The organism is Shewanella sp. 8A, assembly GCF_023475945.1.
Classification (GTDB): Bacteria; Pseudomonadota; Gammaproteobacteria; order Enterobacterales; family Shewanellaceae; genus Shewanella; species Shewanella xiamenensis.
Map to the genome: position 1 here is coordinate 57,672 of NZ_JAMDJP010000004.1, position 189,596 is coordinate 247,267.

The window sequence follows — 189,596 nt, forward strand, 5'->3', positions numbered from 1 at the left end:
CTTAGCCAATCAGCTAAGCCAGCAAGAAGGTGATGTAGGCAAAGTAGGAACCGCCCTGCGTTTTGCGGCGGCCCGTTTTAATGCTTTTGAAGCGGCGATTAAATCAGCCGATTTAGGTGCAGAAAAAGACAATGCACTCGACTGGTTTAGCGCAGAATACCGTGAAATGCTGAGTGATAATTTAGACGACCATATCGCCAACCCACCCGTTATGCAGGAAGAATCCGCAGAGATAGATGATTCTGTCCAAATTTTTAAGAACTGATAATCTGCTAAGGGTGAAGTGGCACACTATTTTTTGTGCCACCAAAGCTGCAGAGGTCTTCTTATCTTATAGCTCACTTTAGGTGAATACATCAGCGCTACACCACAAGACATTTAGGGCTAAATTCAAACTGGATACTGCTGAATTAGTCCCTAATAGAAACCCTAAGCCAGTATCAATATTAGTTTCTATTTACTGTCTCGTTGAGTGAATGCAACGAAAGCCAGTATTTGATATTTAGCGAGCACTAGGGCGTGTGCAACTCAACCTAATGAATATCTATCCCAAACCGCTTTCCACCATACGCAGGCATTGGGTCGTTTTATCATCTCAAAATGAAAAAGCGATAAGCCCTATGGGTTTATCGCTTTTTATTGTCTTGCTTTGACCGCAGTGACGCTAATCCGGCAATGGATTATTTAACGATTTCCATCTCAGCTAAGAGATTGTCGGCACCATCCAAATATTTCATTACCCACAACATATAACGGCTATCGACATGAATAGAGCGGTTAATTTCATTATCAAATGCCCAGCCGCCGATAATGCTTTCATATACACCATCAAACAGCAGACCCACTAATTCGGCGCGGCCGTTTAAGGTAGGCGAACCTGAGTTACCACCGGTGGTATCTAAGGTCGACAGGAAGTTTACCGGCACAGAATCGATAGATTTCATATAGAAATCACCGTATTGCTTCTGCTTAATAAGCTCTAACTGCTTTTTCGGTGCATCGAATGGATCAATTCCCGTGTCTTTTTGCACTATGCCTTCGAGGCGAGTGAATGGCACAGCCACTAAACCATCTTTTGGCGAATAACCTTTTACATGGCCAACCGTAACACGCAGGCTAGAGTTCGCATCGGCGTAAACGGGCTTACCCTGCTCAAGGTTATAGGCAATGATGGCATCCATATATTGCGGACGTATTTTCATCATCTCGCCGTCTAATTCTTTTTCTTTCTTCTCTTCGCTCATATTGGTGTCATACATGGCCACCGCAAATTGAATAAAAGGATCCTTAGAGGCTTTAAAATCGTCGACCGATTTTTCCATCCAAGCTAAACGCACATCTTTATTACCGAGTTCGGTTTTGGCGTACATTTTATCTAAGGTTTTAGCAAGCTTAGCTTCGTTAACCTTGTTATCGATACCAAAGGCTTTATCCATCGCAGGTAAACGCTGCGCTTCAGGTAACGCGGCATAACGTTTTAGCATATCTAAGAGTACGGCCTTATCGACACTCGCGGCATAACGGCGGTCAATACGTTCCATGCTTGCTTTAAAGCGAGTCATATCACGGTCTTGGAAGCCTGGTTCACGCTGCATATCAGGCAGTTGCTTTTCATGGGCTAAACGGTACAGATTCGTCGCCGTTGGTAACATAGTGGTGCTACTGATGTAGCTTAAAATCATATCCCGTTCTTGGTGCGCTTTGCTCTTAGCAATCAAGGCATCTAATTCGGCTAAGGTTTTACCGTATTTAGCCTCACGGCTGCGGTCTTTAGCGATCCACTCAGCCAGTTTAGCTTCAAGGGCTTTACGGTCGGCCAACATGGTCGACTTGCCGTAAAACTCGATCATCGAAGTGAAGTTTTTTGCATAATTAGCTAGACCCGCGATTTGGCTTTCGTACTTAATCCGCTCATCGCTGCCCTCTGGCGCAGTTGCTTTAATGATTTCAATAAAGCGCTCACGCAGCATTTTGCCTTCGGGATAAGCCCACTCAAACTCATTTTGAACTTCAGTCGCGGTGCGGTATCTGTTAGTGCGGCCGGGGTAACCCGCTACCATCACAAAGTCACCTTCACTCACGCCTTTGGCTGATACTTTTAAGAAACTCTTTGGCTCATAAGGCACGTTGTCAGCGCTAAATTCTGCGGGTTTACCATTTTTAGACACATAGGCGCGGTAGAAAGAATAGTCGCCCGTATGACGTGGCCACATCCAGTTATCGATATCGCCACCGTATTTACCAACGCTGCCCGCAGGATTGTAGACTAAACGCACGTCGCGGATTTCTAGCTGTTTAACCAGATAGTATTCCAAGCCACCGTGGAAGCTATACACCTGGCAACGATAGCCTTCGTCTTTTTCACACTCGGCAACGAGAGCTTTCTCTTGGTTTTCAATCCCTTGATAAAACTCACGGCCCGTTTTGTTTTCTAGCCCAGCTTTAACGCGTTCAGTAACATTGGTGACATCTTCAGTCACATATACCCGAGAGCCAGGGGCTGCGGGTAATTCATCGGCAAAGGTTTTAGCTAAAAAACCGTCCTGTAACAGGTTTTTCTCAGCAGTAGAATTGTATTGAATCGAACCATAGGCGCAGTGATGGTTAGTCACTACTAAGCCTTTGGGTGATACAAAAGATGCCGTACAGCCACCAAGGCTTATCACGGCATTCATCGGGAATTCGGTAAGTTTAGAGATTGATTTAGCATCAATTTCTAAGCCTTTCGCTTTGAGTTCATCGGCCATTGCGGGCAATTGATGGGGCTGCCACATACCTTCGTCAGCATGGGAAGCAAAACTCGCCGCCACAGCAACTGAGAGTAACCATTTTTTCATTGTCTTAAGTCCGTTTTGATAAAGAAAGCCGAGCGCTTGCGAGGCTATTTCTACGTATGATGTGAATCACTTACCCGACAGCCAGAAAGTAAAAAGTCAGGCACATAGCCTGACTTTAGCATATCGCACGCACTTTATAACAGACTCAGAAAAATTCGCTTACAAAGCAAATACATTAACTAAGCACTACAAGTTTAAATGCGTTCAATTGCCGCAGTTTAAAGTGCGACAAATAGCTGAGCACCAATAATGATTGCTCCCAACAGACCTGCAAGTCCAAGGGCAAATATTCCACCTGACACTTGGTATCCTTGGGGCACAGCTTGGCGTTGACGTAACGCCATCACAATCGGCAGAAAAATAATCATCACCACCAGCGGCACCGCAGCAAAGCCTAATACGGCAACAAAGCCTTCGGGCACATAGAGCGCGCATAACAATGGCGGCACAAAGGTTAATAACCAGGTTTGCGTCCGCCCCAAAAAGGTCTTCTTAGCGCGGGTGAGTTCTGCCACAAAATCATACAAACTTAAGGTCACCCCGAGGAAAGAGGTGATTAAAGCTAAATCCGCGAATAGCGAAATACATTTACTGATCCAAGGCGTGTGTGCAATCTCTTGTAACGCACTGATAAGCGCTGGCAAAGAACCATTAAAGCCACTGATTTCATTGCCCCCCACAGTGCCTAAGGTCACCAACAACCAAAAGATATAACAGGCAAGCGGAATCGTTGAACCTATTAACAATACCTTGCGCAGCGAGGCGGCATCACCGTCTAAATAACGCACTAAAGTTGCAATACACACATGAAAACCAAAGGAGGTAAATACCACTGGGATAGCCGCCATCCAACTGCTGGTCAAGGATTGCGTCATCGCATTGGTTGCCATACTGGAAATACTGACTTCAGGTAATAAAAACAGCACGACAACAATCAGCAATAAAATCATCAATGAAAACAAAAAGCGCGACACTTTATCGACCCAAGCCACGCCTAATGCCGCAAACCCGCCCAGTACTAAGGTGAATAACACCACCGCCAGTTGGTTATCTAACACGATATCAAACATATTTTGCGCTTTGAGCACTAATAGCGATGAGCCACCTGTTAGATACGCCGCCGTTAAGGCAAAGAGTAAGCTAAGGAACGATGCGCCTTGCACCATTTGGCCTTTCTTACCGAGTAATTTGCCAGTAATCGCATGGACATTATCGCCCACACCAGAACGAAGGTTAATCTCAAGCATTAACAATGAGGTATAGGCTGACAGCCCCCAAATAACCACCATCAATAAAATAGCGGGGATCATACCTAACGCAGCCGTGGCTAAGGGTAAGGCTAACATTCCCGCGCCAATGGCGGTTCCCGCGACGATTGCTATCGAGCCTAACATTTTTGAATTCACACAATTATCCTGTTCAAGTATTAATTATTTTTTTAAGGTTTTTGAGTAGATTTGAAGGATAAAGCCTTGCGCACTCTGTGATTAAGCCAACAGCAATCTCAAACGAAAAGCGTCACTAAACTTAAAGCATCCAATCCGATCTCAATAGAGCAGATCAATTGGCCCCAATAGCTTTTGAATATTTCAACCCAGTAGCCATTGAGGCTAACTAAATCGTTTGCAGAAAAGTGACATTAATTTCAACCGTGATTGCCTTAGCAAAACAGCGACAACGCGCGTAATAGAAGATAGCTAGGGACATTAACAGAGCCAATCCCAGTGGGCAAGCCAGTTGTGAACAAAGATAGAAGGCGCGCCTAATGGTAACAACTCAATAGCGCAGTGATAAACGAAAACATACAAACCAACAAAATCGCTACCTTTGTGAAAATACGCCAAATGCGCGATTAAAATCATCGTAAGGTTAATTTGGCCTTTGCAACATCACAAACGCGCTGATAATGGACTTAAACACCTTCCATATGCTTAAGTCCATTCCGTTGAATTTAACAATCACTCAAAATGTTAAATTACAGCTCAGTCCAAGCCATGGTCCAAGAGCTACCTACGCCTGGTTCAAAACCCGTTGCAGTTGGTGACCATTGCACACAATAGCCACTGTAGGGCCAAGGTTTACATTGATAGACTTTACCAGTTTTAGGTTGTAGCACTTTAGTGCCCGCCGCATAGCTTTTTATTCCCTCAGGGAAGATAAAGTCAGCATCCGGTGCAGTGGCTTTATCTTTTAGGAAAAGATCAAAGTTTTGCTGGATAACTTCACCTTGTTTAGGCTCGGCTTTCACTTGTAAATGATAATGTCCTGCCTTAGGGGCAACGACATCCAACACAAAACTCGCGCTGGTATTGTTTACCGCCTGCGTCACATAACCTGCTGCGGTGCCATCGTGGCTAAATAAATAGGCCGACACCTGCATATCCGCATTGGTGCTCACATCAAAACTGACCTGCGCGGCACCATCAACAATGGTGTAATCATCGGCCAAGGAGGTGACATTAAGCTGATTTCCCGGTGCTGGCGCAATATCAAAGCTCACTTCCACTCGCTCTAAGCCCGACTTAGGCGCGGCAAAAATCTCATTTTTGCCATACACAGGTGAAATCACACCAGCCGCATTCTTCTGCCCAGCTTTAAGTTGTGGCTGCTGAGCATTAATCGCGCTAGCTAACAGGAATGGCCAATTTTGCTTAGCACCTTGGGTGGCATCGGCAATGGTAATTTGGGTTTGCTTAGCGCTTTGTTCACCATTAGCATCAAACACCCGCGTCATTACCTTATCACCCGCTTTAAGATCGAGTGACGGATTAATATCACCAATATCGGTCCACTCGCCCGGCACCACAGCGCCTGAGCTCAAGTTTACATCGATGGCATTGTAGAAGCTGTTGGTGGTATCACCCACTTCCCACACGGCCAAGATAACGTGATAACCCGTTCTATCTTCAGGCACATAACAATTATGAGTCACTAGCTTTGGCGGTTGCACCATGCCACCGTCGATCACACAAAAGGGGGCTAAGTCAAAGCTTGCGCGGCTCAGAGCTTGATTTTGATCCCAGCCTTGACGAGTTAAATAGTAGCGCCAATTGCGGGTAACGTGGTTAGCAGTAAACTGCCAAGAAAAGTCATTCCAACCCGCTTTGATATCGCGCTTAGACCAACGGCTTGGGCTCTGTTCATCCAAAGGAGAAAATGCCCCATTTGCCGCACTAGCAATTTTACCATCAGCAGGGCCAGACTCAGGGAATCCAGAAGGACCTTCAACACTTTGCGGCTCCCACTGAATGGCGCCACAGTTGACGTTGCTGCCCGTTTTACAGGCGTAGGAGCGAGACTCTGGTGATATAACATAACCATGAGCCGATGCCGTTTGGCTCAGCAACGAACTTCCGGCAGTCAAGGCTAATGCTACTAGGCTTAACTGAGTAAGCTTAGGAATTGCAAATTTAGGGACAGTTGATTGAGAAAAAGCAGTCAGATGTTCCACTTTAATGTACTCCGTAGGGGCCATTCAATAAAAGATTGGCATTGGTATAAAAGTGGTATTTAGGCAAAACAGCATTAAGCAAAGCCGTTTATTTTTTAAAGAATTCAATATATTCGCTGAATCCTACAGCAACCCCGCTATCTTAGTTAACATCCTTTTACAACCTTAGACCGGAGGCTTTGCGTCCTAATTTTTCAATTAGTTTGCCCAATACGGTGGATCTCAATTGATTAAGTTAACAGGATGTAACTCAAAGACTGAGATGCGGCTAAACTAACAACAAAAGACAACGTTGTCAAAAATTAAATTATTACAATTCAATGAATTACAGAATATAGAACGGTATTTTTTTGGCACCTGCCAGATTTTATGCTTTTAATCTTGATAAGTTTAACCTTGAAACGGATCGCGACTTGGGTATAATGCCCACCTCGCTTCGGGGGAGTAGCTAACTGGATTTTGAGTCATCAATATCTAGGGTGAACGTCAACATACTTGGCCACATGCCATGGTGTTCACAGCAAATCATCGATTTGTCTTGCAAGACCTGAGCACAATAACCGCACCTAGGGGTGGACGGTCTATTGTGCTTATGTCAAAAACCACCCCTAAAAGGATCACACTTGGAAGCGTTACTCGCCTCAACCTTTACGGTTGCTATCGCCGAGATTGGCGATAAAACTCAACTGCTTGCCCTCTTACTCGCTGCAAGATTTAAAAATAAAACCGCGATCATTATGGGGATTTTACTCTCAACCCTGTTTAACCATTTTGCCGCCGCATGGCTTGGGCAATGGGCCATTAACTGGGTGAGTCCTGATGTAGCGCGTTACTTGGTTGCCGCCTCCTTCTTCGCGATTGCCCTTTGGGTGTTAATCCCCGACAAAGTGGATGCTGAAGAAAGCCGTTTCTATAAAATGGGCCCCTTTGTCGCGACCTTTATTCTGTTCTTTATTGCCGAAATGGGCGATAAAACCCAGATCGCGACTGTCGTGTTAGCCGCAAAATACGATGCCTTAGCCATGGTGGTTGCAGGTACCACTTTGGGTATGTTGCTGGCGAACGTGCCAGTGGTGATTGCGGGCCATTTTAGTGCCGAAAAATTACCGATGAAGTGGATCCACAGGGGCTGCGCGATTTTGTTTGCCCTACTTGGGGTCGCAACCTTAATCTATTAATTCAACTAATCAATTGAATTTTAAATAATTAAAAGGCCTGTGATATCACAGGCCTTTGCTATGGGTTAGTAGATTAACTTATAGCCCTAATGCGGTTTGGATCCGTTGACCGTAATCAGCATCAGCTTTTTGGAAATGTGCCAGCATACGTTGCTGTACATCTAAACTCGCTTGACGCAGTGAGCCTGAAATGGTTTCCACTAAGCGGGCTTTTTCATCTTCGCTGAAGATGCGGTACAAATTACCGGCTTGGGTGTAATCATCCTGATTGTATCGGCTGTAACGCGCCGCTTCGCCATCTAAACGCAGTGGTGGCTCAGCAAAGTTTGCTGGTTCTACCAAGGCGCCCGCAGTGCTATTAGGGCCATAGTTTGCTGAAGCATCGCCACCTGTTTGACTGCCATGGTAAGGACATTGAGTTCCCGCCATTGCGCCAGCACGTTGATGATGATTGGCTTTAGCCGCATGTGGGCAGTTTACCGGTAACTGGTTGTAGTTCGCCCCAATACGGTAACGCTGGGCATCAGCATAGGCGAACAAACGTGCCTGTAACATTTTATCTGGTGATGCGCCTACACCAGGCACTAAGTTACTCGGTGCTAAGGCTACTTGCTCGACTTCCGCAAAGTAGTTTTGCGGTAAACGGTTTAGCTCTAACACACCGATTTCAATTAATGGGTAATCACCATGTGGCCAAACCTTAGTTAAATCAAATGGGTTGATATGGTAAGTGTTAGCATCAGCTTCAGGCATAATCTGCACATTCACTGTCCAACGCGGGAAATTGCCATCGGTGATCGCCACCACCATATCGCGTTGCGATGAATCAGGGTCAATCCCTTTTAACTTATCAGCCTGTTCGTTGGTTAAGTTCACTACGCCTTGCTGCGATTTAAAGTGAAACTTCACCCAGAAACGCTCGCCTTTAGCATTCCAGAACGAGAAAGTATGCGAACCATAGCCGTGCATTTGGCGATAGTTTGCCGGAATACCGCGGTCTGACATCAAAATCGTCACCTGATGCATGGCTTCAGGGTTTAATGACCAGAAGTCCCACATCGCTTGTGGATCTTTAAGGTTGGTCAATGGGTTGCGCTTTTGGGTATGGATAAAATCCGGGAACTTAATGCCATCACGCAGGAAGAAAGTCGGCGTATTGTTACCCACTATGTCGTGATTACCACGAGCAGTATAGAAGCGCAGACCAAAACCACGGGGATCACGCTCGGCATCGGCAGAGCCCATTTCACCGCCAACGGTTGAGAAACGCACGAAGGTTTCAGTTTGCTTACCCACACCATTGAAATGGTCGGCAATGGTGTAATCGCTTAAGTCTTTTGTGAGGGTAAAAGTCCCGTATACACCAGTCCCTTTAGCATGTACTACACGCTCAGGAATACGCTCACGGTTAAAATGAGCAAGCTTTTCAATTAAATGCCAATCTTGTAGGAGTAAAGGACCACGTTCACCCGCTGACAACGAGTTTTGATCGTCTGCAATAGGGGAACCGCTCTGGCTGGTTAAATACTGTTGACTCATATCTTGCTCCTTAGTCTTTTTTAGTGTGAATCCAAGATTCAATTAAATCGAAAATAGTAGCCATGGCTTATCTCCTTGGCAGGCGACGTGTTGTCGATGGAGCTAGAATAGAGAAAAGATGAAATCTAATAAAACGATTAATACAGATTTAAATAATCTATTTTAAAGATTAAGACTAAGAAATACTCACTGTCATCACTTAAGTGCAGACAGTATTATTGTTTAATATCTGGAGAGTAAAACCCATTAAAGGGTATCCCCGACTGATGGAAGATATGAGTTTTTACACTGAGGACTAAAATTAAAGGTATGAAAAATAAGCAGATTGGTTAGGACTTGCATCGAAACCAACCTCCAAACTTACTTTTGGCTTAGCTGCTCACGGTAGATAACAACAAGATAATAAGCATCGATGAGTACAATAAAAAAGTTAACCGCTGCAACAGGATAAGCCTGTATCGCCATCCCATAAGCAACAAACAGTGTAGCCCCCAGCAAATTCAACCAACGTAACTTCTTGATGTTTGACATCATCAAAGAGATAGCTACTACCACAGACGCCAAATAACCAACCCATTCCCAAATCATTGCACTATCCATATTAAAACCTTATTTATCGATTTATACATTGAAACAGGTTGGTTAATCTGCATTAGCGTTTAACTACCGCTGCTGTCATCCGTGAGATACAGGTCAACTCCCCTGCACTATTATGGATTAAGATTTCCCATACCGAGCTGCGTTTCCCCAGATGAATGGGTTTTGCCGTTGCGGTTAGCACGCCATTACGTGAAGCACGTAAATGGTTGGCGTTAATCTCTTGTCCAACACAATAATATTGCTCGAAATCCACCGCAAAGTTTGCCGCATAACTGGCAACCGTTTCGGCTAAGGCAACGTTCGCGCCCCCATGGACAATGCCTAAGGGATTATGTACGGCGGGCGTGGCAGGCATAGTCGCCTTCATAAAGTCATCGCCAATCTCGCTGATCTCAATCCCTAGGGTCTGCATCAAGGTGCCTTTGCCCCCCATACCAGCATCTAAACGGGCACAATCCTCTAAGCTTACCGGTCTAAACCAAATACTCATTTCAACATCCTAGTAAAGAAAACCAGCTAGCAGTTTACTAAGAAGTGACTGAAGTTCAACACATAAGCCATCGCTTAACCAGTTCTGTACGGCAAGGAAACGCTACGACTAAGTTAACCAATGTTTTGTGACAGCCAAACGGCTAAACCAAACTAAGAAAATCCCCCAAAGGATCACTACACTTGGCATCACAAGAGCATCAGAGCCTAATACCGCTGCCGCCTGCTGAATCCCAAATACATAACCCATCTGCACCAATACCGCCACCAGTGACGCGAGCAACACTTTATAAGAGAAGGCTTTTTTAATCAGTAGAAACAGACAACCGATAACGCCAGAAACCACCGCAAAACCAAACACAAAGTTGAGCCAAGCGGGTGTCGATTCATAGAGCTTAATCTGATCAGGACTCATCTGCGCCATGGCGTCTGGCGTCATAGTCATTTGAATAACAAAGGCCAATAATCCCATGATATTCCAAAGCAAACTAACGACTGCGATAACGTAAAACCACAATGGCGCCTTGGTAACACCAATGGAATGCTTGGGTGTACTCACAACCATCTTTTTCTCCGTTGGGCTCAAGACTCATTCCCATGAAATACGATGAAAACACGATAAAACCAGCTCAATAAAAAGGGATGGTAAAACCATCCCTTAGCTCTGAGTTTAGCTCACAAAATAAGTTGTGAGCGTATTAACACGTATTTAACGGCGACGGCGCTGTAATCCAAATAGTGATAACAAGGCTAAGCCTAAGTAACCTAGTGCACCACCATCATCCTTAGGCTTTGGCTCAGGTTTTGGTGGCTCAACAGGTGCTGGATAGCTTAATGCAACTATCACAGGGTCATGGTCTGAAGCAGAAAACGCATTTTCAGATTTTACGAGATTACCTGAGAATTTTTTGCCGTATTCGAACAGGGTAGACTCCACAGAGTTGATATGCCAATCTTCAATATCCACTAAACGCTTGGCGAGACTTGTGTTTGCCAAGGCATGGTCTAGGTTGCCTAACTCACCATTGTAGCTGTATGAGTAAGTGCCAGTACCGTGAGCTTTAGTATTGAGATTGATAAGACCATAACCTTTCTCAATCTTGCTGCCTTGGCGTTCAAACACTTTGCCATTTAAGGTTGTCCAAGAGGCGGTCATGATTGCACGATCGGACTTGCTCGCATCGTAGTCGGTCAATACACGGATAGGATCTTCCATACCGTAGGCATTCATATCACCGATAACCAGTAAATCGCCTTTTACGTCTTTCAACGCTTCACCGATCACTTTAGCTGCTGACACGCGGAAAGCATTACACTTACCTTGCTGATCCGCAGGATCAACAGACTCTTCGAAGTTAACCCAATCCTCCAAACAGCCTGAGCCTTTTGATTTCAGATGGTTAACAACAACGGTTAGATTTTCATTATGGATCTTAAAGGTTTGCGCTAAGCTGTGGCGTTGGTAAGCATCGTTACCTGGGTTAGTCTCAGTCTTACCCTCTTTAATGCGAGTCACACTGCCTGCACTCGCATGTTGCTCTGGGGTATCAATAGTGCGAGCAGCACCTGCAAGGCTTACTTTACCCGCACGGTACAGCATACCAACGGTAATCGCATCGCTACCGAAGTACTTACCGTCGTATTTATCTTCATCGACGATTTCAATATAGCTGTAAGCATTTTCAGCAGTTTGCTTCTCGTTTAAGGCATCGACTAAGTTCTTAATCGCGCTCTTTTCGCCAAAACCGTTGTTAGCAATTTCCATCAAGCCAACGATATCGGCATTCATGGCAGTAATGGCACTAACGATTTTCGCACGTTGTAACAGCATTTCTTCTTCGGTCAATGCGCCGCGGTTGCCACCCGATGGGTTAGTATCACCACCCACAACATCATTGAAGAAGTTCAGTACGTTAAAGCTGGCCACACGGATATCACCTTTAGTCGCCACACTTGGTGCATCTGTTCTATCATCGCCGCGGATAAAATCGCCAGCAGTAATAGTGTTCGTAGCCACTAAACGGTAAGCCCCGTAGCTATAACCAATCACCCCTTGCAGATTGGTCAATTGATCACCGACGCGGATATAACCTGTTTCAGCATTAAAGTCAGGGAAGTAAGGAATTACACCGTCAGCAGGTTTGTAATCGGATTCGATAAACAGCTGATTTTCTAGGTTAGATTTAACTAATGCCGTTGCCTCTGGAGAAAGCGCTGGGTATAACTGGGTTGGCTTCATCAAGGGTTCTTTGTAAGACACCAACATGTTATTACGCTTGCCCGCATAGTCGAAGCTAAAGGTGCGGCTGATCTTCAGATCACTGCCCGCATCTAATAGCACGTTCATGCCTTCATAACGCTCTAAAGCCTGCGCGAATGTTTCTCCCTCGGCAACATAGAAAGGCGCTGCGACAGGAACTTCCCCCTTCGCGCCCACTTCAAATTTTTTATCGGTTTTAATATCAATTTGGGTTAGACCGAAGTATTCCTTGACCTTACCCTGAACACAGATTTCAACCCCAGGTTGGATCGCTGCTGGCGGTGTTTCACCTAAAAAGACAAATACACCATCGGAAGTATATGGCGAGTTATCACCCTTCACTTCTTGCAAATAAAAACCTTTGAACAAACTCTCGCCACGGGCAGTCACCACCCCGCGAACCGTCACTTCACTTTCAGACTCAAATGCACCTTGAGGAACATAAGGGCTAGATTCGCCAGCACCTTGTACTTGATAAATAGGAACAATTTTCGCGCCACTGCAACTAAATACAGGTGTTTCTGGTGCGGTTGGCGTATTCAGAGAACCAAGACCAGTGAAAGTATCTTTAGGTAATTGTTCCCACTGGGCAGCATTAAAGACGGTGTTTGCAACTAATGAGTCTAGTTTACGCTTAAGGGTAACATCGAGTCCCCAACCGACTGGCGTTGGCACATCACCAATAATATCAACCACGGCGCCATCTTTAACCAAAGCGACAGCATCACCACCGTTAAAGCTTAAGCTACCAGAAAAACTATCGACGCCTTGTGGCAGGGTAATGACACCGCTTGAATTGAGAATCACTTTAGTGGCTTTAGGCGCAATGCTCTGGCCATCTAATACTTGCATATCTGACGCATCTGTTGCGCCATCTTTATAACGAACGAGCTTATAACCTGTGAGATCAATTGCCGCATCACCGCTGTTATACAATTCGATAGCTTTGTTATTAGAGCTACCTTCAACATACTCGGTGATTATGACATCGGCACTTGCCATCATAGGCAACGCCGCGGCTACAGCTAAAGAAATAGCCGTCAACTTATTAACATTTTCCATATCAACAACCCCATTATTATAATATTGCCGCTAATTTTTATTAACGTGCGGGCGGATTATTCCAGAGTTGTAGGGCTAAAAAAAGGGGGCAAGATCTCACTATGCATGCATAACATATTGATGGAAATGTAATTTTACAGAGTAAATTGTCTTACATTCAGAACAGTGCCATAACACAAAATTATTAAATAGCGATAAAACAATAAGTAAGAAAAAGACATCTAGTCCCCCTAGTTAACCTAAGTGAACAAATAATAATCGCAAAAAAAATATGATATTTTTATGATATTTTTAAACATGCCATTCTGAATAAGCGTATTAAATTTGTTGCTTTAAATATGCGTTATTCATTTAAAACTTAATCAGTGTTACATCGTTCTAAAATAATGGCTTATTGATACAGCAATATCTTGTTATTCAAATAGCAAAATAAAACACTAACAAAGCTAAATAGCCTGTTATAACTCGGTTTGCTAATGAATTAAAACAAAAGTAGGATTTAACAGCATAAAAAAATACCGCCAAAAGGCGGTATTTTTATAAAAGCATACTGTAACTAAAAATTACTTCTTAGCGGGTTCAGCAGCAGGTGCAGCTTGTGCTTTCTCAATTGATTTCAACTCAACTTCAAAAATCAGCGTTGAGTTTGGTGGAATCGTTCCAGTATCACGTTCACCGTAAGCTAAGTTTGCAGGGATAACAAACTTGTACTTAGCACCAACAGGCATTAACTGTACGCCTTCGGTCCAACCAGGAATAACACGGTTCAATGGAAATTTAGCCGTTTCACCACGTTTGTAAGAGCTATCAAACTCTTTGCCATCAATCAGAGTACCTACGTAATCTACTTCAACCGTGTCTTCAGCCGCTGGCTTTTCACCTGAACCAGGAGTGAGTACTTCGTATTGCAAGCCCGATTCAGTTGTGACTACGCCTGGCTTAGCTTTGTTTTCTTCAAGGAACTTTTTGCTATCCTCGAGATTTTTCGCCGCAATGGCTTTAGCTTGTTCTGTACGCTTGTCGTTTAATTTTTTGTCTAAACTTTGAAGAATGGTTTGCATTTCTTCTTCAGTTAACTTCAGCTGATCATTCAAACCATTAGTAAAACCTGTCACGATCAGCGTGCGGTCAACTGGTAGGCCTAATTCTTCTTGCTCTTTAATATGACCAGACATATAACGACCGATTGAAGCACCCACACTGTAGGCTTCTTTTTGTGCTTCTGTCGTTAATTCAACATTTGTGCTTGCATTTGTTGCTTTTTCTTCTTGATTACAAGCAGATAGGCCAATAACAGCCAATGCAACTAACGATAATTTATAAATCGATTTCATTAAAGCTTCCTCAGCATCCTCAAGCGGTTACAATAACCTAAGCGCGACAACTTTATACTAGTTATCTGGGTTATACCAACTAGATTCTTTATGGGTTAACTGTGATTAATTTCACTCTACCGAGTTAGAGACACCAACTTTAGGAGCAAGTTCATGAAGAAAACCCTACTGCTGGTAATTTGCACGATTTTTTTGACGGCTTGCTATCCTAAAGCCGAAGATATTCGCGTGCTCTCAAAAGACCCTTCTTACAGCGCAAGTCTCTCGAGTGATGGCACTCTCGCAATTGTCGCAACTCAGAATCAAGGAGTCCAATGTTGGGACTTAACCCAGCACAGCCTTAAATACCAATGGGTGCATGGCGACCTTAATACAGGCGTGGCCAGCACAGCCATTTCACCTAATGGAGAGTTCGCTGCATCGTTAAGCCGCGATTCAGTAGCACTATGGACAATAGCCGACGGAAAATCCGTAGGTTGGTGGTCACTGCCCGCATCGGGAGAAAGTGTTGCGGTAGCCAACAATGGGGTTTTGCTAATTGGTTTAAACGATGGCAGCGTAATGTCTTTGAATGCGGCAAAAACGGCACTGATCAAATTTTTAGGCCATAAAGAACGCGTCAATACGGTTGCACTGTCGGCGGATGGTCGCATCGCACTCACAGGGTCAAATGATATGCAGGCCATTTTATGGCAGGCACAAACCGGACAACCAATCCACACTTGGGATCTTGGCAGTCGGGTGACCAAAGTGGCACTGAACGACAGTGGTAGTTTAAGCTTTACCAATGGCAGTACGAATGAAGCAAAAATTTGGGACAATTCAAGCGGTAAACTTTTAAATCAATTAGCAATTAATCGTCGCCAAATGACCTTTTCAGCAGTACGTTTTACTGAGCAAGACAAGCAGTTATTAACGGGAACTCCCGCCCGCGAAGTCATACTCTGGCAACGCAGTTCGGGTAAACCTATTGCACAATGGCAAATTGCGTTGACGAAAAACAGCCAAAACCGAGGAGCCGTTGTATACTCTGTGGCAATTCGAGATACCAATAAAGTCGTTAGTATCAGTAGCCAAGGCTTAGTTGAGACTTGGCAACAATAGAGGTTAGCCATGCAAGGTGTACAACAACAAATTGAAGAGCTGCAAACTAAATTAGCTTTTCAAGAACTCACTGTCGAAGAATTAAACCAAGAGGTGATTAAGCTGAATCGACTCGTGGCCCATCAACAGCACCAGATCCAGTTATTAGTTGGCAAGTTGCAGGCAATGGAGCCCAGCAATATTGCCACCCAAGCTGAAGAAACGCCGCCACCCCATTATTAATAACGAACTAAAATCGTCAGCCAAACGATGAAGACTAAATATCCAGGGAATGCGATGTTTAAAAATGAGATACAACACTCCTGTCAGCCGCTACCGATTGCCCAGGTAGGGGAAGCCATTTTAAAACAACAGGCAATTGAAGTACGCGACTTTGATGAAACGCTCAGTCAGTTAGCATCGCAAATGGTAGCAAGCATGGTAGAGGCAAAAGGCGTCGGTATCGCTGCCCCACAAGTGCACAGCCCGCTAGCGCTATTTATCATGGCATCACGGCCAAACGAGCGTTACCCCGATGCACCGCTAATGGAGCCCGTTGTAGTGGTTAATCCACACATCGAGTTGGCATCTTTACAACTCGAAAAAGGTGAGGAAGGCTGTTTATCTGTCCCAGGACAACGGTTTACCATTTGGCGTCACCACAGTATAGTTGTGCGCTATCAAAACCTAGCGGGACAGTGGCAACACGCCGAATTAACGGGTTTTATTGCACGTATTTTCCAACATGAATTTGATCATCTTCAAGGGATCACTTTGCTTGAGCGTTCACAAATGCCACAGCAAACACTAATGGCACAAGAAGGTAACCCACAGGCATGAACACCACCTTCATTCACTCTTTTATCAGACCCACCATCAGCACATTGATGCTCGCCGCCATCTTCGGTTCGAGCGGCTGTGCCTATAACAGTATTTTTATCAATTATCCGGCACAAATCGCGCCAATCAAACAAGATCTCAATACCGCGACGCCCATGGCGGATATCGACAAATTAGCCAGTAATATCCAAGGCAATGACGGTTTGCTTTACGCTCAAGAAGCGGGGCGCATCGCTCAAGTTGCGGGGGATTTTGCCAGCAGTAAAAAATACTACGAGCAAGCGGTGGCGGCCTACACCGCCTTTGATGATAAAGCCAAGATTAGCGCCAGCGATATCGGCGCGACGGCGACAAGCTTAGTGTTAAATGACAATGCGATTCCCTACCGCGGCCCGGGCTTTGAGCGCATTATGCTGCACCAATATCAGGCGCTCAATTACCTATTCAGCGGCGACTATCAAGGCGCGCTAGTGGAAGTTCGTCGTAGTAACGAATTGCAAAGTTCAGAGCAAGAACGCTATCAAAAATCGCAAAAATCGGTACAAGCTATGGCTAATGGTACGGTCGATGCCGAAGTGAATAAACTTGGGCAAGCGGCAGGCACAGTCACCAGCTCCTTCCTAAATGCTTATAGCTATTACACGACGGGCGTACTACACGAAGTGCTTGGTGAACCAAACGATGCCTTTATCGATTACCGTAAAGCAGCCCAAATCACTCCTGATAACACGTATCTGCAACAGGATTTAGTCCGCCTTGCCAAACAACTCGGCATGCCGCAATACGATGAGTTTAAAAAGCGCTGGGGCGATGCCAAGCTCCCAAAAGCAGGTGAAGGCCAAGTAGTGTTGATGGTCGAAAAGGGCTTTGTCCCTGAAAAACAAGCGCTAACAGTGCCCTTCACTATCCATGGCAACTGGCAAACCGTGTCTCTAGCGACCTATGGGCCAAACAATAGCTATGTGCCAGAGACTCAAGTGCAGGGCTTAGGCACAGTGCTTAAAACTGAACCTATCGCCAATATTGATGCCTTAGCGATTACCGCCTTGAAAGAAGATTTACCCGGAACCTTAGTCCGCCAAGTTGCAAGGGTTTATGCCAAATCGGAAATGGCTTATCAAGTCGAAAAAAGTGGTAAACCCGGCAATAATGCCGCCGATATTGGCAGTATTGCTATGCAGATTTTTAACGTTGTTACCGAACAGGCGGATCGCCGTAGTTGGTTAACACTGCCGAAACAGGCACAAATTGGCAGGCGTTATCTCAATCCTGGGGAATACACACTGCAATTGGATAAAGCACCACCGGCAAAAATTGACGTTGCCGCAGGCAAGACCACCTTGGTCTGGGCAATTGATACTGGTAATTACACCCGAATTTATTCAATAATCATTTAACCGAGCGGTGAATGTTTGAATAAAACGAGTGTCATTAAGTTTTTACAATCACAAAATGGAACTGACTATGAAACAATTTAAACTGATTTTTGTGCTGGCTGCCGTGATGGGTCTGGCTGCATGTCAATCTAAAGTAGAGTATGGTGATGCCACAGAGGTTGAAACCGTTAACGAAAACTTTGGCTCAACGGATCTGCAAGCCATTGCCGCTAAAATGGTTGATAGCATGATGACTTTCCCACCGATTGTGGCCATGACAGCTAACAACCGCCCAATTTTGTTTGTCGATAGCATCAAAAACAAAACCTCTGAGCATATCGATACTGAGTCAGTAACCGACTCTATCAGCAACAAATTATTGCGCTCAGGCAAGTTCCGTTTTATCGACATGACTAAAGTCGATTCAGTTCGTAAGCAACTGGATTACCAAAACAATACCGGTATGGTTGACCCGTCAACCGCCATCAAGTTTGGTCGTCAAATCGGTGCCCAGTACATGCTGTATGGCAACCTATCTAGCATCGTTAAGCAAGATGGCAGCACCAAAGACGTTTACTACAAAATGACTATGCGTCTAATGGACTTAGAAACAGGTCTTATCGAATGGTCTGACGAAAAAGAAATCCGTAAGACCAAATCTAAGTCTTTCTTGGGCATGTAATCCCGCTCAAAGTAATAGGCTAATGCCGAAACATCCAAAAAAAGCCAGCATTTTTGCTGGCTTTTTTACATTTTTAACATTGGTTATCCATGCTAAATAAGGTAGTGTACTCGCCCAAAACACTAAGCAATGATGCCGCTTTTGTATGGAGAAGAGTTCGCGACACAATCAGGCCGACTCTTGACCCACGACGCCGCATCTACGCCACAAATAAAGTAAATCGTTGAAGGATTTAAGTAGTGAATTTGTTTAAAGCTAGCCTAGTCGCCCTCACCTGCTCGGCATTAATGTCGTGCGCCGTTAAAAGTCCTTTAAATACAGGGCCAAGGGACGCCAGTCCCTATATCAGCCAGTATCAGGCAAGCCTACGTTCACAGGTAATATCGGATGTGCATTATGAGTTGGATTTTCAACTGACGGGTGACACGCAATTCAGCGCAACAACTAAGATCCACTTCAATCTTAGCGAGGTTCCTAAGCAACTGAGCTTGGATCTAAGCAAAGCACAAATTAAGCGTTTTTTGATTAACGGAACCGCCATTTACCCCAATTACAATGGTGCCTATATCAGCTTAAACACCCGCTTACTGACCTCGGGTGATAACACAGTTGAAGTGCAATTTACCCGAGCGCACAGCACTAATGGCGAAGGCTTGCATCGCTTCCAAGATCCCGTCGATGGCAAGGTCTACCTCTACTCTCACTTTGAGCCTGCCGCTGCGCAACAGATGTTTGCAGTATTTGATCAACCCGATTTAAAAGCCAATTACAAAATCAGTGTGACCGCGCCGAAGGATTGGCAAGTGATCAGTACCATGCGCGAGTCCTCTGTCACACCTGCGGGGACCATTAATCGTTGGGAGTTTCCTGAAACGCCTAAATTAAGCCCTTACAATTTCTCTATGCATGCAGGCCCGTACCATATGTGGCAGGATAATTCCGGCCGCTATCCTATGCGATTATTTGCACGACAATCCGTTGCTCACCAAGTGACCCCACAGGACTGGTTTACCTATACAAAACAGGGGTTAACCTTCTTTGACGCCTATTTTGGTATTCCTTATCCCTTTAAAAAATACGACCAAATCCTAGTGCCAGACTTTCTCTATGGCGCAATGGAAAACGCAGCAGCAGTGACCTTTGCCGAAGATCATTTCCTCCACAAAGCTGAAATGACCGCCGAGCAAAAACAAAGCTTGGCGGGTGTTATTATGCACGAAATGGCCCACCAGTGGTTTGGCGATTTGGTCACGATGAAGTGGTGGAATGGCCTGTGGTTAAACGAAAGTTTTGCTTCTTTTATGGGTACACTCGCGACCCAAGAAGCCACCGAATTTACGAATGCTTGGCGCAGTTTTTATGCTCAAGGCAAACAGCGCGCCTATGAGCAAGACAGCTTAGTCACTACCCATCCGATTGAAGTGCCTGTAGCTACCACCCAAAATGCCTTCGACAATATCGATGCTATTACCTATCAAAAAGGCGCCTCGACACTCAAGCAGCTACGCCATTTACTTGGTGATCTAGTGTTCCGCCGCGGCGTGAGCAACTACCTCAAACAATACAGCTACCAAAATGCCGAGCTAGATGACTTTATCAATAGCCTCGCTAAAGCTGCGGGCAGAGACTTAAGCGCATGGACACAGGAATGGCTATACAGCGCTGGGGTTAACACCATTAAAGCCGAATACCGCTGCGACGGTAACCGCATTAGCGAATTTAGCCTGTTGCAATATCCCGCTAGCAGCGAACTACCGACACTGAGGGAGCAAAAAGTCCAAATTGCACTGTTTACTAAAGGACGTTTCGATTTAAGGCATGAGACCACAGTACCAGTAACCTACAAGGGCGAGCGTACCGAGGTGAAACAATTAGTCGGTGAGCGTTGCCCCGATCTGGTTTACCCCAACTATGATGATTGGGGCTTTGTGAAGGTGCAACTCGATGAAAAATCCTTCGATACCGCCAAGCAACAGTTAAGCCGAGTTACAGATCCGCTATTGCGCTCAATGTTATGGCAAAGCTTGTGGGACAGTGTACGTGAGGGCAACCTGAGTTTAGATCAATACCTCAGCACAGTATTCGTCAACGCCCCAGCGGAGAATGACTACACTGTGGTCGGTCAAATTATTTCTAGCTTGCTACGCAGTAAAGAATACCTCGCGCAGATCGCGCCTATTCAGCAAAACTATGCTGAAAATGCAGTTAAAGGCTTAGCGCAAATGAGCCTTCGTAAGACCATGGAGAGTCGAGGGGACAATGACTTCCAGCGCCGCTGGTTCGATGCCTATATCCAATTAGCCAGCGATCGTGACAGTTTACGTCATTTAGCGCAATTGCTAGACGGCACTACTAAAATCAAAGGGTTAACTTTAGATCAAGATCTGCGCTGGGCTATCATAATCCAGCTTAATCGCTACGACTTCCCGAATGCGCAGCAACGTATAACACGGGAAATAGCACGCGATAACTCAGATTCTGGGGAAAAAGCGGCATTAGCCGCTCAAGTGATCCGTCCTGAAGCTGCCGCAAAACGTCGCTGGTTGAGTAAAGTCCACGCCGATGTCCTACCGTTTGCTAAACAGCGCATCATCATGGAAAACCTCTATCCTGCGGAGCAAAAACTCTTAAGCGCAGCCACAGCTGAAGAGCGACTCGCAAACTTAGCCGATATGGACAAAAAGGGCCCAGTGTTTATGCGTAGCTACAGCCGTAACTTGATCCCAACCGACTGTAATTACAATAGTATTACCGCCTTGGATAAAGTATTAGACAGCCAAACAGGCTTATCTAATCTTAGCCGTCGTACTTTATTAGAAACGCGTCAAGCAGAGCAGCGTTGCGTGCTAATCAAAAATAAAATGACCCACTGATAATGAGTTGAAAAAGAAGAGGCTCTGATGAGCCTCTTCTTTTTGCCTTGATCTTTACCTTACATGGGAAACCTGTAGATAAAAATGTAATAACTCTTTCAATGGTAGTGGCTTAGAATAAAAATAGCCCTGATGTTGATACACCCCTTTAGCCGCTAAATAATCTACCTGTTCTTGGGTTTCCACGCCTTCGGCAATCATCTCCATATTCGACTCGTGTCCAAAGGCAATAATGGCATCGAGCACCGCACCTTTAAGATCTTTCGTACCAATGGTATCGATAAACATCTTATCTATTTTGATACTATTAATTCCAAGTCGCTGTAAATAGCTAAAACCGCCAAAACCCGTACCAAAGTCATCCAGTTTAAAGTCATAGCACAATGGTAAAACGGCTTTTATTTCAGCTAAGGCTAGCTCAAATTGAGTGATAGGTTTGCGCTCCGTCAGCTCAAATGCAATCCGCTTAACCATGGGATCTCGGTTTAAAGAGAACCATTGACTCAGCAAGCCAGACTCTAAGTGCTGCGCAACAATATTGATGCTTACCCAGCCTTTTAGTTGAGCTAAATCGCGATACACCTGATCTAGCAATAAATCGGTGATCGGTAATATGAGCCCCGAATCCTCAGCATAGGGAATAAATTGATTGGGCTGAACTAATACACCATCAAATCGACGCCAACGTACCAGCATCTCCTGCCCAACAACATCGCCTGAACGGCAATCGATAATGGGCTGATAATGGGGAATAAATTCTTTTCGACTCATTCCTTTTTGCAGCAACATACCAAGCGACACCCGGGCAGACTGCCAGTTCCAATAAAAAATCACAGCTAAAAATGCTGCAATTAACGCTGCAATAAAGAGTACGACACCAATGCGATAGGCTTCTTGCCAGTAGAGATCATCACCCGCCTTTAAGGTTAAAGTGACATCTAACGTTTTAATATAACGAGATTTCTTGATAATGCTGTGGTTTTCATCAAGATTTTCTGTCCCCCTTACCATGGGGGAAAGCCCTTGATAACTGATGAGTAATTGATAACAACCGTGGCAAAGGTTAGATAGGGTTTCGTTATAAACAGAGCTATTAGTCAGCACGACTAACTTCTGCTCACCTAAATGAAAAGCATAGGCAAGACTACGAGCACGATCGGTGGCCGCGACCGTTGTCGCAATATCGACCTGTTGTGAGCCAAAAAATAAACTTCGAGATCGGTCAAGATGGTAATTGACTGGCGGACCGATATTGGAGCATTTTTTACCATCGGCAAGTTCTAGCTGAATAAAACGAACAATTGCTGGACTCAAGGATTGACTATTGAGTAACGCAATATCATCTTCATTGCAGGTAAAAGATAATTTAGCAAATGCCCGTTCAATATTTTTTTGCTTAAAATCATCAACACCATTTGCAAAAGTAAGTGTTATTTCATCAAAATCACGATTAAACCTTTTTTCTATGCTATAGGCCGTCAACCAAGGATAAATTGTACTCGCTAAAAGTATTGGTAAAAGAAAGATTAAGCATGAATGTAACCAAGGATTAAAGCACCAACGAGGAAAACTCCATTTCATCTATACTACTCTCTTACTTATGTGTGGGTGTACTTGCTTATGACACTTTAGGAATACTATGCTAAAAAGCCTTTCAAAACTGTGCAATAAAACAAGTTCACCATGATATAAGCAACTTTTGAAAATACTTATACAAAACAAAATACGGTTCGCTGCCACAACTTTATCAAATCTGAATGATCAACCATTAATGCTTTAGCTATTTCAGCCGCTATACTTTATTAACGTTAGGTTGCTAGCGGAATTTAAAGGAATAGAATATGCGTTCAACACTTAAAACTCGCCTACTTTTTAGTAGTCTCTTTGCCGTATTCATCACTGTTGCAGTACTGGTTAGTATTTCAAGCTACGTCATTAGAAATCATGCTATAGGCAATACCCAAGGTGAGATTGATCAACTAGCGAATACTTTTGCCGAAGGTATTGGACTGTGGATGAAAGATAGAAAAACAGCCATTACAAGCCTTAAAAAGACCATAGAGGCTGACCCGAGTGTACAAATTACCCCTTATTTATTACAAGCACATAATGCAATGGGGTTTGCACTCACCTATTTTGGTGATGAGCAAGGCAACATGTACCGCCAAGATCCAGCGCTCAATACCGCAAACTATGACCCACGTGTCCGCCCTTGGTATATGGATGCCAAAGCCGCTAATAGCATGGTTATGACTGCTCCCTATGTCAGCGCCACCCTTAAAAAACAAGTTGTGACTATCGCTGAGCCAGTGATGGTTGCGGGCCAACTCTTCGGTGTCGCCGCGGCAAACCTTACCATTGACCAACTCACCGATGCGGTACAGCGGCTTGAAGTCCCCGGTAATGGCTACACCCTGATGGTAGACAACACTGGACTAATTATTAGCCACCCCAATAGTAAGTTAAATAATCAACAACTTACTAATATTGACTCTGATTTTACCCCCACCTGGCTATCACAACGCGCCAATGCCAATACTATGGAAGAGCGAGAATTAGATGGTGAGACTCAACTAGTCTATGTAGCGAACGTTCCGTCGACCGACTGGGCGTTAATATTTGTGATGAACAAACAAGAAATCATGTCGCAAGCGACTACGCTCGCTTGGTGGATGTCCGCCGTAGGCGCTGGGTTACTGGTAATGTTTGGTTTAGTATTAGTCGCAATCTTCAAAATGCAATTCAAAGACTTAGAACGAGTTGCTTTGGCACTAAATGATATCGCAGAGGGCGATGGCGATCTGACGGTGAGAATTCATACCGCAAACAGCCATGATGAAATTGGGATCTTAGCCTCAGGTTTTAACCGCTTTGTCGAACGTCTACACGGCATGATTTCAAGAATGCACAATATTGCGGGCCAACTTGAATACCAAGCTAAGGGCAGCAGTGCATCTGCGGCAGATAACAGCCAACGCATTGCGGTTCAGCAGGACGAAGTGACCATGGTCGCCACTGCAGTGACCGAAATGGCCAGCGCCACAGAAGAGATTGCCAGCAACGCCGAACATACAGCGCAAACAGCGCAAAATGCCGTGAGCCTCTCGAATCATGGTCAAAAACAAGTGATGCAAAGTCAGCAATCTATTCGTAACTTAGCAAATGAGGTTGATACCGCAGGACGTATTATCAGCGAGCTGAATGAGCACTCACAAAAAATTAATAGCATTCTATTAACGATCAGTGGGATTGCAGAACAAACCAACTTGCTTGCGTTAAACGCAGCCATTGAAGCCGCTCGCGCAGGTGAGCAAGGTCGTGGTTTCGCCGTGGTTGCCGATGAAGTTCGCGTATTATCGCAACGCACTCACTCATCAACCCAAGAAATTCAGGCAATGATTGAAACCTTGCAACAAACAGCTGGCAAAGCCGTAAAATCCATGACTCAAAGCCATGATATGGCAGAAACGAGTGTGGCTGATGCTAACTCAGCCAGTGAGAGCCTGCTGCAGATAAGCAAAGCAATTAATGAGATATCTGATATGGCAAGCCAAATTGCAACGGCCGCAGAGGAACAAACCTCTGTTACCAGCGAAATTAATCGCAATACCGAATCAATTCGTGAAGTCTCAGAAAACCTCTCTATTGAGGCCCAAAGTGCGATGGTGCAGTCACAGGAGTTGGCTCACTTAGCCGCCTCACTGCAACAGGAAGTGTCACGTTTTAAACTATAAATACACTTGTTGCATTGATATAAACGCCCGCTGTAGCGATTTTCGTTACAGCGGGTTTTAGTTAGAGTCTTAACACTGGCCTATAAGTGCTTTCCCTTCAAACCTTGATACCCCAACTCAATACGATTACCACCATTCTTTTTAGCCTTATACATGGCAGCATCAGCGCAGGAAATAAGTTGCTGTTCATCTTTACCATGCTCAGGATACAAAGCGACACCAATACTTGGAAAAATATGAATTTGCTGCTCTACAAGTTCAAAAGGCTGATTCAATATATCCAGCACTTTTTGAGCAACGAGCAAGGTATTGTGTGCAGAATCAACTCGCTCCAGTAAGATAACAAATTCGTCGCCACCAAAACGCGCGACCGTATCCGAAACTCTCACGCAGCTAAGAAGCCGCTGCGCGGTAATTTGTAACAACAAATCTCCCACACTATGTCCGTAGGTATCGTTAACCCATTTAAATTTATCTAAGTCTAGATAAAGTAAAGAGAAATAACTCGACTCTCGATGCGCTCGAGATAAAGCCTTCTGAAACCTATCGTAAAATAACTCTCTGTTGGGTAGATGAGTCAACTGGTCGTAGAGTGCTATCAGCTCTAAGCGAGCCAACATTTGACGACGTTCGATGGCGAACGCAATTTGAGTCGAGACAAACTCCACCAATTCACAATCCTGTGTAGTATAGCTTCTCGAACCTGGGTTGCTATGCATTATCAACGCGCCTATCACCCCTTTGTGCAATCTCAACGGCACGCCGAGCCAGCAATCTTTAAAAGTTACTGCTAATGGCGATGAAAGCGTATTCGACATGGGACAAAAGAGTAAGGATTGTCCCGTTTGAATGATCTGCTCAGCAAAATAATTAGCATTACTGATATATGCGATATTTTGCTCGGACACCGATAACTGGTAAGGAAAATCTAATTGATTTGAATCTTGGTCATAAAGCGCGATAGCAAAATTTTCTGCGGGTAAAAGTTTTGCAATGATCTGGTGGATATGACTATAGAGGGATAGCAAATCCTCGGCCACATGAACCGCCTCGGAAATCTCGTATAACGCGGCTTGCCGACGCTCAGCATTTTTATTTTTGGTAATATCGCGAGCCACCGCAACGCGTTGTTGATATTCATCAGACCAGCGGGCTGACCACAGAATATCCACTATGCTGCCATCTTTGCGTATATAACGATTTTCAAAATCGATTTTATAGTGATCTGTCATAATTTCATTGGCCGCAGCAAGCGTACGTTCACGGTCTTCTGGTAAAACCAAATCCAACATCTGCATACCAATCATTTCATCTGGCGTGTAACCAAAAATACGTTCAGCACCCGCACTCACAAATTCAAATCGCCCCGATTTATCCACCACACAGATGGCATCTAATAGCAAATCAATAAAGCGACCAAGTGAAGTATAACCTTCGTTTTTCACACGACTCTCCCACCACGCCTGCAGACAAAACGAGAATAGCTAACTGACTATTGCAGCTAAGCTGTGCATCCCTGTATAGAACCAACGCGCGAATACTCGATGATTAAGGTTAATAGTACATAATATCATACTATTAGAGTAGGTTAATTAGCATGGCAGTTCCACTATTACAACATTCCATACATAAAGCCGGATTGGACATTAGCTTAACCCAATAACAGCATCCGCAAGATGCTTAGGGCGTGTTGACGTTTCAGGGTTATTTTTGCAGCAATTTGGCTGGCGTTTATGCAAGGCAAAGTCCGTGCTGTGTAGTTATTCTACATAAACGGACGATAACGCAGCAGAAACGTCAGCCAAGTGCAGCCCGAAGGGTTCGTCTGGCAAGCCCTTACTCTTACTTTCAGTCATAAGAGCCGCTCGTCATTTGAGTAAACTACACATCATTCCTCGTTTCGCGAGCACGATCTTGCCAGAACGAACAAAATTTAATCTCGAAACGTCAACACGCCCTAGTATTTGACTGAGATAAAACTCTTTGAGCACAATAGCCAATTCAAATTTAGTTGATTATATCTGGAGTTATTTTGACGGCGCTTAAGTCACCTTTACACCAAGCGAATCATTTTCGCCTAGGGCTTGCAATGTGGTCTCATCAGCATTGGCAAAGCAGTGTTTATGGTGTAACAACTAAGCAAGCCGATCGCCTTGCCCGCTACGCAACCATTTTTAACACTGTAGAAGGTAATACCAGTTTTTACGCCACGCCAAATACACAAACAGTGATGAACTGGCACAGCGCAACACCAGATGACTTTCGCTTTACCTTTAAACTACCGCAGCTCATCACCCATCAAAGACAGCTGCAACATTGTCAGCAGGAACTAATGGAATTCTTTCGGGTGATGTCGCCCTTGGCTGAAAAAACTGGGCTATGGAAGATCCAACTTCCCGCCTACTTTGGCCCGGAGCAACTAACAACCTTGGCGCATTTTTTAGAAATGCTTCCCCAAGGCTTGACCTATGGCGTTGAAGTACGGCATTTAGCCTTTTTTGCGAAGGGAGAGGCTGAGCGAGCACTAAACCGCTTGCTGATGGATAAACAGGTAAATCGCATCATTATGGACAGTCGGCCCTTGTTTGCCCTACCGCCCGCTAGCGAAGCAATTATTGATGCCCATAAGAAAAAACCACAATTGCCCGTACATGCTATCGCAACTGCAAATGCGCCAGTGGTTCGCTTTATCGGACAAACCGATGGTACTATCGAAGCCTTAGCCGCCAATAACGATAAGTTACAGATCAAAAACAACGATAGCTTTTTCAAAAATTGGTTACAGCAACTTCCCCTCTGGATTAAAGAAGGTCGAGAACCCTATCTTTTTATCCATACACCCGACAATCAAACGGCTCCCGAGCTCGCAGTTCGTTTATATCAGCAGTTACAGCAGCAAATCGCCGCTGAGATTTGCTTACCAACAATCAAGTTACACACACCACCATTGGCAGATCCTACCGCGCAAATGCAACTCTCTTGGTAAGAGGCTGCATATCAACTTCAGCTTAGCCCCAAATTGAGTTAGCGAGAATAAAGACCAATGCCGACAAGAACATCGTAATAGGCAGCGTGAGTACCCATGCCAATAGAATTTGCTTAATGGTTTGGCTTTGCAGCCCAGAGCGATTAGCAACCATAGTACCCGCAACCGCCGAAGATAGAATATGCGTCGTTGAAACTGGCATCCCCGTAACGCTGGCAATCCCGATCGAAGCCGCAGCCGTCACCTGCGCAGCAATACCTTGGCTATAGGTCATTCCAGACGAGCCTATTTTTTCTCCCACGGTATAAACAATTCGCCGCCAGCCCACAAGCGTGCCACAACCCAAGGCAGTCGCAATCGCCACGATCACCCAAAGCGGCGCGTATTCGGTCGATTTAGTCAAATCCTTACGCCATTTAGCTAAAGAGCTTAACTCCTTGGCTGGTAAGTCTAATTTAGACACTTTACGAGCGGTATCATCGATACAAAGCAACAACCTACGCACTTCACGGCGCTCTTCTACCGTCATATCTTGAAAACTATTCGCCTTATCCAAACGGCGATCAAGCAACGACATTGCGGGTAACACGGTCTGTGCCGAACAATGACTCAACAGCTCATCACTCGCCTCAAGCTGCGCTTTTACATCAACTAAATCGCTAATTATCGCTTGATTGCGGCTATAAATAGCCATAATTCGCCTGTTTGCATCCTGCGTCCTTGCCAAATCATAGGACTGGCTGCTCATATCGAGGGCAAAATACGCTGGGGCCATACAGATAAGCACCAGCATCACTAAACCTATGCCTTTCTGCCCATCATTTGAGCCGTGGGCAAAACTCACCCCCATGGCCGAAGCTATCAGACTGACGCGCGCCCAAAATGGTGGATGGCGTTTACCATTAATCTGAAATTGTTCATCGGGCGTACGGTGGATCTTATGCTTTTGCCACATGAACTTCATCAGCAATAGCAGTACTCCAGCCAGCACAAAACCAAGGGTGGGCGAAATAATCAGGGATAACATGATTTGCGTGGCTTTAGTGAGATTAATGCCATGCAATATAGGCTGGTGATGTATCCAAGCAAATGCGCCACCAACCCCCATAATCGAACCAATTAAGGTGTGGGAGCTAGAAGCTGGAATACCAAAGTACCAAGTACCTAAGTTCCAGATAATGGCGGAAAATAACAGTGAAAACACCATTAACAGCCCTTGAGTGGAGTCCATCCCCAACAAGGAGTCAACAGGAAGAAGATGTACTATGGCATAGGCTACGCCAAGTCCGCCAAGTAACACTCCCGCAAAGTTAAAAAGGGCCGATGAAACCACCGCTAAATTTGCAGGCATAGCTTTGGTATAGATCACCGTCGCAACAGCATTGGCGGTATCGTGGAAGCCATTGATAAATTCGTAGGCCAACACAAATAACACTGCCAGCACTAAAGCCACCGACCAACCAAAGCCGATAGAGGTAAATATCTCAAACATAAATCGCGAACCTATGACGAGGACGCCACAGATTACGCCCAAGGTTGGGTATTTGACAGTGAAAAATTATTTAGATTTTCAAAAAGTGAATTAGTGCTCAATAACTTTGAATCCAACTTGCAATTAACAAATCGCTTAATACAAAAACGCCAGCACTGAGGCTGGCGTTTTGATTCACCCATATAGCTTACTGTAGATGACCTGCGTTATGCAGTTCACGTTCGTTCATCGGCGGTGGTGTCCATTGGTACATCCACGTTTCAGACAAAGGTTGACCATCTACTTCTAAGTAAACTCTTAGGTTAATCGGCTCAACGCTATCCTCTGGCGGCACGAGGTCAAACATAGCGCGGTAACCATTGATCGCATGTTGTGGGCGAGCAGAGTCGATTTCCACACGGCCTTGTGAAGTTGAAATAACCGCTTTCACTTGAGTATCTTTACCCAGCATTGGTAAAGAACCACCAGCAAAATCAATCACGAAGCGCTTGCTATAGTACTTACGCTTTTGACCAACTACGCCACCAATACCAGTAAAGGTATCCACTACGCGGGCACGGGGTGACTGCACAGGTGGAGTACCGCCCCAGTACATGTTGTAGCTATAGAGCAACTCTTGGCCTGGTTGAATGGGCTCTGCAGGATTCCAGAAAGCCACGATATTGTCGAAGGTTTCGTCCAGTGTTGGAATTTCAACTAACTGCACCGAACCTTTACCCCAATTACCTGTTGGCTCAATCCACAGACTTGGGCGCTTCTCGTAGAATACGCCGTCATCTTGGTAGTGGTCGAAATTACGGTCGCGCTGCATTAACCCAAAGCCCTTTGGATTCTCATCGCTATAGGCGTTGAATCTCAAGTTACTTGGATTGCCCAGTGGGCGCCAAATCCATTCACCGTTCCCCGTATGCATGGCAAGTCCATCTGAATCATGGATCTCTTGACGCCAGTCGTAACCTGTACGGCGATCGTTCTCACCGACCATGAACATACTTGTCAGTGGTGCAACGCCTAAACGTTCGATAGCCTTACGCGGATAAATCGCCGCATCAACCTTCATCTTCAAACGCTCACCCGGCTCGATATCAAAACGGTAAGCCCCTGTTACACTTGGTGAATCTAACAGAGCGTACACAGTCGCAATATTAGAACCTGGTTGCGGCTTCTCTAACCAAAAACGGGTAAACATCGGAAATTCTTCAGGCTTAGGCAACGCAGTATCAACCGCCAAACCACGGGCTGAAAGACCATACTGCATTTCCTGACCGACCGCGCGGAAATAGCTTGCGCCCAAGAAAGCAACAACGTCACGTTGCCAGTCAGTGTTGAACTGCATTCTAAAGCCAGCAAAACCTAAATCTTTAGGAAGCTGGCTACCCTTTACCTTCGACTTACCGTAATCGAACATAGAAGGAGAATATTCAATCAGTTTAGCCTTGCCATTTTCCAATTGGTAAATGTGCACTGGTGTATCGAAATACAGGCCTAAGTGGAACAACTCGGCGCGAAACTCCGAATCATCCTCATGCCACAGTGCGGCTTTTTTCTTGAAATGGAATTGCTGGTAATCATCCCAGCTCATGCCCTGTAAGCTTTTTGGTAACTCACCCTTGTGGCTTACATAGGACTCTGTCGCCAGCGTATGGGCATAGCCTTTTAACCAAGCGTAGCTAAACTCTTCTTCCTGCGGCGCACTGGCTTTACCCGCTGCACAAGCAGATAAGCTTAACAACACACTACAGGTGAGCAGTACGCTACCAACCATCCGTTGTAAGCGGCTACGAGTAGACTGAGCTTCTACCGATGGCATCACCATCGGCTCAGGATTTAAATGTCTTTGTTCGGGAAATAAATTGGGTTGCATAAGCAGACTCTGAATTGGTGTAACTTCCTGACACTTCTCTGCAAAAGTAAGCATTATTGCAGTGACTGCCCTGTGGAGAACTGTTGATGACAGTGATAACAATAACTCTATCTTCATCAGTTCGCCAGAATCTAACATAATTTCGACGCAATGGAATATGTCACAGCGACAATATTCAATACTGACGCCAGTTTATGAAAATAGTATTAAAAAGGGCTGCAAAATGCAGCCCTTTATGGTCATAAAGCCAATTAAGTTATAACTTTGTATCTATTACTGTTTTGCGTTTGTTGTGAGCAATAATCAAGGCGATTAAACACACCACCCCCACTGCGATGCCCACAGGTTGACTCAGGGATTGAGGTAAACCTAAACCAATACCTGCGGTAACAATGTAAGACACTGTCACACAGGTGCCCGCAATCGCAGGCAAGCTTACTATCCAGTGAAAACTGCCTCTATCGAATAGATATTTTGTCGCCAACCATAGCACACTGGTCGATAGCAGCATGTTTGAGAAAGCAAAATAACGCCAGATCAAGGAGAAGTCGATCTTGGTCATAAAGTAAGCGATGGTCAGAATAGGCGCAGCTACCAGCAAACGGTTACGCATACTCTGAGGGATATTAAAGGCGTCGATAATGGTTAGACGCAGCGATCTGAACGCGGTATCCCCCGAGGTAATCGGAAATACAGCGACCGCAATAATTGCCATCACGCCGCCTAATACCCCAAGATAGCTCGTAGCCACTTGGTTAACCACTAAGCCAGGGCCGCCTTGGTCTAGTAAGCTCTTAAGCTCAACATATCCGCCCGGGAAGGCCGCAATCCCCGCAGTCGCCCATACACAAGCCACCACACCTTCAGCCACCATAGCGCCGTAGTAAACTGGGCGAACGTATTTCTCGTTTGTCAGGCAGCGTGCCATGATAGGTGCTTGAGTTGAATGAAAACCACTAATAGCACCACAGGTAATAGTCACAAACAGTAATGGCCAAATCGGTAAACCATCGGGGTTAGGTTCCAATAACTCATTATTGTAATGGCTGTGGTTGAAGTACGCGAACACATCGCCCATTTCGGGTAACTGCGGTGCATTGATGAGGAGAGCCACTGCAATCGAACTGGTCATCACGATCATTAATAGGCCAAACGCGGGGTACAGCTTAGTGATGATCTTATCGATTGGCAGCATAGTGGCTAAGAAGTAATAGGCCAAAATCACTAATACCCAGAAGGTGTTATTGCCAAAAATAGTATCTTTAAAATAATCGAGATTACTGAGTAGTCCTGCAGGGCTCATGATAAACACCACGCCCACGAAAAAGAGTAACATCGCAGTAAACAGCAGCATTACGCCTTTAAAATAGATGTTAAAATAGTGGCCCGCGATTTCAGGCAGACTCTTTCCATCTTCTTTTATGCTTAACACCCCAGAGAAATAATCGTGCACCGCGCCGCCGATAATATTGCCTAACACAATCCAGAGTAAGGCCACTGGGCCATATAAAGCCCCTAGAATAGGGCCAAAAATCGGCCCGACACCGGCAACGTTTAAAAATTGAATTAAAAACGCTTTAGCTGGGTGGACGGGTACATAGTCCACGCCATCTTCGAATCTTGCTTGGGGTGTTTGCGCTTTAGGATCAATCCCAGCTTGGCGTTCAACAAACGGACTATAAAACTTGTATGCCAGCACTAAGAGCGCAAGACATAAGAAGAAAATTAACATTATTTAACTATCCATACTTTAGTAGAAGGTGATTAACTAGAGAGTTTCATTGAGTTAGTCAATGAGATCAAGCCATCACATACTAGACTAAAGTCGGGTTGATAAATCTAAATTTACGATAAGACTCGCTTATCTAAATAGATTTTTCAAATAATTTGTCTGTAAAAAATAAATCCAATCTTCTCTATAAGTGTTTCAGCGATTGGCTGGATAGCTTGTTTAAGTCTTAACGCAGCACAAATTCGAATAATGGCGCCGTATCATCTTCCTCTTGAATGAGTCTGTCCGTCTTTACAAATCCATGGCACAGCAACACCCGCTGGGACGCAACATTATGCAGTGCCACATGGGCAAAGAGCGGCCTTGGGGTCACTAACGGTAAAAATGTGCTCAAGGTTAAGGTTGCGACCCCGCGCCCCCAAAATGCGCGGTCAATCCAGTAACCAATCATCGCCTGACCATCCCTATGCCAATGGCCAATATTGCCAACCAGCAAACCATCGACTTCTATCCCCCATGCCAGTACCGACGCCTGCCCAAGGATATTTTGCTGCCAATGAAGGTAAAACGCCTCACGGTCCCGCGAGGGGAACAGCGCCAATTGGCAAGCAATCGGATCCTGCTGATGGGCGAAGATCAGCTCCAGATCGCTCTGCTTGATCGGCCGTAACGTCACATTCGATACGCGTGTTTGCTTATCCATCCTATATCTCTATTCAATTTCATCATCATGACATCTCGACATTCGCCGTCAGCTAAAAAAAATGGGCGCATAACCCAAGCAGAGGTTAGCGCCCTAAGAGGCAAAACAACATCATTTAAACAAACAAAATCACAATTAAGGTGGGGAGGGTTAACGCAAACTCAGCAAATCACTAACTCACACTAACTGAAGATCACGGCAAATACGGGCGCGCCCAGCACCATAGCAATCCCGATAAAAATCATGGTTAAACTGGCAATAACGCCCTCTTGCTGGCCTAACTCGCTGGCTTTGGCGGCGCCCGCACCGTGGGCCGAAGCGCCTAAGGCCACGCCTTTACCTAAAGAGGTGCGAATATGCATCAACTTGAACAGCGGCTCGCAGACTAACATGCCGATAATACCGGTGATGAGCACCATCATGGCGGTCAGTTCTGGCACACCGCCAAAGGCGCTTGTGGCCTCCATCGCAAAGGGCGTAGAGACCGAACGCACCAACAAACTCTTTGCAAGCTCCACAGGTAGAGGCACAAATTTGACTAATAGCCAGCTCGACACCATGCCCAGCAACAGTCCAGCCACCACGCCAAGGGCAATGGTCAGCGGATATTGGCGAATGAGTTTACGCTCCCGATAAATCGGCAAGGCAAATGCGATTGTCGCAGGTGCTAACATCGCCATTAACCAATGGGTGTATTCAAAATAAGTCGGCAGTGGAATATCGAGATTAAACACCAAGAGCGTGATCACTACAGGCGCAAGTACAATCGGCGCTAACCACCATACCCGGTGGCGCTTATACAAACGCTTCGCCGCAAAATAACAAAATAGTGTTAATAACAAGCTGATAAGTGCCAATCCCGTCTGCGAAAACACTAACTCAGAGACAACCGCAGGACTAAAGCTAACGCTCGACATTACACGGCCTTAGCATGGCGACGCGCATGCTTTTTGATATTGAGCTGACGCTCGAAGCGAAACACTCTGTCAACCACAAATCCCGTACCCACCATCACGCATACACTGCCCATCACTAAGGTGAAGAGGATATTCAGCCCATATTGCTCAAACAGGCCTTCGTACTTGATAACTGAGATCACTGGCGGAATAAAAAACAGCAGCAGCTCACCGATAAGCCAAGCCGCGCCGAGCTGCACGGAATTTTCAGGAATTAACTTAGTCGCTAACAAAATCAGCAACAGACCTAAACCTAATACACTACCAGGCACTGGTGAATGCGCCCAAGAGGCAAACCAATGGCAGGCAAAAGACAATAAACAAAAGAGGCCAATTTGAGTTAACAATAAAGCCCCATGACGGCATCGACGTATTGCGGCTTGTAGGAAAGACATGCGGTTTCTCGATTTACACCAAAAGTTACTATGGGATTATTTTAGGCTTGCCTATTAAATAAAAAAAATGAATATTAAGCATGTAATCCATGAATTTTAAGAATGCATTATAGGGGCGAGAATGGATCTCAAAGTGCTGCGCTATTTTATCGAGATCATCGATGCTGGCGGTTTTGGTAAGGCCAGCGAAAAAGTTCACCTCACCCAACCCGCCCTCTCCAAGGCGCTGCGCCAATTAGAGGAAGAACTCGATTTGGTACTACTCGAGCGCGGCAAACGTGGCACTCAGGTCAAACTCACCCAAGCTGGAGAAGTGGTTTATCGCCATGGTAAGGAGTTATTGGCCGGACGCCAACGTATGCTGGCCGAACTCAGTGCCCAGCGCAGTTTGACTGCGGGTGAATTAAAACTCGGTCTCGCGCCGCTCGGCAGTGCTGAAATTTTTGCCCCTATTATTGCCAAGTATCGCCAGCAGTACCCACAAATCGAAATGCACTTGTTGGTCCGTGGTGGCGTTGAGCAAACGCTGGCAATTCAAAAAGGCGAAATAGAACTGGCCACTGGCATAATCGACCTTGATGATTGCTATGACGGCATTCGAGTGTTTAACGATCCCATGGTGGTAGTGCTGCCCAAGGAAAATCCCCTCACTACCAGGGAAATACTCTCAGTCCATGACTTAATCAATGAGCCACAAGTGATGTTTGAGACTGAATACACCCTGCATCAATTGGTGCTCAACGCCTGTCAGCAAGCCGGATTCTCCCCTCAAAATATCACCCGTGTTAGCCAAGCGGACTTTGGTATCGCACTGGTGGCTGCGGGAACTGGCGTGATGATACTGCCGCGCTCAATCGCGCGGCGTTATAGTGTGGCGGGGGTGGTCAATATTCCACTGGCGAGTGACGAATTGCGCTGGGAGTTATCGCTATTTTGGCGCAAAGAACAGGTATTGTCCTTTGCGGCGCAGGCGATGATTGCGTTAGTTAAAAAGCACTTAACGCAAAAATAACCTCCTACCAAGGCACGACTAAGCTAAAACGCACTAAGGTATCGTTATCCCAAGGCAGAATAGGCAAGTAGTTAGGTGAGTGCACACTCTCCTTGGCATAGTGGTCAAGGTTGTATTCGGTATGCTCCACATACAGTAACCACTGGCTCCCCTTCTCCCAGTAATCCGTATCGTAACTCATGCTGAAGCGATATTGATTTTCAAGCCATTGGTCGCCATCGTTCCAAGTTTGCGCAGCTAAGTTCACTTTTAATTTGGGCGTTAAATCAGCACCAACGCTACCCATTACAGTGTAAGCAAACTCGCTATTGCCAAAATCCCCCCTATCATAACCACGGGTGCGGGGCACATCATCATCGATTTCTAAAAAGTAATAGCCCGCACCCGCCTTAAGCTGGGCTTGGGTTTGTTGGCCTTGATAATTGGCTGTTAGTCCTGGAAAAAACTTCGCCTGCTTCTCCACTGAACTCACAGTATTACGCTTGCCCTGCAAATCCACTTGCCAACCTAAGGATAACTGCGGGGAAAAACGATAAAGCTCTCCAATCGCGGCATATTCCGATTTAAACCACATCGGAATATGGTCAGGATCCAGCTTATCTCTATCAATATCGATAAACATATCTAGGACCGCAGACAGATAAATATCCGATGCGGTGGTATGTTCAATAATGATATTGCCATTGGCCCCAAAGGTATGCGAATTTTCTTGTTCGACAATAAAATCATGAATGCCCATAGTGTAATGCCATTGGGTTGATTCCTCTGCATAAACAGAGGTTGCCATACTTAAAAGCAACGCTACAGGCGCCAAAATTTGGTATTTCACATAGTGCTCCATCAATTGCGATTTAAAACTGCCGATTAGATTATTTAAGTTTAATTTAATCAATTTTGCATCATTTGTATCTGAGATAGTTCATAAAAATCCACCCTATTCACTAAAGTGAATAAAAATTAGCTCACCTCATCACTTTAAAGCGCTAAATTGCTATTCACGGTCACCTAAACAATTTCACAACCTTTTAAAAAACTATTGATATCAAACACCACAATCATAATAAACATGATGTTCGTTATTTAAACCGCCAGTCCAACAGTGAATTTTTAATCACAAATAAAGCATAATTATTGACACAAGTACGCAATCCTCCTATAGTCGCCACATTGCCAGTTATCCAAAAGAGAGTCTTAAATGAAAAAATCCATGTTATTAGGCGGCCTAGCCCTCAGTGCCACCTTGTTGTTAGCTGGATGTGGGAAAAGCAACGATGTTTTAGTGGTGGGAACCAATGCGGCCTTCCCGCCCTTTGAATACGTTGGCGGACAAAGTGGCGACGAAATCAAAGGTTTCGACATTGAGCTTGCCAAACAAATCGCTAAAGATGCCGGCAAAACGCTCAAAGTCGAAAACATGAAATTCGATTCACTGATCGTGGCGCTAAACTCAGGCAAGATTGATTTTATTGCCTCGGGCATGACCATCACGCCAGAGCGCCAAGCCAGCGTTAACTTTTCGGAGCCCTACTATGAGGCAACTCAAGTGCTGCTCGTCAATAAAGATAACGATACAATTCATACTCTTGATGACATTAAAGACAAACACTTTGCGGTGCAGCTCGGCTCAACCGCCGATATGATGTCTAAAAAATACACCCAAAATGTCACCGCCTTTAACACAGGCTTCGAAGCCATCATGGAGCTGAAGAATGGTAAAGTCGACTTAGTGCTATTCGATAGCGAGCCTGCGGCGAACTATCTGGCGAAAAACCCCGATCTCAAACTGATCAAGCTGGATTTCCCCGCTGAGTTTTATGGCTTTGCGGTGTCAAAGCAGCAGCCTGAACTCCTCACTAGCATTAATAACACGCTGAAAAACTTGAAAGAAAGCGGCCAATATCAGACGCTCGTTTCAGCCCATATCAAGTGATCCCTATGTTAGAAGCAATTAATACTTCGCTGTTTAGTCCCATTGGCGACGACGGCATGATAGGCATACTGCTGATCTTAAACGGCTTAAAAGTCACCTTGATTGTGACCTTCTTCGCCATGTTATTAGGCGCAGTATTAGGCGTGGGCACCACACTGATGAAGATGTCATCTAAGTGGTATATCCGCTTTCCCGCCGAACTTTATGTTGGCGTAATCCGCGGCACGCCTGTGGTGGTGCAGTTAGTGATCCTTTACTTCATCGTGCTGGCCGCATTCGATGTCGATAAAATTACTGCCGCCATTATCGCCTTTGGTTTAAACAGTGGCGCTTATATCTCTGAGATTATTCGCGCAGGGATCCAAGCCGTCGATAAAGGTCAAACCGAAGCAGCACGCTCGCTTGGACTATCGCAAGCCATGACCATGAAACTGATTATTCTGCCGCAGGCGATTAAGAATATTCTGCCCACGTTAGGCAATGAGTTTATCGTGCTACTCAAAGAAACCGCCGTAATTGGCTTTATTGGCGGTGTGGATTTAATGCGGGCGGGCGAGATTATCCGTAGTCGTACCTTTGAAGACAGTATCCCACTCTTTACCTGTGCGCTGATTTACCTGTTCCTGACCTACAGCTTCACATTTATGCTGTCGAAATTCGAAAAGAGGTTGAAGCAAAGTGATTAACATAACCAACCTACACAAAAGTTACGGCGACAATGCGGTCCTTAAGGGCATCAACGAACATATTCGCCAAGGCGAAGTGGTGAGTGTGATCGGCCCCAGCGGCAGCGGTAAAAGCACCTTTTTACGTTGCATCAACCTGTTAGAAAAACCCACCCAAGGGGATATTGAAATCGAAGGGCAATCCATTACCGCCAAGGATGCCTGTGTCGATAAATTGCGGCAAAAAGTGGGCATGGTGTTCCAAAACTTCAACCTATTCCCCCATAAAACCGTATTGCAAAACATTACCTTAGCGCCAGTGAGCCTAAAGTTAATGACCCAAGCCGAAGCAGATAACAAGGCGCTGACGCTGCTCACTCAAGTGGGCTTGCAGGATAAAGCCAATGCCTATCCTTCGAGTCTCTCGGGTGGCCAAAAGCAAAGGGTTGCCATTGCCCGCGCACTGGCGATGGAGCCAGATCTCATGCTATTCGACGAGCCCACCTCGGCACTCGACCCCGAAATGGTTGGCGATGTACTGGATGTGATGAAGGACTTAGCGCAAAAAGGCATGACCATGGTAATTGTGACCCACGAAATGGGCTTTGCACGCGATGTTTCCGACAGAGTCATCTTTATGGATGGCGGCTATGTAGTGGAGTCCAATATCCCCGAGGAATTATTCACCCGCCCCAAAGAAGCCAGAACCCAAAGCTTTTTAAGTAAAGTGCTCAGGAAATAAAGACTTATACAACATTGAAAGGTGAACAATGGTATTTGCTCGATGACACGCAGCATGCTTTGAGACAGAAGCGCGTTAAAAATTGAAAGGCGAACCATGGTATTTGCTCGACGACGCGCAGCGAGTCCATCCGTGGATGCTCGACCGCCCAGTCTGATGTGAATGGATTCACGAATGCCGCGATGGCATGGATGCCAAAGAGCGGCCATGGGGCGGACGGTCGTCTCGCTAATCACCATGACTCACCCTTTTAGCATCCGTGTAGCTTGCAGGTTTTAAAGAAACACACAGCATGCTTTGGGACAAAAGCGAGCTAGATTCCAAGCTCTAATTCATGAGTTTCAGATTAAAATTTGTAATGAACTCATTGAAATCATTAATTGCCACCGAGCCAAACATCAACAAGTACGTATAAGGCACTAACCTGTGTGGCCAAACAAAATCGAAAATCTGGTAAAAAGACGGAAGATACAATCGTGAATTCCATCCTAACGCAACCACCCTCATGATAAAAGTTACCCAGCCCTCCAATGAAAACTGATCTCTTTGGGCTAAGCAACTCAAGAATCGTCTGAGGTTTAGAAAGGTTTAGATAACCCGATTTTAGTCTTATATTAATCAGCCAAACTTACCTATTAAGATTGGCATCATGAATGCAAATACGGCTAATGTAGTACCTATAATCAACAGTATTCGACATGAGGAAGCAATTTTATTTAAATCTCCATCATTTAGTTGATGATATTCCTCTTTTAATAAGAACATAATTACTTTATTTGAATTACTAAGGCTATTGTTGTAAATATAGCCAACTTTACCTAACGCTTCCCACTTTTCAGGATATTTACTTTCCAATAGTAACGACATTTTTTTAAAGGAAATAAAATACCAAACAGTAATAGGAAAAAGGCATATAATACAAACTGTCCAAAGATATTGCATTGTAGTAGATCCGACCACCCATTTTAAATCAACAACATAATGCACTTTCAGTTTGCCTACAACTTGTAAAAGTTAACATTGTGAAAAAAGAACCATCAGCAGTCGCAAGGACAGCATCAGGGCAATAAATTGCGCTAATCCCTTTAAAAAAGGGTGTATTTCAGACGAGGTATATTGTCCCTTAGTGTTTTGGAGAGGTTCGGCAATGATTGCTGTCGAAGTAATATACATTGTTGTCAGTTGCACTAAAAATGCTGGCAGCTTGCCGCAAAGTGCCGTCGTCGCTTTTCGAGATGTTCGCAGTAATCGCTCAATTCTTGCAGAGTCCCCCTAAGTAATAGAGGCTCATTGACATTACATTCCTGCACGCTTTTCACAGGTATTGAAGTTCTGTGGAGAGCAAAATGTCACCGGTGTATAAATTATTTCTTGATACTTTTGTTTGGTGACAATTTTATATAAGGTCAAAATGGCCTGTCTGCCCATTTCATAGGGACTTTGACCAATGTTGATATGGGCAAGGCGGTCTTTCAACATAGTTAATTGCTCTGGAGAGGTATCAGTAATAATAACGACGACCTCCTTGTTGCTAATTTTTCCTTGGTATGGGGCAATCATCTCACGGTAAAGCGCTGGATCATTTTGAGCCCAACCACCAACAGCAATAAAAGAGTCTGCTTTCACCGGCTTGCCTTTCATAACAGACTCCATTTGTTTAACCGCTTGACTAAGTTGGTCAAAATTAAACAAAGGTTCTCTCACTTCTGTCCAGCCCTGCTCGTTATTAAGTAATTTCCCTGGAGGAATATCGTATTTTTTTCCCGACAACGCAGAGCGAACTCCCATCAGTCTTAAATTCAAATTGGGAGAATCAGGGCGCCCAGATTGCATAATAAGCGTCCCTCCATTGGGCCGTAATTTTTTTAATTGTTCACCTAATGATTTACCTAATTCGAAATTGTCTGTACCGATATAGGCTAAGCGAAAATTCTTGGGGTCTTGGTTGATGGAAGCATCAAAATCTGAATCATAGGTGACAATTGGAATACCGGCTTCTTTAGCTCTTTTTAAGCTATTTTCGAAAAGATACTTAGATTGCGTAACCGCGACAGCAATCCCATCGATACCTTCATCAATCAGTTGGTTTATGACCTCGTCTTGCAATCTAACACTGCTTGATTCTGGCCCTCGATATACACATTCCACACCTTTTATTTCAGCGGCGGCATCTATACAGCCCGTTTTACTTTGATCAAAAAAAACACTATAAAATTTCGGCACAACAGCAAATTTCAGATCTTTTCCATAGCCAGAGGATACGGGTAATAAACTGAAGGTAATAAACAACATAAGTAATCTTGTCACACGTCCTCCCAACAAATGAAACCGTCACTAAAGCTTCATAACAAAATGTAGCAAAGGAATAGCGTTAGCGACATGAGAGATAACGTTGTTATCAAGTATCATTGATCTACATCATGCATTCACAATGCTATTGTGCACAGCTAACGGCCAACAAAAGATAAAAAGCACATATAAACAATAAAATAGAAACACATCACATTAGATTCGATCGCGAATAGATTGTTTATTTTGACCGCTAAATATCCTCACTTAATACCTAGGGCGTGTTGGTGCCCTAAGCGTTTGCAGTGGCTGAACCAACCGTCAGTTTCAAAAATATTTTGAAACTGATAGCCGTTTTGATCACATTGTTTTTTGCCTAAACCTGCTTAAAATGCTGAGGTTGATTTTGTATTCCTAGATGATTTGGAGCCGTTACATGAGTGATTTAAGTTTTCTCGCTAAAAAGCGTTACACCACTAAGGCCTTTGATCCAACCAAGACAATTCCTGCCGACAAGATTGCCGACATCAAGACCTTATTACAGTTCAGCCCATCATCAACCAACTCACAGCCTTGGCACTTTGTGCTTGCCGGTACGGCAGAAGGCAAAGCGTTGATCGCCCAAGCGACTGAGAACTACGCCTTTAATACCCAAAAAATTCTCAATGCTTCCCATGTGGTAGTACTGTGTACCCGTACTCAACTCGATGAAGCCCATTTACTGCAAGTGCTAGAGCAAGAGGCCAAAGATGGCCGTTTTGCCAATGAAGAAGCCAAACAAGGCCAACATAATGGTCGCTCTTTCTTTGCCAATATGCATAAATTTGAGCTAAAAGACGCCCAGCATTGGATGGAAAAACAAGTCTATTTAGCACTCGGCACCCTAATGTTAGGTGCCAGTGTGCTCGATATTGATGCTTGCCCGATCGAAGGTTTCGATGCGACTAAACTTAATCAAGTCTTAGGCTTACGAGAAAAAGGTCTGTGCGCTTCTGTGATTGTAGCCCTTGGTTATCGCTCTGAAGAAGACTTTAATGCTAAATTACCTAAGTCACGTTTAGCACAAGAAGTTATCTTTACTGAAATCTAAATCCTGACGCCTAAGCTAACCGAAAGTACCCTTGTTTTGCATAAGTGAACAAGGGTACTTTCGACCTCGTCCCATCACTCATCGTAAAAAAATTAACACCATTCCCGCCAGCAAAGCCTAAGCGACCTTGAGGCAAATTGCTCTAAAATCCATCTTTGCCTACACTTTGCACTGTGGCATAGTGTACATCTAGCACGCTGTAATTAGCGGCAAATTTAAGGTAAAAGCCTTAAAAATCTTATGGATAGATGTACACTCAGTTTAATCGCCACACTCGCTTGATAACAACTTAGGATGGGACTGTCAGTATGCTACTCGCAAAACCTTCACTCAGTGCAGAAGCTCAATCGGCAAGGCTTTCGACCACTAAGGGGGATAATCCGTTAATCTGGCCAGTGCTATCGGTGTTACAAGCTTCCAATCAAAGTTGGAAAATCCATCACCTCGCCACCGAATTACAGAGCAGAGGGCTTATCCATCCTTTAGATGAAAACCCGGGTAATGATTTATTTAAGCGTAACTTTCTACTGATGAATGCCCTGTTCGAACTGCAAGAAATGCTTCTTCCTAAGCAATGGTTACAAGTTAAAGCAATGGAAATCCAGATTTTCCGCCTCGTGCCATCAAATGTTAACTTATTGATAATGGAAGAGACTTCCCTGCGAGAATATTATCTTGACTGGAATAACTACGACACCAGCGAAAACGTGGTGAGGGAATTATTAGAGGCTTTCTGGAGCAGTTATAAGAGCTACATTGGCCTCAATGTAAATTTAATGCACAAAGGACATGCCCTAAGAGTTTTTGAGTTAGATGAAAGTGCAACCCCTAGAGATATCCGCAAACAATGGCGTCGTTTAGCCCTCAAATGGCATCCTGATAGACCCGAGGGTGATGCTGCCCGCTTTCGCGAAGTCTGCGAGGCTTGGCAATCCCTGCGGGATATTGCTTAGCGTATGTTGATATATCTGTGATCCCCTTTGCAGTCTTGCAAACTTCTAGGTCTAAACTCCCACGGGATCACAGATTTAGTTCAATATCGGCGCACTAATTCAGCGATAATTAAGCATTTCAAACTAACCTAAAACCATCTTCACGCTGGTATAACACAAGCGTAATTTCAAGATTGAATCAGCTTATCCATTACCATTAGGCACAACGCATAGCACTTAATGTACTGGATTCAATCTAACCGACTTTGAGGGTTCTATGATCAAACCAATCGCCTTGGCTGTCGCCTTAATCGTTGCACCATTCAGCAGTTTGGCCGCAAACTTTGTGGAAGGCACTCACTACACTCAAATTTCTGATAAAGCGCCGAGTAGTGAGCCTAAACTTACCGAGTTTTTCTCCTTCTATTGCCATAATTGCTTCAATATGGAAACCAATTATCTGCCTGATATCAAAGCTAACTTAAACAAGGGCATTGCATTTGATACTAAGCATGTCGACTTTATGAATAGTGCTTTAGGGACTGAAGTCATGCGTTCGCTGGCCGTCATCCAAGAGCTGGATAATAAAGACGCTCTAACCCATGCCATGTTCGCCGCGATCCAAGGAGAAGAAGGCGCTAATGGCCACGACCACAGCGCCCCTGGACATAAGCACGAATCGCAAATCAATAGCCGTGACGACATTAAACAAGTCTTTGCTAAGTTCGGTATAGACGCGGCGAAGTACGACAAACTTGCCGACAGTAAAAGCACAGATGAAAAGCTAGCCCTTTGGCGTGCCCAGCAAAACCAATTCCGCGTTGAAAGCGTGCCAGCCTTTATTGTTAATGACAAATATGCAGTTAACTTAAGCAGCATCAGAACCTTAGACGAACTGATTGGGTTAATTAACTATCTTGCCGTTGAAAAAGATGCACAGGCACCTAAAAGTTCTGGTGGTAGCCTAAACTGGTTATTCTTAGCATTTGCCGCTGCCGTCGCTCTTGGCCGTCAAAAGCGTTTAAGGTAACAATATAAGCTTCTGTTTTTTGCGAATGGATGCTTTAGCGGACTGACAAGTCTCAATCAAAAATGAATCGATACTAGTCAGTCCCTTCAGTAAGTTAGAGCAAGATAAACTCACTCAGGTTGGACCTAACGCTCAGCAGTAGCAGAAGTTATTGCCTAATAAATTCAATAACATGCGTTGCGGCCAATATGATATGCAGTACTAAAAAGCCAATAAAAGCATCGGCACAAATTTGATGATAACCACGCCAAGTCATTGCCAGTGGTGTTCCTTGGTAAATAAACCATACAACGCCAGTTAATCCTGTCGCGACCAGCAGTATCATGCCAATCCCTTCGATACAACTAAACAAGCCTTTGCCACCGGCTACGGGGAGCTTGCCTTTAAAAAGGCCTTTAATATCCTGCACCAATTGTTCCCAATCGCCCACCAGCCAGGCAAAATACTGGTGCCATTTGCCTTGGAGGCTATTACGTAACAAAAATAAAATCCCTAACGCAGCACACACCAATCCTAGGTAAACATGCAGATAATCCCAAATGCTAGCATTAGCACGCAGGCTTCGACCGATAAAAATCCACGGACTGGTGCAGATGAGTAGACTTGCGGACAACACCAGCCAAACATGCAAACGCGCCAACAAAAAATCGAATATCAAGGTTAATTTGTTCGACATATAGGTTTATCCTCGATAATCAACGTTAGCCTCAACCGCCCGCTTAGGCTTGGTGGATTTGTAATCCAAACTCATGCACTTTTTGCCAGTCAGTGTATTCAACATTAGTAACAGGATCCGTGGGCCCCTTAGTTAACCACATGATAAAACGTATGATATTCCTATCAAATGCATTATAACCCTGATAATTCAAATTACCGCCAAACACTTGCAACAACTGAGGACGCCAAGTCGTTTTAGTTAAAAACGCCTGCATATAGGGATTAGTCTCAGGGGTATTTTTTTCAGGTTTACGGGCAACTAAACTCACAGAGAAAAATCCACCGACTTTTTGTGTCAGGATTTGCTGATGTTTCTGAATAAATTCATACAGCGCAGGATTATGTTTTCCGTGACGAATACTAGCGCCAATGATGATCTTATCGAAGGACTCCATCGCGGGGACAGCTTTTATATCAGCAATCACCACCGAATTACCTAACTCTTTGAGTTGCTGGGCTAACTGATTCGTGATCTTACGAGTTTGACCATGAACACTGGAGAAGATGATCAGAATTTTTTTCACTTAAGCCTCTATTATCTCAACAAAAATAAGAAAAAGCGGCCAGAAGAAAAACAAGTACGGCGGCCTTATGTTGACCTAAATATACCAATCAAAATGATACTCAATGCCTCGCAATCCAGAAGGTAACCACAAGATAAACAATGCGCTTCTATGGATAGCGAGTCCGCTAGCGATATTTAGGTTTTCCACGCAAAAAGCAAACTGCCTATTACGATATTGCATACTAGGTGATTTAGTCATCTATTTACATGAAATAGATCACGGGCTTAGCGCCAAACCATCCCTCGATATTCGGTAATTCTAGCTTGCTCACAAAAATAAAAATCACCACTCTGAGGATCAAAATGTTACAAAATCAGCAATTCTAGCCCTAGTCTAGCAAGCGCGAATAAAAGCAAACCAACTCGGAGACTTAAAGCTTACAATCGGCTAAGCTGGACACTTTTGGCAGAGCGGGTATTCTCCCTAATTTGCAATGTAAATTAGCAGACAAGTGATACAGGATTAAGGCATGAAGGATTCGGATATTTTAATGCTTGCGGATGAAGCCGCTCCCGCTGCGGAGGTCTCTGCCCGTAAAAAAGCTCTTTTACTTGGCCGTCAACTCGGTCTCGCCAGTGAGGAAGAATATCGCCCAGCCAATGCCTCGATTGCCGAACGCGCCCAGCATCGGCAGCGTAAACTCGCCAGCCAGTATCAGGCAAATGTTGAAACCATTTTCGCCCTCGCCTTAAGTTATACCTCTTCCGACATGACGGGGGTGGATCTCGATCCCGACTGGAGTCATCAATTTTTTCTGATGGCGGAGCAAATCCATAATCGAAAAATGCAAGACCTATGGGCACGTATTCTCTCTAGTGAAATCATCAACCCAGGAAACTTTAGCCTGCGCACCTTAGCGCTACTTAAGCAATTAACGCACAGAGAAGCGCAAATCCTCGAAAAAGCCCTAGGCATGGCAGCAAAAGTGAATAATGAGCAGCGCTTAAAACTCATTAGCGGCTATCGGCTCACGGGCGGGATTGGCCAATATTTTCGCAAGCATACCAACATCACCCTAGGTCTCTCGCAATTTGGTCTGCCCTACTCCAGTATTCTTACCCTAGTTGATGCGGGGATACTCCACAGCAGTGAGTTTGAAACGGGTTTACTCAATAGTAAAACCCCCATCCAACTCACTATGCCAGGTATTCAAATGAAGCTAACCCCTAAGAGCGGTAATTTGCTCTTTAGTTATTATCGATTAACACCTATTGGCGATGAACTAGCGCAGCTTGTGCTTCCTAAACAGGACCAAGAATACCTTAAAGCCCTTCAAGCCCTGTTTGCCAAGGACTTTAAGATTGAATAACAAGCTGTTATAGACTGCTTCTATGCCAGCGCAGTGAGGCGATTTGGGCTAATCACGTCAATTGCGGTTAAATAATCAATCAAAGCCCGAACTTGAGATGCTAAATCCCCTTTGCTGGTATCAATCGTCAACTCAGCGGAGAGCGGGGCCTCATAGGGCGATGAAATCCCAGTAAAATGTGCGATTTCGCCCTTGCGTGCTTTCACGTACAATCCCTTGGGATCACGCGCTTCACACACGCTAAGTGGTGTCGATACATGCACTTCGATAAATTGTCCAGCGGGGAATCTTGCACGTATGCTATCGCGCTCTTCTCGGGTGGGAGAGATAAAAGCTGATAACACCACCAAGCCCGCATCCACCATAAGTTTTGCGACCTCGCCAACACGGCGTAGGTTTTCATCCCTGTCGGCCACGCTAAAGCCCAAATCTTTACATAGACCGTGGCGCACATTATCGCCATCGAGCAGATAGGTGTGAAAGCCCGCTTCAAATAATGCACGCTCAAGCGCACCTGCTAGGGTCGACTTACCTGCGCCAGAAAGCCCGGTAAACCAAAGCAATACCGGATTCTGCCCTTTGAGTTTGGCTCTGGCTGCTTGGTCGACACTATGTTGATGCCACACTATATTGCTCATAAAAACTCCTCAAACCTTTAATAAACCAACGACTAAAGGCATCGTTAAAACGGAAAGATGATCGGCACCATAAAAATCACAATCAGCGAATACAGTAGGGATAAGGGCAGCCCTAACCGTACAAAATCACTAAAACGATAGTTACCCGCATTAAACACCATCAAGTTGGTTTGATAACCATAGGGCGAAATAAAGCTAGCGCTAGCCCCAAACACCACAGCCATAATAAAGGGCCTTGGATCGACGCCATAATTCAGCGCCACCGCATAGGCAATAGGAAAAGCCAAGGCCGCGGCGGCGTTATTGGTGACCAGTTCAGTCAACAACAAGGTAACTAAATAAACCCCCACAAACGCCCCAAACACCCCGTAACCATTTATTGCGCCGAGTAAGCCTTGAGCGAGTCCCTCAGCAAGACCTGTGCTCATCATCAGGTTCGCCAACCCCAAAGCGCTGCCCACAATCACGACTAACTCGAGCGGGAAACGGCGCTTAAGTTCAGATAAGGTTACGGCGCCAATGGCAAAGTAGCTGAGCAGCAATAGCACCAATCCTTTTGCCAAGGGTAAAATCCCCGCCAGACTCAGGCCAATCGTCAACACAAATCCGGCTAACACGATACGACTGCGTTTAGTGTCTAAACGCACATTCAAATCGAGTCCGCTGACGGCGGCAAATTCGGTACTCAGCTTAGCATTGGTGCTAAAACCATCCCCCGGCGTCAGCAGTAACACATCGCCCGGCTGCAATACGATATCGCCCAAGCCACCCTTTAACGGATGATGGCCACGGCGAATCGCCATAACCGCCGCATCAAACTGTTCGCGAAAGCGAGATTCCTTTAAGCTGCTACCCACTAGGCTCGACGAAGGGGCCAATACCGCTTCGACTAGATTTTGTCCCTTTGCCTGATGCTTACCAAACCAATCTAGGCCATCGAATTGATGCAACAGCTCCACCGACTCCACCGCGCCACTGAACCGCAGTACATCGTCCGCTTGCAATACTAACTGTGGCGGAACCGGGCAAATACAAATACCGCTTCGCTCAAGCTCCACTAAATAAAGCTTTTTTAGGGCTCTGAGCTTGTTGTCCACAACACTGCGACCGACTAAAGACGAGCCTTTAGCGACATGGGCCTCAAGTAAATAGGGCAGTGCTTCTTCTGTCGTTTCATCCCGTCTGTCGGGCAAGGTATTAGCCAGCATGATCAGTAGCGGAATGCCTAACAGTACAATCAACGCTGCAACAGGGGTAAACTCAAAGAAACCCAGCGCAGGTAAGCCCGCATTCTCCACAAACGAATTAACGATAAGGTTAGTGGAGGTACCAATCAGTGTGAGCGTTCCCCCAAGAATCGTCGCATAGTTAAGCGGCAGTAATAACTTAGCGGGCGCATGGGCCTGATTACGACGCACTACCCCAATCAAAGATGCCACAACGGCAGTGTTATTGGTAAATGATGACAGCAGAGCCGTGGAAAATCCCAACTTTGCCATTGTCATCGCCAACGAGCTATTACCAATCACTTGGCTTAACTTTCCCAGCAATGAAGTCTTTTCCAGCGCTGTCGCCGCAAGCACCAATAACACTAATGTGACTAATCCCGTATTAGTAAAGCTTGTGAGCGCTGCGTCGAGCGTTACCATACCTAGGAGGTAACATATTAAAAAAGCAAATAAAAACAACACCGCAGGGTTTATGCGGCCAGCAATTAAGCCAGCCAACAACCCAAACAACACTATCGCCAATAGCCACAAGTCACTCACAAATTAGGCTCCAAGCTTTGAAATATCAATCGCTTGCCAGTGCGGGAAGTGTTTACGTACGAGCGCATTAAACTCAATTTCAAAGGCACTAAATTGTGAAGACACTTGCTTGCTCACATGTTGACCCGATACCACCATCACCGCCGCTACTGTTGCATTGGATAAACGGTCAATCAGGATCATGCCGCCAGTATCACGTACCAGAGAATAGGCATCGAAAACGATATCTTCGGTCAGCTCTAAGGTCACGCGAGCGATGGCATTAAGCCCTAGTGTGTCGGCGCTGCTGCGCGCAAGTGTGTTCACATCAACCACATATTCTATGGTCGAGACTGAGGCTTGAGTCTTTTTACCCGCAACCTTGATGTCATATAACTGGCCGAGTTGTAGTGGTTTTTCATCCATCCACACGAGGTCAGCCACGATTTGGTTGGCAACCTGTGGCGCACTCTCTGGCATAGCCAGTAAATCACCACGGGAAATATCGATTTCATCTTCTAAGGTGAGAGTGACGGCTTGCCCCGCCGTTGCCTCGGCCAAATCGCCATCGAAGGTCACGATACGCTCAACCTTGCTGCGTTTACCCGAAGGCAGCGCTACCACTTCATCACCCACCTTGATGACACCAGAGGCTAAAGTACCGACAAAACCACGAAAATCCAGATTTGGACGCGACACATATTGCACCGGGAAGCGCACGGGTAAGGCACTCAGTTCACGTTGGGTATCAATGGTTTCTAACAATTCCAGTAATGTACCGCCCTGATACCAAGGGGTATGTAAACTTGGCTCGACCACGTTGTCGCCATTGAGTGCGGATAAGGGCACAAAGTGAATATCTAACTCACCAAAGCCTTTAACAAACTCACTGAAATCATTACGAATACGATTGAATACTTGCTCATCGAACCCGAGTAAATCCATCTTATTGACCGCGACCACAAAGTGGCGAATACCCAGCAAAGAGGCAATAAAGGCATGACGCTTGGTTTGGGTCTGCACGCCGTAACGCGCATCGACTAAAATCACCGCTAAGTCACAGGTTGAGGCGCCAGTCGCCATATTACGGGTGTACTGCTCATGGCCTGGGGTGTCGGCGATAATGAACTTGCGCTTATCACTTGAAAAATAACGATAAGCCACATCGATAGTAATGCCCTGCTCACGCTCTGCTTGTAGACCATCTACCAGCAAAGCTAAGTCGATTGCTTCGCCCGTTGTACCCATCTTAGCACTATCATTTTTTAAGCTGGCTAATTGGTCTTCATATATCTGCGCACTGTCATGCAATAAACGGCCAATCAAGGTGCTCTTGCCATCGTCTACGCTGCCGCAGGTTAAAAAGCGCAACAAACCTTTATGTTGCTGCTGGGCTAGATATTCTTTTACTCCATGCTGGCTGATTTCTGCCGCCATACGATTAGTTTTATTGACCGCTTTATCCATCTTTATCTCACTCTTATCTTGCTCAACTGTTCGTGAAGTCTGCTGGTACTTGATTGCTCTAAAAGCCTTCATCGGGACATTCACGAAATCGGTTTAATCTGTCTCTGAACCTTCGCTCGAAATGCCTTAGTTTAGAAATAACCTTGGCGTTTCTTCTGCTCCATCGATGCACTCTGGTCCGAGTCAATCAACCGCCCTTGGCGTTCGCTCGAGCGAGTTAACAGCATTTCTTCGATGATTTTTTCGAGATTATCTGCCTGCGAATGCATCGCCGCCGTTAATGGATAGCAACCTAAGGTTCTAAAACGCACTACCTCATGCTTGATGGTTTCGCCTTCTTCGAGCTTCATGCGCTCATCGTCGGCCATAATCAACTGACCACCACGCTCAACCACAGGGCGCTCAGCCGCAAAATACAGGGGCACTAACTCAATGTTTTCTTGATAGATATATTGCCAAATATCGAGTTCAGTCCAATTCGATAATGGGAAGACACGAATACTTTCGCCCTTGTTCACCGCGCCGTTATAGGTGCGCCACAGTTCAGGGCGCTGATTCTTAGGATCCCATCTATGGTGACGGTCGCGGAACGAATACACTCGCTCCTTCGCGCGGGATTTTTCCTCATCACGACGCGCACCACCAAAAGCGGCATCAAAACCATATTGGTTTAAGGCTTGTTTTAAGCCTTGGGTTTTCATTATGTCAGTGTGTTTTGCACTACCATGGTCGAAGGGGTTAATCCCTTGGGCAACGCCTTCTGGGTTAGTGTGAGTTAATAATTCAAAGCCAAATTTTTTCGCCTGCGCATCACGAAAGGCGATCATCTCTTTGAATTTCCAGCCCGTATCCACATGCAGCAAGGGGAATGGGATCTTGCCGGGATAAAAAGCTTTACGCGCAAGATGTAACATCACCGAAGAATCTTTTCCGATGGAATACAACATGACTGGATTATCGAATTCGGCTGCGACTTCCCGAATGATCTGAATGCTTTCGGCTTCCAGTTGTTGTAAGTGGCTTAATTCACGCCCGGCCATACTCTTCTCCGTTTACCTAAAATGGGCTGCGACAGGCAGCTGGATTTAACTTAACTATTTCTAAAAAATGTTCTGATTTAACTAAATTTTTGCTGCAACTTTGGTCGTATTTAAAGCGTCAAGCGGCAGCAGGCCTTCGCCCTTGGGCTGAAACCAATTTAAGGTTTCGGACAACCCCACCACTTCGCCAATAATCATTAATGCGGGCATTTGCAACTGCGGATCAGCAGCAAGTTGTTCGAGTGAATCTAATTGCCCAATAAAACGTAGCTGCGACTGAGTGGTCGCCTTCGAGACGATGGCCACTGGTGTCTCTGGGCTACGACCTGCGTTGATTAACCCTTGACGGATAATGCCCGCGTTTAAAATCCCCATATATACAACTAAGGTATTGTTGGGATTAGCATAACCCTGCCAATCCATCGGACGGCTTTCTAACTGGCAATGGCCAGTAATAAACGTTACCCCTTGGGCATAATCCCTGTGGGTTAATGGAATACCCGCATATGCCGAAGTGCCGCTGGCGGCGGTAATCCCGGGAACCACTTCAAATTCGACGCCCGCTTCGACTAAGGTTTGTAACTCTTCACCACCACGACCAAAAATAAACGGATCGCCGCCCTTGAGGCGTACCACGTTTTTACGGGTATAGGCTTTCGTCACCAGTAACTGATTAATTTCATCTTGCGCCGCGCTATGCTTGCCTGCACGCTTACCGACGGCAATTTTTTCAGCATCTTTAGGGATCAAATCGAGGACATCTTGGCTGACGAGCGCATCGTATAACACCGCATCGGCAGACTTTAGAATGCGCCACGCTTTAAGGGTTAATAACTCCACATCGCCGGGGCCCGCGCCAACCAGCCAGACTTTGCCCTTAGCGCTTTGGCCTGGTAAAGATAAAATTTCCATCACATTCCCCGATATGAGATCAATGTGTAGCAATATAGCGCCAGTTATATTCCATAATAAATATAAAATCATTAATTGTTATACCAAAAAGAAATAACAACCGAATTTGAATTAAGCCAGTTAACTATAAACGAGGTTGGTAAAAGCACCATACTGGCTAAAATAAGTTAATCATTTGAAATAACTAAATAAAACATGATAACAGGGCGAATATGAATGCAACCTAAACTTGCATCACCTCACATAACAGCACTATGTTATTGCTAAAAAATCTACTCAGTCAGCGCGTTAACGCATAAGAAGAAATGCAGTTTCACTCAAGTTAAGTAGTACAAGTGACAGTATTTCTCACAAAAGATCCACAGACTAATGTTAAGCTCGGTAAATAAAGATAAAGCAAACAGACACATCAAGGAGAGTCGATGTCCCCATTTTATCAAGGTATCGCATTAATCGGACTGCTAACTTGTACAGGGTTACAGGCAGAGGAATCTTTAATCAAAGATCGCGTTAAGGATGAACTAGCGACTTCAGAGCGTCCATTTGTAATAACGCCGCATAAAGTCAATTACATTTTACCCGCGACCTATAATCCTGATCCGAATATGAAACCCTATGCAGGGGAGGCCGCCGGAACAAACTATGAACTCGATGAGATGGAAGCTAAGTTTCAGATAAGCTTTAAGTTTCCAATTTGGTACAATGTCTTTGGTGATAATGGTCACCTATTTTTTGCCTATACTAATCAATCCTATTGGCAGGTATACAATAAGGAAATATCTTCACCCTTTCGTGAAACAAACCACGAACCCGAAATCTTTATGCTATTCAATAATGATTGGAAAATTGGCGGTGTGACAAACTCGTTTTGGGGATTGGGCGCTGTCCACCAATCTAATGGTAAAGCAGGTTTATTATCCCGTAGTTGGAACCGCATCTATGGCACGATGATCTTTGATGCTGGCCCACTGGCGTTTTCAACTAAGGTGTGGTGGCGCATTCCTGAGGATGAAAAAACAGACATCCACCAAGCCCGTGGCGATGATAATCCCAATATTGATGAGTATATTGGCAATGCTGAATTTGTTGGCGTGTATGGGATTGATGAGCATAGATTCACTCTCACCGTTAAAACTAACTTTAAAGATATTGACCGAGGTTCAGCAGAGATCACTTGGAGCTATCCCATCATAGGTAACTTACGCCTTTATACTCAATACTTTAATGGCTACGGTGAAAGCCTGATCGACTATAACCATCATAATCAACGTATTGGGATCGGTGTATCACTCAACGATATTCTCTAGGACGTGACACAGCACAAAAAACAGCCATAATTCTATGCTGACACAAACAAACTGCTGCTAAATTGCTCAAGTGCGAGCAACCTAAGGGAGCTTAATGATGATTTTTATTGCCAACTGCGGTATTTACATCGATAGTCGCACACCTTTTTAGCAGTAAGGGTCATCATGGAGGAATATGAGTTTTAGCTATCGAACGGTAATAACTTTGCTGAGCATGATTATTTGCGCGAGCCTTATAAGGCTCGCGTTTTTTGCTATTCCTGAAAAAGAACAACCCACGTTAACGACAAAAGATATTCGCCAAGATCTCTATATTCTGCTCAATCAAATTGAACAACACTCCGCATTTTATGCGTTGGATCCACAACATAATGACAACCAACTCGAACGACTTGCTGGACTGATGACTGAGCAATACCAAGATCTTGTTCCTACAGAACGGTTCGCAGCGGAGCTTACAAAACTGCTTAACGCCTTAAAAGATCCTGGTGCTCAAGTTGCGAAGGTTGACAATAGTAGCGCCGACTTACCCTTAACACTGAGACCCGTCAACGAACAATGGCTTGCCTTAGACCATAAAAATAATCCTATTAGTGCCGAGTATCCTTTTATCACCCATATTGATGGCATCCCCTTAAGTAAGTGGATTTCAGCCAGCCAAGCCTATCTGTCAGAGCCTGCAAAAAATAGCCAAGAAATGCAGCTGATTTGGCTTAAACGACTCAACCTACTGCGGGAAGACTTAGGCTTAAGCATCAAACCTTATGTGATTATTAGTTTGATAAATGATGATTTGCAGACAACGCAGGTCACTATTGCCCTGCCTCCCCCTTCTAAAACGATAGTTAAACCGATTGAAGACGACACAGAGATAAGCTTTGAACGCCTACTCACTCAACTTGATGACTTAGGGCCGACTACGGTCTCAAAACCTGACTATTCACTAGAACAGATAAATCCAACCACGGCTCGACTCAAAATAGATGACCTCTATGCTTTTGAACTCGATAAAATACAACAAGAAGAATTACGTAAAGGTATGGAGCAGCCATTACTGATTGTCGATCTCAGGCAAGCGAAGGGATTTAGTCCTAAGTTACTGACCATGCTCTCGCGTTATCAGGATATGCCCGCCATGGACATACCACCTCATTCAGCGGTCGAAAAAATCATGGGGTTTGCCCATTATCGACGCTCGCCAGAACTTAGAAACGATTATTTAAAACCGTTGAATTTTAAACCGCTTGATGAACTTGAACTCAGCCCTGCGCGACTTAACGTGTTGACACGGCGGCTACCAACTATCGATAAAAGCCGGTTTAGTCCTTGGTTTGTTCGCACCAAACCTGAAGTCCTCACCGAAGGCAATAATCGTCTTGCACTACTTGTCAGTCCCTTGTGTAAGCAAGAATGCGAGTGGATCGCCTACCGGACTAAAGCATGGTCGAGAGTGAATTTAATCGGCGAAAAAACCTCTGGGGATTTTGCCAGACAATATCAATTTACCTTGCCAAATAGTGACTTAGAGATTCGATTTAGTAGCTCTCTCACCTATGATGCTAAAGGCGAGTTGCTGTCGGGAAAAGGCACTGAGCCCGATATTTGGTTACCACAAAACAATGATATTGAATGGCAAGGACTCGTAAGTTTAGTTAAATCAGCCAAACCCAAAGCCGTAGATCCAACTAACGGTCGACAAACCAAATTAGCCCAATCTCATTAGTAAAAAGCCAGCAATTTGCTGGCTTTAAAATGCGGTGGAGTGATAAGTTTATTTCTTATCGCTTGCCTTTGAGTTCATCACAGAGCCAAAAACCAGACCTTGTTTATTCACATCAAAACTCATTTGCACGCGCATATTATAGTCTTTCAATGCTTGCAGCTCTTCAGGCACTGGTTCACCAGTCATTTCTAACAGCGTCAGCACTGGGGTAAACATCTTACCGTAGTCGGCTGACATGCTGTAAAGGCCATTGGCTGATGGTTTTTCGCTCGCCAGTTTATTGGCTAACGCTAAACCTCTATCCCCAGAGTAAACCACTAAGTGTTGTCCCTTAATCGCCAACATCGGTTTGATATTAAGTTCTGGCGGCAACATTAATAGTGGAGATAAATCAGTGGGTTCACCATTATCCGCGACTTGCAGTTCAGCCAACATAGGGGCAAAAGGCTTAACCATGTTGAATAACATTGAAGGATTATCAGCGGTTAAACTGATTAAGGCATCTAAACTTTCGAGTTTAGGCTCTTGATCCTGTGAACTCATCTTATAGTCGAGTAATGACACACTCAGGCCTTTAACACCATTAGCCATGCCGGTAAACATACCCAACATCGCAGGGCTTTGCTGGCTTAATTCAGCCTGTAGCTCGGCCAGAGGCGCGCAGGTCAACTGTGGCTTTTGCAGATCATCCCAAATAGCGGTGAGCGAAGGCGCTACTTCATTAACATCAATCCCAAGGCCCATCGAGAAAATAGTGCTGTTAATATCCGCTAAATGGGCAGGAATAAAGCCGCGCATTTTTTGTAATGCCGTTAAAATTGCTTGGTTTTTGCTTTCAATCACAAAAGAAGCCGCCATATGGCTTTCTTTTTCAGTCGACGTGAATGCGGTTAAACCTCCCACTGTGCGCGGCCAGTTAGCCGCAATCGCGGTTAACTCAGTGCGACATTCTGGTGTACGGATTTGCGCTAACGGATCTTCACCTTGGCTTTCTTCTGCTAAGAACTTGGTGAGCTGTTTAGCTAACATATTGCCATCTTGAGAGGTTATCGCTTTAACAATCTCAACATGGTTGATAAAGCTGATGCTATCGTCCATAAAACCATGGGTTTTAATGATCTCTTGCAACATGCCAGATGCGGCTAAAGATTGGGCGGGTTTCTTCAATCCTAAAGCCATTTCCAATACTTCAGGCTCGATAGAGGAAGCCGAGAATGTGACCGTTAAAATGCCATCTTTATGGGCAAATAATAGGTCAGCTTTATCAGTTGAACCTTCTTCGGCAAACGAATAAGCACGGTAGTCAATCCCTGCTAAAGTACGCTTTTCGTGGGTATAACCACTTTCTTGTTCGGCTTTATCCAGTACAGCCCAGAATGCATCAATTTGATTAATATCTGTTTTAAGAACAGGCACTACACCTAAGGTATAAAAATAAGGCTTGATCTCATTCGGTAAACCGAAAGTCTTAAGCAATGCGGTAGGATCTTTCATTCCATCCATATATTGCTTGTAAATACTCACAAAAAACTTAGCCATTGGGCTATCCAAATCGCCTAACTGAGCTAAGGAATCAGTTGAATATTGCTGGTAATTGCTAGAAATCGATTGCAGGTAGTTTTTCAGTGGAAACGGCTTTAACTGGCCAGTAAACACAGGGGTATCGGCTGGAATATAATCTAGCAAAGGATTGGCTGAAGCACTCGAGCTACTTCCGTGTTGAGTGTACCAATAAGCACCCGCCCCCGCTGCAATAATTGCCGCAGCAATAACAATCTTTTTCATCTAAAACTCCATTTAATTACCGTCAAAGTGACAAAAATAATACCGAAAGCACTTACCTTCGGCATTTAAATACTGACCTATTGTCATTCCTTATTACATCAACATTGCAAAATCAAAAGCTTATTATAACTAATCTTGAGAACGGATAAGCTAAGAAATAACGAATAGCAAATAAGAACTCATTAATATGCAAAAATCCGCGATAATCTACCATTAAAACGTCTTTGACGCTAATCGCGGCATGTGTCAGAAGCTTCCTATTTACTGGTTACTGGGCGCAATCGTTCGAAACCATCCTGTTACAGAAAAGCGTGGGCGCTTTGCAAACGGCGCGACAAATGAAACTGAATGGGGATGATGGACATCGAATAATGCCAAATTATTAAAGGTTGGCACCCAGGTATCAGTCAGCACACCTTTAGGAGTATAAAACTGCAGCAGACCACCCCAATCAGGATGCCATTCTGGAGTAAAGCCAAAAACAAAAGCAACTTTACGACCCTCACTTTCGACAACATCATTATGTCTTGTTAAGAAATTCCCTTGAATATAACGACTCGCCTGCAGTGAGGCATAACAAATACCTTCAATGCCCGTAATCGTTTGAATAAATTTAAACATGTCAGGGCTGTTAATAAAACGATGTAGCGATGTAAGTAATTCAGGTGAAGGCTTTCCATCTAAGCCTCCTACGAGATGACTTCCATATAAAAAACCAATCCCATTTGCAGCATTGTGTAATATTTTTTGCTGTAAATCTTTCTGAGCTTCAATCGGTAATTGGCGTATTTGTTGATCCGACACTCTCATTGGCTTATTGTCGACAAACATTGCATTATCAAAACTCACTTCACTAGCAAGTGTGTTAGCAATGACAGCTGCGGTTTCATTCTGCCAGACGTGTTGAATATTGATTTTTGCATCTCTAGCATATTCTTCACGCAGTAAAGCCATATCTCGCTCAAAATTAAACTCAAACATCGTTTATTCCTTGGATCATTCGAACGCCTAACACTCATCCTACTCATCAGAGATGCATAATTACAATTTAATAACAAAATCACAATCGCAAATTTATTGTGCCTCACCGACTTTTTTGAGTGTCACCTCACCTAACTGACGCATTTGCTTGCGGATCCAAGCGGAACGTTGTTCAACATAGGAAGAAGGAGGGGAGACTTTATAACGCCAAGGGTTTGGTAAAACTGCAGCCAATAATGACGCCTCATAACGAGTTAATTTGGCTGCACTCTTGCCAAAATAATGCTTTGCTGCCGCTTCGGCACCATAAATCCCAGGACCAAATTCAACAATATTAAGGTATACCTCAAGGATACGCGCCTTATCCCAAAACAGTTCCATTAACAGGGTAAACCACGCCTCTATGCCCTTACGGATAAAACTACGGCTCGACCACATAAACAGATTTTTTGCCGCTTGCTGGCTTAAGGTACTGGCCCCACGAACCTTTTTACCTTTTTGATTGTATTCGATGGCCGAACTAATCGCGTCTAAATCAAAACCACTGTGGCCAGCAAACTTTTGATCTTCTGCGGCAATCACGGCTAATTGCAGTTCAGGGGAGATTTGCTCAAGCGAGCGCCATTGATGCCTAACCTCACTAATCGGTGCGGGCGGAAACAACGCCCGCTCTATTCGCCAACTCCACATCGGAGGATCGATAAAACGGAGTAGTACCACACTTAAAATAGAGGCGAAAAATAAACCCAAAACCAATTTGGCTAACCAAATAAATACACGCTTAACACCGCGCATCTTAGGCTTAGGGTTTGGATGATTAACTTGGGGACGATTGACATGATCGCGCATGGCATACAAAGGGGCGGTCATTTAATTATCCTCATCAATCACGCCATCCAAACTAACTGTTAGTCTAAGAGATTTTTTGCTTACAGTAGAATAGCAAAGTGTAAGCCGATGATAGTAAGTCATAAACTACAAAAAACCGAGCTGAATTGAATAAGGAAGATAAATTAATGATGCCACAAATTTGGCTCAACCTCGGCAGCTTTGACCACAGCTGACCGAGGTGAAAATGACTGATTAACAAGCGCTAGCAAGTCAATCAAACTGCTGGATACTCGCAGCGGCGAGCAAGGTCCTTTGGAAGTGCTACTGTTTTCCGTCTCGTTATATCGTTACACAGCAAACTAAGCCCATAAATAACGATATTCAACAACTTAACTTGGCAAAATACCGACTAAAGCAGATCTGCGCAGTAAACTCCCTCAAAACCATCTACGGGAACTTTGTAATATAGCTCAGAACATTCTAATGTGCATAACCCTGTGAGTAAAAATGTACAAAAAATTTAATTCAGGCAAACACATCTTAACTAACTCTATGAAAATACAATTTATCTGACTTTGATGACGGCAGAATGACATACAAAATACCTTAACGGCCAAACCGCTTTAAAATTAAGCAAAATACTCTTTTAGTGGCATAAAATAAAAAATGCCACAGGGAATACTGTGGCATTTTTCTATTTAATCAAATAGATGGCTATATTTCGTAATGCAGACCGCATTCGCGTTTTAAGCCATTAAAGCGTGTTTCTTCTTCAGACATCCCTAATTCTAAGGGTTTAGTAGAATGGGTATCCCCAACAGAAACATAACCTTGCTCCCATAGAGGATGGTAAGGCAAGTCAAATTGAGTCAAATACAGATGCACATCTTTGTTCGACCATTCGATAATCGGCAGCAGCTTAAAGCGAGTACCGTGGATAGCCAATATCGGTAACTCTTCGCGAGTGCTCGACTGGCTCCGGCGAAGTCCCGCAAACCAAGTGCCTACTTCAAGTTCCGCCAAAGCACGTTGCATCGGCTCCACTTTATTCAGTCGATTATAACGTTCAAGACCCTCTAAGCCCTGCTCCCACAATTGGCCAAAGCGCGCCTCCTGCCATGCCGCCGTCATCGGCGCTTGGTAAACCTTAAGGTTTAAGGATAAACGCTCGGTAAGCTGGTCAATAAACTGATATGTCTCAGGAAAGAGGTATCCAGTATCCGTTAAAATCACCGGAATATCCGATTGCACCTGACTCACCATATGCAACATCACCGCCGCCTGGATCCCAAAACTGGATGACAGCGCGTGATTACCCGGCAAATAGGCTAAGCCCCAGAGCACTCGCTCTTGAGCCGTCAAGCCAGCTAAGAAGCGATTAATGCGTTCCAGTTCCGCTCGCTGCACATCCTTAGGTGCCGTTAGCAGCGCGTTAAGTTCGCTGTGACTTACCACGCTCTGCAACGCGTTCGGCAAGCCAGAACCCGTTGCCCCAGAATCAAGATCAGCCATGGAAATCCTTAGCGGCATCGATAACCGCCTTCACTACGCCCGTGCGGACGGTGAAGTTACCAAAGGTTTCGCCTGCATTTCGCTCAATCGCGTAGCGGGCAAATAATGCATCCAATTCAGCAAGGATCTCAGCCTCTTGGATATTCTCTCTGTACATTTTATTCAGACGAGTACCTTCGAAGTTCGCCCCGAGATACAGGTTATAGCGACCCGGCGCCTTACCCACTAAGCCGATTTCGGCGGCAAATGGGCGGGCGCAACCATTTGGACAGCCCGTCATACGCACCACAATGGCTTGATCGCTAATGCCATTCTTTGCTTGCAGCGCATCAATATGGTCAATAAATTCAGGGAAATAACGCTCAGCTTCCGCCATTGCCAATGGACAAGTTGGCAAGGCCACACAGGCAATCGAATGACCACGGGTTTGTGTCAACACTTGGCCGAGTAAACCGTGTTTACGGGCAAGCCCTTCGATAGTCGCTTTATCCTCGGGCGCCACACCCGCGATAATCATATTCTGGTTTGAGGTCATACGGAAATCACCCTTGTGGATCTTAGCGATTTCACGCATACCAGTTTGCAAGCTCTTACCCGGCAAGTCTTTGATACGGCCGCTTTCGATAAACAGGGTTAAATGCCACTTACCATCGACACCTTCTACCCAGCCGTAACGATCGCCGCGATCGCCAATCACCACATCGCGCTTGGGTTCAAACTTAACGCCGGCACGGGCTTCCACTTCGGCCTTAAACTTCTCATAGCCATGGTCGACGATGGTGTATTTCAGGCGTGAACGCTTACGGTTGGTACGATTACCCCAGTCACGCTGCACTGTCATCACAGCTTCGGCAAACTTCATCACATCTTCGGTTTTAATAAAACCAAAGTCATCGGCTAAGCGTGGGAAGGTTTCTACCTCTCCGTGGGTCGAGCCCATGCCGCCACCTGCGGTCAGATTAAAACCGACTAATTCGCCATTTTCAGCCACGGCAATAAAGCCTAAGTCGTTAGTGTAGACATCAACATCGTTATCAGGCGGTACGGCCACGGCCATTTTAAACTTACGTGGTAAGTAGGTTTTGCCGTATACAGGTTCTACGGTTTCGTCTTCTGTAGTCAGTAATTTCTCTTCGTCTAACCAAATCTCGGCGTAAGCACGAGTGTGCGGCAGCAGGTGATCCGACAGCTTTTTCGCCACTTCATAGGCCTGCGCATGCAGCTTAGATTCCACCGGATTGGGGTTACACATCACGTTACGATTAACGTCACCACAGGCAGCGATAGAATCCAGAGCTTCACGATCCAAGCCTTGGATAATGGTCTTCAGGTTACGCTTTGGAATGCCGTGGTATTGGAACGTCTGACGCGTCGTTAAACGAATACTGTTAGAGCTGGTGAGCGTCGAAGCAATTTCATCTACGCCTAACCATTGCTTAGGCGTACACACCCCGCCAGGCACACGGGCACGTAACATAAAGCTATATAAAGGTTCGAGTTTTTGCTCTTTACGCTCGTTACGCAAATCACGGTCATCCTGCTGATAGAAGCCGTGGAATTTGATCAATTGCTGATCGCCGTCGCTAAAACTGCCCGTCACCGAGGAATCTAATCCCTCTTTAATGGTGCCACGCAGATAATCACTGTCGGTCTTTAGGTATTCGTTTAATGCTAACTTTTGCTCACTCATGGCAACTGCCTCTTAAAATTCGGTCGGCGGCAGTATCTCCGTGGATACTGCTCTCTATCTTTGGGATCGATTAATTAGTACACGTCTTTTTGGTAACGTTTATGACTGCGCAGGGTCTCGAAATATTCTTCCGCCGCCTCGCTCGACAGTCCGCCAAACTCCACCGCAACCGCTAATAAGGCTTGGTGTACGTCTTTAGCCATACGCTCGGCATCACCACAAATATAAAGATGCGCGCCATTTTGCAGCCATTGCCACAGGGTTTGTCCCTGTTCTTTAATGCGGTGCTGCACGTAAATCTTATGGGCTTGATCCCGCGAAAATGCCACATCGATACGGGTTAAATCGCCGTTTTTCAAATATTGTTGCCACTCGGTTTGATACAGGAAGTCCTGTTCAAAATGCGGGTTGCCGAAGAATAACCAGCTATCGCCCTCAGCGCCTTGTGCCACGCGCTCCTGCATAAAGGCGCGAAACGGTGCAACCCCTGTGCCTGGACCAATCATGATTACCGGCGTTTGTGGATCTTCAGGTAAACGGAAATGCTTGTTCGGTTCAACATACACTTTTACTTCGGCGCCTTCCTGCGCCGAGGCTAAGAAGTGCGATGCGCCGCCAAAACGCGTTTGCCCTTGATGTTCATCTTCCACCAATGCCACGGTTAAATGCACTTCCGTATCAACCTCACTCTGGCTCGAGGCGATGGAGTAAAGTCTTGGCGTTAATGGGCGTAATAACTCAACTAACTTGTTAGCGTCGAGATGAGCATCGGCCTTGAGCTGATAGTTCGCCACTAAGTCGGCAAACTGATGATGTAAGATAAACTGACGAACCTGCTCTTTATCTTCGCTAATAGTAAGTAGCTCAGGACTTGCGGACAACTCGGCCCAAGTTTTGACTAAACCAGGATACAACTGCGTCAGTTCTTTCTTCTCGATCAAGGCTTGCTTGAGGCTGATTGACTCATTAGCGACAGTCACCTTGGCATCGGCCGCTAACCCTAAGCCCGCCAAAATCTCATCGACTAAGGTTTCGCTATTGCTAAACCACACCCCAAGGGCATCACCGACTTCATAGCGTAAGCCTGATTCACCTAAATCAATTTCAACGTGGCGCACATCTCTGTCTGAATCGCGTCCGGTGATCTTTTGGCTCACCAACACTTCGGCACTGTAAGGGTTTTGCTTAGTAAATTCGCCCTCGCAGGCAACTTGCGCCGAAGTTGAATTAATTTCATTCAGTGCCACCACATTAGCCGTGGTTTGAATGAGTGGCTTAACCGCAGTAAGCACATCGGCGTGCCACTGTCCGGCCGCAGCCTCATAGTCCACATCACACTCAACCAACGGCAATAAGGCTTTAGCGCCTAATGCCGAAAGCCGCGCATCAAAGTCTTTACCGGTTTGGCAGAAGAACTCATAGCTCGAATCACCTAAAGCCAACACTGAGTAATGTAAGTTGCTTAATTGAGGTGCGCGTTTTGATGCTAAAAACTTATGTAATTCAATCGCATCATCCGGCGCTTCACCCTCACCATGGGTACTGACCACCAGCAATAACAAATTTTCTTGCTTGAGCTGGCGCACATTGTATTCACCCATGGAGGCTAAATTCACGCTATAGCCCTGTGCTTTAGCCTTTTCGGCCAAGGCTTTGGCAATGCCACGACCATTGCCGGTTTGGCTGCCATAGAGAATGGTTACAGTCTGCGCTGCCTGTGTATCAGACACTGGCACTAGCTGGGCTTGATTCCCTCCCGCATTGGCTGTTGCGGCTAAATAACCACTCACCCAAGCAAGTTGCACGGCATTTAATTCCGCGGTGAGTTGTTTCAGCTTGTCGACCTGCGGTTGCGACAGGGGTGAAGCCAGTGATGAAAGTTCTTTTAACAACATGAGACGGCCCTATGACAGTGTAATACCCAGCAGATTAACGTGGATTTGGAAAAGCAAAAAAGAATAAAATTTGATTTTTAATTCCATTTTGGAATATACAAAGTGCAAAAATTAAGCTACAAAAGTGTGCACTGGTTAAAACTTTTTGATACGACCAGTGCAGAATCGACTAGCTTGAGCAATATGCGCTTGTGTCAAACCAAAGTATTGCCACAATGGTACGAGCCTGCAGTACTGTGACCTTTTGTTGCTCGCTAAGAAGTTTGTTTTAAAAAACAAATTTTATACCAAGTTTGAATGCGCTAACTAACTGCCACAATTGAATAGACGAGTTCATTCTTATCGCGGCCTAGCCCTACCTAGGTTTAGCTCAAGGGAAGCACTCAGGCGGAACGATTATATAAACCATCAGGGAGTAATCATGCAGATTGGAATACCGAGAGAGAGTCTCGTCGGTGAAACTCGGGTCGCCGCGACTCCAGCCACCGTCGAACAGCTTAAAAAGCTCGGCTTTGAAGTTGTTGTTGAGGCCAATGCTGGCTTACTGTCTAGCTTTGACGATGCCGCTTTTGAAGCAGCTGGCGCGAAGATCACGACAGAGGTTTGGCAAGCGGATCTGATTTTTAAAGTCAATGCACCGACCGATGCTGAAATTGCGCAAATTAAAGAAGGCGCGACCTTAATCAGCTTCATCTGGCCCGCTCAAAATGCTGAGTTGGTCGAGAAACTGTCTAAACGCAACATCAATGTGATGGCGATGGACATGGTGCCACGTATTTCCCGTGCCCAATCCCTCGATGCTCTCTCTTCTATGGCAAATATCGGCGGTTATCGCGCCGTAGTTGAAGCCGCGCACCACTTTGGCCGTTTCTTTACCGGACAAATTACCGCCGCAGGTAAAGTCCCTCCGGCCAAAGTGCTGGTGATTGGTGCCGGTGTGGCAGGCCTTGCAGCCATTGGTACCGCAGGTTCTTTAGGGGCTATCGTTCGCGCCTTCGACACGCGTTTAGAAGTGGCCGAACAAATCGAATCCATGGGTGGCCAGTTCCTTAAGCTGGACTTCACCAATGAAGATGGCAGCTCATCGGACGGTTACGCTAAAACCATGTCGGACGAGTTTATCGCTGCCGAAATGGCGCTATTTGCCGAGCAAGCCAAAGAAGTCGATATCATCATTACCACTGCGCTGATCCCAGGCCGTCCTGCACCTAAGCTCATCACCAAAGCCATGGTCGACAGTATGAAGAGCGGCTCTGTGATTGTCGATATGGCAGCACAAGCGGGCGGTAACTGTGAATACACCCAGCCTGGCGAACTCTTTGTCACTGAGAATGGCGTCAAAGTCATCGGCTTTACCGATCTTCCCGGCCGCTTGCCTGCACAATCGTCTCAGCTTTACGGCACTAACTTAGTCAACCTGATGAAGTTAATGTGTAAAGAGAAAAACGGTATTGCCAGCATCAGCTTCGATGATGTGGTCATGCGCAACATGACAGTCGTGAAAGAAGGCGAAGTTACCTTCCCGCCACCACCTATTTCGGTGTCAGCTGCCCCCGCGAAACCTACCGCTAAGGTGGAAGTGAAATCTGCCCAAACCAAAGCGCCTTCAAAACTCAAGTATATTCTCGCTGCCCTTGGTGCAGCGGGGTTTGCCGCTGTGGCCTCAGTAGCGCCAGCCGAGTTTTTATCCCACTTTACGGTATTTATTCTGTCCTGCGTGGTGGGCTATTACGTGGTGTGGAACGTGTCCCACTCACTGCATACGCCTTTGATGTCAGTGACTAACGCAATTTCAGGCATTATCGTGGTCGGTGCTTTGCTGCAAATTGGTCAAGGCTCAACCTTGGTCACTGTGTTGGCGTTTATCGCCGTGCTGATCGCCAGTATTAACATCTTCGGCGGTTTTACCGTCACTCAGCGCATGCTGAAGATGTTCCGTAAGGATTAAGGGGGTATAACGTGTCTCAAGGACTGGTAACAGCAGCTTACATCATTGCCGCCGTGCTCTTTATCTTCAGTCTCGCTGGATTGTCGAAACAAGAAACGGCCAAACACGGCAATTTATTTGGTATCACAGGTATGGCCATTGCCCTACTGGCGACCATTTTTAATCCTGACACCAGCGGTGTCGCCTGGATTATTGTCGCCATGGTGATTGGTGGTGCCATCGGCGTGCGTTTAGCACTTAAAGTCGAAATGACGGAAATGCCTGAACTCGTCGCGGTGCTCCACAGTTTTGTGGGTATGGCCGCGGTGTTAGTGGGCTTTAACAGCTTTATCGACTTACATCCAGAACAAGTATCACAAGTGGTTGTAGCCGTGGGTGGGGACATGAATTCCACTCTCGCAGCCGTGCAGAATGCGCTGAGCGAAGCGGCAAAAGCGGCTGAAAACGCGCATATGACTGGCGCTATGCTCAACATTCACTTAGTGGAAGTCTTCCTCGGGATCTTTATCGGCGCGGTAACCTTTACCGGTTCTATCGTCGCATTTGGTAAATTACGCGGATTAATTTCATCTAAACCGTTGATGTTGCCACATCGCCATAAGCTAAACCTCGCTGCGGTATTGGTATCACTTGGCCTGTTAGTGTACTTCGTGCAAACCGGTGGCACTATGCCAGCCCTACTGTTGATGACACTTATTGCCTTCGCCTTTGGCTGGCACTTAGTGGCTTCTATCGGTGGTGCGGATATGCCGGTTGTGGTTTCAATGCTGAACTCCTACTCAGGTTGGGCAGCAGCGGCAGCGGGCTTTATGTTGTCAAACGATCTGCTGATCGTGACAGGTGCGCTCGTGGGCTCATCGGGTGCGATTCTGTCTTACATCATGTGTAAGGCGATGAACCGCTCGTTTATCTCTGTTATCGCAGGTGGATTTGGTACCGATGGTGTGGCCTCCTCTGGTGATGAAGAAATGGGCGAATACCGCGAAACCAACGCCGAAGATGTGGCGGATATGCTGAAAAATGCCTCTTCCGTTATCATCACCCCTGGCTATGGTATGGCAGTGGCACAGGCACAATATCCTGTCGCTGAAATCACCCAGAAATTACGTGACCGCGGCGTAAAAGTGCGCTTTGGTATTCATCCGGTAGCGGGTCGTTTACCTGGCCATATGAACGTACTCTTGGCCGAAGCTAAAGTTCCCTACGATATCGTGCTTGAAATGGACGAAATCAACGAAGACTTTAGCGATACAGACGTAGTGCTAGTGATTGGCGCGAACGACACAGTCAACCCTGCGGCGATGGAAGACCCGGGCAGCCCAATTGCGGGCATGCCAGTGCTCGAAGTATGGAAAGCGCAAAACGTGATTGGCTTTAAACGCTCAATGAACACGGGTTATGCGGGTGTACAAAACCCTCTGTTCTTCAAAGACAATACCCAAATGTTGTTCGGCGATGCTAAGGCCAGTGTTGAAGCGATTTTAAAAGCGCTGTAATCCGTTTAAGCACTGAATCACTCGATACAAAACTCAAAGGGAGCCGTTGGCTCCCTTTGCTTTTTTAGAGGGTTTTATTGCGCTAGGCTTCACATACTTTTAAGCCTACTCAGCTAGTCTCTGCGCAGTTTATCGCTTCAGGTAAAAGGAGATATCATGCTGCTTGGATTATTTATGCTGTCGGCAATATTAATCAAAACGTCGTTATTAGGGCTGGGTTGGATATCAATTGGTATCGGCGTTGGGGGTTATCTTTTTTGCCGTTTTTACCACATTAATCTTGCGGACCTACTGGTCAAAAAATTTAGACGGCTTTTTATCAGTGGGGCGATATTACATCTGCTGCTGTATCTCGGCCTTATCGTAAAACTCTTCCTGATCGATAGCCTAGAGGATATTCCGGCCTTTTTAATCAGTCATTTGGTATTCCATCATGCACTCTGCGCACTCATTGCAGCCGCCCTTACCTTTATGGCGATTGGCGTTTACCTTAGCCAGCAAAAGCTAAAGCAGGCAAATATCACTTCCCCCATCGCGAACTAATTTAGCCCCTAAAAACCAAAAGGAGCCACAAGGCTCCTTTTGATAGCAATTCATTTTTGATTATGCCGCTTTAGCAATATCAAAATTAGATAACAACATCACAGCTGTACGGCCGAGTAAATGGTTGATGGTACGATCGCCAACCAATCCTAATTCTGCAATGGCTTGCTGACGTGCAGTGCTTACCGCTCTAAACAGAGTGATTTCATTATTGGTGCCGCCGCAGAGGCTGAAGAATAATCTTAACACTGCGCGGTAATGCTCTTCTTGCATCGCTTGCATCCAAGAGGTTTCTAGCGCTTCTTGGCTAGAGAAGTCGAGCGCAGCAACAAAAAGATTGCCAATACGGCTGTCTAAGCGAATTAAAAAGTCGTTCTTCCGCGGAAAGTGGTGACTAATACCTGTGCGGCTAATCCCCGTTGCTTCAGATAACGTGGTATAAGACATAGTCTCAAAGCCAATAGTCAAAATTTGTCTTAACGCTTCATCCATAATCTGATTGATGGTTTGCTCAGTCTGTACTCGCGAGCGCTTAGCCATAATAAAGTCTCCCACTGTTCTTTTTGTGGGATAGAGCTTACCAAAGCCTTTCAGGGATTACTGCTGTTTAAAAACGTGAAACAAGTGTATTTCACTTTTGTTCAGCTAGGGTTCAGTTTTAAACGGAGGATTTCATTGCTTTTGTTTACATATTTATAACATTGAATTTTGTACTAACCAGTCGTGTGCTTTTTGCTCCCCCATTAACAATGTTAGGGTAGGCGTTAAATAACGCCCAAGATCGGATTTACGCCAAAACAGGTATTCTGGCAGGGGTTGTAGCACGGTATCACTAAAAGTTCGTTGTATTAAACTCGAATATTCACGCAAAACCTGCGGTTCAATTTGTACCATTTGAGGATAAAAATCGGCTACAAAATCACGATAGTGAGTATATTGAACGATTTGAGTGACTTGATATTTATTTAACACCTGTATCATCATTGGTGCCGTCCAGTGTGACATATATTGCGAACTTGTAAGCGCCGCTAGGTTGCGCCGGTGATACTGCTGCCAAGCTAAATCAAAATTGCCTTTAGCATTGGCAATACACCAGATGAGATACAGATCCGCTAACCATTCATGCTGATAAGGTGTTAATTCCTTAGGTAATAAACTCCCCTGCAACGCCAAGTTTTCAAGGTGGCCTAGTTCATGCCAAAGGGTCAATTGTGCTTGTTCTTTTAGATCTAATTGGTAGGTAATACCATCAATATTGGCTAGTTGGATCTCTGGTGTTTCTTGCTCATTGACGAGTATTAGGCCGGAGAAATGACTATCTTCAACAGGTAATACCATGGCACTGCGAAGCCCAAGCTCTGTTTTAAACTGGGCCTCGCTGTGGGGGAGCTGTTCACGAACCTGAGGTGGAAATGTTGCCAGACACTGACTCAATTGCGCTAAAGGACAAAGTAACGCCTGCTTATCGGCAATAGGCACCCAAGTTAAGCTTGATATCAGAGTCAGTGCAATTAAACTCACTGTTTTGCCATGATATTTTGGATAATCGCCGTAGTAGAGATACCGTCTTCAAATCCTAACACTTGCACTTGGCCGCCCGCAGCAATGACCTCGGCGCCACCCGCAATATCTTCAACCTTATAATCACCACCTTTCACTAAAAGATCCGGTAGTAATCTGGCGATGATCCGCTGTGGCGTATCCTCACTAAAAGGCACCACCCAATCGACGGCGGCTAATCCTGCCAACACCGCCATACGTCTATCCACTTGATTAACTGGGCGACCTTCGCCTTTTAAGCGTTTGACTGAGGCATCGTCATTCACGGCCACGATCAATCTGTCGCCTAAGGCTTTGGCTTGCTTGAGGTAACTGACGTGTCCCGCGTGCAAAATATCGAAGCAACCGTTAGTCATCACCACTCGCTCACCACGTAATTTAGCTTGCTCTAGGGCGTAAGCAAGTTGATCTTCACTCACTACCCCAAAGCCAGATTCACCGTGATGCAGCGCTAGGGCTTCAATCAGCTCTATACGAGAAACCGTAGAAGTACCCAGTTTACCCACTACAACGCCAGCGGCAGTGTTGGCAATCGCACAGGCCTGCGGTAACTCAGCACCCGCGGCTAAAGACGTTGCTAAAGCTGAAATCACAGTATCGCCAGCACCCGTTACGTCATACACCTCACGGGCAACCGTAGGGATGTGTAATTCAGGGGCATTGGCCGTCACTAAAGTCATCCCCTTTTCAGAGCGAGTGACTAAGATAGCGTCGAACTGGTACTTGTTCAGTAATCCGCGAGCCTTTTCGAGTAGATCTGCTTCAGAGGTTACCGCGCCAACAACGGCCTCAAATTCACTCATATTTGGTGTGATGAGCGAGGCGCCATGATAACGGCTAAAATCGACCCCCTTAGGGTCAACCAGTACTTTTAAGCCTTTGGAACGGGCGAGCGCGATAAAATCCTGCGGCTTATCGATAGCGCCCTTCGCATAATCCGATAGCACGACCACATCTACCGAATCGAGTAAAGCCTCAGACTGCTTAAGTAAGCGCGCACTGTCCTGCTTATCGAAGGACTCTTCAAAGTCGAGGCGAATAAGCTGTTGATTGCGCGATAAAACCCTAAGCTTGGTAATGGTCGGTTTGTCAGCAATATTCAACCATTGTGGTTCAACCCCAAGTGCTTGTACGCCAAGCGTTAACGCCTTAGCCGTATCATCATTGCCCACTAAGCCCGCCAATTGTACTTGGCCACCTAAGGTCGCGATATTTAGCGCCACGTTTGCCGCGCCGCCCGGTCTATCTTCGACTTGGTTAATCTTCACCACGGGCACTGGCGCCTCGGGGGAAATACGTCCCGTAGGCCCAACCCAGTAGCGATCTAACATCACATCGCCGACGACTAACACTTTGGCTTTTTCAAATGCTGGCAGAGAAACCTTCATAGCGCTCTTATCAGTTGCAGAAATTAAACCGTGATTGTACCTAATTTTCAGCAAAAGATGAGTTAGAATAAGCAGTAATTTTCAAAAGTAGTGAGTATTTTTGTGGTCGAGAAAGCTGAGTTTTCATCATCTTTATATCATCCGAAACACTGGCCCATGTGGTTTGGGGTGTTAGTGATGCGGATTACCCAAGTGTTGCCTCTATCATGGCAGATGAAATTAGGCAAAGGCATGGGTCGATTAGTCAAGGCACTTGCGGCCAGTCGAACCCATACCGCGCGCCGAAATTTAACCCTCTGCTTCCCGGATATGCCAGAGGCCGAGCGAGAAGCGCTCCTCACCCGTAACTTTGAAGAAACGGGTAAAGCGATTTTCGATACCATCAATGCCTGGTGGTGGTCCGATGAAAAAATCCAACAACATATGCAGATCACTGGCAAAGAGTACGTTCAAGACACCTTAAATGCTGGTCATGGCGTCATCCTGTTTGCAGTACATTGCCTACCGCTGGAAATGGGCGCGCGTATTTTTGGTCAATTCCAACCCGGTGTTGGGGTGTACCGCCCACATAACAATCCCGTGATGGAATACCTGCAAGTGAAAGGTCGATTACGTTCGAATAAAGCCTTAGTGCCGAAACGCGATCTACGCCAGATGGTGCGTTGTTTACGTAACCCCGATGTGATTTGGTATACCGCTGACCAAGACTTTGGCCGCTCTAGTGCAGTGTTTATTCCGTTTTATGCCGTGCCCGATGCCGCCACTATTACTGGCGCAACCACGCTGGCAAAGTTAGGTAAGGCCAAGGTATTACCCTTCTTTGTTGAGCGCACAGAAGGAGATACGGGCTACCGGATTGAAATCATGCCTCCATTAGATAATTTCCCAGGTGAAGACGAAGTCGCCGATGCCATCCGTGGTAACAAAATTATTGAACAGATTATCGATAAAAATCGTGCTCAATATATGTGGCTCCATCGCCGCTTTAAGACGCGCCCGGATCCAACGGATAAGTCCTTATATAAGTAAGCTTTTGGTTAATCACATCGAGATAATCGCTTAAAAGAGAATACAAAATGCCAAGCAATCGCTTGGCATTTTGTTTATATCTTTCTGCCTAAGGCATCTTGTAGGGATCTAAGCGCTTAAACATGGTAGTTAAGCACAACACTTAAACCAGATTAAGCCTCCGCCGGTAAGCGAATACCCACATTGGTGACTTTGCCTTCATAGAGTCCCGCAACGACCCAATGGAGTGATTGCCATTGAAACTGGTCCCCAAGTACTGGATGCGCACCTAGCTCTAAAGCAACTAAATCAGCTACAGTCATGCCGCCAGTTTCATCGTCTAATGTTAAGCCATAGATAGGTGCAAGATCCGCCAATTTAACCTCGGTATCGATAAAAAAGTCACCAAAGAAACGTGGAACCTCCTTGGTTTCAGGGGCTTGGCTAAAGAGGTTACTCAATGCTTCAAGGCTCTTTTCCTGCCCGAGTACGCACAGAATATCACCCGCCTCTAAGCACGTACTTCCCGAAGGATGCAATAATCTGTTATTGCGAAATACTGCCGCAATGCGAGTACCATCGGGCATTGCTAAGCGTTTTAGCGGTTCACCAATACACCACTTACTTTCACTCAAACGATAGACAAACACTTCCCATTCGCTGCTCGGGTAAATTTCAACCCCCGAACGCGAAACGGGCAAAGGCTTTGGGGGCAATTCTACCTTTGCTAAGCGTGCAGCCGTAGTGAGTGACGCCCCTTGGACTAGCAGAGAGACTAACACCACAAAAAAGGCCAAGTTAAAATACAATTGAGCCCCAGGAAGCCCGGCCATCATTGGGAATACCGCTAAAATAATCGGCACGGCGCCACGAAGCCCGACCCAAGAGATAAACCAGCGGTCACGGCTGCTAAAACTCTTAAATGGCAGCAAACTTAGCCATACCGCTAAAGGTCTGGCAAACAGGATCATCCCAAAGGCCAGTGCTAAGCCCGGCAGCCAAATATCTAATAGATCCGAGGGGGTTAGGAGTAGTCCCAAGACGAGGAACATGCCGATTTGACTCACCCAAGTCATTCCATCCAATACGTTTAATATCGCATGACGTCCACGAGTTGGCTTATTACCGAGGAATAGGCCAACTAAGTAAATCGACAGAATGCCACTGCCACCTAGCTTGTTCGATGCAGCGTAAATAATAAGGCCGCCACTGAGCACGAGAATCGAATATAGACCTTCAGCGAGTTGACTTAAGTTCACCAATTTCCATAGCAGCCAGCCACCACCCAAGCCTAATAAAATTCCCAGCCCAAATTGTTTAATAAAGCTAATCAGCATAAAGCTTGCAGATAGCTCGGCATCGACATTGCCGAGAATGGCAATCAAGGTGACAGTTAAAAATACCGCCATAGGGTCGTTACTACCCGATTCGATTTCCAGCGTTGCTCCAACCCGCTCATTAAGGCTGCGTCCCTTTAACAGTGAGAATACCGCCGCCGCATCGGTAGAGCCGACAATCGCTCCCACAAGCAAACCTTGTAGCCAATGTAAGTCAAATAGCCACGCAGCCATAATGCCTGTGATACTGGTGGTGATCGCCACCCCAAAGGTTGCCAAGGATAACGCAGGCCACAGTGCGACCCTGAAGCTCGCGACCCGAGTGCGCATACCGCCATCGAGCAAAATAATGGCTAAGGCTAAGTTACTGACAAGATAAGCGGTTGAATAATCATCGAAGAGAATACCGCCGGGACCATCTTCACCAGCAAGAATACCTACGGCGAGGAAAATTAATAAGATAGGAATCCCAAGACGGGATGACATGGGACTAAGCAAAACACTCACGGCAGTAAGTAAGGCACCGATCAGAAAAAAACTATTGATGGAATCTGCATCCACACATGCCTCCTTAAATGCTGCTGGCTCAGCTAAACGATAGCAAAAACACCTAGATTAAAAATGACTCAATTAAAAATTTCAGTGTTTCTATACTAGCATAAAAAATGCAGATTATTGGAGTTTTAAATATTAAATTTCAATCATCTACACTAAAATAATCATCAACAGTAACTTTAGGCTAATTTTCAGATAAAAACACATAAAAAGACAAATACAACCAGAACATCAAACTATAAGCATAAATAAAATAAAGCTTATATTTATCAAGTTCTTTAAAAAATAAATCCAATACAAACTTTCCATTTTTAATCAAAAAAAAATATCGGTAACCATCTAAAAAGACACTATATCGATAAAAACATACATCTAACTATATTTATCGCCGCAATACCTTGAAAGACCACATTAAATTGAATAGTTCATTGTGTTATCAACATTGGCCCACCAATGGCTGTCATAAAGACAGTAAATGTCATGATGACAATCTTTATTACTATCAAAAAGACACTATAAATAATTTAAATTAAATTTTTTCCTTTATTTTCAATGACAAAAATACTTGGCACATATTGCGCAATAGCAAATTACAGGTATCAAAATGACGTTGGATTAAGGGGATTTATGAGCAAACAAAAACTCACCGCTATCGCACTATTATTAGTGTTGATTGCCTCATTTACTGTACTACTGAGCGTAGGCAGTGAAATTTATCGAGAAAAACCACCCATTCCCAGTGCATTTGTCGATGTGAATGGCCAAGTTATCTTTAGTGAAAATGATATAGAACAAGGTCAATTAGTATGGCGATCAATGGGCGGCCATCAACTCGGTTCGATTTGGGGACATGGCTCCTATGTCGCCCCCGATTGGACCGCAGACTGGTTACACAGAGAAGCCCAAGCTTGGCTCGACCTGCGCGCCAAGCAACAATATCAAACGCCTTTCGAGCAACTAGGTTCCCAAGAAAAAGCGGGGCTTGAACAAGCATTAAGGGATGATTTACGCCATAACAGTGTTGAACAACAGATCGATGGCACTCAGCTTATTAGGCTATCGACCACACGAGTAGAAGCAATTCGCACGGTTAATCAACACTATTTATCCTTGTTTGGTGATGACCCTAAACTCAGTTCACTACGCGAACAATACGCCATGAAAGAGGGCACAGTGCCCGATGTTACACGCCGTGAACAACTTAATGCGTTCCTGTTTTGGGGGGCTTGGGCTGCCATCACTGAACGCCCAGATGCACCCTATACATACACTAATAACTGGCCGTTCGATCCTCAATTAGGCAATACTCCCACCTCGGATAATATTGTCTGGTCGATACTCAGTATCGTGACCCTGATAGCGGGTATTGGTGGATTGCTATGGCACCATGCCAGCGGTAAGCACGAAAGTCTGCCTAAGCCGTCGGAACAAGACCCGCTGTTTTTCACTAAACCAACCGCTTCACAAAAAGCCGTCGGCAAATACTTCATTACGGCGATAGGTCTCTTTTTACTGCAAATTTTACTCGGAGGTATTACCGCTCACTATGCGGTAGAAGGCCAAGAGTTTTATGGTTTACCTATTGCGGAAATACTCCCCTATTCAGTAACGCGTACTTGGCACACCCAATTAGCCGTATTTTGGATCGCAACTGCTTGGTTAGGTACAGGACTGTATATTGCTCCTGCATTATCGGGCCATGAACCCAAATATCAACGAATAGGCGTTAACGTACTCTGGGTAGCCTTAGTGGTGGTTGTGCTCGGTTCAATGGCGGGCGAATGGATTGGGGTACAGCAGTATTTTGATCTCGATATGAACTTTCTCTTTGGCCATCAAGGATATGAATACATAGATCTGGGTCGAGTATGGCAAATCTTACTCCTCGTTGGATTATTGATTTGGCTCGCCCTAGTCACCGCCGCCATCAAACCCGCCCTCAAAGTTCAAGGCGAGATGCGCCCTGTTATTTGGGTACTCTATGCCTCCTGCGTCGCAATTGGTTTGTTCTATGGCGCTGGCCTCTTTATGGGCAAACACTCCAACTTAGCGATTGCAGAATACTGGCGTTGGTGGGTAGTACATCTGTGGGTTGAGGGCTTCTTCGAAACCTTTGCGACTGCCGTTATCGCCTTAATGCTGGTACGTTTGGGCTTAATCCGTGGCCGTAGCGCCAACGGTGCGGTCTTGTTTACAACGGTAATCTTCTTAACCGGTGGTTTAATCGGCACTTTACACCACCTCTATTTTACTGGCACACCAACCTCGGTTATCGCCTGGGGCGCAATTTTCTCGGCCTTAGAAGTGGTGCCTTTAGCCATCATAGGTTTTGAAGCAATGGAAACCTACCGCTTGCGTAAAGCCAGTCCATGGATGCAGCGTTATCACTGGGCGATTATGTTCTTTGTGGCTACCGCGTTTTGGAACTTGGTCGGTGCCGGTATGCTAGGCTTCTTAATCAACCCGCCAATCTCGCTCTATTACATTCAAGGGTTAAATACCACTGCCACCCACGGTCACGCCGCCTTTATGGGGGTTTATGGCATGCTCGGCATGGGACTAATGCTTTTCTGTCTGCGCGGTCTAACTGGCAATATGCAGTGGAATGACAAAATGCTCAAAGGCGCCTTCTGGAGCCTCAATATTGGCCTAGCGGCTATGGTGTTTATGTCACTATTACCTGTAGGGATTACGCAGTTTTTTGCGGTCATCGACCACGGGTATTGGTATGCCCGCTCGCCAGAGGTCATTCATAGTCCACTGATTGAAAGACTGGTATGGATGCGTATGTTTGGGGATATCATCTTCAGTATCGGCGGATTATTGATGGGCACCTTCTTATTTGACTTAATTAGAAAAGCCCTGAATAAACCTGCAAAGTTACAAGGGGAACAATTACTACCAGACCACTAACACCAGACTAAATACCGGTTAGTCCCACACCAAGGTGCCATTGCTGGCACCTTGGTTGCCTAATCTCTAGCAGCTACGTTGCGGTGAGTCATTCCTGCATACATTTTGCTGTTAGTCGTGTTTAAACTACATGTGTCAATATAACAATCAATGGTATAAATCAGGGTAATCTAGCTGCTGGAGTTTTTATGGCCCTTAGTCAAACCGATCTTACCCGTATCGCCCTCGATATCACCTCAGGTTTAGCCCATAGAGACCGCTTCTCACGGCTGCTCAACACCGTTAGAGAAAACTTACACTGTGATGCCGCTGCGCTACTCACGTTTCATGGTCAGTATTTTACCCCACTCGCCATCGATGGTTTGAATGATGACGTACTAGGCAGACGTTTTATCCTTAATGAGCACCCAAGGCTTGAGGCTATTGCCCGTGCGGGGGATATAGTGCGCTTCCCGGCTGACAGCGAACTTGCAGACCCTTACGATGGTTTAATCCCCAATCAAACAGGCGCATTAAAAGTGCATGCCTGTATCGGACTACCGTTATTTGCCGATGAACAGCTTATCGGGGCCGTAACTATTGATGCCTTTAATCCTCTGCAATTTGATCAATTCAGCAATGCCGAGCTACGCAGTTTAAGTGCCATTGCCGCAGCATCTTTAAGTAATGCTTTACTGGTTGAAAAACTTGAACGTATGGCCCTAAACAGCCATTCAACCCATGCACAAGAAAATAGCCCTAACCTGAGCCAGAATGCCGAAATCATTGGCCATTCGCCCTTAATGCAAAGTTTAAACCGAGAGATTGAAGTCGTAGCCCATAGCGATCTGAATGTGCTGATCTTGGGCGAGACTGGTACAGGCAAGGAGTTAGTCGCCCAGGCGATACATCAAAAATCGGCAAGATCCAGTAAACCATTGGTCTATCTAAATTGTGCAGCACTCCCCGAATCGGTTGCCGAAAGCGAACTCTTTGGTCATATCAAAGGTGCGTTTACAGGTGCAATTAGCCATCGCAGTGGCAAATTTGAAATGGCCGACAAAGGCACACTCTTTCTAGACGAGATTGGCGAACTGCCCCTCACACTCCAAGCCAAGTTATTGCGGGTCTTACAATATGGCGACATACAAAAGGTAGGTGATGATCGCAGCCTAAAAGTCGATGTTCGCATCATAGCCGCAACCAATAAAGATCTTAAAACAGAAGTGCTTGCAGGTCGTTTTAGGGCAGACCTTTACCATAGGTTAAGTGTATTTCCGATACTGGTTCCGCCCTTACGGGAGCGCGAACAGGACATCACACTTCTGAGTGGATTCTTTGCTGAACGCTACAGGCAAAAACTCGGGATGAAACAACTTAATTTCAGTAACAGTAGCCTACTCTTGCTCAATCAATATACTTGGCCGGGTAATGTACGCGAACTAGAACACGCTATCCATAGGGCGACGGTTCTAGCACGCGTAACCGCACAGGACGGCTGCTGCACCATTGCGCCACAACATTTCGATTTACCTTTTACACTTAACACCTCAAAAATGAGTTCATTGGCAATCACGTCGTTGAGCAATGCAACGCAAATCCAGCAAGAGTTTGTTAGCTTATCCCTAGCAACCGACACATTTCAGCGCGACTACATCAAACAAGTCTTTACCACACATACTGGCAATTGGGCTGCCACGGCAAGGACATTAGGAGTTGACCCAGGCAATCTGCATCGGCTCGCAAAACGTTTAAAGCTAAAATAAACAATAAATACGCTTTATGAACCATATTTCAGTTGAAATAATATCCAAAATAAGGAAGGATGCGAGCTTCGCGCGCCAGTGCATTGTGTATTACAATTTGCCGCCCGATTTTGGGAAGAAACTGCCGCGTAAAACAGGTTATTTTATTAACAGGAATCGTAGTATCCGCTTATGAGTATGCTTCGCACCACAGCTTTATTATTGACTTTGGTTTTTCCAAGTCTCTCCGCTTTAGCAACGGAATACCCTTTACCGTCTTCTAAGAGCCGGTTAGTTGGCGAGAACCTGTATTACACAGTGCCAGAGGGTAAACATACCCTCGAAGATATTGCCGCTCAGTTCCAACTCGGCCTAAGCAACTTGCTTGAAGCAAACCCTGGTGTTGATCCGTTTCTTCCAAAGCCAGGCAGTAAATTGTTAATTCCTAAACAATTAATTCTGCCCAATGCGCCACGTGAAGGCATAGTAATCAACGTTGCTGAAATGCGTCTGTATTACTATCCAAAAGGCAAAAATACCGTGGAAGTTCTACCTATCGGTATTGGCCAAATTGGTAAAGACACGCCAGAAAACTGGGTAACCAGCGTGCAACGTAAACGTGCTAACCCGACATGGACACCAACGCCACGCATTCGTAAAGAATATGCGGCAAGGGGCGAAATTCTGCCAGCGGTATGGCCAGCAGGTCCAGATAACCCAATGGGGCTCTATGCACTCTACATTGGTAACTTGTATGCCATCCATGGTACCAACGCAAGCTTCGGTATTGGTTTACGTGTTAGCCAAGGCTGCGTGCGTTTACGTCACGATGACATTGAACATCTGTTCAAAACCGTGCCAGTTGGAACACGTGTACAATTTGTGAACCAACCGATTAAAGCGACCGAAGAGCCAGATGGAAAGCGTTATTTAGCCGTGCATCAGCCGCTATCACGCACTATTGCTGAGTTTGAGTCAAACGAGCCTGTGGCAATTGCTTTACCAAAAGACATCGCTAAGTTTATTGCCAAAGCTGATACCGACTCCAGCGTGATCAAAAAGCTACTGGACGAGCGCACAGGCGTACCGACAATTATTAATCAATAGTTGTATGGCTAGGGCGTGTTAACGCTGCTTACTCTATAAAAATACCCGCCTTGGCGGGTATTTTTATATTGGTTGCAATTAAGCTTTGTAATCAATCACATAAAGGCGCGCATAGCGCTAAGAAGTGGGTCATTGCGGCGCTATTTGCTAACACCCGTTGATCAAAGTTTTGTAACGCAGGCGTTTCGGTACAGGCGCCAACACGCGCGCCACTGCGCACTAAACATGCCTCAAACGAGGTATCGAAATGGTTGAAAATCAAGCCATCTTTAACCGGGCAACCATCAATCTCACCATCAACAGCAATGGGGAAATATCCTGCCAGCGTATCGCGTAAATCGAGACTAAAACGCCCTGGCACTTGGCTTGGCTCAAAAGAATAAACATAAGCTTCATGACTTAAGACGTCTTCATGGCAGGTTAAAATACCATCACGACTCGCCGCAATCAGTAATTGTGCGTGTTCTAACAGTAATTTACCTTCAACTGAGGTGCTCTCATTTGCCTTAGGTTTTCCGTTTTCAAATACAAAGCCTCGGTTAGGGTTTTCACCAAATTTGTTAAATCGGTGGCCACGTTTAAACCCCGTTGGATTCACCAAAGGCAAAATACTTAAGTTTACCCGTTCGAATAACTCGACTGATGCCTCACTTAAAAAATGAAGCAATCCCCAAGGGCCAGCTGACTCTTCACCGTGAAATCCTGCGCTGATCAATAACGAAGGTAAGCCAGATTTCGCGGCAGGTGACTGATACAGACTGACACTGTATTTACCCACGTCACCGAGTTTTTTCTCAACCATCCCCAAACGGGACATTTCCTGCTCAAGCTGTAGATAAAAATTATCGATATCAGTGCTTTCACAGTTAAAAATATCGCTTTTCCACTGAAAGGATTCGAACGGAGATCTGCTTACCATATCTTGTACTTATGCCAGAAAAAGAACTGTGCCATCATAGCAGCTCTTTACAAAAACTGAATGCTATTCAACTGATTTAGATGAAATCCGACGAGTGTCTGACGCGCCAACACCACCACTGCGTTATGCCATCAATCGGAAATTGAGATGGGATGCCAAATGAACACACACACCCGCCTTGGACTTGCTATATTGGTGATGCTGCTTAGTCCAGCGCTCAAGGCACAATGTCAAATCGAAGGCGCTGCAACGCTATATCAATTAGAATCACGCATCGAAACTTACTCCCTCGCCAATGGCCTTACCGTACACTTATTGCCCCTTGAGGATAAACACACCCTCACCATTGCCAGCCAATTTACTGTGGGGGCGCGCAACGAGACTAAGGGGCAAACGGGATACGCGCATTTGTTCGAGCATATGTTATTCAAGGGCAGTGAACAGGCACCCGGCGACACCTATGCACAACAGCTAAGCGCCTTAGGCGCCCGCTTTAATGCCAGCACCCACTTCGATTACACCAATTACTATGTCACTCTGCCGAGCCAAGCCCTCGCCTTGGGCTTGTTCCTCGAGGCCGATCGTTTTATTCGCCCCGATTTGACCGAAACCACAGTGAAAAATCAGCAAGAAACCGTGCTCCAAGAGATGGCGCAAACCATAGATAATCAACCCTATGTGCGCAGTGCGATGGAATTTCTGCTAGCACAGGTTAAAGATACGCCCTATGGCCACGGTATTATCGGTAGCCGTGAGGATATTACTCAGGCAAGTCCCGAGCGGTTAATCGCCTTTCACCGCGCCCATTATCGTCCCGATGCGATGCAGCTATCTCTGGTCGGCAAACTTCCCTCCGGCGTCAAGTCGCTAATAGCACAACACTTTAGTGCTTGGCCCACGCCTAATCAGCCGATTGCCAAATTTGACGAGCTAAAAATTAACCCGAAGCCCGTGCATGCGGAGCTCATTGATGAACGTGGCCCTTGGCCCGGCTTACTGCTTGCGTGGCATACGGTAGGTAAAAATCATCCCGATGCTGCCGCTATACGCCTGCTAGAAGGCTATTTATTTCAAAATACTCGCAGCGCCCTCGCACAAATCAGCCTGCACGATCCGGCACAAATGTTGAGTTATTCACTGCCCTTTGAGCTAGAAAATCATGGCATAACCAATCTGGTATTAGTGCCAAGGGCAAAAACCTCCCTTAATGCGCTAACCGACATGATCTTAGCGTTAGTTAAGCAAACCCAACAAACTCGCATAAGTGATGCAACGCTTTGTCAGCTCAAGCAGACCTGGTTAAACCAGCGTTTGGGGCAGCTCGACAACACTCAATCCCTAGCCACCTTACTATCAGCCACCGACAAACAGGATCAAGCCCATCCCTTAACGGCGCAATGGGAAAGGGTTAACGCAGTAACCACAGCGGATCTCCAGCGCGTTGCCCAGCAATACTTTACTCCCAATATGGTCAGGGTTGATCTGTTACCGCCTTGGTATATCCGCTTTGGAAAAACCTTACTCGAATGGTTACCCGCTGGTGTTAGCGACGATTTAGAGGATGCAGTGCTATGATGAAAACATTCAGATACAACTGCTTAATGCCAACATCAAGATTATCTAACGCACTGCAAACCATGAGTATTGGTCTTATTGCTGTCATACTTGGCGCCTGTCAGCAGACGCCGCTTAGCTTTACCCCAACTCAAGCGCCCAGTTTGGCAAACTTTGATACCCAACCCAACCTACCTCAAGTCGGGAATATTTATCTTCCCAATGAGCAACCTTTTATTGATGTCACCCCCAATGGCGTCACCCTACCTTACCAGTTACAGCGTACGACTCGCGCGACTCAAAACCTTAGTAACAGAATGAGCCTAGTAGCAATTAGCCCCACTATACCCTTTGATAATCCTGATATTTTACAAGTCGCCTTTCAGGAAAAAGCTCGTAGCCTAGCGCTGACCCAAGCCGATGCTTGCCTTGAAACCTTCGAAACTCGAGTCACGCTGCATAGCATTAATATCAGCTTAACGTGCCCCGCATCAGCTAATCATCTATACCATTTACTGATACAGTTTTGGCAGCCCGATGCATTTAGTGAAACGGCGGCAATCGATATCGATAATATTCGCCGTCAATTGAAGCTTAATAAGCATTTAAATGCCTTTAGTGGCGCCGAAATCGATAAAGTCTGGCGGGACAAACTCCTAGGGGCAGCACATCCCTACAACAAGAACATCAACAATCAGGCCTTGTTTGACTCACTTAGCCTAAGCGAACTGTCGCGGCTACAGCAGAACACCTTTGCTCAGGCAAACTGGCAGTTATTTTTACCTAATCATGCGCAAACCGAGTTTGATATTAAGCAGAGCCTCAGCCAGTGGCCAACTCGCATAAATACGGACTCTCCATCACACCTCATCAACACTCAACAGCCACCACAATCCCGCACGCTGTATTTGATTGATGCACCGGGTAGTGTGCAAACACAAGTGCGAATAGGATATGCCCTAGACGATAAGCATTTGTCAGCGCAGGATATGCCATTAGCTTGCCGCAGCTTAGCCGCACTCTTAGGACGCAGTTTTTCCGGGCGACTCTATTACGATTTGCGAGAAAAGCGCGGTTTGACCTACGGGATCTATGGTCAGTGCGCCAATGCACCACTCTCCACTAGCATCAAGTTTTATGGCAGCACGGCAATAGAACATACGGGCGCCTTTGTGGTGGGGATCTTAGATCATTTGAAACTGCTGGCTTCAACGCCTGCAAGCGAAGGGGAATTAGCCGCCCTAAAAACCTATCTGATTGGCGAAGCCTTGTTAACGCAAGATAATCCTAACCTGAGCGAAAGCCAATTTATTCATCAACAGGTGCTTAGATTAGATCCACAATCAATACAAGCCATAAACCTTAAACTGCAGGCGCTATCGCCCAATCAGTTGATGCAATTAGCACAACAAGCGTTTTATGGTGAACCTCTAATCATTTTACGGGGAGATGTCGCCAAGATCTCGGCGGATCTCTCAGCTAAGCTGCCGGGATGGCAACTAGAGGAGGTCAAGGTGAATGATTGATATCGTTATAATTTATCCTTAGGAACATCGTTGCCTTGCTGTAACATTTGGGCATGGCCTTGTTCCATTTGCGCTAAGTCTTCCATGGCAGCGCCCGAGTCGACATTCGTATGGGCTTGATGATGTTCAGCACTGCTGGTCTCGACCTTATCCGAGGTTATCAATGCAGCATTTTGCGACTCGTTATCGGTAGCGGCCATAACGCCATTCGGCGCTAAAGAGTCATCTTTTACTGGCGATAACAACATAGACTCAGTTGTCACTGACGGACTCTGCTCAGTACTCACTGACGTTGAAGCCGCTTGACCAAGGGTTGTGAACCATGAAGTCAACGGTGTTGGTGCCATCATTCCAGCAACCGCGATGAGCGCAACTGCGGCAGCGCCATAGGACAACCATTTGTGTACTCCCTGCCGATGATCTTTAGGCTCGCTGGCATATAAGGCGTTAACGTGAGCGGTTTTCGCATTGGAAGCAATAACGTCTGGCGCTAAGGTCTGAAGTAAATCGGGCAAATGATCCAATTCAGTATTTTTTAGGCGCTGACCGATAAATTGTCCGCCCTCATAAATCTCTAATTGATGGCTCAACACTTCGCCTTCAACGACACCAGAACTCACAATCACTAACTTATTACAACGCACTTTGCCACGAAAAACCCCGCAAACTCTCAGTTCATCACAACTCACTTCACCCGTGATCTCACCGCCAAACTCGATTTTAATCAGTCCAGCACCGCGGATCTTACCTGTTAATGCCCCCGCAACGAATGCCGTGCCCGCCAGTTGCATCTCACCTTCAATTGCGGTTGAGGCACTGATAAATGTGGCACTATGGCCTTTGCTACCCATAGGTTTAGTTCCAGTTCATTATTTTTGGAAAAAGATGTTAGGTTAAAAGTTCTCAATAATAAAGCATTGGATTTCTTTGATATTTAACCAGGCTGTGTTTTAGACAAGATTTTAGCCCTGCAACAATCTATGTTAGGCTGAAGACGATTGGGCTGATATCCCACCCCAAATTGGTCCTAGCACCGCCTAAAACTGACTCAATTTATGACAAATTCCATGACCTTCAACCCGTTGTCACCGTCAACCCAAAACCAAACACCATTAGCCATTTATCAAGCTAAAATCGGGTTCGAGTTAATTGAGGATCCCGCGCAGGCGCAGGCAGTGCTCGCCTTAGATAAGTTGTATCAGCAGATTATTGGTCGAACAGACGCTCAGCCACTCAAAGGTTTATATCTATGGGGCGATGTCGGTCGCGGTAAAACCTTTCTGATGGATTTGTTCTTTGATGCTCTGCCACAGCAAGGAAAACTGAGATTGCACTTTCACCGCTTTATGGCGCGAGTGCACCAAGCCTTAAAGGAACATGCAGGGCAGCGCGATCCCCTTAAATTAATTGCAAAAAATTTAGCAAAGGAGTGTAAGGTACTCTGTTTCGATGAGTTTTTTGTCTCAGATATTGGCGATGCCATGATCCTCGCCGGATTGTTTGAAACCTTGTTTGCCCATGGAGTCGTGCTGGTTGCCACGTCCAACATTCCCATCGAACGCTTATATGAAAATGGCCTCGCAAGGTACAGATTTTTACCCTGCATCGCTCTGCTTCAAACCCATACCCAAATGCTGCATCTGAATGGCGCGCAAGACCACAGGTTGCACGCCTTGAATCACGAACCGTCGGCAGAGGCCATTGCCGCCATCTCAAAGCATATTGGACTAAGTGGCACACTGGATTTTGATGGTATTTTTACCACACTCACTCAAGGCGCAAAAACTGTTCAAGGGAATACGCTACGAGTCTGTCAGCGTGATATCCCCGTCGTGCGCGCCACTGCTGAAGGCCAACTCCCCTCCGTCGCTTGGTTCGACTTTTATGCCCTGTGTGATGGCCCGCGCTCACAACTCGATTATATCGAAATTGCCAGTCGATTTAAGATCGTATTGCTGAGCGGCGTTCCCAAACTGGGCGGCGAAGTAAAAAGCTGGATCCGCGCACGTGGCACTGAGGATGGCACTGGTGCAAACCAAGCAGCCACTACGGGAGAGCGGCAACTCTCCTACGCCGCCAACGATGATCCTGCTCGGCGTTTTATCAGCCTTATCGATGAGTTATACGATCAAAATGTCTGCTTATATTTAAGCTGCGACGTCCCACTCACAGAACTCTATCAAGGCGGAGCCCTCAGTTTTGAGTTTCGCCGCACCTACAGTCGGCTAATCCAAATGAGCCACAGCACAAAACAACTCTGAGCCGTCAACACGCCCGAAGAAGCGGCAGCGGTTAACCACTGCCGTAACCCTTTACCGAGACAAACTTTCAGGCGCAAAGATAGCACTTAACTGCTGAATATCCGCCGCAACCCACTCTGGTTCGATATACTCAGCAAGATGGGCCGCCATAAACGCCACAAGCTGCATTGCGGCATAGGGCAAACGCTTGTCCCGACGGCCAACAAGATACCAATTACTCTCCAGTGGAAATCCGTTCACTGACAAGATTGCGGGTTTTTCACGCCCTTCCTGCAAAGTGTGCGCTGAAATAACCGATAAGCCTAAGCCTGATGCCACGCTCAAGCGGATCGCTTCATTACTCTCAATTTGCATCGTTTCACTCAAGGCGATCCCTTGAGCGCTACACCAAGATTCAAACATCAGGCGAGTTGCCGAGCCGGGCTCGCGGATAATAAAACGCTCTTGCTTCAATTCACTAAAGCGAACTTGTTGACGGCCAACCGCCCAATGATCCTTAGGCGCGATAAGCTGCAGCGGATTTTTAATGATCCTCGCCGATAATACTTGCTCACCACTGGGTGGATGACTGAAGAGATATAAATCATCTTCTTGGCGCTCAAATCGTCCCAAAATATGCGCGCGGTTACCGATATTTAAGGTCACTTTGACCTGCGGAAATTGCCGATAAAACGCCCCTAAAATCCGTGGTACCACATATTTTGCCGTAGTCACTAAACCGATATTGATATGGCCAATGCTGCCACCTCTGGCTTGCTGGATAAAGGCATCGAAATCTTCAAAGCGGCTCAATGTGTCGCAGGCGGCTAGGTAAAGCTCTTGCCCTATTAAGGTTGGCGACATACGGCCATCAATACTGTTCAGCAAAGGTTCACCCAAAATATCCGCTAACTTTTTAAGTTGCAGTGACACTGTGGGCTGAGTAAGGTGCAGGGTGCGAGCCGCAGCCGAAATATTGCCCAATCGAACCACCTGCACATAAACCTCAAGTAACCGAAAACTCAAATGCCGTAGTTTTAATTGACCTTGAGAAGATTTATCCATAGATAATTATCTATACCTAATTAGCAAATAATTTATTTTTCAATATATCGAATTAGGTTCAGAATCTCCAGCGTTCAATGGTTTTCAAATAAAATGATAGCCTTAAAATATTAATGCCTTTATTAATGAGATACTTATGCCAGATATTGTCATTGCATTTTTCGCCTTAGGTTTGCTCGCAGGCTTAGTCAAATCCGACCTTAAAGTGCCACCCGCCATTTACGAAACCCTGTCTATTTTGTTAATGCTGACCTTAGGGTTAAAGGGCGGAATGGCACTGCATGGTCATACTCAACACTTAGTGATCACTGAACTCGTTGCTGTTGTTGCACTGGGTTTGATCATCCCATTAGTACTTTACCCTGTGCTCACGCGCTTAGTTCGGCTCGGACGCACGGATGCCATTAGTATTGCAGCCCATTATGGATCGGTCAGCGCAGGCACATTTGCCGTTGTTATCGCCATGGTGGAAAAATCAGGGATGATATTAAGACCGGAAACCACCTTATATTTGGTGTTACTCGAACTCCCAGCGATTGTGGTTATGCTCTGGTTACACCGATATTTAAGCGCTAAACAGCCGCTAGAAGCTACAGTGCCTAATACTCAGCAATCGAGCATACTGCATGAGGCCTTGACCAGCCGCGGCGTAATACTCCTAGTGGGTGGAGTCGTCATCGGTTGGCTTTATGGTCCGACAGGGCTTGCACCCATTAGTCCTGTATTACTAGGTGGTTTTAAAACGCTACTGGCCTTGTTTTTACTGGAGATGGGATTAGTCACAGCGAAAGTCTGTTTACCACTCCCATTGCAGCAGTGGCGCTTATTAGTGTTTGCCGCCGTCACACCTTTTGTCTTGGCATGGTGTGGGATTGGAGTGGGGTTATGGCTCGAGTTACCGGCCGGAAGCATCTTAGTGCTTGCAGGTTTAAGTGCCAGTGCCTCTTATATTGCCGCACCCGCCGCCATACGAGCCGCCATTCCCGAAGCGAATATCGGACTCGCTATGTTAGCATCCCTCGGGATTACCTTTCCGGTGAACGTGTTAATCGGTTTACCCTTGTACCAACACTGGATAATGCAAATTACCGGATAACAATTTGTCATAAGGGAGACTCAGGTCTCCCTTTTTATATCCGCCATTAAGGGTTATTTGAATGATGTTCGGCTTTATCTTGATACATTGCCCTATCGGCAGCATCGAGTAAATCCTCAAGATTGATATCCGAATCAGGCGACCAATGGGCGATACCTATGCTGGTTTTTAAGGGGTTTTGCTGTGGATGTTGTTGATTATATTGGTCAAGTAATAATTGAAATCGTTTGATGGCAAAGCCAACGGTATCGGGCTGCACTAAACTTAATAGCACCACAAACTCATCGCCACCTAATCTCGCGATTACATCGGATTCTCGAAATGCCGCCATTAAAATATGGGCAAAATCATAAAGTACCTGATCGCCCTTGCGATGGCCAAAACGGTCATTGACCTCTTTAAAAAAATCCAGATCAAAAAAGACTAACGCTGCCTGAGAATCCATGCGTCGACAACTAGCAAGAGATTGATAAGCAAGGAGTTCAAATCCTCTCCGATTAGAAATCATCGTTAAAGGATCTAAAGTATTCTGTGCAATAGACAACAACTCAGCCTCAACCATCTGCCCCAAATCCGTTAAGGTTTCGATATCATCATCGCTAAATTCCCTCGGCTCATTATCAATTAAGCACAACGTCCCCACCCGATATTCGCTATGAATAGTCAAAGGATAACCAGCATAAAAACGAATATGGGGAGACTGAGTGACTAAAGGATTATCGTGAAAACGGGGATCCGTTAAGGCATCGTTAACGATAAAAATACCATCGTGATTAATGGCGTGGGCGCAAAACGACACATCCCTTGATGTCTCAGTCACCGCTAATCCTTGCCGGGATTTAAACCATTGACGATTTGCATCAACTAAGGTCACCACGCAAATCGGCAGAGCAAAGATCCGCCGAGTCAGCCGAGTGATCCTGTCAAATCTTTCCTCGGCATCGGTATCGAGTATATTCAATGCCCTTAAGGTGGCTAAACGTTGCAACTCATTCTCTGGGATAGGAGGTAATTGCATAGCTCGCTCCAACTCTATATCAAGCATCGACTCACTACTTGATTCACTTGTTTTTACTTACTCAAGTATCGTCTGATAAATGGCGAGTATCCGCTCCGCATGAGCAGCTACATCGGCGTAAGCCAACTTCCCTGATTTTTGCTGTAGGGTTAGACGATGATTTTCATCCCTTAACCAGCAATAACTTTGGGTTAAATGTTGAGCGCTCATCAGTGGCAAGAGCTCAAGCTCAGCCAACACGCCGAAGATACGCACATTATCTGACCAAATTGACAACTCAGGGTACTCATGAGCATTGGCGAGCACTAAGTATTGTGCAATAAACTCAATATCCGCAATCCCGCCAGGACTCTGTTTTAAATCAAACTCACCTTCGGCAACCTTAAGCAAATGGTCGCGCATCTTCTGCCGCATCTCACGAACCGCTTTTTTAAGCTCGTCTTTGTCCCTTGGCTGCTCTAAGACTGAAGCGCGGATTTGGCTAAACTTGACAGCCAAGCTATTATCACCAAAAACAAAACGTGAACGCACTAACGCTTGATGTTCCCACGTCCACGCCTCTTGGGTTTGATATTCACTAAAGCGGGCGATCTCACTCACCATAAGACCCGATGCCCCCGAAGGACGCAGGCGCATATCCACTTCATACAGCTCACCCGAGGTCGTTCGAGTCGAAAATAAGTGCAGAATACGTTGAGCAAGTTTAAGGTAAAAATGACCGACTTCAATCGGTCTATCACCATTGGTTAGGCTATTGCTCATATTTTCCGGTGCTTCATACAGAAAAACCAAATCTAAATCTGAGCCATAGCCCAGCTCAATACCCCCTAACTTGCCGTAACCAATCACCGCAAAGCCCGTATCACTGCTTTCCGCTAGATAACTCGGTACGCCATGGCGCACCGCTATCTGCTGCCATGCCTGCATCACAACTTGTTCGATAATGGCTTCAGCCAAAAAAGTTAAATGGTCACTCACCTGCATCACAGGCAATACACCGGTGACATCGGCGGCGGCAATTTTAAGTTGTTGCGATAACTTAAATTGACGCAGTGCCTCCATTTGCTGCTCCATATCATCCTCTGGTACCCGCAGCAGATACTGGCGCAGTTCACTCGGATAATCATCCAGCGAAGTTGTATCGTATAGATGCGCTGGGTCGATAAGCTCATCAAGCAGCATAGGAAACTTTGCAAGTTGCACCGCAATCCAAGGACTTGCGCAGCACAGACTCACCAGTTGCTGACGGGCGCCGGGGTTTTCGCACAGTAACTCAAGGTAGGTGGTACGCGTTAAAATTTGCTCAAGCACTTTAGACACGGGCTCAAAAGCCGCCGACGGGCTAGGTTGATTAAGCAACTCGTCGAGCAACCTTGGCATTAATTTATCGAGAGTTTCACGTCCACGCGGGCCAATCGAGCGTTTCGTCACGGTTTCACGCCAACGACTCAGTAAAGGCCAGAGTTTTTCATCATCAATCTGCTGCTCAGCTAACAAGTTGATTGCGTGATCATCCTGCTGCACGTTCCACAACTGCGCAGTCCAATGCTCAGCTTTTTCCTCGCCTTCTTCGCCGCCAACGGTAGCCTTAAAGTGACGATGAATTTTCGCCATCGCCGCCTCGATATGGATACGAAGATCAGTTTCATTAGCTATCTCGAGCACATAACAAAGTCTCTCCCAATCGAGAGGATTATTCGGCAAGGTTTGCGTTTGTTTATCATCAATCGCTTGCAAAAGATTCTCGACACGGCGGAGCAATAAATAACTGTGTTTTAGCTCATCGACCGCCAGATATTCAAACTGCCCAAGGCTATAAAGGGTGCCCATAGCACCAAACAGACTTTGCTGGCGCAGCGAGGGTTCACGACCACCACGGATCAACTGGAAGCTTTGTACAACGAACTCCACCTCACGAATCCCTCCCGCACCGAGCTTAATATTGTCGGTTAACTGACGACGGCGGACTTCTTGAGCGATAAGTTGTTTCATTTTGCGCAGGGATTCAATCGCCGAAAAATCGATATAACGGCGATAAACAAAGGGGCGCAACAAACTGTGTAGCTCGTCGGAAAAATGATTCCAAGGCCCGAGCGAGCGGGCTTTAACCATGGCATAGCGCTCCCAATCACGCCCTTGCTCTTGGTAATAATCCTCAAGACCACTAAAGCTCACCACTAAAGGCCCGCTCTCGCCATAAGGGCGCAGGCGCATATCGACGCGGAATACAAAACCATCAACGGTAATTTGGTCGAGTAAATTAACGAGCCTCTGTCCCATTCGGATGAAAAACTGTTGATTATCAAGACTACGACGACCACCAACTGTTTCACCATGTTCTGGGAAAGTAAAAATCAGATCGATATCAGAAGAGAAGTTCAACTCTCGGCCACCGAGTTTTCCCATACCCAAAATTAACAGCGGTTGAGGATTACCCGCCTTATCCATTGGTGTCCCGTATTGCGCGCACATCTCTTTATAAAGCCAATCCCTTGCGCCAATAACTAACGCCTCTGCGAGCGCAGAAAGATCGAGCAAAGACTCCTCTAAGCTGGCGTAATCTAAAAAGTCTCGCCATGCTAACCGCACCATTTGATAATTACGGAATCGACGCAATAGGCGTTTTGCCATGTCTTCGGTAGTGGCGCTGGTTAATAGCTCGCGTAACTGGGCATCAAACAATTTTCGTTCGACTTGCTGCAAATCATCGGCAAACAGGGTGTTGATCCATTCAGGAGAACGAGTTAATTGCACCGCGATATAATCGCTTAATCCTAAAACGTTTTTTAGTTCCTGCTGCTGCGCAGGCGTTAAATTTGCCAGTCCTTCTGACCATACTTCAGCGAGACGTGCCCAATGGCGCTCTGCGGCTTGAGTGATGAGGGGAGACAATGACTTATTACTGTCTTTTTGTACGGCCATAATAATCCCTAACAAATTTAAACATCGACATATTATGTCACAAATGATATAGAATGAAATCGCATCAGGTTTAACAAAGTTGCTATGCCTTAACGCGTGTTTCTATAAATGGCAAAACTTAAGTTCCCTCAAGAGAGCAACCCCTCTTTCTTGGCTGTTTAGGGTACTATAACCTGTGAGGCAAACATATTGGGCAAGTTGATTATTATTGTCCGCCCATATTTGAGTTTTATTTCAGCACTTTTGGAGAAAACATGGCAGGAATGCTAATGCGTGTTCTCACGTCGATGCTCATTTTGGCCGCGACCTTATCGCTAACGGGTTGTGGCGATGATCGGCCGGAGAAAATAGAGAAGTATCAACAACTCACAGAGCAGCGTCTCACAACCCTCAATACCATGCTTGATGACAGTCAGGTGCGTAATGCTAATCTGCTCAAGCAATATAGCAGCTTGCTAAAACAGCAAAAGCCCGATTTGGCGCCATTAGTGGATGAATTAGCCAAGGATGCAACCGCCGAAGGGCCCATGTATGCCTCGCTAAAACGCCGCTTAGCTGATGCCAAAAATTCGGCCAACTTTACCGATCTCGACCAACAATTAGCCGAGGTTGAGAATCTCTATCAAGCAGCCGATCCTAGCCTGTATAACGACATGCTATCCGATCCGGTGAACGTGATAGCGGACATGTCAGACGGCAAACTAGCCCGCGTCAATGCCATCAGCCGTGAAGCGGCGGCCCTAGCCAATAACGCCGAAAATTTTGGTCCTGGTAGCCAACTGGTGGGTAACCCAGCCTATGGAAGTTGGCAGACTGACTCTAGTGGCATGTCTTTCTGGGCTTGGTACGGCATGTATTCGATGTTTTCGAATATTTTTCAGCGTCCAATCTATTACGACCGCTGGTCAGGTAACCGTGGATATAGTTATTACAACGACGTTGGCAGATATCGCTACACCTCGCCAAAACAGGTAGAAGCTCAAGCTAGAATCTTTGCAGAAACGAAAAAACGTTTCGATTCGCAAGGAAAACGCTTCGATAGTCCCTATGCAAAATCGCGCACGGGGGCGACATCCCTCTCCCGCGAGAGCACTAGCGCCCCCAAAGCAAATACGGCGAGTTCAAGTTCAGCAAATAAGTCGAGCGCACAATCTGGCAGTAAATTCCGCTCAAATTATTCTAAAGACAGCAGTTTCCGTAATTCCAGCAACCGCACGACCCGCAGTGTGCGCCGAGGCAAGTAACGTAAAGGATCTCCCATGACACTATTTCAGGATTTCGGTATCACACCAGAGCTAATCACTATACTCGCAATCGACCTCACGATTGCGGTTATCCTATTGACATTAATGCGTTATTTACAAGGATGGAGCGTTAGCGTCAACAGCAGTAAAGAACTGGCTGAACGCGATAACTTTGCCTTTGGGATCAGCACTGCTGGCGCAGTTGCTGCGTTAGGCATAGTGCTCACAGGCGCCATCACAGGTGCTGCAGCGCCCTCCTATTTAACTGAAGCGATAGGCATGAGTGCCTATGGTTTATTTGGTTTAATACTGATTAAATTTGGGCGCTTTCTACACGATAAAATCGCGTTAAATGAACTCGATAAAAATCAGCAAATTGTTAAAGGTAACGTGTCTGTCGCCATTGTGGATGCCAGTGTTGCTATCGCCACCGCAATCATTATTCGCGCAGTGCTGTTATGGGCTGAAGATCTAACAATCGACACTTTTATTGCCATCTTTAGCGCCTTTGCGATTTCACAACTCATGCTGGTGCTACTCACCCGCTTACGTGAAAAACGTTTCGCAAGTCGTAACCAAGACTCATCAATGCAACAGGCACTCGCTCAAGGCCATACCGCTGTTGCTATTCGCCACGCCGGATTTATGATCGCTATGGCGCTCAGCTTTAATGCCGCAAGTCATTTTATCCTTTTTAATCCAACGGCCTATGTCACTAACATCATTGGTTGGTTGGTGTTTTCAATCATTATGTTAGTCGTACTGACACTGTTGTTGTTTGTGATTAAAAAGCTGGTTTTAGCACGTATCAATTTAGCGGATGAAGTCGAAAGACAACATAATATTGGTATCGCAGCCGTGGAAATGGCCATCAGTATTGCAATCGCACTTATCCTCACGGCCCTAATGGCGTAATCCAATGCACGAGTCACAATTAACCACTTCGGCGGCTAAACCTAGCCGCCTAGGCTGGTTCGACGATGTCCTATTACTGGGCATAATGGCCGTGCTCGCTGGGTGCGGTCTTATCTACGAATATCTGCTATCCCACTACGCAGGGCGGATTTTAGGCGCACTTGAGGCCGCCATCTATACCATGATCGGTCTGATGATCGTCTCCATGGGCCTTGGAGCCTTTGCCGCGCGTAAAATTAAGGATGCATTCACTGGCTTTGTGGTGCTCGAACTCACCGTCGCGCTCTGTGGTTCGCTGGCAATTCTAATTACCGCTGCCGTGATAGGTTTTGGCCAACAACTACCGATGATCATCGCCAGCACCTTGGGCTTGCCGCCGGATCAACTGCCCGAAGGTGGGATGATTGGCACGCTACAAAAGCTTAGCGAATATCTACCCTATGTTTGGGGCGTATTGCTCGGCTTGATGATTGGGATGGAAATCCCGCTGATCGCGAGGGTGAGGCAATCTCTGTCAGATGAACACTTACTGCATAATGCTGGTACTATTTATGGCGCCGACTATATTGGCGCGGGCATTGGCGCAGCCATTTGGGTCGGCTTTATGCTGGCTATTGACATACAACTGGCCGCAGCACTCACCGCCAGCTTTAACTTGTTAGCTGGGTTTGTATTTATCTGGCGCTTTTGGCCAAAGATCCAAAGACCGAAATTACTGTTAGTGGGCCACTTAGTCGTCACTGGCGTATTGTTGCTGCTCGCCATTCGAGGGCCAAGCTGGGAGCAACAGTTCAACAATCTGCTTTACAAAGATAAGGTGGTCTATGCCAAGGCAACGCGTTTTCAACAGTTGACCTTTACAGAGCGCCTACGCGGCAATGGTCTTTCGCCCATTTACGCCTTGTATATCAATGGTCGTTTACAGTTTTCGAGTAGCGATGAACACATTTACCATGCGTTTTTAGTTCATCCAACCCTTGCTGCTAGCGCTCGTCATAACAAGGTATTAATCATTGGCGGCGGTGATGGGCTGGGCCTAAAACAAGTATTGCGCTGGGAACCTGAGCAAGTGACCTTACTCGACCTTGATGCGGCATTGGTGCAACTGTTTAAATCCCCCGATTCTGATATGCCTGCGCGTTTAAGCCAAGCCCTGCTATCACTCAATGGCAATGCGTTTAACGATCCTCGAGTAACGGTCATCCACGATGATGCTTTTAATGGAGTAGATAAACTGATTGCGAAAGGGGATAAATATGATGCGATTATTGTGGATTTACCCGATCCCAGCCATCCAGATCTGAATAAGCTTTACTCGGATTATTTCTATCGAAAACTCAAGGAACTAATGAGCAGTGATGGTGCTCTGACTGTACAGTCAACCTCGCCCTATCACGCACAAAAGGCCTTTATCTCAGTAGCAAAAACCTTGGCCTTAGCGGGGTTTGATGTAAAACAATATCACCACAATGTCCCTAGTTTTGGTGAATGGGGTTGGAGTATCGCCACCTTAAATGGCAAAGATGCTCAACATCGTTTGGCACAGCTGACAGAGTTGCCAATTGCAGATGACTGGTTAACCTTAGGTTTAGTTAAAGGCGCCTTTGAATTCCCAGCCAATTTTTATCAGGATGCGACCAATATTAAGCCCAATGAACTGGGGTCATTACAGTTGTACCATTATCATCAACAGGCTTGGTCCGAAACCCAAGGACTGGATCTTTTTTAACGGATAAAGATAGTGCTTGACATATTATGTCTTAGTGCTATCTTTGAACACAGACATAATATGTCAATAAGGACAAATATGAATATCCATACTCTTGCAAATCACCTCAACAGCCTTGGCAATAACAGCCAAACCGGCTTCCAATTCGATTGCTATCCAATTGATGGTGAAGTCGAAGTGTTGCAAGTGAATGTGGTCGGCCGTGAAGAAATCCCGGTATTCGTATCGGTTACGGACAACCAAATTCTCTGCATCAGCTACCTATGGGGCGAGAACGAAGTAAACCAAGAACGTCGCAGCGAAATGTTTGAAACCATGCTCGAATTAAACATTCCAATGCCATTGTCAGCCTTTGCCAAAATTGATGACAAATACGTGGTTTACGGCGCGCTGTCCCTGCAATCTAGCATGCTCGAAATCGAGCAAGAGTTAGCAGTCTTATCCGATAACTGCTTAGAAGTTATCGATGAAATGGTCGACTATCTGAAATAAGGAGCCACTACTATGGGCATTCTGAATAAAATTTTAACAGCGTTTCGCGGTGGTGCCACCGAAGTAGGCCAAAGCATCGTAGACGCAAACTCGACTCGTATTTTCGAACAGGAAATCCGCGATGCCGAGAAACATTTAACCAACGCCAAGCGCGAACTGACCGATGTCATGGCCAAAGAAATGCAAGCCAGCCGCGAAGTTGACCGCTTAAAGCGTTCAATTGCTGAGCACGAAGGCTATGTCGCCCAAGCGTTAGACAAAGGCAATGAAGCCTTAGCGATTGAAGTGGCGGAAAAAATTGCCCAATTGGAGCAAGAACTATCTGAGCAGCAGACCGCCAATGATAGCTTCAGCGCCCATGCGGTACGCTTAAAAGATTTGGTGAAGAAAACCGAGCGTCAACTGTCTGATTATCAACGTCAGTTAAGCATGGTAAAAACCACCGAAAGCGTGCAAAAAGCCACGGCGACCATTACCGACTCTTTTGCATCAAGCAACTCTAAGCTACTGAATGCAAAAGACTCTTTAGAACGTATCAAAGCGCGTCAGCAGCAGTTTGATGACAGATTAAAAGCCGCTGAAGCCTTAGCCGAAGAAGGCAGTGATAAATCATTGCAGGCTAAGTTAGCTGAAGCGGGCATCGGTGAGCAAAAATCCAATGCTAACGCTGTGCTCGAACGTATTAAAGCACGTAAAAGCTAATTAAGATTGACCAAACGCCGAGCACTGATGGGACCATCACCCCCTATTGTGCTCGGCTTTTTTGTTTTAGGTAAACCAACATTCACCCAAGTCTACGCTAACTCATGGGGTTAGTTCAGAACATTGGCGCACAGCTTAGGAGCGAATATGGGATTTTTTAACAGTATTTTTGGTAAAAAGGCGCCACCAGCGCGTGAACTCAATCATCCCTCCGCGCTCAAGATCGGTGACATGATCTCCATCGACAATAGTTTTGCACTGCCACCACAATTGCGCGGCCAACAACTCAAAGTCGAAGCCGTTAATACCTACGAATTTGAACGTAAACAACAAACCGAATGGGTACTCAAAGGGCATGGTAGTGACACCTTGTTTTTAAGCATCGAAGAAGACGATGAAACTTACCTTGCTTTTTCCCTTAAAATTACCCGTGCTCAAGTTGAACAGTTATTCGACCTAGAGCAATTTAGCACCCTGTTCGATGAGCCTGGACACGCCGAGCTCACCACCCAAGAGTTATCGCCAGATATAGCTGAACAACTCGAACAATGGTTGGGCAAGCAATACCACCAAGTGAGTTTTGCACTCTTTGGCTACTTCCACCGTGAAGATTATCGAGGACTTAAACCGCCGCAGGATGCCAATGGCGCCAGCGGTGAACCCTTCGAATATTATTTGCTGCTCGATGATGACGAAAGCCGCGCAGTAGAAGTTGAAGTGTATGAGGGTGGCGATACCGATGTGGTACTGACCTTATACCGCCCCTTGTCGGACATTCGCGACTACTGGCCAGGTCAGTAAAATTTGGCAAAAGATAAAGTGCGTGACTCGCACTTTATCGCTTAAGCCATTACAATCCCCATTGAATTGGCTCGCAATATACGGTTGATAGCAACAGGTAAAACCCAATGAGTAAAATGAAACACCCTCTTCCAGAGCAATGGCAGAAGAACCAAGATGCTGCAAAGGCGACTCAAGTGGCTTTCGACCTCGATGAAAAGTTTCAATATTCTATTCGTAAAGCGGCGCTCGATGCGGGCGTTAGCCCTTCCGATCAGATCAGAACGATTTTGGGCTTAAGTGTTTCAAAACGTCCGACTCGCCCCCGTTTAACCGTGTCACTTAACGCCGACGATTATGTGCAACTTGCTGAAAAATACGGCCTAAGTGCTGATGCCCAGCTTGAAATTAAACGTAGAGTACTCGAAGATCTCGTACGCTTTGTCGCAAAGGACTAATAATTTCAGCGTTAATCCTACACAAAAATCGGCGTCAAATGGCCTGACTGGACTAACTCGGGCGATTTATCACAAAGTTAATTTACTCATAGCGTAAACTCTTTTACCTTAAACATTCGCCTTAAAACACAGGGATCATGTTAGGCATGACAGATAAAACCTCTTGGTCACTCCGCGCCGTTGGTAATCCCTCACCCATCGAAGTTGCAATGATGCTGCTATCGCTGCTATCGGTGATCATAGTGCTAGTGATGACCTTTGGCCGTCTCGATACAGAAACCTATCGATTACTCTTTTTCATCGATACCACGATTTGCATGATTTTTATGGTCAACTTTTTTGCTGGCCTATTACGCTCGCGGAATAAACTCTTTTACCTACGCCATCATTGGATCGATTTCATCGCCAGTATTCCTGCTATTGAGGCGCTACGCATTGCACGGGTCTTCCAAATCCTACGGGTGATCCGTTTAATCCGTATGAGCCGCTCCTTCCTTATCCCACTGATAAAACAACGTAAACAAGCCACCCTTGCCAGTTTGCTGGTAGCGATGGTGACCATTTTAACCTTCGCTTCAATTATCATTTTGATTGTCGAAAGCGGCACTGAAGGCGCCAATATCCAAACCGCCGAGCAGGCTATTTGGTGGGCATTAGTGACCATTTCGACCGTAGGTTACGGCGACTTTTATCCCGTCAGCACCGCGGGGCATATTGTGGGTGGCATAGTGATCGTTAGTGGTGTGAGTTTTTTCGGGGTAATTTCAGGGTATATGGCTTCTGTGTTTGTTGCACCAGATGAAAGCGAACGACAGGAGCGCCAAGATGCCCATAAGGCAGAAATCAAGTCAGAACTTGAACTAGCGCTTGCTAGAATGGAAGAAACCCAGCGGCAAATGGAGCAAAATCAGGCACAGATGCTGGCCAAAATTGCTGAGTTAAAACAAGCATTAGAAGCCAAAAAAAATTAGGAAGGCACTGCCTTCCTAAGCTTCGTTCAATATGGCGATTCCAACAGGCCGTTTACCAATAGGTCGTTTGCTCAATCGCGTTTTGTCTCGATGCCTCCATCGCAAAAAGTAAGCTTTGCTGCTTGTCCTCAAGCCAATCGGTTAAATCGACACCAAGCGATTTGGCCGCAAGTGTTAATTGTCGATAACAGGCTAAGGTTCTAATCCCTAACACTAAATCCTGCCATGGCGCCCTAAAGGCATCACGGGATTTTGCCTCATATAAAAGCCCATACGCTTGCCCTATTTGAATACTCTCATCCAGCAACGCGGCACACTGCAAATAATCCTCGGCGGTCATTGTTTTATCGCTAGGCATGGCAGCTAAAATCGCCTGCCATGAGGCTTCCTGAGCATGATCAGCATGGTGGGATAATCCAAGCTCTGCGGGCAGTTCGATATTCCCCGCGCTGAGTGCCAATAGGATCTCGACAATCGCTAACTGCAATTGACCGTATTCAACTCTTTGCCAGAGTAAATTTAACCGCCCGGAGATATCCATGGCTTCAAATTGCAGCTGTAGTTGTTGCATCAAAGCTTGACGGGCGTCGTGCCGAGTTAATAAGCCTTTTTGACTACCGAGCAAGGCTGCTAAGGCCTGTGCCTCTTCAATAAACGTTAGTTGTGATTCAATAAGATTAAATTGCTGCATCAAAGTAGCATTAGCGAGACCAAACTGGCTCAGAGTCATCCGCAATAAACGAATACAAGCACGCATCCGCCACCAAAGGGCTATCTGAGCTTCGTTATCTTGTTCATCAGCTATCATCGCCTCAAGCAACTGCCAACGTTCAAGTGCCGTTTCAAGTAACACTTGGCAGGTCGCCGTTAAATCCTGTTGATGGGGTTGATGTAGATTCAAATCTTCAGGCACAGGCAGAGGCAAAAACTCCAGCGCACTTAAGGCTAACGGCTTAGATTGCCCCGCGAGTCGATAGCCCCGCTGCGCCTTACTGGCTTTGCCTAAACGCACTGGAACAGTATCAGCCACTTCCGTTGCCAATACTAATAGTGCATTAGCATCTCCACTTAACAGCTCAAATTCCAGTTCACAGAGCGCCTCGTGCTTGCCATTGGCGGTAATTTCGCCAGTATCTAAGGCGACCTCCACTAGGCTATTTCCCACAGTTACATGCCAAGCTCGGCGATAAAAATCAGTATGGAACACGCAACCAAGCTCAGTTTGTACAGCGGTTAGATTAGCATTTAAGGGCCAAATGTTTGCCGGAAACAGGCTTAAATCAGGGCTATCAGCTTGAATAGTGACATTATATTCGGGGCGTGAATGGATCCCTCCAATCACTTGCCCTGCTGTTTTGATGGTTTGTTCTTTGTGTCCATCATAGCCACGAACCCGCAATCCCATATCCCATTGACGCAATTGCAATGTGGGGGTGTCAAAGTAACCGTTGGTTAAACGACGTGTGCCTTGCGGAGCAGCATTTTCTAAGCTATCTAGCTTATTTATCAGGGTTTCTAGAAATTTAGGTAGGAAAAACAGTTTTAATTCAATCTCAGCATTCATTACTGCACCGCTCATTTTGTCATCAAATATTCATTCACGCGTCATTTTTAGTTCATAATGTCACAAATGTGTCATAAAAATCCCGTAGGATTTGGTTTTGAAGTTGGTATATAACCCGTTAGAATAAAGCTGTGATTTTTTCTCAAAAAACACAGTTTCAATACGCGGACGCATAGGGTAACATGCGCCCGCTTTTTCCAATCATGGAACAATCTAAATAGGTAAACGGCAATGCCAGTAAACTCTATTTTGGGCGTGTTTGCAAAATCGCCAATTAAGCCTCTTCAAGAGCACATGGACAAAGTCTACGATTGCGCATCGTTACTGGTCCCCTTTTTCGAAGCCACCATCACAGGTAACTGGGATGCTGCAGTTCAACTACGTAAACAAATTAGTTTAGCGGAAAAGCAAGGGGACTCACTCAAACGTGAAATTCGCCTCACTCTGCCAAGCGGTTTGTTTATGCCTGTTGAGCGTACAGATCTATTGGAACTACTGACACAACAAGACAAAATCGCTAACAAAGCAAAAGATATCTCTGGTCGTGTAATCGGCCGTCAATTGCTTATCCCTCAGGTCATGCAAGTCCCCTTTATCGCATACTTACAACGTTGTATCGACGCTGTTGGTCTTGCAAAAGAAGTCATTAACGAACTCGAAGATTTGCTCGAAGCAGGTTTCCGTGGTCGTGAAGTCGACTTAGTGGCCAAAATGATCAACGAACTCGATATCATCGAAGAAGATACTGACGATTTACAAATTCAACTTCGTCGTCAATTATTCGCATTGGAATCAGAATTGAATCCTGTCGATGTGATGTTCCTCTATAAAACGATTGAATGGGTCGGCGGTCTTGCAGATCTGGCCGAACGCGTCGGTTCGCGTCTTGAGCTTATGCTTGCTCGCGTTTAATAAATAAGGTTATCAAGGTATCAATATGGTTGATGCAGGTATGGAGGTGGCTAACGTATTAGCCACTAATGGGCCGTGGCTTATTGCCATTGCGGCTGCGTTTGGTTTTCTAATGGCGTGGGGCATTGGTGCAAACGATGTGGCCAATGCGATGGGAACCTCTGTTGGTTCTAACGCTATTACGATTAAACAAGCGATTATTATCGCTATGATCTTCGAATTTGCAGGTGCTTTTTTGGCCGGCGGCGAAGTGACCAGTACAATCCGTAACGGTATTATTGATTCAAGTTATTTTACCCAAACCCCTGAATTGCTGGTATATGGCATGATTGGCTCATTGTTAGCTGCGGGGATTTGGTTAGTCGTGGCATCGGCATTAGGCTGGCCAGTATCAACGACTCACTCAATTGTAGGCGCGATTATCGGCTTCGCGGCTGTAGGCGTTGGCACTGAGTCTGTCGCTTGGGAAAAAGTAGGCGGTATTGTTGGTTCTTGGGTCATTACACCAGCAATCTCTGGCTTTATGGCGTTCATTCTGTTCCAAAGCACTCAAAAACTGATTTTCAACACCGATAACCCACTTGCTAATGCTAAACGTTATGTACCTTTCTACATGGCGTTCGCAGGCTTTATGATGTCATTAGTCACGATCCTCAAAGGGTTGTCACACGTTGGCATTCATTTAAAAGGTGCCGAAGCTTATATCCTGGCGGGCGTAATAGCATTGGTCGTTGGTATCATAGGTAAAGTGTTTATTTCTCGTCTAAAAATGGATGAGAAAGCAAGCCACAAAACCATGTACGCTAACGTCGAAAAAGTGTTTGCGATCCTGATGGTTTTAACCGCTTGTTGTATGGCATTCGCCCACGGTTCAAACGATGTTGCAAATGCGATTGGTCCTTTAGCTGCGGTGGTATCTGTAGTTAATAGTGGTGGCCAAATTGCATCTAAATCACCGTTAGTATGGTGGATCCTACCTTTAGGTGCTGTCGGTATCGTTATGGGTCTGGCGATTTTCGGTCAGCGCGTAATGCAAACCATTGGTAAAAATATTACTCACTTAACCCCAAGTCGCGGTTTTGCTGCCGAATTAGCCGCAGCCTCTACTGTAGTGATTGCTTCTGGTACTGGTTTACCTATCTCTACCACACAAACGTTAGTCGGTGCGGTATTAGGTGTGGGTATGGCCCGTGGTATTGCGGCAATCAATATTGGTGTGGTGCGTAACATTGTTGTGTCTTGGGTGGTTACTTTACCTGCGGGTGCAGGTCTATCGATCATCTTCTTCTATATGATTAAAGGCATCTTTAACTAAGAAGCACATGACGACTATGGCAAGCTCGCCGTAGAAATGTACTAAACACAGAGGAATTGCTAGCATGGATGCGGCAAAGTTGAGGGAAGTCTATGACTTCCCTCTTGCATTGCAGGCCTCAAATCCCTAGCATGTGGTCACTATTTCGTTGATGAGAATACAAAAGTGTTAAGAATGCTGACTCTGGTGGGAATGATGTTACTCTCCCCTAACCTGCTGGCCGAAGGCCAACCCCGCTATATCTCGGATAACGTGTTTCTTTATATTCTCAACGGCCCTGGTACTGATTATCGTATTTTGGGTTCGATTGAAGCGGGACAACCCGTTACGTTACTTGGCGAAACTCAGGGTGATTATTCAAAAATAATCGACCATAAAGGTCGTGAAGGTTGGGTGCCAACCAACTTAATCAGTTCAACGCCTAGTTTTCGTGAGCAAGTTTCAACACTCACTAATGAGTTAAACGAAACCAAAGCCAAGCTTGCAGAAGTCTTAAGTTCGACGAATAACCATTCCGATGAAGTGGATGAACTCAAAGCCAAGCTAAGCGAAGCCGAAGCTATGCTGAACAAAACCACTCAAGAGCGTGATAACCTCAAAGTAGCAGTTGATCATAGCGCCCAAGAGGCACAATTTGCGCTATGGCGTGAGGGCGGACTGATTGCCGCCGCAGGTTTAGTGGTTGGGGTAATTTTGGTATATCTGCCAAGACCACAACGCCGCAACAAGAAGCGTTGGATGTAAATTTTTACGCAAATAATCTGAAAGTCAAAGCTAAAGCCAGTGTTTTCAAACACTGGCTTTTTGTCAATCAAGCGTTACAACTAACGCTTAACAAGCCAATCAAACAATCCTCACATTCTTTCACGCTATAGTGTTGTCCGTCACATTTTGGTTGTATAATCTGCGCGCGCAAAGCTTCATATTGTATACAAAATATCAAATGCGTTTCGCGCCCCCCATTTTTGTTTCAACAATAGAGCCGAAAACAACTGGCCAAGATGGAAGCGATTACTATGTTCAAAGCGAGTGAAGTGCTGGCAGGCCGCTACGATTCTGCCAATCTCGACGAACTGTTCAAAGCCGTCACCGACAACTACATTGTCGATGAAGAACAATACTTGTCAGAGCTAATCAAACTAGTACCCTCCAGTGATGAAGCCATCGAGCGCGTCACTCGTCGTGCCCACGAACTGGTAAACAAAGTTCGTCAATTTGAGAAAAAAGGCTTAATGGTTGGCATCGATGCCTTCCTGCAGCAATACAGCTTAGAGACTCAGGAAGGCATCATCCTGATGTGTTTAGCCGAAGCCCTGCTGCGTATTCCCGATGCGGCCACCGCCGACGCCTTGATTGAAGATAAACTTTCAGGTGCAAAATGGGATGAACACTTAAGCAAGAGCGATTCGGTGCTCGTTAATGCCTCCACTTGGGGCCTAATGCTCACGGGTAAAATTGTTAGCTTAGATAAAAAAATCGATGGTAGCCCAAGTAGCCTATTAGGCCGTTTAGTCAATCGTTTAGGTGAACCCGTGATCCGTCAAGCCATGATGGCGGCGATGAAGATTATGGGTAAGCAGTTCGTTCTCGGCCGCACTATGAAAGAAGCGCTCAAGAACAGCGAAGACAAGCGTAAATTAGGTTACACCCATTCTTACGATATGCTGGGTGAAGCCGCGCTGACGCGTAAAGATGCCGAAAAATACTTTACCGATTATGCCAATGCGATTACCGAGTTAGGCGCGCAAAGCTATAACGAAAGTGAATCACCACGCCCAACGATTTCTATCAAGCTGTCGGCATTGCACCCACGTTACGAAGTCGCTAACGAAGACCGTGTGTTGACCGAGCTGTACGACACTGTTATTCGCCTGATTAAACTCGCGCGCGGGTTAAATATCGGTATTTCTATCGACGCCGAAGAAGTTGACCGCCTCGAACTGTCATTAAAACTGTTCCAAAAACTGTTTAATTCTGACGCCACTAAAGGCTGGGGATTACTCGGTATCGTGGTGCAAGCTTACTCTAAGCGTGCCCTGCCAGTACTGGTATGGTTAACCCGCCTAGCGAAAGAGCAAGGCGACGAAATCCCCGTTCGCTTAGTGAAAGGCGCTTACTGGGATAGCGAGCTGAAATGGGCACAACAAGCTGGCGAAGCTGCTTACCCACTCTACACCCGCAAAGCCGGTACCGACGTATCTTACTTAGCCTGTGCGCGTTACCTGTTATCCGACGCCACCCGCGGCGCGATTTATCCCCAATTTGCTAGCCACAACGCACAAACGGTAGCGGCAATTTCCGATATGGCGGGCGATCGTAACCACGAATTCCAACGCCTACACGGCATGGGGCAAGAGCTGTACGACACTATTCTGTCGGAAGCGGGCGCGAAAGCGGTACGTATCTACGCTCCAATCGGTGCCCATAAGGATCTGCTGCCCTACTTAGTGCGTCGCCTACTGGAAAACGGTGCCAACACCTCGTTCGTGCACAAGCTGGTCGACCCGAAAACGCCTATTGAGTCTTTAGTGGTTCACCCACTGAAAACCCTGACAGGCTACAAAACCCTGGCTAACAACAAAATCGTTTTACCTACCGATATTTTCGGTAGCGATCGCAAAAATTCCAAGGGACTCAATATGAACATCATTTCAGAAGCAGAACCATTCTTCGCGGCCTTAGACAAATTTAAATCAACACAATGGCAAGCTGGCCCTCTGGTTAATGGCAACACCCTAACTGGTGAGCACAAAACCGTAGTGAGCCCATTCGATACCACTCAAACTGTGGGTCAAGTGGTCTTTGCCGACAAAGCGGCTATCGAACAAGCCGTCGCCTCGGCCCATGCGGCTTTCGGCTCTTGGACTCGTACGCCAGTGGAAGTGCGCGCCTCGGCACTGCAAAAGCTTGCGGATCTGTTAGAAGAAAACCGCGAAGAACTGATTGCCCTCTGTACCCGTGAAGCAGGTAAGAGCATTCAAGACGGTATCGACGAAGTGCGTGAAGCAGTAGACTTCTGCCGCTACTACGCGGTGCAAGCTAAAAAGCTGATGTCAAAACCTGAACTGCTCCCAGGCCCAACAGGAGAGCTCAACGAACTCTTCCTCCAAGGTCGCGGTGTGTTCGTCTGTATCAGCCCATGGAACTTCCCATTAGCGATCTTCTTAGGCCAAGTATCGGCGGCCCTCGCTGCGGGTAACACTGTGGTCGCAAAACCCGCTGAACAGACGTCTATCATTGGTTACCGTGCAGTGCAGTTAGCACACCAAGCGGGTATTCCAACGGACGTGCTGCAATATCTACCGGGCACAGGCGCTACCGTAGGTAACGCGCTGACGGCTGATGAGCGCATCGGCGGCGTATGCTTTACCGGTTCAACGGGCACAGCCAAACTCATTAACCGCACACTGGCAAACCGTGAAGGCGCCATCATTCCGTTAATCGCCGAAACCGGTGGTCAAAACGCTATGGTGGTCGATTCTACTTCTCAGCCAGAACAAGTGGTTAACGATGTAGTGTCTTCATCCTTCACCAGTGCGGGTCAACGCTGCTCGGCGCTGCGCGTACTCTTCCTACAAGAAGATATTGCAGACCGCGTTATCGATGTTCTGCAAGGTGCGATGGATGAGTTAGTGATTGGCAACCCAAGTTCAGTGAAAACCGACGTAGGCCCAGTTATCGATGCGACCGCGAAGGCTAACCTTGACGCCCATATCGACCACATCAAGCAAGTCGGTAAGCTTATCAAGCAAATGCCACTGCCAGCAGGCACTGAGAATGGTCACTTTGTAGCGCCAACTGCCGTTGAAATCGACTCAATCAAAGTGCTTGAAAAAGAACACTTTGGTCCAATCCTGCATGTGATCCGTTATAAAGCAGCGGATCTTGGCAAAGTGATCGATGAAATCAACAGCACAGGTTTTGGATTAACCTTAGGTATCCACAGCCGTAACGAAGGCCATGCCCTCGAAGTGGCTGATAAAGTGAACGTAGGTAACGTCTACATCAACCGTAACCAAATCGGCGCAGTCGTTGGCGTACAGCCTTTCGGCGGTCAAGGTCTGTCAGGTACAGGTCCAAAAGCCGGTGGTCCACACTACTTAACTCGCTTTGTGACTGAAAAAACTCGCACTAATAACATCACCGCTATCGGTGGTAACGCGACCCTGTTGTCACTGGGTGATAGCGACGCCTAAGTCCTAACGACTTATTGATAAACGAAAGCCAGACTCTGTCTGGCTTTTTTATTGGGTAATGAATGCTTATACCTAAATTCAATGAGAGAAATGAGCACAGGAATCAGTGGCGCCCTGAACTTTTCTGCCGTTAAACTTTCAGTCGTCGCTTAATTTTTCATCCTTTGGGACTTTCTCTGTCTCAATACTGGGCAGTAGTTTCGGTAATGGTTTGAGGTGCTAATAGGCGGCATCATGGGTTCTAGCTATCGTATTCCCTCATTGCCTGCCGCAGGCCTTTGCACTGTTACACCAGTGACACGCCGTGAATACGTCCCTGTAGGCTCTACTAAAACATCCATGTTTTAGAAGGTCACTGGCGCAACAATGCTTGATTTGGTGCAACCATGATAATCAAGTAATGCCAGTCCTGACCTCATCTTCAATTTTGTCTTTTCGTTGCAAAATTTAACAATGGGTGTCTCAATAAATTTTATGCCGCCAACGGTCACTTACATGACAATGCTTAACTCACTTATAACCATCTAATAAATTTGAAATTTTATTTTTAAATTTATATTTTTATAAAATTTTACAATGAATGGTTTATTAAACATTTGCCGAAATCACACTATTTTTTCAACGACTAACAGTAACGTAGCAGGGGATAGGTGAACTTCCATGACAGCTGGGTTAACGTATTACATTGAAAGAGTTATGTATGGCCTATCTATTGAGCAAGTTGATCCTGATTTTATAGTGACGCGCATTGTTGCATGCTAATATTCAATTAATTATTAAAGATATTCAATGTTAATTGCGAATAAAGGTATTAAAGATGGCATCATTTGAAACAGTGAGTGCAAAAGAATTCTTAACAGATTTTGAGCGAATCTTATCCAATCCCCAGTTGCATTATTTTTACTGTGAATGGAAACTACTTCGTTCGATTCGCGATAGACGATTTATGTTGGCTGAAATATCTGAAAATGTTCATCAATATCCAAATGTTTATAAGGCTTATCTGGCAATCAAAGACTCGATTGTTCTTCCTTTTGATAAACTTTTCCCCGAGCCTCTACAAATTTGGATCAATGATGCTTCTAGGCTTTGCCTTAATGTTTTACTTGATGAAAGCCAAGCCAATATTGATGCACTGATAATGCACATTGACAGCGGCGGCCATTATGAAGAATGCGTACCAAATTACTATAAACTTTGCGTTAAAGGCTTTAGAAAAGTAAGCAACATATGCTCCAAGTATCCATTAGGTTCTCAAGATATAAAAAATGTTATAGAAAATGCAGCATCAATATCCGCTTTAGGAAATCATTCTGATGCGGGCCGTCTTCATAAAATACTTAGTATTAACATTGATAAGCACAGTACAAATGCCATAAAAATACTTCACCTTGTTAAAGAAAAAGAAGGCAAAAAACTCGAATTCAAGTCATCATTCAATTATGATGTGAAAAATGATATGAAGAATAAAGAACTAAAATATCAATGCACTAAGACAATTGCTGCCTTTTTGAATTCCAGAGGTGGCACTTTGCTTGTAGGTGTTGATGACAATGGGAAAATACTTGGATTAGAAAAGGATTTATCATATACAGAATATGACCAAGACAAATTTATCCTTATGTTCAAAGATACTGTTAAAAATACATTAGGGGCAATGATTTCTCATTTTGTTGAATGGTCTCTAGAAGAAATTGATAGAAATTTGTTTGTTCTAATTGTATATGTAAAGCCCTCCACATTTCCCGTTTTACATAATAAGAATGAATTCTTCATAAGGTTCAATCCTTCAAGTGATCGCATATTAGACGATAAAGACCGTCAGAAATATATACAAGTAAGATTCAAAAACTAAGCACATTTTAACGAGCCACTCATTGTTAAATTTTCCAAAAGTAATAGTAGGCATCTCTCTGTTTGTTTTGCTTAACAAGCAGACAGCACGAAAGCGACAGGAGTTAACCTTCCCCCTCGGAGTTGCCGCAGGGCGAATAGAAAAATTGCGTGAGTCTCGCCATGGATGGCGAGCTAGCTTTCGCAGGTGCAGGGACGCATCCTTCGGAAGCGATAGCAAATTTGACTATGAGCACAAGGGGCTTTCAACTCCGTTAGGGGCGTCTTGGAGAATCCAAGGAGGATAGGACGAGCAGTCCTCCTTGGTCGGGTGTGGGGTGAAGCCCCACGACTTTGATTCACCTCGGCCGTTAGGCCTCTATTACTCACTACCCGCGATAACCTTGCTAATTCAAACACTAAGCAAACCAGCACGATTATCGGGTGTTGGTTGAAATCCCACAACTTTGATTCACCTCGGCCGAAAGGCCATGATTCGAGATTCGTGACACAACCCCTACACATTTTCTCACTCACTTACCTGACAAGAATTTCCTCAAAACTGAGTCTCACTAAGCAAGAGGTTTCAAAGCCAATGTGAGCGGCTTCAAATTGTGAATAGGCGAGATTTTAAAGCGATATGAGGGGATTGCGCCTAAGAGATAAAAACCTTCATAATCGCCATTCAATCAACCGATTTTTTACTTTCTCAAAGTCACTTTCTCAAGGCAACTATGACATTCTCGCTATTAGATATTTCTGCATTAACGTGGTTTATCGTTTCTTGGGCTGGCTATACCGCCTTTGCCCGACGCAAAGCGAAGGATACCGACTGTATTGCCCGTGGCCTGCATAAACACCGAATTTACTGGATGCTCGAGCTGATGACTCGAGGCGTGCGGGTAGGCGATGCGGCGTTATTAGCGAACCTTGAGCGTAATATTGCCTTTTTTGCCTCGACCACGTTGTTCGTGCTCGCGGGGGTATTAACCTTATTTGCCCAGGTTGAACGCCTCGAAGCCGTGATCGCCACTATTCCCTATGCTACGCCACCGAACCACTCCTTAGTCCAAGTGAAATTGGCGCTATTAGTGGTGATCTTCGTGATGGCGTTTTTCCAATTTACCTGGTCGATGCGCCAATACGGCTTTGTGAACGTGATGATAGGCGCAGGCCCGATGGATAGCGAAGGCGCCAATGACAACCTCAAAGCCTACGCGCGGCAAATGGCAACGGTGCAAGACCAAGCCGCCCATTCCTATAACTATGGCCTGCGGGCTTACTACTTTTCGATGGCCGTGCTCTGCTGGTTCGTGCACCCTATCCTATTTATTTTGGCTAGCCTGTTTGTGGTGGTCACCCTGTATCGCCGCGAATTTAAATCTCGCGCAGTTATGGCCATTACCGCTGCGAAGGCACATTTAGGAACCGAATACCAAGCGCGAGAAACTCAGCGTCAATCCAAGTAGTCGTCATTTAGCCTGAGACTGCGCCAGTAAAGCGCAGTCTAATTCTTGTTCTATACTCATTGGGTTAATCACCAATCAATAATGGGAGTGAACCATGAGTGATAATCTGTTAACAGTGGATGAAGTGTGCAAGTTGCTAGATAAGAGTCCGGCAACTATCAAACGCTATGCGCGGGAAAACCTGCTCAGCAGCGTGAAAGACGGTGAAGAATTGCGATTCCCCGAAGAAGAGGTCAAACGTTACTTAGCCTTTTCGCAGCGCTTAGGAAGATAAGCCGCCGCGCCTTTGTCGATTCATCCCCAAATGGACTTGGGATGCCTCGCTTATCCTTGTATAGCCATCTGTAACTGTTTGTAAGATAAAAATTCTCGCTGTGATTCCTCTAGCCCAAGTTCTGCGGCTAAGGCGAGGAGCTGCGCCTCATAGATGGGCAACTTAGCTTCATCATTAGTCATGATTGCAAGCTCGGCAAAGTCTCCTAAACCTTCGAGCCAATCAAGCGTTAAATGAAATTCCCCGAGAAAATACACGCTGCGGCGTTTTTTAATCTCAAGCACACATTGATAGCCTAAAGTCCGTAGCATACTTTTAGCCTTGTTGGCATCCGTGATATTGACCGCTTCACAACGGTCTTTCTCGGGACCTTTCACAATCCACAGCATGATGCCAGAGGGCTGCATCTCGCGAATACACAGGCTTTTATGCTCCGCCGCTAACGACACTGAGGGCGAATCAAAATAGCAGTCATGCTCAAGATTATCCTCGAGCATCACCTCGGGGGATTTGGTGCTTAGGCGTGCCCAAAAGGCTTCACGGTCTGTAAGCCGATACTTAAGCTCTACCTCAAACTTACCGTTAAAATGGGCGTTAATTTGTGGTGCTAATTCCGCTGGCGCTAAGTCTGCTGTTATTAGGTTGTTTATCAAAAGCTTTACTCCTTTTTAAGTCCGACTCAGCCCAATCGACGATAGAGCGCCTGATAGGCGGGACAAGTTTGAAGTAATTGCTGATGATCGCCCGATGCCACAATTTGCCCCTCGGCGAGGAGGTGAATTTGGTCCATCTTGGCCATCGCCGTTAAACGATGGCTAATCATGAGCAGAGTTTTATCCTTTGCAAATTCAAGTAGTAAACTTAGAATTTCCCGCTCGGTGCGCTTATCTAAGCCCTCGGTTGGCTCATCTAACAGTAACAAAGGCGCATCACGCAGCAATGCCCTTGCCACGCCAATTCGGCGCTGCTCACCGCCCGATAACTGCCGGCCGCCCTCACCAATCCACATATCGAGAGGCTTGTCGCCTTTAAGTAATTCGCCTAAACCAACCTGTTGTAATACTTGGATAAAATGCTCGTCATTGGCGGTACGCTTTTGCCCTTCTGGCACAGGCAAGGCAATGGCAAGATTCTCCCGCAGCGTGCCCGCATACAGATAGATCCGCTGGCTCACGACTGTCATCGCCGATCTTAATGCGCACTCGCTATAGTCACTCAATTGATGACCATCAAGGTAAATCTGACCGCTTTGCGCCTGCCACTCTCGGGTAATTAAGGACAATAAACTGGATTTACCGCAGCCAGTGGAGCCCAATAGCGCCACCTTTTGGCCCGGCTTTATCTCGAGGGATAAGCCCTGAAGCACGGGCTGGCTTTCGCTATAACTAAATTGGATATCGCGGATCAGCAATCCACCTGAGGTCGCCTTAAGATCTGTATCTGTACTAAAACGAATATCGCTTTCCTGCTCGGTGATTTCGTTAATACGCGTTGCCGCCAGCACACAACCGGACAAATGTTGGAAGGCGCCCGCAATCGGCATCATCATTTCCACACAGGCCATAGTGGCAAACACCATCAAGGCGAACATCGGTCCGGGAGGCACGGCATCGCCCACGCCATTGGCGGCTAAAAATAGCATCATGATGAGTGCCGAGCCCGTCGCCAGGATCAGCATGGCTTGGCTCAAGGCGGTGATATTCGCCATCGCCCCTTGGCTAGCAAATAACGCCTGCTCGGCCTCGTCGAGCTTGTGTCGGTATCTGGCGTTTGCACCAAATAAACTCAGCTCCGCTTGGCCTTGTAATATATCGAGTAACTGCACTCGATATTGGCGTTTAGTCTCCAGCATATTGCGGCTAGGCGCATGCCCGAGACGATAAAACAACAGTGGTAGCAGCAGCCAAATCACCACTAAAAACAGGCATAAACTTAAGGCTAGCTTGGCATCAAACCATGCGAGGAATAGATATAACAACGCCGTCATCAGCAAGGAAGCAGCCATCGGCGTCAGTAGTCTTAAATACAGATGGTCGAGCGTATCTATATCCGCCACGAGACGATTGAGCATATCCGCGCGGCGCAATCCTTGTAGATTTTTAGCGCTGAGCGGGAAGAGTTTTCGCCACGCCCACACCCGTAGTTCGGTTAATAATTTAAAGGTTGCCTCATGGGTTGCTAAGCGCTCACCGTAACGACTGGCCGTTCGCGCGATAGAAAGGAAACGCACGCCCCCCGCGGGAGTAAAAAAGTTAAAGGATTGGGAGCCGATAACCGTTAATCCCGCCACCGCCGTCGCCGATAAAAACCAGCCGGAAAGTGACAACAGCCCAATCCCCGCCATAAGCGTGGTGAGCGTGAGCACCAGCCCAATAACCATCATTAACCATTGATGGGAGAACAACCGAATGAAGGGAAGGAGTATTCTCATTGTGCACCTCCCTCTGTTGTCCCTAACGCAATATCGATGCGAGTATCAGGCATTGGCGATTCAAGCTCAATATCGGCTACCGACTCGGTATTTTCATGCAACATGGTTTGGAATAAACCCGCCTGCATAGAAAGAGTCGCAAAGTCGCCTCGCTGGACAATCAATCCCTTATCTAAGACTAAGATCGACTGCATCCGATCGAGCTGATCTAATCGATGGGTCACCATAATGCACATCTTGCCCGCCATCGCACGGTTCAAGGTGAGCGTTAATAGTTGCTCGCTAACACTGTCTAAACTCGCGGAGGGTTCATCAAGGATAAACACCTGCGACGCCTGTGCTAGCGCCCGCGCCAGAGCTATACGTTGTGCCTGCCCGACCGATAGGGTTGATGATTGTTCACCGATAGCTGTCGCTAAACCAAGGGGTTGCATGCGCACAAATTCATGGATATTGGCTTGCTCTAGCAAGTGCCACACCTGCTCGTCTGTAATATTAGGATTGGCTAGGGCTACGTTTTCCCGCACTGTGCCATGGAATAACTGTGGCTCTTGTCCAAGCCACGCTAATTGGCGCCGCCAATAGGCAAGATCAATGCTGGAGAGCTCAACACCATTAATCAGTAACTTGCCTTGATAGGGTAAAAAACCTAATAGCGCGTTGAGTAAACTGGTTTTGCCTGCACCACTTGGGCCAACTAAGGCTAAATGTTCCCCCTGTTTCAACTCAAAACTAATGGGCCCTAATAAGCGGCTGCCATCAACGCTAAAGACCTCAAGTTCTTCAGCTATCAGGCTTTCAATCTTCTCAAGTCTGGTATCACAAACGACTGAGTCTGTTGGCTGAGGCTCGGGATGCTCAAGCAGAGTCATCAAAGCCTGCGCGGCGCCAATCGCCTGCGCTTTGGCATGGTAGTGAGTGCCCATATCCCTTAACGGCTGATAAAACTCCGGCGCTAAAATGAGGATAAACAAACCGACAAACAGGCTAAAAGGTAAACCTTCATTGGTATTAGGCCCAATTTGAGCGTGCGCGCCATAGTAGCCAAAATCGAGGTGACCTAAGTAACTAAAACCAAAGTAAACCGCTAATACAGCAATCGACACCGCCGCAAAAAACTCCAGTACCGCCGAGCTTAAAAAAGCCATGCGCAGCACCGACATGGTTCGGCTGCGAAACTCCTCCGATGCCTTTTCAATCACCTTCAGCTCAGCATCGCCTCGATTGAATAGCTTTAAGGTCGCAAGCCCTTTTAATCTATCCATAAAGTGGCCACTTAATCTGGCTAAAGCATTGAAGTTTTTACGATTGGCATCAGCAGCGCCCATACCGACAAGGATCATAAACAGCGGGATAAGGGGCGCGGTTAACAGCAAAATCAGCCCCGCCGCCCAGTTGATGGGAAACACGGCGATGAGGATCAATAAGGGGATCACGCCAGCAAGCGTCATTTGCGGTAAATAACGAGCATAAAAGTCTTGTAAATCTTCAACTTGCTCTAACACTATGCTCGCCCAACTGCCTGCGGGTTTACCTTTAATAAACGCAGGGCCGAGCCGAGTTAACTTATCCATTACCGCACTGCGGATCTGTTGGCGTAAACGTTTACCCGCTTCAAAACTGGCACGCTCGCGGCCATAGGCAAGTATTGCTCGCAATAACATTAAGCCAATCAAGGCCATAAAATGCGGCAGATAATCACTCGCGCTGATAACAGTCTGAGCGCTATCGGCGCCGAATCCGAGCAATCCATTACCAATAATCACACCATCGAGGAGAGTGGCAATTAAATAAGCCTGCACGATCAATGCAATAGCACTTAATATTCCACACCAGACCGAAAGTTCAAGAAACCAGCCACAGGCCTTTTTTTGCGACTTGAGCCAAACAAGAAGGGACTTTTCTAACGACTTATCCATGGTGCTCCAACAAAACCAACACTGCAGTAAATTGTAGAAATCGATCTAACGCTTACCAATCAATGCCAAGGGCTTGCAATAAGCGAAAAGCTTCGATAGGGACGCAGTATCGCAGGCATCCCCAACAGATGAAACCTTGGACGTATCTTTTGCTAAAAGATTCACGAAAATGCGATGATGATCAATAAATTCAGATTTAGCTCACACAGATAAATACTTCACGCCTATAAACACTTATCTAGAACCACGTATTCGCACTCTCACATATCATCAAACTTAAAAATCTTTGTTGATTACGGATAACCCTATTTAACGAGGATAAAGACTAAAATATTAGCTAACTGGTCATTAGCGAAATTGTTGGATAAGATAGGAATAATTTTCAAGGAGTTAGATAGCAATGACAAACAAACATTCCGGTTTCACGTTAATCGAACTTGTTGTTGTGATTATTATTTTGGGCATTTTGGCTGTAGTGGCTGCCCCCAAATTTGTTAATTTACAGTCTGATGCGTACAAAAGTCAGTTGTCGGGTGCATTGGCATCAATGAAGTCTGCGGTCACCTTATTCAAGGCAAAATCAGAAATCGCCAACACAGGTACGACTAATCGTGTGGTTTTTGATGGTATTAGGGGTGAGAATTACCAACCTTGGGCCGCAAGCAGTAGTGGCACAGCACCTAGTGCGGGCTACACAACACCACCTGAAATTTTTAATGCCGCAGGCTTAAGCGTGAATGATTGGTCCTACCGTATTTATACATCCAACGGCACCTATCAAGTCATTGCAACCCCAAAGCAAAAGTTAAATCTGGCGACTCCGACTCAAGCCGATGTATCTGCAACCAATTGTTATATAGACTATAAATGGGAGACAACAGGTGTTCCGACCTATACTAAGGTTGACACAGGTTGCTAATGACTGAGGCTTGTTGACGTTTTGGGCGCAATCAAAACGTCAATAGTGCGCATGTAACCATATTTAGTGACCCTATTTCCGCGCTAAGGCTGAATACCACCGTATTTGACTAACACATGCCAAAGTAGCTTGAGTTCATGGGCTACTTGAGCACGATTACCTCGATCTCGCCAATGCTGAGGCGAATGGTATAAATCCCGCGCAGCAACCCCAATGGCATAAGCATCGACGCTGTCGTCAATCGCAATACGTTCGGCCAGAGATGGCATAGTGGGTCCACGGAAATCGCTAGGGATCTGTGCCGTATGCAGGCTAAAACCATTATGGTATTGCAGCTCAATATCGTAACGGTCGCACAACTTAGTTAACGTTGCCCCGATTTCAGTCCCTTTAAAACTCGGATCGGCCACCAGCATGGCAATATCTTCATCGAGTGACACGTCACCGTGAATTTGCGCTTCGATATAATGATCAAGATTTGTCGACATCGGGCGTTCAAAGCGGGCAAGCAATGACGAATTAAGCTGATGCGCCAAATAATGAATCACATTTAGAGGCTTAAAGTCCGCCTTACCCAAGGCATAGTGGCGCTCAAAACTCTCGGTCAGCAGTGCCGCTAGCACATCATCAAAACAAGATAATGTCCCCTTTTCCTTAGGATTACGGTAAGAATCAAGGTAAGTAAAGGTCGAGCGCGTGAGCAATTGTGAGTGGGTGAGCAGATAACAACTGCCAAAACGCGGGGCGGGGCCATCCTGCCACATGCCTAAATCTAAAGCGCCATACTTAGGGCGGGATTTGGTTCCTTTATACACATCGCCAAACAGCTGATTTTCCCAATGATCCCTTGGTCCTCCAAGCTCAGGCGATAACTGCCCATTGGAAATATGGGTCTCGAACTGACTACGGTATTGCCCATCACGTAGAAGCCCTTCGGCGACTGTTAGACCTCGGCTGTCGATTCTGTCGGGATGGAAATGCAGTGCAACCCGGCCACACTGAAATAATTGCTTGAGTGCTAACTGCATCTCCTGCATGGGAATATTCGACATCTGCTGCACGTTTTTAATCACAGCCACGGCCTGCTCACTTCGCCCACGTGCAAGGCGTTCAATATGCTGTATTGCTGTCATAATCCACCCGCCATGAGGCGTTAATATTCCTGAGCAGAACTATCTTAAGAATGCAATGGTGCAGAATTCAACCTGCAAACGGAAAAACATCCCGTGAATCTTTACATATCCCGTTTATGAATATGTCTGGCCAACACTTTGGCAACCTATTGAGGAATCTTGTTAATTTTACCTCAAGTTGAACTACTTATAAGTAATCAAATTAACATAAACGTGATCTTTCGCTAAATACTGAACAAGATACTGATAGGTCGATAAATTAGCCACTAATGAAATAGGATTTTTATGCCTTTATACAACAAAATGCTTTCAGTCGTAGCACTGAGGCCCCTGTTAATGTAAGCTGCACGCCCGCCGTTCAGGCTATACCAAAGCAACGATGCGATGTTGCCACAAGAGATCCATTAATGAGTTTTTCCGCCTTAGGTTTATCCGCACCACTCCAAAAAGCCGTATCCGAACAGGGCTATGACACGCCATCTCCCATCCAAGTGCAAGCAATTCCAGCTGTACTAACGGGCAAAGACGTCATGGCTGCGGCCCAAACGGGAACAGGAAAAACCGCAGGTTTTACGCTGCCATTACTGGAATTACTCGCTAAAGGCCAAAAAGCCAAGTCAGGACAAACTCGCGCCTTAGTCTTAACTCCTACGAGGGAACTGGCGGCACAAGTTGGCGAAAGTGTTGAAACCTATGGTAAATATCTACCACTGCGTTCAGCTGTGGTCTTTGGTGGCGTGCCTATCAACCCGCAAATCAATAAATTACGTCATGGTGTTGATGTGTTAGTTGCCACACCAGGGCGACTATTAGATCTTGTGCAACAAAATGCGGTAAAGTTTAATCAACTTGAGATCTTAGTGCTCGACGAAGCGGATCGTATGTTGGATATGGGCTTTATCCGTGATATCAAAAAAATCCTTGCACTCTTACCCGCTAAGCGACAAAACCTGATGTTTTCAGCCACCTTCTCCGATGAGATCCGTGAGCTTGCAAAAGGGTTAGTCAATCATCCGGTTGAGATTTCCGTCACGCCGCGCAATGCCGCAGCAACGACGGTTAAACAATGGATTTGCCCCGTTGATAAAACGCAAAAATCAGCCCTGCTGATCCAACTCATCAAACAGGAAAACTGGCAGCAAGTGTTAGTGTTTTCGCGTACTAAACATGGCGCAAACCGACTCGCGAAGAGCCTTATCCAAGCCGACATTAGCGCTGCCGCGATCCACGGTAATAAAAGCCAAGGTGCGCGCACTAAAGCCCTCGCCGACTTTAAGAGCGGTGAAGTTCGCGTATTGGTTGCGACCGATATTGCCGCCCGCGGTTTAGATATCGATCAGTTACCGCAAGTTGTTAACTTTGATTTACCTAACGTGCCTGAAGATTATGTGCATCGGATTGGCCGTACCGGCCGTGCTGGCGCCACAGGCCAAGCCGTTTCATTAGTCAGCAGCGAAGAAATTAAACTGCTTAAAGATATTGAGCGATTAATTAACCGCGTGCTCGAGCGCCAAGAAGTTGCAGGTTTTGGCCCAGTGCATGCGCTGCCCGAAACAACGCTCACTCCCCAAGGTAAAAATCATAAAGTACAAGCCGTGGCAAGCCAGCGTAAACACCGCAGTGCAGGAAAACCTGCCCCACGATCTGGTTCTGGCCGTGATGCGTCTCAAACATCCAGCGTTCGAGATGGCAGCCACGATAAGCACAGCACGCCATCACGCAACAGCAATGAACATCATAAGACCGAGGCAGCAGTTGCACGCTCGCCAAAACCAAAGAGTAAGCATCCTCAGCGCGATGGCGGCACAACTAACAGTGCAACGGCAGGGAACAATGCAAAAGCGAAACCGCATTCAGGTGCACAGCAACGTAGCCATGCAGAACGAAGCGACAAATCAAACAATGATGGACGCCGCCAAGAGCAGCCCAAAGGCCGCAATCCACACAGTGTAAAACCGGCTTCGAATGAGCCGAAACAGCACTCACATCGCGCAGATAACCGCCCGAATCGTGTTAAGCCTTAATAGCATTAAGTCATAGTCGCGTTAACTAATAATCGCCGTTAAGCTTCAGCCAGTTATCCAAAAATGCACAATAAAAATGCCCAGAGCCTAAGCGCTGGGCATTTTTATTTTACTAAACAAATTGATAGCGATAGTGCTAAATCCCTAGACTGTGCGCACCTTAAATTGCAGCATCGCTTCACGTAATGAATTTGCCTGTTGGGAGAGTGACTCACTGGCTTTAGCCGTTTCAAAAGCGCTGCTAAGCACAGACTCACCTGAATCCCGTATGGTATTGATCCGTTCACTAATATCCTCAGCCGTGACAGCTTGTTCCTCACTCGCGGTAGCCACTTGTGCATTAGCCTGTGATAACTGAGTTAATGCATCCGAAATTTCAAGCAAGTTTTGTTTGATTTGGTTAACTAATAGAGATGAATCCTTGATTTGTAATTCATTTTTACCAAATGAATCCACAGCAGATTTTGCATCAAGTACTAAGGTTTGGATAAGTTCACTGATTTCCTGTGTGGCTGTTTGGCTGCGAGTTGCCAATGCACGAACCTCATCGGCAACCACGGCAAACCCTCGACCTTGCTCACCCGCTCTTGCCGCCTCGATTGAGGCATTTAAAGCAAGCAGATTGGTCTGCCCTGCTATTGCATCAACCACAGACACAAAGTTTAAGATTTTACCTGTACTTGCCTGTAACTGCTGAATAAGCTGACTGGATTGCTGAGCGCTAGCCACTAATTGCTGAGCAATTTTCTCACTCGCGTCAACAACGGCACAGCTTTCTTTCACTCGGCTTTCCGCTTGTCCTGATGAGTAGGATGCACTCTCGGCGCTGCTAGCAACTTCAGTAATTGTCGCCGCCATTTGGGTCATGGAGGTGGCAACTTGATCTGTATCTTCCTGCTGACTAAGTATCGCTTTACGATTATTTTCAGCTACAGCATTAAGCTCTGTAACCATAGATGCGATTTCTTCACTGCGACCAATCACTTGCCCAACGGTTTTACTGAGGGTTAGGGCCATTTGATTCATACTAATAGTCAGCTCGCCCAGTTCATCTTTCGATTCTACTGTTAATTCTCGGCTAAAGTTTCCCGACTCCATCATGGCTGCTGCATTACGCAGGCGCATAATCGAACGTACTATGTACTGACTAAAGGCGATTCCGATAACTAAACCTAAAATCAAAGCGATAGAAGAAATAACTATTAAGCCGTAAATGGCGTCTTGCTCTTCGTTCTCGGTAACAGTGACTGCTGTTTGTGTCATTTGCTCTAAACGCAACGCAAACTGGCTTAGCTGGGTATTAAATTCACCTTGGGTTTGTTCAAGTTCATTCACCTGTTGCACCAATGCCGCAGGATTAGTGCGTTGCTGGATTGCGGCAACCACGGTGGCAAGCTTTAGATCGTAATCTCGATAAACTCGAATAATATTGGTAATTTCTTGGGTTAACTGTTGTGTTTTATCTCGTAACTCTGAAGATTGGGGATATGCTAGCGCCTCATTGAGCATGGTTTGGGTGGACATCAACTCATTATTAATCCGCTCTTTATGTTGAATCACTTCACCAATAAAGCCGTCAATTAATCGCTCCTGCGCTGAAACGGGTATCTCAGAGGCTCTGAAAGCCTTCTCAAGGCTAATCGAACTCTCAAGCTGCAAGATAGTAACTTCATTCGATAATTTCACTAATGGTATGTTTTCTAATGCAATTGTGTGAATTTCATCGGCAACCCGCTTCATTTTAAGCAAGCTAAATCCTGCTAATAACAGAATCAGTAGCAGCATAATGCCGATTAAACTGCCCATTTTATATCTGATCTGCAAATCTCTTAAGAAGCCAAGCATAAGGATGCTACTCCAACTGCCAATGTCTTATTTGTCTTTATTTAGCATAGTCGGAGTTTTTCGCTTTGCAGTGACGAGCAAGCATGACTAAACAAAAATAGTGGCAATCTGCAAACTTAACGTTTGAGTCTACGACTTAAGCATAAGGAGAAATTTGAGACTGAATCTTGGTTAAGCTAAACCGCCATAATAAGAGAGTGGGAAAATAAGCGTTGGGATGCCATAAGCGCCTGTGAAAACTTGCATTTGACGGGAAGATATCCGAAGATCCCAACGCCTTTTTATTGCGTTAAGCCCTAGATGACACACTCAACCCCGACCGACACGCTATTGCCCGATAGCCATAGCCAAATCCGCGCGCAATTTCCCACCCTCTCGCAAATGTTGGGCGATTATCCCCTGTGTTATCTCGATACCGCGGCCACCAGCCAAAAGCCGCAGTGTGTGTTAGAGGCAATGGCACAATATTACCAATACGACAATGCCAATGTGCACCGCGCAGCGCACCAGTTATCGGCGCGAGCCACTTCTTGCTACGAGAAGGTGCGCGATCAATTGCAGGTATTTATCAATGCCAAACGCCGTGAAGAAATCATTTTCACCCACGGTACTACTGAGTCCATCAACTTAGTCGCGTTTGGCTTAACGCCACAACTTAAATCTGGCGATCTGATTTTGATCGACAGCGCCGCCCACCACGCCAACATTGTTCCGTGGCAAGAATTGGCAAAACGCACTGGCGCTATCATTAAACCTATTCCGCTGACTCAAGATTGCCGACTTGATCTAAATGCCTACCAAGCCTTGCTGGAACTGAAACCCAAGGTTGTCGCCCTGTGCCATGTATCCAACGCCTTAGGTACGGTAAATCCGGTGGTGGAGTTAGTTCGCCAAGCAAAAGCCCAGGGGGCACTCACCTTAGTCGATGGCGCGCAGGCCGTGGCACATTTAAGTGTTGATATGGCCGCCATCGATTGTGATTTTTATGTGTTTTCTGGCCACAAGATGTACGGCCCGACGGGCATTGGCGTGCTTTATGGCCGTTTCGAGATACTCGATACCCTTACACCGCTACTTACGGGCGGCGAAATGATCAAACGCGTCAGTTTTGATGGCACCGAATTTGGCAGCTTGCCTAATCGCTTAGAGGCTGGCACACCGCCGATCAGTGCAGTGATTGGCCTTGGCGCCGCTCTCCGCTTTTTGCAACAACACCTCACGTCAGAGGTTAAAGCCCATGAAGCTGAACTGCTTGAGTATTTGCAAAACCAACTACGCGCCCTTGGCGATGTGCATCTGTATGGCGCGCATCGCGATAATATTGGCACCGTCGCTTTTAACCTTGCCGATGAACATCATCAGGATGTGGGCATTTTATTAGATCAACAAGGCGTTGCAGTTCGCTGCGGCCATCACTGCGCCATGCCCTTAATGCAAACCCTTAACCTTAAAGGCTGTTGCCGCGCCTCAATTGGTATCTACACCAATAAAACCGATATCGACCGCTTTATTGCCGCCTTGGCCTCAGTTAAAGAATTGCTACTCTAAGGTTTATCCTTAAAGCCATCAGCAAAACAGATAAAAAGAGGATAGTTCCCCATGACATTGCCAATCATGCCTCCAGCAACCGATTTTGCTTATCAGGTTGAGGATGCAGCGACATTACTAGCACGGTTTGAGCAGGCACCAAACTGGCAGGAAAGATATCGCCAAATCATGTTACTAGGTAAAACCTTACCGACTTTAGCGGACGCGTTTCGCCTTGAGTCTGCTCAAGTGAAGGGCTGCGAGAGTGATGCCTGGCTGTACCATCTAGAGCAAGACGGTAAGCATTATTTTCTGGCCGATAGTGATGCGCGCATCGTGAAGGGGTTAATCGGTTTACTGTTGAGTGCCTGTCACGGCAAACAGAGCGACGAGATACTCGCCTTTGACCCTTCCGCCTATTTCAAACAATTAGGGCTAGAGGGCCAATTAAGTCCCTCACGAACCAACGGCTTACATGCCTTAGCTAAGGCAATGATTGATGCGGTAAAACCCTAAATCAATCTGCGGGTTAAATCGACAAAAGAGGGATTTAATCAAAGACTTCTATGCTTTAACAGGGTATAAAGAAGTACAAATGAGCTTAATCTAAAGGAGAGTGCACGTCCATGAAGGCTATCAATCACCGTCGCCGAACTCTGCTCAAAGGCCTCAGTGCAGTTACTGGATTGAGCGCCGCCAGTGCATTAAGCCCTTTTGCCAGTTTCTCTAGTCTTGCCGCGCTGCTTCCTCCACGTGCACGGCGCTTATATATCGATGGTTTATCCTTTTTGCCCGATGATTTAGCCGATGTTCGCGCCTCAGGCCTCGATGCCTTTCTGTGTGATATCTCCGCCATTGAAACCATTGAACAAGCCGACGGCACCTTAAACTACAAGCGAACCTACAAAGCCTGCATGGACAGCATCCAGCAAGCAGCAAAACGGGTGAGCGAGCATCCCGATATCCTCTTACAAGGCTTAACAGGACGCGATATCCAGCTTGCGAGGGAGAGCAATCGCACGGCAGTTTTCTTTCAAATCCAAGGTGCGGACTGTGTTGAAGATGATAGTGATGCCAACCAATGGGCCCGTGTCGATGCGTTTCATCGCCAAGGCCTACGCGCACTGCAACTCACTCACCATTATGGCAATACCTTTGCGGGCGGAGCGCTAGATAACGATGCCAATGGCGGACTCAATAAACCGCTGACGAATCATGGGCGAGCGCTTATCGCAAAACTCAACCAAGCCAATATATTAATCGATGTGAGCCACTCAAGCGCCCAGACCGCGTTAGATGTGGCTAAACTGAGCCGCGCGCCAATCGTTCAAAGCCATGGCGCTGCGCGCGGGATCGTTAAACATGCCCGTTGTAGCCCAGATGAAGTGATCCGTGCTATTGCTAATTCAGGCGGTGTTTTTGGTGTCTTTATGATGAGCTTTTGGCTCACCAATAAGGCCGTCCCAACGATCAATGACTATATCCGCCAATTAGAATATGTGGCCCGGGTCGGTGGAGTTGATTGTGTGGCCATCGCCAACGATTTTCCGCTGCGAGGTCAAGAAAATCTGTTAGCCCTGAATAACGATAATGCCCAAGGCATTAAGGAATATCAGGATTGGTGGTACAGCCTAAGGGCCAAAAAAGTATTAGGCTTTGATGCTGAACCAAGGCATGTAGTGATCCCTGAGTTAAACCATATCGAACGCATGAGTCGGATTGATGATGCCCTAGCCAAGGCCCGATTTAAATCGACCGACCGCGACCGCTTTATGGGCGGCAACTGGCAACGAGTGTTAAATCAAGTATTAATCTAAATCCATCACCGCATAACTGGTACTTAGATAACAGCTCCAAGACAGCTTACTCGAGGATGATGGGAAACCTAACAGGATAACCATGCTAACCACACTTGCCATCTCTAACTACCGCACCTTAAGGGAAGTCGTCTTACCCCTGGGCCGACTTAATGTCGTCACTGGCGCTAACGGTAGTGGCAAATCTAATTTATACAAAGCATTACGTCTATTAGCGCAAACGGCGCAGGGTGGCGTAGTCAATGCTTTAGCACAAGAGGGCGGCTTAGATTCCTGTTTTTGGGCTGGACCTGAGAATCTGACCAAGGGCATGTTAGCAGGTGATACCCCCATCGAAGCGACCGTAAGGCAAGCGCCAAAACGCCTAAAGCTAGGCTTTGCGGGCGAAGATTTTAGTTATCTGATTGAACTTGGCCTGCCCAAACCCGACTCGACGACCCTCTTTGGCTTAGATCCCCAAATCAAACGAGAGGCGATTTGGAATGGTGCAAAATACCGTCCAGCAAGCGTCTTAGTCGAGCGCCGCGGCCCTATGGTGAAAAGTCGCAGCCAAGATGGCCAAGGCTGGATTACCCTAAGCGCACACCTGCAAACCGGTGACAGTATGTTTACCGAACTTGCCGATCCAGAACGCAGCCCTGAAGTGTTAACGCTAAGGGATAGCATTCGTGCTTGGCGTTTTTATGATCATTTTAGAACCGATGCCGAGGCTCCAGCCCGCCGCCCTCAACTTGGCACAGCAACGCCCGTGCTACACCATGATGGCCGGGATCTTCCCTCTGCTATACAAACTATTTTTGAAATTGGCGATAAGAGCGCTTTTGACCATGCGGTGAGCGATGCCTTTCCGGGAGCGAAGGTTCGTATCACGCCTCAAGCGGGCGGGATCCTACAACTTGAATTTCATCAGCAAGGTTTATTAAGACCACTGCATGCGAGCGAGTTATCCGATGGCACACTGAGATATTTACTGTTAATTGCCGCCCTGTTGACTCCAAGACCACCGGAACTCATGGTGTTAAACGAACCCGAAACAAGCCTGCATCCTGATTTATTACCCGCATTAGCGAGACTTATCGCTAAGGCGTCCGAGGTATGTCAATTATGGGTAGTGTCACACGCTAATCGATTAATCAATGCCTTAAGTCAGTTTGAGGAATGTAATACTTTGGCTCTGGATAAAACCCTAGGGCAAACTCAAATCTTAGGTCAGGATTTGCTCAATACACCCAGTTGGCAATGGCAAAACAGCTAGACCTCACGCATCATAAAATACCGCCAGCCATAGGGTTTCGCCCTGTATACAAGTCGAAGCGACGCGGTGTTTTTCATGGGGCGCGATGGTGAGATAATCCCCTGGTTTAAGTGTTAACAATCTACCTTGCTCAAATTCGAGTTGTGCCTCTCCTTTGAGCAACATCACCCATTCATATTGAGCTTGATCGTACCACTCTCCTGCAGGGGTCGAATGGCCTTTAGAGATAATGCGCTCAATCTTTACATTGCCATTTCCGGCAAGGGTTTCAAACACTTCTTGTGAAAGATCAGTTGGGAGTGACTGATAAAAATTTTGTAGCATCATGAATCCAGATCTCGACTTAAGGGCAAGATAATCTATTGAGAAACCAAAGTATAACCCGTTATCATAGGCCTATTCGACTTAAGAAATTTACCAGATAAGTCAGTTGTATCATATGGATTTGGAGATGTTGACCTATGTCGTTGTTGAACGCATTTAAAGCAAAGTTGTTTAATACCAAAGAAAAACGCGGCGTCCAGCAAGACATTCCATCTCAAGCAGCTCGGCCGCAAGCCACTCAAGCAGCCTCCTCGTTTAAGCCTTATTTTAGCCTTGCCATCCAGGCTACTCCGGCGCAAGCCAATCGAGTGGATACTCAGGCAGCGATAAATCGATATTATTTTGATAACCCGCAAACCATTGAACTCCTTGGCTGGGAACATAAACATGAGTCCTGTACTTTTCACGATACTCAGTTTGACAGCATTGAGGTCAATGGACCTGGGCAATATTTTTATCTAGGCAAAGATAAAACCTGTAGTCTGCTCCCTCATCCCAATAATGCCCAGCAAACACTATGGCAAGTTGAACTCTATAACCAACAAGATTTAGTGACTTGCCATTTTATTATCGACTCAACCCATACCGTTCAAGGCGATATGCAAGATTTCTCCAGCCTCACAGGGAAATTGCAGCGTACTTTACATCAAATTCATACCGAGCAAGGGCGCTCGCTACTGAGGATAATCACCCTATCCCCTAACATCACTCAGGCGGTAGATTGCAATTACTTTGGTGAGCGCAACGGGATAACGCGCCAGCTCAATGCCTTAGGTGTACTGCAATTTGAGGGGCATTTCGTTAATGACCAACAACTTGGCCGCCAAACTTGGTACGACCATGAAGGAAAAATCAATCAAGTCGAAGAACGCCAGCTCGATGGTATGTTACTCACCTACTACCATAGTAATGGCCAGATAAAGGAAACAGCAGAAAAGGATAGCGAAGGCAATTATATCAATCAGTTAAAACGCTATTATGAATCTGGCAATCTGTGGCTTACGCGCCCAATGGTGGCAAATCACATCCACGGAATTGAGTATATGTACTATGAAGATGGCAAGCTGCAAGCCGAATTAACCCATGATATGGGTAAGCCTGTTAACGAACTTTGGTATCATCCCAATGGCAATCTGAAGCAAGAAGTCCACTTCAATCAGGTGGGCAAACGCATTGAAACTTATTATGAAGATGGCCAACTCGCGTGGCGAGTACAACTCAATTCACAGGGAGTAAATGAAGGCCTGCGACAAGAATGGCACCCCAATGGCGTGCTTGCAAAACAGCTCAATTTTAGTAACGGTATCGCCCATGGCAACAGTGAACAATGGTATCCCAATGGGCAGTTAGAACAGTGCATTCCCTTTGAAAATGGCCATGAGCAGGGCCTTGCCACTTGGTACCATGAAAATGGCCAACTCGCCCTTGAAATCTACCTTGAAAAGGGCTTAAGAGAAGGATTATTTCGCAGTTACTATGAAAGCGGTGTCCTATCTGCCGAAGGTCAATATCGACATAATCTCTCGATCGCGCCTTTTATTGAATACTATGAAAACCAACAAATTCAAATGTATTTGCCCCATACCCAAGGCAATCGTGATGGCACAGCACGCTGGTTTTATGAAGATGGCACCATCCGCACTATTACAGAATATGTCGTTCGAGAGGGACAGGGTTATCTCAAACAAAGTAGCGCCTACAACAAGCAGGGCATCCTTGAATCCTTTGAGAGCCACTCAAATACTCGCTGCAGCTATAATCTTGAGAATAATCAAAGGCAATACTATCAAGAAGGCACTCCTGATACTCGGATAGAATACTATCAAGATGGGACAATTCGTTGGTTGTTGACTCGCTTAGAAGGGGAACGATACAGCTCAAAATCCTTTTCTGAACAAGGCAAACTCATCGAAACGGGTTTTATCACCTATATCGATGGTGATTACCTTGATGTCGGCCATTGGCAACGATTTACGCCTCAAGGGCAACTGTATCGTGAAGCGTGGCTCAGCGACGATGGTAAGCTCAATGAAAGCCGCCATTATTTTGATGGCGCAGAGGATACACAGGAACAAACTGCAACAATTCAAGCTGGTGCTGATAAAACTCACTTGAATCTTACAGAAGTGACTTCAACTGGAGCAGACACCGCAACCTGGCAGCAAGCAAAACAACCCGCTCCTATCCTCTCCTATCATTTAAAATTTGACCCAGATAGCCAACTCTACGCCATGAAGCGCTATCACCCCAACAGCCAAATCGCTGAGGAGGGTAACCTACACTTCCAAGGAGAAGAGCAATTTTGGGTCGGCATCCATAATCAATATGATGAGCAAGGTCGAATCACACTATCAGAAACTTACACTATGAGCGGCAAACCGATAGAACAGTCTAACGACATAAACTACCGAGTATTAAATTGATTGGATATAAGCAAGCACACCTGCTTGCTTATAATATCTTGATATAAAAGTATTAAATCAAAAGACTACAGTGCGAAAGTGGCGATAGTCTTTTGGATCCCGACCACATCGGTGCCGCGCTTAAGCTCTTTTACCAGTGGCTCACTTCGACCTGAAATCCAAATTCTTAGCTCGGCATCCATATCGAAATGGCCTGTAGTTTCTACTTCGAAATGGGTGATGGATTTATAGGGCACGGAGTGATAGCTGGTTTTTTGGCCCGTGAGCCCTTGCTTATCAATTAAGATCAAGCGCTTATTAGTAAATACAAACAGATCGCGGACCACTTTATAGGCCAGCTTTAATTCTTCCTGAATCCCCATGATTGGGCGCAGCTCTTCGGCCAGCTCCTGTAAATTCACCTCAGAAGCATTTCCGAGCAACCCATCTAATAGTCCCATGCTGACATCCTTTATTATTAAAATTTTTCAATAAAGTATCCTTTCAGTAACCCATAGGCAACAATGAGAAAGCTGAGCAGCTGAAAAACAATAAAAAAGGGAGCATTGAATGCTCAATGCTCCCTTGCTATCAAGGCATTAATTAAAGCGCTTTTTGGCCGCGAACCTGACGGTTTTCACCGACAACCAGCATCTCGCACTTAGGGCAATCAAATACTAACTTAAGTACATCGTTACCGATTTCGAGCACCATAGGATCGGCCTTTATTCCCGGCACTTCCTTAGGACAAAGATTAAAGTTAAATCTCAGGCAGTGCTTAGTCACCATCAAAGGCACGTCTTCAGTCACGCCGTTTTTCTCGTAGGTATCTTGAATTTCAATCACGCCATGGCGCTGATAAAAATCTTTGGCCTTTTCGTTTGCCACGTTACCTAAGTAACTTAAGTGTTTGAATGGATACACAGCATCTTGATTATATTTCCAAGGTTTTGGGCGTTGGTAGCCCTCAACACGGGCAAGTTCTAATGCCGCTACCGCATCACGGCGCAGGCCGTTAAGCGTTGAAGCAGGCAGGAACCAAGGCTGAGCTGTTTCGATACTAATCTGGCGCGCCGTAAAATCGGTACTGCCAAGCTTGGATAATTGTGTACGAATCGTCTGCAAGGTTTTTTCAGCGTCGGTGGCGGGCGTCTTTTCAACTTCCAACTCAACCGTAGCACTGAGGCCGTAGATATCGGTTAAAGTCAGCGCTACGCCCCTGGCGGTATCGGTTAAACGCATATCTACGCCGATAATTCGCTTGGCCGACTCTTTCGCTAACAAGGCTTCAAATGCCTGATTATGGTTACGGTATAAGGTCATACCAACACGTAAATCCCGTGGAACTTGTAACACATGCAGCTTATGGCCTTCGGCGCGGTTTACCCGTAAACCTTGCAACTTGTCGTCGGACTGCTTTGCCATCGCATAATTGGGTGGAAAATACGCTAACCCATCACCGTTATTAAATTCGTGGGTTGAACTGACTTGAATAAAATCCTTACCAAGAGCAACCACTTTACCCACATCTTGGCCAATATATTTGGGCGAGCGAAAATCTTTAATCCCTTGGCTACGCTCATGGACAAAATAGTCGGTGCTGCCACGATTAAAGGTTTTTTCGGGATCTGGGGTAAACGTATGCTCAGTACGGCCATGGGATGAAGCCACAAACTCAGGGCGACGCGCCATAATGGCATCGAGTTTTTGGCGATAATGAGCAGTCACGTTTTTTACATAACTTAAATCTTTTAAACGCCCCTCAATTTTGAAGGAGCGAACACCGGCATCAATCAAGGCTTCGAGGTTATCGGTTTGGTTATTATCTTTTAATGAGAGTAAGTGCTCGTTTTGCGCCAACACATCCCCTTGGCGGGTCTTAAGATTGCCCGGTAAGCGGCACATTTGCGAACATTCACCGCGGTTAGCACTGCGATTACTAAAGGCATGGCTTAAGTTACATAATCCACTGTAGGCCACACACAGGGCGCCGTGGATAAAGAACTCAATCTGCATATTGGTATGAGCCGCAACCTCACGGATTTGGCTTAAGCCCAGCTCGCGCGCCAGTACCACCTGCGAGAATCCCACTTGCTCTAAGAAGGCCACTTTTTCGGGATTACGGTTGTCCATTTGCGTACTAGCATGCAGCGCAATCGGCGGCAGGTTAAGTTGCAATACGCCCATGTCCTGCACAATCAGTGCATCGGCGCCCGCGTTATACACATCCCAAATCAGTTTTTCAGCCGTCTCGAGCTCATCGTCCATCAGAATCGTATTGAGGGCGACAAACACTTGAGCATGATACTTATGTGCAAAAGCACATAGGCGAGCGATATCTTCCACACTGTTACCCGCCGTTGCACGCGCCCCAAATGCTGGACCACCGATATAAACCGCATCGGCACCATGGCGAATGGCTTCAATACCATAATCGGCATTTTTTGCTGGCGCCAATAACTCTAGACGGTTATTAACGTGAGAAAGTGTCTCAGGGGTGTAAATCTCTGGCTGGCTCATACTTCACAGGCTCAAAATGAACAATAACGAAAAAGGTGACGAGTATAACAAAAACTCAAATCCAGCTCTATCTGCAAATCATTTTTCGCTGGATTAAAGCGAGGCGAACTCAGGAGGAGAGACAACAAACTTGCACCCCAGAGCCTAGCGGAGTATCTTTGCCGCGCATTATTGAATAGGCGCGATTATGACTGATTTTATTTACCAACCACCAACAACTCCCTGGCTCGATGTGCTTTACCAAGATAAAGACATTATCGTCGTCAACAAGCCTTCGGGGTTGTTATCAGTGCCTGGTCGCGATCCCGCCCATTACGACAGTGTGTACGCCCGAGTAAAAGCTGAGCATCCGCATTGCCAAATCGTCCATCGCCTTGATATGGCGACCTCAGGTGTAATAGTGGTTGCGCTCATTCGTAGCGCCGAACGCGAATTAAAACGCCAGTTTCATGATAGAGAAACCAGCAAAACCTATCTCGCCAGAGTCGCCGGTCATGTCAAAAACGATACAGGTAGCGTAGATTATCCGCTGATCTGCGACTGGCCCAATCGCCCAAAACAGAAAGTTGACCACGACATTGGCAAGCCATCATTGACCCATTTTGAAGTGTTAAGCCGCGCCAAGCGCTCGACGCTGGTTAAACTCAAGCCGATTACTGGGCGCTCACACCAACTCAGAGTGCATATGATGGCACTTGGGCATCCGATCCTAGGCGATGGCTTTTACGCCGATCCACTGGCCAAATCCTTAGCACCGCGATTATTACTCCACGCCGCAGAGCTTACGATCAAACACCCATATACGGGTGAACCTATGACATTCAGCGCTAATGCCTCCTTTTGCGAACCAGAAGGTGAGCAATGATCACTAAAAACAATTAAAAAACGCAAAAGCAGTAGCCATTCCCTATAAAAAAACGTAACTTTATGACAATTCATTATGTTATAGAGAGTTTATTTATGGAAACCGCATTTCAGCGTGATCAGCTAGATAACCATATCCTCGAAGCCTTAATGCAAGACGCGCGCACACCTTTTGCCGAACTTGCCAAACGTTTTGGCGTGAGTGCGGGTACCATTCATGTGCGTGTCGAGAAAATGAAACAAGCGGGGATTATCACGGGTGCCCAGATCACCATCAATCCCAAGGCACTGGGTTACGATGTCTGCTGTTTTATTGGAATTAATCTCAAAAGTGCTGGCGACTACCCCGCCGCCATCGCCAAGCTAAACGCCCTAGAAGAAGTGGTTGAAGCCTACTATACCACTGGCAACTACAGCATTTTTGTCAAAGTCATGTGCCAATCCATCGATGGCCTGCAACATGTGCTGATTAACCGCATCCAATCAATCGACGAAATTCAATCGACTGAAACCCTGATCAGCCTGCAAAACCCGATTACACGGGCAGTAAAGCCTTAATCAACCCACGAATATAAAGCTCAACAAACAGAACGATATATTGCAAAAGTATGACTTAAGTCTTTTTTACTTCAAAAGTGTTAACCGTACGATATTTTTGTGTTACAACTCCATTGCTAGCCACAAAATGCGCAGCATAATTATAACAATTTAGCTACAAGTGCGATTAATTTTGCACTACAAGCATTAATTGACAAGGAATGAAGTTGTGAAGACAAAACTATCTATCGCTATCTCCGCGGCACTATTATCAAGTGCTGCTGTTGCAGGTACAACTGCTCAGTACAATACAACCAATCAAACAACTGATAAGTATGCAGGCTTAAGCGTTACTAAAAATGATAGTAACGAACAAAAACAAGCTGTAGCTTGGATGGTAAAATTAAAGGCACCTTCTCTTGCGCAACAAAGCCAGCTGAAGGGATTTAATAAGCAATCGGTCATGAGCCAAATTGAAAGCTCTCAAACCAAAGTCAAAAATGCAATTAACAGCATGGATGCTGATTTAAAAATCGTTGCAACAACATCAAAATTAGTAAACTCGATTGTTGTGGAAGGTAATCATAAGCAAATTGCATCCCTGCTTAACAACGCTGAAGTAGCGGCTATTCTGCCAATCTATGACTACAAATTAGATGTTGCCGCAAGCGCTGAATACATCAAAGCAAAAGCAGTGATTGATGCAGGTATTGCCTCGGGTAAAGGTCAACGAGTTGCCGTGCTCGATACTGGCGTTGACTATACCCACAAAGCCTTAGGTGGCTCAGGATTAGTTGCTGACTACAAAGCAGCCGTCGCAGCAAAAAGTGAAATGCCAAACTGGCCACAAGGCAAAGTCATTGGAGGTTGGGACTTTGTTAATAATGATCCAAACCCAATTGATGTCACAACCAATCATGGTACTCATGTAAGCCATTCTGTTGTTGGAACAGCTCCAGATGTTGAGCTGCTCGTATATTCAGTATGTAACTCTGGCTGTTCTGGTATCGCTCAATTAAACGCTCTTGAAGCCTCTATGGATCCAAACGGTGATGGAGACATAAGCGATCGCGTCGACACTGTTAACATGTCGTTAGGCGGTGATTTTGGTGATGTAGAGGACGGCGCCGTTCAAGCCATGATCAATGAAATGGTCAAACTAGGTGTAAACCTTGTGATCTCAGCCGGTAACGATGGTCCAACACCTTTTGTGGTCGGTGGCCCAAGTACCACTAATAGCGCTCTTTCTGTTGGCGCAATGACGCATCCAACGACTAAAGTTGGCAAAATTGAAGCATCCATAGCGGGTAATACAGTCACAGCAATTGGTGCTGGATTTAATAAATCCAATGCTTATAGCTTCACAAATACCGTTGCACCGATTGTTTACCCTGCTGCTAATAAAAATGGCTGCGCGGCTTATACTGAAGATTTAACAGGCAAAACGGTGCTAATTGACCGCGGAACCTGTGGTTTTACAGTTAAGGTACTAAATGCTCAACTAAAAGGAGCCTCATTTGTTATTGTGGCTAACAACGCAGCCAATGCTGGTGCGATTGTGATGGGCGGGACCGACGACAAGATCACCATTCCTTCGGTAATGGTTTCTAAGGAAGATGGCGATGCAATCAAAGCAGCACTCGCATCTGGCGATGTTCCATTTAGTATTACATCAACTGAAGTCACTACCGCAGGTGCCATTGCGACCTTTACGTCAAGAGGTCCATCAATCGGCGGAACCTTAAAACCTGAGATCACCGCACCTGGTACTGATATTCTCACCGCACACCCAGGATTAGGTGAAGGATTAAGTCCAATCAGCGGCACATCATTCTCTAGCCCGATTACAGCTGGTGCAGTCAGTATCATTCGTGAAGCCTTACCTCATCGCAATGCATTTGAGGTAAAAGCGACCATCATGAACGCTGCTAACCTTGATGTAACGCTGGAACCTAAAGAAATCAACCCTGATACAGAGCTTGCACCTATCAGCTATATCGGTTCAGGTTTAGTTGACGTAGAAAAAGCCATTAATCTGCCCGTTGCGGCTTGGAATAAAGACACCAAACAAGCGGCGTTAGCCTTTGGCTTATTAGCGCTCAACAAAACCACATCAATCACTAAGACAGTTACTGTTAAAAACTTCTCTACGGCTGAAAAAACTTACGCCTTAAAAGTCGATCAACGTTTCCAAAACGATCTTGATTCAGGCGCCTTAAGTTTTGCATTACCAGCCAGTGTCACTATTCCTGCCGGACAAACCGTTGATTTTGATGTTACTGCAACGATTGATCCAACTAAGTTGCCAGAATGGACGCTAACCTCATCATATGAACTAGACGGAACTGCTGCAGATGCATCAGTAGCACTGACGCTATCTGAATACGATGGTGCAATTGAGTTCATGGATGGTGAATCGAAAGCACTCCACTTGGTATACCACGTGTTACCTAAAGCAGCGGCGGCAATTTCAGTTGAAACTGAAGTCACTGAAGACGGTTTAGTTCGTACACTAACCAACGTTGGTGCAACCTCAATTACCGATCCATTTACAGCTCCATTGATCGCAACAAGCCCTGTCGACGAATCTAAACGCCATGACTTGTTAAATGCATCGAGTGAACTGTTGCTCAGTAGCTCATGTGATACTGGCATTGCAATCTATAACACCTTACAAATGCGCGATCCTATCGTTCATGCGTTAGTGGCCAGTTATGACGTAGACTATGACCTAAACAATGACGGTGTTTGGGACTATACAGCAGCAACCGCAAACCTAAACTGGTTTAACGATGCCTATCCAAGATCAATCTATGGTTTAGTGGCTAAATATGGCACTTCATCAGGTACGCTTGAGCCTGTTTTCCACGTCACAGGTAATGACTTCCTAACCAGCAAAGTGTGTTTTGAAGACATGGGGTTAACTGAAGCAGACTTAGGTAAAACCATTAAAGTTCGTTACCGTGTAGAAGACAGTGATTGGGCTCCGACACCTTCTGGTGATGAAGACAGTGTTGTTGCATCGCTTGTACTTGATGGCTCAGGAACATCAGCCATGTTAGTGGATAGCGATGGAAAAGAAGTCACTGAACTCAAACCAGGTGAAAGTGCGATTTTAGAAGCTCAAGTTGGTGATAACGCTAAAGGCTTTATGTTCCTGTCGGACTCAGGCTCTATGTCTGTTGTGGCTAATACCACTGATGAAGGTAACTCAGCGCCAACGGTAGAAAACTTAACACTATCAGTTAAGAAAGGTACTGCTGCTGGGACCGTATTAGGACAAATAAAAGCGACTGACCCTGATATGCTGACAAGCCCGTTCTCCGAATTTGTGACTACAGGCTCGAATAGCAGTATGGTTTTAGTTGCTAAAGATGGAACAGTACGCTTAAGTGACGACGCTGTAATTAATCAGCAAAGCAAAACTATGGAAGTTGAAGTTATTGCTCTAGATACGATGGGGAATGCTTCTGCACCAGCCAAAGTGACAGTGTTGATTAATAACACTAAGCCAACAGTCTCTCCTACCAGTGCAAATGCTACTGAGAACTCATATGTAGCCTTGCTAGCAAATGGTAAAGATGCTGATGGCGATACTTTAACTTACACTTGGAAGCAAACATCTGGTCCTGCAATAAGTTTTGTTAACGGCTCAGATAAACTTGGATTTACAGCCCCTGCAGGTGACAACGTTTACACATTTACCGTTGTCGCATCTGATGGGGTAGATGATAGTAATACTGGTACATCAACAGTGACAGTTAAAACAACAAAAGCAAACAATGCTGGCGGTACCTCCGGCGGTGCGCTGGGTTGGTTAACGGCATTGTTATTACCTCTGGCGGCATTGCGTCGTCGTATGAAGTAATCTGTTCACATAAGTAAGTAAACAAAAGGGAGTCTAAATGACTCCCTTTTTATTATTCAATGTGTCCTGTCCTGAAATACGTGAGACATTGATGGTATGAACAAGAACCGGATTACGAACGCAGCCCAATACCTCTTGAAATAAGGTAATACGCAACACCCCAAAGTACAGCGCAAAAGCCCACCATGATGCCAATAGAAAGCGGAATGCTGATATCGGCAAAACCTAAGAAACCGTAACGGAAGACGTTGATCATATAGACCACAGGGTTGAGTGCCGAAACGCCTTGCCAAAAGGATGGCAGTAACGACAGTGAATAGAATACTCCACCAAGGTAAGTTAATGGCGTGAGCACAAACGTCGGGATGATGCTGATATCATCGAAACTCTTGGCAAATACCGCATTAATTAATCCCCCTAAGGAGAATAACACTGAGGTTAAAAATACCGTCATGACGACTAGGCCCGCGTGGTGCAAACTGATGTCGACAAAGAACATCGCCACCAGCGTCACGATTAAACCAACGCATAACCCCCGAGCGACACCGCCCCCTACATAGCCTGCGATCATCACATAGTGAGGCACGGGCGCGACCATTAACTCCTCGAGATTACGCTGAAATTTCGCGCTATAGAAAGAACTCGCCACATTCGAATAGGAGTTAGTGATCACCGACATCATGATTAGGCCTGGCGCGATAAACTCCATATAAGATACACCCCCCATATCACCAATGCGGCTACCGACCAAGTTACCAAAAATCAAAAAATACAAGGTCATAGTGATTGCAGGCGGAACTAAAGTCTGGATCCAGATCCGAGTAAAACGGTTGATTTCCTTGGTTAATATGCTTTTGAAGGCGATAAAATACAGCTGTTTCATGCCTTAGCTCCTTGGGTTTTCTTGACTAACTCCACAAACAATTCTTCTAACCGATTGGACTTATTGCGCATCGACAACACTTCCACATTGGCCGCGGTTAATTGGGTAAACACATCGTTGAGATTGTGCTCCTTTGCCACATCGACCTCTAAGGTATGCGGATCGGTTAAACGGCACACCATGCCATCGAGTGTGGGCGCGACATTGATATCGCGGCGAAGGTCGAGGATAAAGGTTTCAAGATTCAGCTTACTCAGCAAGGCCTTCATGCTAGTACACTCCACCAGCACGCCCTTATCGATAATGCCGATATTGCGGCACAACATTTCAGCTTCTTCAAGATAGTGGGTGGTCAGTATGATAGTCACACCCTGCTGATTAATTTGCTTGAGGAATTCCCACATTGAGCGTCGTAGCTCAATATCGACCCCCGCAGTTGGTTCATCTAAGATCAGTAACTTAGGTTCGTGCATCAGGGCGCGGGCAATCATTAACCGCCGCTTCATCCCCCCCGACAAGGTGCGGGACTGACTATTACGCTTCTCCCACAAATCAAGCTGGCTTAAGTATTTTTGGGCTCGCTCAAGAGCCACGGCCTTAGGTACGCCATAATAACCCGCCTGATTCACCACAATTTGCAGCACAGTTTCAAACTGGTTGAAGTTAAACTCTTGCGGCACTAAACCTATGCACAGCTTGGCTTCCTCGAGTTGCTTATCGATATCAAAATCAAAAACCTGCACAGAGCCAGCAGTTTTCTGCACTAAGGAGCTGATAATCCCAATGGTAGTCGACTTACCCGCGCCGTTAGGGCCTAACAGTGCAAAAAAGTCTCCCTGTTCAACGGTAAGGCTAATGCCCTTTACCGCTTCTACACCGCCTTTGTAGGTTTTTTTTAGCCCCTCGAGTACGAGAGCATGGGCATGCTTGGCCATAGTGCTACCTGATCCTGAAAGAATAAACGAAATACTAAAATGGTGACGAAAACAGCAATTGCAATACGCTAAGCTGTATAAAAACGAATTATGACTCTAATTGATTGAAAAAATAGTTATTAATTTATTAAAAATAACTAATAGATCTCCACACACATAGGTCAGTTACACCAAATCGCATTCGTGTGACCAACTTTCTACACAAAACAAAACTCCCGCCTAGGCGGGAGTTTGAGTCATAACGCATCTGAGCTTATTCGAGCGGCACCACTTTGGCGATATAAGGTAAGTTGCGATATTGCTCAGCATAATCGATGCCGTAACCCACAATAAACTCATCTGGGATCGTAAAACCGATAAAGTCGACTTTGACATCCACTTCGCGGCGCTCGGGTTTATCCAACAGAGTGCACAGGGCTAAGCTCTTTGGCTCACGCAATAACAGCATTTCGCGCACTTTGTTTAAGGTGTTGCCCGAGTCAATCAAGTCTTCCACAATCAGCACGTCGCGGCCCGCGATATCCGATTGCACATCCTTCAGCACTTTCACATCCCGTGAGCTGGTCATGGAATTGCCATAACTCGAAACCGACATAAAATCGATTTCAACATGGCCTTTAATACGGCGGCACAGATCAGCCATAAATACGACTGAGCCTTTTAATAATCCCACCATCAGCAAACGCTCGCTGTTGGCATAGTGGGCATTGATTTGCTCGGCCATTTGATCCAATTTTTGGCTAATCTCTTCAGCGGAGATCATCACTTCGGTGGTGTGTTTCATATCAGTCTCAATTGTCGATGTCAGTAGGGGAGTGATTGTCATAACCCCAACGACTCGTTAATGCATGGTCAACGCCCAAATGATCGAGGATTCGAGCGACCATGAAGTCTACCAGATCTTCAACCGATTTGGGATTGTGATAAAAGCCAGGCGCCGCAGGCATAATAGTGACACCTAAGCGCGATAGGTTGAGCATATGCTCTAAGTGTATGGCATTAAAGGGAGTTTCCCGCGGAACGAGGATCAGTTGACCACGTTCTTTTAACACCACATCTGCCGCGCGCTCGAGCAAATTATTGCTCATTCCCGTCGCAACAGCTGCCAGTGTCCCCGTCGAGCAAGGACAGATCACCATTTGTTTGGGTGCAGCACTGCCTGAGGCTGGCGGCGAAAACCACTCATCCTTGCCTAATACCACTAACTCGCCAGATAACGTTGCATTCTTTTCTGCAAGCACCTCTAACAATTGCGCCTTGGCTTTATCGCTGTTAGCACTGAGTTGCAAGCCATGTTCAGTCGCCAGCACCACCCGAGCAGCGCTTGAGATCATTAAAAAAACTTGGTAGCCCGAGGCTAATAAGCATTCTAATAACTTCAAACCATAGGGCGCACCCGAGGCTCCTGTCCAGGCTAAGCTAATGGCTTTCTCAGATTTGGCATAGGCCATATTAGTCCGCCTGCTGAACAAACTGTGGGCTAACTTCAAGCGCCGCCAACAGCTTTTTATGTAAGCCGCCAAAACCACCGTTACTCATCACCACGATAGTGTCACCCGCTTTTGCCGAGGCTGCCACTTTAGCGACAACATCATCAATTTGATGCAGGACAGTCACAGGGATCACCGCCGCTTCCATCGCCTCTTTCATATTCCAATCGATAGTATCGGCTTGATATAAAAAGGCTTCGTCCGCTTGCAGCATGGAATGAGCCAGTGTGTCTTTATGCACTCCACTCTTCATCGTGTTCGAGCGCGGCTCTAATACGATAGTGATTTTGCTTTGACCGACCTTGGCACGCATGCCCTTAATAGTGGTCGCAATCGCCGTTGGATGGTGGGCAAAATCATCGTATACGCTGACGCCGTGGACAGTGCCCAACAACTCTAGGCGACGTTTCGGCGGTACAAAGCGGGTTAATGCATCAATCGCAGCACTCGGTTTAACCCCAACATGGCGCGCGGCTGCGATGGCCATTACTGCATTTTCGATATTGTGCTGACCAATCAGCGTCCATTCGAGCACGCCTTGTGATTTGCCATCGAAGAAGACTTCAAACTCATGGCAATCATCACTTAAGGCCTTAGCATGCCAACCTTTCGTCGCATCAGTGGTATGGAAGGTCTCTTGTTCGCTCCAGCAGCCCATCTCAATGGTTTGCTTTACCGCGTGGGAATCGGCAGGCCAAATCACTTTGCCTTGTCCTGGCACAGTTCGGATCAAATGATGGAACTGTTTTTGGATCGCCGCTAAATCGGCAAAAATATCAGCATGGTCAAATTCGAGGTTATTAATCACCAGCGTACGGGGATGATAATGCACAAATTTAGAACGCTTATCGAAGAAGGCGCTGTCGTATTCATCGGCTTCGACCACAAAAAATGCCGATTCCCCTAAACGGGCCGACACACCAAAGTTTTGTGGCACACCGCCAATCAAGAAACCGGGTTGATAACCGCAATCCTCTAAGATCCACGCCAGCATGCTTGAAGTGGAGGTTTTTCCATGGGTACCAGATACGGCTAATACCCAACGCTCAGGCAGAATATGATCGGCTAAAAACTGTGGTCCAGAGGTGTAAGGGATCCCAAGGTTTAATACCGCTTCGACACAAGGATTACCTCGGCTCATGGCATTACCAATCACCACAAGATCGGGATAACTGCCCGCTTCACCTAACTGACTTGGATCAAAACCTTGAATGAGTTCAATACCTTGCTCTTCAAGCTGCGTACTCATCGGTGGATAGACGTTGGCATCCGAGCCTGTCACTCTGTGCCCTTTTGCCCTAGCCAAGAGTGCAAGACCACCCATGAAGGTTCCACAAATTCCTAAAATATGTACGTGCATACCGCTCGCTCTGATGTTTTTGAATTCAAGGCTATTCTAATCCATAGCACAGCAGATTGGCAGGTTAGGATCTCGGAAAAGCCACATCTTCGGCAAAGATCCTGAGAGCGGAATAAATTTTAACAATTGGCTGAAGTTTAACTAACAGAATTATGCCACTAGGCTCACTTATCCGCGCAAGCTGGCATAGAGCTTGGGATATTGACTGCGGTGACGATTAAAGAGGAATTGACGTAGGGCTTCTCGCTCTTCGGCTTCGGCCTGAAATCTGACAATCGCCAGTCCCTCTTCATGGCGGATAGGCTCGATTTTGACCCGCATGGTTTCACCATCGGGCAACTGTAATTGCAGTTCTTGGCTATCGACCAACTGTTCAAACTGTTGTGACGATTTAGCACGAATCGCCATGCCAGAACTCGATAAAGACACCACAGACCATTGTTCGCCCTGATCTTGGTCGAAGATCCACACATCTTCAGGCTGAGTCAAACGCCAACTCCGCTCAGCCCCTTTTGCGTCTAACACTTCAGGCACCCCAAGAGTGGGCTGTAATTGGCCAAAATCATCGAGGCGCATCTCAAGGGGAAACCAGAGTTTATAGGAGCCGACTTCAGCCAATAGGGTCAGCTTGGCCTTACCCAATAGCGAGGCGAGCGCCTGTGGCACCTCGGTTTTGACCGTTAATACATGGTTAACCAAAGGCTCAGGATGAGCATCCTCAGTACTATGGGTTATACGATTGGGGGAAAATAGCTCTCTAAAACAAGCTAATTCCTCTAAGGTTAAATGCGGCTCATCAACCATACGACAACCTACTCAGATGAATCACTTGTACAAAAAATTACCACCAAAGCGTGATTCTGTATATTTTTTCAGCGATTAATTTGCAAAAAAAGAAAAGTAGGCTAGCAAGGTTAAGATCTGACTCCAATTACCCATTTGCACTATTTGAAGATGGATGATTCCTGAATTTAAGTAACTCACTTATCTTTTTGCTGACTGGCAGGAGGGGCGAATAACAGCTTAAGCCGCTCTGAAAAGCTCAGCCCCTTAGTCGTGACATCACTAAACATATCGCGCCATTCGCTAAAGGTCACTTTGAGTGGATTAAAACTGTTGACGGGTTTAGTGATCCCGTAAATCACTGTTTCCTCTTCGGGTACAAAGGTACCGAAGAGTTTGTCCCAGATAATCAAAATACCAGCATAATTTTTATCAATATATTGTGGATTACGCCCATGGTGCACTCTGTGATGTGATGGCGTATTAAACAGCCATTCTAATGGGCCTAGTTTTTTCACCGCTTGGGTATGCACAAAAAACTGCAATCCCAAGTTCAGCAGCACCACAAAAACCACCCAATTAGGGTCGAAACCCAAAATTACCAACGGCAACCAAAACACCCACATACCAGCGAAGGGATACATCAAACTCTGGCGAAACGCGGTGCTAAAATTCATATTCTCCGAACTATGGTGCACCACGTGGGCTGCCCACATCCACCGTACTCTATGGCTCGCACGATGGAACCAGTAATAGCAAAAATCTTGGGCAATCATCAGCAGCACAAAGCTGAATGGCCCCATTTGAATATCGAATAATTTCCAACCAAATACCGCAAGATACAATTTAGCGATCAGCAGGCCGGCCAAGATATCCACCCCTTGGTGCATGGCAGCGAGACTAAAATTACACAGCACTTCCTTGGTGTAGTAACGGGCACTCACTGGCAGTTTTTGTCTTCTGTCGCCGAAATACCATTCCAGCAAAATGCAGACAAAAAACAGTGGGGCAAGTACCAGTAACAGTACTTCGGGATGATTAATTAACGCTGCGATATCCATATACCTTTATCCTATTGTTATTATTGTATTAAAGCGTAAATTTGCCTATGTTCTACCAGCGAGCGTAATGATCCTCGGTTAATCCCAATACATTGTTGAGTTGGAATTTCCGCCCCTGATTGTCAATGATAAAACCGCTAAAAAGCCCCAGATATTGACGGAAGTTACTCTTCAGCAAGATAAAATTGCGTTTCTCACTGCGGCAATTTCTCGCGGTAAACTCTAAATCGACGCGGCCATCGTGACTATGAATACGCCAGAGATCTGTGCCCTGCTGTCCATGACGGTCAAATTCAAATTGCACTGGTCCGAGTAAATGCCGCTCACCATTGATCCAAAACACATTTTCATTAGCACCAGTTTCATTCACGCCCGCAGCAAGATTTAATCCAATCACTCCGTCGTCAATTTGCGCACTCAGCGATGCCCAACGCCAACTGGTATCTCGGCGCATAAATCCCGCGGAAAAATCATAGCCTGCGAGGGCGAAATTCAATGGCTGCGGTTCATGGTCTATGGTGAGTTGTCCTTTGACCGACAAACCATTGTGTTTTTGGGTATAGGTCCAGCCGTTGTATCCCGTGGGGCTACACATGGCCATAGGTAAACTTAAAGGCAATGCATGTAAAGTTAAATCGGCTTGAATGCTTTTAGTATCAATGACTAAATGCCAACTCCCCTCTTGGATTTTAAAGGTTATGCGCTTACCTTTGCCGCCAATGGTTGCCGTGCCATTGGCTGGAGAAGGCGTCATCCGGTAGCCAAACCCAAGGGGTTTTAGCCAGTCATGCTGAGTTAACCTATTGTTTTTAATATCGTATAAATAACAAAATCCACTGCCAAGGTAGGCGATATCCGCGAGCGCAACACCAATAATATAACGGGGCGTAACGATAGAAATAAATTGGAACTGCTTATAGTCAAACCGTTTCGCCCAAGCCGATGCGGGCTTATCCATAGTATCGAAATAGGCAAAATCCGCTAAACCTAAGCGACTGACTATACCGTCGAAATGACCAAAATGTGGCTGACCTTTGGCATTGATCAAACTGTCGGGGGCGATTTGGGTGATAATCCTAGACATAACTTCGCCTTTGCTTTTGCACTCGAGGGAGCATTTATGCTCTCTTATTTAATGTTGAATTTTTACTCTAACCTGTCATTCATTGCATTAAAAGAGTGCAAGCTCAAATTGTTGTGATTTTGTTGCCGAGAGGAGTTCGGTTTAGTTTCCTCAAAAAACCATTAAAAAAGCGCCCAAAGGCGCTTAGTTGAGACAAACCCACTTAATCAAATATTGACGAATCCAGTGGAACCCCTTAGCCGTTAAAAACGATAGCTGATACCAAAGTTTACCCCTTGCAACTCTAGCTCTTTCATCGGCACATATTGGTATTCGAGGTTTAGCCCAAAGCCAGAGCGAAAACGATATTGCCAACCGATAGCGCCGTAAAAGCCCACATCGTCCGAATCCATCTCCTGCTTTTCAAACTCATAACTCACTTTAGTGTAGGCTGCACCAAGTTTGGCATAAAGACTATTACCACGAGACAGAGCATACTCACCGTAAGCAGTGGCTCTCACGCCTTGGTAATCTAAATCTTTTATATCACTGATCGCACTAACAAGCGCACTCGCCACGCCACCAGAGCCCGCTAAATATCCCGCTTCAAATCCAAAATGCTCGTTGAGCATATAGCGGTAATACAAGTCGCCAGTAAATGTATCACCCGCATCATATTTACCGCTTTTAGTTTCAAACTCTTGGGTACCATAGCCTAAGCTGCCGCCTAACAGGTGGGGTGAATCGGTGGCATTGGCACTACCAGCAAAACCAGCACATAAAGCGAGAAATAACACGCAAACATTTATTTTTAAGTACTTCATATTATTAATATTCCATTATTATAAGGTAGTCATATCATAGCCCCCAACCCTGTACAAAAACTGAACACCCATGCATTGTGGCAACAGAGATGATTTCTGGTATGCTGTAACCACTTTTTACTAGCATGAGATTCCACATGAAACGGTTATTATTGACGCTGACTTTTCCTTTACTTTTTGTAGGCTGCGCGAGCCAAAATCCGACTCATATGGCATTTAGTCCACAGGTTCCAGATATTAGCCAACAGACTTCAAGACCGCTGCAAATCTCACTAGACACAATCGACACTCGTAACGCCGAATACGTTGCGCGTTTTATGGAAGAAGGCACCAAAACCCGTTTAGTCGGCCCAAGCGAGCCCCCTAAGTTATTGCTCGACGAAGTATTTCGTAACGGTTTCACTCAAGCGGGATACCAAATCGATCCCAGTGCAACCAACTCTGTTCAAATTCAATTAGAAGAATTACAGATGGATGTCACCAAAAAGACCTTTGGCTACGAAGCCAAACACAGCGTCCGTATCGCAGTTCAAGCACGTAATTCCAATCAAGAATTGGTCAAACGCTATAAAGCCAAGGGTGTCTTAAAAGGCCCATTAACTCCTGACTTTGCCACCTTAGAAATGGATATGAATAAGCTCCTCGGTCAACTCACAGGGGAGATTCTAAATGACCCAGAGTTAAACCAGTTTCTACAACAATAATTGCGCAAGTTTATAATGATTAAGGAAAGAATGATGTTTCGTTGGATATCCGCACTTTTAGTTCTCTGTGCAAGTTATAGCAGCTGGGCGGCAATCGACATTCAACCCGATAGCTTGTATCCACAGGTCGAGTTTGATACGAGTTTAGGTAAGATTGTCGTCGAACTCGATAGAACTCGCGCGCCGATTACGGTTGATAACTTCCTCACCTATGTGGTCAAAGGCGAGTACAACAACACAATTTTCCATCGCGTGATCAGTGACTTTGTGGTGCAAGGCGGTGGGCTGAATCCACAATTAGAAGAGTTGCCAGCGGGCAAGCCGATAGTCAACGAGTCGGGTAATGGTTTATCAAATAGCATGGGCACCATCGCCATGGCGCGCGATAATGAGCCCCATTCTGCCACCCGCCAGTTTTATTTTAATGTTGCGGACAATACAAAGCTGGATCCATCAAAACGCCGTTGGGGATATGCGGTATTTGGTGAAGTGATCGAAGGTAAGCAAGTCCTCGAAGCCATGGCTGTGGTAGAGACCACTACTAATGCCAAACTGAATTGGCCCGATGTGCCAGTAACACCTATCATATTGAAAACAGCTAAATTACTCCCCAAAAAATAATCGAAAAAAATTTGAGCAAAAGCCCTAATCCTCCATCTATACTGTACAAGCAGAAAGAAAGGAGGCAAGGGTGACGATTGAAGAATTTATCGATAATAAAGCGCCCCAACTTGCAGTATATGGGAAAGCGTTTTTGAGTGATGAACTCGATTTCTGCGAGATCCAGCTCTATTTATGGGACACACTTGAAGAATGGCAACAACTCATTCCAACAAGTGAAGCGCAAACAGAAATGGAAACCGTGTTTTGGCACTTGCTCCATAGCTTTAGTAAGTGGCCAGACTGGATGATCCGCGGCAATCAGTACCTGTGTCAGCAGTTGCATGCGTGCTGTGACTTCCTCTGTTTGGGAGGCCAAATGCCCTCGGGTTGTATCGGTATCCGACCTTGAACAATCCCTTCTTAAAAGACTCAGCTTGCTGGGTCTTTTTATTTTTAGCTTTTGCAAACAAAATCGCTCTGAGTATCAAAAGGAGATACCTTGCCCCTTGAACCTAACCACATCTTACCCGTAAGCTAGGCGGATTCGACTCTTCGGCTAATACATATGTCCGTACCCAGTTTTACTCGTCGCACCTTAGATTCCTTGAGTGTTTATTACCATAAACGCGTTTTGATCCTACTATTACTCGGTTTTTCTGCTGGCCTACCATTAATGCTAGTCTTTTCAACCTTGTCATTTTGGTTACGGGAAGCAGGTGTCGATCGCACCTCTATCGGTTATTTCAGTTGGATAGCCTTAGCCTATGCCTTCAAATGGGCCTGGTCACCGTTAGTAGATAGATTATCACTCCCTTTACTGACGCGCTTTTTAGGCCGGCGACGCGGCTGGATGTTGTTCGCCCAGTTGTTACTGGTCGGTGCAATTTTGGGGATGTCTTTTAGTGATCCCGTTAAAGATCTCGAACGCTTAGCTTTGTTTGCATTAATGGTTGCATTTGCGTCTGCGACCCAAGATATCGTGATTGACGCCTTTCGCATTGAATCGGCTCCCGAAAAAATGCAAGCAGCCTTAGCGGCGGCCTATCAGGTGGGTTATCGCAGCGCCATGATTGTGGCGACCGCAGGAGCGCTGACCATCGCAGCTTGGGTTGAGCCAGGTAATACCGAATATAACTTAATCGCTTGGCAAACTTCCTATTTAGTCATGGCTGGACTGATGTTTATTGGGGTTTTGACTACGCTCTTTAGCCAAGAGCCACAGGTCGATACCCGCGCCGCCGATGAGACCGAATTAGCGGTCAAACAACGCTTAAGCGAGCGTTACCCTAAACCTATAGCTGCGAGTCTCTCGTGGATTTATACCGCCAGCATCCTGCCCTTTATCGACTTTTTTAAACGCTATGGCCGTAGTGCTATCTTGATTTTATTGCTGATTTCCTGCTATCGCATCTCGGATATTGTGATGGGGATTATGGCCAACGTGTTTTATGTGGACATGGGATTCACTAAGGAAGAAATTGCCTATTTAAGTAAAATCTATGGCCTTATTATGACCTTGGTTGGCGCAGCCTTTGGCGGAGTCCTGTTAGCCCGCTTCGGTACCATGAAGATATTATTTCTTGGCGCGCTGTTGGTTGCTGTCACTAATTTGCTCTTTGCTTGGCAAGCGGTCATTGGTTATAACGTCAGCTTTTTAACCTTTGCCATTTCGGTTGATAACTTCAGTGCGGGGATTGCCACCGCTGCCTTTATCGCCTATTTATCAAGCCTCACCAGCAGCGGCTATAGCGCAACCCAATACGCCCTGCTCTCTTCGATTATGCTGCTCTTCCCTAAGTTTATTGCGGGTTTCTCGGGCGCCTATGTCGACGCATTTGGTTATGTGAACTTCTTTGTCGCTGCCAGTGTGATAGGCTTTCCTGTGTTGTTACTTATTCATTTAGTGAATAAATACGCCCCCCACGTCAGTAACAAACCAGACCAAGAATAATCAGATATAAAAAAGCCCCAAACCGTAAAGGTTTGGGGCTTACTGTATTTTCCACGTTTAAGTTAGCTTAACGCGAACTCAAGCCAATTTTCATGATTAATCGCGGAAGTTATTGAACTGGAAAGGCTGACCAAGATCTGCTTGACGAACTAACGCCATCACAGCTTGTAAATCATCACGGGCTTTGCCCGTCACACGCACTGTGTCGCCTTGGATCTGCGATTGCACTTTAATTTTACTATCTTTGACCATCTTAACGATTTTCTTGGCGATATCCGTCTCGATGCCCTGCTTAAAGCGTACTTTCAGGGAGAAAGTCTTGCCACTGTGAACTGACTTTTCGTCGACATCCATAGTCGAAGGCTCAACATTACGCCTGCTCAATTGAGTACGTAAAATATCCACTAACTGTTTGCACTGGAAATCGTCTTCTGCGGTGAGTGTCACCACATGATCTTTGTAATCGATGCTGGCATCTTTACCACGAAAATCAAATCGGCCGCTGAGTTCACGGCGAGAGTTTTCGACCGCGTTACGTAACTCAACCTCGTCAACTTCAGACACAATATCAAATGAAGGCATAGTTGCCGCCCCTTAGGTGATTGTAAATACCCATAGTTTACCGACTCCCTCCCCCAAGTTGAAGGTTAACTTTGTCCCAGCAAGATAAAACTCGGCTTAGGGATGACTTTGGCGACACATTTTCCTATTATGGCGGCACACTAAGATAATCAAATTGTATTTGTGATAACTAAACACACCCTATTCAAACTGGCTTTAGCCGTAGCCTTTGTCGTGATCAGTTATCTGGTGTTCTCCAGACCAACCTATTCGCAAAGCATCCCCCATATCGATAAAGTAGGCCATCTTGGAAGCTTTTTCTGCCTCTCGTATCTGACCTATCTCGCCTTTCGTCCGAAGTGGTATTGGCTCTCACTGGTACTTGCAACTTACGCGATGTTAATTGAGATTGTGCAATCCCGCCTACCCTATCGCAGCGCTTCAATAGGTGATGTGTTGGCTGATTTTGCGGGTATTGCCTTGTTTTATTTTTGTCTTTGGGCCTATCGAAAATATGTTAGTGCCGCACAACTCAAGGAAGAATAATGTTAGGCCAAGATGCGCCATTAGCTATGGAGTCTCAAGTCACTGATATCGCGATTTTAGGCGCAGGTGCTGTAGGGCAATTGATTTGCCATCAATTGTCTTCGGCGGGATTAGCGGTAGGCTTAATTGCACGGGACTCCTCGGTATCAAACCTTGAAGCAACTGATTGGCAAGACTTGGTATTTAGCCATTTGTCCCCAAGCGATGCCGTTACTGACTGTGTGTCCTATCGAGTACCGCTGCTTAGCGCCGACAAAGCCCACTTACAGCAAGTACAACTGTTGATTGTGTGCGTAAAAGCTTATCAAGTCATTGATGCAATAGGTCCTTTACTCAACAAGTTATCGCCACAATGTCATATCCTATTATTACATAATGGTATGGGGCCACACCTCGCGCTCGCACCAATGTTAAATGGCCGCAGCCTAAGCTTAGGCACGACCTCGCAGGGCGTATTACGTCAGTCATGTTGGCAAGTTAAGCAAACCGGCCAAGGCTTAACCCAGTTGGGTCATTTTACCGGCCCGGCGCTACCACAAACGCTTAGAGATAACCTATTACATGCCATCCCAAACAGTGAGTGGGTTGAGGCGATTATCCCCTGTCTTTGGCAAAAACTGGCCGTAAACGCCGCAATCAATCCTCTTACGGCGCTGCATCAATGCCCCAACGGCGCTTTGGCTCAAGCTGAGTTTAGTGACACCATTGCTAGTATCCTAGATGAATTAGTCGACGTTGCAGCACATGATGGGATTGAGCTCGACAGGCACTTCTTAGAGGAGCGCGTCTATCGAGTGATTGAACTCACAGCCGCAAACTTCTCATCGATGCACCAAGATGTTGCAAACCACAGACTCACCGAGATAGACCAAATTAATGGCTATATTTGTGACCGCGCCAACGCGCACGGTTTAAGTGCAGCAACTAATACCAAGATGGTCCGCGCTATTAAACAGCTTTCGGCAATAACGTTACCACGATAACTGCATATTCAATTGATTTTAAATAGATTTAATATAAGCCTGCCGTAGAAAATCATTCTCGATAATACTTAACAGTGTTTAAATGCACCCTAATTGGCTTTTTTACATTTAACGCACCAAGGGCGCGCACCAAGTCAGGGCGCGCTCATCTATTCTTGCACTATTTTGCAGCAAAAATAAGATTTATTTGGGTGCGCCACATTGTTAACATAATGATAATAAAACATTTATTGTTGTGGCCTAATTCCTGCTATATCCAACAAACTGATGCCTGATGTTTGTTGGAGAATAAAGTTGAAACTCATCACCGCAATTATTAAACCTTTCAAAATTGATGATGTACGTGAAGCGCTCACTCAACTGGGCGTCCACGGCATGACAGTGACTGAAGTGAGGGGTTTTGGCCGGCAAAAGGGGCACACAGAGCTCTATCGCGGCGCCGAATATGCTGTCGACTTTCTTCCCAAAATGAAGCTTGAAATCGCGATCCACTCAGAGCTTGAAGAAGCTGTAATCGAAGCCATCATCCAAGCCGCTCGCACAGGCAAAGTCGGTGACGGTAAAATTTTTGTCACTCCGCTCGAGCAAGTGATCCGCGTTCGCACCTCTGAAGAAGGGAGCGATGCCATATGATCAATCCAAAATCTAAGTGCAGTTATCAAGCGTTACTTATCCTCATCGCGAGTAGCTTTACCGCTCCAGTATTCGCCGATGAGGCGCAGTTGAGCGGTGCCAACACCGCATGGATTTTAAGTTCATCAGCCTTAGTATTACTGATGACGCTCCCAGGACTGGCATTATTTTACGGTGGACTGGTGCGTAGCAAAAACGTGCTCTCCATTTTAATGCAGTGTTTTTCGATTGCTGCTATTGCCTCAATACTCTGGTTTGTCGTGGGTTACTCCATCGCCTTCGATACAGGCAATGGTTTTATCGGTGGGCTAAATAAAGCATTTTTAGCCAGCATTGGTCGTGAGAGTATGAGCGGTGACATTCCCGAACCTTTGTTTATGCTATTCCAAATGACCTTTGCCATTATCACGCCAGCGCTGATTATCGGCGGCTTTGCTGAGCGAATGAAATTTTCTGCGGTACTCATATTCTCAAGCACTTGGCTGCTGTTAGTCTATGCACCTATCACCCACTGGGTATGGGGTGGCGGCTGGTTAGCTGAGCTTGGGCTCTATGACTTTGCCGGCGGCACAGTCGTACACATTACCGCAGGGGTGGCGGCACTGGTTGCGGCAAAAGTGCTTGGCCCACGCAGGGGATTTTTAAACTCAGCGATTATGCCCCACAACTTGACCATGACTGTCACAGGTGCGGGCATGCTGTGGGTGGGCTGGTTTGGCTTTAATGGCGGCAGCGCCTTAGGCGCCAATGGTACAGCGGCAATGGCGATACTCGCGACCCATTTGGCGGCGTCGATGGGTGCCATCACTTGGGCTGGGATTGAATGGTATAAATTTGGTAAAGCCAGCGCACTTGGTATCGTTACAGGTATGGTGGCGGGTTTGGGAACAATCACGCCTGCATCGGGTTATGTTGGCCCAGCTGGAGCCTTAGTGATTGGTTTTCTTGGCGGGGTGGTCTGTTTCTTTTCAACGGTTTACATTAAACAAAAATTGAAGATTGACGACTCTCTCGATGTATTTCCTGTCCATGGTGTAGGCGGCATCCTCGGTACATTGCTCGCAGGCGTTTTTAGTTCGACTCAACTTGGGATCTTTAGCGGCTATGGTTTTGCCACTGTTAACGACACTATGATTGACCAACTCGGCGTCCAAATGATTGGTATCGCAGCTACCTTTAGTTATACCGCAGTAGTGACTTGGCTCTTGTTTATCGTGATTAGCAAACTCCTTGGAGGACTGCGTGTCAGCAGTGAGCAAGAAGTGAATGGGCTCGATCTTTCTGAACATGAAGAAACGGGTTACAGCCTGTAAGCACATCAACCTCTGCGCAAAACCTATAACCGTCAGGATACCTATCCTGACGGTTGTTGTTAGTTGCGTTTCTTCAGCCAAAGGGCAAGCTCATCTAATTTCATCGGTTTAGCGAACAAATATCCTTGCAGAAAATGCACATCACGACTAATTAAATAATCCGCCTGTTCCTGTGTTTCTACCCCTTCTGCTACAGCGACATAATTCATTTTATGGCAGAGTTCGATAATAGTATCGAGCACATGGGAAGTGACCGAATCTTGGCCTATGGTATCGATAAAGCACTTATCTATTTTAAGGTAGTCCAAGGTAAAGGTTTGCAGCAGCGATAAGGTCGTCTGTCCGGTGCCAAAATCATCAATAGCGACTAAAATGCCAAGCTCACGCAATGCTGTAATTCGCTCGCACATATCCGCCGTTAATAGCTGCCGCTCGGTAATCTCAATCAAAGGTTGAACACCAATTTGGGAAAAAGCATCCTTTAAATAGCGAAATTTAGCTTCAATATCACTTTGAATAAAATGCTCAGGCGCTACGTTAAAGCCAATTCGAAACCCAGGCTGCACGGAAAACAGACTAAAATCGGCTAAAGCGCGTTCAAAAATATAATTAGTTAGCGGCACGATCAGTTGGCTCTGCTCCGCGATGGGAATAAATAGATCTGGCCGCACCAAGCCCATTTGCGGATGTAGCCACCGTACTAATGCCTCAACCCCTTTAGCCTTACCGTCTTCAGTACAAATAATAGGTTGGTATACAAGGAAAAATTCTTTATTTTCGATCCCGCTTCTAATATCGTCGGCCAGTGAATAGCGGTTTTTTTTACGCCAAAGATGTAAACCGACTAACCAGGTAAATGCCAAAAAAACGGGGAGCGATAGCCCAAAAGATATCCAGAAAAAGTACCAAAAAAACGCTTGCGAGACCTCAAGTAGGATCACCAATTCCGAATTATCAGCCTTTACGGCAACAACTTTCCCATCACCAAACTGTGGCACAGTCGGCAATGTCGCGCCCTTCAACCCCAATACCACATTCAGCACAGGACGAGGAAACACCTCTGGCTGAATAAAGCTGTCGATAAAATATTGCCCTTCAATAATCACAACCGCTCCACTCGTTTGGTTGGCCTGCGTAGCAATAACAATGATGGCAGGGACACCTAAACGCGCAGGCGTTTCAGGAACAATAAAATAAGTAGGCTCTTTTAGGGTCGGTTCAGGTAAGAGTGTGTTCAGTGGAAAATCAATTTCACCATTTGTGGATGAACAATAAAAACCATAAGCATTAAAAAGCAGTACACCACGATAATAGGGCTTAAACTTCATATACTCATTCAGGTCACTACAATCACCTTGACTAAGAGTGTTGGCATACTGACCTATAGACTCAGACTGGCTTAACAAATCCTCAAGCCGTTTGAGATTAAACTCACCAACTTCATGCACCTTTTTCTCAACCAAATAACTCGTCACCATAAAACTGGATGCGATAGCCAAGACAACAGGAACAGACAACATAATGAATAAATGCTTGCATGAAAGATCGAACTGAGAGATGAATAAGCGTAAAAGTGACGACAGGCTGTTAATACGATTCTGCATCCGGAATCCTTATCTTGTTGCCGCTATAGCGATTTATCTTGGTTAAACATTGCGTTGCATATGATAAATATAAAACAGCTCAAATACTCATCCCCACATCACGAGTATGGCAGCAACCGCAATAAGTGCTAGACCAAGCATTTCTTTTATTTTTACGCATTCCTTCAACCAGAATGCGGAAATCAACATCATAAAAAAGATTTCCACTTGGCCTAAGGTTTTCACATAAGGGACAGTTTGTAACGACATCGCACTGAACCAACCAATAGATCCAAAACAACTTGTAGTACTGGTCAGCAAGGTTAACTTAGGCCGTTGTAACAGGCCGATTAATGTTTCTTTATCTTTTAAAACCAAGTAACTGGCTAGCACGATTGTTTGCAGGCTAATCACCAACAACAATACCCAAGCCGCACTATGAGGAAAACCGACATCTAACCTCAAACTAGCTTCCCGCACCCAAAGCGAAGTCAGCGCAAAGGCGCTGCCACTGGCAATGCCAAGGAGCACTGTGCTTAGGGATAGCTGCCTAAGCCCCTGCTTAGCACTCAGCAAAAATACAGCGATACCGCCCAAGATAACCCCAACCCAGCCGAGTAAGGATAAATGGGTACCAAAGAACAATGTTCCTAAGATTGCCGCGACTATTGCCTCACTCTTAGCAAGCCCGGCACCAATAGCAAAGTTTTGCTGCTGGAATAGCTTAACCATCAGGCCGGTCGCAAGGATCTGCATCATGGATGCGCCGATAATAAAGCCGAAAAATTCCGCCGTAAAATGTGGTAAGCCGACATTATTCCAAAGATATAATAGTGCAAGATACAAGGCCGCAATTGGGCCTGCCCAAATAAACCGCGCTAAGGTGACGCCCGCGACCTTAACCTCTTTACTCAGTTGGCTCTGAAAGGCATTGCGCCACGCCTGCATAAACGCAGCGAGCAAGGTAAACAAAATCCACATAAACCTATTTCCACCAAAGCATGTTCTCTTGCTTCGACGCAAAAGATAAGACAAGCATCATACCCCACATGGAAACATTAGACACGACACAAAGACTGATAAATGCCTTTGAGATCATACGCTAGTATGGTCATCGATTAAATAATCGCTATAAAAACGAATATAAAATATACATAATAATTTGAATATTAATTATGGATGTATAAATTGCATGAAAGAGCCAATAATTGATGCAATAAATGACGCCCATGTATAACCCAACACAGCCATTAAAACCGCGATAGTTCCTAATTTAGGATGGAAAGCACTCGCGACAACAGGCGCTGAAGCTGCGCCCCCAATATTACACTGACTTGCAATAGCAAAATACAATATGGGCAGTTTAAAATACAAACAAAATAATAGTAGAATAATTATATGAGTAAAAAACCAAATCAACCCAATAATAAAATAGTAGAATATGGATTGAAATGAAGCAAACTCAATATTTAATCCAATATTCATAATCATAAAGTACAGCAAAAAAAATGAAACAAACCTGACTTGTTTAACAAACACATGTCTTGCATAGGTCATGGAGAGTAAAATACCTAAAAGTGTTGACAAAATCATAGACCAAAAGAAACTTGAACCTAGGTTATAATGCAATAAATAAGGAAAACGATTATTCACTGTTAGGGATAAAAATTCGGAGACCGAATGACAAAACAAAAAAATAAATAATGAAAAAGAAATGAGTAACATACAGCCAATAAAATGTTTTTTGCCATCTAACCTTGTTATATCATCTTCAATAAAAACAGGTAAATTGTTCAAATCAGCATCCAACATTCTATCAATCGCTTTTTGTTTTTTAGCCAAAAACAACAAAATAGCCATCCATACGCCAGAAAAAACCACATTTATCGTCATCATTACTGCAAAAATGGCCTCGCCAACTTGATGAATTTCTTTGACTACAAGTTGGTTTGCTGTACCACCCAACCAGTTCGCCATTAATGTTGCCATGCCACGCCATGCTGCATCGCCACCTTGCCATAAAAGCTCTTCTGGAAATAATTTAGAGCCAATCCATAAACTAATTGGCCCTCCAATACAAACACCAACAGTTCCGATGAAAAACATCAATAAAATCTTTCCACCGACTGACTTTAATGTAATAAAATCCGTACTCACTATTAGCAAAAATAAACTAAATGGAATTAAATGCGCTTTAAAATAGTCATCAACACTTGACCTGCTTGCATCTACCACATTAAAAAAACTAAATACAGCAGGTAAGGTATAGCAAATAAACATGACAGGGAAAACACTATAAAAGCGTTTAAAAAAAAGACAAGATGAAGAGTTTGAATATAACACAACGACAAGAAGTGAGATTAAAAATATAACGATTCCACACTCTGAAGAAATCATTTATTTCACCCACTTTCTAACTAGCATTATTTAAAAAATTCAAAAAAATATTAGACTGTAATGAAAGTTCATCAGACTCTCGCTGGATTGACCAGTAAGTGCGTTTATAATCCCATCCTTTCAAATCGATCAAACATAACTCCCCCCGCTCTAACTCTTCTTTTATAGCCACATAGGGTAAAACACTCAAACCTATACCCGTTCCAATTGCACGTTTAATCGCCCCAATAGTAGACATACAAATGTCATTTCTGACATAAACGTTTAAACTTTTTAACAATTGAACAGCCCTAATATGTGACAGAGAGGACTCATGGTCAAAAACCCACAATTGTTCACTTAAAATATGACTAGAACATGCTTGCTTTGCTACAGGATGTGAGCACCCACTTACAATGCAAAGCTTATCTTGCATCCATTGCTCGCATACTAGATTTCTACTTGCAGGCTTGGCATCAATGAAACCTAAGTCGATTTCTTTCTCTGATACCATTTTTTCAATCACCAGACTATTCTCTATTATGAGTTTAATTTTTACGTCTGGATATTTATCTTTAAATAATGGGATCTTTCTGGATAAAACATAGTTACCAACCGTTTTACTACTACCGATCACTAAACAACCTTTAACGCCATCCTCAGCAAAATTAAAAAGCTTCTCTAATTCATTTCCCTTACTAAGCATTTCATTAGCATAAGGCAGAATAATTTTTCCATGGGCATTTAGCTCCAAGCCACCACCAGCTCTTTCAAATAGTCGACATCCTAGCGAGTTCTCTAATTCTTTCAGAGCCATACTCACTGCAGGAGTTGACATGTGCATCAGTTTTGCCGCTTTTGAGATCTGCCTCTCGGTACAGATAGCCTTAAAGATCATTAACTGCCTTAACGTAATGCGCATCTACATCCCCAATAAACTCCAGTTGGAACAAGATAAATGAAAGATACATTTTTTAACATGACTGATATCTAATTTTAATAAAGCGGTCTATTAGACCGCTTTATTTGATATGTTCTAAAAAAGGTATCTTGTTGAAAACGAAATCAAAGTATCGTCAAATTCATTATTACCTTTTGAATCTGAGTACTCGCCTTCAAAGTAGCTTACTGCTGCACCAAATGTTAATTCCTTCATCAGATTATAATCGACACCAATTGAATATTGACTCGCATCACTATTATTTAATGTTTTAAGATCTGCACCAGCATTTTTGGTAACTTTACCCAGACCAGCATCATCTTTAAGGTACTGAAACTTGAAATCATATTTATTAACAGGAATACTCATACTTAATAAATATGAATTGCCTTTAACATTTTCATAGATACTGGATTTAGAATACTGATATATCGTCCCAACTTTTATAGATGAAATAGCAACACCAGCAACAACTCTTGTTGCCTCTAACAAATTTAGTCCATCAGCATAGGCGAGAGAAAGATAACTATTTCCTTTTTTAAATGAAGGATCACCATATACTATACTAACAGCATAATTGTTTTGATTGTCAGCAAGCATTGGATTTTTTTGATTAAAATCATCATCGAAAGCATATGTAATGCCAAGAGACATGCCTGCAACTTTTGCAGTATTGATCGTGACTAAATCACCTAACCGGTCATTACCTGCAATAATCATATTCATATCACTTGATGTAATATTGAATAGATCGACTTTACCTTCTGAAGTTTTGAATACAGTATCATTTCGCCCAAAAACGACACTACCATATTTAACCTTAAAGCCTAAATATGAGTTACGCGGTTTAAAAACATTTGTATCATCATTATCAAAACTTTCAACTCCAGCTTCGAACTTATATATCAAACTAAAATCTTCATGCACATCATAATCACCTTTAATTCCAACGTATGAGGCAAAATTCTCAAGTGAAAAACCATTAACCTTTTCATTACCAGAAATACCATGACTAGAGTTTGATACACCAAGCCACAATCTCCCATAAAAATCTAAGGGCTCAGATAAAGCTTGATTAGAACAAAGTAATAAAGCAACAGGCACAAAACAATTGGTATATTTCATAAATTTCATCCTTTAACATAAAAACGTAATTATGCTAATTCTATGTTAAAGATTCCGTTTGAACTTTAATCACACCTCTAATATAAAAATGATTAATTAAAAATTATTTAAAACAATTTCAATTTTATTTAACCACAATAATTTATTGCGCAACATCACCATTTAGCAATTAATAAAAAAATATCATAAGTGATGATTACCTCAATAAAACTATAATTGGAGAATTATATGAAGTTAACACTTTTAAGTTTTGTCTTGTGCTCCATCTTTTCTACAGCATCTTGGGCTGCAAATGACAAAAATGATCTGGCCTCTTTTCATAAAGAAATGGGAGGATGCAAGAGCTGCCACACTCAACCTGGCAAAGTATCTGACAGTGAAACTTATGAAAATCAGCAATGTAAATCATGTCATGGTGAATACAGTGCTTTGGCTAATCCTAAACTAAAGCTAGATCCTCACGCATCACATTTAGGTGATATTAACTGTACAAGCTGCCATAAAGGTCATGAAAAACCCAAATTATACTGTAATGAGTGCCACTCATTTAAAGGGCTTGAGATGCCTTTTAATAGTGCACAATCTAAAGAACCATGGGATAAAGGTTGGGACAATGATGCAATCAGCAAGGCGATTGCAGCTGGTCCAAAAGAAACGACGGATGTCATTGTTGTCGGAGCGGGAAGCGCAGGGTTTAATGCTGCTATCGCAGCGAAAAAAGCAGGAGCGCAAGTAGTATTACTCGAAAAAGGCCCATTTAGTGGTGGTAACTCTATGCTTGCAGCTGGCGGTTACAATGCAGTAGGAACTGCTCAGCAAAAAGAACATAAAGTGGATGATAAAATTGAATGGTTTGTTGAAGACACAATGAAAGGTGGTCGCTATGCCAATGATCCAAAGTTAGTGCAAATATTAGCTGAGCAATCTGCTGATGGTATTAAATGGTTAGAATCTTTAGGTGCAAACATGGATGACTTAAAACGCTCAGGTGGCGCAAGAGTTGACCGCACCCATAGACCCACAGGAGGTTTAAGCGTTGGTCCACATATCATTGATGTATTGAGAAAAGCTTCAGTAAAAGAAGGGGTCGATACTCGGCTTAATTCTAAAGTTGTCAAACTTGTGATTGATGAAGACCAAAAAATTGTCGGCGTAGTCGTCCATGGAAAACATTCTGGCCACTATATGATTGCTGCTAAATCAGTTGTTCTAGCAACCGGTGGATATGGTTTTAATAAGGAAATGGTCGCATTTTATCGTCCAACGTTTAAAGGGATGACTAGTTCTAATAACATTACTTCCACTGGTGATGGTATTGAGCTTGCCAAAGCAATCGGAGCGAGTATGACCGATATTGATTGGGTACAAGCTCATCCAACTGTGGGAAAAGATAGCCGCATTTTAATCTCCGAAACTGTTCGAGGGGTAGGTGCAATTATGGTTAATAAAGATGGTAATCGTTTTGTCAGTGAATTAACGACTCGCGATAAAGCATCCGATGCCATTCTTAAACAGCCTGAACAATATGCTTGGTTAGTCTTTGATAATGAGCTTTATAAAAAAGCTAAAATGGTTCAGGGGTATGACCATTTAGATATGCTTGAAAAAGCAAATACAGTTTCTGAACTTGCTAAAATTACAGGCATGAAAGAAAGCTCATTAGAAAAAACGGTTTCAAACTACAATCGTTATTTTAAACAAGGTAAAGATGAAGAGTTTGCTCGCGAACAAATGCCATTGCCACTAGAAAAGGCGCCTTTTTATGCCGTAAAAGTGGCTCCTGGTATCCACCATACTATGGGTGGTGTCGCCATTGATACCAAAGCTGAAGTGCTCGATATTCAAAGTAAACCATTAGTCGGCTTGTTTGCTGCTGGCGAAGTCACAGGTGGTGTACATGGGTATAATCGCTTAGGTGGCAATGCCGTTGCAGACACTGTGATTTTTGGAAAAATTGCAGGCACTAATGCGGCAAAACATGCGTTAGAAACTAAGTAACTCAAGCTCAGATGTACTAGTTCAGAGAGGCGTGGGAATCGCCTCTCGTCACATCTCATCGCAAGCTTTATTCATCATGATTATTGGCAATCAATTTATTGCCAGACTTCAAAAGCTCCCCGGCTATTTTTGAGAGGTTAATTTAACCTCTCTTTTTTTACTTGCTGGTATCAATTGGCTCGAAGGATTTGACTAAATCATCCATCGCTTTCATCTGCTTCAGATAATTTTCTAACTGGTGCAAAGGTAACGCACATGGACCATCACACTTAGCGTTATCTGGATCTGGGTGAGCTTCGATAAACAGACCTGCTAAGCCTAATGCCATGCCACTACGGGCTAATTCAGTCGCCTGAGCACGACGGCCTCCCGCTGAATCAGCACGGCCACCAGGGCGTTGCAATGCGTGGGTGGCGTCGAAAATCACCGGATAACCCGATTGCTTCATCTCGTCCATACCCAGCATATCTACTACTAGGTTGTTGTAACCGAAGCATGAACCACGTTCACACAGGATAATTTCATCATTACCCGCTTCATTAAACTTAGTGATGATATGGCGCATTTCGTGGGGGGCTAAAAACTGCGGCTTTTTCACGTTGATGATAGCGCCCGTTTTCGCCATCGCGACAACAAGGTCTGTTTGGCGCGCTAAGAAAGCTGGTAATTGAATAATATCAACCACTTCAGCTACAGGCGCACATTGGTAAGGCTCATGCACATCGGTAATGAGTGGCAGATTGAAGGTCTTTTTGATTTCTTCAAAAATCTTTAAGCCTTCTTCCATGCCTGGACCACGGTAAGAGTTGACAGAAGAGCGATTAGCCTTATCGAACGATGCCTTGAAAACATAGGGGATCCCCAGTTTTTGAGTCACTTCGGCATAGGTTTCAGCAATCGACATCGCGAGATCGCGAGACTCAAGCACATTCATGCCACCGAATAGCACAAAAGGTTTATCGTTTGCAATTTCGATTGAACCTAACTTTATGATTTTATTACTCATCGCAACATCTCTCTCAAATACTAGACTCTGTCCAGCGGAAAACTGAATATTGGCACTAGAGCGACTATACCGCAACTAGCTGTAAAATTTGGCCACAAATCCAAGCCATATACGTTCCTAACACATAACCAAATACGGCTAACAGCACCCCGACGGGAGCTAATGCAGGGTGAAACGCAGCAGCCACAACGGGCGCTGATGCCGCGCCGCCCACGTTAGCCTGACTACCTACCGCCATATAAAATAATGGCGCTTTAATTAGCTTAGCAATCAATAACATAAAGCTAGCGTGTACAATCATCCAAATAATACCCACTAAAAAATATAATGGTGTATCAAGGACTTTGCTTACATCCATATGCAAACCAATGGTCGCCACTAGAATATACAGGAAAGCCGATGCAACCTTAGATGCCCCCGCTGCCTCCAAATGGCGCAGAGGACTAAAAGACATTGCTAAACCTATGGTGGTCACAATCACCACTAACCAGAAGAACTTCGAGGTAAAACTGTAGTCCTCGGTCCAAGGATAATTGGCCTCAAAATACGGGCCGAGGAAATCGGCAGCAATATGGGCTACACCCGTAATACCAAAACCAACTGCCACGATTAGCATAAGATCACGTAGGCTTGGAATGCGCGCATTTTCAGCGTGATACTGCTCAACTTTGTTCTTTAAAGTTTCAATCGCCGTCGTATCCGCACCGGTTTTAGCATCGATTTCCTTGGCCTTTGACGCCATAAACAACAATACCGCCATCCAAATATTGGCCACAATTACATCAACTGTCACCATCACGGAGAAGATATTGCCACCGACTTCATAAATTTCTTTCATCGCCGCTTGGTTAGCACCGCCGCCAATCCAGCTACCCGCAAGGGTCGTCATACCGCGCCACACCGCATCAGGGCCATCAACACCAATCAGCGATGGCTCGATCAATGACACCAGGAGTAAAGCAATCGGGCCGCCGATGACAATACCGATGGTGCCCGTTAAAAACATGATCACCGCCTTGGGCCCAAGTCCTAAGATGGCTTTTAAATCCACGCTTAAAATCAACAACACCAAACAGGCGGGCAATAAATAGCGAGAAGCTACAGGATAAAGCTGTGATGTATGGCCATCAATCACCCCAAAGGTGTTTAGCAATGAAGGCAAGAAATAGCAGAGTAATAACGCTGGGATGAAACGGTAAAACTTTTGCCAAAATGGATGACTGCTCGTACTGGTATAAAACACAAATCCCAGAATCGTCGCTAAAATCCCCAGCGCTACCGCGTCATTGGTAACTAATGCCGTACTTGCCATGTGTATTCTCCCTGTTTGGTACAGTTGTTATTGTATTTATGCTAAAAACTGCCGTTTGCAGTTAGTGGGCAAACTTCCCATTCGCCCGGTTAGTGATTGTTTTAGAAAAACAAGAAGAGCCTGTAAGGCTCTCCTTTAAGATTTAATGATAGATTTCAGCGTGTTCACTGAGTTCTTTGAGCTGCATCTTAACGATTTCGATAACAGGATCGTGTGGGCTGTTATCGACAAAATGTTGTAGATCGGCCGCAGCAACATTAATGCATCCAAGTTGCTGCGCAATAAAAGCGCGCTCACGGTTCAAATGCACATCATCGGGATGCCACTGAAGCAACAAGTTACAACACTCCATCGCCGCCTCAAATTGATGGGAGACAATACAACCCGCCTTAAGCTCATGCAGCATGCGCGAAATCAGCTTCTTTACCGACGCCGCCTTTAAGTAACTTGGCTTAAGTTCAGCCGCATTACCCAACTCACCGCGCACTAACACATGCAGCTGGTGTTTCGTCAGCTCTTTACCCGTCAGCGGATCGTGATAACGAACAACGCCACCAACGTTACTGCGAAGCACGGTATTACCCGGTAATAGCAGGGCCTCGAGCTCTAAATCGAGCTGCTTGGCCAGTAGCATCAATACCGTTGCCAGCGTGGTGCTATTACCCTGTTTAGTGATAAGACAAGTGCCTAAGTCCGCCGCTTCGGTGCTGAAGTAATTATCGCGAACACAGAACCCCAAATCTTGATAAAACCAACGAAACAAAGCCGTTAAGCGTTGCTGTTGATCTACCAGATAATGACTTAATACGGCTCCAGCCAATTCAAACCAAGCCCATTTCGCCGCTTCGAGGTTTGAAAAGCCAAGGTGAGCACCTACATCCAATGCCGACTCGGGCAAAGAAATGCCATCTTGCAGAGTGTATTTACCCATTAACCCAATAATACCGCTTGTTTAAAATGCGCCAATTTAGCCGCGTAAACCAACCAACCTATAGCGCCGAGAAAGGCGAAAACTTTGAAAAGTTTGTTTCTGTTGGCTTTTATTGCAATTACACCCAAGGCAATATAAGCAACGACAGCGCCAATCTTTTCGGTCAACCAAGGATCCACAAAGGGATATTGCTTGATCATAAAGCACAAAGTTAAACCAGAAAGTAGCAAGAAAGTGTCAATCACATGGGGAGCGACTTTAAAGACCTTCTTGCCCATCAGTGCTGACTGACGTAAATGCAACACAAAACGAACGACAAAAAACAGCACACTCACGGCAATTAAGGTTAAGTGCAGGTGCTTAACAGCAGGATAAAGACTGTAAAAAGTTTCCATTGTGATACTTATGGCCAGTGACAAAGGCGCTAGTTTACCCTAATCATAACGCCAGACCAATGCCTAACACTCGAGATTCACAGACGGGCCCCGTCGCGCACTTTGCAGGAAACCATGATGAATTTAATGATAATTGACGATGAGTCCACCGAGTTTGCCGACACGGTAAAGCAAAAAATCGTCGAATTTAATCAGCAGCACTGGCAAACGCTGCAACGCCAAAACCTAGGCTTAAAGTTGCAGGATGAGCAAGGCACCTTACTTGCGGGCTTAAGCGGCAAGACCTTCGGCAATTGGTTCTTAATCGACTATCTGTGGGTGGATGAAGCATTACGCCAGCAAAACATCGGCTCACGCTTATTACTCGAGGCAGAAAGCAAAGCCAAACAACGCGGCTGCCAATTTGTTCTGCTCGATACCTTAGATTTTCAAGCAAAACCTTTCTATGAGCGCCACGGATATCGTGTGCAGTGGGTACAGCAAGCCTATCCCGAAACCGGCAGTAAATTCTTTATGGTCAAGGTGCTGTAGCTTCTTAAAGATAAAATGTGATTTTAAGACGTCTTGTCATGATCTTATAAAGACTAATAATCTCAACAGATACATAGACAACAACGCCATTGACGGGTAATCAATGGCGTTTTTTGGCACTCAGCTGGATTGGAGCAAATATTAAATTCCAATCAATCCCATCCACTTACCCATAGTGCATCTATCGTTGCTGCCAAAATCCCGCACGGTAGCGACATTTTGGTAACCTAGCTCTGTGAGTTTTGCCCTGAGTTTTACTGCTTGTTCAAAACCATGCTCAAGCAATATATAACCATTCGGCTTTAAATAATCTCGAGCAGTTTTTGCAATGTAGTAAAGATCAGCAAACCCTTCATCGGCGGCAGTAAGCGCACTTTGTGGCTCAAAACGCACATCACCTTGATGTAAATGCTCGTCAGCCTCATCGATATAGGGCGGATTGGAAACAATTAAATCAAAGTCACGGGAAGTGATAGCGCTAAACCAATCGCTTTGTAGTATCTCAACCTGTTCAAGTTTCAGATTAGTGCGATTCGCCTTTGCCAGCGCGACCGCATCTTCCACTTTATCCACCGCGGTAATTTGCCACGCGGCGCGTTCAGAAGCCAAAGCCAGTGCAATCGCGCCGGTTCCCGTTCCAAGATCGAGCACTTTTGCATGACTTTCAAGGGGTAGATTGAGGGCGGATTCGACGAGGATCTCAGTATCAGGACGAGGGATCAAGGTCGTGTCATTCACAATAAAGGGCAGTGACCAAAACTCACGCTCGCCAACAATGTGAGCCACAGGTACGCCTTGCTGACGCCGTTGCACCATTTGCTGGAAGCGTTTCCACTGTTCTACGCTCAAGGCTTTTTCAGGCCAAGTGTACAGATAAGCACGATTCTTATTGAGGCAATACAATAATAAAACCTCTGCATCCAAATGGGCGGATTCAGAGGTTGAAGCTAGCTGTACATAGGCCCATTGCAGGGCCTCGGCGATACAGGATTGATCAGCCAAAATTACCCCTGCTCGTCAGCGAGTGCGGCTAATAAATCTGCCTGATGTTCTTGCATCAGCGGTCCTAAAATCGCATCCAAGTCACCCTCCATCACTTCATTTAAGCGATATAGGGTTAAGTTAATACGATGTTCACTCACGCGGCCCTGCGGGAAGTTATAGGTACGAATCCGCTCAGAGCGGTCACCACTGGCGACCAGACTACGACGAGTTGACTCTTCAGCGCTGCGGCGTTTTTCATCTTCTACGGCTTGGATACGCGCCGCTAACACGCTCATTGCTTGTGCGCGATTTTTATGTTGCGAGCGTTGATCCTGACATTCCACCACAATCCCAGTTGGAATATGGGTAATACGAATGGCAGAATCGGTTTTGTTAACGTGCTGACCACCTGCGCCCGATGAGCGGAAAGTATCGACCTTAAGATCGGCAGGATTAATGGAAATCGCCTCAGCTTCAGGCACTTCATGCATCACTACCACAGTTACTGCGGAAGTGTGAACTCGGCCTTGGGACTCGGTTTCAGGTACACGTTGAACGCGGTGACCACCGGATTCAAATTTGAGTTTACCGTAGGCGCCTTCACCACTGACTTTAACGATGATTTCTTTAAAACCGCCATGCTCGCCTTCGTTCGAGCTCATGATCTCGAGCTGCCAACGGTTGGCTTCAGCATAACGGCTATACATACGGAATAAGTCGCCCGCGAAGATCGCCGCTTCGTCGCCACCCGCACCGGCACGAATTTCGATAAAGGCGTTAGTGTCGTCGTTAGGATCTTTTGGTAGTAACAGAATTTGCAGTTCGGCTTCGAGACGTTCAAGTTCAGCTTTAGCAGCCTTGATTTCTTCCTGCGCCATTTCACGCATTTCAGCGTCATCTTCTTCCAGCATTTCCTTAGCAGACTCGAGATCCGCCTGTGCCTGCTGGTAGGCTTTAAAGCCTGCAACCACTTCTTCTAACTGAGAATATTCTTTGGATAACGCACGAAAACGATCCTGATCGGCAATGACAGACGCATCACCAAGCAAAGCTAAGACTTCTTCGTTGCGCTCGAGCAAGCCTTCCAGCTTGCGGATAACGGATTCCTTCATTTAACTCGCTAACCTTAGTTTTTATCTAATCCGAGCGCTGTTCTTAACTGACCTAATGTATTCAAATCCCCCTGACGGCTCGCCACCGTGAGGGCTTGGGTGGGTGCGTGAATGAGTCTATTGGTCAGGCGATTGGCTAGTTCAATCAATACCTGCTCAGTGTCGCCCCCCTGCGCTAATTTATTCAGGGCGCGTTCCACTAACTCATCCTTTATCGCCATGCTCTGGCTGCGATACTCGCGAATACTATCGACCGACTCTAAAGAACGCACCCACTCCATAAAGAGGTGAGATTGTTCTTCAGTAATTAATTCAGCTTGCTCGGCGGCCTCCTTACGGGAAGCCTTATTCTGTTCAATAATGCTATGCAGGTCGTCCACTGTATACAGAAACGCATCGTCCAAATCGGCGACTTCCGGCTCAATATCCCGGGGAACTGCTATATCAACCAATAACATAGGTTGATGGCGACGCTGCTTTAGCGCTTTTTCTACCATGCCTTTACCAAGGATTGGTAGCGGGCTGGCGGTAGAGGATATCACGATATCGGCTTTAGGGAGAAAATCTGGTATCTGTGCCAGCGTAATTGCCGTGGCATTGAACTCTTCACACATGCTTTGAGCGCGCTCTAAAGTACGGTTTGCCACCACCATTGAGGCAACACCGTTATCTTTAAGATGCTTAGCTACTAGCTCTATCGTTTCACCAGCACCGATTAACAATACCTTAGTGGTCGACAACGAAGAGAAGATATGTTTTGCCATGCTCACGGCCGCAAAAGCGACCGATACAGCAGCGGCACCGATTTCGGTTTCGGTACGCACTTTTTTAGCAACAGAGAAAGTATTTTGGAACAAGCGGTCAATAGTTAAGGCGACAGTGCCGGCTTCTTTGGCTTTGACAAAGGCTTGTTTAACTTGACCAAGAATCTGCGGCTCACCCAGGATCAGCGAGTCAAGACCCGAAGCAACGCGCATCAAATGCCTCACCGCCTCTTGACCGTGATAATTGTAGAGGCAGGGCGCGACATCTTTATGCTCTAGGCCATGAAACTCTTCAAGCCATTCAATGATATCGGCCTCATCGCCATTGTTACAATACAACTCAGTGCGATTACAGGTCGAGACGATAACGGCTTCACCGGAGCGCGTACGACTGGCCAGACTCTTCATGGCATCATGAATTGTGTCTGGAGAGAAGGCGACTTTCTCACGCAGGTCTACCGTGGCTGTTTTATGGTTAATACCGATTGCTACAAGGCTCATCTGACTCTTTTCTAGATTCTTGGCGTCTATCTTAATAAGGGCATTCTACTGAATTGGCCCAACTAAAAACAGAATACGCTTAACAAAACCGAATAAAGGTCTAACTTCTTACCTAAATTTTCTATCAATGATAGACAATTACCGATTAGCACGACTGAAGTTATCCCAAGTGACTGCCAATGGAAATTTTACAAATGGCATTGGTATTCTTTCCAAGCCCTCGTATCATAAGGACTTTGGTATATCAGTTATAGATGAATAATTTGAAGCGCTTCACAAAATCCATTTTCTCTTGTATCGCCTTGAGCGGACTATTGTTTTTAGGCGGCTGTGAAACACTGCCGCCTATGACCGATCTCAGCCCTATTACGGTCGATAATGCAGCCCAAGCTAAAGCGTGGGAGCTACAGGGTAAACTCGCTATCCGCACACCTGAAGATAAGCTCAGTGCCAATCTCTATTGGCGCCACAGCGAGGAGCGCGACGAGCTCACGCTCACGACGATGTTAGGTACTACAGTATTGACTTTGGAGGCGACGCCTCACTCGGCTCACCTACATATTGATGGCAAAGATTTTCGTGATAATAACGCCCAAGCCTTGCTTGAGCGCGTCAGTGGCTGGTCCATCCCGATTAATGATTTGCCCCTGTGGATCACAGGACAAACTGGCAGTTTAGATCGCGTTATCGCCGTTGATAGTACAGGTCAAACTAAGCAACTGCAAAATGTGCAAACGCCACCGCCTTGGTTAGTCACATTTTTAAGTTGGCAATCCCAAAGTGGCGCTAAGGTGCCTTACCAATTAACGCTCGAACGCGGTGATTTACAGCTCAAGCTTCAGCTCAATCAATGGCAAGCCTTAGGTAAACCCTCAATACTGCTCGGAGAAAAACCTTAGCATGTCCCAAGAGATTTCAAGCAATTGGCCTGCCCCCGCCAAACTCAATCTGTTTTTGCATATCAACGGACGCCGCAGTGACGGTTACCATGAGTTGCAAACCCTGTTTCAATTTGTTGACTGTTGCGATCAACTCGACTTTCGAGTGACTGACACACCTGAACTGATTTTGCACTCGAACATGTCAAACGTTGTCGCGGATAGCGATAACTTAATTCTGCGAGCCGCAAAATCACTGCAACAATCTACAGGTTATTGTGGCGGTGCTGAAATCTGGCTCGATAAACGTCTACCCATGGGCGGCGGTTTAGGCGGTGGCTCCTCGGATGCAGCCACCACACTTGTCGCCTTGAATCAGTTATGGAATACCCAATTGTCTCATGATGAATTAGCGGCAATTGGATTAAAACTCGGTGCCGATATCCCTGTTTTTATTCATGGTTTCGCTGCATTTGCAGAGGGAGTTGGAGAGCGTTTACAGACGGTTAATCCCGCTGAATTATGGTATTTAATCATTGCCCCTGACGCTCATGTTTCTACCGCAGCGGTATTCCAAGATCCGCAGCTGCCGCGTAATACACCTAAGCTTGGCATTGACACTTTACTGAGCCAACCTTGGAGAAATGATTGCCAAGAACTGGTCGTATCTAAATACCCTCAAGTTGCCAAGGCCTTAGGCTGGCTGCTAGAATATGCGCCGTCGAGAATGACCGGAACGGGCGCATGCGTGTTTGGGGAGTTTTCGTCGCAGCAGCAAGCTCTCGCAGCCTTGGCGAAATTACCGTCTGATATGCAAGGATTTGTTGCAAAAGGGATGAATATTTCGCCGCTCATAGTGCGACTCAATCGTCCATAAACTACTTTCTTCTAGAGCAACTTTTTTCACGATAGCCCACGGGTCCGCTCCCGTCCCCGCATCGTCGTTGCTCTAGCCACTAAAATATAAAGCAAACGCCTGAGGTTCATACAGTGCCCGACATCAAGCTCTTTGCTGGGAATGCCACCCCCAGTCTCGCTAAGAAGATAGCCGATCGTCTATTTTGTAAACTCGGAGACGCAGTGGTTGGTCGTTTCAGCGATGGTGAAATCAGTGTCCAAATCAACGAAAATGTACGTGGTGCCGATGTGTTTATCATCCAATCCACCTGCGCGCCGACTAACGATAACCTCATGGAACTGATCGTGATGGTTGATGCGCTACGCCGTGCATCTGCTGGTCGTATCACTGCTGTTATTCCTTACTTTGGTTATGCTCGTCAAGACCGTCGCGTCCGCAGCGCACGTGTACCTATTACGGCAAAAGTGGTTGCTGACTTCCTGTCTAGCGTCGGTGTTGACCGCGTTTTAACCTGTGATTTACACGCTGAGCAGATCCAAGGCTTCTTCGACGTTCCTGTTGATAACGTATTTGGTAGCCCAGTGCTATTAGAAGACATGGTTGCGAAGAAGTTAGATAACCCTGTGGTTGTCTCTCCTGACATCGGTGGCGTGGTTCGTGCTCGCGCAGTGGCAAAACTGTTAGATGATTCTGATTTGGCCATTATCGATAAACGTCGTCCACAGGCAAACGTTGCACAAGTCATGCACATTATCGGCGATGTTCAAGGCCGTGACTGCATTATCGTTGACGATATGATCGACACAGGCGGCACTCTGTGTAAAGCAGCTGAAGCCTTGAAAGAACATGGTGCAAACCGCGTATTTGCTTACGCAACTCACCCAGTGTTCTCTGGTAAAGCGGCTGAAAATATCACCAACTCAGTGATCGATGAAGTGATCGTCACAGATACCGTACCTTTAAGCCCTGAAATGCTGAAAGTGGCGAAAGTGACTCAACTGACGATGTCGGCCGTATTGGCGGAAGCCATTCGCCGTGTAAGCAACGAAGAGTCTATCTCTGCAATGTTCAGCCACTAATCTTACGGCACTTGCATAAAAAAACGCACCTCAAGGTGCGTTTTTTGTTTGCGCGTTTTAGCTTTGGTCTTAGTTTACATTTTAGGATTGAATCGACTTCTGCCTTATCCATCCACAAACCGCGCCTCAAAATGCTATAGAAACGCCCCCCAAGGTGCGTCTCAAGCATAATCGTTTAGATCTTAAAATGGCTCACAGCACTCACCAAATACTCGGCTCGGGTTCTTAACTCGTCCGATGCCGAAGCATTAGCATCGGCTGCATGGGAAGATTGCTCCGCGATATCGCGGATGACCACAACATTCTTATTCACTTCAGCAGCCACCATACTTTGCTCTTCAATTGCAGCAGCAATCTGCGTACTCATATCCATAATGTTTCGAACGTCATTATTGATAAGCTTTAGTAATTCCCCCGCTGCTGCGGCCTGCTCAGCACTCTCTGCACCTTGTTTTTGGCTCGCATCCATTAATTGCACAATAGAACGGGTTCGGCTTTGCAAGGTTTGAATAATATTAGCAATCTCCTGTGTCGATGTCTGGGTTCGCATCGCTAGACTACGCACCTCATCAGCCACAACAGCAAATCCACGCCCCTGCTCTCCAGCACGCGCCGCTTCAATCGCCGCATTGAGTGCGAGTAAGTTGGTTTGCTCAGCAATGCCGCGGATCACATCAAGCACACTGCCAATGGTTTCGCTATCGCGCTCAAGCTCGTCCACCACTGAAGCACTCGTATTAATTTGCTCAGATAACTGTCTAATTTTAAGAATCGTCTGCTCTACCTCAGTTTGCCCCAACTGAGCGTTATCATGGGTTTTACCCGCTTTGAGTGCCGCAAGCTCGGTCGTTTTAGCGATTTCATCAATGGTGGCGCCCATTTCGGTAATCGCGGTAGCCACCATATCGGTTTCGTTAAGTTGCTGCGCAACACCTTCAGAAGCAAGTATGGCATTCTCTGAGACACTCTTACTTGAGGTGTTGATAGTAGAGACAGAGTCAATAACCTGCTCGATAAGCTGCTGGAAACTGCCCACCATGCTATTGAAATGCTGTGCAATTTCGCCTAACTCATCTTGCGTTGATGCATCGCATCTTAGGGTTAAGTTTTTACTCACTTCGATGCGTGAAATAACCTGTGTAATGCGCGCAACGGGATTAATAATGCTACGGATTATTAAGTAAGTAATTATGCCGAGGATTAATGCAATCATCAGAAAGACAGCGATTCCAATATTCCTGCTGCTCTTTTCTGTATCTTCGATAGATTTGAGAGCAAGTTTATGCAGCTCATCGGCGCTAGATTCTGTTAATTTATTCGCGGCGATTAACTGTGCCATCGTGCCCTGTTTTTCATCTAAACCCAGTTGCTGCTCTTTACTAACCAAGCTTTTAAAGTCTTTTTGATATTGTTCGATCAATGCAAAAATTTTATTTTGCGCATCGATATCTAAACTTGATGCACTTAAGCTGTTATTAAACAAAGCAATATTGGCATCGAAGGTCTCGACATAGCTCATTTCGCGGCGCAACATAAAATCTTTTTCATTGCGTCTAAGCTGCAACATGGCAACTTGCAAAGAAAGTTGATCGTATTCCTTCAGCATGGATTCCACATTGTGCACCGCAGTTCTTAAGGTGCCATAGAGACCTGTTTTGGGTGTTAAGCCAATTTCTTGTTGCAGTTGAACAACCTCATTAAAGGCCTGTTGATATTGATTTAAATTGCGGTCAAAACTTTCGAGGGAAGTAATAGGTACATCGTATTTTTTAAAGATTTTTTCAAGCTTAGGAATCATGTCATCAATTGAGGCATGAACTTGTTTATGTTTTTCAACATATTGAATATCTTTACGGCCAAAAAAGTCCTTTTCATTTTTACGCAGTAACAACACGTCACGCTCAAGTTCGAGCACGTTTTGCGCCGCGTGGGAGAGTTCCGACTCAACTGAATTTGTATAAAGCTGCAATCCAAACATGGCTATCACGGCCGTTACAGATACGGCAGCACTGAGTAACAATTTCGAGCGGATTAACATAAAAAGCCCCTAATAAATAACATCTCTTAAAAAGATAGTTGGGAGTCACGTCTTTTACAGTAAATATAGCCTTGACATAAAAAGTTCATCTTTCATTTATTGTTTTATCCGCTTCGGAACTTTCTCCATTTTTCGATTTACATTGACAGCCAAGTATAGTGGCAACTATGCAAGTATAATCTGTGATTTTACTTTCATAGAGTTATGATTCAGAATACCAACTGGTATAAAACCTGTAAGTTCATAAACTTAACTCTAAATTTTTGCCACTAATTTTACTATAAAACTCGAACAAGTGATGCTAAATGAACTGATAAAAAATTTATTTTTATCAGATACAAACCTTTTGTGCTTTTCAGAGCGTCCAATCTATAAACATTCACTCAGATGACAGGAAAAGGCTGTGACGGCAGGGAGACTCCCACTCAACAATGCAATGTCAGAATTTGACCTCATCACCTTGGCTAGCAAAGGTAATAGAGCCGCATTTAAGCAGCTGTATTTACACCATCATCCAAGGATATATGCCCTATCACTGCGATTATCTGGCCAAGCCTCGCAGGCAGAAGAAATCACCCAAGAGTGCTTTATTTTGGTGTGGCAGAAATTGCCGCAATTTAGGGGAGAGAGTCAGTTCTCCACTTGGTTACACAGCATTTGCGTGAATCAGGCACTGAGCTTTATCCGTAAGCAAAAGTCGTTTTGGGCACGTTTTATCCCAATGGAGAGTGACGATGAACATTCAAGCGCCGATGAACATTATCAAGGGTTAGACAAGTTGATCCTAAAACTGCCAGAGCGGGCGCGTATCGTGTTTGTACTCTGCGCGATTGAAGGCTATCAACATGAAGAAATTGCACAATTACTTGGTATTGCCGTGGGAACCAGTAAGACCCAGTACCACAGAGCCAAGCAATTACTACAGGAGATGCTGTAATGTCCTTATCTAATAATGCTCGCGAGGCCAAGCTCCAGCAGTTGATTGATGATACCCCCAAAACACTAACGCCCGAACGGGATCTTTGGCAAGGTATCGAAAAACGTATGGATAAGCCATTGGCGTCGCAACCAGCGAGTCGCCAAGCGCCGCGACTACAAGGTGCGCAATGGGCGATTGCCGCAACTATAGTGCTGGCGGTGTTCTTCGGGTTCTACACTCAAGCTCCGGTAAAAACCTCGCTCCCAGAACAAATCGCCAGCCAAGCTGCGGATGATGAGCAAGTGCTGCAAGCTCTGCTAAGCCAAATAGCCCAGACACATCAAGCCCAGGTGACGAGCCTCGCACAGACCCCAACGGTAGTCGCTTGGCAAACGAGCCGCTTTAGCGCTCCGTTAGAGCAAGGCTTAGCGGAATTACGTCGTGCCGGCGAACAGATTTATCAAGCATTACAGGCTAATCCAACCGACAAACAACTTTGGCAACTCTGGCTTTGGGTGCAACAACGTGAACTCGATTTGCTACAACAAGGCCAAAAACTTCCGATTCAAAACTCAACACAAGGAAATAGCATATGAGCCATTTTACCCTCACGAAAACCAGTCTATTAGTGTCAACACTTTACCTTGGCCTTATGGGCAGCGTGTTCGCCGCTGAAAGTGTGGATAAGCAGTTACCCATTAGCAGCGATACTCTGCTGCAAATCAAAATCCAACGGGGCAGCGTGCAAATTCAAAGCTGGGATAAAAATGAAGTCAGCGTGACCGGCACTTTGGATGAGCTAAGCGAAGGTTTTGTCTTTGAGCAGAAAGGTAACAACCTGAATATCGAAGATAAAATGCCACGCCACTATAACGGCAGTGACAACAATGGCTCAAAGCTCACCATTAAAGTACCTAAAACCGTTAAGCTCAATGCCGATACGATTTCAGCTAATCTACAAATCAGCCAGACCCAAGGCGAGCTTGAACTCAATACCGTTAGTGGCAATATCAGCGCCGATAATTTGGGGGGTAATCCGACGCTACACACTGTCTCAGGCGATATCACCACCAAAGGATTAACAGGTAAAGTGATGTTAGATACAGTTTCTGGCGAGATTAAAGATTCTGAAAGCAAAGGCGAAATTAAATACCGCTTAGTCAGTGGCGATCTCAGCAGCCAAACCTTAGCCGACAAAGTCAACGTCGAGCAGGTTTCAGGCGAAATTAATGGCGACTTTAAAACCGTTAAAGAAGTTAATGTACGTACCGTTAGCGGCGACACCCAAGTGTCGCTAGCCAAAGCCTTTAATAAAGCCAATCTTGAAAGTGTCAGTGGCGATATGACTTTAAGCTTTGCCGATGTGCCCGATGCCAGCTTCGAGCTCAATGGCGGTCCAGGCGGCAAAATCAAAAACGGCTTGAGCCAAGATGTGCCACAAAGACAAAAATACGTGCCGAATGAATCCTTAAGCTTCCAAACGGGTGCTGGTAGCGCCAGTGTGAAGATGGATACCATTAGCGGTAATCTGATCCTGAAAAAACAATAGCCTTATCAGAAAACCCGAATTAGCGATAAAAATAACAATAAAAATGCCGCTCATCAGGAGCGGCATTTTTTTAGCCAAATGGTGTTAAATCGAGGCGATTTCTTCGCTCGTCAGATAGCGCCATTCGCCTAGGGCAAGTTCGGAATCTAATTCAATTTTGCCAATACTTTCACGATGCAAGCCAACCACATGGTTGCCCACTGCGGCAAACATCCGCTTTACTTGATGATACTTACCCTCGGTAATGGTTAAACGCACCAACTGTGGCTCAATGATTTCAAGCACCGCGGGTTTTGTCAGGCCGTCCTCGTTTCTAAGCTCCACTCCAGCGGCAAAGACGCCAATCAGACTCTCATCCACAGGCTCTGCTAACGTCACTAAGTAACGCTTGCCACAGTCTTTTTTGGGCGAGGTGATCCGATGCGACCATTGACCATCGCTAGTGATCAGCACTAAACCTGTGGTATCGGCATCTAAACGGCCAGCAATGTGTAATGTTTCAGGCTTTTCGATATCCAGCAAACTCAATACCGATGGATAGGCTTCATCTATGGTCGAGCAAATCGTATCAACGGGCTTATTGAGCATAAGATAACGTTCGCCAACGAGGGAAATAGGCTCGCCGTCGAGGCATACTTGCATCCCCTCAAGCACTTTAAAGCCTGAGTCTTTGACCACAACGCCATCACAGGTAATCTCACCACGATGTAAGGCTTTTTTAGCTAGGGAACGTGTAAGTGAGGTACTTTCACAGATAAATTTGTCTAAACGCACTTGATGACTCAACTTCAATAAATGAAAACTGACGTATTATGAGCCCAATCAATAAAAGGACAAAGCCTAAACTAAAACGACATCAGTGCGTCGGCTTAAATAAAATAAGTACCTACTAACTCGGTAATGCTTGCATACGGTATGTTTGCTGCTTTTTAGGTCAATTTAAGTTATGGTAATTTTTAGTTACAACTGCCAGATAATAAATCCATCTTTAAAAGTGTAATCACCTTGTTTCGATTCCCACTAAAGCATTAACATACGTTGCATTGCGCCTGAAGCAATCCCATTTAGAACCCAAATAGCCCCAGATATGGGCACAATAACAAACTCGAAGGAAACGACATGAGAAAAGTACTCATTGGGGGACTGTGTGCCTCACTTATCGCGGGCCTTACTGCCTGTAATGATAAACCAGCACAAGTTAGCGCGCCCGAAACCGCTAAAACCGCCACAGCTGCCGCTGTCACTAAAGCATTGGGTTCTGGTATCGAATTTGAAAACTTTGATAAATCAGTACGTCCACAGGACGATTTCTATAAATATGTTAACGGTACTTGGCTAAAAAAATCTGAAATTCCAGCCGATCGCACTAGCATTGGAGCCTTCTACGATCTGCGTGAAAAATCCCGTGATGACGTTAAAGCCATTATCGAAGAAGTCGCTGCAACGCCAAACCTGGCCGAAGGCACTGACGAGCAAAAAGTGGCAGACCTTTACCGTTCATTTATGGACACAGCGACGCTAAACAAACTGGGCGTGACGCCACTGAAAGGCGAGTTTGATGCCATCAACGCCTTAAAAGATAAAAACGAGCTGGTGAAATACTTCGCCCACAGTCAAATCATGGGTGCGGGTACGCCAATGGCTTTCTACATCGATATCGATGCAAAGAACTCTAGCCGTTACGCGACTCACCTATATCAATACGGCCTAAGCCTGCCAGAAAAAGACTACTACTTTAACGAGTCAGAGCGTTTCGTTAATATTCGTAAAGCTTACCTTGCTCATATCGAAAAAATGTTCACTCTAGCAGGTCTTGCCAATCCAAAAGCCAGCGCAGAATCTATCCTCGCACTCGAAACTGCGATTGCCTCTAAACATTGGGATGTGGTTGAAACCCGCGACAGCACTAAATCCTATAACCTGTACCAAGTGAAAGATCTGCCAAGCTTAGCGCCAGATATCGACTGGACTGGCTACTTAACGGCATTAGGTGCTGACAAGCAAACCGATATTATCGTTAACCAACCAAGCTATATCCAAGGCCTGAACGAAGTCCTCAAAACGACCGATTTGGCCACTTGGAAAACCTACATGCAATGGCAAGTGCTGACCCACGCGGCAAGCAACTTGAGCGAAGAGTTCGACAACGAGAACTTTGCTTTCTTCTCTAAAACCCTCAACGGTCAAGAAGAACAAGAGCCACGTTGGAAGCGCGGTGTTGCGGCAGTTAACGGCGTATTAGGTGAAGTGGTGGGTAAAGTGTACGTGAAGCGTCACTTCGCACCTGAAGCTAAAGAGCGCATGCAAGCATTGGTTGAAAACCTGCGCGGCGCCTACGGCGACAGCATCAAAGATCTGACTTGGATGAGCGATACGACTAAACAAGCTGCGGCCGAAAAACTAGCAAAATTCAACCCGAAAATTGGTTATCCAAACAAGTGGGAAGATTACAGCAAGCTGACCATCAAAGCCGATGATTTGATGGGTAACGCGGTACGCGCAAGTGAAGTTGAACACGCTAAGTCGCTGGCTAAGTTAGGTGCACCAATCGATAAAGACGAGTGGCACATGACCCCACAAACGGTTAACGCCTACTACAACCCAACCATGAACGAAATCGTATTCCCAGCTGCAATTCTGCAACCACCATTCTTCAACATGGAAGCGGATGACGCCGTCAACTACGGTGGTATCGGTGCAGTAATTGGTCACGAAATGGGCCATGGTTTCGACGACCAAGGCGCTAAGTTCGACGGCGATGGTAATATGCGTGACTGGTGGACAGCGAAAGACTTAGAAGAATTCTCTGCCCGTGGTAAAGCCCTGATCGCACAATACGATGGTTACTATGTGTTTGACGATCTGCACGTGAACGGCAGCCTGACCTTAGGCGAAAACATTGGTGACTTATCAGGCGTGACGATTGCTTACCGCGCGTACAAAAAGTCACTCAATGGTAAAGAAGCTCCGGTTATCGACGGCCTGACTGGCGACCAACGTTTCTTCATCGGCTTCACGCAAATTTGGCGTGCAAAAGCCAAAGAAGAAGCCCTGCGTAACCGTGTAGCAACAGATCCACACTCACCTGCGGAATTCCGTGCACTGGGTGCGCTATCTAACATGCCTGAGTTCTACACTACCTATGATGTGAAACCAGGTGATGCTATGTATATCGCACCAGAGAAACGCGTGAAAATTTGGTAATGCCAAATTAATTCAAGGTTGTAGCTAACGCGACATTATCATGAAAGCGCAATGGCGCCGCTCACAATAGCGGCGCCATTTTTTTAGGCGCGAAAAATGTGAACCTAAGCCAAACATGAACAAGTCTTCATCATTGATTCAGCTTTAATTAAGCCACGTCAGCCTATGGTATCCCTGTGATGTGTATCACTCCCATAAGGAAGTAGGCCGTTATGAATAAGTTGTTTCGTACCTTTTTTATCTTTCTACTCTTATTATCGACCCGCACCGGTGTAGCCAATCCTCTAGATATCAATGACAGCAGAGCCGAACGTAGCAGCTATAGCGCAAGGCAAGCTCAAAGCTATGATCTGCAAGGGCTATATGCACTAAATACCCAAACCTTCGACACACCACGCCAATCTTTAAGCTGTTTAGATAAACTGTATTCAAATGCCCCTATTGCCCAAAATGAGCTAGGTAACTTATTGCAACGAGTCACAGCGGATACACAGGTGCAGGTGATTTTGCCCGACGTAAAAAGCTATCAACGCGCCGCCGAGAAGGTCGCCAGCAAATTTAAGGGGGATGCCAGCCAAATCACCGACCTTGCCCGCGCTAGCATCGTCAGTAACAGTATCTCCGAGCTGATGCAAAGCTATTACGCCTTAAGCGAGCAAGCTCAGGTCGTGAAACAGAAAAACCGTTTCGCCGAGCCTAAAGCCTCAGGTTATCGCGACCTTAACTTACTGGTGCGTTTGCCCGAAAGCGGCATGATTGCCGAGGTCCAGTTACACCTTAAGGATATTGCCGACATTAAAAGCGGCCCAGAACACAAGGTTTATGAACAGGTTCAGCAGATTGAAGCGAATGCGATAAAACAGCAACGTGCATTAAGTGAGTTTGAAACGGCACAAATCGCTAAGCGGCGCCAAGAGTCCCATAAGCTGTATCACAAAGCTTGGCTTAACTACAAACGCGTCGATGAAGGACTGCTGCTGACTAACTCAGTTGCTTAATCACCCGTTTGCTTAATCGCTTTACCGTTTACCTCTGTACCACTTCCACTGTTGCGCTGGCTATTTGTGAAAACAGATGCCAGCGCTTTTTTATGGCATAACACCAAACTTAGCCCAAAGCGCTCACTGCTGCTAATACGCAAACTAAAGCCGAACTATCACTACTACAAGCTCACTGCCCTTCCCTCGCATCCAAACTGGTTTCCCTATATAATCCCGCGCCATAAGGCGACCCTTAAGGAAATTCCATGCACGACATTATTGAGCAACTCCAAGAACGCAGCGAAACCGTGCCTGTGCCACTCGAGTTACCGACATTCGAGCAGTTAGTGGAGGTTGAGGAACAGATTTTGATCCCGCTGCCACGGGAATTAAAGGAATACCTACTCCATGCCAGTGATGTGATTTATGGCGCGATTGAGCCTGTGACCGCAGCCGATCCCTATTCGCACACCTATTTACCCGAAGTCACCTGCTATGCTTGGTCAATCGGCTTGCCGAGGGACTTAATCGCCATCTGCCAATTGGGCGATGACTTTTACTGTATCGATCAGGATGGCCAAGTTCACTTCTGGCAAAACGGTGACTTTACCGATACCTATTGGGAATCCTTCTGGGAATGGGTCGAAGATATTTGGCTTAAAAACAAATATTGATTTTACCGAGATTTTATTTTTATCAACTTGAGAACCGCATTATGTCTAAAAATATTGGCTTGAACGCCATCGAAATGAGCTACTTACGCCAATCACTCAGCCTCAGTGCGGCTCAAGTAGGACAACTGACCAACCACAGTGAAGCCGATGTATTAGCCTGGGAAAATGCTGAAACACAGGCCCCTGAACTGGCACAGAAAAAGCTGTTAGATCTCGATGATATTATCGAGATGCAAGTGCTCAATACCACAGACGGCATCGAAGCCCTATTTAAGAAAGAGCCTAAGCGTCACTTGGCCTTCGTGGTGTATCCAACGCAGGCCGTTTACACCCAATATAATCCGGAATTTTTAAGCTCGCTGCCGTTAACTGAGCTGTACAACACCGCTGCATGGCGCATTAAAAAAGAATGCAAACTGGTGCTTGAAGTGGATGTTAGCTTAGTCAATCTCGATGTCGAAGCCTACAAGGCATTCCGTGAGCAAAATGGATTAAGTGAAAGCCGTGAAAGCCGTGCGAAATGGGCGGCGACTCAGCTATAAACGCTAAACGACTTAATCAAAAGGGCAGAAGAAAATCTTCTGCCCTTTTGTTTTTAATGCCTAAATCAGATTAAGCCTGCGCCGCAGCAGCGACAGCATCCATTTTGGCCAACGCCGATTTACGCGAAGGACGCGCTGCAATTCTATCGCGATACGCCGCCAATTTAGACGGGATCTGCTGCTCAAATAAAGTGCCCCACATCAATGTATGTGCCAGCAGAATATCGGCAACCGACAAGGTGTCACTGAGTAAAAAGTCACTATCGGGCAGCATAGCTTCGGCCAAGGCCGCCGCCTTATTAAACTCCCACACCGCGCAGGGCATGATGGAAGGATGACGCTGCGCTTCCGGCAGCGCGAATTTATGCTTGCCTAGGGTCCATAGAGGCTGCTCGAGTTCGGTAATAATAAAGCTCACCCATTGATGATGAAGGCCCGATGCCGCACTTCCCGCTTCAGGTAACAACTTGCCAAATTTCTCCGCCAGATACAGGCAAATAGCCGCAGACTCAGACAACACAAGATTATCATCGGTTAACACAGGCACTTTGCCACAGGGATTGAGCGTTAAGAAAGCGGCGCTTCGGTGCTCGCCCTTATTCATATCCACAAACGAAAAGGCCCACTCGGCGCCTAACTCTTCTAGCACCCAGGCGACTCGTAATGCACGGCTGCGGGGCATGCCATATAAGGTGATCATATTAACGTCCTTTTAGTGATGACTGATTAACGAGAACGAAGATACACTGTGTCGCGGCAGAGTAACATACAAAAACGGCGCCGAAGCGCCGTTTCCAATGACTCAGCCAATGACTCGTTAGAAGTTCATTGTCAGCTTGGTGTAGATATAACGTCCCATAGGGTTGTGTACAGAAATCACATAACCATAGAGGTCGGTATCGCCGTCACCAATCGCAAATGGTGGCTCTTCATCGAACACGTTGTTCACGCCTAATGTCAGCTTAAACATCTCGTTGAAACGGTAACTGCCTGACATATCAACTAATAACTGTGCATCCACCATACGAGACTTGTTGGTTTCGAAGTCTAACACACCGTCAAAGTCGATATCTGGAGTATCTTCAAACTCACCGATATAACTCAGGTTTACGTTGGCGGCGAAGTTATCCATGGTCCAGTTCGTGGTGAGCAACCAGCGATGTTGTGGGAACTTGTACTCGCCAGTGTAATCGAGACCGTCTTTTTCGAAGTTATGTAAGTAGCTGTACTCTAAGCCAAACTTCAAATCACCAAAGTTATCTAACTCAAGGCCATAGTGGGTTGACAGGTCAACACCCTGCACATCCTGCGAGCTTAAGTTGATAAAGCTTGAGTGAATAATGCTGATAGGACCTAAGGTTTGACCCACTTGCGGTGCTAAACGCTCACACACAGTACTGTTTTGATCGTTACAGTTTGCGGTGTAAATATCACCCAATGGCTGCTTATCGATCTTGTTATCTTGAGTAATGCTGTAAACATCGAATCCGATATCAAACTTCTGGCTTGGTGCCCAAATCATCCCCAAGTTCCATGTTTCTGACTCTTCGGCATCCAACTCAGAGTTACCTTGGAATTCAGTGTTATAGTCGAGCGCTTCACAATCCACACCATCGGCGGCGCAGCGATAAGTATCGATAAAGAAGCTACTTTCGCGAGATGGGCCTAAACCGATTTGTGCTAATGAAGGTGCACGGAAACCCGTTGACCAAGATCCACGGCTCGTCAGCTCATCGGTAATCCCCCATTGGAACGCCACTTTAGGGTTAGTGGTTGAACCAAAATCGCTGTAGTGGTCATAACGACCTGCAAGTTGAAGCTCAAAGTTATCTGTCACTGGAATAGAGAACTCCACATAACCCGCGTATTGGTCACGAGAGGCCGCCGCAGAAACCGCTTCGGTACCGAAAATCAGCCCACGTTGGAACTGTTCATCCGGCACGTCGCTCACGCTTTCTTCACGGTATTCTACACCCGCTGCCATCATAATATCGCGGTCCGCCAGCGTGAACGCTTGACCCGAAATGTTCGCCGCATATGAAGTCATGCTCGACAAACCTTGGCGGACAAGGCTAGTCGTGATGGCATCGATCACATCCTGCGAGTTCATCGTGCCACCAAAAGGATTGTAGCGGCCAGCATCGATCTCAGCTTGTAGATAATCGGTTCTGACCCAACCTTGGCTACGATCGCCAGTTTGCATCGATTCACTGCGGCCGCGTTGTACCGAGGCTTCCCAATCCCAAGTTTTGATAGTGCCACGTAACCCAGCAACTAAACGCAGGGTATCAGACTCAATATCCCAACGGCGTGCGCCCGCATCCACAGTACGGAAACGACCGATTTCAATATCTTTGCCCCAAGGATTATTAGGGTGGGTACCCGGTACAGTTAAGGCCGCATCTTCATCCAGAGGTGTGGGCGCACCACCCGCAATAGAGGAGTTATGTTGCGCCGCTAACTCGAGGAAAGCAGTTAAATCGTCATTGAAATGGTAATCGAATTGACCAATAGCCCCGATACGTTCAGCTTCAGGGATCACTAGGTTGTAAGGGCCGTAGTCGAATAGACAACTGCCGCTGGCTGTTGCGCGATCGGGCGGACAGGATGGGTCGATAGTCTTCACGCCATCAACATAAAAATAACCGGGGAAACCACGGGAAGAACGAAAATCCTCACCACCATAAGGACTTTGATCCGCAGTGCCAAAACGGCCTAAATCGGTCGCTGACAGCGTTTCGTTTTTAAAGTAATCAAGGATAATAGATGCACTGCCCTTTTCGGATTTGGTTCCCCAGACAACACTCGCCGTGGTTTCATCGTAACCCGTACCAGGGGTGTCGCCGTAACCTAAGTTAACCTCAATCCCTTCGATGTCTTTTTTCAAGACAATGTTGACTACGCCCGCAATCGCATCGGAACCGTAAATCGCCGACGCACCATCTTTCAGAATATCTATTCGCTCAATCGCTGAAACCGGAATGTTGTTAATGTCGACGAAGGAGTTAGTGATACCTTCAGCAAAAGCACTTGCCGCGACACGACGACCGTTGATCAATACCAGAGTGGCGTCAGGGCCTAAGCCACGTAAACTGATCGAGGCTCCGCCGTTTGCGGTCGAGTCTTGGCTGTTACCACGCGTAGAGAAAGCACCTGCACCGTTCGCAGGCATCCGCTCTAGTAACTGCTGCAGGTTGTCAAACCCCATGTTAGCAATATCTTCTTTGCCGATGGATTGTATCGGCGACGGTCCCTCAATATCGGTACGCTTAATACGAGAACCCGTCACTTCAATACGTTCAACTTTATCAGCACCATTTTCAGCTGCATAGCTAACATTCGGGGCAAACGCCATTGCGATCGCGATAGCACAAGCATTGGGTAGAATCTGAGGTCTTTTCATTTGCATTCCCTAACTTTAGTATTGTTGGAATTAATTTACTTTAATTCAACTTTTTATTAACAATATTCAAGGTAATGTGTTGTGAAACAAAGTCAATGGCCCACTGAAAAAAGTTAAACTTTTGTTACTAATAAAAACCATGTATTTTTCAGCACAAACATCTCAAGATAGTTAACAACTCACTGCATAAAATAGGGACGAAAATGCAAGAACAAACGATTCATGAAGCCGAATTTGAAGCCAACTTAGGCATGTATTGGTTACTCGCTGGGGCCGCTTACTTCACCCTAAGCATTGTAGGTATACCTTTGTTATTGCTTTGGTTTCCTCTTGGCTTATGGGGGACGCGTCGCTATATCAACAATATGAGCGCGCGTCTCACCAGCAAAAAACTTATTGTGCGTAGAGGCATATTAACCCGCACCGAAAATACCGTTCCCTTAGATAAAATCACCGATATCGCCTTAATCCAAGGTCCCATAATGCGCCTAATGGGATTACATAAACTCACAGTCGAAACTGCTGGACAATCGGGAACGGGTGCCTTAATTAGTCTAGTGGGCATAGTCGATGCCCCTAGTTTTAGAGCACAGATTTTGGAGCAGAAGGAGCGCTTGAGTGACAAGCATCCACAATCTGAAGCATTATCCGCTACAAACGATAATGCGCTACTCGGCCAGCTTGTCGAAATATCCGCCAGTTTAAAACGTATCGAAGGCTTACTCGCATCCAAACACGATGCTTAACAGTTAATTCGATTCAAATTTAGAATGTATGCATTAATATCAAACAGATATATTTTCACCGATAAGGAAGTACGCACCACGCCATGGACAACTCTGAAGTTAAACCACTCTCCATCAATTGGACTGCACAGCTCGCCCTTGGCATAAAAGCCATGGGACCGGGAGTGTTGATGGCCGCCGCCGCGATTGGGGCTTCACATTTAGTATCATCCACTCGCGCCGGCGCAGAATTTGGTTGGCAATTGGCTTGGGTCATTCTTGGCGTAAATTTGCTGAAATACCCCTTCTTTGCCGCAGGTGCGCGTTACACCGCAGCCACGGGCGAAAGTTTACTGCATGGATATCTTAAGCAAGGTCGGGGTTATCTATGGCTATTCACAGGCCTCAATGTGATAGCTTCTATCGCCAGTACTGCGGGTGTGTGCATGTTAACTGCCGCTATGCTCACCCAGTTTATCCCCTTACCTATTGATGTATTGGCGCTGTTGGTGCTAATAAGCTCACTGTTGTTATTGATTTTAGGGCATTATTCTCTGCTCGATAAACTGACCAAAATCATTATGTTTGCCCTGACGCTCACCACTTTAATTGCGGTCGCGCTGGCATTTGATCATATGAAAGCACTGGAAAGTCAGTTTGTGTCGCCCTCACCTTGGCAGTGGGCCCATGTGGGATTTTTAGTCGCGATGATGGGATGGATGCCTGCACCGATTGAAGTCAGCGCATGGAATTCATTGTGGTTGCTGGAAAAACAAAAGACTTCATCGGTAACACCATACCAAGCTCTGCTCGATTTTAACTTAGGCTATATCGTCACCGCCCTGCTGGCAGTGGTCTTTCTGGCCTTGGGCGCCCTGGTAATGCATGGCAGCGGCGAACATTTTTCTGAATCGGGTGCCCAATTTGCAAATCAGTTAATCAACTTATATAGCCAAGTCATGGGCGGTGAAAGCAGATATTTGATTGGCATAGTGGCGTTTTTATGTATTTTCAGCACCACTGTCACCGTCATTGATGGCTATAGCCGGACCCTAAACATGGGCTGGCAACTACTCTCCAAGTCAGTAGTGTCAGAAGTACAAGCGGATAAACGTCTGACAGGCATTATGCTCGGTGTCAGTGCGTTAGGATTGTTGTTAATCCTGTTTTTTAAGGGCGCACTGCTGCCATTACTGGAGTTTGTGATGATCTTGGCCTTTATGACCACTGTCGTCTTTGCATGGTTAAATTATCGCTTAATGACCAGCAGCCAACTCCCAGAAGCAGACCGCTACGGTACAAAGATGAAATGCCTCTCTTGGATAGGCTTAAGTTATTTACTTATTTTTGCCGTACTTTTTATTTACTGGTACTGGGTAAAGGCCTAGCAGGTGTTCAACACTAGCGTGATATTAATGATTAACACCACAAATACCGCTGAATCCTGCATCTTCAGGTTGTTTGGGTATATACTATCTGCTCTTAAACCAGACTGCGCAGCCGCGCCTAGAGATGACCATGATAAACAATGATATTTTGCGCCGTTTGCGCTTCGTATTCGATTTTAGCAACGCCAAAATGATTAAGATTTTTGCCAAAGTGGGTAGAGAAGTCTCCACCGAAGAGATGATTAACTTACTGCGCAAAGAAGAGGAAGAAGGTTATAAAGCCTGTAACGATACCACCCTATGTCAGTTTTTAGATGGTCTAATCATCGAAAAGCGTGGTCTACGTGAAGGTGCTGAAATTCCTAAACCAGTATCAAAATTAAACAATAACTTAATCTTCAAAAAATTACGTGTTGCCCTCGAAATGCGTGAGGAAGATATTGTGGCCACCCTAGCGCTCGCCGAAGTGCAAATGTCTAAATCTGAATTAAGTGCCCTGTTCCGCAACCCGGACCATAAAAACTTCAAAGCCTGTGGCGATCAGATCCTGCGCAACTTTATCCGTGGCTTATCGCTAAAATACCGCGGAGTCTAATGTTTCTTCCGCTTAAAATAACAAACGCAGCCTTGGCTGCGTTTTTGTTTTTATCTCGCCGTTAAACAAGCTTTCGCTTGGCAGATGTATTTACAATCAATTAACAGAACTCTGTTTTAAACAGTAAGAATTGCCTGTGCTGCAAAAAAAGCCACAAATAGCGCACGACACAGGCAACAAAGATCACATTTCGTGATAACCTTACGTGACCTATAGCACGTCTCAAGCACGTACCGAACCACTTAAACAATAACTCAAAGGTTACCCATGGACGATAATAAACGCCCCCTCTATCTTCCGTTTGCAGGACCTGCCATTCTTGAAGCGCCATTGATTAACAAGGGCAGTGCATTTTCTGAAGAAGAGCGTATTTTCTTTAACCTCGAAGGCTTAGTACCCTATGCCATTGAAACTATTGAAGAACAAGCATCGCGCGCCTACGATCAGTTCAGAAGTTTCAATAACGATCTCGATAAGCACATTTATCTGCGCAATATTCAAGACACCAACGAAACCCTATTTTATCGTTTAGTGCAAAATCATATCAGCGAAATGATGCCAATTATCTACACCCCAACGGTAGGTTTGGCCTGTGAGCGCTTCTCGAAAAACTATCGCCGTAACCGTGGTCTGTTCATCTCCTACCCAAACAAAGACAGAATTGACGACATCCTCAATAACTCAACTCGCCAAAAAGTAAAAATCATCGTTGTGACCGACGGTGAGCGCATCTTAGGCTTAGGCGACCAAGGTATTGGTGGCATGGGGATCCCGATTGGTAAATTGTCACTGTACACCAGCTGTGGTGGGATCAGTCCCGCATACACACTGCCAATTACCTTAGACGTAGGTACCGATAATCCACAGTTGCTGGAAGATCCGATGTACATGGGTTGGCGCCATCCGCGTATTGGTGGCGAAGAGTATGCCGAGTTTATCGAAGCCTTTATGCAAGCCGTGCATGTGCGTTGGCCAGATACCCTAATCCAATTTGAAGATTTTGCCCAAAAGAATGCGATGCCAATCCTTGAGCGTTATAAGGATCGCTACTGCTGCTTTAACGATGACATTCAAGGCACCGCCGCTGTGACTGTGGGTTCATTACTCGCCGCCTGTAAAGCCGCGGGCACTGAACTTAACAAACAACGAGTTGCCTTCTTAGGTGCGGGTAGCGCGGGCTGCGGTATTGCCGAAGCCATCGTTGCGCAAATGGTGTCTGAAGGTATCAACGACGAGCAAGCCCGCAGCCAAGTCTGCATGGTTGACCGTTGGGGCCTGCTGCTCGACAACATGCCGAACCTGTTGCCATTCCAACAAAAATTGGCTCAAAAATGTGCCGATATCAGCAACTGGAATAACTTCAGCGACAATATTTCACTGCTCGATGTGGTCAATAACGCTAAGCCAACGGTACTGATTGGCGTATCGGGCGCACCGGGTCTGTTTACCGAAGAAATTGTTCGTGCAATGCATAGCCACTGCGAACGTCCAATTATCTTCCCACTGTCAAACCCCACCAGCCGTGTTGAAGCGACGCCAAAAGACATTCTGCACTGGACGTCTGGCCAAGCCTTAGTGGCAACGGGTAGCCCGTTCGAGCCTGTAGTTGTCGATGGCGAGACCTATGAAATCGCGCAATGTAACAACAGCTTTATCTTCCCAGGCATTGGTTTAGGTGTACTCGCCTCGGGAGCTCGCCATGTCTCCGATGCGATGTTAATGGCATCGAGCCGCGCGCTCGCCGAATGCTCACCGTTAGCCATTAATGGCTCAGGGCCACTCCTGCCAAAACTGGAAGATATTCACTCAGTGAGTAAGCATATTGCGTTCGCCGTCGGTAAAGTGGCAATTGAGCAAGGCCTATCCTTACCTGCGAGTGATGAGCTGCTGATGCAATCTATCGAAGATAATTTCTGGAAGCCAGAGTACCGCCGTTATAAGCGTACTTCGTTCTAATTTCAGACATTATGTCCCGTCCTAAGATAGGTTGACAGTTTTTAGGCCAGCTCCAGTAGCTGGCCTTTTCTATTGTGCACCTGATTAGGGGTTGCCATATTCAAACTCAGATGCGGTCTCA

Annotated in this window: 157 protein-coding genes and 1 riboswitch (1 of these 158 only partly in view); of the genes, 80 read left to right on the plus strand and 77 right to left on the minus strand. The window is 45.7% G+C overall.

What is annotated here, in order from left to right:
* On the plus strand, positions 1 to 265 hold the 3' portion of the coding sequence (locus M0413_RS04185) for a DUF3144 domain-containing protein (RefSeq protein ID WP_055648549.1). The gene continues 53 nt to the left of window position 1, outside the view; the window shows 265 of its 318 coding nt (coding positions 54–318); its start codon lies beyond the left edge, outside the window; it ends in the stop codon at positions 263 to 265.
* Positions 266 to 680: 415 nt separating this feature from the next.
* Here the strand turns inward: M0413_RS04185 and M0413_RS04190 are convergent, their stop codons facing one another.
* From M0413_RS04190 to gbpA, 3 genes are all read right to left on the minus strand, one after another.
* Positions 681 to 2,837: a S46 family peptidase gene (locus M0413_RS04190; protein WP_047535463.1), complete on the minus strand. Its 2,157-nt coding sequence runs from the start codon at positions 2,835 to 2,837 to the stop codon at positions 681 to 683.
* Positions 2,838 to 3,055: 218 nt separating this feature from the next.
* Entirely contained in the window at positions 3,056 to 4,231 is a 1,176-nt protein-coding gene (locus tag M0413_RS04195) for an aromatic amino acid transport family protein (RefSeq protein ID WP_037414953.1), read from the minus strand.
* 581 nt (positions 4,232 to 4,812) lie between these two features.
* Positions 4,813 to 6,288 (minus strand): N-acetylglucosamine-binding protein GbpA, encoded by a 1,476-nt coding sequence (gene gbpA / locus M0413_RS04200; protein WP_249553252.1) that lies wholly within the window; start codon positions 6,286 to 6,288, stop codon positions 4,813 to 4,815.
* A gap of 124 nt (positions 6,289 to 6,412) precedes the next feature.
* Positions 6,413 to 6,506, minus strand: a riboswitch (cyclic di-GMP riboswitch).
* 405 nt (positions 6,507 to 6,911) lie between these two features.
* On the opposite strand from gbpA, the gene M0413_RS04205 reads away from it, so the two are divergent.
* Positions 6,912 to 7,466 (plus strand): TMEM165/GDT1 family protein, encoded by a 555-nt coding sequence (locus M0413_RS04205; protein ID WP_037414866.1) that lies wholly within the window; start codon positions 6,912 to 6,914, stop codon positions 7,464 to 7,466.
* Positions 7,467 to 7,544: 78 nt separating this feature from the next.
* Here the strand turns inward: M0413_RS04205 and katB are convergent, their stop codons facing one another.
* The 6 genes from katB to fkpA form a co-directional block, all read right to left on the minus strand.
* Entirely contained in the window at positions 7,545 to 9,005 is a 1,461-nt protein-coding gene (katB, locus tag M0413_RS04210) for a catalase KatB (protein ID WP_037414869.1), read from the minus strand.
* Between the two features lie 360 nt (positions 9,006 to 9,365).
* Complete coding sequence (locus M0413_RS04215; protein ID WP_037426164.1) at positions 9,366 to 9,605, minus strand: YgjV family protein; 240 nt, start codon at positions 9,603 to 9,605, stop codon at positions 9,366 to 9,368.
* Between the two features lie 52 nt (positions 9,606 to 9,657).
* A complete protein-coding gene (locus tag M0413_RS04220) occupies positions 9,658 to 10,095 on the minus strand; it encodes a PaaI family thioesterase (RefSeq protein ID WP_037426162.1) in 438 nt (145 codons plus the stop codon).
* Between the two features lie 108 nt (positions 10,096 to 10,203).
* Positions 10,204 to 10,659: a hypothetical protein gene (locus M0413_RS04225; protein ID WP_144376427.1), complete on the minus strand. Its 456-nt coding sequence runs from the start codon at positions 10,657 to 10,659 to the stop codon at positions 10,204 to 10,206.
* A 144-nt stretch (positions 10,660 to 10,803) separates the two neighbouring features.
* The gene (gene exeM, locus M0413_RS04230; RefSeq protein WP_249553253.1) at positions 10,804 to 13,416 is read right to left on the minus strand and encodes an extracellular exonuclease ExeM; all 2,613 of its coding nucleotides are present in this window, start codon (positions 13,414 to 13,416) and stop codon (positions 10,804 to 10,806) included.
* A gap of 563 nt (positions 13,417 to 13,979) precedes the next feature.
* Positions 13,980 to 14,750 carry an FKBP-type peptidyl-prolyl cis-trans isomerase gene (gene fkpA, locus M0413_RS04235; RefSeq protein ID WP_037414884.1) on the minus strand — a complete coding sequence of 257 codons (771 nt, stop codon included), beginning with the start codon at positions 14,748 to 14,750 and terminating at the stop codon, positions 13,980 to 13,982.
* Between the two features lie 153 nt (positions 14,751 to 14,903).
* Here fkpA and M0413_RS04240 point away from each other — a divergent pair, with 153 nt between their 5' ends.
* The 6 genes from M0413_RS04240 (at position 14,904) to pepN (ending at position 21,604) form a co-directional block, all read left to right on the plus strand.
* On the plus strand, positions 14,904 to 15,854 hold the full coding sequence (locus M0413_RS04240; protein WP_069454367.1) for a WD40 repeat domain-containing protein: 951 nt from the start codon (positions 14,904 to 14,906) through the stop codon (positions 15,852 to 15,854).
* Positions 15,855 to 15,863: 9 nt separating this feature from the next.
* A complete protein-coding gene (locus tag M0413_RS04245) occupies positions 15,864 to 16,076 on the plus strand; it encodes a SlyX family protein (protein WP_037414894.1) in 213 nt (70 codons plus the stop codon).
* 54 nt (positions 16,077 to 16,130) lie between these two features.
* Complete coding sequence (gene def, locus M0413_RS04250; protein WP_055646807.1) at positions 16,131 to 16,673, plus strand: peptide deformylase; 543 nt, start codon at positions 16,131 to 16,133, stop codon at positions 16,671 to 16,673.
* Positions 16,670 to 18,070: a COG3014 family protein gene (locus tag M0413_RS04255; protein WP_055646806.1), complete on the plus strand. Its 1,401-nt coding sequence runs from the start codon at positions 16,670 to 16,672 to the stop codon at positions 18,068 to 18,070. The genes def and M0413_RS04255 overlap by 4 nt, the downstream gene beginning before the upstream one ends.
* A 67-nt stretch (positions 18,071 to 18,137) precedes the next feature.
* The gene (gene lpoB, locus M0413_RS04260; RefSeq protein WP_007645693.1) at positions 18,138 to 18,731 is read left to right on the plus strand and encodes a penicillin-binding protein activator LpoB; all 594 of its coding nucleotides are present in this window, start codon (positions 18,138 to 18,140) and stop codon (positions 18,729 to 18,731) included.
* 239 nt (positions 18,732 to 18,970) lie between these two features.
* The gene (gene pepN, locus M0413_RS04265; RefSeq protein ID WP_088586785.1) at positions 18,971 to 21,604 is read left to right on the plus strand and encodes an aminopeptidase N; all 2,634 of its coding nucleotides are present in this window, start codon (positions 18,971 to 18,973) and stop codon (positions 21,602 to 21,604) included.
* A 54-nt stretch (positions 21,605 to 21,658) separates the two neighbouring features.
* Here pepN and M0413_RS04270 read toward each other — a convergent pair whose 3' ends face one another.
* The gene (locus M0413_RS04270) at positions 21,659 to 23,185 is read right to left on the minus strand and encodes an EAL domain-containing protein (protein ID WP_249559186.1); all 1,527 of its coding nucleotides are present in this window, start codon (positions 23,183 to 23,185) and stop codon (positions 21,659 to 21,661) included.
* Between the two features lie 260 nt (positions 23,186 to 23,445).
* Here M0413_RS04270 and M0413_RS04275 point away from each other — a divergent pair, with 260 nt between their 5' ends.
* On the plus strand, positions 23,446 to 25,338 hold the full coding sequence (locus M0413_RS04275; RefSeq protein WP_099457577.1) for a methyl-accepting chemotaxis protein: 1,893 nt from the start codon (positions 23,446 to 23,448) through the stop codon (positions 25,336 to 25,338).
* Positions 25,339 to 25,418: 80 nt separating this feature from the next.
* Here the strand turns inward: M0413_RS04275 and M0413_RS04280 are convergent, their stop codons facing one another.
* Positions 25,419 to 26,783, minus strand: a complete 1,365-nt coding sequence (locus M0413_RS04280) for a diguanylate cyclase domain-containing protein (RefSeq protein WP_249553257.1) — start codon at positions 26,781 to 26,783, stop codon at positions 25,419 to 25,421.
* 587 nt (positions 26,784 to 27,370) lie between these two features.
* On the opposite strand from M0413_RS04280, the gene M0413_RS04285 reads away from it, so the two are divergent.
* The gene (locus M0413_RS04285) at positions 27,371 to 28,324 is read left to right on the plus strand and encodes a DUF72 domain-containing protein (RefSeq protein WP_249553259.1); all 954 of its coding nucleotides are present in this window, start codon (positions 27,371 to 27,373) and stop codon (positions 28,322 to 28,324) included.
* 22 nt (positions 28,325 to 28,346) lie between these two features.
* Here the strand turns inward: M0413_RS04285 and M0413_RS04290 are convergent, their stop codons facing one another.
* The 6 genes from M0413_RS04290 to M0413_RS04315 form a co-directional block, all read right to left on the minus strand.
* Positions 28,347 to 29,816 (minus strand): inorganic phosphate transporter, encoded by a 1,470-nt coding sequence (locus M0413_RS04290; protein WP_037414918.1) that lies wholly within the window; start codon positions 29,814 to 29,816, stop codon positions 28,347 to 28,349.
* Positions 29,817 to 30,003: 187 nt separating this feature from the next.
* Positions 30,004 to 31,680 (minus strand): OpgD/OpgG family glucan biosynthesis protein, encoded by a 1,677-nt coding sequence (locus M0413_RS04295; protein ID WP_037414921.1) that lies wholly within the window; start codon positions 31,678 to 31,680, stop codon positions 30,004 to 30,006.
* A 256-nt stretch (positions 31,681 to 31,936) separates the two neighbouring features.
* A complete protein-coding gene (locus tag M0413_RS04300) occupies positions 31,937 to 33,412 on the minus strand; it encodes a carbon starvation CstA family protein (RefSeq protein ID WP_249553261.1) in 1,476 nt (491 codons plus the stop codon).
* A gap of 226 nt (positions 33,413 to 33,638) precedes the next feature.
* Positions 33,639 to 34,115: a GNAT family N-acetyltransferase gene (locus M0413_RS04305; protein ID WP_249553263.1), complete on the minus strand. Its 477-nt coding sequence runs from the start codon at positions 34,113 to 34,115 to the stop codon at positions 33,639 to 33,641.
* Between the two features lie 182 nt (positions 34,116 to 34,297).
* On the minus strand, positions 34,298 to 35,032 hold the full coding sequence (locus M0413_RS04310) for an LrgB family protein (RefSeq protein ID WP_109277701.1): 735 nt from the start codon (positions 35,030 to 35,032) through the stop codon (positions 34,298 to 34,300).
* Positions 35,032 to 35,466 carry a CidA/LrgA family protein gene (locus M0413_RS04315; protein WP_249553265.1) on the minus strand — a complete coding sequence of 145 codons (435 nt, stop codon included), beginning with the start codon at positions 35,464 to 35,466 and terminating at the stop codon, positions 35,032 to 35,034. The genes M0413_RS04310 and M0413_RS04315 overlap by 1 nt, the downstream gene beginning before the upstream one ends.
* Before the next feature lie 121 nt (positions 35,467 to 35,587).
* Between M0413_RS04315 and M0413_RS04320 the strand changes: the two genes are divergently transcribed.
* On the plus strand, positions 35,588 to 36,478 hold the full coding sequence (locus M0413_RS04320) for a LysR family transcriptional regulator (RefSeq protein ID WP_249553267.1): 891 nt from the start codon (positions 35,588 to 35,590) through the stop codon (positions 36,476 to 36,478).
* A gap of 4 nt (positions 36,479 to 36,482) precedes the next feature.
* Here the strand turns inward: M0413_RS04320 and M0413_RS04325 are convergent, their stop codons facing one another.
* On the minus strand, positions 36,483 to 37,307 hold the full coding sequence (locus M0413_RS04325) for a hypothetical protein (RefSeq protein WP_249553268.1): 825 nt from the start codon (positions 37,305 to 37,307) through the stop codon (positions 36,483 to 36,485).
* 366 nt (positions 37,308 to 37,673) lie between these two features.
* Here M0413_RS04325 and M0413_RS04330 point away from each other — a divergent pair, with 366 nt between their 5' ends.
* The 3 genes from M0413_RS04330 to M0413_RS04340 are packed head-to-tail and all read left to right on the plus strand — an operon-like array spanning position 37,674 to position 39,815.
* A complete protein-coding gene (locus M0413_RS04330) occupies positions 37,674 to 38,408 on the plus strand; it encodes a basic amino acid ABC transporter substrate-binding protein (RefSeq protein ID WP_037414939.1) in 735 nt (244 codons plus the stop codon).
* A gap of 5 nt (positions 38,409 to 38,413) precedes the next feature.
* The gene (locus M0413_RS04335) at positions 38,414 to 39,094 is read left to right on the plus strand and encodes an amino acid ABC transporter permease (RefSeq protein WP_249553269.1); all 681 of its coding nucleotides are present in this window, start codon (positions 38,414 to 38,416) and stop codon (positions 39,092 to 39,094) included.
* Positions 39,087 to 39,815 carry an amino acid ABC transporter ATP-binding protein gene (locus M0413_RS04340; RefSeq protein WP_047535399.1) on the plus strand — a complete coding sequence of 243 codons (729 nt, stop codon included), beginning with the start codon at positions 39,087 to 39,089 and terminating at the stop codon, positions 39,813 to 39,815. Before M0413_RS04335 ends, M0413_RS04340 begins: the two co-directional genes overlap by 8 nt.
* A 618-nt stretch (positions 39,816 to 40,433) precedes the next feature.
* On the opposite strand, the gene M0413_RS04345 is transcribed toward M0413_RS04340, so the two are convergent.
* Together M0413_RS04345 and M0413_RS04350 are read right to left on the minus strand one after the other, a co-directional pair.
* Positions 40,434 to 40,757, minus strand: a complete 324-nt coding sequence (locus M0413_RS04345; protein ID WP_037421672.1) for a hypothetical protein — start codon at positions 40,755 to 40,757, stop codon at positions 40,434 to 40,436.
* A gap of 354 nt (positions 40,758 to 41,111) precedes the next feature.
* A complete protein-coding gene (locus M0413_RS04350) occupies positions 41,112 to 42,122 on the minus strand; it encodes a sugar-binding protein (RefSeq protein WP_249553271.1) in 1,011 nt (336 codons plus the stop codon).
* 418 nt (positions 42,123 to 42,540) lie between these two features.
* Here M0413_RS04350 and nfsB point away from each other — a divergent pair, with 418 nt between their 5' ends.
* The 3 genes from nfsB (at position 42,541) to M0413_RS04365 (ending at position 45,156) form a co-directional block, all read left to right on the plus strand.
* The gene (gene nfsB, locus M0413_RS04355) at positions 42,541 to 43,194 is read left to right on the plus strand and encodes an oxygen-insensitive NAD(P)H nitroreductase (RefSeq protein ID WP_047535396.1); all 654 of its coding nucleotides are present in this window, start codon (positions 42,541 to 42,543) and stop codon (positions 43,192 to 43,194) included.
* Positions 43,195 to 43,502: 308 nt separating this feature from the next.
* Entirely contained in the window at positions 43,503 to 44,147 is a 645-nt protein-coding gene (locus M0413_RS04360; RefSeq protein ID WP_037421664.1) for a DNA-J related domain-containing protein, read from the plus strand.
* 256 nt (positions 44,148 to 44,403) lie between these two features.
* Positions 44,404 to 45,156, plus strand: coding sequence for a thiol:disulfide interchange protein DsbA/DsbL (locus tag M0413_RS04365; protein ID WP_037421661.1), 753 nt, complete (start codon positions 44,404 to 44,406; stop codon positions 45,154 to 45,156).
* A 148-nt stretch (positions 45,157 to 45,304) separates the two neighbouring features.
* Here M0413_RS04365 and M0413_RS04370 read toward each other — a convergent pair whose 3' ends face one another.
* Positions 45,305 to 45,832, minus strand: coding sequence for a cytochrome b/b6 domain-containing protein (locus tag M0413_RS04370; RefSeq protein ID WP_249553273.1), 528 nt, complete (start codon positions 45,830 to 45,832; stop codon positions 45,305 to 45,307).
* Positions 45,833 to 45,875: 43 nt separating this feature from the next.
* Positions 45,876 to 46,397, minus strand: coding sequence for a menaquinone-dependent protoporphyrinogen IX dehydrogenase (gene hemG, locus M0413_RS04375; protein ID WP_037421655.1), 522 nt, complete (start codon positions 46,395 to 46,397; stop codon positions 45,876 to 45,878).
* 511 nt (positions 46,398 to 46,908) lie between these two features.
* Here hemG and M0413_RS04380 point away from each other — a divergent pair.
* Positions 46,909 to 47,748: a TIGR03899 family protein gene (locus M0413_RS04380; RefSeq protein WP_037426109.1), complete on the plus strand. Its 840-nt coding sequence runs from the start codon at positions 46,909 to 46,911 to the stop codon at positions 47,746 to 47,748.
* Between the two features lie 20 nt (positions 47,749 to 47,768).
* On the opposite strand, the gene cysC is transcribed toward M0413_RS04380, so the two are convergent.
* From cysC to cobA, 5 genes are all read right to left on the minus strand, one after another.
* Positions 47,769 to 48,386, minus strand: a complete 618-nt coding sequence (gene cysC, locus M0413_RS04385) for an adenylyl-sulfate kinase (protein WP_037421649.1) — start codon at positions 48,384 to 48,386, stop codon at positions 47,769 to 47,771.
* Positions 48,387 to 48,430: 44 nt separating this feature from the next.
* The gene (locus M0413_RS04390; RefSeq protein WP_069454355.1) at positions 48,431 to 50,155 is read right to left on the minus strand and encodes an SLC13 family permease; all 1,725 of its coding nucleotides are present in this window, start codon (positions 50,153 to 50,155) and stop codon (positions 48,431 to 48,433) included.
* Positions 50,156 to 50,158: 3 nt separating this feature from the next.
* Positions 50,159 to 51,601, minus strand: a complete 1,443-nt coding sequence (gene cysN, locus M0413_RS04395; RefSeq protein WP_249553348.1) for a sulfate adenylyltransferase subunit CysN — start codon at positions 51,599 to 51,601, stop codon at positions 50,159 to 50,161.
* A gap of 131 nt (positions 51,602 to 51,732) precedes the next feature.
* The gene (gene cysD / locus M0413_RS04400; protein WP_011623816.1) at positions 51,733 to 52,641 is read right to left on the minus strand and encodes a sulfate adenylyltransferase subunit CysD; all 909 of its coding nucleotides are present in this window, start codon (positions 52,639 to 52,641) and stop codon (positions 51,733 to 51,735) included.
* 81 nt (positions 52,642 to 52,722) lie between these two features.
* Positions 52,723 to 53,553 carry a uroporphyrinogen-III C-methyltransferase gene (cobA, locus tag M0413_RS04405; RefSeq protein WP_249553275.1) on the minus strand — a complete coding sequence of 277 codons (831 nt, stop codon included), beginning with the start codon at positions 53,551 to 53,553 and terminating at the stop codon, positions 52,723 to 52,725.
* A gap of 422 nt (positions 53,554 to 53,975) precedes the next feature.
* Here cobA and M0413_RS04410 point away from each other — a divergent pair, with 422 nt between their 5' ends.
* Together M0413_RS04410 and M0413_RS04415 are read left to right on the plus strand one after the other, a co-directional pair.
* The gene (locus M0413_RS04410) at positions 53,976 to 54,860 is read left to right on the plus strand and encodes a phospholipase A (protein ID WP_037421638.1); all 885 of its coding nucleotides are present in this window, start codon (positions 53,976 to 53,978) and stop codon (positions 54,858 to 54,860) included.
* Positions 54,861 to 55,035: 175 nt separating this feature from the next.
* On the plus strand, positions 55,036 to 56,583 hold the full coding sequence (locus tag M0413_RS04415; protein WP_047532775.1) for a S41 family peptidase: 1,548 nt from the start codon (positions 55,036 to 55,038) through the stop codon (positions 56,581 to 56,583).
* A gap of 48 nt (positions 56,584 to 56,631) precedes the next feature.
* Here the strand turns inward: M0413_RS04415 and M0413_RS04420 are convergent, their stop codons facing one another.
* The 6 genes from M0413_RS04420 to M0413_RS04445 all read right to left on the minus strand — a co-directional run bounded on the left by M0413_RS04420 (position 56,632) and on the right by M0413_RS04445 (position 65,277).
* Positions 56,632 to 58,368 (minus strand): hypothetical protein, encoded by a 1,737-nt coding sequence (locus M0413_RS04420; RefSeq protein ID WP_249553277.1) that lies wholly within the window; start codon positions 58,366 to 58,368, stop codon positions 56,632 to 56,634.
* A gap of 261 nt (positions 58,369 to 58,629) precedes the next feature.
* Entirely contained in the window at positions 58,630 to 59,349 is a 720-nt protein-coding gene (locus M0413_RS04425) for a 2OG-Fe(II) oxygenase family protein (RefSeq protein ID WP_249553279.1), read from the minus strand.
* A 93-nt stretch (positions 59,350 to 59,442) separates the two neighbouring features.
* Entirely contained in the window at positions 59,443 to 60,219 is a 777-nt protein-coding gene (gene mtgA, locus M0413_RS04430) for a monofunctional biosynthetic peptidoglycan transglycosylase (RefSeq protein ID WP_037426089.1), read from the minus strand.
* Positions 60,220 to 60,894: 675 nt separating this feature from the next.
* Positions 60,895 to 61,692 carry a phosphoadenylyl-sulfate reductase gene (locus M0413_RS04435; RefSeq protein WP_249553281.1) on the minus strand — a complete coding sequence of 266 codons (798 nt, stop codon included), beginning with the start codon at positions 61,690 to 61,692 and terminating at the stop codon, positions 60,895 to 60,897.
* Positions 61,685 to 63,382 carry an assimilatory sulfite reductase (NADPH) hemoprotein subunit gene (cysI, locus tag M0413_RS04440; RefSeq protein ID WP_055647517.1) on the minus strand — a complete coding sequence of 566 codons (1,698 nt, stop codon included), beginning with the start codon at positions 63,380 to 63,382 and terminating at the stop codon, positions 61,685 to 61,687. Before cysI ends, M0413_RS04435 begins: the two co-directional genes overlap by 8 nt.
* Before the next feature lie 74 nt (positions 63,383 to 63,456).
* The gene (locus M0413_RS04445) at positions 63,457 to 65,277 is read right to left on the minus strand and encodes an assimilatory sulfite reductase (NADPH) flavoprotein subunit (protein ID WP_249553283.1); all 1,821 of its coding nucleotides are present in this window, start codon (positions 65,275 to 65,277) and stop codon (positions 63,457 to 63,459) included.
* A 421-nt stretch (positions 65,278 to 65,698) separates the two neighbouring features.
* Between M0413_RS04445 and M0413_RS04450 the strand changes: the two genes are divergently transcribed.
* The 3 genes from M0413_RS04450 (at position 65,699) to M0413_RS04460 (ending at position 69,264) form a co-directional block, all read left to right on the plus strand.
* Positions 65,699 to 67,225, plus strand: a complete 1,527-nt coding sequence (locus M0413_RS04450) for a Re/Si-specific NAD(P)(+) transhydrogenase subunit alpha (RefSeq protein ID WP_037426080.1) — start codon at positions 65,699 to 65,701, stop codon at positions 67,223 to 67,225.
* Between the two features lie 11 nt (positions 67,226 to 67,236).
* Positions 67,237 to 68,721 (plus strand): Re/Si-specific NAD(P)(+) transhydrogenase subunit beta, encoded by a 1,485-nt coding sequence (gene pntB / locus M0413_RS04455; protein ID WP_037421695.1) that lies wholly within the window; start codon positions 67,237 to 67,239, stop codon positions 68,719 to 68,721.
* 156 nt (positions 68,722 to 68,877) lie between these two features.
* Complete coding sequence (locus M0413_RS04460) at positions 68,878 to 69,264, plus strand: hypothetical protein (RefSeq protein ID WP_047539585.1); 387 nt, start codon at positions 68,878 to 68,880, stop codon at positions 69,262 to 69,264.
* Positions 69,265 to 69,324: 60 nt separating this feature from the next.
* Here the strand turns inward: M0413_RS04460 and M0413_RS04465 are convergent, their stop codons facing one another.
* The 3 genes from M0413_RS04465 to hldE all read right to left on the minus strand — a co-directional run bounded on the left by M0413_RS04465 (position 69,325) and on the right by hldE (position 72,212).
* The gene (locus M0413_RS04465) at positions 69,325 to 69,804 is read right to left on the minus strand and encodes a TetR family transcriptional regulator (RefSeq protein ID WP_037421701.1); all 480 of its coding nucleotides are present in this window, start codon (positions 69,802 to 69,804) and stop codon (positions 69,325 to 69,327) included.
* A gap of 153 nt (positions 69,805 to 69,957) precedes the next feature.
* A complete protein-coding gene (locus M0413_RS04470; protein WP_037426071.1) occupies positions 69,958 to 70,785 on the minus strand; it encodes a hypothetical protein in 828 nt (275 codons plus the stop codon).
* A complete protein-coding gene (gene hldE / locus M0413_RS04475; RefSeq protein WP_249553285.1) occupies positions 70,782 to 72,212 on the minus strand; it encodes a bifunctional D-glycero-beta-D-manno-heptose-7-phosphate kinase/D-glycero-beta-D-manno-heptose 1-phosphate adenylyltransferase HldE in 1,431 nt (476 codons plus the stop codon). The genes M0413_RS04470 and hldE overlap by 4 nt, the downstream gene beginning before the upstream one ends.
* 102 nt (positions 72,213 to 72,314) lie before the next feature.
* Between hldE and M0413_RS04480 the strand changes: the two genes are divergently transcribed.
* Positions 72,315 to 73,241 (plus strand): LpxL/LpxP family Kdo(2)-lipid IV(A) lauroyl/palmitoleoyl acyltransferase, encoded by a 927-nt coding sequence (locus M0413_RS04480; RefSeq protein ID WP_037421862.1) that lies wholly within the window; start codon positions 72,315 to 72,317, stop codon positions 73,239 to 73,241.
* Positions 73,242 to 73,393: 152 nt separating this feature from the next.
* On the opposite strand, the gene M0413_RS04485 is transcribed toward M0413_RS04480, so the two are convergent.
* Positions 73,394 to 75,118 carry a potassium/proton antiporter gene (locus tag M0413_RS04485; RefSeq protein ID WP_037421709.1) on the minus strand — a complete coding sequence of 575 codons (1,725 nt, stop codon included), beginning with the start codon at positions 75,116 to 75,118 and terminating at the stop codon, positions 73,394 to 73,396.
* A 621-nt stretch (positions 75,119 to 75,739) separates the two neighbouring features.
* On the opposite strand from M0413_RS04485, the gene M0413_RS04490 reads away from it, so the two are divergent.
* From M0413_RS04490 to M0413_RS04500, 3 genes are all read left to right on the plus strand, one after another.
* Positions 75,740 to 78,025 carry a nitric-oxide reductase large subunit gene (locus M0413_RS04490; protein WP_055647760.1) on the plus strand — a complete coding sequence of 762 codons (2,286 nt, stop codon included), beginning with the start codon at positions 75,740 to 75,742 and terminating at the stop codon, positions 78,023 to 78,025.
* A 188-nt stretch (positions 78,026 to 78,213) separates the two neighbouring features.
* Positions 78,214 to 79,770, plus strand: coding sequence for a nitric oxide reductase transcriptional regulator NorR (gene norR / locus M0413_RS04495; RefSeq protein ID WP_037421715.1), 1,557 nt, complete (start codon positions 78,214 to 78,216; stop codon positions 79,768 to 79,770).
* Positions 79,771 to 79,941: 171 nt separating this feature from the next.
* Positions 79,942 to 80,856 carry a L,D-transpeptidase family protein gene (locus M0413_RS04500; protein ID WP_037421718.1) on the plus strand — a complete coding sequence of 305 codons (915 nt, stop codon included), beginning with the start codon at positions 79,942 to 79,944 and terminating at the stop codon, positions 80,854 to 80,856.
* A gap of 91 nt (positions 80,857 to 80,947) precedes the next feature.
* Here the strand turns inward: M0413_RS04500 and M0413_RS04505 are convergent, their stop codons facing one another.
* Positions 80,948 to 81,775 carry an N-acetyl-ornithine deacetylase gene (locus tag M0413_RS04505; RefSeq protein ID WP_037421721.1) on the minus strand — a complete coding sequence of 276 codons (828 nt, stop codon included), beginning with the start codon at positions 81,773 to 81,775 and terminating at the stop codon, positions 80,948 to 80,950.
* A gap of 159 nt (positions 81,776 to 81,934) precedes the next feature.
* Between M0413_RS04505 and M0413_RS04510 the strand changes: the two genes are divergently transcribed.
* Complete coding sequence (locus tag M0413_RS04510; protein ID WP_224021678.1) at positions 81,935 to 83,350, plus strand: M16 family metallopeptidase; 1,416 nt, start codon at positions 81,935 to 81,937, stop codon at positions 83,348 to 83,350.
* Positions 83,347 to 84,855: a M16 family metallopeptidase gene (locus M0413_RS04515; protein WP_374915615.1), complete on the plus strand. Its 1,509-nt coding sequence runs from the start codon at positions 83,347 to 83,349 to the stop codon at positions 84,853 to 84,855. Before M0413_RS04510 ends, M0413_RS04515 begins: the two co-directional genes overlap by 4 nt.
* Before the next feature lie 5 nt (positions 84,856 to 84,860).
* On the opposite strand, the gene M0413_RS04520 is transcribed toward M0413_RS04515, so the two are convergent.
* Positions 84,861 to 85,706, minus strand: a complete 846-nt coding sequence (locus tag M0413_RS04520; protein WP_249553287.1) for a bactofilin family protein — start codon at positions 85,704 to 85,706, stop codon at positions 84,861 to 84,863.
* Between the two features lie 204 nt (positions 85,707 to 85,910).
* Between M0413_RS04520 and zapE the strand changes: the two genes are divergently transcribed.
* Complete coding sequence (gene zapE / locus M0413_RS04525; RefSeq protein WP_249553289.1) at positions 85,911 to 87,116, plus strand: cell division protein ZapE; 1,206 nt, start codon at positions 85,911 to 85,913, stop codon at positions 87,114 to 87,116.
* Positions 87,117 to 87,167: 51 nt separating this feature from the next.
* Here the strand turns inward: zapE and M0413_RS04530 are convergent, their stop codons facing one another.
* Positions 87,168 to 88,160: a LysR family transcriptional regulator gene (locus M0413_RS04530; RefSeq protein WP_249553291.1), complete on the minus strand. Its 993-nt coding sequence runs from the start codon at positions 88,158 to 88,160 to the stop codon at positions 87,168 to 87,170.
* 136 nt (positions 88,161 to 88,296) lie between these two features.
* Between M0413_RS04530 and M0413_RS04535 the strand changes: the two genes are divergently transcribed.
* Positions 88,297 to 89,256, plus strand: coding sequence for a sodium-dependent bicarbonate transport family permease (locus tag M0413_RS04535; RefSeq protein ID WP_037430249.1), 960 nt, complete (start codon positions 88,297 to 88,299; stop codon positions 89,254 to 89,256).
* Between the two features lie 46 nt (positions 89,257 to 89,302).
* Here M0413_RS04535 and M0413_RS04540 read toward each other — a convergent pair whose 3' ends face one another.
* Both M0413_RS04540 and glnE read right to left on the minus strand, forming a co-directional pair.
* A complete protein-coding gene (locus M0413_RS04540) occupies positions 89,303 to 90,274 on the minus strand; it encodes a GGDEF domain-containing protein (protein WP_069454336.1) in 972 nt (323 codons plus the stop codon).
* A gap of 57 nt (positions 90,275 to 90,331) precedes the next feature.
* Positions 90,332 to 93,196: a bifunctional [glutamate--ammonia ligase]-adenylyl-L-tyrosine phosphorylase/[glutamate--ammonia-ligase] adenylyltransferase gene (gene glnE, locus M0413_RS04545; RefSeq protein ID WP_249553292.1), complete on the minus strand. Its 2,865-nt coding sequence runs from the start codon at positions 93,194 to 93,196 to the stop codon at positions 90,332 to 90,334.
* Between the two features lie 254 nt (positions 93,197 to 93,450).
* On the opposite strand from glnE, the gene M0413_RS04550 reads away from it, so the two are divergent.
* The 8 genes from M0413_RS04550 to M0413_RS04585 all read left to right on the plus strand — a co-directional run bounded on the left by M0413_RS04550 (position 93,451) and on the right by M0413_RS04585 (position 100,487).
* Positions 93,451 to 94,440 (plus strand): hypothetical protein, encoded by a 990-nt coding sequence (locus tag M0413_RS04550; RefSeq protein WP_249553293.1) that lies wholly within the window; start codon positions 93,451 to 93,453, stop codon positions 94,438 to 94,440.
* A 15-nt stretch (positions 94,441 to 94,455) separates the two neighbouring features.
* Positions 94,456 to 95,355: a DUF350 domain-containing protein gene (locus M0413_RS04555; protein WP_218738038.1), complete on the plus strand. Its 900-nt coding sequence runs from the start codon at positions 94,456 to 94,458 to the stop codon at positions 95,353 to 95,355.
* Positions 95,356 to 95,359: 4 nt separating this feature from the next.
* The gene (locus M0413_RS04560; protein WP_249553294.1) at positions 95,360 to 97,084 is read left to right on the plus strand and encodes a polyamine aminopropyltransferase; all 1,725 of its coding nucleotides are present in this window, start codon (positions 95,360 to 95,362) and stop codon (positions 97,082 to 97,084) included.
* Positions 97,085 to 97,162: 78 nt separating this feature from the next.
* A complete protein-coding gene (locus tag M0413_RS04565; protein ID WP_007645549.1) occupies positions 97,163 to 97,576 on the plus strand; it encodes a YjfI family protein in 414 nt (137 codons plus the stop codon).
* Positions 97,577 to 97,588: 12 nt separating this feature from the next.
* Positions 97,589 to 98,278 carry a PspA/IM30 family protein gene (locus M0413_RS04570; protein ID WP_037421761.1) on the plus strand — a complete coding sequence of 230 codons (690 nt, stop codon included), beginning with the start codon at positions 97,589 to 97,591 and terminating at the stop codon, positions 98,276 to 98,278.
* 147 nt (positions 98,279 to 98,425) lie between these two features.
* On the plus strand, positions 98,426 to 99,079 hold the full coding sequence (locus tag M0413_RS04575; protein ID WP_249553296.1) for a DUF4178 domain-containing protein: 654 nt from the start codon (positions 98,426 to 98,428) through the stop codon (positions 99,077 to 99,079).
* A gap of 107 nt (positions 99,080 to 99,186) precedes the next feature.
* Entirely contained in the window at positions 99,187 to 99,516 is a 330-nt protein-coding gene (locus M0413_RS04580) for a hypothetical protein (RefSeq protein ID WP_037421772.1), read from the plus strand.
* A 146-nt stretch (positions 99,517 to 99,662) separates the two neighbouring features.
* Complete coding sequence (locus tag M0413_RS04585; RefSeq protein WP_249553297.1) at positions 99,663 to 100,487, plus strand: ion transporter; 825 nt, start codon at positions 99,663 to 99,665, stop codon at positions 100,485 to 100,487.
* A 52-nt stretch (positions 100,488 to 100,539) separates the two neighbouring features.
* Here M0413_RS04585 and M0413_RS04590 read toward each other — a convergent pair whose 3' ends face one another.
* Positions 100,540 to 102,051: a CYTH domain-containing protein gene (locus M0413_RS04590; protein WP_055647748.1), complete on the minus strand. Its 1,512-nt coding sequence runs from the start codon at positions 102,049 to 102,051 to the stop codon at positions 100,540 to 100,542.
* A 231-nt stretch (positions 102,052 to 102,282) separates the two neighbouring features.
* On the opposite strand from M0413_RS04590, the gene M0413_RS04595 reads away from it, so the two are divergent.
* From M0413_RS04595 to M0413_RS04625, 7 genes are all read left to right on the plus strand, one after another.
* Complete coding sequence (locus M0413_RS04595; protein WP_037421779.1) at positions 102,283 to 102,963, plus strand: TIGR00153 family protein; 681 nt, start codon at positions 102,283 to 102,285, stop codon at positions 102,961 to 102,963.
* A 25-nt stretch (positions 102,964 to 102,988) separates the two neighbouring features.
* Entirely contained in the window at positions 102,989 to 104,278 is a 1,290-nt protein-coding gene (locus M0413_RS04600; protein WP_080612413.1) for an inorganic phosphate transporter, read from the plus strand.
* Positions 104,279 to 104,473: 195 nt separating this feature from the next.
* Entirely contained in the window at positions 104,474 to 105,022 is a 549-nt protein-coding gene (locus M0413_RS04605; RefSeq protein WP_037421868.1) for a TIGR04211 family SH3 domain-containing protein, read from the plus strand.
* Positions 105,023 to 105,279: 257 nt separating this feature from the next.
* Entirely contained in the window at positions 105,280 to 108,474 is a 3,195-nt protein-coding gene (gene putA, locus M0413_RS04610) for a bifunctional proline dehydrogenase/L-glutamate gamma-semialdehyde dehydrogenase PutA (RefSeq protein ID WP_249553298.1), read from the plus strand.
* 817 nt (positions 108,475 to 109,291) lie between these two features.
* The gene (locus M0413_RS04615; RefSeq protein WP_249553300.1) at positions 109,292 to 110,329 is read left to right on the plus strand and encodes an AlbA family DNA-binding domain-containing protein; all 1,038 of its coding nucleotides are present in this window, start codon (positions 109,292 to 109,294) and stop codon (positions 110,327 to 110,329) included.
* Between the two features lie 712 nt (positions 110,330 to 111,041).
* Entirely contained in the window at positions 111,042 to 111,776 is a 735-nt protein-coding gene (locus M0413_RS04620; protein WP_037421785.1) for a DUF599 domain-containing protein, read from the plus strand.
* A 94-nt stretch (positions 111,777 to 111,870) separates the two neighbouring features.
* A complete protein-coding gene (locus tag M0413_RS04625) occupies positions 111,871 to 112,050 on the plus strand; it encodes a helix-turn-helix domain-containing protein (protein WP_011623867.1) in 180 nt (59 codons plus the stop codon).
* 50 nt (positions 112,051 to 112,100) lie between these two features.
* On the opposite strand, the gene cyaB is transcribed toward M0413_RS04625, so the two are convergent.
* The 3 genes from cyaB to cydD are packed head-to-tail and all read right to left on the minus strand — an operon-like array spanning position 112,101 to position 116,400.
* Positions 112,101 to 112,703: a class IV adenylate cyclase gene (gene cyaB, locus M0413_RS04630; RefSeq protein ID WP_283771901.1), complete on the minus strand. Its 603-nt coding sequence runs from the start codon at positions 112,701 to 112,703 to the stop codon at positions 112,101 to 112,103.
* Positions 112,704 to 112,729: 26 nt separating this feature from the next.
* Positions 112,730 to 114,481 carry a heme ABC transporter ATP-binding protein/permease CydC gene (cydC, locus tag M0413_RS04635; RefSeq protein WP_249553302.1) on the minus strand — a complete coding sequence of 584 codons (1,752 nt, stop codon included), beginning with the start codon at positions 114,479 to 114,481 and terminating at the stop codon, positions 112,730 to 112,732.
* On the minus strand, positions 114,478 to 116,400 hold the full coding sequence (gene cydD, locus M0413_RS04640; protein ID WP_249553304.1) for a heme ABC transporter permease/ATP-binding protein CydD: 1,923 nt from the start codon (positions 116,398 to 116,400) through the stop codon (positions 114,478 to 114,480). Before cydD ends, cydC begins: the two co-directional genes overlap by 4 nt.
* Positions 116,401 to 116,800: 400 nt before the next feature.
* On the opposite strand from cydD, the gene M0413_RS04645 reads away from it, so the two are divergent.
* Positions 116,801 to 117,319, plus strand: coding sequence for a type II secretion system protein (locus M0413_RS04645; RefSeq protein WP_088586741.1), 519 nt, complete (start codon positions 116,801 to 116,803; stop codon positions 117,317 to 117,319).
* An 83-nt stretch (positions 117,320 to 117,402) separates the two neighbouring features.
* Here M0413_RS04645 and M0413_RS04650 read toward each other — a convergent pair whose 3' ends face one another.
* On the minus strand, positions 117,403 to 118,452 hold the full coding sequence (locus tag M0413_RS04650; RefSeq protein WP_037421804.1) for a DUF3626 domain-containing protein: 1,050 nt from the start codon (positions 118,450 to 118,452) through the stop codon (positions 117,403 to 117,405).
* A 407-nt stretch (positions 118,453 to 118,859) separates the two neighbouring features.
* On the opposite strand from M0413_RS04650, the gene M0413_RS04655 reads away from it, so the two are divergent.
* Positions 118,860 to 120,476, plus strand: coding sequence for a DEAD/DEAH box helicase (locus M0413_RS04655; protein WP_249553306.1), 1,617 nt, complete (start codon positions 118,860 to 118,862; stop codon positions 120,474 to 120,476).
* A gap of 144 nt (positions 120,477 to 120,620) precedes the next feature.
* Here M0413_RS04655 and M0413_RS04660 read toward each other — a convergent pair whose 3' ends face one another.
* Positions 120,621 to 122,321, minus strand: a complete 1,701-nt coding sequence (locus tag M0413_RS04660; protein WP_330130904.1) for a methyl-accepting chemotaxis protein — start codon at positions 122,319 to 122,321, stop codon at positions 120,621 to 120,623.
* 300 nt (positions 122,322 to 122,621) lie between these two features.
* Here M0413_RS04660 and M0413_RS04665 point away from each other — a divergent pair, with 300 nt between their 5' ends.
* The 4 genes from M0413_RS04665 to M0413_RS04680 all read left to right on the plus strand — a co-directional run bounded on the left by M0413_RS04665 (position 122,622) and on the right by M0413_RS04680 (position 126,920).
* On the plus strand, positions 122,622 to 123,869 hold the full coding sequence (locus M0413_RS04665; protein WP_249553310.1) for an aminotransferase class V-fold PLP-dependent enzyme: 1,248 nt from the start codon (positions 122,622 to 122,624) through the stop codon (positions 123,867 to 123,869).
* Positions 123,870 to 123,920: 51 nt separating this feature from the next.
* Complete coding sequence (locus M0413_RS04670; protein WP_055647740.1) at positions 123,921 to 124,364, plus strand: SufE family protein; 444 nt, start codon at positions 123,921 to 123,923, stop codon at positions 124,362 to 124,364.
* Between the two features lie 110 nt (positions 124,365 to 124,474).
* The gene (locus tag M0413_RS04675) at positions 124,475 to 125,665 is read left to right on the plus strand and encodes a dipeptidase (protein ID WP_055647739.1); all 1,191 of its coding nucleotides are present in this window, start codon (positions 124,475 to 124,477) and stop codon (positions 125,663 to 125,665) included.
* A gap of 82 nt (positions 125,666 to 125,747) precedes the next feature.
* Entirely contained in the window at positions 125,748 to 126,920 is a 1,173-nt protein-coding gene (locus tag M0413_RS04680; RefSeq protein ID WP_047533314.1) for an AAA family ATPase, read from the plus strand.
* Positions 126,921 to 126,923: 3 nt separating this feature from the next.
* Here the strand turns inward: M0413_RS04680 and M0413_RS04685 are convergent, their stop codons facing one another.
* On the minus strand, positions 126,924 to 127,244 hold the full coding sequence (locus tag M0413_RS04685) for a cupin domain-containing protein (RefSeq protein ID WP_249553351.1): 321 nt from the start codon (positions 127,242 to 127,244) through the stop codon (positions 126,924 to 126,926).
* Between the two features lie 137 nt (positions 127,245 to 127,381).
* Here M0413_RS04685 and M0413_RS04690 point away from each other — a divergent pair, with 137 nt between their 5' ends.
* Positions 127,382 to 129,667, plus strand: a complete 2,286-nt coding sequence (locus M0413_RS04690) for a toxin-antitoxin system YwqK family antitoxin (RefSeq protein WP_249553312.1) — start codon at positions 127,382 to 127,384, stop codon at positions 129,665 to 129,667.
* A 65-nt stretch (positions 129,668 to 129,732) separates the two neighbouring features.
* Here M0413_RS04690 and M0413_RS04695 read toward each other — a convergent pair whose 3' ends face one another.
* Together M0413_RS04695 and M0413_RS04700 are read right to left on the minus strand one after the other, a co-directional pair.
* Positions 129,733 to 130,107 (minus strand): PH domain-containing protein, encoded by a 375-nt coding sequence (locus M0413_RS04695; RefSeq protein WP_037421824.1) that lies wholly within the window; start codon positions 130,105 to 130,107, stop codon positions 129,733 to 129,735.
* Positions 130,108 to 130,249: 142 nt separating this feature from the next.
* Positions 130,250 to 132,166: a peptidase U32 family protein gene (locus M0413_RS04700; protein ID WP_047539475.1), complete on the minus strand. Its 1,917-nt coding sequence runs from the start codon at positions 132,164 to 132,166 to the stop codon at positions 130,250 to 130,252.
* A 187-nt stretch (positions 132,167 to 132,353) separates the two neighbouring features.
* On the opposite strand from M0413_RS04700, the gene rluA reads away from it, so the two are divergent.
* From rluA to M0413_RS04715, 3 genes are all read left to right on the plus strand, one after another.
* Entirely contained in the window at positions 132,354 to 133,031 is a 678-nt protein-coding gene (gene rluA / locus M0413_RS04705; protein ID WP_037427817.1) for a bifunctional tRNA pseudouridine(32) synthase/23S rRNA pseudouridine(746) synthase RluA, read from the plus strand.
* Positions 133,032 to 133,126: 95 nt separating this feature from the next.
* A complete protein-coding gene (gene asnC, locus M0413_RS04710; RefSeq protein WP_011073571.1) occupies positions 133,127 to 133,588 on the plus strand; it encodes a transcriptional regulator AsnC in 462 nt (153 codons plus the stop codon).
* Positions 133,589 to 133,796: 208 nt separating this feature from the next.
* Entirely contained in the window at positions 133,797 to 137,435 is a 3,639-nt protein-coding gene (locus M0413_RS04715; protein ID WP_099457529.1) for a S8 family serine peptidase, read from the plus strand.
* Positions 137,436 to 137,547: 112 nt separating this feature from the next.
* Here the strand turns inward: M0413_RS04715 and M0413_RS04720 are convergent, their stop codons facing one another.
* The 9 genes from M0413_RS04720 to M0413_RS04760 all read right to left on the minus strand — a co-directional run bounded on the left by M0413_RS04720 (position 137,548) and on the right by M0413_RS04760 (position 145,834).
* Entirely contained in the window at positions 137,548 to 138,318 is a 771-nt protein-coding gene (locus M0413_RS04720; protein WP_011715945.1) for an ABC transporter permease, read from the minus strand.
* Entirely contained in the window at positions 138,315 to 139,253 is a 939-nt protein-coding gene (locus M0413_RS04725; protein ID WP_169547157.1) for an ABC transporter ATP-binding protein, read from the minus strand. Before M0413_RS04725 ends, M0413_RS04720 begins: the two co-directional genes overlap by 4 nt.
* Positions 139,254 to 139,506: 253 nt before the next feature.
* Entirely contained in the window at positions 139,507 to 140,037 is a 531-nt protein-coding gene (gene hpt, locus M0413_RS04730) for a hypoxanthine phosphoribosyltransferase (protein WP_037421839.1), read from the minus strand.
* A 7-nt stretch (positions 140,038 to 140,044) separates the two neighbouring features.
* On the minus strand, positions 140,045 to 140,704 hold the full coding sequence (locus M0413_RS04735) for a flavin prenyltransferase UbiX (RefSeq protein ID WP_249553314.1): 660 nt from the start codon (positions 140,702 to 140,704) through the stop codon (positions 140,045 to 140,047).
* A 1-nt stretch (position 140,705) separates the two neighbouring features.
* Positions 140,706 to 142,103: a UDP-N-acetylmuramate:L-alanyl-gamma-D-glutamyl-meso-diaminopimelate ligase gene (mpl, locus tag M0413_RS04740; RefSeq protein ID WP_249553316.1), complete on the minus strand. Its 1,398-nt coding sequence runs from the start codon at positions 142,101 to 142,103 to the stop codon at positions 140,706 to 140,708.
* 168 nt (positions 142,104 to 142,271) lie between these two features.
* The gene (locus M0413_RS04745; RefSeq protein WP_088586728.1) at positions 142,272 to 142,907 is read right to left on the minus strand and encodes a hypothetical protein; all 636 of its coding nucleotides are present in this window, start codon (positions 142,905 to 142,907) and stop codon (positions 142,272 to 142,274) included.
* A 176-nt stretch (positions 142,908 to 143,083) separates the two neighbouring features.
* Positions 143,084 to 143,947: a sterol desaturase family protein gene (locus M0413_RS04750; RefSeq protein WP_249553318.1), complete on the minus strand. Its 864-nt coding sequence runs from the start codon at positions 143,945 to 143,947 to the stop codon at positions 143,084 to 143,086.
* 52 nt (positions 143,948 to 143,999) lie between these two features.
* Positions 144,000 to 145,031 (minus strand): DUF2804 domain-containing protein, encoded by a 1,032-nt coding sequence (locus M0413_RS04755; protein ID WP_249553320.1) that lies wholly within the window; start codon positions 145,029 to 145,031, stop codon positions 144,000 to 144,002.
* 242 nt (positions 145,032 to 145,273) lie between these two features.
* Positions 145,274 to 145,834: a porin family protein gene (locus M0413_RS04760; RefSeq protein ID WP_249553322.1), complete on the minus strand. Its 561-nt coding sequence runs from the start codon at positions 145,832 to 145,834 to the stop codon at positions 145,274 to 145,276.
* 137 nt (positions 145,835 to 145,971) lie between these two features.
* Here M0413_RS04760 and M0413_RS04765 point away from each other — a divergent pair, with 137 nt between their 5' ends.
* From M0413_RS04765 to M0413_RS04780, 4 genes are all read left to right on the plus strand, one after another.
* The gene (locus tag M0413_RS04765) at positions 145,972 to 146,538 is read left to right on the plus strand and encodes a YajG family lipoprotein (protein WP_037421857.1); all 567 of its coding nucleotides are present in this window, start codon (positions 145,972 to 145,974) and stop codon (positions 146,536 to 146,538) included.
* 33 nt (positions 146,539 to 146,571) lie between these two features.
* Positions 146,572 to 147,159, plus strand: coding sequence for a peptidylprolyl isomerase (locus M0413_RS04770; protein ID WP_011073582.1), 588 nt, complete (start codon positions 146,572 to 146,574; stop codon positions 147,157 to 147,159).
* Positions 147,160 to 147,229: 70 nt separating this feature from the next.
* Entirely contained in the window at positions 147,230 to 147,550 is a 321-nt protein-coding gene (locus tag M0413_RS04775) for a hypothetical protein (protein ID WP_037421860.1), read from the plus strand.
* Between the two features lie 156 nt (positions 147,551 to 147,706).
* Positions 147,707 to 149,092, plus strand: a complete 1,386-nt coding sequence (locus tag M0413_RS04780; RefSeq protein ID WP_037427834.1) for an AmpG family muropeptide MFS transporter — start codon at positions 147,707 to 147,709, stop codon at positions 149,090 to 149,092.
* A 96-nt stretch (positions 149,093 to 149,188) separates the two neighbouring features.
* Here M0413_RS04780 and M0413_RS04785 read toward each other — a convergent pair whose 3' ends face one another.
* The gene (locus M0413_RS04785) at positions 149,189 to 149,674 is read right to left on the minus strand and encodes a YajQ family cyclic di-GMP-binding protein (RefSeq protein ID WP_249553324.1); all 486 of its coding nucleotides are present in this window, start codon (positions 149,672 to 149,674) and stop codon (positions 149,189 to 149,191) included.
* Positions 149,675 to 149,836: 162 nt separating this feature from the next.
* On the opposite strand from M0413_RS04785, the gene M0413_RS04790 reads away from it, so the two are divergent.
* The 4 genes from M0413_RS04790 (at position 149,837) to M0413_RS04805 (ending at position 153,128) form a co-directional block, all read left to right on the plus strand.
* Positions 149,837 to 150,199 carry a VanZ family protein gene (locus M0413_RS04790; protein ID WP_037422291.1) on the plus strand — a complete coding sequence of 121 codons (363 nt, stop codon included), beginning with the start codon at positions 149,837 to 149,839 and terminating at the stop codon, positions 150,197 to 150,199.
* Positions 150,199 to 151,182 (plus strand): ketopantoate reductase family protein, encoded by a 984-nt coding sequence (locus tag M0413_RS04795; RefSeq protein WP_249553326.1) that lies wholly within the window; start codon positions 150,199 to 150,201, stop codon positions 151,180 to 151,182. The genes M0413_RS04790 and M0413_RS04795 overlap by 1 nt, the downstream gene beginning before the upstream one ends.
* Positions 151,183 to 151,476: 294 nt before the next feature.
* Complete coding sequence (locus M0413_RS04800; protein ID WP_037422289.1) at positions 151,477 to 151,815, plus strand: P-II family nitrogen regulator; 339 nt, start codon at positions 151,477 to 151,479, stop codon at positions 151,813 to 151,815.
* Positions 151,812 to 153,128, plus strand: a complete 1,317-nt coding sequence (locus M0413_RS04805) for an ammonium transporter (protein ID WP_047539450.1) — start codon at positions 151,812 to 151,814, stop codon at positions 153,126 to 153,128. Before M0413_RS04800 ends, M0413_RS04805 begins: the two co-directional genes overlap by 4 nt.
* A gap of 59 nt (positions 153,129 to 153,187) precedes the next feature.
* Here M0413_RS04805 and M0413_RS04810 read toward each other — a convergent pair whose 3' ends face one another.
* The 5 genes from M0413_RS04810 to M0413_RS04830 form a co-directional block, all read right to left on the minus strand.
* Positions 153,188 to 154,732, minus strand: a complete 1,545-nt coding sequence (locus tag M0413_RS04810) for an EAL domain-containing protein (protein WP_203432921.1) — start codon at positions 154,730 to 154,732, stop codon at positions 153,188 to 153,190.
* Positions 154,733 to 154,819: 87 nt separating this feature from the next.
* Complete coding sequence (locus M0413_RS04815; protein ID WP_249553328.1) at positions 154,820 to 155,692, minus strand: DMT family transporter; 873 nt, start codon at positions 155,690 to 155,692, stop codon at positions 154,820 to 154,822.
* Between the two features lie 192 nt (positions 155,693 to 155,884).
* Complete coding sequence (locus M0413_RS04820) at positions 155,885 to 157,108, minus strand: DUF819 family protein (protein WP_249553330.1); 1,224 nt, start codon at positions 157,106 to 157,108, stop codon at positions 155,885 to 155,887.
* A 16-nt stretch (positions 157,109 to 157,124) separates the two neighbouring features.
* Positions 157,125 to 158,009, minus strand: a complete 885-nt coding sequence (locus M0413_RS04825; RefSeq protein WP_037422278.1) for a LysR family transcriptional regulator — start codon at positions 158,007 to 158,009, stop codon at positions 157,125 to 157,127.
* A 114-nt stretch (positions 158,010 to 158,123) separates the two neighbouring features.
* On the minus strand, positions 158,124 to 159,152 hold the full coding sequence (locus tag M0413_RS04830; RefSeq protein ID WP_249553332.1) for a porin: 1,029 nt from the start codon (positions 159,150 to 159,152) through the stop codon (positions 158,124 to 158,126).
* A gap of 228 nt (positions 159,153 to 159,380) precedes the next feature.
* Between M0413_RS04830 and M0413_RS04835 the strand changes: the two genes are divergently transcribed.
* A complete protein-coding gene (locus tag M0413_RS04835; RefSeq protein ID WP_047539441.1) occupies positions 159,381 to 161,150 on the plus strand; it encodes a flavocytochrome c in 1,770 nt (589 codons plus the stop codon).
* 157 nt (positions 161,151 to 161,307) lie between these two features.
* Here the strand turns inward: M0413_RS04835 and kdsA are convergent, their stop codons facing one another.
* The 4 genes from kdsA to M0413_RS04855 form a co-directional block, all read right to left on the minus strand.
* The gene (gene kdsA / locus M0413_RS04840) at positions 161,308 to 162,156 is read right to left on the minus strand and encodes a 3-deoxy-8-phosphooctulonate synthase (protein WP_037422272.1); all 849 of its coding nucleotides are present in this window, start codon (positions 162,154 to 162,156) and stop codon (positions 161,308 to 161,310) included.
* Between the two features lie 64 nt (positions 162,157 to 162,220).
* Complete coding sequence (locus tag M0413_RS04845) at positions 162,221 to 163,468, minus strand: DUF819 family protein (protein ID WP_037422269.1); 1,248 nt, start codon at positions 163,466 to 163,468, stop codon at positions 162,221 to 162,223.
* A 142-nt stretch (positions 163,469 to 163,610) separates the two neighbouring features.
* On the minus strand, positions 163,611 to 164,399 hold the full coding sequence (locus M0413_RS04850; RefSeq protein WP_140906573.1) for a transglutaminase family protein: 789 nt from the start codon (positions 164,397 to 164,399) through the stop codon (positions 163,611 to 163,613).
* Entirely contained in the window at positions 164,399 to 164,794 is a 396-nt protein-coding gene (locus tag M0413_RS04855) for a SirB2 family protein (protein ID WP_037422264.1), read from the minus strand. Before M0413_RS04855 ends, M0413_RS04850 begins: the two co-directional genes overlap by 1 nt.
* Positions 164,795 to 164,911: 117 nt before the next feature.
* Between M0413_RS04855 and M0413_RS04860 the strand changes: the two genes are divergently transcribed.
* Complete coding sequence (locus M0413_RS04860) at positions 164,912 to 165,325, plus strand: GNAT family N-acetyltransferase (RefSeq protein ID WP_037422261.1); 414 nt, start codon at positions 164,912 to 164,914, stop codon at positions 165,323 to 165,325.
* Positions 165,326 to 165,466: 141 nt separating this feature from the next.
* Here M0413_RS04860 and prmC read toward each other — a convergent pair whose 3' ends face one another.
* From prmC to hemA, 3 genes are read right to left on the minus strand one after another with little or no spacing between them, the layout of a single operon-like run.
* Positions 165,467 to 166,327, minus strand: a complete 861-nt coding sequence (gene prmC / locus M0413_RS04865; protein WP_037422258.1) for a peptide chain release factor N(5)-glutamine methyltransferase — start codon at positions 166,325 to 166,327, stop codon at positions 165,467 to 165,469.
* A 2-nt stretch (positions 166,328 to 166,329) separates the two neighbouring features.
* On the minus strand, positions 166,330 to 167,421 hold the full coding sequence (prfA, locus tag M0413_RS04870; RefSeq protein WP_037422256.1) for a peptide chain release factor 1: 1,092 nt from the start codon (positions 167,419 to 167,421) through the stop codon (positions 166,330 to 166,332).
* A 14-nt stretch (positions 167,422 to 167,435) separates the two neighbouring features.
* A complete protein-coding gene (hemA, locus tag M0413_RS04875) occupies positions 167,436 to 168,686 on the minus strand; it encodes a glutamyl-tRNA reductase (RefSeq protein ID WP_037422253.1) in 1,251 nt (416 codons plus the stop codon).
* Positions 168,687 to 168,940: 254 nt separating this feature from the next.
* On the opposite strand from hemA, the gene lolB reads away from it, so the two are divergent.
* From lolB to M0413_RS04890, 3 genes are all read left to right on the plus strand, one after another.
* The gene (lolB, locus tag M0413_RS04880; protein ID WP_037427848.1) at positions 168,941 to 169,585 is read left to right on the plus strand and encodes a lipoprotein insertase outer membrane protein LolB; all 645 of its coding nucleotides are present in this window, start codon (positions 168,941 to 168,943) and stop codon (positions 169,583 to 169,585) included.
* Position 169,586: 1 nt separating this feature from the next.
* Positions 169,587 to 170,441, plus strand: a complete 855-nt coding sequence (gene ispE / locus M0413_RS04885; RefSeq protein ID WP_249553334.1) for a 4-(cytidine 5'-diphospho)-2-C-methyl-D-erythritol kinase — start codon at positions 169,587 to 169,589, stop codon at positions 170,439 to 170,441.
* Positions 170,442 to 170,554: 113 nt separating this feature from the next.
* Entirely contained in the window at positions 170,555 to 171,502 is a 948-nt protein-coding gene (locus tag M0413_RS04890; protein WP_037422243.1) for a ribose-phosphate pyrophosphokinase, read from the plus strand.
* Between the two features lie 175 nt (positions 171,503 to 171,677).
* Here M0413_RS04890 and M0413_RS04895 read toward each other — a convergent pair whose 3' ends face one another.
* Complete coding sequence (locus M0413_RS04895; RefSeq protein ID WP_249553336.1) at positions 171,678 to 173,540, minus strand: methyl-accepting chemotaxis protein; 1,863 nt, start codon at positions 173,538 to 173,540, stop codon at positions 171,678 to 171,680.
* A gap of 403 nt (positions 173,541 to 173,943) precedes the next feature.
* Here M0413_RS04895 and M0413_RS04900 point away from each other — a divergent pair, with 403 nt between their 5' ends.
* From M0413_RS04900 to M0413_RS04910, 3 genes are read left to right on the plus strand one after another with little or no spacing between them, the layout of a single operon-like run.
* Positions 173,944 to 174,477: an RNA polymerase sigma factor gene (locus M0413_RS04900; RefSeq protein ID WP_099457508.1), complete on the plus strand. Its 534-nt coding sequence runs from the start codon at positions 173,944 to 173,946 to the stop codon at positions 174,475 to 174,477.
* Positions 174,477 to 175,055: an anti-sigma factor gene (locus M0413_RS04905; RefSeq protein ID WP_037422236.1), complete on the plus strand. Its 579-nt coding sequence runs from the start codon at positions 174,477 to 174,479 to the stop codon at positions 175,053 to 175,055. Before M0413_RS04900 ends, M0413_RS04905 begins: the two co-directional genes overlap by 1 nt.
* Positions 175,052 to 176,008: a DUF4097 family beta strand repeat-containing protein gene (locus tag M0413_RS04910; protein WP_144374932.1), complete on the plus strand. Its 957-nt coding sequence runs from the start codon at positions 175,052 to 175,054 to the stop codon at positions 176,006 to 176,008. Before M0413_RS04905 ends, M0413_RS04910 begins: the two co-directional genes overlap by 4 nt.
* 84 nt (positions 176,009 to 176,092) lie before the next feature.
* Here the strand turns inward: M0413_RS04910 and rsuA are convergent, their stop codons facing one another.
* Positions 176,093 to 176,800, minus strand: a complete 708-nt coding sequence (gene rsuA / locus M0413_RS04915) for a 16S rRNA pseudouridine(516) synthase RsuA (protein ID WP_052184039.1) — start codon at positions 176,798 to 176,800, stop codon at positions 176,093 to 176,095.
* A gap of 327 nt (positions 176,801 to 177,127) precedes the next feature.
* Here rsuA and M0413_RS04920 point away from each other — a divergent pair, with 327 nt between their 5' ends.
* From M0413_RS04920 to M0413_RS04935, 4 genes are all read left to right on the plus strand, one after another.
* A complete protein-coding gene (locus M0413_RS04920; RefSeq protein WP_249553338.1) occupies positions 177,128 to 179,212 on the plus strand; it encodes a M13 family metallopeptidase in 2,085 nt (694 codons plus the stop codon).
* A 212-nt stretch (positions 179,213 to 179,424) separates the two neighbouring features.
* Positions 179,425 to 180,210, plus strand: coding sequence for a RelA/SpoT domain-containing protein (locus M0413_RS04925; RefSeq protein WP_172587642.1), 786 nt, complete (start codon positions 179,425 to 179,427; stop codon positions 180,208 to 180,210).
* Between the two features lie 248 nt (positions 180,211 to 180,458).
* Positions 180,459 to 180,866 (plus strand): SMI1/KNR4 family protein, encoded by a 408-nt coding sequence (locus tag M0413_RS04930; RefSeq protein WP_011623923.1) that lies wholly within the window; start codon positions 180,459 to 180,461, stop codon positions 180,864 to 180,866.
* Positions 180,867 to 180,907: 41 nt separating this feature from the next.
* Positions 180,908 to 181,408, plus strand: coding sequence for a DUF4447 family protein (locus tag M0413_RS04935; RefSeq protein WP_011623924.1), 501 nt, complete (start codon positions 180,908 to 180,910; stop codon positions 181,406 to 181,408).
* Positions 181,409 to 181,478: 70 nt separating this feature from the next.
* On the opposite strand, the gene M0413_RS04940 is transcribed toward M0413_RS04935, so the two are convergent.
* Together M0413_RS04940 and M0413_RS04945 are read right to left on the minus strand one after the other, a co-directional pair.
* On the minus strand, positions 181,479 to 182,108 hold the full coding sequence (locus M0413_RS04940) for a glutathione S-transferase family protein (RefSeq protein WP_249553341.1): 630 nt from the start codon (positions 182,106 to 182,108) through the stop codon (positions 181,479 to 181,481).
* A 117-nt stretch (positions 182,109 to 182,225) separates the two neighbouring features.
* Positions 182,226 to 184,811 (minus strand): TonB-dependent receptor plug domain-containing protein, encoded by a 2,586-nt coding sequence (locus M0413_RS04945; RefSeq protein WP_037422221.1) that lies wholly within the window; start codon positions 184,809 to 184,811, stop codon positions 182,226 to 182,228.
* A 203-nt stretch (positions 184,812 to 185,014) separates the two neighbouring features.
* Here M0413_RS04945 and M0413_RS04950 point away from each other — a divergent pair, with 203 nt between their 5' ends.
* The 4 genes from M0413_RS04950 to M0413_RS04965 all read left to right on the plus strand — a co-directional run bounded on the left by M0413_RS04950 (position 185,015) and on the right by M0413_RS04965 (position 189,475).
* The gene (locus M0413_RS04950; protein WP_249553343.1) at positions 185,015 to 185,557 is read left to right on the plus strand and encodes a PH domain-containing protein; all 543 of its coding nucleotides are present in this window, start codon (positions 185,015 to 185,017) and stop codon (positions 185,555 to 185,557) included.
* An 83-nt stretch (positions 185,558 to 185,640) separates the two neighbouring features.
* Entirely contained in the window at positions 185,641 to 186,924 is a 1,284-nt protein-coding gene (locus M0413_RS04955) for an Nramp family divalent metal transporter (protein WP_172589724.1), read from the plus strand.
* Positions 186,925 to 187,054: 130 nt separating this feature from the next.
* Positions 187,055 to 187,519 carry a YehS family protein gene (locus M0413_RS04960; RefSeq protein WP_037422212.1) on the plus strand — a complete coding sequence of 155 codons (465 nt, stop codon included), beginning with the start codon at positions 187,055 to 187,057 and terminating at the stop codon, positions 187,517 to 187,519.
* Positions 187,520 to 187,786: 267 nt separating this feature from the next.
* Positions 187,787 to 189,475: an NAD-dependent malic enzyme gene (locus tag M0413_RS04965; RefSeq protein ID WP_249553345.1), complete on the plus strand. Its 1,689-nt coding sequence runs from the start codon at positions 187,787 to 187,789 to the stop codon at positions 189,473 to 189,475.
* The last annotated feature ends 121 nt before the right edge of the window (positions 189,476 to 189,596 follow it).

What these genes read in the sequence shown, in the direction of transcription:
- M0413_RS04220 (WP_037426162.1), bottom strand. Translation starts at nt 10,095, where the DNA reads ATGAGTATTTGGTTTAGACCGGTAAGCTTAGAGGATTGTGCCCGTTTA.
- M0413_RS04795 (WP_249553326.1), top strand. Translation starts at nt 150,199, where the DNA reads ATGTTAGGCCAAGATGCGCCATTAGCTATGGAGTCTCAAGTCACTGAT.
- M0413_RS04785 (WP_249553324.1), bottom strand. Translation starts at nt 149,674, where the DNA reads ATGCCTTCATTTGATATTGTGTCTGAAGTTGACGAGGTTGAGTTACGT.
- M0413_RS04240 (WP_069454367.1), top strand. Translation starts at nt 14,904, where the DNA reads ATGAAGAAAACCCTACTGCTGGTAATTTGCACGATTTTTTTGACGGCT.
- M0413_RS04555 (WP_218738038.1), top strand. Translation starts at nt 94,456, where the DNA reads ATGACACTATTTCAGGATTTCGGTATCACACCAGAGCTAATCACTATA.
- M0413_RS04960 (WP_037422212.1), top strand. Translation starts at nt 187,055, where the DNA reads ATGATAAACAATGATATTTTGCGCCGTTTGCGCTTCGTATTCGATTTT.
- M0413_RS04655 (WP_249553306.1), top strand. Translation starts at nt 118,860, where the DNA reads ATGAGTTTTTCCGCCTTAGGTTTATCCGCACCACTCCAAAAAGCCGTA.
- M0413_RS04190 (WP_047535463.1), bottom strand. Translation starts at nt 2,837, where the DNA reads ATGAAAAAATGGTTACTCTCAGTTGCTGTGGCGGCGAGTTTTGCTTCC.
- M0413_RS04290 (WP_037414918.1), bottom strand. Translation starts at nt 29,816, where the DNA reads ATGTTTGAGATATTTACCTCTATCGGCTTTGGTTGGTCGGTGGCTTTA.
- kdsA (WP_037422272.1), bottom strand. Translation starts at nt 162,156, where the DNA reads ATGAGTAATAAAATCATAAAGTTAGGTTCAATCGAAATTGCAAACGAT.
- M0413_RS04585 (WP_249553297.1), top strand. Translation starts at nt 99,663, where the DNA reads ATGACAGATAAAACCTCTTGGTCACTCCGCGCCGTTGGTAATCCCTCA.
- M0413_RS04295 (WP_037414921.1), bottom strand. Translation starts at nt 31,680, where the DNA reads ATGCAACCCAATTTATTTCCCGAACAAAGACATTTAAATCCTGAGCCG.
- M0413_RS04300 (WP_249553261.1), bottom strand. Translation starts at nt 33,412, where the DNA reads ATGTTAATTTTCTTCTTATGTCTTGCGCTCTTAGTGCTGGCATACAAG.
- fkpA (WP_037414884.1), bottom strand. Translation starts at nt 14,750, where the DNA reads ATGAAATCGATTTATAAATTATCGTTAGTTGCATTGGCTGTTATTGGC.
- M0413_RS04645 (WP_088586741.1), top strand. Translation starts at nt 116,801, where the DNA reads ATGACAAACAAACATTCCGGTTTCACGTTAATCGAACTTGTTGTTGTG.
- M0413_RS04450 (WP_037426080.1), top strand. Translation starts at nt 65,699, where the DNA reads ATGCAGATTGGAATACCGAGAGAGAGTCTCGTCGGTGAAACTCGGGTC.
- M0413_RS04945 (WP_037422221.1), bottom strand. Translation starts at nt 184,811, where the DNA reads ATGAAAAGACCTCAGATTCTACCCAATGCTTGTGCTATCGCGATCGCA.
- norR (WP_037421715.1), top strand. Translation starts at nt 78,214, where the DNA reads ATGGCCCTTAGTCAAACCGATCTTACCCGTATCGCCCTCGATATCACC.
- M0413_RS04690 (WP_249553312.1), top strand. Translation starts at nt 127,382, where the DNA reads ATGTCGTTGTTGAACGCATTTAAAGCAAAGTTGTTTAATACCAAAGAA.
- M0413_RS04735 (WP_249553314.1), bottom strand. Translation starts at nt 140,704, where the DNA reads ATGGCCTATGCCAAATCTGAGAAAGCCATTAGCTTAGCCTGGACAGGA.
- M0413_RS04425 (WP_249553279.1), bottom strand. Translation starts at nt 59,349, where the DNA reads ATGTTTGAGTTTAATTTTGAGCGAGATATGGCTTTACTGCGTGAAGAA.
- M0413_RS04765 (WP_037421857.1), top strand. Translation starts at nt 145,972, where the DNA reads ATGAAACGGTTATTATTGACGCTGACTTTTCCTTTACTTTTTGTAGGC.
- cobA (WP_249553275.1), bottom strand. Translation starts at nt 53,553, where the DNA reads ATGGAAATTTTATCTTTACCAGGCCAAAGCGCTAAGGGCAAAGTCTGG.
- M0413_RS04820 (WP_249553330.1), bottom strand. Translation starts at nt 157,108, where the DNA reads ATGATTTCTTCAGAGTGTGGAATCGTTATATTTTTAATCTCACTTCTT.
- M0413_RS04895 (WP_249553336.1), bottom strand. Translation starts at nt 173,540, where the DNA reads ATGTTAATCCGCTCGAAATTGTTACTCAGTGCTGCCGTATCTGTAACG.
- prfA (WP_037422256.1), bottom strand. Translation starts at nt 167,421, where the DNA reads ATGAAGGAATCCGTTATCCGCAAGCTGGAAGGCTTGCTCGAGCGCAAC.
- zapE (WP_249553289.1), top strand. Translation starts at nt 85,911, where the DNA reads ATGACAAATTCCATGACCTTCAACCCGTTGTCACCGTCAACCCAAAAC.
- M0413_RS04460 (WP_047539585.1), top strand. Translation starts at nt 68,878, where the DNA reads ATGCTGCTTGGATTATTTATGCTGTCGGCAATATTAATCAAAACGTCG.
- cysC (WP_037421649.1), bottom strand. Translation starts at nt 48,386, where the DNA reads ATGAGCAATATAGTGTGGCATCAACATAGTGTCGACCAAGCAGCCAGA.
- M0413_RS04680 (WP_047533314.1), top strand. Translation starts at nt 125,748, where the DNA reads ATGCTAACCACACTTGCCATCTCTAACTACCGCACCTTAAGGGAAGTC.
- M0413_RS04665 (WP_249553310.1), top strand. Translation starts at nt 122,622, where the DNA reads ATGACACACTCAACCCCGACCGACACGCTATTGCCCGATAGCCATAGC.
- M0413_RS04760 (WP_249553322.1), bottom strand. Translation starts at nt 145,834, where the DNA reads ATGAAGTACTTAAAAATAAATGTTTGCGTGTTATTTCTCGCTTTATGT.
- cysD (WP_011623816.1), bottom strand. Translation starts at nt 52,641, where the DNA reads ATGGCCGGGCGTGAATTAAGCCACTTACAACAACTGGAAGCCGAAAGC.
- M0413_RS04490 (WP_055647760.1), top strand. Translation starts at nt 75,740, where the DNA reads ATGAGCAAACAAAAACTCACCGCTATCGCACTATTATTAGTGTTGATT.
- mtgA (WP_037426089.1), bottom strand. Translation starts at nt 60,219, where the DNA reads ATGACCGCCCCTTTGTATGCCATGCGCGATCATGTCAATCGTCCCCAA.
- M0413_RS04685 (WP_249553351.1), bottom strand. Translation starts at nt 127,244, where the DNA reads ATGCTACAAAATTTTTATCAGTCACTCCCAACTGATCTTTCACAAGAA.
- M0413_RS04845 (WP_037422269.1), bottom strand. Translation starts at nt 163,468, where the DNA reads ATGGCAAGTACGGCATTAGTTACCAATGACGCGGTAGCGCTGGGGATT.
- def (WP_055646807.1), top strand. Translation starts at nt 16,131, where the DNA reads ATGTTTAAAAATGAGATACAACACTCCTGTCAGCCGCTACCGATTGCC.
- M0413_RS04835 (WP_047539441.1), top strand. Translation starts at nt 159,381, where the DNA reads ATGAAGTTAACACTTTTAAGTTTTGTCTTGTGCTCCATCTTTTCTACA.
- M0413_RS04935 (WP_011623924.1), top strand. Translation starts at nt 180,908, where the DNA reads ATGTCTAAAAATATTGGCTTGAACGCCATCGAAATGAGCTACTTACGC.
- asnC (WP_011073571.1), top strand. Translation starts at nt 133,127, where the DNA reads ATGGAAACCGCATTTCAGCGTGATCAGCTAGATAACCATATCCTCGAA.
- M0413_RS04510 (WP_224021678.1), top strand. Translation starts at nt 81,935, where the DNA reads ATGAACACACACACCCGCCTTGGACTTGCTATATTGGTGATGCTGCTT.
- M0413_RS04575 (WP_249553296.1), top strand. Translation starts at nt 98,426, where the DNA reads ATGGGATTTTTTAACAGTATTTTTGGTAAAAAGGCGCCACCAGCGCGT.
- M0413_RS04445 (WP_249553283.1), bottom strand. Translation starts at nt 65,277, where the DNA reads ATGTTGTTAAAAGAACTTTCATCACTGGCTTCACCCCTGTCGCAACCG.
- M0413_RS04245 (WP_037414894.1), top strand. Translation starts at nt 15,864, where the DNA reads ATGCAAGGTGTACAACAACAAATTGAAGAGCTGCAAACTAAATTAGCT.
- M0413_RS04905 (WP_037422236.1), top strand. Translation starts at nt 174,477, where the DNA reads ATGTCCTTATCTAATAATGCTCGCGAGGCCAAGCTCCAGCAGTTGATT.
- M0413_RS04315 (WP_249553265.1), bottom strand. Translation starts at nt 35,466, where the DNA reads ATGTCTTTCCTACAAGCCGCAATACGTCGATGCCGTCATGGGGCTTTA.
- M0413_RS04520 (WP_249553287.1), bottom strand. Translation starts at nt 85,706, where the DNA reads ATGGGTAGCAAAGGCCATAGTGCCACATTTATCAGTGCCTCAACCGCA.
- cydC (WP_249553302.1), bottom strand. Translation starts at nt 114,481, where the DNA reads ATGAGAATACTCCTTCCCTTCATTCGGTTGTTCTCCCATCAATGGTTA.
- M0413_RS04225 (WP_144376427.1), bottom strand. Translation starts at nt 10,659, where the DNA reads ATGGTTGTGAGTACACCCAAGCATTCCATTGGTGTTACCAAGGCGCCA.
- M0413_RS04435 (WP_249553281.1), bottom strand. Translation starts at nt 61,692, where the DNA reads ATGGCTGATCTTGATTCTGGGGCAACGGGTTCTGGCTTGCCGAACGCG.
- M0413_RS04965 (WP_249553345.1), top strand. Translation starts at nt 187,787, where the DNA reads ATGGACGATAATAAACGCCCCCTCTATCTTCCGTTTGCAGGACCTGCC.
- M0413_RS04620 (WP_037421785.1), top strand. Translation starts at nt 111,042, where the DNA reads ATGACATTCTCGCTATTAGATATTTCTGCATTAACGTGGTTTATCGTT.
- M0413_RS04330 (WP_037414939.1), top strand. Translation starts at nt 37,674, where the DNA reads ATGAAAAAATCCATGTTATTAGGCGGCCTAGCCCTCAGTGCCACCTTG.
- M0413_RS04275 (WP_099457577.1), top strand. Translation starts at nt 23,446, where the DNA reads ATGCGTTCAACACTTAAAACTCGCCTACTTTTTAGTAGTCTCTTTGCC.
- M0413_RS04270 (WP_249559186.1), bottom strand. Translation starts at nt 23,185, where the DNA reads ATGAAATGGAGTTTTCCTCGTTGGTGCTTTAATCCTTGGTTACATTCA.
- cydD (WP_249553304.1), bottom strand. Translation starts at nt 116,400, where the DNA reads ATGGATAAGTCGTTAGAAAAGTCCCTTCTTGTTTGGCTCAAGTCGCAA.
- M0413_RS04365 (WP_037421661.1), top strand. Translation starts at nt 44,404, where the DNA reads ATGATCAAACCAATCGCCTTGGCTGTCGCCTTAATCGTTGCACCATTC.
- M0413_RS04910 (WP_144374932.1), top strand. Translation starts at nt 175,052, where the DNA reads ATGAGCCATTTTACCCTCACGAAAACCAGTCTATTAGTGTCAACACTT.
- M0413_RS04700 (WP_047539475.1), bottom strand. Translation starts at nt 132,166, where the DNA reads ATGAGCCAGCCAGAGATTTACACCCCTGAGACACTTTCTCACGTTAAT.
- M0413_RS04570 (WP_037421761.1), top strand. Translation starts at nt 97,589, where the DNA reads ATGGGCATTCTGAATAAAATTTTAACAGCGTTTCGCGGTGGTGCCACC.
- M0413_RS04780 (WP_037427834.1), top strand. Translation starts at nt 147,707, where the DNA reads ATGTCCGTACCCAGTTTTACTCGTCGCACCTTAGATTCCTTGAGTGTT.
- M0413_RS04830 (WP_249553332.1), bottom strand. Translation starts at nt 159,152, where the DNA reads ATGAAATATACCAATTGTTTTGTGCCTGTTGCTTTATTACTTTGTTCT.
- M0413_RS04305 (WP_249553263.1), bottom strand. Translation starts at nt 34,115, where the DNA reads ATGGATAAGCAAACACGCGTATCGAATGTGACGTTACGGCCGATCAAG.
- M0413_RS04600 (WP_080612413.1), top strand. Translation starts at nt 102,989, where the DNA reads ATGGTTGATGCAGGTATGGAGGTGGCTAACGTATTAGCCACTAATGGG.
- M0413_RS04500 (WP_037421718.1), top strand. Translation starts at nt 79,942, where the DNA reads ATGAGTATGCTTCGCACCACAGCTTTATTATTGACTTTGGTTTTTCCA.
- M0413_RS04770 (WP_011073582.1), top strand. Translation starts at nt 146,572, where the DNA reads ATGTTTCGTTGGATATCCGCACTTTTAGTTCTCTGTGCAAGTTATAGC.
- putA (WP_249553298.1), top strand. Translation starts at nt 105,280, where the DNA reads ATGGAAGCGATTACTATGTTCAAAGCGAGTGAAGTGCTGGCAGGCCGC.
- M0413_RS04335 (WP_249553269.1), top strand. Translation starts at nt 38,414, where the DNA reads ATGTTAGAAGCAATTAATACTTCGCTGTTTAGTCCCATTGGCGACGAC.
- M0413_RS04605 (WP_037421868.1), top strand. Translation starts at nt 104,474, where the DNA reads ATGTTACTCTCCCCTAACCTGCTGGCCGAAGGCCAACCCCGCTATATC.
- M0413_RS04615 (WP_249553300.1), top strand. Translation starts at nt 109,292, where the DNA reads ATGGCATCATTTGAAACAGTGAGTGCAAAAGAATTCTTAACAGATTTT.
- M0413_RS04370 (WP_249553273.1), bottom strand. Translation starts at nt 45,832, where the DNA reads ATGTCGAACAAATTAACCTTGATATTCGATTTTTTGTTGGCGCGTTTG.
- M0413_RS04320 (WP_249553267.1), top strand. Translation starts at nt 35,588, where the DNA reads ATGGATCTCAAAGTGCTGCGCTATTTTATCGAGATCATCGATGCTGGC.
- cysI (WP_055647517.1), bottom strand. Translation starts at nt 63,382, where the DNA reads ATGAGTGAGCAAAAGTTAGCATTAAACGAATACCTAAAGACCGACAGT.
- M0413_RS04625 (WP_011623867.1), top strand. Translation starts at nt 111,871, where the DNA reads ATGAGTGATAATCTGTTAACAGTGGATGAAGTGTGCAAGTTGCTAGAT.
- M0413_RS04565 (WP_007645549.1), top strand. Translation starts at nt 97,163, where the DNA reads ATGAATATCCATACTCTTGCAAATCACCTCAACAGCCTTGGCAATAAC.
- M0413_RS04675 (WP_055647739.1), top strand. Translation starts at nt 124,475, where the DNA reads ATGAAGGCTATCAATCACCGTCGCCGAACTCTGCTCAAAGGCCTCAGT.
- M0413_RS04950 (WP_249553343.1), top strand. Translation starts at nt 185,015, where the DNA reads ATGCAAGAACAAACGATTCATGAAGCCGAATTTGAAGCCAACTTAGGC.
- M0413_RS04420 (WP_249553277.1), bottom strand. Translation starts at nt 58,368, where the DNA reads ATGAAAAAGATTGTTATTGCTGCGGCAATTATTGCAGCGGGGGCGGGT.
- M0413_RS04750 (WP_249553318.1), bottom strand. Translation starts at nt 143,947, where the DNA reads ATGGATATCGCAGCGTTAATTAATCATCCCGAAGTACTGTTACTGGTA.
- M0413_RS04380 (WP_037426109.1), top strand. Translation starts at nt 46,909, where the DNA reads ATGAAGGATTCGGATATTTTAATGCTTGCGGATGAAGCCGCTCCCGCT.
- M0413_RS04415 (WP_047532775.1), top strand. Translation starts at nt 55,036, where the DNA reads ATGAGTTTTAGCTATCGAACGGTAATAACTTTGCTGAGCATGATTATT.
- lolB (WP_037427848.1), top strand. Translation starts at nt 168,941, where the DNA reads ATGAATAATTTGAAGCGCTTCACAAAATCCATTTTCTCTTGTATCGCC.
- M0413_RS04195 (WP_037414953.1), bottom strand. Translation starts at nt 4,231, where the DNA reads ATGTTAGGCTCGATAGCAATCGTCGCGGGAACCGCCATTGGCGCGGGA.
- M0413_RS04810 (WP_203432921.1), bottom strand. Translation starts at nt 154,732, where the DNA reads ATGCAGAATCGTATTAACAGCCTGTCGTCACTTTTACGCTTATTCATC.
- M0413_RS04745 (WP_088586728.1), bottom strand. Translation starts at nt 142,907, where the DNA reads ATGGTTGATGAGCCGCATTTAACCTTAGAGGAATTAGCTTGTTTTAGA.
- katB (WP_037414869.1), bottom strand. Translation starts at nt 9,005, where the DNA reads ATGAGTCAACAGTATTTAACCAGCCAGAGCGGTTCCCCTATTGCAGAC.
- M0413_RS04530 (WP_249553291.1), bottom strand. Translation starts at nt 88,160, where the DNA reads ATGGATAAATCTTCTCAAGGTCAATTAAAACTACGGCATTTGAGTTTT.
- M0413_RS04850 (WP_140906573.1), bottom strand. Translation starts at nt 164,399, where the DNA reads ATGGGTAAATACACTCTGCAAGATGGCATTTCTTTGCCCGAGTCGGCA.
- M0413_RS04660 (WP_330130904.1), bottom strand. Translation starts at nt 122,321, where the DNA reads ATGCTTGGCTTCTTAAGAGATTTGCAGATCAGATATAAAATGGGCAGT.
- M0413_RS04725 (WP_169547157.1), bottom strand. Translation starts at nt 139,253, where the DNA reads ATGGCCAAGCATGCCCATGCTCTCGTACTCGAGGGGCTAAAAAAAACC.
- M0413_RS04755 (WP_249553320.1), bottom strand. Translation starts at nt 145,031, where the DNA reads ATGTCTAGGATTATCACCCAAATCGCCCCCGACAGTTTGATCAATGCC.
- M0413_RS04720 (WP_011715945.1), bottom strand. Translation starts at nt 138,318, where the DNA reads ATGAAACAGCTGTATTTTATCGCCTTCAAAAGCATATTAACCAAGGAA.
- exeM (WP_249553253.1), bottom strand. Translation starts at nt 13,416, where the DNA reads ATGGAAAATGTTAATAAGTTGACGGCTATTTCTTTAGCTGTAGCCGCG.
- rluA (WP_037427817.1), top strand. Translation starts at nt 132,354, where the DNA reads ATGACTGATTTTATTTACCAACCACCAACAACTCCCTGGCTCGATGTG.
- M0413_RS04670 (WP_055647740.1), top strand. Translation starts at nt 123,921, where the DNA reads ATGACATTGCCAATCATGCCTCCAGCAACCGATTTTGCTTATCAGGTT.
- M0413_RS04590 (WP_055647748.1), bottom strand. Translation starts at nt 102,051, where the DNA reads ATGAATGCTGAGATTGAATTAAAACTGTTTTTCCTACCTAAATTTCTA.
- M0413_RS04580 (WP_037421772.1), top strand. Translation starts at nt 99,187, where the DNA reads ATGAGTAAAATGAAACACCCTCTTCCAGAGCAATGGCAGAAGAACCAA.
- M0413_RS04505 (WP_037421721.1), bottom strand. Translation starts at nt 81,775, where the DNA reads ATGGTAAGCAGATCTCCGTTCGAATCCTTTCAGTGGAAAAGCGATATT.
- M0413_RS04930 (WP_011623923.1), top strand. Translation starts at nt 180,459, where the DNA reads ATGCACGACATTATTGAGCAACTCCAAGAACGCAGCGAAACCGTGCCT.
- glnE (WP_249553292.1), bottom strand. Translation starts at nt 93,196, where the DNA reads ATGGCCGTACAAAAAGACAGTAATAAGTCATTGTCTCCCCTCATCACT.
- mpl (WP_249553316.1), bottom strand. Translation starts at nt 142,103, where the DNA reads ATGCACGTACATATTTTAGGAATTTGTGGAACCTTCATGGGTGGTCTT.
- M0413_RS04650 (WP_037421804.1), bottom strand. Translation starts at nt 118,452, where the DNA reads ATGACAGCAATACAGCATATTGAACGCCTTGCACGTGGGCGAAGTGAG.
- M0413_RS04550 (WP_249553293.1), top strand. Translation starts at nt 93,451, where the DNA reads ATGGCAGGAATGCTAATGCGTGTTCTCACGTCGATGCTCATTTTGGCC.
- M0413_RS04855 (WP_037422264.1), bottom strand. Translation starts at nt 164,794, where the DNA reads ATGGAAACTTTTTACAGTCTTTATCCTGCTGTTAAGCACCTGCACTTA.
- M0413_RS04215 (WP_037426164.1), bottom strand. Translation starts at nt 9,605, where the DNA reads ATGGATAGTGCAATGATTTGGGAATGGGTTGGTTATTTGGCGTCTGTG.
- M0413_RS04695 (WP_037421824.1), bottom strand. Translation starts at nt 130,107, where the DNA reads ATGGGACTATTAGATGGGTTGCTCGGAAATGCTTCTGAGGTGAATTTA.
- M0413_RS04805 (WP_047539450.1), top strand. Translation starts at nt 151,812, where the DNA reads ATGATCAATCCAAAATCTAAGTGCAGTTATCAAGCGTTACTTATCCTC.
- ispE (WP_249553334.1), top strand. Translation starts at nt 169,587, where the DNA reads ATGTCCCAAGAGATTTCAAGCAATTGGCCTGCCCCCGCCAAACTCAAT.
- M0413_RS04860 (WP_037422261.1), top strand. Translation starts at nt 164,912, where the DNA reads ATGAATTTAATGATAATTGACGATGAGTCCACCGAGTTTGCCGACACG.
- M0413_RS04815 (WP_249553328.1), bottom strand. Translation starts at nt 155,692, where the DNA reads ATGTGGATTTTGTTTACCTTGCTCGCTGCGTTTATGCAGGCGTGGCGC.
- M0413_RS04360 (WP_037421664.1), top strand. Translation starts at nt 43,503, where the DNA reads ATGCTACTCGCAAAACCTTCACTCAGTGCAGAAGCTCAATCGGCAAGG.
- hpt (WP_037421839.1), bottom strand. Translation starts at nt 140,037, where the DNA reads ATGAAACACACCACCGAAGTGATGATCTCCGCTGAAGAGATTAGCCAA.
- M0413_RS04825 (WP_037422278.1), bottom strand. Translation starts at nt 158,009, where the DNA reads ATGCGCATTACGTTAAGGCAGTTAATGATCTTTAAGGCTATCTGTACC.
- cysN (WP_249553348.1), bottom strand. Translation starts at nt 51,601, where the DNA reads ATGGATAAAGCGGTCAATAAAACTAATCGTATGGCGGCAGAAATCAGC.
- M0413_RS04465 (WP_037421701.1), bottom strand. Translation starts at nt 69,804, where the DNA reads ATGGCTAAGCGCTCGCGAGTACAGACTGAGCAAACCATCAATCAGATT.
- M0413_RS04535 (WP_037430249.1), top strand. Translation starts at nt 88,297, where the DNA reads ATGCCAGATATTGTCATTGCATTTTTCGCCTTAGGTTTGCTCGCAGGC.
- nfsB (WP_047535396.1), top strand. Translation starts at nt 42,541, where the DNA reads ATGAGTGATTTAAGTTTTCTCGCTAAAAAGCGTTACACCACTAAGGCC.
- M0413_RS04255 (WP_055646806.1), top strand. Translation starts at nt 16,670, where the DNA reads ATGAACACCACCTTCATTCACTCTTTTATCAGACCCACCATCAGCACA.
- M0413_RS04940 (WP_249553341.1), bottom strand. Translation starts at nt 182,108, where the DNA reads ATGATCACCTTATATGGCATGCCCCGCAGCCGTGCATTACGAGTCGCC.
- M0413_RS04560 (WP_249553294.1), top strand. Translation starts at nt 95,360, where the DNA reads ATGCACGAGTCACAATTAACCACTTCGGCGGCTAAACCTAGCCGCCTA.
- M0413_RS04310 (WP_109277701.1), bottom strand. Translation starts at nt 35,032, where the DNA reads ATGTCGAGCGTTAGCTTTAGTCCTGCGGTTGTCTCTGAGTTAGTGTTT.
- M0413_RS04595 (WP_037421779.1), top strand. Translation starts at nt 102,283, where the DNA reads ATGCCAGTAAACTCTATTTTGGGCGTGTTTGCAAAATCGCCAATTAAG.
- M0413_RS04920 (WP_249553338.1), top strand. Translation starts at nt 177,128, where the DNA reads ATGAGAAAAGTACTCATTGGGGGACTGTGTGCCTCACTTATCGCGGGC.
- hldE (WP_249553285.1), bottom strand. Translation starts at nt 72,212, where the DNA reads ATGAAGGTTTCTCTGCCAGCATTTGAAAAAGCCAAAGTGTTAGTCGTC.
- lpoB (WP_007645693.1), top strand. Translation starts at nt 18,138, where the DNA reads ATGAAACAATTTAAACTGATTTTTGTGCTGGCTGCCGTGATGGGTCTG.
- M0413_RS04955 (WP_172589724.1), top strand. Translation starts at nt 185,641, where the DNA reads ATGGACAACTCTGAAGTTAAACCACTCTCCATCAATTGGACTGCACAG.
- M0413_RS04925 (WP_172587642.1), top strand. Translation starts at nt 179,425, where the DNA reads ATGAATAAGTTGTTTCGTACCTTTTTTATCTTTCTACTCTTATTATCG.
- M0413_RS04515 (WP_374915615.1), top strand. Translation starts at nt 83,347, where the DNA reads ATGATGAAAACATTCAGATACAACTGCTTAATGCCAACATCAAGATTA.
- hemA (WP_037422253.1), bottom strand. Translation starts at nt 168,686, where the DNA reads ATGAGCCTTGTAGCAATCGGTATTAACCATAAAACAGCCACGGTAGAC.
- M0413_RS04345 (WP_037421672.1), bottom strand. Translation starts at nt 40,757, where the DNA reads ATGCAATATCTTTGGACAGTTTGTATTATATGCCTTTTTCCTATTACT.
- M0413_RS04540 (WP_069454336.1), bottom strand. Translation starts at nt 90,274, where the DNA reads ATGCAATTACCTCCTATCCCAGAGAATGAGTTGCAACGTTTAGCCACC.
- M0413_RS04410 (WP_037421638.1), top strand. Translation starts at nt 53,976, where the DNA reads ATGTCCCCATTTTATCAAGGTATCGCATTAATCGGACTGCTAACTTGT.